Annotated in this window: 189 protein-coding genes, 1 tRNA gene and 5 pseudogenes (1 of these 195 cut by a window edge); 73 read left to right on the top strand and 122 right to left on the bottom strand. The window is 44.6% G+C overall.

The features are described 5' to 3' along the window. Positions 1–463 precede the first annotated feature (463 nt). The 4 genes from BWI96_RS12055 to BWI96_RS12040 form a co-directional block, all read right to left on the bottom strand. Positions 464–1,342 (bottom strand): hypothetical protein, encoded by an 879-nt coding sequence (locus tag BWI96_RS12055; RefSeq protein ID WP_106636878.1) that lies wholly within the window; start codon positions 1,340–1,342, stop codon positions 464–466. Positions 1,343–1,370: 28 nt separating this feature from the next. Continuing rightward, positions 1,371–3,695, bottom strand: coding sequence for an SLBB domain-containing protein (locus BWI96_RS12050; protein WP_106636877.1), 2,325 nt, complete (start codon positions 3,693–3,695; stop codon positions 1,371–1,373). 408 nt (positions 3,696–4,103) lie between these two features. Then, positions 4,104–4,859: a glycosyltransferase family 2 protein gene (locus tag BWI96_RS12045; protein ID WP_106636876.1), complete on the bottom strand. Its 756-nt coding sequence runs from the start codon at positions 4,857–4,859 to the stop codon at positions 4,104–4,106. 42 nt (positions 4,860–4,901) lie between these two features. Beyond that, positions 4,902–6,344, bottom strand: a complete 1,443-nt coding sequence (locus BWI96_RS12040) for a glycosyltransferase (RefSeq protein ID WP_106636875.1) — start codon at positions 6,342–6,344, stop codon at positions 4,902–4,904. A 488-nt stretch (positions 6,345–6,832) separates the two neighbouring features. Between BWI96_RS12040 and BWI96_RS12035 the strand changes: the two genes are divergently transcribed. Continuing rightward, on the top strand, positions 6,833–7,423 hold the full coding sequence (locus tag BWI96_RS12035) for an acyltransferase (RefSeq protein ID WP_106636874.1): 591 nt from the start codon (positions 6,833–6,835) through the stop codon (positions 7,421–7,423). Positions 7,424–8,024: 601 nt separating this feature from the next. On the opposite strand, the gene typA is transcribed toward BWI96_RS12035, so the two are convergent. Then, positions 8,025–9,842 carry a translational GTPase TypA gene (gene typA / locus BWI96_RS12030; RefSeq protein WP_106636873.1) on the bottom strand — a complete coding sequence of 606 codons (1,818 nt, stop codon included), beginning with the start codon at positions 9,840–9,842 and terminating at the stop codon, positions 8,025–8,027. Positions 9,843–10,136: 294 nt separating this feature from the next. Between typA and BWI96_RS12025 the strand changes: the two genes are divergently transcribed. Then, positions 10,137–10,775: an alpha/beta hydrolase gene (locus BWI96_RS12025; RefSeq protein ID WP_157830336.1), complete on the top strand. Its 639-nt coding sequence runs from the start codon at positions 10,137–10,139 to the stop codon at positions 10,773–10,775. Positions 10,776–11,221: 446 nt separating this feature from the next. On the opposite strand, the gene BWI96_RS12020 is transcribed toward BWI96_RS12025, so the two are convergent. The 4 genes from BWI96_RS12020 to BWI96_RS12005 all read right to left on the bottom strand — a co-directional run bounded on the left by BWI96_RS12020 (position 11,222) and on the right by BWI96_RS12005 (position 13,481). Then, complete coding sequence (locus BWI96_RS12020; protein WP_157830335.1) at positions 11,222–12,301, bottom strand: hypothetical protein; 1,080 nt, start codon at positions 12,299–12,301, stop codon at positions 11,222–11,224. Beyond that, the gene (locus tag BWI96_RS12015; RefSeq protein WP_106636870.1) at positions 12,285–12,560 is read right to left on the bottom strand and encodes a hypothetical protein; all 276 of its coding nucleotides are present in this window, start codon (positions 12,558–12,560) and stop codon (positions 12,285–12,287) included. The genes BWI96_RS12020 and BWI96_RS12015 overlap by 17 nt, the downstream gene beginning before the upstream one ends. Then, positions 12,536–12,874, bottom strand: coding sequence for a hypothetical protein (locus BWI96_RS12010; RefSeq protein ID WP_106636869.1), 339 nt, complete (start codon positions 12,872–12,874; stop codon positions 12,536–12,538). The genes BWI96_RS12015 and BWI96_RS12010 overlap by 25 nt, the downstream gene beginning before the upstream one ends. Positions 12,875–12,938: 64 nt before the next feature. Further along, positions 12,939–13,481: an RNA polymerase sigma factor gene (locus BWI96_RS12005; RefSeq protein ID WP_106636868.1), complete on the bottom strand. Its 543-nt coding sequence runs from the start codon at positions 13,479–13,481 to the stop codon at positions 12,939–12,941. 355 nt (positions 13,482–13,836) lie between these two features. On the opposite strand from BWI96_RS12005, the gene BWI96_RS12000 reads away from it, so the two are divergent. The 4 genes from BWI96_RS12000 to BWI96_RS11985 all read left to right on the top strand — a co-directional run bounded on the left by BWI96_RS12000 (position 13,837) and on the right by BWI96_RS11985 (position 17,862). Beyond that, positions 13,837–14,340: a cupin domain-containing protein gene (locus BWI96_RS12000; protein WP_106636867.1), complete on the top strand. Its 504-nt coding sequence runs from the start codon at positions 13,837–13,839 to the stop codon at positions 14,338–14,340. An 8-nt stretch (positions 14,341–14,348) separates the two neighbouring features. Further along, positions 14,349–15,566 (top strand): voltage-gated chloride channel family protein, encoded by a 1,218-nt coding sequence (locus BWI96_RS11995; protein WP_106636866.1) that lies wholly within the window; start codon positions 14,349–14,351, stop codon positions 15,564–15,566. Positions 15,567–15,671: 105 nt separating this feature from the next. Further along, the gene (locus BWI96_RS11990; RefSeq protein ID WP_106636865.1) at positions 15,672–16,913 is read left to right on the top strand and encodes a M14 family zinc carboxypeptidase; all 1,242 of its coding nucleotides are present in this window, start codon (positions 15,672–15,674) and stop codon (positions 16,911–16,913) included. Between the two features lie 70 nt (positions 16,914–16,983). Further along, positions 16,984–17,862: a fructosamine kinase family protein gene (locus BWI96_RS11985; RefSeq protein WP_106636864.1), complete on the top strand. Its 879-nt coding sequence runs from the start codon at positions 16,984–16,986 to the stop codon at positions 17,860–17,862. Between the two features lie 293 nt (positions 17,863–18,155). Here the strand turns inward: BWI96_RS11985 and BWI96_RS11980 are convergent, their stop codons facing one another. After that, entirely contained in the window at positions 18,156–19,298 is a 1,143-nt protein-coding gene (locus tag BWI96_RS11980) for a TlpA disulfide reductase family protein (RefSeq protein WP_232793693.1), read from the bottom strand. A gap of 231 nt (positions 19,299–19,529) precedes the next feature. Between BWI96_RS11980 and BWI96_RS11970 the strand changes: the two genes are divergently transcribed. Beyond that, positions 19,530–21,746, top strand: coding sequence for a GH92 family glycosyl hydrolase (locus BWI96_RS11970; protein ID WP_232793692.1), 2,217 nt, complete (start codon positions 19,530–19,532; stop codon positions 21,744–21,746). A gap of 91 nt (positions 21,747–21,837) precedes the next feature. Here BWI96_RS11970 and BWI96_RS11965 read toward each other — a convergent pair whose 3' ends face one another. Together BWI96_RS11965 and BWI96_RS11960 are read right to left on the bottom strand one after the other, a co-directional pair. Beyond that, a complete protein-coding gene (locus BWI96_RS11965) occupies positions 21,838–23,067 on the bottom strand; it encodes an HD domain-containing protein (RefSeq protein ID WP_106636862.1) in 1,230 nt (409 codons plus the stop codon). Between the two features lie 85 nt (positions 23,068–23,152). Next, entirely contained in the window at positions 23,153–23,521 is a 369-nt protein-coding gene (locus tag BWI96_RS11960) for a periplasmic heavy metal sensor (RefSeq protein WP_106636861.1), read from the bottom strand. Between the two features lie 123 nt (positions 23,522–23,644). Here BWI96_RS11960 and BWI96_RS11955 point away from each other — a divergent pair. Next, positions 23,645–23,717 (top strand) — tRNA-Ile (locus BWI96_RS11955). A 223-nt stretch (positions 23,718–23,940) separates the two neighbouring features. On the opposite strand, the gene BWI96_RS11950 is transcribed toward BWI96_RS11955, so the two are convergent. The 3 genes from BWI96_RS11950 to BWI96_RS11935 all read right to left on the bottom strand — a co-directional run bounded on the left by BWI96_RS11950 (position 23,941) and on the right by BWI96_RS11935 (position 26,043). Next, positions 23,941–24,318 carry a protein-export chaperone SecB gene (locus BWI96_RS11950; protein ID WP_106636860.1) on the bottom strand — a complete coding sequence of 126 codons (378 nt, stop codon included), beginning with the start codon at positions 24,316–24,318 and terminating at the stop codon, positions 23,941–23,943. A gap of 223 nt (positions 24,319–24,541) precedes the next feature. Continuing rightward, positions 24,542–25,135: a hypothetical protein gene (locus BWI96_RS11940; RefSeq protein ID WP_106636858.1), complete on the bottom strand. Its 594-nt coding sequence runs from the start codon at positions 25,133–25,135 to the stop codon at positions 24,542–24,544. Positions 25,136–25,551: 416 nt separating this feature from the next. Beyond that, positions 25,552–26,043 (bottom strand): DNA/RNA non-specific endonuclease, encoded by a 492-nt coding sequence (locus BWI96_RS11935; protein WP_369804149.1) that lies wholly within the window; start codon positions 26,041–26,043, stop codon positions 25,552–25,554. Positions 26,044–26,554: 511 nt separating this feature from the next. Here BWI96_RS11935 and BWI96_RS11930 point away from each other — a divergent pair. Continuing rightward, a complete protein-coding gene (locus tag BWI96_RS11930; protein ID WP_106636856.1) occupies positions 26,555–27,058 on the top strand; it encodes a hypothetical protein in 504 nt (167 codons plus the stop codon). A 36-nt stretch (positions 27,059–27,094) separates the two neighbouring features. Here BWI96_RS11930 and BWI96_RS11925 read toward each other — a convergent pair whose 3' ends face one another. From BWI96_RS11925 to BWI96_RS11910, 4 genes are all read right to left on the bottom strand, one after another. Then, entirely contained in the window at positions 27,095–27,370 is a 276-nt protein-coding gene (locus BWI96_RS11925) for a hypothetical protein (RefSeq protein ID WP_106636855.1), read from the bottom strand. 68 nt (positions 27,371–27,438) lie between these two features. After that, positions 27,439–28,098, bottom strand: a complete 660-nt coding sequence (locus tag BWI96_RS11920) for a hypothetical protein (protein ID WP_157830333.1) — start codon at positions 28,096–28,098, stop codon at positions 27,439–27,441. A gap of 112 nt (positions 28,099–28,210) precedes the next feature. Next, positions 28,211–28,483: a hypothetical protein gene (locus BWI96_RS11915; RefSeq protein WP_106636853.1), complete on the bottom strand. Its 273-nt coding sequence runs from the start codon at positions 28,481–28,483 to the stop codon at positions 28,211–28,213. A 14-nt stretch (positions 28,484–28,497) separates the two neighbouring features. Further along, positions 28,498–29,679 (bottom strand): site-specific integrase, encoded by a 1,182-nt coding sequence (locus BWI96_RS11910; protein WP_106636852.1) that lies wholly within the window; start codon positions 29,677–29,679, stop codon positions 28,498–28,500. Positions 29,680–30,166: 487 nt separating this feature from the next. On the opposite strand from BWI96_RS11910, the gene BWI96_RS11905 reads away from it, so the two are divergent. Beyond that, on the top strand, positions 30,167–30,775 hold the full coding sequence (locus BWI96_RS11905; protein ID WP_106636851.1) for a hypothetical protein: 609 nt from the start codon (positions 30,167–30,169) through the stop codon (positions 30,773–30,775). A 165-nt stretch (positions 30,776–30,940) separates the two neighbouring features. Here the strand turns inward: BWI96_RS11905 and BWI96_RS11900 are convergent, their stop codons facing one another. From BWI96_RS11900 to BWI96_RS11885, 4 genes are all read right to left on the bottom strand, one after another. After that, the gene (locus tag BWI96_RS11900; protein ID WP_106636850.1) at positions 30,941–31,417 is read right to left on the bottom strand and encodes a hypothetical protein; all 477 of its coding nucleotides are present in this window, start codon (positions 31,415–31,417) and stop codon (positions 30,941–30,943) included. 28 nt (positions 31,418–31,445) lie between these two features. Next, positions 31,446–31,724, bottom strand: a complete 279-nt coding sequence (locus BWI96_RS11895) for a hypothetical protein (protein WP_106636849.1) — start codon at positions 31,722–31,724, stop codon at positions 31,446–31,448. 150 nt (positions 31,725–31,874) lie between these two features. After that, on the bottom strand, positions 31,875–32,594 hold the full coding sequence (locus BWI96_RS11890) for a hypothetical protein (RefSeq protein ID WP_106636848.1): 720 nt from the start codon (positions 32,592–32,594) through the stop codon (positions 31,875–31,877). 236 nt (positions 32,595–32,830) lie between these two features. Further along, a complete protein-coding gene (locus BWI96_RS11885; protein WP_106636847.1) occupies positions 32,831–33,430 on the bottom strand; it encodes a hypothetical protein in 600 nt (199 codons plus the stop codon). A gap of 207 nt (positions 33,431–33,637) precedes the next feature. On the opposite strand from BWI96_RS11885, the pseudogene BWI96_RS23290 reads away from it, so the two are divergent. The 3 genes and pseudogenes from BWI96_RS23290 to BWI96_RS11870 form a co-directional block, all read left to right on the top strand. Next, positions 33,638–33,868, top strand: a pseudogene (locus BWI96_RS23290) (KilA-N domain-containing protein); the annotation flags it as partial. Between the two features lie 620 nt (positions 33,869–34,488). Next, the gene (locus BWI96_RS11875) at positions 34,489–35,217 is read left to right on the top strand and encodes a HipA family kinase (RefSeq protein WP_369804148.1); all 729 of its coding nucleotides are present in this window, start codon (positions 34,489–34,491) and stop codon (positions 35,215–35,217) included. Then, positions 35,214–36,092: a DUF3037 domain-containing protein gene (locus BWI96_RS11870; RefSeq protein ID WP_106636844.1), complete on the top strand. Its 879-nt coding sequence runs from the start codon at positions 35,214–35,216 to the stop codon at positions 36,090–36,092. The genes BWI96_RS11875 and BWI96_RS11870 overlap by 4 nt, the downstream gene beginning before the upstream one ends. 109 nt (positions 36,093–36,201) lie before the next feature. Here the strand turns inward: BWI96_RS11870 and BWI96_RS11865 are convergent, their stop codons facing one another. Beyond that, complete coding sequence (locus BWI96_RS11865; RefSeq protein WP_106636843.1) at positions 36,202–36,960, bottom strand: hypothetical protein; 759 nt, start codon at positions 36,958–36,960, stop codon at positions 36,202–36,204. 92 nt (positions 36,961–37,052) lie between these two features. Here BWI96_RS11865 and BWI96_RS11860 point away from each other — a divergent pair, with 92 nt between their 5' ends. Next, positions 37,053–38,198, top strand: coding sequence for a DUF4236 domain-containing protein (locus tag BWI96_RS11860; RefSeq protein ID WP_106636842.1), 1,146 nt, complete (start codon positions 37,053–37,055; stop codon positions 38,196–38,198). Between the two features lie 40 nt (positions 38,199–38,238). Here BWI96_RS11860 and BWI96_RS11855 read toward each other — a convergent pair whose 3' ends face one another. The 14 genes from BWI96_RS11855 to BWI96_RS11790 form a co-directional block, all read right to left on the bottom strand. Further along, positions 38,239–41,901, bottom strand: a complete 3,663-nt coding sequence (locus BWI96_RS11855) for a tape measure protein (protein WP_106636841.1) — start codon at positions 41,899–41,901, stop codon at positions 38,239–38,241. Positions 41,902–42,002: 101 nt separating this feature from the next. Then, positions 42,003–42,212, bottom strand: coding sequence for a hypothetical protein (locus BWI96_RS11850; protein WP_106636840.1), 210 nt, complete (start codon positions 42,210–42,212; stop codon positions 42,003–42,005). 10 nt (positions 42,213–42,222) lie between these two features. Continuing rightward, positions 42,223–42,516: a hypothetical protein gene (locus BWI96_RS11845; RefSeq protein WP_106636839.1), complete on the bottom strand. Its 294-nt coding sequence runs from the start codon at positions 42,514–42,516 to the stop codon at positions 42,223–42,225. Continuing rightward, positions 42,513–43,043 (bottom strand): hypothetical protein, encoded by a 531-nt coding sequence (locus tag BWI96_RS11840; protein WP_106636838.1) that lies wholly within the window; start codon positions 43,041–43,043, stop codon positions 42,513–42,515. Before BWI96_RS11840 ends, BWI96_RS11845 begins: the two co-directional genes overlap by 4 nt. Positions 43,044–43,071: 28 nt before the next feature. Beyond that, positions 43,072–43,380, bottom strand: coding sequence for a hypothetical protein (locus BWI96_RS11835; protein WP_232793691.1), 309 nt, complete (start codon positions 43,378–43,380; stop codon positions 43,072–43,074). A 46-nt stretch (positions 43,381–43,426) separates the two neighbouring features. Continuing rightward, a complete protein-coding gene (locus BWI96_RS11830) occupies positions 43,427–44,401 on the bottom strand; it encodes a DUF6371 domain-containing protein (RefSeq protein WP_106636837.1) in 975 nt (324 codons plus the stop codon). 139 nt (positions 44,402–44,540) lie between these two features. Continuing rightward, the gene (locus tag BWI96_RS11825) at positions 44,541–45,707 is read right to left on the bottom strand and encodes an AAA family ATPase (protein ID WP_157830331.1); all 1,167 of its coding nucleotides are present in this window, start codon (positions 45,705–45,707) and stop codon (positions 44,541–44,543) included. A 107-nt stretch (positions 45,708–45,814) separates the two neighbouring features. Continuing rightward, positions 45,815–46,288, bottom strand: coding sequence for a hypothetical protein (locus tag BWI96_RS11820; RefSeq protein ID WP_106636835.1), 474 nt, complete (start codon positions 46,286–46,288; stop codon positions 45,815–45,817). Continuing rightward, positions 46,285–46,575 carry a helix-turn-helix domain-containing protein gene (locus BWI96_RS11815; RefSeq protein WP_106636834.1) on the bottom strand — a complete coding sequence of 97 codons (291 nt, stop codon included), beginning with the start codon at positions 46,573–46,575 and terminating at the stop codon, positions 46,285–46,287. Before BWI96_RS11815 ends, BWI96_RS11820 begins: the two co-directional genes overlap by 4 nt. A gap of 85 nt (positions 46,576–46,660) precedes the next feature. Further along, the gene (locus BWI96_RS11810; protein WP_106636833.1) at positions 46,661–48,481 is read right to left on the bottom strand and encodes a hypothetical protein; all 1,821 of its coding nucleotides are present in this window, start codon (positions 48,479–48,481) and stop codon (positions 46,661–46,663) included. A gap of 61 nt (positions 48,482–48,542) precedes the next feature. Beyond that, positions 48,543–49,283 (bottom strand): Fic family protein, encoded by a 741-nt coding sequence (locus tag BWI96_RS11805; protein WP_106636832.1) that lies wholly within the window; start codon positions 49,281–49,283, stop codon positions 48,543–48,545. Positions 49,284–49,326: 43 nt separating this feature from the next. Next, positions 49,327–50,691 (bottom strand): site-specific integrase, encoded by a 1,365-nt coding sequence (locus BWI96_RS11800; RefSeq protein ID WP_106636831.1) that lies wholly within the window; start codon positions 50,689–50,691, stop codon positions 49,327–49,329. A gap of 544 nt (positions 50,692–51,235) precedes the next feature. Next, complete coding sequence (locus tag BWI96_RS11795) at positions 51,236–52,360, bottom strand: type I restriction endonuclease (protein WP_106636830.1); 1,125 nt, start codon at positions 52,358–52,360, stop codon at positions 51,236–51,238. Positions 52,361–52,683: 323 nt separating this feature from the next. Next, on the bottom strand, positions 52,684–53,883 hold the full coding sequence (locus tag BWI96_RS11790) for a PQQ-binding-like beta-propeller repeat protein (protein WP_106636829.1): 1,200 nt from the start codon (positions 53,881–53,883) through the stop codon (positions 52,684–52,686). A 356-nt stretch (positions 53,884–54,239) separates the two neighbouring features. On the opposite strand from BWI96_RS11790, the gene BWI96_RS11785 reads away from it, so the two are divergent. After that, entirely contained in the window at positions 54,240–54,668 is a 429-nt protein-coding gene (locus BWI96_RS11785; RefSeq protein WP_106636828.1) for a contact-dependent growth inhibition system immunity protein, read from the top strand. An 11-nt stretch (positions 54,669–54,679) separates the two neighbouring features. On the opposite strand, the gene BWI96_RS11780 is transcribed toward BWI96_RS11785, so the two are convergent. Further along, positions 54,680–55,000 carry a hypothetical protein gene (locus BWI96_RS11780; RefSeq protein ID WP_106636827.1) on the bottom strand — a complete coding sequence of 107 codons (321 nt, stop codon included), beginning with the start codon at positions 54,998–55,000 and terminating at the stop codon, positions 54,680–54,682. Positions 55,001–55,827: 827 nt separating this feature from the next. Here BWI96_RS11780 and BWI96_RS11775 point away from each other — a divergent pair. The 3 genes from BWI96_RS11775 to BWI96_RS11765 all read left to right on the top strand — a co-directional run bounded on the left by BWI96_RS11775 (position 55,828) and on the right by BWI96_RS11765 (position 59,684). Beyond that, complete coding sequence (locus tag BWI96_RS11775) at positions 55,828–57,444, top strand: hypothetical protein (RefSeq protein WP_106636826.1); 1,617 nt, start codon at positions 55,828–55,830, stop codon at positions 57,442–57,444. 369 nt (positions 57,445–57,813) lie between these two features. Next, positions 57,814–58,542, top strand: coding sequence for an N-acetyltransferase (locus tag BWI96_RS11770; RefSeq protein ID WP_232793690.1), 729 nt, complete (start codon positions 57,814–57,816; stop codon positions 58,540–58,542). Positions 58,543–59,150: 608 nt separating this feature from the next. Continuing rightward, a complete protein-coding gene (locus BWI96_RS11765; protein WP_157830330.1) occupies positions 59,151–59,684 on the top strand; it encodes a hypothetical protein in 534 nt (177 codons plus the stop codon). A 33-nt stretch (positions 59,685–59,717) separates the two neighbouring features. Here the strand turns inward: BWI96_RS11765 and BWI96_RS11760 are convergent, their stop codons facing one another. Next, positions 59,718–60,158, bottom strand: coding sequence for a hypothetical protein (locus BWI96_RS11760; RefSeq protein WP_106636823.1), 441 nt, complete (start codon positions 60,156–60,158; stop codon positions 59,718–59,720). A gap of 82 nt (positions 60,159–60,240) precedes the next feature. Continuing rightward, positions 60,241–60,798: a hypothetical protein gene (locus tag BWI96_RS11755; RefSeq protein WP_106636822.1), complete on the bottom strand. Its 558-nt coding sequence runs from the start codon at positions 60,796–60,798 to the stop codon at positions 60,241–60,243. A 206-nt stretch (positions 60,799–61,004) separates the two neighbouring features. Here BWI96_RS11755 and BWI96_RS11750 point away from each other — a divergent pair, with 206 nt between their 5' ends. From BWI96_RS11750 to BWI96_RS11740, 3 genes are all read left to right on the top strand, one after another. Further along, entirely contained in the window at positions 61,005–61,259 is a 255-nt protein-coding gene (locus BWI96_RS11750; RefSeq protein ID WP_106636821.1) for a hypothetical protein, read from the top strand. A 376-nt stretch (positions 61,260–61,635) separates the two neighbouring features. Then, entirely contained in the window at positions 61,636–61,968 is a 333-nt protein-coding gene (locus BWI96_RS11745) for a hypothetical protein (protein WP_157830328.1), read from the top strand. 155 nt (positions 61,969–62,123) lie between these two features. Continuing rightward, positions 62,124–62,630, top strand: coding sequence for a hypothetical protein (locus BWI96_RS11740; RefSeq protein ID WP_106636819.1), 507 nt, complete (start codon positions 62,124–62,126; stop codon positions 62,628–62,630). 762 nt (positions 62,631–63,392) lie between these two features. On the opposite strand, the gene BWI96_RS11735 is transcribed toward BWI96_RS11740, so the two are convergent. Then, on the bottom strand, positions 63,393–63,584 hold the full coding sequence (locus BWI96_RS11735; RefSeq protein ID WP_106636818.1) for a hypothetical protein: 192 nt from the start codon (positions 63,582–63,584) through the stop codon (positions 63,393–63,395). Between the two features lie 15 nt (positions 63,585–63,599). Next, a complete protein-coding gene (locus BWI96_RS11730; protein WP_106636817.1) occupies positions 63,600–64,439 on the bottom strand; it encodes an MBL fold metallo-hydrolase in 840 nt (279 codons plus the stop codon). A gap of 242 nt (positions 64,440–64,681) precedes the next feature. Here BWI96_RS11730 and BWI96_RS11725 point away from each other — a divergent pair, with 242 nt between their 5' ends. Then, positions 64,682–65,131 carry a hypothetical protein gene (locus tag BWI96_RS11725; RefSeq protein WP_106636816.1) on the top strand — a complete coding sequence of 150 codons (450 nt, stop codon included), beginning with the start codon at positions 64,682–64,684 and terminating at the stop codon, positions 65,129–65,131. 63 nt (positions 65,132–65,194) lie between these two features. Here BWI96_RS11725 and ggt read toward each other — a convergent pair whose 3' ends face one another. The 3 genes from ggt to BWI96_RS11710 all read right to left on the bottom strand — a co-directional run bounded on the left by ggt (position 65,195) and on the right by BWI96_RS11710 (position 69,540). Further along, a complete protein-coding gene (gene ggt, locus BWI96_RS11720; RefSeq protein ID WP_106636815.1) occupies positions 65,195–66,961 on the bottom strand; it encodes a gamma-glutamyltransferase in 1,767 nt (588 codons plus the stop codon). Between the two features lie 181 nt (positions 66,962–67,142). Then, positions 67,143–68,531, bottom strand: a complete 1,389-nt coding sequence (locus tag BWI96_RS11715) for a chloride channel protein (protein ID WP_157830327.1) — start codon at positions 68,529–68,531, stop codon at positions 67,143–67,145. Between the two features lie 109 nt (positions 68,532–68,640). Beyond that, entirely contained in the window at positions 68,641–69,540 is a 900-nt protein-coding gene (locus BWI96_RS11710; RefSeq protein WP_106636813.1) for an NAD(P)/FAD-dependent oxidoreductase, read from the bottom strand. Positions 69,541–69,693: 153 nt separating this feature from the next. On the opposite strand from BWI96_RS11710, the gene BWI96_RS11705 reads away from it, so the two are divergent. The 7 genes and pseudogenes from BWI96_RS11705 (at position 69,694) to BWI96_RS11670 (ending at position 76,191) form a co-directional block, all read left to right on the top strand. Then, complete coding sequence (locus BWI96_RS11705; RefSeq protein WP_106636812.1) at positions 69,694–71,529, top strand: ABC transporter ATP-binding protein; 1,836 nt, start codon at positions 69,694–69,696, stop codon at positions 71,527–71,529. Positions 71,530–71,799: 270 nt separating this feature from the next. Further along, entirely contained in the window at positions 71,800–72,390 is a 591-nt protein-coding gene (locus BWI96_RS11700; RefSeq protein WP_106636811.1) for an HD family hydrolase, read from the top strand. 380 nt (positions 72,391–72,770) lie between these two features. Further along, positions 72,771–73,468 (top strand): annotated as a pseudogene (locus BWI96_RS22370) (DUF2589 domain-containing protein). Between the two features lie 122 nt (positions 73,469–73,590). Continuing rightward, positions 73,591–74,415, top strand: a complete 825-nt coding sequence (locus BWI96_RS11685) for a hypothetical protein (protein WP_106636809.1) — start codon at positions 73,591–73,593, stop codon at positions 74,413–74,415. A gap of 5 nt (positions 74,416–74,420) precedes the next feature. Further along, positions 74,421–75,002, top strand: coding sequence for a hypothetical protein (locus BWI96_RS11680; protein ID WP_106636808.1), 582 nt, complete (start codon positions 74,421–74,423; stop codon positions 75,000–75,002). A gap of 40 nt (positions 75,003–75,042) precedes the next feature. Next, on the top strand, positions 75,043–75,819 hold the full coding sequence (locus BWI96_RS11675; RefSeq protein ID WP_106636807.1) for a C1 family peptidase: 777 nt from the start codon (positions 75,043–75,045) through the stop codon (positions 75,817–75,819). Positions 75,820–75,906: 87 nt separating this feature from the next. Continuing rightward, positions 75,907–76,191: a protease inhibitor I42 family protein gene (locus BWI96_RS11670; RefSeq protein WP_106636806.1), complete on the top strand. Its 285-nt coding sequence runs from the start codon at positions 75,907–75,909 to the stop codon at positions 76,189–76,191. An 80-nt stretch (positions 76,192–76,271) separates the two neighbouring features. Here the strand turns inward: BWI96_RS11670 and sprA are convergent, their stop codons facing one another. The 7 genes from sprA to BWI96_RS11635 all read right to left on the bottom strand — a co-directional run bounded on the left by sprA (position 76,272) and on the right by BWI96_RS11635 (position 88,789). Further along, a complete protein-coding gene (sprA, locus tag BWI96_RS11665) occupies positions 76,272–83,522 on the bottom strand; it encodes a cell surface protein SprA (RefSeq protein WP_106636805.1) in 7,251 nt (2,416 codons plus the stop codon). Between the two features lie 186 nt (positions 83,523–83,708). Further along, a complete protein-coding gene (gene ruvA, locus BWI96_RS11660) occupies positions 83,709–84,302 on the bottom strand; it encodes a Holliday junction branch migration protein RuvA (RefSeq protein WP_106636804.1) in 594 nt (197 codons plus the stop codon). Positions 84,303–84,358: 56 nt separating this feature from the next. Further along, positions 84,359–85,795, bottom strand: a complete 1,437-nt coding sequence (locus BWI96_RS11655; protein WP_106636803.1) for a lytic transglycosylase domain-containing protein — start codon at positions 85,793–85,795, stop codon at positions 84,359–84,361. Between the two features lie 139 nt (positions 85,796–85,934). After that, on the bottom strand, positions 85,935–87,377 hold the full coding sequence (gatA, locus tag BWI96_RS11650; RefSeq protein WP_106636802.1) for an Asp-tRNA(Asn)/Glu-tRNA(Gln) amidotransferase subunit GatA: 1,443 nt from the start codon (positions 87,375–87,377) through the stop codon (positions 85,935–85,937). 86 nt (positions 87,378–87,463) lie between these two features. Next, positions 87,464–87,664 carry a twin-arginine translocase TatA/TatE family subunit gene (gene tatA / locus BWI96_RS11645; RefSeq protein ID WP_106636801.1) on the bottom strand — a complete coding sequence of 67 codons (201 nt, stop codon included), beginning with the start codon at positions 87,662–87,664 and terminating at the stop codon, positions 87,464–87,466. Between the two features lie 102 nt (positions 87,665–87,766). Then, a complete protein-coding gene (locus BWI96_RS11640) occupies positions 87,767–88,198 on the bottom strand; it encodes a YkvA family protein (RefSeq protein WP_106636800.1) in 432 nt (143 codons plus the stop codon). Positions 88,199–88,369: 171 nt separating this feature from the next. Beyond that, on the bottom strand, positions 88,370–88,789 hold the full coding sequence (locus tag BWI96_RS11635; protein ID WP_106636799.1) for a MerR family transcriptional regulator: 420 nt from the start codon (positions 88,787–88,789) through the stop codon (positions 88,370–88,372). A 370-nt stretch (positions 88,790–89,159) separates the two neighbouring features. On the opposite strand from BWI96_RS11635, the pseudogene alaS reads away from it, so the two are divergent. Next, positions 89,160–91,789, top strand: a pseudogene (gene alaS / locus BWI96_RS11630) (alanine--tRNA ligase). 169 nt (positions 91,790–91,958) lie between these two features. Beyond that, the gene (locus tag BWI96_RS11625) at positions 91,959–94,523 is read left to right on the top strand and encodes a TonB-dependent receptor (protein WP_106636798.1); all 2,565 of its coding nucleotides are present in this window, start codon (positions 91,959–91,961) and stop codon (positions 94,521–94,523) included. A 160-nt stretch (positions 94,524–94,683) separates the two neighbouring features. Here BWI96_RS11625 and BWI96_RS11620 read toward each other — a convergent pair whose 3' ends face one another. Further along, the gene (locus BWI96_RS11620; RefSeq protein ID WP_106636797.1) at positions 94,684–95,406 is read right to left on the bottom strand and encodes an RluA family pseudouridine synthase; all 723 of its coding nucleotides are present in this window, start codon (positions 95,404–95,406) and stop codon (positions 94,684–94,686) included. Between the two features lie 75 nt (positions 95,407–95,481). Continuing rightward, the gene (locus BWI96_RS11615) at positions 95,482–95,997 is read right to left on the bottom strand and encodes a hypothetical protein (RefSeq protein WP_157830326.1); all 516 of its coding nucleotides are present in this window, start codon (positions 95,995–95,997) and stop codon (positions 95,482–95,484) included. A 134-nt stretch (positions 95,998–96,131) separates the two neighbouring features. Here BWI96_RS11615 and BWI96_RS11610 point away from each other — a divergent pair. From BWI96_RS11610 to BWI96_RS11590, 5 genes and pseudogenes are all read left to right on the top strand, one after another. Further along, a pseudogene (locus tag BWI96_RS11610) lies at positions 96,132–97,105 on the top strand (AAA family ATPase). 668 nt (positions 97,106–97,773) lie between these two features. Further along, positions 97,774–103,242: an alpha-2-macroglobulin gene (locus BWI96_RS11605; protein WP_106636795.1), complete on the top strand. Its 5,469-nt coding sequence runs from the start codon at positions 97,774–97,776 to the stop codon at positions 103,240–103,242. Between the two features lie 415 nt (positions 103,243–103,657). Beyond that, positions 103,658–104,341, top strand: coding sequence for a response regulator transcription factor (locus BWI96_RS11600; RefSeq protein WP_106636794.1), 684 nt, complete (start codon positions 103,658–103,660; stop codon positions 104,339–104,341). Positions 104,342–104,745: 404 nt separating this feature from the next. Further along, positions 104,746–106,122: a HAMP domain-containing sensor histidine kinase gene (locus BWI96_RS11595; RefSeq protein ID WP_106636793.1), complete on the top strand. Its 1,377-nt coding sequence runs from the start codon at positions 104,746–104,748 to the stop codon at positions 106,120–106,122. Positions 106,123–106,347: 225 nt separating this feature from the next. After that, positions 106,348–107,913: a SulP family inorganic anion transporter gene (locus BWI96_RS11590; protein ID WP_106636792.1), complete on the top strand. Its 1,566-nt coding sequence runs from the start codon at positions 106,348–106,350 to the stop codon at positions 107,911–107,913. A 121-nt stretch (positions 107,914–108,034) separates the two neighbouring features. Here BWI96_RS11590 and BWI96_RS11585 read toward each other — a convergent pair whose 3' ends face one another. The 3 genes from BWI96_RS11585 to BWI96_RS11575 form a co-directional block, all read right to left on the bottom strand. After that, a complete protein-coding gene (locus tag BWI96_RS11585) occupies positions 108,035–109,705 on the bottom strand; it encodes a T9SS type A sorting domain-containing protein (protein WP_106636791.1) in 1,671 nt (556 codons plus the stop codon). A gap of 97 nt (positions 109,706–109,802) precedes the next feature. Further along, on the bottom strand, positions 109,803–111,239 hold the full coding sequence (locus BWI96_RS11580) for a hypothetical protein (RefSeq protein WP_106636790.1): 1,437 nt from the start codon (positions 111,237–111,239) through the stop codon (positions 109,803–109,805). A gap of 126 nt (positions 111,240–111,365) precedes the next feature. Next, on the bottom strand, positions 111,366–112,691 hold the full coding sequence (locus tag BWI96_RS11575; RefSeq protein WP_106636891.1) for an aminotransferase class V-fold PLP-dependent enzyme: 1,326 nt from the start codon (positions 112,689–112,691) through the stop codon (positions 111,366–111,368). Between the two features lie 212 nt (positions 112,692–112,903). Here BWI96_RS11575 and BWI96_RS11570 point away from each other — a divergent pair, with 212 nt between their 5' ends. The 3 genes from BWI96_RS11570 (at position 112,904) to BWI96_RS11560 (ending at position 115,253) form a co-directional block, all read left to right on the top strand. After that, the gene (locus BWI96_RS11570; RefSeq protein ID WP_369804144.1) at positions 112,904–113,518 is read left to right on the top strand and encodes a rhomboid family intramembrane serine protease; all 615 of its coding nucleotides are present in this window, start codon (positions 112,904–112,906) and stop codon (positions 113,516–113,518) included. A 42-nt stretch (positions 113,519–113,560) separates the two neighbouring features. Then, positions 113,561–114,406 carry a LytTR family DNA-binding domain-containing protein gene (locus BWI96_RS11565; protein WP_106636789.1) on the top strand — a complete coding sequence of 282 codons (846 nt, stop codon included), beginning with the start codon at positions 113,561–113,563 and terminating at the stop codon, positions 114,404–114,406. Positions 114,407–114,548: 142 nt separating this feature from the next. Further along, positions 114,549–115,253: a DUF2306 domain-containing protein gene (locus BWI96_RS11560; protein ID WP_106636788.1), complete on the top strand. Its 705-nt coding sequence runs from the start codon at positions 114,549–114,551 to the stop codon at positions 115,251–115,253. Positions 115,254–115,660: 407 nt separating this feature from the next. Here BWI96_RS11560 and BWI96_RS11555 read toward each other — a convergent pair whose 3' ends face one another. Then, the gene (locus BWI96_RS11555; protein WP_106636787.1) at positions 115,661–116,431 is read right to left on the bottom strand and encodes a M48 family metallopeptidase; all 771 of its coding nucleotides are present in this window, start codon (positions 116,429–116,431) and stop codon (positions 115,661–115,663) included. Positions 116,432–116,670: 239 nt separating this feature from the next. After that, complete coding sequence (locus tag BWI96_RS11550) at positions 116,671–117,912, bottom strand: MFS transporter (protein ID WP_106636786.1); 1,242 nt, start codon at positions 117,910–117,912, stop codon at positions 116,671–116,673. A 318-nt stretch (positions 117,913–118,230) separates the two neighbouring features. Between BWI96_RS11550 and BWI96_RS11545 the strand changes: the two genes are divergently transcribed. Further along, positions 118,231–118,704, top strand: coding sequence for a molybdopterin-dependent oxidoreductase (locus tag BWI96_RS11545; RefSeq protein WP_106636785.1), 474 nt, complete (start codon positions 118,231–118,233; stop codon positions 118,702–118,704). Between the two features lie 74 nt (positions 118,705–118,778). Next, positions 118,779–119,816, top strand: a complete 1,038-nt coding sequence (locus tag BWI96_RS11540) for a cytochrome-c peroxidase (protein WP_106636784.1) — start codon at positions 118,779–118,781, stop codon at positions 119,814–119,816. A gap of 60 nt (positions 119,817–119,876) precedes the next feature. On the opposite strand, the gene BWI96_RS11535 is transcribed toward BWI96_RS11540, so the two are convergent. The 4 genes from BWI96_RS11535 to BWI96_RS11520 form a co-directional block, all read right to left on the bottom strand. After that, positions 119,877–120,491, bottom strand: coding sequence for an OmpH family outer membrane protein (locus BWI96_RS11535; RefSeq protein ID WP_106636783.1), 615 nt, complete (start codon positions 120,489–120,491; stop codon positions 119,877–119,879). Positions 120,492–120,594: 103 nt separating this feature from the next. Further along, positions 120,595–120,969, bottom strand: coding sequence for a hypothetical protein (locus BWI96_RS11530; protein ID WP_106636782.1), 375 nt, complete (start codon positions 120,967–120,969; stop codon positions 120,595–120,597). A gap of 161 nt (positions 120,970–121,130) precedes the next feature. After that, complete coding sequence (locus BWI96_RS11525; protein ID WP_106636781.1) at positions 121,131–123,563, bottom strand: penicillin acylase family protein; 2,433 nt, start codon at positions 123,561–123,563, stop codon at positions 121,131–121,133. 414 nt (positions 123,564–123,977) lie between these two features. Continuing rightward, positions 123,978–125,015 (bottom strand): glycosyltransferase family 1 protein, encoded by a 1,038-nt coding sequence (locus BWI96_RS11520; protein ID WP_198555239.1) that lies wholly within the window; start codon positions 125,013–125,015, stop codon positions 123,978–123,980. 682 nt (positions 125,016–125,697) lie between these two features. Here BWI96_RS11520 and BWI96_RS11515 point away from each other — a divergent pair. Next, complete coding sequence (locus BWI96_RS11515) at positions 125,698–127,533, top strand: ABC transporter ATP-binding protein (RefSeq protein ID WP_106636779.1); 1,836 nt, start codon at positions 125,698–125,700, stop codon at positions 127,531–127,533. A gap of 72 nt (positions 127,534–127,605) precedes the next feature. Here BWI96_RS11515 and BWI96_RS11510 read toward each other — a convergent pair whose 3' ends face one another. Next, positions 127,606–128,685: a hypothetical protein gene (locus BWI96_RS11510; RefSeq protein WP_106636778.1), complete on the bottom strand. Its 1,080-nt coding sequence runs from the start codon at positions 128,683–128,685 to the stop codon at positions 127,606–127,608. 433 nt (positions 128,686–129,118) lie between these two features. Further along, positions 129,119–131,488, bottom strand: a complete 2,370-nt coding sequence (locus BWI96_RS11505) for a prolyl oligopeptidase family serine peptidase (protein ID WP_369804143.1) — start codon at positions 131,486–131,488, stop codon at positions 129,119–129,121. 223 nt (positions 131,489–131,711) lie between these two features. On the opposite strand from BWI96_RS11505, the gene BWI96_RS11500 reads away from it, so the two are divergent. The 3 genes from BWI96_RS11500 (at position 131,712) to BWI96_RS11490 (ending at position 133,810) form a co-directional block, all read left to right on the top strand. Continuing rightward, complete coding sequence (locus tag BWI96_RS11500; RefSeq protein ID WP_106636777.1) at positions 131,712–133,091, top strand: DEAD/DEAH box helicase; 1,380 nt, start codon at positions 131,712–131,714, stop codon at positions 133,089–133,091. Between the two features lie 91 nt (positions 133,092–133,182). Next, complete coding sequence (locus tag BWI96_RS11495) at positions 133,183–133,482, top strand: nucleotidyltransferase family protein (protein WP_198555238.1); 300 nt, start codon at positions 133,183–133,185, stop codon at positions 133,480–133,482. Beyond that, positions 133,460–133,810: a DUF86 domain-containing protein gene (locus tag BWI96_RS11490; RefSeq protein ID WP_106636776.1), complete on the top strand. Its 351-nt coding sequence runs from the start codon at positions 133,460–133,462 to the stop codon at positions 133,808–133,810. The genes BWI96_RS11495 and BWI96_RS11490 overlap by 23 nt, the downstream gene beginning before the upstream one ends. A 441-nt stretch (positions 133,811–134,251) precedes the next feature. Here BWI96_RS11490 and BWI96_RS23285 read toward each other — a convergent pair whose 3' ends face one another. Continuing rightward, positions 134,252–134,971: a hypothetical protein gene (locus tag BWI96_RS23285; RefSeq protein WP_369804142.1), complete on the bottom strand. Its 720-nt coding sequence runs from the start codon at positions 134,969–134,971 to the stop codon at positions 134,252–134,254. 130 nt (positions 134,972–135,101) lie between these two features. Between BWI96_RS23285 and BWI96_RS11480 the strand changes: the two genes are divergently transcribed. The 3 genes from BWI96_RS11480 to BWI96_RS11470 are packed head-to-tail and all read left to right on the top strand — an operon-like array spanning position 135,102 to position 137,010. Then, positions 135,102–135,503, top strand: a complete 402-nt coding sequence (locus tag BWI96_RS11480; RefSeq protein WP_106636775.1) for a nuclear transport factor 2 family protein — start codon at positions 135,102–135,104, stop codon at positions 135,501–135,503. After that, positions 135,503–136,114, top strand: a complete 612-nt coding sequence (locus BWI96_RS11475; protein ID WP_232793689.1) for a GNAT family N-acetyltransferase — start codon at positions 135,503–135,505, stop codon at positions 136,112–136,114. Before BWI96_RS11480 ends, BWI96_RS11475 begins: the two co-directional genes overlap by 1 nt. After that, positions 136,111–137,010: a carbon-nitrogen hydrolase family protein gene (locus BWI96_RS11470; protein ID WP_106636773.1), complete on the top strand. Its 900-nt coding sequence runs from the start codon at positions 136,111–136,113 to the stop codon at positions 137,008–137,010. Before BWI96_RS11475 ends, BWI96_RS11470 begins: the two co-directional genes overlap by 4 nt. Here BWI96_RS11470 and BWI96_RS11465 read toward each other — a convergent pair. Together BWI96_RS11465 and BWI96_RS11460 are read right to left on the bottom strand one after the other, a co-directional pair. Continuing rightward, positions 137,005–137,334 carry a hypothetical protein gene (locus BWI96_RS11465; RefSeq protein ID WP_106636772.1) on the bottom strand — a complete coding sequence of 110 codons (330 nt, stop codon included), beginning with the start codon at positions 137,332–137,334 and terminating at the stop codon, positions 137,005–137,007. The two genes, BWI96_RS11470 and BWI96_RS11465, sit on opposite strands and share 6 nt — an antisense overlap. Next, on the bottom strand, positions 137,334–137,840 hold the full coding sequence (locus BWI96_RS11460; protein ID WP_106636771.1) for a hypothetical protein: 507 nt from the start codon (positions 137,838–137,840) through the stop codon (positions 137,334–137,336). Before BWI96_RS11460 ends, BWI96_RS11465 begins: the two co-directional genes overlap by 1 nt. A 135-nt stretch (positions 137,841–137,975) precedes the next feature. On the opposite strand from BWI96_RS11460, the gene nadB reads away from it, so the two are divergent. The 8 genes from nadB to BWI96_RS11420 all read left to right on the top strand — a co-directional run bounded on the left by nadB (position 137,976) and on the right by BWI96_RS11420 (position 148,544). Next, positions 137,976–139,553: an L-aspartate oxidase gene (gene nadB, locus BWI96_RS11455; protein ID WP_106636770.1), complete on the top strand. Its 1,578-nt coding sequence runs from the start codon at positions 137,976–137,978 to the stop codon at positions 139,551–139,553. 125 nt (positions 139,554–139,678) lie between these two features. After that, positions 139,679–140,395 carry a thioredoxin gene (gene trxA / locus BWI96_RS11450; protein WP_106636769.1) on the top strand — a complete coding sequence of 239 codons (717 nt, stop codon included), beginning with the start codon at positions 139,679–139,681 and terminating at the stop codon, positions 140,393–140,395. A gap of 109 nt (positions 140,396–140,504) precedes the next feature. Then, positions 140,505–142,448 carry a KUP/HAK/KT family potassium transporter gene (locus BWI96_RS11445; protein ID WP_106636768.1) on the top strand — a complete coding sequence of 648 codons (1,944 nt, stop codon included), beginning with the start codon at positions 140,505–140,507 and terminating at the stop codon, positions 142,446–142,448. Positions 142,449–142,535: 87 nt separating this feature from the next. Continuing rightward, positions 142,536–143,597, top strand: a complete 1,062-nt coding sequence (locus BWI96_RS11440) for an NAD-dependent epimerase/dehydratase family protein (protein ID WP_106636767.1) — start codon at positions 142,536–142,538, stop codon at positions 143,595–143,597. Positions 143,598–143,714: 117 nt separating this feature from the next. Further along, positions 143,715–144,260 carry a hypothetical protein gene (locus BWI96_RS11435; RefSeq protein WP_106636766.1) on the top strand — a complete coding sequence of 182 codons (546 nt, stop codon included), beginning with the start codon at positions 143,715–143,717 and terminating at the stop codon, positions 144,258–144,260. Positions 144,261–144,326: 66 nt separating this feature from the next. Next, entirely contained in the window at positions 144,327–144,920 is a 594-nt protein-coding gene (locus BWI96_RS11430; RefSeq protein ID WP_106636765.1) for a Crp/Fnr family transcriptional regulator, read from the top strand. A 387-nt stretch (positions 144,921–145,307) separates the two neighbouring features. After that, a complete protein-coding gene (locus tag BWI96_RS11425) occupies positions 145,308–147,665 on the top strand; it encodes a TonB-dependent receptor (RefSeq protein WP_106636764.1) in 2,358 nt (785 codons plus the stop codon). Positions 147,666–147,668: 3 nt separating this feature from the next. Then, on the top strand, positions 147,669–148,544 hold the full coding sequence (locus BWI96_RS11420) for a DUF4249 domain-containing protein (protein ID WP_106636763.1): 876 nt from the start codon (positions 147,669–147,671) through the stop codon (positions 148,542–148,544). A 175-nt stretch (positions 148,545–148,719) separates the two neighbouring features. Here BWI96_RS11420 and carA read toward each other — a convergent pair whose 3' ends face one another. Further along, the gene (gene carA / locus BWI96_RS11415; RefSeq protein WP_106636762.1) at positions 148,720–149,829 is read right to left on the bottom strand and encodes a glutamine-hydrolyzing carbamoyl-phosphate synthase small subunit; all 1,110 of its coding nucleotides are present in this window, start codon (positions 149,827–149,829) and stop codon (positions 148,720–148,722) included. Positions 149,830–150,290: 461 nt separating this feature from the next. Between carA and BWI96_RS11410 the strand changes: the two genes are divergently transcribed. Together BWI96_RS11410 and BWI96_RS11405 are read left to right on the top strand one after the other, a co-directional pair. Further along, entirely contained in the window at positions 150,291–151,706 is a 1,416-nt protein-coding gene (locus BWI96_RS11410) for an amidohydrolase (RefSeq protein ID WP_232793688.1), read from the top strand. A gap of 43 nt (positions 151,707–151,749) precedes the next feature. Then, positions 151,750–153,186, top strand: a complete 1,437-nt coding sequence (locus BWI96_RS11405) for an amidohydrolase (RefSeq protein WP_106636760.1) — start codon at positions 151,750–151,752, stop codon at positions 153,184–153,186. A gap of 51 nt (positions 153,187–153,237) precedes the next feature. Here BWI96_RS11405 and rplQ read toward each other — a convergent pair whose 3' ends face one another. The 31 genes from rplQ to dnaN all read right to left on the bottom strand — a co-directional run bounded on the left by rplQ (position 153,238) and on the right by dnaN (position 171,686). Further along, the gene (gene rplQ / locus BWI96_RS11400; protein ID WP_106636759.1) at positions 153,238–153,804 is read right to left on the bottom strand and encodes a 50S ribosomal protein L17; all 567 of its coding nucleotides are present in this window, start codon (positions 153,802–153,804) and stop codon (positions 153,238–153,240) included. A gap of 162 nt (positions 153,805–153,966) precedes the next feature. Continuing rightward, on the bottom strand, positions 153,967–154,956 hold the full coding sequence (locus BWI96_RS11395) for a DNA-directed RNA polymerase subunit alpha (protein ID WP_106636758.1): 990 nt from the start codon (positions 154,954–154,956) through the stop codon (positions 153,967–153,969). 142 nt (positions 154,957–155,098) lie between these two features. Then, positions 155,099–155,707: a 30S ribosomal protein S4 gene (gene rpsD / locus BWI96_RS11390; RefSeq protein ID WP_106636757.1), complete on the bottom strand. Its 609-nt coding sequence runs from the start codon at positions 155,705–155,707 to the stop codon at positions 155,099–155,101. Between the two features lie 171 nt (positions 155,708–155,878). Further along, entirely contained in the window at positions 155,879–156,274 is a 396-nt protein-coding gene (rpsK, locus tag BWI96_RS11385) for a 30S ribosomal protein S11 (protein WP_094816379.1), read from the bottom strand. A gap of 65 nt (positions 156,275–156,339) precedes the next feature. Further along, positions 156,340–156,717 carry a 30S ribosomal protein S13 gene (gene rpsM, locus BWI96_RS11380; protein WP_094816377.1) on the bottom strand — a complete coding sequence of 126 codons (378 nt, stop codon included), beginning with the start codon at positions 156,715–156,717 and terminating at the stop codon, positions 156,340–156,342. Between the two features lie 40 nt (positions 156,718–156,757). Next, positions 156,758–156,874 carry a type B 50S ribosomal protein L36 gene (gene ykgO / locus BWI96_RS11375; protein ID WP_094816375.1) on the bottom strand — a complete coding sequence of 39 codons (117 nt, stop codon included), beginning with the start codon at positions 156,872–156,874 and terminating at the stop codon, positions 156,758–156,760. Positions 156,875–156,936: 62 nt separating this feature from the next. Then, a complete protein-coding gene (gene infA / locus BWI96_RS11370) occupies positions 156,937–157,155 on the bottom strand; it encodes a translation initiation factor IF-1 (RefSeq protein WP_093200805.1) in 219 nt (72 codons plus the stop codon). 57 nt (positions 157,156–157,212) lie between these two features. After that, positions 157,213–158,004 carry a type I methionyl aminopeptidase gene (map, locus tag BWI96_RS11365; protein ID WP_106636756.1) on the bottom strand — a complete coding sequence of 264 codons (792 nt, stop codon included), beginning with the start codon at positions 158,002–158,004 and terminating at the stop codon, positions 157,213–157,215. Positions 158,005–158,015: 11 nt separating this feature from the next. After that, positions 158,016–159,338, bottom strand: coding sequence for a preprotein translocase subunit SecY (gene secY, locus BWI96_RS11360; protein WP_106636755.1), 1,323 nt, complete (start codon positions 159,336–159,338; stop codon positions 158,016–158,018). A gap of 40 nt (positions 159,339–159,378) precedes the next feature. After that, positions 159,379–159,825, bottom strand: coding sequence for a 50S ribosomal protein L15 (gene rplO, locus BWI96_RS11355; protein WP_106636754.1), 447 nt, complete (start codon positions 159,823–159,825; stop codon positions 159,379–159,381). 46 nt (positions 159,826–159,871) lie between these two features. Next, positions 159,872–160,051 (bottom strand): 50S ribosomal protein L30, encoded by a 180-nt coding sequence (gene rpmD, locus BWI96_RS11350; protein ID WP_094816367.1) that lies wholly within the window; start codon positions 160,049–160,051, stop codon positions 159,872–159,874. A 74-nt stretch (positions 160,052–160,125) separates the two neighbouring features. Next, positions 160,126–160,638, bottom strand: coding sequence for a 30S ribosomal protein S5 (rpsE, locus tag BWI96_RS11345; RefSeq protein WP_106636753.1), 513 nt, complete (start codon positions 160,636–160,638; stop codon positions 160,126–160,128). 12 nt (positions 160,639–160,650) lie between these two features. Next, positions 160,651–160,998 (bottom strand): 50S ribosomal protein L18, encoded by a 348-nt coding sequence (rplR, locus tag BWI96_RS11340; RefSeq protein ID WP_106636752.1) that lies wholly within the window; start codon positions 160,996–160,998, stop codon positions 160,651–160,653. 95 nt (positions 160,999–161,093) lie between these two features. Next, entirely contained in the window at positions 161,094–161,648 is a 555-nt protein-coding gene (gene rplF / locus BWI96_RS11335) for a 50S ribosomal protein L6 (protein WP_106636751.1), read from the bottom strand. Between the two features lie 73 nt (positions 161,649–161,721). Next, entirely contained in the window at positions 161,722–162,117 is a 396-nt protein-coding gene (gene rpsH, locus BWI96_RS11330) for a 30S ribosomal protein S8 (protein WP_106636750.1), read from the bottom strand. 75 nt (positions 162,118–162,192) lie between these two features. Then, positions 162,193–162,462, bottom strand: a complete 270-nt coding sequence (rpsN, locus tag BWI96_RS11325; RefSeq protein ID WP_093200782.1) for a 30S ribosomal protein S14 — start codon at positions 162,460–162,462, stop codon at positions 162,193–162,195. A 60-nt stretch (positions 162,463–162,522) separates the two neighbouring features. Continuing rightward, on the bottom strand, positions 162,523–163,077 hold the full coding sequence (rplE, locus tag BWI96_RS11320) for a 50S ribosomal protein L5 (protein ID WP_106636749.1): 555 nt from the start codon (positions 163,075–163,077) through the stop codon (positions 162,523–162,525). 79 nt (positions 163,078–163,156) lie between these two features. Next, the gene (gene rplX / locus BWI96_RS11315) at positions 163,157–163,489 is read right to left on the bottom strand and encodes a 50S ribosomal protein L24 (protein ID WP_106636748.1); all 333 of its coding nucleotides are present in this window, start codon (positions 163,487–163,489) and stop codon (positions 163,157–163,159) included. Positions 163,490–163,519: 30 nt separating this feature from the next. After that, positions 163,520–163,888 (bottom strand): 50S ribosomal protein L14, encoded by a 369-nt coding sequence (rplN, locus tag BWI96_RS11310; protein WP_094816351.1) that lies wholly within the window; start codon positions 163,886–163,888, stop codon positions 163,520–163,522. An 83-nt stretch (positions 163,889–163,971) separates the two neighbouring features. Further along, positions 163,972–164,232 (bottom strand): 30S ribosomal protein S17, encoded by a 261-nt coding sequence (rpsQ, locus tag BWI96_RS11305; RefSeq protein ID WP_106636747.1) that lies wholly within the window; start codon positions 164,230–164,232, stop codon positions 163,972–163,974. A gap of 34 nt (positions 164,233–164,266) precedes the next feature. Then, positions 164,267–164,449, bottom strand: a complete 183-nt coding sequence (rpmC, locus tag BWI96_RS11300) for a 50S ribosomal protein L29 (RefSeq protein WP_106636746.1) — start codon at positions 164,447–164,449, stop codon at positions 164,267–164,269. A 73-nt stretch (positions 164,450–164,522) separates the two neighbouring features. Continuing rightward, positions 164,523–164,951 (bottom strand): 50S ribosomal protein L16, encoded by a 429-nt coding sequence (gene rplP, locus BWI96_RS11295; protein WP_106636745.1) that lies wholly within the window; start codon positions 164,949–164,951, stop codon positions 164,523–164,525. A 55-nt stretch (positions 164,952–165,006) separates the two neighbouring features. Further along, positions 165,007–165,894, bottom strand: coding sequence for a 30S ribosomal protein S3 (rpsC, locus tag BWI96_RS11290; protein WP_106636744.1), 888 nt, complete (start codon positions 165,892–165,894; stop codon positions 165,007–165,009). A gap of 6 nt (positions 165,895–165,900) precedes the next feature. Then, positions 165,901–166,284, bottom strand: a complete 384-nt coding sequence (gene rplV, locus BWI96_RS11285) for a 50S ribosomal protein L22 (RefSeq protein WP_106636743.1) — start codon at positions 166,282–166,284, stop codon at positions 165,901–165,903. Positions 166,285–166,370: 86 nt separating this feature from the next. Further along, positions 166,371–166,649, bottom strand: a complete 279-nt coding sequence (gene rpsS, locus BWI96_RS11280; protein WP_093200757.1) for a 30S ribosomal protein S19 — start codon at positions 166,647–166,649, stop codon at positions 166,371–166,373. Further along, a complete protein-coding gene (rplB, locus tag BWI96_RS11275) occupies positions 166,649–167,473 on the bottom strand; it encodes a 50S ribosomal protein L2 (RefSeq protein ID WP_106636742.1) in 825 nt (274 codons plus the stop codon). The genes rpsS and rplB overlap by 1 nt, the downstream gene beginning before the upstream one ends. Before the next feature lie 84 nt (positions 167,474–167,557). After that, positions 167,558–167,845: a 50S ribosomal protein L23 gene (gene rplW / locus BWI96_RS11270; protein WP_106636741.1), complete on the bottom strand. Its 288-nt coding sequence runs from the start codon at positions 167,843–167,845 to the stop codon at positions 167,558–167,560. 43 nt (positions 167,846–167,888) lie between these two features. Continuing rightward, positions 167,889–168,515 carry a 50S ribosomal protein L4 gene (gene rplD, locus BWI96_RS11265; protein ID WP_106636740.1) on the bottom strand — a complete coding sequence of 209 codons (627 nt, stop codon included), beginning with the start codon at positions 168,513–168,515 and terminating at the stop codon, positions 167,889–167,891. A 54-nt stretch (positions 168,516–168,569) separates the two neighbouring features. Next, positions 168,570–169,187, bottom strand: a complete 618-nt coding sequence (gene rplC, locus BWI96_RS11260) for a 50S ribosomal protein L3 (RefSeq protein WP_106636739.1) — start codon at positions 169,185–169,187, stop codon at positions 168,570–168,572. An 810-nt stretch (positions 169,188–169,997) separates the two neighbouring features. Continuing rightward, complete coding sequence (locus BWI96_RS11255) at positions 169,998–170,429, bottom strand: DUF255 domain-containing protein (RefSeq protein WP_106636738.1); 432 nt, start codon at positions 170,427–170,429, stop codon at positions 169,998–170,000. 132 nt (positions 170,430–170,561) lie between these two features. After that, on the bottom strand, positions 170,562–171,686 hold the full coding sequence (dnaN, locus tag BWI96_RS11250) for a DNA polymerase III subunit beta (RefSeq protein WP_106636737.1): 1,125 nt from the start codon (positions 171,684–171,686) through the stop codon (positions 170,562–170,564). 359 nt (positions 171,687–172,045) lie between these two features. Here dnaN and treF point away from each other — a divergent pair, with 359 nt between their 5' ends. From treF to trmB, 3 genes are all read left to right on the top strand, one after another. Continuing rightward, a complete protein-coding gene (gene treF, locus BWI96_RS11245; protein ID WP_255400691.1) occupies positions 172,046–173,605 on the top strand; it encodes an alpha,alpha-trehalase TreF in 1,560 nt (519 codons plus the stop codon). Positions 173,606–174,009: 404 nt separating this feature from the next. After that, positions 174,010–176,934 carry an SNF2-related protein gene (locus tag BWI96_RS11240; RefSeq protein ID WP_106636735.1) on the top strand — a complete coding sequence of 975 codons (2,925 nt, stop codon included), beginning with the start codon at positions 174,010–174,012 and terminating at the stop codon, positions 176,932–176,934. 90 nt (positions 176,935–177,024) lie between these two features. Further along, positions 177,025–177,762: a tRNA (guanosine(46)-N7)-methyltransferase TrmB gene (trmB, locus tag BWI96_RS11235; protein ID WP_232793687.1), complete on the top strand. Its 738-nt coding sequence runs from the start codon at positions 177,025–177,027 to the stop codon at positions 177,760–177,762. A gap of 166 nt (positions 177,763–177,928) precedes the next feature. Here trmB and BWI96_RS11230 read toward each other — a convergent pair whose 3' ends face one another. Then, positions 177,929–179,752 carry an ABC transporter ATP-binding protein gene (locus tag BWI96_RS11230; protein WP_106636733.1) on the bottom strand — a complete coding sequence of 608 codons (1,824 nt, stop codon included), beginning with the start codon at positions 179,750–179,752 and terminating at the stop codon, positions 177,929–177,931. A 237-nt stretch (positions 179,753–179,989) separates the two neighbouring features. Between BWI96_RS11230 and BWI96_RS11225 the strand changes: the two genes are divergently transcribed. Then, positions 179,990–180,427, top strand: a complete 438-nt coding sequence (locus BWI96_RS11225) for a cytochrome c (protein ID WP_106636732.1) — start codon at positions 179,990–179,992, stop codon at positions 180,425–180,427. Here BWI96_RS11225 and lptC read toward each other — a convergent pair whose 3' ends face one another. Genes lptC through BWI96_RS11210 form a run of 3 tightly spaced genes read right to left on the bottom strand, consistent with a single transcriptional unit; the run spans position 180,428 to position 183,029 of the window. Then, the gene (gene lptC / locus BWI96_RS11220) at positions 180,428–180,979 is read right to left on the bottom strand and encodes an LPS export ABC transporter periplasmic protein LptC (protein WP_106636731.1); all 552 of its coding nucleotides are present in this window, start codon (positions 180,977–180,979) and stop codon (positions 180,428–180,430) included. 12 nt (positions 180,980–180,991) lie between these two features. Then, a complete protein-coding gene (locus BWI96_RS11215; protein WP_106636730.1) occupies positions 180,992–182,299 on the bottom strand; it encodes a hypothetical protein in 1,308 nt (435 codons plus the stop codon). Next, positions 182,292–183,029 (bottom strand): type III pantothenate kinase, encoded by a 738-nt coding sequence (locus BWI96_RS11210; protein WP_232793686.1) that lies wholly within the window; start codon positions 183,027–183,029, stop codon positions 182,292–182,294. The genes BWI96_RS11215 and BWI96_RS11210 overlap by 8 nt, the downstream gene beginning before the upstream one ends. Positions 183,030–183,112: 83 nt before the next feature. On the opposite strand from BWI96_RS11210, the pseudogene BWI96_RS11205 reads away from it, so the two are divergent. Then, positions 183,113–183,774: pseudogene (locus BWI96_RS11205) on the top strand (thiamine diphosphokinase). Between the two features lies 1 nt (position 183,775). On the opposite strand, the gene BWI96_RS11200 reads toward BWI96_RS11205, so the two are convergent. Further along, positions 183,776–186,217 (bottom strand): TonB-dependent receptor plug domain-containing protein, encoded by a 2,442-nt coding sequence (locus BWI96_RS11200; protein ID WP_106636729.1) that lies wholly within the window; start codon positions 186,215–186,217, stop codon positions 183,776–183,778. A 471-nt stretch (positions 186,218–186,688) separates the two neighbouring features. Between BWI96_RS11200 and BWI96_RS11195 the strand changes: the two genes are divergently transcribed. Further along, entirely contained in the window at positions 186,689–188,974 is a 2,286-nt protein-coding gene (locus tag BWI96_RS11195; RefSeq protein WP_106636728.1) for a penicillin-binding protein 1A, read from the top strand. A gap of 208 nt (positions 188,975–189,182) precedes the next feature. Here the strand turns inward: BWI96_RS11195 and BWI96_RS11190 are convergent, their stop codons facing one another. Beyond that, positions 189,183–190,664: a VCBS repeat-containing protein gene (locus BWI96_RS11190; RefSeq protein WP_106636727.1), complete on the bottom strand. Its 1,482-nt coding sequence runs from the start codon at positions 190,662–190,664 to the stop codon at positions 189,183–189,185. A gap of 29 nt (positions 190,665–190,693) precedes the next feature. Further along, positions 190,694–192,451 carry a CRTAC1 family protein gene (locus BWI96_RS11185; protein WP_198555237.1) on the bottom strand — a complete coding sequence of 586 codons (1,758 nt, stop codon included), beginning with the start codon at positions 192,449–192,451 and terminating at the stop codon, positions 190,694–190,696. Positions 192,452–192,708: 257 nt separating this feature from the next. Between BWI96_RS11185 and BWI96_RS11180 the strand changes: the two genes are divergently transcribed. From BWI96_RS11180 to BWI96_RS11170, 3 genes are all read left to right on the top strand, one after another. Beyond that, positions 192,709–193,848, top strand: coding sequence for a glycerate kinase (locus tag BWI96_RS11180; RefSeq protein ID WP_106636725.1), 1,140 nt, complete (start codon positions 192,709–192,711; stop codon positions 193,846–193,848). A 6-nt stretch (positions 193,849–193,854) separates the two neighbouring features. Continuing rightward, on the top strand, positions 193,855–195,660 hold the full coding sequence (uvrC, locus tag BWI96_RS11175) for an excinuclease ABC subunit UvrC (RefSeq protein WP_106636724.1): 1,806 nt from the start codon (positions 193,855–193,857) through the stop codon (positions 195,658–195,660). Positions 195,661–196,143: 483 nt separating this feature from the next. Next, positions 196,144–196,497, top strand: coding sequence for a hypothetical protein (locus BWI96_RS11170; RefSeq protein WP_106636723.1), 354 nt, complete (start codon positions 196,144–196,146; stop codon positions 196,495–196,497). Between the two features lie 110 nt (positions 196,498–196,607). On the opposite strand, the gene BWI96_RS11165 is transcribed toward BWI96_RS11170, so the two are convergent. Further along, positions 196,608–199,277, bottom strand: a complete 2,670-nt coding sequence (locus tag BWI96_RS11165; RefSeq protein ID WP_106636886.1) for a TonB-dependent receptor domain-containing protein — start codon at positions 199,275–199,277, stop codon at positions 196,608–196,610. Between the two features lie 440 nt (positions 199,278–199,717). Here BWI96_RS11165 and BWI96_RS11160 point away from each other — a divergent pair, with 440 nt between their 5' ends. Continuing rightward, complete coding sequence (locus BWI96_RS11160; RefSeq protein ID WP_106636722.1) at positions 199,718–200,734, top strand: type IX secretion system membrane protein PorP/SprF; 1,017 nt, start codon at positions 199,718–199,720, stop codon at positions 200,732–200,734. 53 nt (positions 200,735–200,787) lie between these two features. On the opposite strand, the gene gldN is transcribed toward BWI96_RS11160, so the two are convergent. From gldN to sucD, 8 genes are all read right to left on the bottom strand, one after another. Beyond that, positions 200,788–201,870: a gliding motility protein GldN gene (gldN, locus tag BWI96_RS11155; RefSeq protein ID WP_106636721.1), complete on the bottom strand. Its 1,083-nt coding sequence runs from the start codon at positions 201,868–201,870 to the stop codon at positions 200,788–200,790. 21 nt (positions 201,871–201,891) lie between these two features. After that, positions 201,892–203,466: a gliding motility protein GldM gene (gldM, locus tag BWI96_RS11150; protein ID WP_106636720.1), complete on the bottom strand. Its 1,575-nt coding sequence runs from the start codon at positions 203,464–203,466 to the stop codon at positions 201,892–201,894. A gap of 60 nt (positions 203,467–203,526) precedes the next feature. Continuing rightward, positions 203,527–204,348 (bottom strand): gliding motility protein GldL, encoded by an 822-nt coding sequence (gldL, locus tag BWI96_RS11145; protein WP_106636719.1) that lies wholly within the window; start codon positions 204,346–204,348, stop codon positions 203,527–203,529. Positions 204,349–204,499: 151 nt separating this feature from the next. Next, entirely contained in the window at positions 204,500–205,588 is a 1,089-nt protein-coding gene (locus tag BWI96_RS11140) for an SUMF1/EgtB/PvdO family nonheme iron enzyme (RefSeq protein WP_106636885.1), read from the bottom strand. 296 nt (positions 205,589–205,884) lie between these two features. Next, complete coding sequence (locus BWI96_RS11135) at positions 205,885–206,835, bottom strand: type IX secretion system membrane protein PorP/SprF (protein WP_106636718.1); 951 nt, start codon at positions 206,833–206,835, stop codon at positions 205,885–205,887. 167 nt (positions 206,836–207,002) lie between these two features. After that, a complete protein-coding gene (locus BWI96_RS11130; RefSeq protein ID WP_106636717.1) occupies positions 207,003–207,788 on the bottom strand; it encodes a uroporphyrinogen-III synthase in 786 nt (261 codons plus the stop codon). A gap of 119 nt (positions 207,789–207,907) precedes the next feature. Then, positions 207,908–209,092 (bottom strand): DUF4271 domain-containing protein, encoded by a 1,185-nt coding sequence (locus BWI96_RS11125; RefSeq protein WP_157830323.1) that lies wholly within the window; start codon positions 209,090–209,092, stop codon positions 207,908–207,910. Between the two features lie 110 nt (positions 209,093–209,202). Further along, complete coding sequence (gene sucD, locus BWI96_RS11120) at positions 209,203–210,093, bottom strand: succinate--CoA ligase subunit alpha (RefSeq protein ID WP_106636715.1); 891 nt, start codon at positions 210,091–210,093, stop codon at positions 209,203–209,205. 521 nt (positions 210,094–210,614) lie between these two features. Here sucD and BWI96_RS11110 point away from each other — a divergent pair. Continuing rightward, on the top strand, positions 210,615–211,277 hold the full coding sequence (locus BWI96_RS11110) for an oxidoreductase (RefSeq protein WP_232793685.1): 663 nt from the start codon (positions 210,615–210,617) through the stop codon (positions 211,275–211,277). Here the strand turns inward: BWI96_RS11110 and BWI96_RS23280 are convergent. Next, complete coding sequence (locus BWI96_RS23280; RefSeq protein WP_369804139.1) at positions 211,274–211,576, bottom strand: hypothetical protein; 303 nt, start codon at positions 211,574–211,576, stop codon at positions 211,274–211,276. The two genes, BWI96_RS11110 and BWI96_RS23280, sit on opposite strands and share 4 nt — an antisense overlap. Before the next feature lie 143 nt (positions 211,577–211,719). Further along, positions 211,720–212,496 carry a putative sugar nucleotidyl transferase gene (locus BWI96_RS23275; RefSeq protein WP_369804138.1) on the bottom strand — a complete coding sequence of 259 codons (777 nt, stop codon included), beginning with the start codon at positions 212,494–212,496 and terminating at the stop codon, positions 211,720–211,722. Between the two features lie 227 nt (positions 212,497–212,723). Between BWI96_RS23275 and BWI96_RS21595 the strand changes: the two genes are divergently transcribed. Then, positions 212,724–212,885, top strand: coding sequence for a hypothetical protein (locus BWI96_RS21595; RefSeq protein ID WP_157830322.1), 162 nt, complete (start codon positions 212,724–212,726; stop codon positions 212,883–212,885). 76 nt (positions 212,886–212,961) lie between these two features. Here the strand turns inward: BWI96_RS21595 and BWI96_RS11100 are convergent, their stop codons facing one another. Continuing rightward, complete coding sequence (locus tag BWI96_RS11100; RefSeq protein ID WP_106636712.1) at positions 212,962–214,191, bottom strand: NADP-dependent isocitrate dehydrogenase; 1,230 nt, start codon at positions 214,189–214,191, stop codon at positions 212,962–212,964. A 223-nt stretch (positions 214,192–214,414) separates the two neighbouring features. Here BWI96_RS11100 and ffh point away from each other — a divergent pair, with 223 nt between their 5' ends. Further along, entirely contained in the window at positions 214,415–215,746 is a 1,332-nt protein-coding gene (gene ffh / locus BWI96_RS11090) for a signal recognition particle protein (RefSeq protein WP_106636710.1), read from the top strand. 136 nt (positions 215,747–215,882) lie between these two features. On the opposite strand, the gene BWI96_RS11085 is transcribed toward ffh, so the two are convergent. Beyond that, entirely contained in the window at positions 215,883–216,338 is a 456-nt protein-coding gene (locus BWI96_RS11085; RefSeq protein WP_232793684.1) for a sterol desaturase family protein, read from the bottom strand. Positions 216,339–216,502: 164 nt separating this feature from the next. On the opposite strand from BWI96_RS11085, the gene BWI96_RS11080 reads away from it, so the two are divergent. Together BWI96_RS11080 and BWI96_RS11075 are read left to right on the top strand one after the other, a co-directional pair. Continuing rightward, positions 216,503–217,207 carry a helix-turn-helix domain-containing protein gene (locus BWI96_RS11080; protein ID WP_232793694.1) on the top strand — a complete coding sequence of 235 codons (705 nt, stop codon included), beginning with the start codon at positions 216,503–216,505 and terminating at the stop codon, positions 217,205–217,207. A 124-nt stretch (positions 217,208–217,331) separates the two neighbouring features. Further along, entirely contained in the window at positions 217,332–217,823 is a 492-nt protein-coding gene (locus BWI96_RS11075) for a dihydrofolate reductase (RefSeq protein ID WP_106636709.1), read from the top strand. Positions 217,824–218,207: 384 nt separating this feature from the next. Here the strand turns inward: BWI96_RS11075 and secDF are convergent, their stop codons facing one another. Beyond that, on the bottom strand, positions 218,208–218,451 hold the 3' portion of the coding sequence (secDF, locus tag BWI96_RS11070; protein ID WP_106636708.1) for a protein translocase subunit SecDF. Its footprint extends 2,834 nt past the window's final position; 244 of the gene's 3,078 nt are visible here — the last part of the coding sequence; its start codon lies beyond the right edge, outside the window — the gene reads right to left on this strand; it ends in the stop codon at positions 218,208–218,210.

The raw sequence follows: 218,451 nt of genomic DNA, 5'->3' as shown, positions 1-218,451 counted from the left end.
TACGTATAATGCCTTTGGTTGTACCTCTCTAATCTTTGCAAATACCTGAACTGATAAATCAGGCCTATTGAACATTAAAAATAAAACCGGGACGTCCAGTTGCATAAAATATGATATTAGGATTCGGTATTTAAATATGTATAGTATTCAATAGGGCTAGAGAACTCATTAAACAGCACTATTTAATGACTAATAAATTTAGTTATTTAAAAGGTACATTTCAGCTGTATATTTTATTCACATTAAAAAAACAATAAAAAAATTTACACTTTATCTATAATAAATAGATGTTTAACTTGGGTGTAAACTCTTGTAAGAACTACTACTACTATTCCTATTATTAAAAATACTATTACTCCTATAGCCACTGTCTTAATTAATCCCGTTCGGGTGAATTCTAAAGGCAAAATAGGGTAATCTACAATTTGTAATAGTATAGGCTGCCTTTGCATAGCCATCTTAGTCATCTGTAAATTTTTGTTAGTTCTGCTAATAAGGCTTTATTAGTCTCAGCATCAACAACCCTTCTTTGCGATTCCACTCTTACTACTTGTTGCGACGGATTTGCATTCGGTGTATTATCTATGGCTACCGCTACCCCTCGTATGGAAGCATTTAAAGTATTTTTAACAGAGTCGACCTGTCTCTGCAAAATTTCTACGTTTCTTAGATCATTATTACTTTTCGTTTCTTTATAAAACAATGAAACCTGATTCATTAATTCGTCTATAAACGTTTTACAAAAAACCTGGTCATTACCTATAAATCTTGCGTAAATGATATCGCTTTTTCTATCTGGTTTATCAACAAATAAATTACTTTTTACAATGATTTTATAAATACCATTTATAACACTATCTTCTTGAATTGTTCTTTTAGATTCCTCAGCATTAAATTTAATTGCTGATATATTATTCTTTGACCATTTATCTTTTATTCCATTAATTTCAATATATCTATCGATAATTAATTTGTCACTATTTTTATACTTTGAATACAATACTTTGTCCAGTATTGATCGAGATCTAAAAAAAGTAATAATGTTATTTTCATCAAATAGAGAACCAGATGTTCCTCCAACGTCTAGTCCTAATTGAGAAGCAATCCCTGAATACCCGCCAGAAGGACCATTTCCGCCAGATACAATAAAAGAATACTCTGCCGTATAGTTACCTTTATGAGTATTGTAATAATAGACTCCTCCAGTTAATCCTATAATAGCAAACAAGGCCAAAACCTTCCATTTACTTAAGATATACCGAATCCAATGAATTATATTAATTATCAATTCATTGGTACCAATCGTTTTATTTGCCTTTATATTCTGAAGATTTTCAGACATTCTCTCAATTAGTTAAATAGAAGTAATATTAACGTCTAACAATGGCAAATATAATCGCAGCTAACGAGGCCATACTGGTACCTAATCCGATCCAGCTTTGAGCACTCATAGTTTCTTTCTTTTCTCGCTTGCGGGGAACGTACACCTGAGTACCAGGCTCAATCTCAGGATAGATTTTCCAGAACAAGAAACGACGAGTTGCTTTTACTTCACCATTGGCATGAATAACATAAGACTTACGTTTTATAGCATTCTGAGTAAAACCCCCACTATTTATAATATAGGATTTAAAACTTCTTTTGTCGAATACAACATTCTTGGGCCTTAATACTTCACCACTAACCTTTACCAGTTGACTGATCATGGGAATAACAATGATATCCCCGCTCTGCATCAACAAGTCCCACTTGCTTCTAGGGTTTTGCATGATTGTCGGAAGATCTATTCCTATGTTCTCTGCTCCTCTTTGTAGCGTTGCTGCTTTTGTATAGGCGTATGCACTGAACCCACCAGCTCTTTTCACAATATCAGATACTCTTTCGTCCTTACGGCTCAAGGTGAAGTATCCGGGATTCATTACTTCGCCCTGAATCTGCACCGATCGCTGAACTTCATACCCAGATACCGAGAAAACAGAGACAATATCGTAGGGTTCTAACTTATATTTTGAAGATTCCAGCGTTAGATTCCTATCGATAGATAAGGTTATAATTTCAGCCAGTTTCGCATCTTTCGCCTGACGGTCACTGTCTTTAATCCGGCGGGCAATTTCTACTCGTTGCGTATTTGCTCCTTCAGATAAGCCTCCTGCCATCAAAATAAGGTCTTCTACCGTCATTCCTTCGGAGAAGGGAAAGTTTCCGCCTTTACGTACGCTTCCATTAACCGTTACGTTATAAGTCTCTCTTAAATCAAAAATGGAAGGAATGGTGATAATATCCTCTCGTTTAAGCTGCAAGGTATCATATTCACCCTGAGCTGCGTTTTTAACCTGAAACTGAATAATCTGAGTTTCATTCTTTTCATTAAGACGCGTCACATACCCCCTTTCTGCAAAGGCATCCTGCTTTAATCCGTCTGCCTGTCTGATTAATTCGGAAAGCTTAAGTCCTGAAGTTAACTCGAATTGCCCCGGACGATACACAGCACCGTTAATGGTCACCCGGTTTTCAAAGCGATCTAGAATTTGATCGATGATATACTTATCTCCTTTTTGAGGAATGTATGTTTTAATATCCTGATTAACGATGTCTTTTACTTTTTTCTCTGTATCGGTAAGTTGAACGGCTTTAATGCGAGTGGTATAAGCGGAATCGGTAAGGCCCCCGCCGAAATTAATTACGTCCTGTAAAGTCTCTCCTTTTTTCACTTCATAAATGCCCGGACGTTTGATTTCACCTTCGATTGCTACTCGCACCTGATACACAGGAATGCGGATAATATCGTCGTCCTGTAAGTAGATATTGTTCTCAATATCCGCTCGTTGAAGGATATCATAAATATCCAGCACTTTGTGTACACGACCATTTCGAATGACTTCTATTTCCCGGAATGATCCGTTTTGGGTAGGTCCACCCGAAGCGTATAAAGCATTTAGAACAGTTTGAACCGAAGTCATAGGATAGGTTCCTGGCTTCTCTACTTCACCAATGATGGTTACTTGAATGGTTCTGATGTTGGTTAAACTGACATCGACGAAAGTACCGTTGCCAATGGCGTAGTTATTGGCTCTCAGCCGATCTTTAATCAGGTTTGTAGCCTGTTGAAGTCGCTTGCCACCTACGTAGACTTTTCCCATTCCGGGCAGCATCACAAAGCCTTCTGGGGTCACGGATACACGCCAGTCTACCAAGGATTTACCGTATACATTAATCTGTAACTGGTCTCCAGGACCTACGATATAATTGCTGGGGGTAGGTCTATTGGTATTAATATCAAACAGATTAGGACTGGCAAATATTTGGGACCCGTATAAAGGCAATGTCTCTTTTTCAATGGACTTAGGCTTCTCAAATTTGAATTCTTTTCTCCCTTTGACAGTATTAACAATGTCTTTGTTGTCGACATCCAGCTCTCCTTCTTTTTCTTTTAAAGCACTAATTCTGGTTTTCAGTTTAGCTACTTCCTCCTGAGGTAAGCCACGGGATAATACTACTTTTTCGAGCTGATCATCCGCGATACCTTCAGACCTGATTTGCTCTATAATAGCTCTTATCTGATCATCCGATAAAGCATCTACTTTAATCGACGATAAGTTTTCCTGATTAACTACCTGTGCATACGAATGCTGTCCATTAATGAGTATTACGATTAGGGCTAATACTAGTACATGAACAAGTAATTTAAACTTCATTGCTGGAATGATTCAGTTAAGTATGTACTTAATTTATTGATAATCAGATATAAACCTCCATACAGATTAGATCCAGAGGCAGTAGTAAGATTTTTCGGGATGAGTACTCACTCATTCTCAAAAACCTGCTGAAATGAAGAGTCATGGAAGATGAATACGGACTCCATTCGTTCTCTTCATTAAGATTAGGTTCTAAAAAATCAGAAATTTAGTAAATTATTGTGTTTCTAAAAGCATGCTACTTAAAAAGTAACCCTATCTTAAAAATACAATTCTATCACTCTGATTTTATGAAGGTTATCCTTTTAGGGAGCCAGTAACTATTCGAGTAAGAATCTGCATAAGTCGATGTTAGGTTGGTATATTATGTAATAAACGCCTACAAAGTTAACATATTACATGAAAGCGTCATAAAAACTGTTTAAGTCTATGCAAAAACTTTCGATAATGAAAAGACAAAGGAACTTTTAAACCATGGATTGTCCAAGCCTTCATATTCAATCGGTGTTGATCAATAATGTTTTTAACACTTCGATTAGATTCCCCCCCAATTCGCATATGTACCAAACATTCATCGACCCAGTAGGTAGGTAACTGATAAACTCGCATAGCTCTGAACGTCAACTCATAGTCAGCTCCTAAGCGGAAGTTCATGTCGATGTAACCAATCTTATCATATAAAGATCGACGGGCGAAAAAAGTAGGGTGCGGAGGCATTTCGCCGTACTCGAAAAAAGTCTGGTCATACGCTCTCGACTTCCAATTTCGAATTACTTTAGTCAGAGAGGTATCCATGTATTTCAGGTTGCCATAGACCGCCTCTGCCGTCGGATTCGCCTCAAATGTCTGCATCACTTTGGACAACACTCCACTGTGAGCATATACATCATCTGAGTTTAAAATACCGATCACATCGCCCGTAGCTCGCTTTAATCCCTTATTCATAGCATCCCAAATGCCCTTATCGGGTTCACTTACCAATTGAGCGATCCGGTCTCTGTAGGGGTTCAGACGAGCCAGGGTATCGTCTTTGGATGCTCCATCAATAATGATATACTCAACAGAAGGATAATCCTGCGACAAAACCGAGCGAACGGTATCTTCAATCGTGGCTGCACCGTTGTAAACAACCGTTATAATAGAAATCTTAGGCAGATCCGACATAGGTATACATGATTCACCAGCTAAAACGATAGGTGAGCGGGCTTAAATAAATTTAAGTTTGCGGGCCGCAAAGGCACACATTTGAAGAAGGATGAAACCGTGTTTGAACCGGGAAATATTGGTATCCCCGTACGTCCGCTCCCGATACCGAATGGGAACTTCCACGATCTTGAGATTTAATTTGAAAGCTCCAAAAATCAGATCAAAATCTCCGAAAGGATCAAAATCTCCGAAGAACTTGCGGTTTTCTATTAAGCGGTAATAATCCGTCCTGAAAATCACTTTCGTTCCGCACAACGTATCTTTGAACGGTCTGTCCAGTAACCAAGAAAACAGTAGGCTGAAGAATTTGTTGCCTAGCAGGTTAAGAAAACGCATGGCTTTCTTTTCCATCGGATAAACCAACCGCGAGCCATTTACAAAATCCCCTTTTCCGGAAGCAATAGCATTATAAAATTTGGGCAGATCTTCGGGCGGGACGGTTAAATCCGCATCAAGAATCATTAGGATATCGCCCGTTGCCACAGCAAAACCATTTCGAACGGCATTGCCTTTTCCTTTACCATCCTGCTGAAGAATCTTAATATCAAACTGGTCTTTGTATTGCTCGGCTATGCGTTGAATCGTTGCCCAGGTATCGTCCGTTGAGTTACCCTCTACGAAAATAATCTCCTGATGCTTACCAAATTTAGGCATTCGCAACAACGCATTTTCAATATTTCCGCTTTCGTTACGAGCAGGGATAACGATGCTCGTTGAAAAGCGGTTTTCCCACTGCTCCACTTCCTTGAGTGGCTTGGCAAAACTGTATTGATTAATGGATAAATGCCTGATAATCGGCAGTTTGGCTACGTATTTATTGAGAAACGTAGAAATCAGCGGAATATAAAAAGGACATAACATTCGCAAACTGTTCCGGTACACATCAAATCCGGCCAGATTTAGCAAATTGTCCACATCCATGCGGGAAAGCCAGTTCTGACGGGGAGTTTTTCGTTTCAACCCTAACCACTCAGAAAATTTCAGGAAAGGCTCCCAGAGGAAATTATAGTAGTTAACAATGATTTTTGTGCGATCATGGCACAGCGGTCGCAGCTGTTCAAAAAGAGCCTGAACGTCATCAATGTAACCAATCAGATTAGACAGAATAATAAGATCGTAGGTCTCATTCAAGTGGATTTCCTGGGCTGTCATTAATTCAAAACGTACGTCTGGGAACTGCTCACGAGCCACCCGAATCATGCCTTCGCTGAAGTCAATTCCCGTTTTGCGTTCGCCTCTGATCTGCCCCAGGAGCTCTCCAGTGCCACATCCGACCTCTAAAACCGACAAATCTTCGTGGGAGAAGTAATTGCAGTAATGGGTAATCTCATCCCAATAGTATTTCTTCTTACGACGGTAAGAGACCTGACTAGAGGCGATCCGTTCAAAATAATCCAGATGGACGAATTTTTCCTGATTCAAAAGCTGACCTGATTCTTGCATAGGGGTAATACTCGAATTGGCAAAAATACAACGCAACGGCTCCCCGCAATCATTGCTCCCCGGATTAATTACATTCCAACGCGAGAAATACCTCTATCTTACTTCGTAAAACATCTGATCACTTTCATCGGTTATAAACCAGACCTCTAAGCCTTTGCCTTCACATTTCCAGGATCAGCAGGGTGTATTTAGATGCAATGGTATTTCTGACGTACTAACTTTTGTACTATTGTTAAAGCTTCTTTTGATTGTGATGATACTACTATGATTGCCTGGATCAAACGCTACGGTTGGAGGATAAAGCCTTATTCCAAGGTCTCAAACGCAAGCATTTAGCATTGCATACGCGGTTGAAACGACTCCCTTGTCGCAGGATTTGTTTTTCTATATGAGTTCTGATAGGTGGCACCTTAATCGGTCTATTGATCAGTCACTATTTCTTCGACCTTCAACACAAGTAAGCCACCATATATTTAATTATCATTTGAATGAAATCAAGTTCTTCTCCTCAACAGCTTGAACTCTTTGACCTGCTCCGGGGCGTAGCTATTTTGGCTGTTTTCGGATATCACTGGCACATTCATACCGTAAACGATTACTTTCCCATCACTACTGATTTCATTTTTAATGAACCCATTACAATCCATAAACTTTATACTACTTTTTCACCCCTTGCTTTTGGGCATGTGGGCGTTCAGCTTTTTTTAGTGATTAGTGGCTTCCTTATACATTATTCCTATCTGAGAAAAGAAAAAGCATTTAATGGCAGAGATTTTTTTTCACGACGATTCTGGCGTATTTATCCTCCTTATCTTCTGATTCTATTATTTTTTGTTTTTAGAAGCTCCGATCAAATCCTGTATTACTTCAAGGACACTATTGGTAAACAAGCCTTTTTTACTCACTTGCTAATGGTTCATAATTTATCGGGAGATAGTCGAATTATTTTTGGTATTAATTCTTCCTTCTGGAGTCTTGCACTGGAAGTTCAGTTATATCTACTTTACCCTTTGTTTTTATACCTGCGAAAAAATGGTCGATTTCTACCCTGTGCTGGGTATTATTCGTTTGGCATTTAATTAGCATCTCTTTTTTAATTTACATTCAAAGCCAAAAATTAAGCGAAATTACTTTTGTAATTAATTCCTGGATTATTTGGGCCTGGGGTGCTTTAATTGCTGAAAATTATTATAATCATAAACGGACGTTTAACATATCAGATACAGGTATTTGTCTGTTTGTTGTCTTCTTTGTCGTTAGTAAGGTTTTCTTATTTCTATTCTCCTATTTATCTTTCTTAATGGCGGCTTTTATGTTCGCATTAATCATCGATCGGTTATTGTTTTCTTCTTATCAACTCAATAGGAAGAAGTACCAATGGATTGAAAAACCCATTGTTTATGTAGGGCTTTGCAGTTATAGCATTTATCTAATTCATCAGCCATTATGGGGGATTTAATTGATCTCGTCAATCAATTAACCATCCATTCGTATTTAAAAACACCCCTTACCCTGATTATACCTTTTCTAATCACCTTTGCAATTTCTTACGTGTTATATCTCTTCATTGAACTTAAATCAATTCAGATTGGACATTACGTAAGCTCAAGAATGAAGAATAAATAAAAAGGGGCTAATCCAAAATTGGATTGCCCCTTTTTATTTATTGAATAGCTTCTACTATAAATCAGCAAAAGCTCCTTTGCTTTCTGCACGTTTACGCTCGTTTTCGTCGAGGTAAATTTTACGCATACGCATCGATTTTGGAGTAATCTCCAGGTATTCATCTTTCTGGATGTATTCCATTGAATCTTCCAGTGAGAAGTTAACCTTAGGAATGATCCGAACGCTGTCGTCAGAACCTGACGCACGCATGTTCGTTAATTTCTTGGCTTCCTGTAAGTTTACTACGATGTCGTTGTTACGGTTGTGCTCACCTACTACCATACCTTCGTAGATTTCCTCGCCCGCATCGATGAAGAAGCGACCGCGATCCTGAAGTTTATCGATGGTGTAAGCCGTAGCCGTTCCCGTTCCTTTTGAAATGATTGAACCGTTAATACGACCAGCAATGGGGCCTTTGAAAGGTTCGTACGACTTAAAGCGGTGCGTCATTACAGCTTCACCGAAAGTAGCTGTTAACACATCCGAACGCAGACCAATCAGACCACGTGAAGGAATGTTGAATTCCAGGTGTTGCACGTCACCTTTAGGTTCCATAATCATCAACTCACCCTTACGTTGAGTTGCTAATTCGATTACTTTACCAGCCGTTTCTTCAGGAACGTCTACTACCATTAACTCGATAGGCTCGTGACGAACGCCATCGATGTCTTTGTATAATACCTGGGGCTGACCTACCTGCAATTCATAACCTTCCCGACGCATCGTTTCAATCAGAACTGACAAGTGAAGGATTCCACGACCAAATACTAAGAAACGGTCTTCGCTATCGGTTGGTTGTACGCGTAAGGCCAGGTTTTTCTCGATCTCTTTGTACAGACGATCGCGTAAGTGACGAGACGTTACGAATTTACCTTCTTTACCGAAGAAAGGTGAGTTATTAATCGTGAAAAGCATACTCATCGTAGGCTCATCTACCGCGATACGATCCAGCGGCTGAGGATTGTCGTAATCAGTAACGGTATCACCAATTTCGAAATCTTCCAGACCTGTAATGGCACAGATATCACCGGCACCTACTTCTGCTACTTTCGCACGGCCTAAACCTTCGAATACCTGAAGTTCTTTGATACGAACGCGTTTCACGCTTCCGTCTGCTTTACAAAGACCCATCGAAGCACCTTCTTTCAGCGTTCCCTGGAAAACACGACCGATGGCAATACGACCCGTGAATTGCGAGAAATCTAAAGAAGTAACCTGCATCTGAGGAATACCTTCGGGTTGAGGAGCAGGAGGAACGCTTTCGATGATCGCGTCTAACAGAGGACTGATGTCTTCCGTTTTATTGCGATAATCAGTGCTCATCCAGCCACCTTTACCTGAACCAAACAGGGTTGGGAAGTCTAATTGATCTTCCGTAGCACCCAGGTTGAACATCAGGTCAAATACGTTTTCCTGAACTTCTTCAGGACGGCAGTTTTCTTTATCTACCTTGTTCACAACCACAATTACCTTTAAGCCTAAAGAGATGGCTTTCGATAATACGAAACGGGTCTGAGGCATGGGACCTTCGAAAGCATCGACGAGCAAACATACGCCGTCGGCCATTTTCAGTACGCGTTCTACCTCACCCCCGAAGTCGGCGTGACCTGGAGTATCGATGATGTTGATTTTAACGTCTTTGTAACGAACTGATACGTTCTTTGAAAGAATCGTAATTCCGCGTTCGCGTTCCAGATCGTTGTTGTCGAGAATCAGGTCGTTGAATTCCTGGTTTTCCCGGAAAAGTTTGCTGTAGTGGATGATTTTATCCACCAATGTGGTTTTGCCGTGGTCAACGTGGGCAATAATGGCAATGTTACGGATGCTTTGCATCGGAGAAGAAAGTTTTCTGATGTCGTTGTTTCAATTATCCGCAGCGTGTACCATCGGTGCCATGCACCACCTGCCATTCCATTCTATGAATCACAGATCTTTAAGTTTACGGATAACCGTCAATGAAAATGCCCGCAAAATTAGAAATTTTCCGGCTTTAAATCACTATCTTCCTGAATAATAATTTATTAGAGAAAGTTCCCTGCCCTAAAATATTACTCCTTAAGTTCTATACAAACCTTTTTGAATCAAATTTTGTATGACTATTATATCCTTCATCTTATTTCCATCTCCATGAATTTTACCCCTTTAAAATATCGGTTTGTAGCCGCTAATGAACAAGCCGCTCAGCGTTATACCCTTGTCCTGCTGCATGGTACGGGTGGCGATGAGAATGATCTCATTCATCTGGCGGAAGAGTTAACCGAAGGTCAAACCAACCTGCTGGGATTTCGCGGTAACGTTCTCGAAAACGGGTATACAACCCGCTTTTTCCGCCGCATGGGAACGGGCATTTTTGATCACGCCGACCTTCATTTCCGAACGGAAGAGCTGGTAAGCAGTTTGCAGGACATTGCTGGCAAACTGGGTTTTGATCAAAGTAAGTTAATCGCTCTGGGTTATTCCAATGGTGCTAACATTGGCGGGGCTATTCTTCAGAAGTACCCTACCTTACTAAGCGGAGCCGCTTTCTGGCGGCCTATGTTACCCTTGCCCGAAGAAAAACCACTGGAATCTAATAAAGCTCCGGTATTATTAACTTCCGGCAGTTCGGACCCTTATTACCAGCCCAAAGCCATGAAAGATTACGAACATCTGCTGGAAACGGCAGGTTTTCAGGTACAGCATGAGCTCATTCCAAGCAGTCATAACTTAACGCAGAAGGACTTGCAGTTAACGAAAGAATGGCTTAAAAAGCATTTTGACATTTAACAAAACAAGCGACGAAGTTTAGTCGCCTTTTTTGTTCCACCCGCAGTCCCCGCAGTCGCTTGGCTCTAGCCGAGTGACTACCTAGCTGTAGGCCTCTGGCCGGTAGGATGCGAACCCATAACGGGCCAGAGAACACCTTTCCCCAACAGAAATAGGCTTGTAAACATCGGTCAGAGGCCTACCAGTTTATAGCATCACTCGGCTCTAGCCGAGCGACTGCGGAGGGTAGATGTATTTTTCTATAATGTAGAGACGCGACTTTATGGCGTATGGGTAAAAGGCGGTTTTCGGTGCCTTTGTGGGATTATAAATCCCTTACATATCGCTTTCGAATTGCAAATCCTAAAGAGCAATAATAAGCTTCTTCGTTCTCTAATAACCGTTAGGAATTAGCAAAAGAACCCTTCTGAAATGAGAAGAGCGACCCAGTTGGGTCACTCTTCTCGTTAATTCACAAACTTTACACCGCCGTAATTAGAGACAATCCGTACGTTACTCCCTCCTTTGCCCACTTTGCCTCTGTAGACTTTGGTGCTTTTAGGTACGTATCGCTGGCGGGTATCGTCGGTTCCGTCGTCCTTGACTTCAAAATTGATTGGTAAGGCGTTGGGATACCCAAAATTGGCGTAGGTTACCGTTACGTCGAAGTCCATATCCTGATTGTCACGGACGGGTAGACGAACGGTGGTATAATTACAACGAACGTCCAGATTCTTCACCGAATTCGTCAAAACGGGTAGCTGAAGATTATCAGAATAGTTAATATTCAACCGTCCCTGCTCTTTCAATTTACCAATTTTTCCCTTTGAATACTGAATCGTTGCATCCAGATCGGAGACTTCTTCCAGCATCAGCGAACCATAGTTAATAACCAATCGCAAACGATCTGCTTTGTCCAGTTCCAGTTTCGAATATTGAATTCTCAAATTGCCTTCATTCAACTGACGAATCACAGCTTTTCCATAATCCACCCGAATCTCATTATCGGTATTCATTAACCGATCTGCCACAAAATCACCGTACTGGGTATTAGCCCGTAAAGGAGCTGAAAAATCCGCCAGAGTAGCATTGGCAAAACGGCTTTGTAGATCCAGTGGCATGTACTTGGGCATATACACTACATAGCTGATTTTCACGCCCCGCGTCTTGCCATCGCTTTCGTTCGAACGTCCCCAGTTTCGCCAGTTCCAGTTATCACTTTTAGGTTCGTTATACCGGGTTTCCAGACGAATCTGGTTACTCGTGCGGGCTTCGTCAATGCCAATGGCTTCGATAAACCGTTGAGCTTCTTCGTCATCTTTACCATAACCAATGATGACAATCTCAGCCCGGACTTCGTTTTTATCCCAGATATTAATCTTTGTTTCGCCGTGCTGATTCGAAACAAACAGGCGATCCCGCTGCGATACGCTGAAAGATTTAACGATACTGCGTTTACGTTCCGAAAGAGTTCCGGTCTGGTCAAAAGCCAGCAGGGGCAGTACCCAAAACAAGGCCAGGCCCACTCCGCTAAATAGTCTTCTCATGGCTAGGTTTGGATATTTTTTGAATGATTTGTAATTGACGATTCAGGATATCAAGCTGCATTTGTAAATTTTGGATCATAGCTTCTACGATTTCTTCCTGATTAGGGGTCTGGGATAATTCCGAACGCAAATTCTGATAATCAACTTCTAACCGTTGAATTTCACCCGCAAATTCTTTGTACAACTGAGGATTCGACCCTTCAATGGACTTAATTTCAGCCCGTTTGGTTTCGATCAGAGAAGCATAACGAAAGGCCATTTTACCTTCTTCTGGACTAACTTCTGCAATAATTGGGTCAGTATGGCTAGGTTTGATCGCATAGTGACCCGCGAAAATCCCAACCCCAGCAAGAAGATGATGCCCGCTGCGATGCCCCAGTTCTTGCCGGTAAATGCCTTACTCCAAATTGATTTTTGTTTTCCCAGTGGAATGATTTTCGTTTCCTCCTCCGCTGGAATTATGACTTCGGGTAGTCGCCGCTCAATCTCGGCCCACAGGCCCAGCGGCGGCTCGAAAGAATCAAAGTCCTCCCGATTATCCCGAATAAAACGTTCAATACGATCTTTTTTCATGGGTATTAATGGCTCTTGATTACTAACAATTTATCTTGAAATAATAACTGGACAAGCATCCAGCTTATTCCGTTAATAACTCTACTAATTTGCGTTTGGCCCGCATATACTGTGTCCGCGAGGTTGATTCCGAGATATTCAATATGTTGGCAATCTCTTCGTGGTCATACCCTTCCAGCAGGTATAAACTCAGAACCGTTCTGAAACCATCGGGTAATTGCTGAATGCCCAAACGTACGCGTTCTATCTCCCAATCGGTTTCCTCCTGCGGAATACTTACTTCTTCGCCCACCGAGTCGGCTTCTTCCACATCAACCCATTCCAGCTTACGTTGGCGTAGCTGATTGATGGCTCGGTTAACGACGATCTGTTTCAGCCAGGCCCCGAAGGTGCTGGTTTGCCGGAAGTCATGAATTTTCTGGAACGCGTCCAGAAAGGCTTCCTGCAAGACATCTTCGGCCTCGCCCATGTGATTCAGGATTCGCATGCACACGTTGAACATCGACTTCGAGTACAGCCGATACAGCTCGTACTGAGCCTTACGGTCACCCCGTTTACAGGCTTCAACAAGTGAATAATGCCGATCTATGTACAAAGTCTGCTCCAAATGATTTCAAAAAGACAGGTAGGTTCCGGGTTTATAGAAATTGATTCAATTACCCCTCTATCCTATCATTTCTCTCTTCTTCAGCCCTTTACACAAAATGATTTGCTCTGCTTTATTGAATCAATTTCGAGGGAAAGACAAGCTCTTCTTCTGAAATGTTGCATGTAACTTTTATAATTTTTCCATTTTCACAGATGGACTATCGTACTTTTAACCAGCACAGTTAATTCGAGTCAAATCGTACCTATACCTAACAAACTGGTAACCAGTGTATTTACATATATTCTTTTGCTGCTTAAAGAATATATACTTCTTTAAAATTTTTAGCTTAAAAATTGGCCTTGACTATTTTGATATGAAACCAGCCACCTATTGGATTGAGAAATACCAGATGCAAGCACACCCCGAAGGGGGTTATTTTGCAGAAACGTACCGTTCGACGGAAACCATTGCCCAAAGTGCCTTGCCCGGTCGTTTTACGGGCGACCGTCATTTAAGTACAGCCATTTATTTTTTACTAGAAAGTCATCATTTCTCCGCTCTGCACCGCATTCAGTCCGATGAAGTCTGGCACTTTTACGCGGGTGATCCACTGGAAGTTTTCGTATTTGATACCGATGGTCATCTGGAAATCATTCGTCTCGGTTCGGATCCTGACAAAGGCGAAGTGTTTCAGGCCGTTGTTCCGGCGGGGTATTGGTTTGCTTCACGTCCGGCGGCAGGAACGACGTATGCACTGGTAGGCTGTACAGTCGCTCCCGGGTTCGACTTTGCCGATTTTGAGTTATCCACTCATCAAACCGTTATTTCGACGAATCCTGCGTATCAAACACTCATTCAAGAACTTACGCATTCATAATCGGGACTATGCCCATTGTAACCAAACTGAATCACCCCTTCATTTATCTTCTCCGCTGGCTAGGGTTAAGTGCTCTCGTTGGAACACTAGTGGGTTCAGCTTCTGCCTTTTTTCTGGTTTCGCTCGATGCCATAACGCAGTATCGGGAAAGTCATTTATGGATCATTGCTTTACTACCACTGGGTGGTTTTCTCGTCGGGGCCATTTATCATTACTGGGGAGAAAGCGTCGTGAAGGGTAATAACCAGCTCATTGAAGAATGGCAGAATCCCACGAAAATCATTCCCTTTAAAATGGCTCCACTGGTGTTAATAACCACCTTGTTGACCCATGTATTTGGCGGATCGGCAGGGCGGGAAGGTACGGCTGTACAGATGGGAGGGGCCATTGCCGATCAGTTCACCAAACTTTTTAAGTTATCGAACATTGATCGAAAAACGCTGTTAGTGACGGGTATTAGTGCAGGTTTCGCCTCCGTTTTTGGCACTCCGCTGGCCGGCACCGTCTTTGCTCTGGAAGTTTTCATCATTGGACAATTAGGTTACGAAGCTCTCATTCCCAGTTTATTAGCTGCCTTATTTGCCGATCAAACCTGCCATTGGTGGGGCGTTGGGCATACGCATTATGCCATTAATCTGGTTCCGGCTTTTAGTGTCAGCTTATTTATAAAGATTGCCTTAGCCAGCATGGCCTTTGGGCTGATTAGCAGGCTTTTCGCGGAGTTAACCCATTTCTGGGCCAGACAAGTAAAAACCTACATTAGCTTCCCTCCTTTTCGTCCCATGCTTGGCGGCATTTTTATCGCTTTAGCCATCTGGCTTTCGGGTACAACGAAATACATCGGACTTGGCATCCCTACCATCGTGTCTTCCTTTCATGATCCTCTGCCCTGGTACGACTGGATTATGAAAACGCTTTCCACGACGTTTACGCTGGGCGTTGGCTTTAAGGGTGGCGAAGTAACGCCCCTATTTTTTATTGGAGCAACGTTTGGGAATGCTGCCGCTCAGCTTCTTCAGTTACCTGTGGGGTTAATGGCCGGAATTGGTTTTGTAGCTGTTTTCGCTGGAGCATCTAATACCCCGCTAGCCAGCACGATCATGGGTATTGAGCTTTTCGGAACAGAGAGTGCCCCTTACCTGGCTCTCGCCTGTTTCATTACTTATCTTTTTTCGGGTAACGCCGGGATTTATCGCTCGCAGAAAATCGGGAGTGGGAAGTTTTAGTTATTAGCTTTAAGTAAACTTTCGGGAAGTTAGTACATCCTGAAAAAACCGTAAACTATTTACTTTTGCGTGATTACCTGAACCGCATAACGCTGATGAATTGCTATGAAATACCTTTTCTTATTGCTCTTATTAGGTTTTGCGGCCCGTACGAATGCTCAGAATATGCTTCAGCAACTTTTTGATTCTCACGAAACTTTTAAAGAAAAAGCCTTAACCGAACGCCGGTTTACCCATAAAGACATCATCCCTTTGCTGAATGCGGCGAAAGCTAGCTTTGAAGTAAAACAGGTAGGTACTTCCACCGAAGGCCGTAGTCTGCATATGGTTAAGATCGGCACGGGACCAACGAATGTGTTACTTTGGTCACAAATGCACGGAGATGAGGCTACAGCCACCATGGCCATTTTTGATCTTTTCCGTTTTTTCTCTGCCTCTAACGATGCTTTCGACGATTTACGTAAAGAAATTCTGGAGAAAACGACCTTATACTTCGTGCCCATGCTGAATCCTGACGGAGCGGAAGCCTGGACCAGGAGAACCGCTTTAGGGATAGACATGAATCGTGATGCCTTGCGTTTACAAACCCCAGAAGGCCAGTTACTCAAGTCGCTTCAGCAAAGCATTCAGCCGACGTTTGCCTTTAATCTGCACGATCAGGAACCCCGGTATTCGGCGGGTAAGACGAAAAATCTGGCTACGATTTCTTTTCTGGCTACGGCCTATAACGAAGCTCGGGAAGTCAATGACGTACGGAAACGTTCCATGCAGTTAATCGTTTCGCTGAACCGAAATTTACAGCAGTTCATTCCTAATCAGGTTGGACGTTTTTCGGACGAATTTGAACCTCGTGCTTTCGGAGATAATATTCAGAAATGGGGTAGTTCACTCGTTTTAATCGAGTCGGGTGGTTATACGAATGATCCTGAAAAACAGAAAATTCGCCGACTGAACTATGTAGCATTATTAAGTGGTTTGCACACCATCGCTTCTGAAAGTTATGCCAAAGAAGCCATTGAAGACTACGAAACCATTCCTGAAAACGGACGTTCGCTGTTTGACCTGATCATTCGAAACGTGACGGTTATTAAAAACAATAAACCCATTCTAATGGATATTGCTATTAATCGTCGGGAACTAGCGGTTTTTAATCGGCCTGAAAAATGGTACGTTCGCGGAACGGTGGAAGAACTCGGCGACTGCTCCGTTTTCTTCGGTACCCAAGAAATCGACGCGACGGGTTTACGCCTGGAAACGGACGTAAAAATGGGCAGTAAAGCCGATTTTATTCTAAAATCAGCCAAAGGAGTCGTTACCTATAAAATTGAAAATGGATGGGTTAAATAGGGGCTGAATTTGGTCGTTCGCCACTGGCACCTCTATTTTGCAGTATTCCGTATAAAGCCAACCGCTGTTTATGTTTCAAAGTGCAGATCAATATCAATTTCTGGAAAGTGTATTACTCGAAACGCTGGGCTTTCAGCCCGAAGTTCGGGAGTTCCAGTTCATCTATGGCGGTAATTTCAACCTCGCGGCCAAAGTACTAACGGCTGAAGGTTCTTTTTTTATTAAATGGAATCAGGGCGATCATGAAGGCATGTTCGAAAGCGAAGCCCGGAGTCTGAATCGCCTGCGGCAAACGGATGTCCTGACCATTCCCGCCGTGCACGGATACGGTCAGCGAAGTGATGGTTCTTACCTGATGATGGATTTTCTGGAATCGAGTCCGCAACTTTCGAACTACTGGATGGACTTTGGCCAGAAGCTGGCTCAGCTTCATCGGGTAACTACTGAAAAGCACGGGCTGGAATTCAATAATTACATCGGAGCTCTGCCTCAGCAAAATGAGTGGATGGATTCGGGAATTGACTTTTTCGTAGAAAACCGACTGAAAGTACAAGCCGGGCGGGCCTTATATGAAGGTAAGCTTTCGAATAAGTTATACGATCAGTTTCTGAAGTTTTGTGAGAAGTTACCCAATCTTATTCCCAACGAAAAGCCAGCTTTATTACACGGCGATCTCTGGAGTGGTAACGTCATGACGGGTGCCGATGGAGCTGTAGCCCTGGTTGATCCAGCTACCTACTTTGGATTGAGGGAAGCTGAAATTGCCTTTACCACCATGTTTGGCGGTTTTGATACCAGTTTCTACACGAGTTATTACGAAGCCTTTCCGGTTGAACCCGGCTTTAACGACCGTATTCCTTTGTATAATTTATATCCTCTACTTGTTCATGTAAACCTCTTTGCCGGAGGTTACTTAACAGCCGTTGAACGGATTTTGCGAAAGTATTAAGAGCCATTTTTTCCACTGGCAGCAACAACCCAATGGACAAGCTATTGCTGCCAGCCTTTTAGCTGGCAGCGGTACTCTCTATTACGGCTGGTCAAATGATTCGCTTAACCTTATTCATATCATAAACCAACCCTGTTTCCCAAGTAAAACTTAAAACCTACCACTGGCAGCAAAACCCCGTCCTTTCCAGTAATAGAAAAGCTGGCATAGACAGATCATAAATTCCTTTATTCAAAAAACAAGGCTGACCAATTGATTTGGTCAGCCTTGTTTTTTAGAGTTATATCTGATATTTAGTTACTCGCTGATAATACCTCAGCCAGTTTATCGCCCAGAGCCTTACCGCGAATATTCTTAGCGATAATTTTACCCTGAGGATCTAAGAGATAGTTCTGAGGGATGGCCTGAATACCGTATAATTTTGCCGCTTCATTGTTCCAGAACTGAAGATCCGACACGTGCGTCCAGGTTAGGTTATCTTTATGGATGGCCTTCAGCCAGGCTTCTTTCGCTCCAGGCTGATCCAGTGAAACACCGAGAACGGTGAAGTTTTTATCTTTATACTTCTGGAAATTTTCTACTACATTCGGATTCTCGCGACGGCAGGGACCGCACCAGCTTGCCCAGAAGTCCAGTAATACATACTTCCCTTTAAAATCAGCCAGAGAAATCAGACGGCCTGTCGTATCTGCCTGCGTAAAAGCCGGAGCTACGGCACCAATCGCCGTCGCCTTCATAGTTTCCAGCTTTTTGGCGTAAGCCTTACCTGCTTCCGTATTTTTTACTTCGGGAGCAAGCGTTCTGAATAAAGGCTCTACGTCTGCATATTCAGGCACGGAACCGCCCACATCCTGCAAAGCGTCCAGACTAACTATACTTTTCGGATTCGCTTTAATAAATTGAGCGTTAACTGCTTTCTGCTCTTCCTGAATGGCTTCGTAACGCTTATCAATCGCTTCTTCAAACTCCTTTGACTGGCGTTGTTCTGGCGTCGCTTTCTGATAATCAGCCATCAATGCAGCCATTTTCTCACTCGAAGCCTTCAAAGATGCTTTCAGTTTTTCGTTTTCGGTATTAACCGCCGGGCCTTTCACGCTCGCATGCACCGCCGAATCAGGACTTTGCACATTAATCGTTCCAGGTTCCAGGTATAAGTACACAATATGATCCCGACCCACTTGACGCAGGCCTTTGTTTTTCGCATCCACGAAGACCATAGCTTTCTGAGGATTTGCCACCGAACCCTTAAATTCAAAGACTCCATTTTTAATCACGGCTGTATCCAACTGCGATTTGGAATCCTTCACATAACGTAAATAAGCCTTGGCAGGAGCATTCAGTTGTCCCATTTTGCCTTTTAGCGTATAAGCACCACTTTGAGCCCAGCTCAAAGCGGGCAGGCACATCAGGGCCATTATGACCGTTTTTTTCATCATAAGTTAAGTTTATCGATGATTTTCAAAATCACTTTGAATTGGTGAGGTAAATATAGGCATTTCGCTAGGGTATGATTCATTTCTGGGATAAAACCCTTTGCTTGCCATGCTTTTATAAAATTGAATTTGGTGTATTTGGCAAATATCAAAACTTTATAAATCATTATCACAGGGATTTTTGCCTCGTTCATCGTCACTCTTTTATAACCTGATGCTTTTCTATTTTTTTCTATGAAATTTTTATATATCTGGTTAAGCTTCAGTTGTTTTTCGGCCTGGGCTCAGCAAAAATCGCCTGTACAATACGTCAATCCGCTGATTGGCTCGGCTCCCAGCACTACCCTTTCCGCCCAGCGACACAGCGAGGCCGGAAGCGAATTGAAAGGGCAGATCTCTCCCGCCATCGGTCATCCTCACGGTATGACTAGCTGGACGCCTCAAACCCGTCGCACCGAAACAAAATGTATCGCTCCCTATTACTATACCGATACTAAAATCAATGGTTTTCGTGGCTCGCACTGGCTTAATGGCTCTTGTGTGCAGGATTACGGTACGGTAACCCTGATGCCTTTCTCGGGCCAAGCTACCACACGGCCTGAATCCAGTTATTCTCATAATCATGAAATCGTTACTCCTTCGTTTTACTCCATCAACTTACCTGATTATCAAATCCAGACGGAGATAACGGCAACGCCACGGGCTGGAATTCTTCGATTCAAGTTTCAGAATGAAGATACCCACTTCGTTTTGATCGAACCGAATAGTGACGAAGGGGAAGGATTTATTGAAATTCACCCCGAACGTCGGGAAATTGTAGGATACAACCCCGTTCATCGCATTTATCAGGGCTGGGGTGAATCGGCGGGCTTCAGGGGTTACTTCGTCATTCAGTTTGATACCGATTTTGAAGCTTTTGGCACTTGGCAGAATACGGTCATTCAAATGAACCAAACAAAAGTAAAAGCCCACCTCAGAGAAGAAGCGGTCGGTGCTCTGATTCAGTTTGCGTCTCACGCTCCAACGCAGGTAACCGCCCGCGTTGGAACTTCTTTCACCGACCTGGAAGGAGCGTATCGAAATCTGAAGGCTGAAATTCCCGACTGGAATTTCAAAAAAGTACAGGAATCTTCCGAAGAAGCCTGGAATCGGGAATTAGGGAAAGTACAGTTGAAAGGAACAGAGGAAAATAAAAGTCTTTTTTACACCGCCCTATATCACACGAAAATTACGCCCCGCCTCTACTCGGACGTGGACGGACGTTACCCCGGCTTTGCGGACGACTCGACCATTCATACAGCCAAAGGATTCGATTACTACTGCGATTTTAGCATGTGGGATACCTTCCGGGCGGGCTTACCCTTGCACGTATTACTTGAGCCCAAACGCTCGGCAGACTTGATGCAGTCGTTCACGCATATGGCGGAACAAGGCGGCTGGATGCCCATTTTCCCCTGTTGGAACCATTACACTGCCGCCATGACCGGCGATCACGTTACCTCCGCCATTGCTGATGCTTACGTAAAAGGGATTCGAGATTTTGACGTTCAAAAGGCTTATAGCTATCTGAGAAAGAATGCTTTTGAAGTCAATCGGGATGTGAAGAGTTATGAGTCAGGGAAGGGCCGCCGGGGCATGGAAAGTTATCTGAAATACAACTATATTCCGCTGGAAGATTCCGTTTGGCAGGCCTTCCACAAGCGTGAGCAAACCTCCCGCACACTAGAGTACGCTTATGATGATTTTTGCCTGGCACAACTGGCTAAAGCTTTGCATAAAACCGAAGATTATCAGGCATTAATGAAACGAGCTCTAAACTACCAGAACGTAATTGATCCGAAAACGGGCTGGGCTCGCGGTCGTTATGCCGATGGTCGCTGGAGTGAAAAATTTGATCCTTTCGCTATTCGGGTGAGTTTCATTACTGAAGGTTCACCCGCTCAGTATACCTGGTTTGTACCGCAGGATATGAACGGATTACTCAAACAAATCGGCGGTCGTGAACGATTCGTCGCCAAACTTGATAGCATGTTTGAAAAGGGTTATTACTGGCACGGGAACGAACCGGGTAACCACACCGCCTACCTCTACGCGTGGGCAGGAGAGCCGTACAAAACTCAAAAATGGGTACGCCAACTGGTAAGTGAAGAATACGGACGCGGCCCCGGCGGATTATCAGGAAACGAAGATGGGGGACAAATGTCGGCTTGGCTGGCTTTTAGCATGCTAGGCTTTTACCCCGCCAGTCCCGGTCGCCCGGAATACGTAATCGGTAGTCCGAGCTTTACGGAAGCTTCGATTGATGTAGGCAAAGGCAAAAATTTTACGGTAAAAGCGATAGGTAACTCAACGAAGAACATATACATCCAGTCGGCGAAACTGAACGGTAAGCCTTCCAGAAGACCTTCCTTACACACAATCAGGTGTTGGCTGGCGGTATACTGGAATTAGTAATGGGTGCTACACCTAATAAAAACTGGGGAAGCTCGGCTGAGAACCGACCCAGCTCTATTACCTCTAATTAATACTAACTTCAAATCCGTCAAGAGATGCCACGAATGGCATAAGCGACGTAGAATTTTCTGACGATCTGACTTAAGGCTTTAATCGTTGGTAAGTCCGAAGCTTCCGAAACATCCACCACACCCCGATCTTTGGTTAAAATGCGGATGGGTTGACGGCTGGACAAATAGGCTGAATTAGTCGTTTCTCCCTGCACTACTAAATAGGGTAACTCCTCTTCAGTAACTCCGGGCAGAGCTAACACCCGTTTTCGAAAATCTTCCATCACTTCCTCCGAAGGAGCCGAATCAAAAAAGCGAATTTTGTAAAGTTTACGATCCAGTAACATCGTTGATAAATGGGACAACAAACGATCGGCGTGAACCGTCCATTGCTTAATACAGGCCCAGATGTCGTAATCGTCCAGTCGGGTAAAGGCCTTGATGTATTGCGGATGCGTTTGAAAGTCCTGCAAGCTGGGTTCGTTATATAAAAACGTCTCTAAAGCAGGCGTCGCATAAACCGTTTGACCTTCATGGACCAACTCACGAGCCCGACGAATGAGCTGAATCAACATCGTTTCTGCACAAATGGACGTTTTGTGCAGGTAAACCTGCCAGTACATCAGTCGACGAGCCGTCAGGAAATTTTCAATGGAATAGACCCCTTTTTGCTCTACAACCAACTGGTTATCCACTACATCAAGCAGCTTTACAATGCGTTCTGAGCCAATACTTCCTTCTGTTACTCCGGTAAAAAAGCAATCACGATTGAGGTAGTCCAGTCGGTCAATATCCAACTGACTGGAAATGAGGTCATAAAAAAAGCGACGTTCGTACTGACCCGAAAACATTCGAATCGCCAGGTCAAGAGCCCCGTTGAATTCCTGATTTAGTTCATTCATCAACAATAGTGAAATTCGCTCGTGCGAGACATGATGCAATAACGTATGTTCCAGCACGTGCGAAAACGGCCCATGACCAATGTCATGCAAAAGGATCGCGATTTGAACCGCTTCGCATTCCTGATCCGAAATCAGATGACCTTTACTTTTAAGTGTGCTAATCGCTTCACCCATCAGGTGCATGGCTCCCAGAGCGTGGTGAAAGCGGGTATGAAGAGCTCCGGGGTAGACTAATTCAGCCATTCCCAATTGTTTGATTCGCCGAAGGCGTTGAAAGTAAGGATGTTCAATCAGGTCGAAGATCAAATGACCAGGAATGGTAATGAAGCCATAGACCGGATCGTTAAGTACTTTTTTCTTATTCATAATGAGGGGCTGCCGCCTCGATAAAACGAAAGTAGGAACGCATAAAAATACGTTCCTACTCATTATTACCAAGATTATCTTTGGATTAATTGCCACCACCGGGACGTCTATCCCGCATACGATTTCTTTGCTCTTCGCGAATCTTCTCGTACTTCGTCCACTGCTCGGTAGTTAAAACGGGTTTCAGTTTAGCTTCGTAGTTTTCCTGTAACTCCCGCATTTTCTGACGATCGGGACGAGCACCGTTCGCCCGCATTTCCTGCATTTGCTTCATCCGGTCGTCGCTCAAAGCTTTTACTTTCTCTGCCTGTTCGGTAGACAAATTCAGTTCTTTGATTAGCTGTTCCGTTTGGCGTTGAGCCCGATCTTCCGGCGAGCGTCCCTGATCATTTTGAGCAAAAGTCAACGTAGTGGACAACAAGCCCGCAACGAAGAAAGCAATAAGTTTTTTCATGACTGTTTTTGTTAACGTTCAGGGCCTTGGAAACAAAAAAGAAGCAAAAGGTTTAATCAGCCATTGCAAAAGGCTTTAAAAAAGTGTAAACTTGCGGTTCATTTGGCGATCTAGTGTCAAATCGGGCCCTTAGCTCAGGGGTTAGAGCAGTTGACTCATAATCAATTGGTCGTAGGTTCGAAACCTACAGGGCCCACTCTCATAATCAGGCACTTAGCATTCGTTTGCTAGGTGCTTTTTTGTTAATCTAACCAGCAAACTCACCAGCATTTTAAAGGATGAAGTACTTTGAGGCTATTTCTGAAGAGGCCTGGAAGCTTTGAATTTTTGCTAAAATGTACCGAAGAAGTACCGACAAAACTGACAAAAGCCGCTTTAGACAGCGGCTTAGCAATAAAGGTCTGACAGATGAGATGTTATTATTCCTTAATATCTCCCTTTTGAGTAAAGTTCATAGTGTCCAAAATAACTGGTTCAATCCCAGCATTCAATGTAATTGTTCCCACAAAGGCTCTCAAAAAAGGATAAGCAATTGCAGGAGCATTGACTTTAGGGAAATAAGACTCTTTGAATTCTTGGGTTATATCCTCGTCACAGGTAAAGATTGATTGATAAACAATATCAATCGTTACTGTAGGAGCCTGAATAGATAAATCGAATAGAACACTAAAAAGTCTCTGGTTTTCAGCATGATAGACAGGCTCATGATTTACATTAAAGCTACGTGTATCTCTTGCCTCCGGTGCCCTTTCCAAAGTCATTGTAATTAACTCATTATGATCAAGCTTTATATTCATAGTTCACCAAATGCTTAGTATAGGACGGCAATTAAATAAAAAAGCGGCAACAGGTTGTGTTACCGCTTCAAAACTATTTAAATCAGACTTAAAAACTTGACAACTTACACTTCGAAAATCGTTTTCCTCAATGTCACCTATCTCACATCCCCACCTTGTCAAATTATCGATGACCTCCTGAGGCGTTACATCTCTAAAGTAAGTGTCAATGGCTTCTTTCACATCAGAAAGTTTCATTGGCTACCTCCCCTGACTCTACTACACACATAGAATCAGCGTTTATATTGTTGTTTGGTTCAAAAACGGCACAAATTGTAACATTAGGCTGACGGAACGCTGTGCCTAGAATACGTTCTGCTGCAAACTTAAATGGAAAATCTGCTTTAACAACATCTAATCTAAAAATACCTTCATCACGAACGTCGTTGATGATAGCTCCTTCAGTCGCTTTTTTGCTACCTCTGAGCTCTTTACTCATTTGAGCTAGCTTCTTAACATACTGCTCTTGCAAATAATTCATTACTTGTCTTCCTTCAAGTGTGGTCAAATCCAGCAAGTACTCTTCCTCTACCGTGATTATAGCTTTTATAACTGAATATCTGCTGTATCTATTTCTTTTACCAAGCTTATCCCAAGCAGTAACTACCGCCCATTGAATAGCTCTCTGCACAGGGTCAGATATACCTTCTACAAAAAAATATGTACCATCACCTAGCCACTCGTCAGGGCCCTCACTTATGTTAAAATGATTAGTTAGTATATTACCTACGTTTGCTTCATTCGTGCCGTGGTATCCTTCAAATTCAACAATAGCCATATTTCTAACCCATGTATCACAGTCATTATTATGCTGCTGATCTACAATTAGTGCTATATCAAGTTAATTAAAAGCTTAATATTACTACGTATAGGATTATTTAACAACTAAGTTTCGACGTCTTCCTTATAAAAAAGAAGCCCGAATATTGTCGAGCTTGATCGATAGCTGTTCGACCTGATGTCAAAGACCTTCACTTTTAGGTGAACCGCCTCATAATCAGAGGCATCAATTTTGATGAGCCCCTAATTCTCAATCTTGTCCTGAACGGCCTTAGGAAGCTCTTAAAAGAAGTCTAGGCCCGTCGTTCGTTTTAACTCATGTACGGTTACCGTCCATCGTCTCCAGCCCATGCCGGCTACATACTGCGAGTTAGGCATATTGACCGCAATCACCTCTACCTTTTCCGTGGCTACCTAGGAAAGGTCATTATCACCTTCCGGCATAATGAGCATCACCTTCCAACAGCGATTGGGTACACTCACCTTCCCACTGGCAATACTGCTAGCCGAGCCGTTTGATCCTTTACTCCCTTCGCCGTATCCACCCGCGTAGATATAAGCCTCGGAGCCGAGCTTTACCTTCGTTCGGCAATACTCTTCTAGATCACTCCAGATGCCTCGGTTGAGACTTGGAGCCTGCGGAATCATATTAGTCATGACAAACGTAGCCGAGTTGTCGCTTTCGGTGGCCGTACGATCATCCGAAGGGCACAAGTGCCCGCGGTCGAAGCCACTGTTGTTGTAATCGGTGGGTTTGATCATCGTAAAGTTACGCGGCAAGTCCTCATCGGGCCGGAAGTCTTCCTGGCGATCAACTGAACCCAAATCACTGCTTTGCAAAGGCCAGCCTACCCAGCGAGCACTGCCTTTCAGGGGTTGATAGGAAAGTACGTATTGAGGCTTGATCAGCAGATACTACGAGCCGTCAGCTGAGGCGTTCCCCATCGCTAGTGAAGGATAACTGCGTAGAGAGGTTAGACGAGGGATTAGAAGGGTTAACTACTACTTTGCGTCCATAGGAGACTATAAGCAACGGGATGGCTAAAACAATAGGCAGGATACTAGATATATATGTGGGTAATAATGGCACAGACATATGAATCAATCGTTTATGCTACTAATATAATATAACAGGCATCAATTACACCTAGTGAAATCTTTGTTTAATACAAATAAGACATCATAATGACTTTGGCCCATGCACTCGGGTATACCGACGAAACATCAAAAAATATCAAAATCCCTTGACATTTGATAAAAAATATTTATTTTATAAATTATCTAAAAAAACCATCATATGATAGACATATGATGGTTTTTTTAAAGGCATCTAGGGATTTTAACGAATTTGAAAACAAAAAAAATAAAATGATATTTATGTGCCCATCAACTAAGAGAGGGCATTAAATATAATATAATGGCACTAAAAAAAATAGAGCTAATAGAAGAAAAGTACAATACAGGCCCAGTCAGGAAGTTTGTTGTTTTAGACGGTCTAGTTCACTCGGAAATAGATTTAGGCATTCTGAATACATTCAAATTAAAACGTCCAGTTGGAAGATTTGATCTAACATACGAAGTTGATATGACGTTTGTGCACGGATTACATCTAATCAATTTCTTTGCAAAAGGCGGTTCCCTTCGTAAAGAATTATTTGTTAAGAGTTATTGGATAGGCGCGAATGAAGTAAGCAAAAGCTTCATAGAAAAAAGTGTTAGACTTCAAAGGCAATACGATTATGGGTTTGGCAATATTACCCAAGGGCCAAACCCGCTTATTCCTAACAGTGTCCCATTCATATACACTTATACGTCTTCACATGTAAAGGATGATGAGTCGGCTGGTTTGATACAAGCAATTGATAACTTTGCTATTGACCTAGTACTTAACATATTCAATTCCGAAGAAGTGACTGAGTAACTACAAATACCCCATCGATATGATGGGGTATTTGTTTTAAGCAGCTGCTTGCCGTTTGCCCAAGGCTATGTAATCCTGAGCATCGACATCATGAATTTCCTCAGCTAACTTGTTCAATAGCTCAACTAGGGCTATAAATGAGCTGGCTGCATCGTAGCGTTCCTCCTCTCCTAGTTGGTGAAAAGGTATTGAGATAGCGTAATGAGCAAACATTTGACTTAAGTGACTCTGCAATTCACGAATCACTGTTCGGGTAATAAAGCCTTCAGCGATTTGATAGACCTTATGCTGTTTTTGAGATACGTTTTCCATAGATGTAAGTAGTTGTAGAGTTGAAAAGATCAGCCTCCCAGAAAAATTCCAAAAGGCCGAGTAATGGATTAGTATACATCAATGCAGATGAGGTCTTTGAGACGCTGTTTCTGCTCCGCAAACACTCGATCCTGCACCTTCTGAGCCATCTCATCATAGAGAGATGACATAAAATATACATAGGATGTGCCTTGCAGATCTGGTTGGGTTTCCATCTCTAACCATACATGATTTCCCCCTTCGATATTATAAGGTACTTCGCAGAAGATAGGCAGATGAAGCTTGAAATCATGAAAGCAGGCAATATCGGCTCGTTTCTTCTCATCCAGGATTTCACTCACCTCTTTGTATCCTTCATGCTCAGAACCAAAATAATGGGTATGGCTTTCAAAGTAGGTATCGGCTTCCTTTGACAGCATCCATTCCCGCTTGAAGACGCTTAAATCAGAATAAATTGGATGAGGCGTTAAATGACCTACCACCCAAACTGCCTCTTCGCCTTCACCAGCCGTCAGGTGAATCATTCGCTGCTGGTGGTGGAACTCTACCCGGGGTACTCCCTTTTGAAAGATCTCTGAGTCTTTGTACTTCTCATAGAACTCGGCTGGAAGACTGATGTGACCAGATAACTCTACGGCCTGAGTGATGCGAAGCTCAGAAGTAGAGAAAGAGCCTGAGACGGGCGATACAGGCATGGATGAGCCGTTTACTTTTGATTGATTTTTCATGTGAATAGTGAGGAATTAGAAGCATTTAGGACATAGCTCGCCCAGATCACTAGCGGGTAGTGATGAAGAGAAAAGCCTGAGAATGCAAGGATTTAAATTTAAACGGAATTCACTATACGTTATTTGGATTATGCGGGTCTTCAATCTGCCGAGCTATGGTGTCAATCAGGTCCATGACGGCTAGGTGATACTCGGCAGCATGCTGTCTTTCGTCATCTTCCAGATTTGCGTAGAGGGTAGAAGCGGCATACCAGGTATGAGCCCGGTTGAGGTGTTTTCGCAAAGATGGAAAATCATAATCTTCCCGCATGTTTTTAGCACTTTCAAAAATGATCTGGGCAGCCATAGAGTGTTCGGCTGAAATAGAGGCGTTTTGCTTTGCCATGGTGGTTTGGAATTTTAAAAGTCGAAATTGCTCATTTCTTTAATAACCCGCTCTTTGGTAATGTTGCGATAGGTTTTTAGCTCTTTAGTTGATTTATGGCCCAACATGGCGGCTGTGGTCTCATCCGAACGTAGGAACTCATTCTGCATCCGCATAGCAAAGGTCTTTCGACCTGTATGAAACCAGATTCTTCTATTGACACCAATTTGGGCCATAGCGACTTTGAGCATGCAGTTAACTTCTTTGTTGGATCGTAATGGGAGTTTAGAGACTCCGCCATATTTGACAATGATAGCTTGAGCTACTTTTGACAGTGGAACGAAATACTTCGTATCTGTTTTCTCACGTGCCCCTTGTAAGTACAATCTACCCCCTACCTCAACTACGTTGGATTCATTCAAAAGCTTCATATCTACGTAGGCTAACCCGGTATTGCACGCAAACAGGTAACAATCAACGGTCTCTTGGAGGCGTTTAGGAAACACCGTTGTCGTCAGTAGCGTAAGCTCTGCTTCAGAGAGGTGTTCCAAATTAGGTGTTTTGTCTACCTTGACTTTGTAGTTGTCCAGCGGGTTAATGTCAATATGTCCATTTTCCCAACACCAAATCACGAAGGTCTTTATGAACTGCTGGCACTTCTGGGCGTAGACTTTTTTAGCGTTACGTTTGAGTAGCATGTAATTAATAAAACGCTCCATAATGACCCTGTTTATCTCCTCGACCAGAAGCTTAGTCTTCTTTTCTTCCTCTAGGAAGTATTTTACTAAAGCTAGCTTCTCCTTGCGGGTCTTATGGGTACTAATTGCGTGATCCCCTTTCTGACTCATCTGTTCTGACCATTCTAGGTATTTATCCAGTAGTGTAAATACGTCCGTTTGACGAGCGGAAGCAGGACGCAGAGCCTTCTTTAACTGCTCCGGGGTGACCCGTTCCTGACGGGATTCGGCATACAGAATTACGGACCTTACCTGACTTTCCAAAGAATCAAGCTTGGCATTATCCATCATCGAAATGGTATCCGATAGTCGGATCCGGCGTCTTTGGATATCCCAGTTATCTAATGATACCCGAATGCCCGTTGAGCCAATATTAATACGATTGCCATTTAAAGTCGCTTTGGCATAAATAATGGGCAGACCTTGTTCAGAAATGCCTTCAGTACGCAGATGGTAGGCGAAATGAAATTTGTTGATCATGATGGTATGTGGTTTTTGTTTAGACAATAGAATTCTTGCAATCAGATATTTGTCCGGCTGTGTAAAAGATACTTAATTGTGATTTTTGGAAGGAAGTTTAGTTAATCATGACTCCTGTGTTTTAGAAGAAGAGGTACAATAAAAACAGCGGTGTTCCCCTTGCCGCTGTCTAAGTCCAATAACGGGCTTGCATCAACCATAACAGGAGATGCACGGCAGGTAGAACACCGCTGCGTATAGACACAGAAATGACTATCAGGCACAAATGTAAGCCCTACAACTATATGTTGGGCATTGCTACCCGCTATTGAAACTTAGACACTGCTAAAATACAAGAGAAGAACAAAATGTCAATAAAAAAGAGCAAATATTTTTTACTTAAATATCTATATATCAATTAGTTATGTTCGCTATTGCGAACATTTTACTCTATAACTTGAGAATCCTTCAGTGGCGTGATCTACATCTCTAAGAAAGCATTGCCATAATGCCGACTTTACTTGCACTAACAAAGAAAGCCTACTCATCGTCATGGGTAGCTTTCTTTGTTATATTGGCTGCTTACAACCTCACCGTTATGAAACGATTCTTACTTCTTGCCGGACTAATGTCTGCCTGTACTTCTGGGCCTAAAGAAAACACGCACCATCCTGATTTTGATACACTCGAGGGAAGTTTTAAAGGCGAATACATTCCTCATAACTATTCCTTTAAAATTGCCAAGGATGGGACAGTGCTATTTTGGAGGCATCGAAATATTGATACTAATTACTTCCAGGGGCAAGTTGACTTAAGTGTCATTCATAAATTAACCACCGCTATTGACTCCCTTTGTTATTATGAAGCGGATAGTGCCTCAACAGGAATAGTTGCCGACGCTTTTACCTACCATCTTTGGATACACCGAGCAAACCGAACTATACGCAAGGCCCGCGGTTATTCTAACGTTGCTTCTCCAAGCATTGTGGCTTTAGCTCATAGCTTAACACCACTCTTTGACACGCTGATGTTGAAACCCACTTCCAAAAAATTTCATTTTGGAAGCTACGTACCCATACCGCCTCCCCCGCCAGCTCCATTGCCAAACTCACGCTGAAAAGCTCTTCAGCGATCTGACTTAGCTATCTAATATATATTGGGCCTCGACAAGGACGGGTTCAAATCAGAAGTGGAGAAATGCCGGGTTTTCGGGTAGGTGCTTGCGTGCGAGTACATGGATCACATTACTCCGGTGGTCGTTTGTAAACGCTATAGGAGTAAGTTAGATAAGAAAAAAGTCAACACTCCAACATTCAACTAAGAAATCGTAGCCAATCTTTTCTGGAAGCTCAAGGGAATCAATCAGCTTCACCCTTACATACTGATTATCCATGATATTCTCGACGGTCCAATCGAATAGTTCAATAAACCTAAAATCATTGCTGTTTGAACTCAACTTTATCTCGTGCCACTGAGTATGTAGATCGACACTCTCTCCATACATAGCATGGTAACCCAGAGGGCCTAAGCGGGGAGTAACCTTTATGGGGGGATAGTATCCATTTGCATGGCGTTGGATTTCCTGCCCTCCTGTTACTTGTTTGAAGACAGTGTCTTCTAGAAGAATTGTATTTATGGATTCGAAATAATCTCTATAGTCTATTTCTCGCTCAGCCCAGTCGAGTCTTAGAAAGTAGCTGTTCCAGATATTTCTGCAACATTCTCGATAATCTAGTATTTGGTCTGTAATATCTTTCATGCAGTTGTATAAGCAGTTTTAGATTGAACTAGCGAGGATTATACCATTTCTTCTGATCAATTACGCTAACCAAATGCTCAAAATCAAATGTTTTTAACTGGTGATCGAGTTTAACTTCCCCAAACCAAGACGTGCCGATTTCGTATTCGGTTGCCTGATAATCCAGGGGCTGATAATCCGTCATATCGATTTCATATTTAATAGCGAGGCTTTTCATTAGCTCTACACAGTCATCACCATCAATGCCTAAACCCTCAAAAAAAATAGGATTTGCGGGTAACGGGGTGCCTATAGCTGATTCAATCATACGTATTAGTTCTTGACGATTAGAGTCTTTCATGGTGATGCACTATTGTAAAATCAATCCTTTATGTAAATCGGCTATTCAATATACTCACGAAAGGCTTTCAGGAATATGAACCTGGAGCTTGCTACCTTGATTTACTGGTAATGACATTCAATCGCCTTGGGTCTTCAGCTTAAGCTTCTTGACAACCTGGCTTTTATAGTCAAGAAGTACTTGGTCTATTTGATCCCATTGATTAGCATGCAAGTATTGGTTAATCCGTTCCAACTCTTGTATCGCCACATCGCTGCAAGAGAGGTTACGGGCTAAAACAAGTTTTCTGCTTACAATAGCGGAAGCCTCTTGATTCATATGCTGAGCAAGCTCGCAGAAAAGAATTAGGTTTTCATCACGCCCTGACACTTCACCGACTTTGAAATGGGTTCGATTAGTCAAAACATCAGTTGAAGAAGAATAGCGGCTAAAGTAAGGTAGAATATGCTCAATGAGTGTTTGGGTATAGAACTCCGCAAATACTTTGTACTCCTGGGTGATCCGATGATAGTTTTTAAGACTCGGAATAATATGTTCAATCTTTTTAGAGCCGGTTAGCTCATAATTCTTAACGAAGCAATCGGTATCATAGACAGTGGCTAAACCTATTTCTGTTTTAAAACTTTCACTCGTACCCATCCAACTGCCTCGGGTGTCGATATGAATAACCTGTAACAGGTCCTTGGATGGCCTGATCAATCTTCGGCCCACCTTTTTAAATCCATAGGGCAAAAGGTTTTCGGCGATAATAGCGGTAAAGTCTTTGAAAGCAGGCTTAAGGGACTCTTTAGGCAGGGGGCGGTAGACTTTAAGCTCCTCCCATTTAAGCTGACTCATTGTCAATACATGTTGAATTGGAACTAGTTCAGGTGACGAGCCAAAAGTAGTCATTAATAAACGCAGTGACCGCTCCTGAGACTTGCAACCCAAAATATCTTTTTGAAGACATTAAAATGCCGCCCTTACCGATAGTCAGCCGACTCAGATTTGAGTTGACATAGGTTCAATGCCTATAATCAGGCCTCAACTTGCACTTGTATTAGGTCATGCTGAATTATTTTTAACTATCACCACTAGATCAAAAACACAGGATAAGTATTAACAAAATTGGCGTAGGAAGCAGCCAATCGTTCTGGATTGCTTGATAACCGCATTTGAAATGCTATTACTTCATGTGAGCTTAGTAAATGTCCTTTGACGGGAATGGCTAATGATACGAACGTCTCCAGGAGTATGGTATCAAATCCCAATACGCCAACTTCGTCATATTTATGAAGATAGAGGGCCCAATGCTGCGAAGCTCCGTACATAACGGGGTTGAAACAGGACTCACCATAGATCGACAGCCCCTCCTCATTTAGATCTATCGCCTGACTCCACTCTACCTCTGGATCATTGCAAACGTTTAATTGTAAACAGGGATAAGGCACAGGAGCAACTTCTTGATCATATTGCCATATTTCACCTATCTTTTTCTCAAGCGTATGCAAACGGATATATTCTCCATTTAAAGCTCTTTCGAGCCCAAAGATGAGATTGGCATAGGTACCAGTGGCAAAGAAATCATAATCGAGGAATATATAATAATCATAGGTTTTTGTGAACACTTGGCCAGGAAGCTCCTGGCCAGAAAACCTTGACGAAGTTTCTGAAGTATCATTGATTTCTATCATGCCTGAAGATATAGAGTGAATTCATATCCCTGCAAACTAAATACAGCATGATTCTTCATTAAACTAAGACAGAGTTACCTTTTACAAAAGATGGGATAATCCCACGTTATAGATAATCCGAATCACCTATAAAGAGTCTGCTGGCTGTGAGCGAAGCGAACGGACAGGTAGCTATATAGTCCGCTATGCAGGTTAGAGTATCAAAACAGTAAGGTAACTTTTCGCACTGAGTCAGGCGAATTAATGGTGAATGCTACTGAAATGGCTAAGCCGTTTGGGAAACGTCCTAATGACTGGCTGTCATTGGCTTCTACTAGAGCCTATATTGCCGAATTGTCAAATACCAGAAATAATGGTAATTGGATTATAACCGAGAGAGGTCAGCATACAGGCGGAACATGGATGCATGAAGACGTCGCTTTGGAATTCGCCCGCTAGTCTAATCTGCCTAGCGATCTATTTAGCTATATAGTCCACTGTAATGATGAAGATGCAGACACCCGTTGTGATTTTTCCTCACAACGTTGATAATCAGTCGGTTGCCAAAAATATAATCTGGGTTAGCTATCTAATGCACTGTACTATGAAAATCCTCCACCCAACACCCCGGGGGTAGGTCAGACGCTTTTCCTTACCGGGGAGGGTTGAACAGGTACCCTTTCACGCGAGAATGAATGCAGGCACTCCACCGCCGTTTATACTAATTTCCTCTATAATTGCCCATAGAAGTACGATCTTAGGAAAGCCCCCGTCTCTGTCTATCCTGCCTGATCGCTATTGCTGTGCCGTATGGCAAGAAGATGCATGTTACTGAGGCGAGTCAATAGGTGCTAATATAGTACACTCAGAGAAAATACTGCTGATTATCAGTACTATGAATTTAAATCATTGATTGATAATATAGATTGAGTGTTTTTTACTTCAATAATCAAGGATATATTGCTTTACTAATTGGCTAAAGCTCTAATTTTTTGCCTACCCATGCCTGATATACAAGTATTTGATGCCATAAGTTTTGTAAAAAGGATAGAGAAGGGGGGGCGTAGCAAACCACCTATATTTTTAGTAGCGACCCTAAGTGGCTTAAGCCGTATGTAGTTAAAGTTTACCCAAAACATGAAGTAGAAAATCACTGTGTGATTGCGAAAGAAGTACTAGCGTCAACTTTAGCAACTGAGTTTGAGTTATTTTCGCCTCCCATTGCTTTAGTTAAAGTGAGTAGTGAGTTACGCGAACAACTCCCCACTGATTTGCAAGAAGCATTTGGCAAATGTGATTCATTCAGACCCTTCTTTGCTACAGAATACCTAGAAGGTTCTTTGCTTTTAGAAGCTGAGCTCAAGCGGGAAACGCTAAATGGGCTGCACTACCTAGACACACTGTATGCCTTTGATGTACTAATTCAGAATTTTGATAGAAGAAAGGAGAAGCCTAATGTGCTGTTACACGAGGGAGAGCTTTCCTTGATAGATCATGAGTATAGTTTGTTAATAGATAATAACAAAATTAATGAACTTAAGTCTGGTACTTTGACCTATCCTATTGAGGGGCATTTGATGTATCCCTATCTCAAGGCTTCCAAAAAGCCTGATAAGCTGGAGATGTTTGGTACGTTTTTAGAGTATTCTAAGATTCTGAATGTTGATTGCATAGATAAAAACGTTAAAATACTCAATGATCATAAAATCCCGATACTTGACGTTGTAACTTTAAAAGCATACTTATCTGAATTTAAAGCGAATAGTTCTAATTTTGTAACCTTTTTGCGTCAATCGTTATTATCATGAAACCATCTCCTTTCACATATAGCCTGCTTCAATATAACCACTCGGCAGTGTCGGGAGAGATTCTAAATGTTGGAATACTATTCATCTTCCCCGAACACCGCAAAATAATATTTCGCCGGTTGTCTAAGCTGACAAGGCTGAGGAATGCCTACAAAAGCAGTTTTCAAGAACAACTTGTTAAAGGGTATTTAAAGACGTTCGAGTCCAAAGCTCGTGAAGTTTCAAACAAATGGAATCTCTTCAGTGAGCATATCTTCAAAGACAGCCCAGATACTTTTATAAGTAAGCAGTTTTTGAATGTAGATGCCTCGTCACTACAGTTTTCTCGAACTAAAGTTGGAATTACCTATAATTCAGACATTTCTTCTATAGCGAACGATTACTTCAATCTTTATTTTGGAGATTGGGAAGAAGAGGAATCAATTACTGTTCGCGATGAAGACTACATTGTTAGAAAGTACAAAAATAGTTTTATTAACGTTAGCTATAAAAACTACATCAAGGAAGAGCCCAAGACCATTGCGACTGATCTGACATCGATCAAGATTGATATATCTTGGCAAAATGGAGTAGAACACCTCGTGAAGCCCTTAAGTTTTGATTTAGCAAGTAACCACTCTATTAATGACAAAGCTGTCTTATACAATGCGAAGCTTAACCACTTAAGTGAAGTTGCTCACAAAAATCGCCAGCATTTTGATATTCTGGTAACTAAGCCTTCGAACATTAATTTGCTGGACGAATACGAAAAGTCTGTAGATCTTCTTAAGAAGAATGATGGTATAGTAACAGTAGTTGAAGAGGACGAATTAGAGACTTATACTCAAAAGACTATCAGGGAAGTATCGGATCATATTCCTATTCGTAAAAGCTAATATAAGTAGAACCCGGCTAGTGTCCGGGTTCTTTTTTTGATAACCTTTCGCCTCCACCTACATATACTCTTGAGCGAACGGTTTGTTACTATCTATTCAACCCCTTTTTCTAAGATTTAGATACCCCCCCTTGCTCAGAATTGAAGGATTGGTCATTAGAACCTTTAGACTCTCTTACAAACTGTAAAAACTCCGCCCCCAAATCAATTAATTTGATTGAAGGTGTATGAGTGTCGGAAGCAAATCCTTGGCCATGTATGAAGTCCTTGAAATCGTTATTGATACGCACTAGCCCTTGAGTTTCTAAGTCCCGGACACAACGTCTTAAAAAATACCTATCTATCTCAGGCCTACTCCCGATGTACAACTTATAAAGGTTCTCATAGTCCTTAATATTATGAATGATGTATCCTTCATTATTTTCAATGAAGTTCAGGATAGATAGATGCGTAACGGTTAGCTCATCAACTATACGTAGAAAAGTATATTTTTTATCAAAATGTATATCAGCCTTAAAGAAGTAATTATCAAATGAGTTTCTCAACATTAGCAGCTTTTCCTCTTGATGATTTTTGGTAGCAATTCTACAACATTCAGCAAAATATGTAGTGAACTCGTCCTTTTGGATCAACTCTAATAATACCTCTTGACCTATTTGGGATTCGACATACACGATCCTTTCCGCTACTGTATGCATCCATTTTTCCATACTTTTAGAATGTGGTGTAGTAACAAAGAGAGAGATCAACTCTCCAATTATCGAACCTACTGGAATGCCTTCAATAGGTGGTGCCATTGATAGCATTGCCTTACTCAAAGCAATAGATTTATCTTTCCAATTCTCCTTTGGTATCTCTGTTACACTCATATTATTCTTTGTAAGAAGCTTTGTAAATTTAATTCAACTTTCGTTCATTCAATAAATTAACCTACTATATCAAACCTTTTCAATCTCGAATTATGGCATGGCGATTCCGCAAAAGCGTCAAAATCATTCCTGGCGTTCGTTTAAATTTCAGTTCTAAAGGAGTTAGTACCTCGATTGGCATTCGAGGAGCTGGAGTCAACTTCTCTGGTCGAGGTGTTTACGGCTATGCAAGTATACCGGGTACAGGTATCTCTTATCGAGAAAGGCTTGATAAGCCTGGTGCGTCCCCCTCTTCTTATGTACCGGAAGAGTCCCCTGTACCATCATTTACGTCCGATCTTCCTGATAATATCATCAGTGTAGATGTCCAGCAAATTACAAGCCAAGATATGCAAGGAATCAAAGACTTAATCTTGTCTACGCATGAGCAGAGGAATTCGATTGCTAAAAGCATTAGGGAGGTCCGACTGGCATCGTTTGGATCAAAGTTCAAGTTGGCCTGTAGCTATGCGTTCCTTTTAGGATTTTTTAATAAGAAGCTTTCCGAGAGCTTTAAGGGAGATATTGCTTCGCAAAAAGAAATTCTTGAAGCACTGAAAGAGCAGGAAAAGAATTCCTTTGTGAAGCTTGAGGTAGAATTTGATCCTACAATTCAAGCTAAATTTGACCGAATGCAGAATGCTTTTAAAGTAATGGCTGGTAGTCATAAAATTTGGGATAGAACATCTTCGTATTATCATGATCGTAAAAAGACACGTTCAGCTGCCTCAAGGATAGTAACTAGGAAACAGACCTATATAGGCCTTAAAACTATTCCGGATATAATGACCGATTACGAGCCGTTCTTTTTCAAGAACATCAATGGAGCTGATCTTTATTTCTACCCTAGTTTTATGATTGCCTATAGAAGTAGAAAAGAGCTTGCCGTAGTAGGATATGATGAATTAAAATTTCTATTCTCCCCTACTAGGTTCGTCGAAACCGAATCAGTCCCGAAAGACAGCAAAGTAATAGAATATACATGGGCGAAGGTTAATAAAAATGGTAGTAGAGATAAGCGTTTTAAAGGCAACTATCAGATTCCAATTGCTCGATATGGAAATATTGAGCTTAGGAGTAATACGGGCCTCAACGAACAGTACGAGTTTAGCAATTACGAAGCTGCTGAAGAATTTGCCTATGCATTCTTAGATTATCAAAAGACCATAATTAATCTTAAAGCATTACAAGCGGTTTAAAGCAGTTGAGGAGCCAGGCAATCTACCTGGCTCCTCTTAACTAAAAGCCTGTTTTGCGGCTTAGGTATTCCGCTTTCTGTTTTTGCTTGATCTCGTATTCCCGATAGCCTTTCGCATCCATAATCACTCCTTTTTCGGGCCGGGAGTCTAATGCTCTGGCAAAAGCTCGTTCAACCATAGCTTCCGATAGTGAACTTTGTTTCATGGCACTCACAAGTCGGTTGAAATCGTTTTGGTGGCGAAGTGTCTCGATTTCGTCGATCTTTCGTTGCCAGTGTCCGGGACCGATAGCCCTCATAAGCTCCGCATCTTCCATTCGTTTAAGAAGCTGGCTGGTTTCAAAGGCCGTTTTCACCTTCGAACCCTTCTCCAGATTCACAATGGACGGCTCAGAAACGATTCGCATGTCGCCTTTAGGCCCCTGAATAAGCTCGGGACCGTATTCGGCTACCATTGCCGGGCCTTCGGGGGAATAGTTGGTTCCTTTGAAGAATTGAGGAAGGGGTTTGGCTAATACGATTGCTGCTTGAACGGCCCCAGATGCTAATGCTACGTAGAATAAAGGGTTCGTAGGTAAATACCGTGATGCGTTAATAGCTGTGTTTACGGCAATCTGAAATAATGCATTATCTTTATCTGCTTTGGCTTGCTTAAGCTTGATAGCTGCCTCTTTTTTCTCAAACTCTTTATTGATTTTGGCTTGAGCATTTTTATTGTCTCCAGCCAATCCCAACTCGTGTTCTTTTTGTTTAGAGAGAGCATCTAATTCTTTTTGCCTGTAGGCGGACATTACTTCGAAAACACCAGATGCAATTGTGGTCGCCAATTGCAAAGACTCTTCTACTGTCTGTTGTTTTATGTGTGCTTCATCTAGTATCTGCTTTTTTCTTCTTTCGTATGCATTCCTTTCGAGTTGAGCCATCTTGTGATCACCAGCCAATTCATATTGATAAATCTTGTCTAAATGATCTTGTAGTATGGCTCTTTCTGAATTCTTGATCAGTATATACATATTTAGCTCTGACTTAAGGAAGCCAGATTCTTGCTGATACTGCATATAAATGTCAGACTGTTTGCCAGCCCTCTCGGACACTCGCTCAGCCAGGCCCCCGCCGGGTTTAATGGCATTGGCGGCTTGTTCCCGGAACTTGGTAGAATCCCCGAAAACCTCCTTTTGAATCTTTTTGAGAGCGTTCGTAAAGCCCTTATCCTCAATGAACTTGCGGAACTTCTCGCCATCCTTCAAAGCTTGCCCAAAGACTGTATCTGTGTCGTATTCTAAAGGCTTAAGCCAGGGCATTTTATTACGGAAGGTATCAGTAATCTTCCCAAGTAATGTTTTAGCTTTCTGATCGCCTTTGCCCATTTCTTTTTCAAGCTTAGGCATACTCTCTTGCAATCTTTTACGAATAGCTTCCAATACATCCCAATTATCACCATTGAGTACAAATTTTTGAAGCTCGTCTTGATAATCCTTAATAAACCCTTGAATGGTGGTGAATTGCTTGCGAAGCTCTTTTTGAGCCGCTGAAGCTCCAGATTTATTTTCCTTTCTTCCGTACAGAAGCTCGTTTAGTTCATTCTTCAATGAGGCTAAATTCAATCTAGCTACTTCACCTTTGGAAAGGGTATTATATAATTGAAGAACCTCATCCCGGGCAGCTTTTAACGCCTTAGTTTGCTCCTTTGTTAACTCTGCCTTGCCATTTTTCCCGATCAGAGCGTTAGGGATCGCATCAATCTGATCTCGGATAGAAGAAGTCATTGTATCAGGTGTCGTTTTATCAAGGGGCTTACCAAGGGCTGGTATTTTCTTGGCTGTCTCAGCTTGAACACGACCCATTTTGATCAAACCATTCGTGTAGCTTTCAAGCGTACCTTTCGCTTCATTTAAATCCTTCCGGGCTTTGTTGATATTTTCACTCCAAATCCGGTATGACTTACCTCCATCCGCCCACGTATCCTTGTAGCCACTTTTAAGCTTATCCACCGTTTTTTGCAAATCGGCGACCTTCTTTTTCTGATCCTCTACGGCTTTGGTTTGCATTTTGATCGCCTGGGCCTGCTGAGCGGGCGTAGCCTGGGCAAATGAATCATGATTCTTTTCAATGGATTCTTTTGCCTGTAAGCTCCGGTAATAATTTCCTGAAACATTGAACTGATTTCCTGTCAAAGCATCCGTAATTGACATTCCCATCAAGTTGGTAATACCCATTAAGCCGCCGTTTTTGTAAGATAACCGAAGGGCGTCCAGGTATTTAGCTAAGTTGCCATTGAGTACCGAAAAGAAGTTAGAGATAACGCCCGTTTTATTAAACTCAGCTAAGAACAACTGAAAGTTTGTGCGAACCACCTGCCAAGATCCAGAGATGGTTTTCAAATTCTCCTGAGCCTTACTGCCCGTAATTTTCTCCAGCTGAGCAGCAACCTTTGGAAGAACCTCCTCCGCTAGTAGTTCGCCGTTTTCCATCATCTTTAGGAGTTCCCGCTGGGAAACCCCCATGGCATCAGCAAACAACTTGACAGCACCCGGCAAGGCATCCCCTAGCTGACCTTTTAGCTCTTCTGCGGACACAGTACCCTTTGACATCATATCAGAAAGGGCTTTCGTCGCTCTGGATAATTCTTCGGCACTAGCTCCGTTGGCTGTAAAAGCGTTAGAGAATGCAGTGAACACCCGCCTGGCTTTTTCACCCTCCAACGATGTACCTCGCACGGCTCCTGTGAACTTACGGAGGGCATCTACTGTATCGTCCAGCGGGGCTCCTGTCCTCAAAGCAATTCTCCGGGTTAGCTCTAGATTTGTATTAAATTCAGAGGTCGATGAAGAAGCATTGCGAAGAGCAAGGTTTTGCCGCTCCATCGTCGCAATAATCCTGGCAGAGGCCGTTACCGCTTCCATTGCTGACCCTACGCCAATGAGTGTAGCAGAAAGAGACATGAGTGAACCTACAACTGGAGAGACAGAGCTGTTTACCTTTCTTAAGCTACCAGAATACCCTTCAAATAAGCTTCTACTACTGCCCGTTTCCGCATTAAGCACTTTAAGAACTTTTGTATTACTCTGAATTTGTGTCTGAAGAGTTGAAGCCTCTTTGTTATACCTATTAACCGCTCCGGTAGAAGATTTAAGAGCACTATCTACACTTCTAAGCTTGCCTGTTAATTCATTAGTCTCTTTGTTAAGTTGACTATAGGAAGCCCGTGTTGAATCAATAGATTGTTTAGCCTGCTTCTGGGCAGTCTCTACTACTTTGATAGCTGTCTGATATTGGCGTAGTTCATTATTAAGTTTTGTAATCGTTTGACGCTCTGTTTCGCCTGATTTACTCAGTTCCCGAATCTCATTCTGAAGGCGTTTAACAGCTTCCTTGGCGTTATCAACAAAATCGCCATTCGCCCGTAGCGTGTCGTTAAGCTCTTTAATCTTCTCCTTTGCCTTATTGTGCTGATCCGCCGTCTCTTCAACTTTTTTATTAAGCTCAACAAGTTGCTTCATCGCTCCGGCCCCTAGCTGAATCTTATCAGCCGCCGCCGCAATGTCTTTGAGTTGCTGTTTAAGGGAAAGATATTCCTTAGCCGTACGCTTTACGTCAGCCTGGATAGATTTAGATAGCCCTGCATGCGAATTTTGCAGGGCTAGAAGTGCTTGCTCAAATTCGGACTGACTGTATAAGTCATCCGGTCTAATTATTGCCGACATGCTAAGAGGGTTTAGCTATCGGAATTTGTCGCGTCGTCGTTACTAAGATAATCCAGGATTTGGCACTTGTAAAGTCTATGGAGTCCTTAAGTACCTAAACTTTAAATAATGCCTTCTTGAGGTGTTGTAGCCTGTACAAGCAAAGAATATGAATTTACCATTACTTTGATTCTTTTGGGATTGGTCGGCACACCGATATACTCGACTAATACCTTTTCAATATTAGCTTCCATACTTTTCACATCGCGATCATTTGCATAATTGACCCTAATTCTTTCCATCATTTGTTCCATTTGCTCATTTGTCATCATAGGAGTGTTTTTATTGTTTCAGTCGGTTATCAGTAAAGAGGAGAAGCGAAGGACGTCCTTTCCTTTTCGCCTTATCTACTAGCCTATCAAACTCTTCGCTAGTTAACTGTTCGTGTGATTCTACGATCCGGTCAGTGGCTTTGCCTGTAGTCGTCCTAATGGACACGTTTGCATAGTTACCTGACCCGTCCTCATCTGCCTGTACAATTACAGGTGGCTTATGTTGTTCGTGGATCTGCTTTACTCGGGAGAGATTACCCGATAGGAAGGCTGCTAAAGCCTCTTCTTTTAGTTTCCGATTCATGAGATAAAGGGGTGTTGTGTAAACCTGTTAAACTCGTTCTTATCTAAGTACAGGCGAACTGGAATAAAGTGGCCATCGGGCACGATTCCTTCACCAGATAAAGGTGAGCTATTTAAAAGATTCAATTGCTTGAGATTAGCTATAGTACCACTAGTATACCTTTCCAAGTAGTCTTTCCCTGTTACTGCGATATAATCAAGTATTACATGATCAAAAGCATTTGTTGAGTTCTCTATAAGCATCATCCCTCTAGGTAAAGGGCCACGCAATAATTGCGGATCAAGACCTTGAAAATAATCGAGATATTCCTGCAGAGAGAGTAGATCTTCGTTTCTCCTGGTAGGATGATTAGTGAAATACACTCCATGTTCCAGCAGCTCGTCAGGTACATCATAGAATGATAGGATTCCGCATACTGCTTTGAAAGGTAGTAGTTCACGTCGTTTGAGTTCTTTTAGCCTTTCTAATCGAGAAGTATTCCCTGATAGAGCTAGGCTAAGCGTAAGTAACTTTTCACTGCGATTCATATACGTTTTGGGGTTATTGGTTTAAGTACTACTCTTCGTTGTCCATCTTCTCCATAGCTTTTTCAAGAAGGGAGTCTACTTCCTCGTCAGATAGGCTAGATATATCGATTTTCGTTTCCCGCTGCTTGGGTAGGATGTACTCTAAGAACTTTAGATAAGCTGCTACCTGGTCCTTAGGCTCCAGTAGCTCAATGGAATCAACGATACTGTCAAAGTTATCGTCAATGAGTGCTTTGATGCGGGCCTTGATGTCAGCGGTAGTCTTGTTGGGAGTTCCGCTTTTCCGCCTCCTCTTTCGTGTCCTTTCTCGAACTTCATAAGTAGTGAGCAAATCCACTATACTAGTGGGGGTTTAGTGATAATTTAAGTTGTTTTGCAGGAATCTAGGGCGAACATTTTTGTACGGGTTGATCCCAGAAGAGTGGGTATCCGTCGGGTTCAGTTAGTGCCCAGTTAAGAACTTCACCTGTCTCCAGCGTCAGCGGTTCTCGGTAGGTTAGGAACTCATCAGCTAAATCCCAGTTATGATCACGTCCTTTGCTTTCAAGCAAGGAGCTAGTAAGTGCCTGAATGCCCATAGTCCTCATCTGAGCAGCTTTCTCTTCCCATTTGGCATAAGCCCCTACGTCAGGGAAAAGAATGACTCTACGCCCTTTTAATAGCTCCAGCGTTTCTTTAGAAGTAAGTCCGGGACCATTGCTTCCACCCGTAGCCAGCCAGATGTAGTTGTGCAGGTAAGCCGAGGCTAGAATGGCAGTCTTCTCTGATTCAACGATGGCTATTGTTTTGCTTTGATTAGCCGGCGTTAGTAGATGGGAGCCGAAGAGAACTTGCTTCAATTTGAAGTCTGTCAGATCCATTACTGAGTGCACCCAGTTAGGATGCTCGGTTTTCGAGCGTTTCCCAGTCACTGGATCATACCGCATGATCTTGCCTGCCCTAACTTCACCCTTGGGAGTAATCTGCCAAAAGATAGTCTTCCCTCCTTTAGCTGAGCCTACAAAGTACATAAGCAAAAGCTTTGCGGTCAGCACAACACCAAACAGGCTTTCTAAAAACGTAGCAAAATGGTTGCCTTCGTAGCTCTTCAGGGTCGCCTTGAATAAGTCATCCGGAATCAGCGACGGGGGTGCTTCCGGCAGTTTAGGCCTCTGCTGGATAGCGGTCATTTGGTAATCGTAGCCTTCTTCGCGATTGATAGGAGGCAGAAACGTATCTCCGCAGGCGTGGCAGTAACCATAGCAGTCATGGCCAATATAGGGAGCGAATTTGCCGTCTTTATTGGATTTGTTACAGGGGCAAGTTGCGACGCGTTTTCGGTTATTATCTAGTTTGAGGGGTGGAAGTTCGTTTTTCATAGCTTAAAATATGTAACTAATTAATAGTCAGAAGTTTGTCACTTAGTCAGTCAGTTGATCAGCAGTGACCGACTAAGTGTTCTCTAAGTCAGTCAGTCAATTCCCTATATAGGCGTTTGATTGACTGACTCACTTATATTTATACAGGTTTCAGGCTATAGATTTTAGAGTTTTGAGGCCCATTCCCAGTAGTCAAGTAGTACGCTTCGCCTTCATCACCATAAACTTCACGTTCCTCTTGCATGAACTCTTCAAGCCGCTTTCTGAGAGTATTCTTAGCATTCTTAGATTTCGCTACGAGTTGGGAGAAGTTTTTAGGCTCTTTCAGTTCTACGCTGAGGAACTCGGCCAACTCATCTAATGGATCTGCTTTATCGGGGCTGATGATCAATGATGGATCTGCTTCTCTCAAGCTGGCAGTTTCCGCGTCAAACTGCAGATACATCGGGGTAGGACGTTTAGCTGACCTAAGTTTAATGAACTGGATTTTGATGAGATCCGTCTCTTTGCCTTCAGCGGTGCGATCGTAACCAATACTAAGCACTGTGCTGGCCTTATTAGTAGCTTCCGTACCTACGTGACCACGAGCCTTTGCCTCAACGCCAGATGGGTTTTCATGTACTACAGTAAATACAGTCGCATTGTGCTCATCAGTAAGCTTGCCTAAAAAGTCGAGTAAGTTCAGTGCGTCAGAGTCATCATTAAAGGACCTAGCACAGTCAGTTAAAACATCCAGGAAGATACACAGATGGTAAGACGTCTGCTTTCGTATATAAGAGAGGTATTCTCGGACTGCATTAAGTCGCTCTTTACGATCTAGGTCCTTCAACGAAGTATAATAAAAACCATCAGGATCGTTGTATGGATCATACCCAGCCTGTTTCCTAATTCGCTGAAGCACTGGTGGAAGCTCCTCTTTAACGCTTCGCTCAGTGTCAATAAACAGCACTGCAAAACGTTCCTGATAAGGAGTTTTAAAACCGAGGAAGTTATTAGTACACCCTGGTCGCATGATCATCCGTGAAGCTAATAATTCGGCTAATCTGGACTTATGAGAGCCAAAGCGTCCCTGGATCATATTGACTGTTCCCCTGCGAAAAATACCAGTGCCATTCAGCTCCAACAGTGGTGCACTCTGTGTAACGGGTTTACTAGAGAGTTCTTTTAGCTTTTGAGAAGTCGCCGATAGTTTTAATACCAAAGGCGTTAACCCCTCTCTAGTATATTGCTCAATATTTGCTTCTATTTCATGGGGGGAAATAGGGTCTGGTATACCAGAATTGCTTATATTTACTGTATCATTCATGTGATTACACATTTATGTTTTAGGGTTGACCTGCCGGGGTTAACCCTTTTTTTATGCCTGCCACTGAATAGTGCTGAGTGTCTGGATAAGGGCAATAAGACGCCATTTCACGCGAGTACTCCTTTCTGTTGCTGGTACCAGTCGTAGAATTGCTGGAAGGAAGAGATGATGAGGTAAATGCCGCCGGCTGCTTCGACCTGACGTTGATACTCTTTTTGAGCTTGACTCTGACGATCCTTGCCAATTTTAATCTCGACCTTTATCGAACGGCCATTAATGGTTAGACTATAATCAGCACTGCCCTTCATTCCGGAGGTAGGTATACGCTTAATGCTTCCAATGACTTTTCGATGTCCTAAGCAGTCCTGTACAGTTTTGCGAGAATCAATGACTCTTCCTTCGGTAGAAATACGTTCACACTGGAATTGCTCAACGATTGAGAAGGTCTTTAGGCATTTACCCAGCCCATTAGCAGTGCAATCGGAGAATTTGGTACGGGGAATGGCATGAGAAGGAATAGTAGGACGTTGCTGACGCTTGAGTTCATTCCATTTATTCTCGAGCAAGAGAGTGGCTTTCATTTGCGACCTCCTTTCACTCGACCGCCCTCTAAATAGCCTACTAGCTCGTCTTTGCGGAAGTACAGACGCCCGTGGCGTTTAAGGTGAGGAATCTTGCCGATGTTGCTGTAGAGTGTTTTCTCTGCGATCCCCAGAAAATTAGAAGCTTGTGCAACTGTTAAAAATGAGGCTTCATCGTCTCGAGTTACTACCTCAGCATTAGGCAGATGCTTGATATCCAAAAGCAATTCTTCAATTCGAGCCAGTCTCGAATAAATAGCAGAAAAGGGATTGGCTAGTTCTGTCATGACCTTTGTGTTTAATGATGACACAAAGGTTTCATGACAGGAAACACTAACTAGTTTAACTAGTTTAAACTGAAATAAGCTGCTATTAAGGGTTGGTCTCTCTATAATTAGCTATATATCTATTTTTTTCATCCTGGGCGACTTTCTTGATTTTACCCTGGCCCATTTCAGATAGCTTTTCAATTACCCAGTCAAAACGCTTAGCCTTTGCCTTATAGCCCCTTTCTCCTTCTTTTCCCAGACCATACCTCTCCCTTGAGAGTGAGTATTTAACTATCTTATTTATTAGACCTTGTCCTCCTTGTTTATCACATAACTCTCCAATATAGTTAGCTTCCTCTAGGGTAATATTTATACCTAAATAGCCATACAACATCGCTATTCCTTCCATTTCACTGTATCCGCCTAACTCAACGTCTAATTTCGGCAGAGTTTGTGACGAGGATAGACTTGCTATAGGTTCTAAAGGCTTTTCCCCTTCTCTTTCAGCCTTAATATGTTTCAAGTAGTTAAGATAATGATGACAAACTGCATAGACGGCAACATTTACAGGACGCTTCTCGCCAATGGCCGGATAGCTATGTATTAGCTTTGTATATGTGTAATAACCTAAGCGAAGTCTTTGATATTCCGCAAACTCGCTTTTGTCTTCTGGGCTGTTCCCGTTTTCAATAACTGATCTCGATGGATCGTAATTAATAGAGAAAGAGATGAATGACTCAATGAACTTGATTTCTTGATTAATAACCTCTATTGGCACTGCAATCCCTGCGAACTTATCTAATAGTTGATATTTTAGATGCACAAAGTATTGCCTGGTAACTAACTCATGGAAGAATACCGCATTACTCCTGTAGTTCAATGGAACGCTTATTAATTGTGATCCCCATTCATAATACTCTCGATATTCTTCCTCAATTTGATTGTGTTCCCTAGTGCGAGCCAAAGCAAATTCCATGTTCCTAATTGAAGAAGATAACCCTTTAAGACCAAAGGCAGCCACTGTATAAGAGTTAATAATATCAACAAAAGCGTCTTGAGGCAGAGGGTTAGATTCTTTCCTATCCAATATGGCTGAGCAATCATTTATAAATGTTCTGACTTCCATAGCATAATGTCCAGCCTGATAACCTTTCAATGCACCACTTATATGGGAAACCCGATAAGGAGCTATATTTAAGAAGTTACAATCTAAATGCTCAACTGCTCGCCAATTGCCTCTCTTGGAATCGTCATAACCAATATAGAGAAGCCATTCTTTTAGTTCAAAATGCTGTAAAATAAGATCATTTGGGTTGTTGTCTCTTATTTTTTCATTTACGGACCTATATAAATCATATGCATGGCCTAGTCGATCTTCGATAACTTGGCGTACTTCATTAATGTATTGCATAGGTTCTTGATGCCGTCGAGCCTGCATTATAAATGCTTCTTTGGATGGTATGGATGTCACAGGGTCGGAGCCTATCTGAAAATCTAAGCACCAACTGATGAAGCTGGCACGATGAACATCATTGGTAGGAAGAATTGTAAATAAGTCGATCCTACTATTATCTATTTCAGAGGCTTTTACCCTAGCCATGGCAGGGTAAAAGCTTAACTCCACATGATTTAAACAATAAACCGTGTGAGGAAATTGGAAAGCTTTCCAAACTTTAAGCTTGTTTTCGTAATCTATTTGATCCCAAATAGCCAATACTTCTACTGCTTCTTCATAGGTTATAGGATTTTCCTCATTGATAAGTCTTTCATAGACAATTGAAGGATTTAGTATCTCATAAATCTCTTCCATCTTCCGTTCTGATGCCTCTAGGTAATCGTATATCTCATCACTTAAAGTATTGTCAATGTCTATTTGAGAAGCAACAAATTCCTTAGACACTTCTTTATTATCCTTAAATTGCATCGTTTTTATGGGTTACAAGCACTCGGACAACTTACCACGGTCTCCGGGTGCTTTTGTTTTATTAGCCTTTCAGTGTTTTAATCAACCGCTCTAGCGTTTCTTGTACGGTTTCCCCAACTAGTGTGATAAATGGGCCTTTATCGCCCGTCGTCTGAGCATGTTCCAGCGTATCATAATAGCGGAGACGACTAGCTACATCACCTTTCAAAATAGCAATCGGGTATCCATGTTGCATAAGTACCAGGTTCATTAGCAGCCGGGCCGTGCGTCCATTGCCATCAATAAATGGATGGACCGTTACCAGCCTTTCATGGAGTTCGGCGGCAATGGCTACGGGATGACCCGTAGCTTCTGCATACCAACTCCAAAGTTTTTGCATTTCTTCTGCTAGGACATAGGCCGCAGGAGGCACATGCTTGCTTCCTCTGATTAATACAGGTACATCCCGATACTTCCCTGCATTTCTCGGATCGATTCCCCGAAGAATCAACGCATGAATATCTAAACACACCCGCTCATCGATTGGTATCTCACGACGGGCAATGTCTTTAATGAACTCTAATGCATCGCGGTGGTTGATTGCCTCCAAATGGTCTTTTAAAGGTTTACCACCAATGGTCATACCTTCGTTAATAACCAGATCCGTTTCCCGCAGAGTCAGCGTATTGCCTTCGATTCGGTTGGATTCGTAGGTATATTCTAGCTCAATGGCCTGGCGGATACGTTCGTTATCCAGGTGTCGATAGCTATCAAACTCCGCCTTTAGTTGGTTTAACGTAGTATATAGGGGTTCATGATTCATTGTATGGCATCTGTCTCGGTTACGTTCCCTAATTACGTAAGGGTTACATTAACGCTTCTAAATACTTCTTGGTTTTCTCGTCATCAAAGCTACCTAAATATGCTTCCGTCGTGGCGATGTTCGCATGCCCTAGTGACTGTGAGATAAAGGCAATGGGAGCCTCTGAGCGAAGCAGGATCGTGGCAAATGAATGCCGGGCTGCATAGGTCTTTACATCACCCTCCACCCCTACTGCCTCGGCAATCTTGGTCATGTACTTATTGGTGACTTTAATGACCTGGCGTATGATAGCTCTTTGGCGTATAGCATCCATCGTTTCTTCAAGAAAAGGGAATACGTAGGCATCAGGCCGGTTGTCTGTATTCTTCCAACGCTTAATGATGGCCCAGCTTTCCTCAAACAACATTGCCTGAATCTTCAACTGATCTGCCTTTCTGGTTCTGGCTGTCTTCTTGCGAATGAATACAATCTTATTTTTCTTCTTATCGATGTCCTTCCAGCGGAGGTGAAGAATATCGGCGAAGTTCATGCCATTGCTGTAGTAAGAGAACGCCCATAAGTCACGGCTCCGTTGTTCCATCCCAGGGGCACACTCATAAGCCATGATCTTATCGATGTCTGCTTTATCCAGGGCCTTCTTCGTGTTCTTACCCGCTGGAATCACATACCTCTTCTTGCCGAATGGATACACATCTTTGGAGATGATACCGTCGTCAATAGCATCATTGAACATCGAGCGTACGTGACGCAGGTAGATGCCAATAGTCGTAGAAGAGGCTGGGCTAGGCTTGCCAGAAGGACTTTGAGAGCTTTTGCCGTACCGTTTCATCCAGCCTTCGTAGTCGGCTAATAGTTCAGGCGTAACTTCTTTGTAAGTCAGCGTAATGACAGGAGAAGCGGCCTTCTTTGGCAAAGCAGCCAGCCCTAAGTCTTGACGATCCGCTTTAGATAGAGAGCTAACGTAGCGAGCCAACGATCTTCCTGCGGCGTCATAGGCAGTAGCATTGCCTACCCGTCCCTGCTTACGCATAGAATCGGCTTTTCTGGATATGGCTAGTAAGAGGTCCGTTTTATCGAAGTCCTCGACTACGGAATCTGTTCGATAAAAGGCTTCTTTAAAAACGTCGAAGGAGAACACGGGAAGCTTGTCTACTACCTCTTTTGCCTTCTTGATGAAAGGCTCTAGCGAGTCATAGATATGGCGTATCCGCTCAGCAGATTTACCATAGCCGCCTTCGTAGCAGCGAACCAGCTTATCAAAGTCTTCCTTGGTTAGAAACACCCCGCCTTTGATTGGAAAAGAATATTTCCGGTTCTCACGCTGGAAGATGACTCGAAGCTTCACCGAAATCTTCCCATTCGATGACGGATCAAAGGCAAGCTTGATTTCGGCTTTTGTGGTATTCATACATGGTTGGTTAGATCGTGCTGGTTAGATTATTCTCAAAATCCCATAACTCACCAGCAAACTCACCAACAAATCTAAGAATTAATCAGCTATCAATGAGAATGAACGGGGAAACAATTTATTTACAATACTGATATTCAGTGCTTTTATAGCAACACAGGGAAATAGTAGGATTCACTGGGAAAGCGATAACTATTGACTCATAATCAATTGGTCGTAGGTTCGAAACCTACAGGGCCCACCCTCATAATCAGGCACTTAGCATTCATTTGCTAGGTGCTTTTTTGCTTGATGAGCCAACAAACAAGCCAACATATTCAGTGATGAGGTACCCTGAGGCTCTTTCTTGAAGAGGTTTGGAGCCTTTGAATTTTAGTCAAAATGTACCGAAGGGGTACCGACTAAACTGACAAAAGTCGTTTTTCCGAAGTTGGAGAAAAACCTATATATGCAAAAAGCACCCAGCGGTTGTTGCCAGATGCTTTAGATTTTTGCGTTTAAGTCCTAAAAGGGTACTGACTAAACCGACAAAAGTCTATATACGCTACTCTTCCTTCACTTTGCTACTGGCATACACTCCTACTACAGCCTCTAGTTCCGCTGCATAGTTGTAAATGTCATCCAACGACTTAATCTCCACCTTCGTTTCCTTCTTAGCTGCATCAAATGTTCCCAGATACTTTTTCGTCTGAGCATTCAAATACAATCGACAGATGGGTCGACGGTTGTTATCGTCCAGGAAGATGGCAAAGTAGGAAAGTGCATCACGATGCGTAATCCGAGCTGCAGGCACCTTCGTTCGAAGGATGGACCGAACAATATAGAAGCCTTCCAGTTCCTCCTCTGTGGTAACAATCTCCGCTTTCTCTTTATCGGCCTGAGTTGGTACTGAGGGCAAAGCTACAGTCTCATTAGACGCATTTGTAGACTCTACCACAGACGATGAGGACAAAGAGTCATCATTGGTAATCGCGAGCTTCAATCGGTCGTTTAGCGTATCGTTAATGAAGTTAGCAATGGTTCGCTTTAACAGAGGCTTATAGTACTCCAGTACCTTTGCGGTAACAGCTGTGGGATACACCTGCTTGACAAAATGTTTGGTAAACTCATCACCTGGGTCATTGAATTCCTTTTGAAGCAACGTTCGTAGCTCATTGGAGTTCTTGGATTCAAACGCTGACTGATAGACGCTATTGACGTCAAAGCTTGACTTATGAAACTCCTTTAGCTTTTCAATCTGTCCGTCTTTGATGGCTTCCAGATTGAATTCAAAGAACGGCTTCTCATCCATCTTGTTAGCATCCACTAGATCCGTGTAGAAGCGAAAGATTAGCCCGTTCGTGAGGATAGAGAACTTAGCCTTGGAGACGTGGAAGTAACGAAGTAGCTGCCCATCATGAATGTCCAACGACTGTTTCCAGTGTTTGCATTCAACTAGGATAACCGGATGTCCTTCTTTAAAGATAGCGTAGTCAATCTTCTCTCCTTTCTTGATACCAATGTCACAGATGAACTCGGGAACGACTTCCAGCGGATTAAATACATCGTAGCCGAGGACTTGAAGAAAAGGCATAATGAAGGCATTCTTGGTAGCCTCCTCGGTGTGGATGTTATCTTTTAACTGAGATACGCGTTCGCTGAGTTGGCGAACCTGGTCTTTGAAGTCCATAGCGGCGGTGTAGGGTTAAGGTACTGTTTTACGGTTAATTCATTTTAGCAATAAACTAAGTTTTGATTGAACTATAACTGCTGTTCGCTCAATTGCTCTATGTCTATTCTATTGTAAAACAGCCTTTAAGGTTATCACTCGCCTGAAAAAAGATTTTGTTTGAGCCTCACTTTCAGCACTTGCGTCACTCTTGGGTCTCGCCAGTTTTGTCGGCACTCCTCGTAAGACGTTGCACCCCAAAGGATATTTGCCTCATTATCAGGCGATAGCTATTTTTTAAGAGTGTCAATGTGTAACTGTGTAATGCTAGCTAGGAAACAGAGCTAACGATCACTGGGAAATAGGCTTTGATTGGAATCGAGTACAATAGGGTTGGCATTCCTATCTACTTCTCCTTTGAGGGGGACCGTCCACAACGCCTTTCCCGTTGATTCTTCTATGGCATATAGGTGCCGATCTGTACTGATCTGGAAGAGGGTGCCATTGGCATAGACGGGTTGGTAGGGATAGCCCCTTCCATTGGTATTGTAAAAGGCTTGATACGATCCATCATCACCGTTGATTTGGTACAAGCTACCATCCAGGCTACTCCAATAAAGAAAATCGTTATGAATAGCTACGGGAGAATTGGATCTTGCAAACTCCATTTTCCATCTTTGCTTGCCATCTTTTATGGAAAGCCCTCGCGAGTACATGGCGTAGTTTTGATGGCTTGAAATCACAATAGTATTTGAGGTAGCTCCGACCACATATGAACTCACAAGGCTAGAAGAGGAATTATTTGAACTGACCTGTTTATCCCATTTTGCCTTACCTGTTTTGGCATCAATCTGGATTAACCTTTCATTATAACTTATAGCGGTTTCAGTAGTTCGGCTCTGGTCAACTTCAGTAACAAAAGTATACAGGCTACTATTCTTAAAACAAAAGGTTAAGCCAAACTGAGGGCTTACATAGGTCTGCCATTGAACCTGCCCGGAAGCCGGTTCTATACAAAATATGCTAGTATAGGTGGTGCCATAAATGAGTCCATCATAGGCACGAAGTATATACGCTTTTGAATTAGGTGTATCTTTAAGGACAACCGAAGGTTTCATCTCCCATTTCTTTTGGCCTGTTCTGGCATCCAGACCTACAATGAAGTCCTCGCCTGCCGAACACAATACCCCTTCAGCAGAGGCAAATTTATATACCCCAAGGCCTGGCCTAGCAAATGATGTTTTCCAAACGATCTCTCCTGTTTTCATATCATGAGCCTGGATCTCACGACCATTATTATTAGTGTACAGGAGCCCATTTGAAGCTGCTGGACCTTCAATCATGGTTCCCTCTACTTGTTTTTCCCAAAGAATATCTCCAGTCTGAGCATTAAACGAGTATAACCTTCCCTCTAGATCAGAGATAAATACAGATGTATTGGTGCCGATAAGTTCTGGTGTAGGAACAGGTAGATTTCCCTTTTTACAGGCACTAGTAATGAAGTAAAAGGTAAGTAGGATGATTACACTAGAAAAAGGTTTCATAGAGGTTAACGGTGGACAACGGACTCAAGCAAAGATAGCATGAAGTCACTGATATTATCAGCTACTACGTATATGGTCCCTCCTATCTCATAGAAATATAAAGCGGGTTTAAAGGTAGAAGTACTGTATCACGAAATGCCTTTGCATAAATTTAAGTTTGATCTCGTTCGCTCGGATGAGGTATGCTATAAATTGATACGAAAATGCTAGGGGAACGTATAGCTCAATCTTCTGAATAGTTCATTAGCAAGCTATATTGCAGCCTATACCACCTATGGCATTATACTTTCTAAAAGGTTGTTCTATAACTGCGGTTATGTTATGTGAGCTAACAAAGATGCAAGCACTTTCTAAATATGATCAGTTTCTTAGAAAAGTCGATAAATGAGTTGGAGTCGAGTGAACCTTTTCATTCAACTGAATTTGAATCCTCTTTAATAGCAACCTGCTATAAATTGAGGGACAAGAAACTACAAAATTACTCGACTGAAGATTTAAGGATTATGATTGGCCAGAACATTGGTCTAACTTGGCTGATTCCCTTAGCTCTAGACAAGTTGAAAGTCGATATTCTTGCAGAAGGCGACTTTTACGAGGGGGATCTATTGGTAAGTGTATTGAAAACTAGTCCATCCTATTGGCGTAATCATTCGCTCGAACTGGCCACCTTTACCACCCTACTTGAGAAAAGCCTTACTTCTCTTGCTACTAGTGATGCCCCAAAAGCAGTACTAGAAAACGTCTATCAGAGCTTGCCTAAACTGAGAGCTATTTCTTTTGTATAAGTGATTTTATGTTAAAAACCTTCGTTATCGACTGCCATTTTATTATTGACAAATCCGGACCAAGTATCAAAAGACTCGAATAAGGGGAAACGGCTATCTCCAGATCCTAACCAAGTCAAATGCACTACTACCCACTCGCTAGTATCTACCACAACTAATAGATCATCATTAGCAAAGCTTCTCCCAATAAGTTCAAGGTGTCTTCCAAACAGTGGGTGTCGCTGAGTAATTTCCTTATTTAATTGAAGTAAAAAAGAATCCCTTTGGCTTGTTGGGATCTCCCCCCAAGGCTCTAACCAAGTTCGTTCTTCTGGCCTCTTTTTCTGTTGCATAATCAATTGTTACGTTAATCGCCATAGCAGTAGTTTAATGCAGGTTCTAAAGTGGCAATAAAAAAACTATTTCAGAAAGGTACCTGCCACTGATCAGAAAAAATAAACACCCCGAGGAGGAGTGTTTATCTGCTTGTACGGAAAAGATTCAGCTAACTGGCTGCTCGGAACGTCTTAATTAGTTCCAGCGTCCGAAAGGTTAGATCTGATCCCCCTGGCAATGGAATCTTACGTTTCAGCCGAAAACTAGAACGCTCAAGCTTCCTATCATTCATCCAGCTTATCCTGACTGCCAGATAAACTAGAGCGTAGAAGGGTTATCTAAGAAAGAGGAGAAAGTGAAGCGGTTTCTTTATAGGGGACGGTACATCGGTCTTTTGTAATGATTACGGAGCTACCGTGAAGACTTGATTTAACCTGCGGGTTAACCTTGCCGATAAAACCGGCAGGATACCCCACAGGTACACCGAAATAAGCTTGATTATCGTTCCATGTATCATGTGGAAAAAAATGGGGTATACGAACCATTCCTTTGGAGAGGTGGAGTACCTGTAGAGAAGCAATATTCTAAAATAGAGCAATCAAAGGTTTTGAATTTCAAGAGAGTAAGATTATAAATAAAACGACCCGCTAGGATATACATTTTCTAGAGGGGCATTTGTAAGAAGGTTATTATAAACTCTCTTCTCTATTAAATTCATTTTTGCATGTTTGGCACCGATTACTGATGCAACATTAAACATGAATATGAGTCTTTGTACAAAACTAACCTTATGCAAAAGACTTTTGTATTCCTAATAAAGAGGAGCTTGCTAAGCACTTTGCTCATGTGTTTATCTTACAGCTCTCTATTTGCCCAAGAACGCAACCTGTACGCCGAAGCAATGAATGCCTATCAGCAGAAAAAATACGTTCAAGCAAGCCAACTTTTTGGGCAGTTGTTTACTAAGCAAGGCTATCGATTACCAAGTGGCCAACTCTATGATGGTGCCTGTATCTATGCCTTACAAGGCGATCATGAACAGGCGTTTCAGTTATTGAACTATCTCGTAACCAATCGATTCTATAGTAATGTAGACCATCTGTTGAGTGACACCGATTTGACGACTTTGCGTGACAATGAACCCTGGACGGCCATCATTCAGCAGGCTCGTGAAAACAAACGGACCTTGCCTGCACGGACTTATGGCCGCATCAAATCCTCGCTTTTAAAGGCCAAAGCAATCCTGGCGGCCGATAATGGTCAGTTGTGGGGTGAACCCATCTGGTCGAATCAGATCCTAGTGTTAGATACGGATAACACCATTTATAGCCTGGAACCGTTACCGGAAAGCACGACAAGCGATTCTGTCTTGTACACCAAGAAAGTAACGCCCACCCAGCTAAGTCAAAGTAACTCAGCACAGCCCTATTTGGGGAAACAGTACGCCATTGTGCTGACTAGCTACTTAAGTGATAGTAGTGCTACGATTATTCATGAGTTGTTTCACCTGCTCCAGTTTAAGCATCGAATGTTTTTAGGTAATCCGGTCAACTACCTGGATCGCTATGAAGCTCGTCAGTTGTTACGTTTAGAATTTCAGGCTTTGCGAAATGCACTGAATGCCGTTCGTAAACAAGAGACGCCTACGCTAGTGGTTCAGTATATAGAGGATGCTCTGCGATACCGAAAAGTGCGTCAACAGGCTTATCAAAACGATCTAGAAGGGGAATTACAACTGGAAACGCTAGAGGGAATGGCCAACTACACGGGCTACAAATTGTCTACTTATTCGGATAAGTACGAACGAGCAATGCGGGAACTGACGATGCGGGAAGAAGCATCCACGTATACCCGTCCTTTTCCTTATGCGACCGGTCTGGCCTATGGCTTATTGTTCGATTACCTTCACCTAAACTGGAAAGAGCCTCTTGACCACATCTACAATTTTCGGGCACTCTATGAGCGGCTTACCAAGCGAACCATTTCGGTTGATAAACAGGCCTTCCAACGGGCTAACCGTCGGAATAACTATTTGAGTATTCACCGTCAGGAACTAGCTCGTTACCAACAGAACGAAGCTAATCTAGCGTACTATACCAATCGATTCGTTCATCAGCCTACTTTGCAGGCTACTTTAGTCGATACTGTCTTTACACGCAGTTTTGACATGAACGGTACACTCGTGCTAGGTAATCGTGGCCTGGTGTATTCAAATCTGATAGGCACGAACACAACGGGCCGAAACTTCGGGAACTTTCATACCTTGCCAGCGAAGGAAAAGCTGGGTGTGTCAGGCATCTTAGGAACTCCTGATGGTCGAACGTTTATTTTTTCGAAACCGATTCAGATTACTGATCACCAAATTATTGGAGAGGACTATGAAATTGATTTAGCTGAAGGATGGGCAGTAGAAAAAGTCAACCCCAAAGGGGACTTACGACTATATAAGAAGAGCCTTTAGCGTTGTCAACTACACTAAAAATAGTTGACAATTTTAGGATCAAATTAAATAGGCAAACTCGTTTTAAAATGTCGACTATTTTCTTACTTACAGGATTTACGAACCCGCCATTTTTAGGTAGCTTGTCTTTCATTCGATGAGCTTGCTAAATACCTACGTAATACCCACGTATTTCCTATGAAATAAAAGGTTTTACGTGGGCAGGGAGTATAGGAGAAAGCTATTTAGAAAAAAGCATAGATATCATTTACTTGATATCCATGCTTTAATTTGAAGAGTCAACAGTATGTATGCTTAAGGCGTCAGGCCTGGTATTAAAAGTTCGTTGTAATTGAAGAATTGAATGAATCACGACAAATGGCAGTAGAAATGAACGTGTCATTCAGACCAACAGAAAGACAAATAAAACAAATCCGCTTATGGTTAGAAGAGGAGGAGCGGAATACTCAAGAAGGCTTCTACTGTAACTGGAATTCTATAAAAAGCTCATATGATGAAAAAAGCATTGCCATTATTCTCGAAGGAAGAAAAGCCATCGGTTTTATAACCTGGCATGGGGGAGGTGAGGACTCTAGTGCAGGTATTGACATTTCTGAAATACATCCGGATTACCGTAGAAAAGGATACCTGAAGCATATGTTTAATGAGCTCTGTCAACATTTGGTTGCTCAGGGAACCGTAGCGTTGTGGTTGCGATGCGTGCCGGCCGCCTCGGAAAAGGCTTGGAAGAGATTAGGCTTCACCAGGTCTCCGGAGGTTATGCAGCATACGAACACAAGGAGTCATGAGGGACCCAAGATGTATAAGATCATAGTACCTCATCTAAAACCTGCTAAAAAGATAAGTACAAAGGAAGTGGTTAAGCTATGGGATCAGGAACCGCATGAAGCAAGGAAGTGTGATCCAGCCTGGCAATGGAATCTCAAGTTTCAGCTGAAAACTAGAACCCTCAAGCTTCCTATCATTTATCCGGCTCATCCTGACTGGCAGATAAACTGGAGTGTAGATGGTTTATCTCAGAAGGAAGAGAAGGTAAAGGGTTTTCTTGATCGAAATCGGTACATCGGATCCTTCGTAATGATTACGGAGCTACTGTGAAGTAACCTGCGGGTTAACCTGCCGATAAAACCGGTAGGATAACCCGCAGGTACACCGGTAGGATAACCCGGAGGATACCCAACCAAATAAAAAGAATATAAACAGTAAAAACATTAAAACACTAAAAGGGCGTTTTCACGCCTTTGCGTCGAGCTGTCTTTTTAAATCAATACCTATTGCTCTCAGAGACGAAAAGTAAAGAAAAGCCATCCCCCAGTTCCGCGGCCCCCCTTCCAGTTTTTGAAATCTTGAGTGTAACCAGTCGAGGAAAGTACTCGTGAAAAGGCCTGAGTTTTGCCATAGCTTTGAATGGGTAAGCCTGGCATTCTTCTGGCCCTCTCAGAAACCGCCGAATTTGTGCCTTCTTTTAGCTTAGGATTGATTTGTACTCCACTACTAGTATAAGTAATTTAAACGCCTCTACGGAGTTTTCTGAGAACCTGTAAAAAATCAATCAAAGGTTTTAAATTTCAACAGAGTAAGATTATAAACAAAACGACCCGCTAGGATCTACTATTTTCTAGAGGGTCGTTTGTAAAAGGTTACGGACAGTATAAGTGCTATCTTTATTTGTATATCTAACTTTTCCAATGCAGTACTCGTAGCCTATGAAAACAAGAATATGTTGGGCAATTTTACTAATTGTTGTATTGGGGTGTCAGTCCAAAAACTTTGAAGAGATTGAACTATCCTATAGTAGCACTTTTGAAACTGACTTTTCAATGAAGATTTCAGAGTCCTATCAAGTCTGGCTAAGAGATCATTTTAATAGATACGAATTTACAGCAGACAGTGCCACCGCCCCTAAAGAAGGTATCTACTACCTTTCCACGCTATCTGGTAATCAACAAGATACGCTCAATCTATTTCTGAAAAATATTGATTTCAAGAGATTGGATAGTAGGTATTATGAAGATTACAAAGATGGAAGAGAGTATAGATTTTACATCAGAACGAAGGCTTTTGCGAAGACCATATACGTTCATAGGGATGAATCACCTAAAGAGCTAGACTCTTTGGTTGAGTGGCTAAAAGAAACTAGAAGAAGGGTAAAATTGGTAGAAAGCTCGGAAGAAGTATATTTTAGAAGTAGGTTGTGGTTACCTACGCCGCCCCCACCACCTGAGATAATACATGAATAATTTTTGTTGCATAAGTGTCTGTATGTTAAACTGTTATTGTCCCCATTTGTGATAGACCACCATTTGAGTTCTAGTTTCATTGAAAATGACGTAACCCTCTGCTAGGTAAGTACTATCTGTATCTGAGTCTACATTTAGCATTTCTGAGGTAAATCTTAAAACAGTACCGCCATCGTTGAACCACTTAGGAAAGTGGCTTGATAACTGAGAAATGGGTATGTTCTCAGAAATATGAACGCTATCGATGAAGGTCCAGTTGTGGTTGATCGCATAAGATACTGCATTGGTAAAAGTTTGGTTAGAAGATGTTGTCCATAGTATGGTTCGAGACCCTCCCCAAGGACCTTGATCGCTGAAATTCTGAGTAATTTTTTCCTTTTTATATTCTAGCCAAAAGCCACCCGGCATAAAGCGATCACAGGAGAAGATCAAAATAGTACTTAAAAATAATAGGAGGGTTTTCTTCAAAGCCATTAGTGTTGTATAATCAAAAGTTATATTAATCGAATGGTCTAGGGTGTAAAATAGGCAACCTAACTCTAAATGATCTTTTCGCCTACTGCCTAGGGAATGAGATAAAATATTGACCTACATAATCGTCATAGGCCATGGTACCGCCATTGATAAAGCAGAGATAGAAAAAGGTAGCAGCCTTTGTACCATAATGCCACCTGCCCATCGTGTATATCTTTTCCTTATTATTCAGAAATGCTCTCGATCTTTCACCAAAGGCATTTAATGAATACTCTAAGCCGTGAGTTTGGTAGGTTTGAACAATGTCTTGATCTAATTTGAAAGGCTTGTTCCAGACCATATGCCAACGAAGAGCTATATCTTTTGCCTCATTACATGTAATAGATATCTTTTGATTAAAACAATCATATAGATAATCATAATAGATAGAATAGCTTTTATAGTACTTGTTCTGGTAAAGCTTCTTTAAGCTATATACATCCGTTATTACTTTTAAATCCTTTGCTACACTTATAATGACCAATTTATCTTCAAGCGGTGGTGGAAGTTCAGACTCTTTATCAAAATCAGATGGGAAGCTCTCTATAAAACTTCGATCAAAATAGTCAGGTGATGAAGAGTTGGACTTACAATCCACCATTAACAGTAAAGGGTAAAGGATAAAGTATTTAAACATAACAGGTGGAGATCGTCACAAAAGCCAAGATAGAATGTTTTCAAATATCTCCCAAAAAGACATTATAATGCCGCCAGAACCGGTAGTCAGCCGACTCAGTTTTGAGTTGACCTCATCATTGACGGCTTATAAGTTTGCGTTACCTTTGACTACCCTTCATTCTATTAATCATGGCATCCATCCGCATTGAAAAGGTAGGGGATATTAACGTAACCTATCCTTATCTGGAACTCTTTCAAGAACAGCAGATCAATCCATTTATGGAAATCGGCATTACTGACCACCAGGAGCTTTCGCTTACCATTTATCCCGTAGCTGAAAAAGTAGTATTGACCTTAGAGCAATGGGAACAAATATTAACGACTGCTAAAGAGTTCCTGCCTAATACATTGAGAGACGAAGAGGACATTCAAGATATAGTCTAGTCCTTAGAGCAGCCGTTGCTTTAAAGGGTGATCCTGAATCACTTTTTAAACGGAAAGTCCAACTTTGGACTCTCTAATTACCCTATAAGGTAATCCAGAGTTACCTTTTGCAAAAGGTGGAATAATCCCACCTTATAGATCATCCGAATCACCTATAACGAGTCCGCTGGCAGTGAGCAAAGCGAGCAGACAGATAGCTTATATAGTTCGCCGTAGAGGCCCTTTGTGATGACTAACGACCAATAACTTGCACGGAGGAAAAATCATATCGGTGATTATCAAGCAGTTTCGGTTTATCGGATTAGGGTTAGCTATCTAGTAGGCTGTGACGATTGAGGGGATTACCTATATTTACACACTTAGGCTAGCACATCTCATGCTCATCAACATCCTTCAAAGTATCTGGGCCTTAAGCATGCTCACCTTCATCGTAGGATACTTCGCTAAAATGTATTTTAAGCACAACCTGGATCAGAGTCTAAGCCCGGATCGTGTTAAGCCCTTTGCTTCTACCTATTTTACACTTACAAGCTGGGAGAAGATCCAACTGTTTTTGAGAAATGAGTATTCTCAGGCTAAGTTCACCTCTCAACAGAAACGCATGTACAAGGCCGTAGACGTCTGCACATGGATCATCTGGCTAAGTGGGTTAACCTTTTGGCTGATAGTACTCCTCAATACGATCCTTGAACGTTTGAAGATCATCTGAGACCACAAATTAGTTTAATACAAAAACCTCCTAGCAAATACTCCGGGGGTAGGTCAAACGCTTTTAACTACCGGGGAGGGTCAAGCAAGTACCCTTTCACACGGGTGTGCCTATAGTGAATGCCCTAGTATTTATTTGAATCCAAGCTCTAACGTATGAACTGGCAGGCCAACATCAATACTATTCGAGAAATCTATCCGGGGCATTTTCAAATCATTATTGATTTTGCTACCAATGCCATTATCAAACATTTGATTCGAGAAGACTATTCAATGGTTTGGGTACACCATCATCAAACCTTCCCCTATGCTGATTGGCATTCTTTTGAACTACCAGTAGCCAAAGATTCAATGAATCTAACCGTTAAAGCCCGACAAGTAAACTTTGACTTTATTTTGCCAACGCCTGAATTCTTAGAGCTTTTACCTACTCTAGATAAGGGTATCAATCTGGTTCAACTCAATCGGCTGCCACCTGCGTATCTTGATCCTCAACGAATCCAGGGAAAAACACGCTATGATCTTTTAAAAAGAGAATGCGACTACCTCTTTGAGCTTTATATTCCTTCCGCAACTGACTACGGAACACTCGTGAGTCATGAGCGATCTTGGTTAGAATCTCTCCTTACTAATTCTAACATCAACTGGAAGGACTTACCTTAATTGACTGCATTAAGGGTTCACAGAATCTTTTGAAATGTCTTATGATTTCTTGCCTAATAGCTCAACCGCTTCTATATACAATTACCAAGCTAATCATGATACAAAAAAGCCTGCTTATTTCCATAAGCAGGCTTTTTCTGTAAATCACTCTTCCAAGCCGCCACTCATCTGAATGATTTAGTGATGCTAAAGTACAGCAAAGAAGGCATGTTTGTCCTAGGTTCTCGATTAATGGTTGATTTCAGACTACGAAATGCAGTTTTTACATGCTTTTCGTTCTACTATACCTAGTATACTTAATCTCTACTTGCGATCGAAGAAGGGAAAAACGATACGAAGAAAGGGCTTATATTTTTCCAACCAACCCATATCTCTCCGCCAACCCCACAAAGCCCTATCAGCAGAACTGTCAAAAGTGCCTTTACGTGTCTCTATTTACAAATAGGCTACCCACAAAAAAAGAAAGCCCGACACCATGCCAGGCTTTCTTAACTCCTATCAGGTTTTGCAAACAGAGAGATAGGAGGGGTTGATTCAAAGATAGTAACTCCTGGCATTTTATGCAAGCTTTCATGCCGAACTTTTTATGACGTATAATGTACCGTTCTGGGGGCAAAAATTACTGTCTAACGTATAAACCATACAGTTGATAGAATAACAAATTTCAGCATTGTTCTCCGCTCTACCTTTGAATCATAAATAGGTTTAGAGGTTAAGATTTTGAAACGCTCCTGTGCATCACGGGAGCGTTTTTTATTCTTTCTAATCCTCGTCGTTCCGTTCTACAAAATCATCATTGCCGTTTTTTGCTTCCTCTGGCTCTTCAGATGTTGGATTCAAAGGCAATACATTTTCCTGCGGAATGTCTTCGGGCTTGCTTTTCTTTTCTTCTTCTCCTTCCGCTGTATTTCGTTGGATAAAGTTGTCTTCGTCGGGTTGTTGCGAATGGTTCATGGCTAACTATTTGGTTTAAAGGAATTCGGTTAAGGGTCCTGCTTCTTTCAAACGATACCCTTTTTCAGTCTGTTGAATGGTCAGAGCTTCGTGAAGCGGATCGTGATCGGAGAAAAGAATCCAGTTTTCAGCAAGGGCTTGTTCATAAAATTTCTCTTTTTCCATCATCGAATCCAGAGGCCGGATGTCGTAACTCATTACGTAATTGATGGGCACGTGGGCCGAGGTGGGTAATAAATCGGCCGTAAATACTACGGTCTGCTCCCCTACTTTGATTTTGGGTAATAGCATTTTTTCGGTATGCCCATTCATCGTCAGTAGCTCTATTTCCGTGCCAAAGGATTCCTGATCCACAAATTTCAACTGGCCGGATTCCTGCATGGGAAGTATATTCTCCTTTAAAAAAGTTGATTTCTCCCGGGGATTGGGTTTCATGGCCCAGGCCCAGTGATCACTGTGAGTCCAGTAATGAGCCTTTGGGAAGGTTAACTCATACCCATCCCGCCGGCTGTTCCATTGCACCGCTCCTCCGCAGTGGTCAAAATGCAGGTGACTCAGCAATACGTCCGTTACTTCATTCGGACTAAAGCCAGCTTTTTGAATGGACTGGATTAAATCGCCTTCGCCGTGACGGTAATAGAAATTTTGCCAGCGAGCTTCCTGCTTATCGCCCATCCCACAATCCACCAGAATCAGCCGATCGCTGGTTTCGATTAATAAACATCGCATGGCCAATGGCACATGATTATTAGCATCCGTCTCGGTAAGTTTTTGCCAGAGCACTTTTGGCACTACACCAAACATGGACCCACCGTCAAGCTTAAAATGACCAGCGTCAATAGTATAAAGTTTCAAGGAATGATTAAAGTCTGGTTTGAAAAGGTAAGGTATAAAAAACAAGCTAATTCAGCCCGTCTTTTGTGGTATAAAAGCGTATTAATGAAGATTTAACCTACCTTAATTTACTGACAATCAAACACTTGATGACTTTTTAACAAAATTCCCCCAACGGTTCGTACAGTCTTTTTGATGAAGTACCGTTAATGAATAATATTGCCTGAAACAAACTTTAATTTTCAATCTTAACAACCAAGTTTATGAACAAGTTACTGGCCGTAGCTCTACTATTTTTAGGAGTTACATTTACCACGCAGGCTCAATCTGCAGAAGATAAAGTAAAAAAAGCCAAGGTCGATGCCAAGGAAACCAAGGCAAAAGCCGACGTGAAAGCTAAGGAAGTAAAAACCAAGGTCGATAAGGAAGTAAAAGAAGCAAAAACTGACGTAAAGAAAGAAGCGAAAGAAGTCAAAGCGGATGTAAAGCAGGGAGCGAAGGAGGTGAAGGCTGAGACTAAAAAAGTAACTCAAAAGGTAACCAAAGACGAAGCCGACGCTACGGTTCAGAAAAAAGTAGCCGGAACGGACAAAATGGTAGGCAAAGATGCCAAAGGTCGTAACATTTACGTAGGAGCCAAAGGGGGTCAGTATTACATCAACTCCAGCGGTAACAAAACGTATCTGGACAAGGATAGCAAAGTCAAAATGTAGTCAATATACTAAGAAAAGCAGAGAGCCTGATCGAATCGATCAGGCTCTCTGCTTTTGTATTACTTACCAACCCACGCTGGTATCATCCGCCCGGGGATCGGAACCTCCTTCGAGCGAGCCATTAGGTAATACCAGAATGCAATCCATACGACCCAGTGTTCCGGTCTGAGGCTCGATGACATATCCTTTACTTTTCAGGGTATTGAGCACTTTATCTGAAAAACCACCGCGTTCGTAAGTTGTGCGGTCAGGTAACCACTGGTGGTGGAATTTCAGAGCATTGACCGCTTCCTGCATGCCCATGCCGTGGTCAATGACGTTACTAATCGTTTGAAAAACGCTGGTAATAATCGTTGAGCCGCCGGGTGTTCCAACTACCATGAATAACTTCCCGTCTTTTTCCACAATCGTAGGCGTCATGCTGGAAAGCATTCGCTTACCGGGTTGAACCGAGTTAGCCTCCGCTCCAACTAATCCGTAAATGTTAGGCACGCCGGGTTTTACGGCAAAATCTTCCATTTCATCATTCATCAAAAATCCGGCTCCGTTTACCACAACCCGGCTGCCGTACCCATTATTAATCGTCGTGGTGATCGACACTGCATTGCCTTCCTCATCGACCACCGAAAAATGGGTGGTTTCATTACTTTCATAACCCGCTATAGCTCCACCCGAAATGGCTTTCGAGTCGCTGGCTTGGGCCCAGTTGAAATCGCTCCAGCGTTTTTTCAGATATGCAGGTTCCAGTAACTCTTTAGCCGGAACTTTGAAGAAATCAGGATCGCCCAGCCACTTAGCCCGGTCCGCATACACCCGACGTTCGGCTTCGATAACAACCTGCGTCGTCGAATCCGAGTGCCAGCCCCAGCGTTTGAGAGGGAATGGTTCCACCATCTTCATTAACTGAACCAGGGCAATTCCCCCCGAAGAAGTCGGCGACATGGAAATGATTTTATACCCACGATAGGTATCCGCGATGGGCGTTCGCCAGGCCGAATGATAGTCATCCAGATCTTTCTGCACAATGGGGGCTTTTGCTACGGACATTTCTTTGATTAACAAAGCAGCGGTCTCGCCTTCATAAAAGCCCGCCCGCCCTTTTTCCTGAATGCGGCGGAGCGTTTTCCCTAAATCAACCTGAACAAAATTTTCGCCTGTTTTCCACAGCGTATCGGGTTCCATTTTCAGGAAATAAGGCTCACCGGGATTGTATTTTTTAATATCTGAACGCACCCGATTCAGTCCTTTGGCTTCATTTTCAGTGAGCGACACCCCTTTTTCGGCCAGATCAATGGCGGGTTGAAGGACTTCTCTCCAACTCATTTTCCCAAATTTCTGATGGGCCATTACCATGCCATCTACCGAGCCCGGTACACCACTTGCCGAAGGTCCCAGCCAGGCCATGTTAGGTACGACGTTACCCAGCGAATCCAGATACATATCACGGAAAGCCGCTGACGGAGCTTTTTCACGAAAATCCAGAGCAAAACTTTGTCCGGTTTTATCCCGAAATACCATGTAACCTCCGCCACCCAGGTTTCCCGCCGAAGGGTGAACCACGGCTAAAGCAAAGAACGTAGCAACGGCTGCATCAACCGCATTACCTCCTTTTTTCATGACCTCTGCCCCTACTTTTGAAGCTGCCGGGTGAGCCGAAGCCACCATCACGTGTTTTTCAAAAACACCTTTTTTATCGGAAATAAAAGGCTTGGCGTTCGGGTCGTCCGTAATGAATTCGTAGGCTCCTTTACTGAGTTTTTGCGAATTTTTCCGACAGGAAACGCTGGTGATTAATAAAACAGGAATAGCTAAAAGGGACAGATATTTCATGGGGAGTACGAAGTTTTGAAAAGGGAAAATACGAAATGTATTTGAGTTGGAGTGCCTTCGGCCTATGGTTTTGAGTGGGAGGTTCTTTACTAAGCTCTTCCTAAAGAAAAAGTCTGACCAATTTTTCATGAAATGGGTCAGACTTTTTCCAAGAACTATCAATCAATACCTAAGGATTAAATTAAGCCGGTTGAGTCAGGAATTCTTCTTTTCGAATTTCGTAAAAGGAATGACGGAGAATAAGACTGGCCGCTACATTGGCAATGATGCCCGCCAGTAAAAAGTAGAAAATGGCAGAATGTCGATCGGTCATTTCCAGCACGAGAATGGCGGAGGTAAATGGCGTGCGGGTTACTCCGGTAAGAAAACCAATCATACCTACCAAGATCAATAGGTTATGGTGTTGCGTGGGAATCGTAATGGCATATTCCAGCAAAAAGGAACTTAGCATAGCCCCGGAAGATAATGAAGTAGCAAAAATTCCGGCGGCTCCTCCCGCTGAAAATGACAGGGCATTGCCAATAAAACGAACCGGGAAAGCATACCAGGCAATATGCTGCGTGCCCTCAAACAGAGCCTGATTGATTAACTCCTTACCCGACCCCATGGCCTGAATGCCTGAGAAATAAATAATTCCGGCAAACAAAAGGCCCAGTCCAGTAACGAACAGGAGCTGTCGGGTGAGTCCCTGAAAGCGTTTTCGAAGGGCTGAAATCAACAGTAATAACTTGGTAAAAGCAGAACCCGCCAGGCCAGTTATGAAGGCAATACCAACCACCAGCCAGATATACTCAAGGGGTAAGCGGGTAATTTTAGGAAATCCCAAAAACAGATAAGGCCCGAGTAAAAACTGACTAGTCATACCCGCAATAATCACCGAGCTAAGTACCGCTGTTCGGAAAACGGCCAGGTGAGCCTTGGTAAGCTCTTCCACCACGTATACAATACCACCCAAAGGCGTATTGAAGGCGGCGGCCAAACCGGCAGCTCCCCCGGTAACGATCATCACCCGCTGTGAAACTTTATTCCAGGTAATAGGAATCAGTCGGTAAATCGACTCAAAAATAGATCCGGCAATCTGAAGCGTTGGGCCTTCTCGCCCCGTCGCTCCTCCGCCCAAAAGCAAAACCAGATTGCTAGCTACCTTTACCAAGGCAATGCGGATGCTTAATAACTTATCGACTTTCCAGTGGGCTTTCGTTTCGGCCAAATCTACGGCAGCCATCAATTGGGGAATACCGCTACCCGAAGCCGACGGAGCCATGTAATACGTTAATAACCAGGCTCCGCAAAAACAGAGTGGCGTAGTAATGAAAATCAGGTACGGATGACTTTGGTACCAGTGCATCCCGGCATGTTCAACCCAGGCAAATATTTTTTCATAGCCCACAGCCATTAAGCCTACCAAAGCCGAAGCAATCCATAAAGGAGCTGCCCGCAGAGGTGCGGTCGATAGGTTATGGTCGATGAACCAGCGATTGATTTGTTGAAAGCCCGAACTACGGCTGATTTTTTTGAGATACCTGCGTAAACGTATCTCCCAAAAGTTTAAGTGATATTTACCCCTCATTGCCATATATACATGATCGTTCGAAGGTAGGAAGGTTTAATCGGCCCAGGCAAATTGCGTTTGCATTTCCTCGATTTAATAAAAAAGAAGAGCATTTGCTCTTCCTTTCCTAAATATCTTCTTCGTGAATCAACTCATGATTAATTAATGCCCCGGCTTTATTACCCGTAGCAGTCGCCGAAGCAACCGACCGGAAGCCCGTAGTGGCATCGCCCGCCGCGTATACCCCCGGCACTGAGGTCTGCTGTAAATCATTAACCTTTATGTGCCCGTGATCATTAAGTTCACAGCCCAGTTGTTCGTGCAGATCGGTAGCAAACTGGAAGGGTACGCGTACGAAAATAGCAGTTAATTCCAGCTCTCGCCCGTCTTTGAAAAGGACTTTCTGAAGCTTTCCATTTTCGTGAATCAGAGCTTCAACTTCTCCTTCGATGACGGGAAATTTCTTATAGTGCAACTTCTCCAGATTCTCTTCGGGAATTTCGCAATCTCCGTCGGTTAATATCCGAATGTCTTTGGACCAATTATTAATCAACCGGGCAAACTCATAACTCGCATCGCTGTTCGTGAGAATACCGATTTTTTCATTTCGCACTTCGTAGCCGTGGCAATAGGGGCAATGAATAACCGTGTTTCCCCAGCATTCCGCAAAGCCCGGAATGGGTCGCATCTGATCCACAACCCCTGTAGCCAGTACTACTTTTTTCCCCGAAAAACATTTGCCTGATTCCGTCCGAATCTCAAAACTATCGTCCACTTTTTCGGCCTTAATAGCTTTGTCTGTAACAAAAGTAATCGTGGGATACTTTAGCACCTGCTCCTTTGCCAGAGCTGCAATAGCCGCAGGCGTTTGTCCATCCTGGGTAATAAAATTATGCGAATGGGGCGTCTGCCGATTACAGGGTTCGCCTCCGTCAATTACTAATACATTCCGAAGAGAACGTCCTAAAGCCATCGCTGCCGAAAGGCCTGCGTAACTGCCGCCCACAATAATTGCGTCAAATTTCATAAAGATTGATCGTATGATGTCAGGGATAAAAAGGGCGTTCCATATTCCATTTCAGTGGCGAATATGAACCCTGGTATATTTTTGCAACTATGTTGCATTTAAAGAAGTTCCGGGCGGGATTTTTTTGGGTATTACTTGCGTTGACTTTATACAATGGCAAGAAAACGTAATACTGAATCTTCTGATACTTCCCTAACCTTCCGCGAACGCTTCGAAGCCCTGCGGAATTTACCGGCTTTTTTTAAACAAATCTGGCAAACCAGTCCTTCGCTTACGTTGCTTAACCTCTTCCTGCGTTTGCTTCGTTCGGCAGTGCCAACGATGAGTTTGTACGTAGGTAAGCTGATTATTGACGAGGTAGTGCGTCTGGCAACCATTCATTCCTCAGACCTTACGCATTTATGGGTCTTGATAGCGATTGAATTTGGACTGGCGATTGGAAGCGATTTATTAAGCCGGGGTATCTCCCTGAGTGAAAGCCTGCTAGGAGACTGGTATGCTCATCAAACTTCCGTTCGGCTGATGAAACACGCCGCTACGCTGGATTTAGCTCAATTCGAAAACCCGACTTTTTATGATAAACTCGAACGAGCCCGGCAGCAAACGGCGGGCCGCACGCAGTTATTGACGCAAACCTTCTCGCAACTTCAGGATTTTCTAACCATAACCTCGCTGGCTGTCGGGTTAATTAGTTTTGCTCCGTGGTTATTAGTGCTATTACTGGTGGCAGTTATTCCATCTTTTCTGGGCGAATTACACTTCAACGCTAAAAGTTATTCGCTCCTCTACGGCTGGACACCCCAACGACGAGAGCTGGATTATTACCGTTACCTCGGAGCCAGCGACGATACCGCTAAAGAAGTCAAGTTATTTGGTTTGTCGGATTTTCTGATCAATCGCTATCAAACGCTTTCGGAGCAATACTTCCAGGAAAACCGAAAGCTTGCTGTTGAACGGGCGGGTTGGGGTAGCTTATTACTCGCCATCGGTACGGTAGGTTATTACTCCGCCTATGGTTACATGATTTTTCAGACCGTTCAGGGCCGGGTAACCCTCGGGGACCTGACCTTTCTGGCGGGTTCGTTCCGGCAGGTTCGGAGTTTACTGGAAGGTATTCTGGGACGATTCAACAGCATTTCACAGGGAGCTTTATACCTGAAAGACTTATTCGAATTTTTCGAAATTCAGCCTCAAATCATTTCACCCGTTCAGCCACGTTCCTTTCCGAGTCCCATTCAGCAGGGCTTTGTTTTTGATAACGTGGGTTTCAAATATCCCAACTCCGAAAAATGGGCCGTTCGTAACCTGAGCTTTACCCTGAAAGCTGGGGAGAAACTGGCTTTAGTCGGGGAAAACGGTGCGGGAAAAACGACTTTAGTCAAACTGCTGGGCCGACTTTATGATCCCGATGAAGGTCAGATTTTACTGGATGGGTATAGCTTGAAGGATTACGATCTGGAAGAGTTACGACAACACATTGGCGTCATTTTTCAGGATTACCTACGCTTCCAGTTTTCGGCGGGAGATAACATTGCCGTGGGCGATATTATGGAACGGGAGAACCGATTGGCCCTCGAAAAAGCAGCCGAACATAGCCTCGCGGATCAGGTCATTGCTGGCTTACCTCATCAGTACGATCAACCGCTCGGACGACGGTTTTCGGGTGGCGTTGAGTTATCAGGCGGCCAATGGCAAAAAGTTGCCCTGGCCCGGGCGTATCTGCGGGAAGCCGATCTATTAATCCTGGACGAACCCACTTCTGCCCTCGATGCCCGAGCCGAATACGAAGTATTCCAGCGATTTGCGGAGTTAACGAAAGGAAAAACGGCGGTTCTGATTTCGCACCGTTTCAGCACCGTTCGCATGGCTGATCGTATCCTGGTGCTGGAAGGTGGCAAGGTTCTGGAAATCGGCACGCACGAGGAGCTCTTACTTCAAAATGGCCGGTATGCTGAATTGTTTGAATTACAGGCAGAAGGGTATCGTTAGTGATTTTCTCATGCCCGCTTCCCGGAAGTTTTAAATTTTCGGGAAGTTAATCGTGCTGTTTCAGGCTTATCATGCATTCGGTTGCCAGTGTTTAGCAAACCATTACGTACCAGACATCACTCACTGATACTATCGTTAGCCCTAGACTGCCCTTTTCCTCCACTGCAAGTAACACTTCGAACGGTACAGGAAACTATTTCTTGTCAATTGGCAATTGTCAGCCCGCCCTTACTATTCAATTTTGCTACGATCAATTAAATGGCTTAAAGCATGGAAATCGAGAATCTTCTCAAGCAAATTGAATTCATCAAAGAAGTTGACAAACTGAAATACATCCTTCGGAAGACCAAGTTATTCAATAGCGACCGGAACGAAAATGACGCCGAACACAGTTGGCATCTCGCTTTGATGGCCATGGTTTTGGTAGAACATGCCAATTTCCCGGTTGATCTGTTGAAGGTAATTAAGATGTTGCTTATTCATGACATCGTAGAAATCGACGCGGGTGATACCTTTATTTATGATGCTCAGAAAAGCCATGATAATACGGAAGAAGAGCGTGCAGCCGCTCAACGTATCTTCGGTTTATTACCGGAAGATCAGGCTCATGAACTCATAGCTCTCTGGGAAGAGTTTGAAGCTCAGCAAACCAACGATGCCAAGTTTGCCCGAGCCATGGACCGACTCGAACCGCTTCTGCAAAATACATCGAATAATGGAGGTACTTGGAACGAGTTCGGTGTGAATTACGACAAGGTCTATGCCAAGAAACAAGTAATTCAACGCGGATCTGACACCCTCTGGCAGTACGCTGAACAGTTGATTAACGATAGCGTTGAAGGAGGAATTTTAAAGAAGTAACTCTTTCTGACGAATGCCCGTGCAACCGTCCTAAAAGCGTACAAGACCCTGTCCGCGAAATGCCGGATGCAAACCGCTGCCAGCTTTTCTTGCTGGCAGCTAGAACCTGACCTACCGCTGAATCCCAACCTCTGTTGTATTGAATTTTTCAAAAAACAGAAGTAGCATTAACCAATTAATGCTCTCATAATAAGTAAATTAAACCCACTAGTCAATTTCCCTTCGCTCCTCAAGAACTTTACTTAGTAATTGTAAGTAGCCCTATAATTGTCCCTCAATTATGGGATTTTTCCTCATTGAAATTCCTGCCAGTTTTGTTCAGTTATCTCGCTTTTATAAGCAGATCACTGAACCGTTCACCCATTCAAACCTATACAAAAATGGCAGAGGAAGAATCAAAACCAAACAAGCCCAAACCTGCGAAAGAGGACACGCCTTCTGTCCAGCTTTCCGAGGAAGAAACTTTACAGAAAGGGCTCGAACTGGCGAACCAAACCCTGGACAGCATTACCGCCCGGGAAGAGGTTCCGCTGGCAGCTCCTTCGACCAATCTCACCTCCGAGCTCAATAACATCGACTTCAGGAAAATGATTGGTGGCCCACTTCAGGCGGTTGTGGACGCTCAGGTAGCTTCTGCTCTGGCAACTGTCAATTTTATCAATTCAGTTGGATTCACTGAAACGGATCAGGGCAAAAAAGAGCTGGTCATGGTAGATTTCACGCACACTCGAAAGGATGTTAACAGTGACGGCACCCCAAATGACAAGGAAATACACCTTAAGGTACCTCTGTTAGCTATGCTCCTATTCCGAGTTTACGGATTGAGCACGCCATTATTGACTTCAATGTAAAACTTAACTCCGTAGAAACTTCCAGTATTTCTGACTCAATTAAGGTTGGAGTAGAAGCAAAAGGCGGTTGGGGGCCTGTCAGCTTCAAAGTTTCGGCGTCATATCAGCGAAAATCGACCACGGGAGTGGAGGTTAAAAAAGAATACGCCCTCAACATCAACGTGAAAGCCGTGCAGGATGAAATGCCTGCCGGACTGGAGAAAATCCTTGGCATGCTGGCCGCCTAGAAAACAGCTTTGATACCTATCCAGACCACTTCCTGAAAGCCTATCGGCCTCAGTGTTGAGGCTTTCGGGAAGTATGCTGACCAATGCTCTTTTTCCTGAACACACGGCTAACATGTGACCCCATGTCGAACATCACCCTTTCTGAATACGTTGGGTTTATCTTTTCGGAGATTACCCGTGCCCGCGACCAAGCCGACCGCGTAGCTAAAGAACTTGCTCTGCAATATGCTAAGGATGATATCTTAAAGTTCTTTTCCGTACCTCGGTTTAAGATTCCCGAAATGGATCTGACCATTCCCGTATTAATCTCAGGGGCGAAATTTGTGGCTATTTTGGAGTTTGTTCTGAAGAAAGAAGAATTTCGAAATCTGTTGCTGACTAAGATTTCCAATTGCATTCGAATCATCCTGATACAAAAAAGAGGATTCATACGGGACATCAAACTTATCAATGACCCGGAAATGAAAAAGCCTATTTTCATTCGTCCGATCATTATTAAGCCAATCAGAGGTCGGGGAGAGTTTTCGGATCAGCCGCTTCGGGCCGACAGCATTGATCCGATCATCGATGAATTTTATGAGCTACTTCTCAATAACACCGATCCCGAAGATCCCGAAAGCATTGTTCAGGTAAAATGGGCAGAAATCTTTTATAAAAAACTGGAAGAAAACAGCTTAATGGATGAATACAAACGGCAAAATCCAAGCAATGAGCTGTTTCGGAAAACGCTGAAAGAAATTCAGGATGCTGTTGTTGCGGGTACACAAGTATCTCAAACTAAAATGGCTAACCTTCTGGTGAACCCCGAAACGCAACTAGTGAAAGACGGGAGCAGCGATTCCACGGTATTTACGATCAAGGCAAAAATCATGGAAGAAGGCATTTTCGTAAAAACCATCATCGATGAAGCAACCAACCGCGAAAAGAACATCGTTGAATTTGAATAGAAGACATGCAAAAGTTCTATACCAACGAAAATGCCCAACTGACTCAAACACTGGAGCAATTGGGGCGGGTAATGACCTTATATAATCAGCGTGATTTTGAGACGGATACAGCGTTGCTTGCTCTGCTCAATCTTCTTGAAACCTCATACGAAAGGGAGAAAAAAGATGACCTTAAAGTCTGGATTCAGCATCTGAAAATGGAGTTCGTGACCGTTCAGCGAGGTGTAAATCCCTTCACGTTTGAAAAGCTCATCACTGGCAAACGTGACATGCAGAGCACAGCCTATTTTCGTATACTTCAGGCTCTATATGCAAAGATTCAACACCAATTCAATCAGAACGTCGAGCGGCTTCAGGAAGCTCAGGTGCTAGTGACGCAAATTATCATTGCCGGACTGCAAAACGGAATGATTTCCACAGAACTAATCCAATCCATTCAAAACGAACAGGACATCGAACGTCTTTGGAAACAGCTTTCTACCGATAGTAATCTTCTATTAGGCCAGCGAAGAGTTTTGTTAATGGTCAGTCGATACGACGGCTGGATTCTGATGGCCGATGCCATTAATGCTCTGAAAAATTCATAGTACGCGTTCTTATAAACCCTTCAGCTAACGCTCACAAATCATGGAACAGGAATTCAAATTTGGCTGGTTGCCAGACCTTCCCGACGCCCGGGACTACATTTATGCCGCTCCGCTAAAAGTTATGCAGGCATTACCGGCCAGCGTGGATTTAAGTCCGGGATGCCCTCCCGTTTATAATCAGGGTGGTCTGGGCAGTTGCACGGCTAATGCTCTGGGTGCGGCCTTCGAATTTGCGAAGACCAAGCAGCAAAAACCCACGTTTCGCCCTTCTCGGCTCTTTTTATATTACAATGAGCGAGTGATGATAAATACGGTTCTATCAGATAGTGGGGCTTTTCTGCGGGATGGCGTTAAATCGCTCAACAAAGACGGCGTATGCCCCGAAGCCGACTGGACCTATGATGACTCTTCGGCACCGGGCTCCAAATTCACGAAAAAGCCCCCACAAACCTGCTACAAGAAAGCGTTGAAGAATCAGGTCCTTTCGTATTGGAGAGTGCCGAACAACCTCAATTCCATTAAAGGTTGTTTAAGTGAAGGCTTCCCTTTTTCTTTTGGTTTCACTGTATACGACAGTTTTATGTCGCAAGCGGTTCGTGAGACGGGAATAATGCCCCTTCCGAACCTAGCTACCGAACACGTACGAGGTGGCCATGCTGTATTGGCAATTGGATATGACGATGCGAAACAAGCCGTATTAGTACGAAATTCGTGGGGTGAAAACTGGGGACTAGCCGGAAATTTCTGGATGCCTTATGCCTACATCACCAGTAGCCAGTTTTGCCAGGATTTCTGGACTATTCGTACCGTGGAATAATCTGTAATTTATATTGACCCATTTCAGGGCCACAATCGTTGACAGCATTACAGTCGCTGTCAACGATTTCTTTTCTGTACCGAAACTATGAAACGCATTGAACTCAAAACGGAAGAAACCTATAGTCAGGCGTTTCCCGGAAAAAGTACCTCTGGTTATGAGTGGGAAGCCAAACTCACGGGAGACACCTGTATCCTGATCAGTAAAAGTTTTCAGTCCGTATCTAACGGTCGTATGGGAGAAAATGCCAGCGAGGTCTTCACCATAAAAGCTTTAAAATCCGGGCGTGCCCGTATCTTTTTCCAACTAAAAAGGCCCTGGGAAACCCAGTCAATAGATGCGTATGAACTGGAAGTGTTGATACAGGATTAATGATTTCCTTTTTGTTTGAATCATACCAGGATAGAAAAGCTGACCGAATCATGCTGGCAGCACAAGGTCAGCTTTTTCTATTAATTCAAACTCAGTCGTAGCTGAACTCCACCCTGCGTTAAAGCTCGCCGGAAGGAATTGGATACCAACGGATCATTTACTGTACGATCCAGATACACCCGCACATTTAGCTGACGGCTGGCATTGTAAGTAACGCTGGGGTTAAACTGGAAGAATACGTTACCCGCCGTTGGCGTTGTTTCGCCTTCCAGTTTTCGAATGACTACCCGCTGATCCCGGAAGGTTAATCGGCAATCGAAAGTCAGGTCATTTTTCAGTTTGATCTGACGTCCTCCGAGGTTGAACCGCACATTTTGCTTCGTGAAACCAACCCGACCCGTCAGGTCTTTGTTACTTACTTCATTCACCGAGACGTTCGAAAGGTTCAGACCAACGTTCCGATCCTGGTTATATTCCAACCCACCCGAAATACCATCTTTTGTTCGGAACTGTACGCCGAGGAACGGAGCGAAACGTTCTACGAAAGAAATCACACTCATCACGTACACCGGAACGAACTGACCTTCGGCATTAACCCGGTCAGCAAACGGATACATAGGAGCGTTCAAGGCTACGAAAGCGGCATCGTATTCCAGCGATGAAACGAAACTACCCACGTTGTAGGTACTTGAATACGAGTGCGTAATCTGTACCTGTGAGAAGCGTCTTTTCACCCAGGGCACATTCGTCAGACCGTTGTAATTCACCCGCCAGTTAGGCAGAGGAATTTTATAGAAAGGTGAAAATTTTACCTTTTCCGGACTCTTACCCGAGTAAGCCGCAAAGAAGGCTGGAATCAATACATCTTGTGAATTCAGGTTATAGGAATCGCCCGCAGGGTTTGCCTGCTTCAGACGGTCCAGTAATAAATTTCGGTAATCCTTAAAGCGTTCAAAGTTCGCTGAAAAGCTTTCGCGGCTGGTTCGTTCAAAGGCCGTCAGGAACGAGAGGTAACTCATCGAATAACTACCCGAACGCACGGGCGACTGACTTTGAAAAGCTCCATTTACCGTGGCTGGACGGAAAAACTCCTGATAGTTATCCGAGCGGTTATACCGTAAATCCATGAACACCTTGAAATCCTTCCAAGGTTCCAGGTCTGTGGTGGCTTCAAAACGCTTGGTTACCGTCTGTACAAAAGGCTGATTCTGGACTGTACTCTTCGAAATCCAGCCTTCCGCTGCTCCCCGGTATCGAATACTCGCATCCTGACTTCCCAGAATGAAGGGCATACCCGGCACGCCGCTACGATCCCCCAGCAAGTGAGGCGTTGACATAAAGCCGGGCAGAATTGTCGATTCATCAATAGCATACGTGTATCGAATCCCGCGAACCGTCAGTAATAACCGCGACACACTTTTCAGGAAACGGTTATTATCCTGTTCTACTTCGTCAAAATCACCGGGGCTTCGGGCAATGTCCCGACGCGGAGCCCTGGGTGAGTTCACCCAGCGTAAGGCTTTTACGCGGTTATACAGAGCCACAAAATCGATGCGTCCCGTCAATACGCGTTCCTTCCGGTTCTGGATGGTGTTACCGAAAGGAGTTCCCGTCGAATCAACAATGCCGTAACTGTTCGCCTGAAATTTATAGGCTACGTTATACTGCAACTGAGCCGTCATCCAGTCGGTTAGGGGCGTTTTATTTAAAGGAACCTGCCAGGTATTATCAATACGCTGTTCAAAGTTTTTCATCCGTCCCAGGTTCCGCAAACTATTCATAACCGAATCCCGCTTTTCCTGGGTATTAATGTCACCGTAAGGTTCATCAATAATGGCCTGAGCCGTCGCATTATACCGAGCGTTCCAGTTTTTCGATAAATTCCAGGTCAATCCATACAGACGATTGAATAACCAGTATTTTTCAAACAAAGGCGTAACTCCATCAGTGGTTAACCTGGGGTTACCTGCCGTTGAACCCGCCACCGCACTGCGATACTGCGTCCGAATTAAACTCCGATCCATATCCGCCCGCAGGGTAATGCTGGTTGGAACGGGTGTAAAATTGAAATCTTTAATCAATTGAAAGATATGCCGATCATTCTTCCATTTCTTGAAAGGCTCCCAGGGTCTGGGCACCGTTGTGAAGGCGTAGGTAATGCCGCCCCGCCGCGATAACTGGCGGTATTCGGCCATGGTGATATTGGAGCGAATCGCGTCTGAATAGGCGTAGGTAAACGAGAAGTTTTCAATGTCGTAGAAATGAGCCCGGTTGCTGGGGTTCATTCGAATTTTACGCACGTTCGAAAAGTTAATTGCCTTGCGGGAATAGTTCTCTTCTACCATTTTCCGGTACGCTTCCCGCTGGCTGGCACTCATGGTGCTTAAGGATAATTCCAGCGGCATGTCTGGGTCCAGTGGGTTGAAATGCGGCCGGATATTCTGGCGATCTACGCTAAAATAAAACGGAATCTGTAGGCCCCATTTTTGCGGGAAGAATTTGTCCAGATTGACGTTTGAAGCCATGCCCAGGGCCAGCGAGTTACTTTGAGATCGCTCGGAAATTCGGGTTTCAACGCCTCCAAATCCGTAGGTTTTCACGGCCCCGGTCAGGGTAACTGTCGCAAAATCGGCGAGCTTGATATCGGCCCGGCCAATGGCAGCATAACCCGATTTCTGGTCAAAATCCGTGGCGTGAAATTCGTTCACCCAAACGCAGAATGACTTCGCCTGCCCATCCGCAGAGGTAGGATTTCGAACCCCTAGCATTAACACTTGCACCGCCGAAATATCCGGCGTTCCGACCACGGTAATGTTATACTTTCCATCCTCCGAAACCAGCGTGAATGGTGTAGCATTGGCCGCTCCCAGTCGATTTCGTTCGGATTTCACCCGCCTTAATTCATCAATCGGGAAGTCAAACTTATTATCCAGGGGCCAAACCAGCGTGGGATCAGGAGCTCCTACGTTAATCGAACCGGGATCGGTTGCTTTCAAATCCCGCACTTCAATTTCGTAATAGTTATCCTTGAAATCCGTTCCCAGCCGAATGAATGTTGAGGTTTTTGAACTCTCATTCATGGCGTTTTCCATGTGCACCGACATAGTCAGACGGCGGTACTGATTCAGGTTATAGTTCACCAGTTTGTAAGCCGCCCGCGAATCGCCATCCCGCAAATCAGTAACGCAAAGGCTTAACCCCTGTTCATTGAGTTCGGCATTATTGAGCGTCATGATGTCGCGATCCCGTTCGTACCCCGGAGGAACTACGTAAGGAATACGACCCGCATCCTTCGTTCCCGGTCCATTTTCTTCAATACTTACCGTAGACACCCGAAAATCAGCATCGTAAGGCTCGGGTATTTCATCCAGACCTTTGGCATTCAAATCGTAATCATATTTCCGATACTGAAAACCCGTTAACTGGAATTGAGCAAACCGCAACACAACGGGTTGCTCGAAATCAGTCATTACCATTCGCATGAAACGCACGGATTTGAACCCATTAATGCCCCCCACCGAACGCGTAGGCTTACGAACCTCTACCCGGAATAAATACCATTTCGTTGTAGTCCCATCCTGCTGATTTACGACTACCTCGTCCACAATGTTATTACTTCCTACCTTCAGCTCGCCGGGCTTCAGGGGAATTTCGTATTCGTAATAACTCTCGGTTTCGTTCACCGTATTATCTACGTTCAGGTCTTCTGAATCGGGAAGGCTGGAAGAAGACGGCGTAATTTGTGAGCCTGATGCAGTATTCGCGGGTGAGTTATTTTCCATCCCCATGATTCGCTTATACCGCTGTACCAGCGACCAGTTATTCTGATCGGCTTCCGTACTGAGGTAATAGCGGAAGTCATCGTTGGATGGATCCGAGAGAATCTGATTGAGAGCCGGACCCGTTACCCGCGTCCGTACCTGATTGAGGTAATTCCCGAAGAACGTTTGCTCGGCATTATTGTTCAAACCATCCAGACCTATATCCTGAGCGGCAATATTCTCATTATCGAATGCATTGATAACAAATTGCTGCTTCGTAACCCGGCCCCAGGCCGTTGAGTCTACGTTAGCGGGCTGGCCGTTCACGGGCTGACTACGCACTTCTCCCACGGGCAAACCATTTTCAAAGTTGAAACGTCCATCAGGAACGACATCTTCCGAAATGTCTCCGAGGTGAAGCAGTAACTTACCTCCCGTAGTATTATTCTGATTAACCACCCCGTCTTTTACAACGGCTTTCGCTCCTGTCTGGAAGGGGTCCATCACCCAAAACTCCAGCAATTCTATGTTTGAGTTATCAAAGTCATTATCTGAAGTAATGGCTCGGGTAATGGCTCCAAAATTTTGTTTGGGGTTACGTAATAAGCCTTCCGAAGTCAGGTCCGGGTTGTAATTGTACATCCCGCGTTCGGAGGGGAAATAGGCGATGTCGAGCGTATTGAGCGGGAGGTTATAGTTAAGGGTAGCTTTTCCTTTGAAAATATCCTGCGGCATAAATTGGCGTTCGTATACGTTACTAACGTCCAGATTGCCCGGTACGGAATTGTTTCCTAGTCCACCCGTTCCGTAAACGGTCTGATCAATATTATATACCGAAATCATGGCTCGGCGATAGGCATATTCCAGTGGGTTCGCAGCATTACCTTTCGGGAATCCATCGGGTGTAGCCCCCAACCGCCATTTGATGGGCTGACGGGTAAAGTCATAAATGGTTCGGCTGCCTTCGAAGTCGTCGAGGTAACTCCGATTCCGGGAACGCGGCGTTACGCCGGGTAATAACTGAGCGTACTCGCCCGAAAAAGCAATCGTTGACATTTCCTTCGTTTGCAGGAATGGCAAAGCGTCCAGAGCTTTCGTCAGGATCGGAACGTCTTTCTTCAGGTTGGCATCCAGCCCAAACAGGAAATTATTAACGGGTTCGTTTCCTAACGCCACGCGGGTAATGTTACCAGGGGTACTTTCGCGTAAACGCATTACCGTTGCTCCAATGTTGAAGTTCCGGTCAACTCGGTAATCAAAACGCCCCGCCAGCATCGTTCGCACCTGATTATTGAACAGATCCGGCGTTTCCCAACTGATGGTTACGTCTTTACCCGAATTCATCAGCGATTCGTTCAGTATCCGAACGCTTCCGGCTTCCACCACGAAGTCCGTTCCGGGATTTAAAGCAACGCCTCCAGCTGACACCTGAACCGTTTTTTCATCCACTCCAAAACCCAGTTGAATCTGAGCTCCGTTGGCTCCCTGATAACTTCCTGAAATGTAGAATTTATTCTTATCCGTCTCCTGCGTTGCGTCAATCTGCGTACCTCGGTATAATGTGGTTTGTACGTATTTTTCTACCAAAGCAGGATTATCTGCACTCAGCCGATTTCGTAGCGTTGACCCGAAAGGCTCCAGCACCGGGAAGATAACCCGACCATTTTTGGAGTCGATGGTTACGTCTTCTACGTAATCAAAATTTCCGTCGGGCTGTCGGTCGCTCATCTGGTTAAGTTTATCCAGATTCATGACCTGCACCAGCGGAATTCCGGCAATATTACTTTCCTGAAGAGCGGGGTTATCTACCCCCGTAATATCGTCTTTATAAATAACTCGTAGTTGGAAACCCTGCTTCTGAACACTGACCGTTGTTCCGGTATACGTCGTCGAACTGCTGGTATTATTGGACTGCGTTTGCGTGCTGAGGGAATAAATATTCTTCATCATCAGATCCCACATCGGAATGCTGGTATTATTCCGAATGGTTGACGACTTCAATAATTTCAGAACAATGACTTCATCCTGCTGACGGTTCTGGTAATCTTCTGTTAACTCACCGACTTTGTAACTCCGCCCCTGATAGGTGTACTCGTAGGCAACGGCAATCACTTCATCGTTTCGAACTGGGGTTAATAACGAAATGTACCCCAGCTGTGGATGAAATTTAAATTCGCGTTCGCCGAGTTTCCGGGCTCCTCGTAAGATATCAAAGTCAATACCTCGCGTATAACTGCTGCCCGTTAACTCAGAAGCTACATTATCAATCTGACGAACGACGGGATTTTGGGAAACATTCTGGAACAATCCATTGATGGCATTACTAGCTGGTGAACTGGCCGAACCCGAAATAGGCTGTACCAGCGGAGAAGTGCGGTTATACGGATTTCCTTCACCCATATCCGTCAACCCTACCAGATTTCGCAAGGTCTCCGTACTCTGGGAGCGGTTGGTTACGTACACTTCTACCCGCGTTACATTTACCCCGGAGGTAATCATGGGTAACTGCTGCAAGGAACGTTCGTAATTATCCCGGAAAAAATGGCTAAGGAAAAAGTGACGGTTCTCGTCGTATAAGTCTTCACGAATGCTAAACGGCCTGTTCTGGGCCCCATTTTTCAGGGTCATGCTCTGACGTTTAGAACGTTGTTGAGCCGCTACGATATTCACATCCAGTTTGCCAAACCGCAGAGCTACATTGGCTCCAAAAAGGTTCTCAACACTAGGAATTAACTGGCTATTGGTTCGAAAACTAGTGTTCCCCGCTTCCACCCGCTGAATAATGTCTTCTTCCTGATTTCGGAAACCAAGCTTGAGCTTATTCTCAAAATTGAAAGCGGCTTTGGTATCAAAATTGGTATTCAGGTTGAGCTTATCACCAATTTTTCCAGCGAAGTTGATGGCAATCTGTTCATTAAAAATGAAGTTGCCCGTCCGACGCTGCCGTACGGGAATAGCCGGGTTATCAATGTTCTGGTGGAGATACCCAAAGTCGAGCATTACCGAACCGTTGGGTAGAAAGTCGATAATATTCGAACCAAAGATCCGGTCGAGCGAAGGGTCCGTCAGTTTTATTTTTGGAAAAAGTCCCCGACCCGAAACTTCACTTTTACCATCTGAACGAGCCGCGTATTCACGAATTAAGTCCCGGTAGGAAGCGTCGTTCTGAATTCGCAGGTATTCATCCAGCGAAATGGCTTCGCCGGTTCGGTAAGGCAGATGTGCATCCCCTACTTTAAAGTGATCATCTACAATAATCCGCTGTCCGTTGGGATCGTATCTGAATTGGGTTTGTAAGGTTTTAGGATCATGGGGCACTAAGGGCGACTGCGGCAAACGATAGCTGAATCGGCTGCCTAATCGGTCTGGTACTTTTAGATAGGGTCGTCGGCCAGTTTTGGTACGGTACAGTGTATCCTGCTGAACAGAATCAGGGCGAACAACCTGGCCCTTGGCGACCATAAACGTTGTTCCAATCAAGAAGAAAGCCCTTATAAATCCGGGTACCGTAATCCATCGCCTCCGCCGGGAATAAACTCCTGACTTTCGAACGGGTTGGAAAATTCGCATTGTTAGGTATAATGTCCTATATATAAACTGGGGTAGGTACGTGTTAACTATTGAGGGACTGAGGAACCAATGGCAGGTTACCGCAACCTAAACGCAGAAACTGGAGTAAAATTGCAAAAAAAAGTGGGATGGGCTCCCACTTGTTCGCAATTAAGAAATGGTATTTTTTAAAATCTATTTAAAACGTTATCTCAGTGATAATTTGATTAATTCTTCTACTGTACTATCCGGTTGTTTTTTCAGGATGGTATCCACGGATTTTTCGGCAACTGGACGAGGGATTCCCATGACAATCAAAGCTGAAATAGCATCCGTCCGGGCGGCTGAATTAGGGCCGAGGAAGAGGTTGGTTGTCATGCTGCCCGAAGCCAGGTGATCTTTCTTGAGTTTGTCTTTTAGCTCCAGAATCACCCGTTGTGCCGTTTTGGCTCCAATGCCCTTAATTCCCTGAATAACGCGTAAATCTTCGGTAATGATGGCTTGCCGGATTTCCACCGAAGAAAGTGACGAAAGCATAACCAGAGCCGTGTTCGGGCCAATACCGGAAACGCTTACTAAATCCAGGAATAACTGTTTTTCGGTCATCTCCCGAAATCCAAATAGGACATGAGCGTCTTCCCGAATATTCAGAAAAGTAAACAATCGACATTTTTCGTTTACCTCGGGTAAGGTCGAAAACGTTTGCAGAGAAATGCGAACTTCATAACCCACTCCCTGTACATCAATAATAATGTAAGCTGGTTCTTTTAAAGCTAGTTTTCCGTCTAGGTAAGCAATCATGGCAGGCGTGTATAGGGAACGAAAGGTGAGCCTTTCTGACTCACCTTTCGCTGGTTTTAAATCACAATTAACTTCTGGCCGGGTTTTACATCATTCCCCTTAATGCCGTTTAGTTTTTTCAGTTTATCAATGGAGATGCCACCGTACCGTTGCGAAATTTTCCAGAGTGAATCGCCGGGCTGAACGGTATGGTATTTCCGAACTTTACTCAACCGATCTTCACGTGAAGCCTTCGTCGTATTTTTCGCTAAAGTAGCCGTCGGTTGTGTACTTACATCCACCTGCTTGTAAATCACCAACGATTGTCCAGCATGAATTTTATTGTGACGACCCAGGTGATTCCAGTTTTTAAGCTGAGCATCGGCTACCTGATATTTGCGGGCAATTGAAAACAGGGTTTCGCCCCGACGAACTTTGTGGGACAATCGTTTCGACTGCGTTGTTACTTTCGCTTCTGCATCCTGATCTTCATCGCTTTCGTTGCTGGTTGTGTTGGAAGCCAGCATGGTACGCTCCGCAAACGGAGACTGTGTAGCAGACAGCATTACTTCCTGACGGTGAGCGTAAAAATGCTTTAGCTCCTCTTTAGGCAGGCGGATGGGATACCGACGGGTATCTTCTGGTAAAACATCCGTCAGAATCTGTGGATTCAGCTGTCTGAATTTATCGTAGGAAAATTGACCCGCAGTCGCCAGCATTTTCAGATTCATGTAAGAATTGACGTGAATCGTATCAAACGCAGCAATTGAGCGAACCGTATCGGGCTTGATGCCATGATCTGCGGCATAATGCATCATGTAAACAATCGCCGCGTATTGAGGTACATAACCCCGCGTTTCCTTGTGCAGGTAGGGATACACATCCCAATAGCTACTCTTGCCCGAACGGCGAACCGCCCGCGAAACATTGCCCGGACCGCTGTTATAGGATGCCAGCATCATTTCCCAGTCATTATTAAAAATCCGACCGAGTTGCAGGAAATACTTACAGGCCGCTTCGGTAGCCTTGTAAGGGTCAAAGCGTTCGTCTACGTATTTATCAATCCGTAACTTGAAATCAATGCGTCCAGTGCTGGGCATGAACTGCCATAACCCGCCAGCTCCGGCGTGTGAGATAATCTTGGGGTCTAGCCGTGATTCAATCAGGGAGAGATACTTCAACTCATCGGGTAATCCGTACTGAGCGAGGTATTTTTCAAAAATGGGAAAAAACAAGGCTTTTCGTTCCAGCATTTCCTTCACAAAAGAAGGCTTACGAAACGTAAAAAATTCGACGTACTGATGCGTTACATCGTTGTGATTCAGGGGAATCTCCTTTTGAAGTTTTTTCATCCGCTCGTGAACCAGGTTGTAATCAACCTGTGGCACGGAATCTTTCGTAACCGTAGCGGAAGCAATACTCTTTTGCGTCGAATCGGTCTGTGCTCCTACGGAACAAATCGAAAATGAGGCAATCGCTGCTGCAACAGTCAGGATTCGAATTGGTCTCATCATTGAGAGTTTGTTGTTAGGTGATACTGGAGTTTCCTCGCGAAACTCTCAGGACATACTTTATCGATCAGTGGGGCAGAAGGGTGCTCATTATTGCTCTTCTTGCAAAAAGCAATAACTTTCTATTCATTCGGTTGATTAATTACATCGTTAATTGCGGCTCAGTAATCCCCTCCAGAGACTTGGCAAAAGCAAGTAACTGTTCTTCGCCAAAGGCAGGGGCTATCACCTGAATGCCAACGGGTAAACCCTGACTATCTTTTCCCAGCGGAAGTGAAATAGCGGGAGTGCCCGTGAGGTTGGCCTGCACCGTAAAGATGTCAGCCAGAAACTCTTTTAAGGGGTCCGAAGACTTTTCTCCTAAAGGAAAGGCAACTGAAGGCGTGGTGGGATACAGAATAAAATCTACTTCCTGGAAATGCCTTTCGATTTCTTCCTTGATTAAACGCCGAACTCGCTGTGCTTTCGTGTAATAAGCGTCATAATAATTTGCACTTAAAACAAATGTCCCCAGCAGAATTCGTTTGCGGGCCTCGCTGCCTAAACCTTCGGTACGACTGAGTCGGTATAGCGAATCCAGATCAACGGCCTGCGGACTTCGGTAACCGTATCTAACGCCGTCGTAACGGGAAAGATTGGAGCTTACTTCAGCCGTAGTCAGAATATAATACGTTGGCAGGTAATAATGAGCCAACGGAAAATCAATCGGAACTAAGGTATGCCCTTCGGCCTGTAAGCGTTCAATGGTCTGACGAAGAACGGCTTTCACTGATTCGTCTACTCCTTCTGAATCGATACTTTCACGAAAATAGCCAATTTTTCTCAGACCACCCGAAGTTAATTTCTCCGAGTACGCAGGAACCGGGGTTTGCGAGACGGTGCTGTCCTGCTCATCCGCTCCCGCCATGACCTCCAGAATCAGGGCAGCATCTTCTACACAACGGGTAATCGGGCCGATGGTATCGAAAGAAGAAGCGTACGCTAACAGGCCCCAGCGGGATACACGTGAATACGTTGGTTTTAAACCGACTACTCCGCAAAAGGCAGCAGGCTGCCGAACCGAACCACCCGTATCGGTACCAATGGAAGCAAAGCATAAATCGGCCTGAACGGCAACGGCAGACCCACCCGAAGAACCGCCCGGTACCCGACTTTCATCGAAGGCATTTCGCACCGGACCGAAAGCAGAGTTTTCGTTCGAAGAGCCCATCCCAAATTCGTCGCAGTTCTGCCGACCAATAATCACTGCATCGGCATCCAACAGACGTTGCACGGCGGTAGCCGTAAACTGCGAGACGAATCCGTTCAGAATTTTACTCCCCCCTTGTACTCCGTGATCGGCATAGCAAAGTAGGTCTTTGATGCCGATGACCATTCCTGCCAGCTTTCCAGCCGTTCCGGCGGCTAGCTTGGCGTCTACACGACTGGCCTGAGTACGGGCATCGTCTGCGTAAACGTCCAGAAAGGCATTCAGATGAGTGTGATTTTCAATACGGTTCAGGTAATAATCGACCATGGCAAGGCAGGAAGTGGTGCCTTGGCGTAAATCCTGCTGAAGCGAACGGAAGGAGGAGTAGTACTTCAAAATATACTGGATAATCTGAGGATTCTGTAAAAAACGACAAAAGGGCCTAGCCGTGTGACTATGCCCTGAAGTAGTAGCAAAAACGACTATTTATTGGCTTCGTCGCCTGCTTTTTCAATTTCGCTGCGGACATCTTTACTAGCGTCCTTGAACTCGCGAATGCCCTTTCCTAAGCCTCTTGCGAGTTCAGGGATTTTCTTGGCTCCAAAGAGGAGAACAAGGGCAAAAATAATCAGGGCGATTTCGGGACCACCGAGGCCAAACGCCAAAATTGTTGCCATTTCCATAATCAATGTCTTTAATAATATGAATGTAAAGTTAAGAATTTCAGGTGAAAAATTCGGTATTTACTCCGAGCTTTTTCTTTTACACCATCGAAGGCTCGAGCCCTATTTTACCTCTTCAACCGTCACTGCTCCCCGTTTCTCCCACTCACTGAAGGCGTCCAGATCGGTGGAAATCGTGCGAAACAACCATACTAACAAGGCTACATCATCCGTAAATCCTACGATGGGTAATAAATCAGGAATCACATCAATGGGGCTGACAAAATAGATCAGCACAGTAACGGTTAATACCAGACTTTTCCAGGGTAATGTGCGGTACTCGCCTTTGGCATAAGCCCGAATCAGCCGTCCTAGTAAACTAATTTTTTCCTGTACATCGCTGATGATTCCAGCTTTGTTGGAAGCCTGGAAAACACGGGTCATTAACTGTAAAAGAAAAGCAGGATTACGAGCCGACTTGCTGGCTTTTTTCTGAGCACTTTTAAAAAAAACGGAATGTAAAATGCGTTCCAGGAGGTTCTTGGTATCAGCCATTAGAGTATGTAAAAATCAAAATTATAGTCGATAAATAACGCAAAAGAATACAACAAGAATGTCTTCTCTCTCCATAATTTCTCTAAAAACCCGTACCCCTGTTGAAAAGTTTTAGTAGCGGCAACAAAAAAGCCCACGAAGATCGCGGGCCTTTCCTTATGTTCTATTTCTTTATTTCACCTGACGAGCCAGCTTCAAGGTTTGCTCTTCATCTTTTTCCTCTTTATCGGCCACTTCAAACTTGCGATTACGTCCGGTCTTTTCATCAAGTGTAGCTTTCAGATCCAGCAGAAACTTGCGTAACTCCAACAGGGAATCTACCAGTTCGGTATTATTCTCCTGTTTGAATTCTTTGTTCTCAAGGTATTTGCGGGCTCCTTTTAAGGTATAGCCGCGTTCTTCAACCAGTTGATAGATAATCTCCAGTTGACGAATATCTTCTTTGGTATACATACGGTCGCCCCCCCGATTCCGCTTCACTTTATTTTTGAGCGTGGGGAAATTGTCCGTCCAATATCTCACTTTAGAGATATCAAACGAAAACATATCTGCTACTTCTCGTATGGTATAGTACCGCTTCTCGTCCGTCATAACCGCCGCATAGTAATAAGTTCCGGTGAAGGTGTTGCTAGCCCCAAAAGTCCATAGCCCTGCCCCTATTCTTTCTAACGTAAACTACGTCAGAAGAAATATGGTTGCAAGGTTAGGGAATTAAAAATAGGTCGATTGACCGTATTAGAGCCTTAAAAATGCCTTATTTTCTTTTAACAAATCCTATTTTCAAAAATATAATTTTAACATTTTTCTATAAACAATTGGTTTCAACAAAAAAAATTCTTCTCCGCAAAATCATTGCTCTTTCACACACCTTTCGCCCGCAAGGAAATTTAAATTACCTTTGCAGGCTAATTTCCAGCGGTTTCCTTTTAGTAACTGAAACCTGCTGACTCACGAATATCCCATGACTTCCAGAGAGATACGCCAGGCTTTCCTTGATTTTTTTGTATCAAAAGGCCATTTAATTGTTCCTTCGGCCCCGCTGGTGGCTAAAAACGACCCTACCCTGATGTTCAATAACTCAGGAATGGCTCAGTTTAAAGATTATTTCCTGGGTAACGGTACGCCTCCCTCCCGCCGGATCGCGGATACACAAAAGTGTCTTCGGGTATCTGGTAAGCATAATGACCTCGAAGATGTAGGGTTTGATACTTACCACCACACGATGTTCGAAATGCTGGGGAACTGGTCGTTTGGTGATTATTTCAAAAAAGAAGCATTACACTGGTCCTGGGAGTTACTAACGGAAGTGTATAAACTTCCCAAAGATCGTCTGTATGTATCGGTTTTTGGGGGTGACGAAAAAGACGGCGTGCCTTTCGATCAGGAAGCGTTTGACCTCTGGAAGGAAATTCTGGGTAGTGAAGACCGCATCATCTTAGGCAATAAAAAAGACAATTTCTGGGAAATGGGCGAAGTAGGTCCCTGCGGCCCCTGCTCGGAAATTCACGTGGACTTACGCGATCAGGACGAAGTGGATGCCATTCCCGGCAAGTCCCTCGTAAACGCCGATCACCCACAGGTAGTTGAAATCTGGAATAACGTCTTCATGCAATTCGAGCGAAAAGCCGATGGCTCGCTCGTACCTCTGCCCGCTCGTCACGTAGATACGGGAATGGGTTTTGAGCGTCTTTGCATGGCGATTCAGCAAAAAAATCAAATTACGATACCGACGTTTTCACCGGAACGATTGATTTCATTGCAAAAGCAGCTGGTAAGACTTACGGAGAAGATAAATGGGCAGACATCGCCATGCGGGTCATCTCGGATCACATCCGGGCCATTGCCTTCGCTATTGCCGATGGACAGTTACCTTCCAATGTTCGGGCTGGTTACGTCATTCGCCGGATTTTACGCCGGGCCGTTCGCTACGGATATACTTACCTGGGTTTCCGCGAACCTTTCCTGTACAGCCTGATTCCTTTATTAGCAGATCAATTCGATGGTGTTTTCCCCGAACTAATTGCTCAGAAAGATTTCGTAGCAAAAGTTATTCAGGAAGAAGAAGCGGCGTTCCTGCGTACGCTGGAAAAAGGGTTGACCTTATTAGATAAGATTCTGGCTCAGGAATCGGAAAGTAAGGTTATCGAAGGAGCTACCGTTTTCGAACTGAACGACACCTTCGGTTTCCCCGTGGATTTAACGGCTCTGATTGCTCGTGAACAAGGTTTTTCCATCGACGAAGCAGGCTACCAGAAAGCTCTTGCCGAACAGAAAAACCGCTCCCGGAAGGATGCAGCTACGGAGAAATCGGATTGGGTAGAATTACAGGAAGGCGGCAAAACCGTATTTCTGGGCTATGACCAGACCCAAGCCGACTCAACGCTCACGAAGTATCGCAAAGTAGAAGCCAAAGGCAAAACCCAATACCACATAGTGCTGGATCAAACCCCTTTTTACGCCGAATCTGGCGGACAGGTGGGTGATACGGGCGTACTGGCCTGGCCCAACGCCGAGCTAATTGTGGTGGATACCAAGAAAGAAAACGACCTTAGCATTCATGTCATTGAAGACGAGGAGTTTGAAGAAAAACTACAGGCTCACGGGACAAAGGTAAAGGCAAAAGTGGACGCTTCCCGCCGGAAACTGATTGCTTCCAACCACACGGCTACCCACTTAATGCACAGTGCTTTGCAGGAAGTATTAGGCTCGCACGTGGCTCAGAAAGGTTCGCTGGTGAGTCCTGATTTACTGCGTTTTGATTTCTCTCACTTCGCGAAAATGACGGATGAGGAAATTGCTCGGGTGGAACAACGGGTGAATGAAAAAATTCGTGAGAACATTGCTCTTCAGGAAGATCGTAACGTGCCCATCGACGAAGCTCGTCAGCGGGGAGCTACAGCGTTGTTTGGCGAGAAATACGGTGATTTCGTTCGCGTCATTACCTTCGACCCCAACTATTCGGTAGAGCTTTGCGGCGGTACACACGTACCCGCTACGGGAGAAATCGGCTTATTCAAGATTACTTCCGAAAGCTCTTCTTCGACGGGTGTTCGCCGGATTGAAGCCATTACTTCGGAGAAAGCCTTTGAATTGCTGGAAGAACAGTCCTCGTTACTAAGTCAGTTGAAAGAATTACTGAAAACGCAGGATGTACTGAAATCCGTTCAGGTCTTACTCGAAGAAAAAGCAGCCTTGCAAAAACGCGTAGATTCACTGGAAATCGAGAAATTAGGCTCTGTTCGGGAAGCCCTGGTATCGAAAATCAGTGAGAAAAATGGCATTCACTTCATCGCTGAACAAGTGGAAGTGCCCAACGCCGACGCTCTGAAACAACTGGCTTATCAGTTAAAAGATAAAGTAGATAACCTCTTCGCTTTGCTAGTAGCTGAAGTAGGGGGCAAACCTTCACTGGCTCTGATGATTTCTGAAAATCTGGTGAAAGAACGCGGCCTCAACGCCGGGCAGCTCGTTCGTGAATTAGCGAAGGAAGTCAAAGGCGGCGGTGGCGGTCAGCCTTTCTTTGCCACGGCTGGTGGTTCTGACGTATCAGGTTTACCGAAAGTAATTGAGAAAGCGGCTACGTTAATCTAGGAAGCTTTTTAAGACATCTATTAAAATAAAGAACCCTGACTTTTATGGAAGTCAGGGTTCTTTATTTTAATACGTCTTTAGTAAAAACAGGTATGGTTTTATTGATTATATTAAGCAACCTTTAACCATTTGTATCCATTACCCTTTTCTACATCACCCCAAACATTTTATGACAAAAAAAATATTTTTCTTCCTCTTGATTTCCATGTCGGCTTTCGCTCAGCGAATTACCGTTACCGGAAAAGTAACCTCATCCACTGGCGAAGTATTAGCCGGAGCAACCGTTATCGAAAAAAGTACTCATACGGGTACTGCTACCGATGCTAACGGTCAATATCGCCTTTCCGTAAGTGCGGCTAACGCCGTACTGGTAGCCTCATTTGTGGGGTATGATAAAGTAGAATTACCGCTGAACGGATTAACCACCCTGGACTTTTCTTTACAGGAAGGTAACCTTTTGAATCAGGTTGAAGTGGTGGGTTCCCGCAGTTTGAACCGATCTCCAACCGACACGCCCGCCCCGGTGGATATCATTGATTTGCAGAAGGTTATCTCACGCACGGGTCAACTGGACGTGAACCAGTTACTACAGTATGCAGCACCTTCCTTTAACTCGAACCGTCAGACGGGTGCTGACGGAGCCGATCACGTGGATCCGGCTTCCTTACGCGGCCTGGGTCCTGATCAGACCCTGGTATTAATCAACGGGAAACGTCGCCATCAGTCTTCGTTAGTGAACCTTTTTGGCACACGGGGCCGGGGTAATACCGGAACCGATTTGAACGCCATTCCGGCTTCTGCCATCGAACGCATTGAAATTCTTCGTGATGGAGCCGCTGCTCAATATGGTTCAGATGCCATCGCCGGCGTAATTAACATCGTGTTGAAAACGACGACTGACGTGCTGGAAGTAAATGCCAATGCCGGAGCGTATCAGGCTAAGTATCGCTTTGATGACAAGAAATTTGACGGTCTGAACTACAACCTGAACGCAAATTACGGGTTCAAAATCAAAAAAGATGGTTTTGTTAACCTCACCGCCGATTATAACTTCCGCGATCATACCAACCGGGCTAATACCACCCCGGGCGATCTAGTCCGCCGCCAGTACGGTGACCCCAAAGCTCAAAACTCGGCTTTATACCTGAACGCTCGTCTGCCTTTGTCGGAACGTACGCAATTGTATGCTTTTGGCGGACTGAATTACCGCAAAGGCGACGCCTATGCCTGGACTCGTTTTGCCGATAACGACCGCAATGTTCCAGCCATTTATCCCGATGGTTTTGATCCCATTATTTCCAGTAAAATCAACGATCGTTCGATTACCGTGGGCGTTCGTCATTTACTCGGAAAAGCAGAACTTGACGTCTATAACACCTTCGGCTCGAATCGTTTTCATTACTTCGTTAACAATACGCTGAATACCTCGCTGGGAGCTTCCTCACCCAGATCTTTCGACGCGGGTGGATTTCAGTTGAATCAGAACGTAACGGGTCTGAAATTCTCTCGTTTCTATAAGGAAGCCCTGCAAGGATTCAACTTTGCTGCCGGAGCCGAGTACCGCATGGAGAATTATCAGATTTTTGCGGGAGAAGAAGCTTCCTATCGTAGTTACAAAACGGGCGTAGCTCCCGGTGCTCAGGGTTTTCCGGGTTTCCAGCCAGGCGATGTGATCAATAAAGGTCGGGCGAACCTGGGGGTTTATGTGGATATGGAAGCCGACATTACTAAAGCATTCCTGTTTGGCGTAGCAGCTCGTTATGAACATTACAGCGACTTTGGCGGAACCATTAATGGAAAACTTTCGGCCCGCTACAAAGTAACGGATTTCCTGACCTTGCGGGCCACAGCCAGCACGGGTTTCCGGGCACCGTCATTACCCCAGATTTACTTCAATTCTACCATTACTAACTTCGTAAATGGTATACCCGTTCAAGTATTAATTGCTCGTAATAACAGTCCGGTAACGCAGACGTTGGGTATTCCTAAACTGAAGCAGGAAACTTCTCAGAACTTAAGTGCAGGCATTACCCTGAATCCAACCAATAATTTGTCATTAACAGTGGACGGTTACCTGGTTAAAATCAAAAATCGGATTGTGTTAACCGGTCAGTTTAGCGATGACGACGATGCGATTGGCGAAGATTTAAAAGCTCTGAATGTTGGACAAGCTCAGTTTTTTACCAACGCCATTTCAACGACAACCAAAGGGCTAGACGTAATCCTGACCCATCGCACGGGCCTTGGCAATGGAAGTTTAACGTCTTCGTTAGCGGCCAACTTTAATCAGTTAACGATCAATGGAGAACCTAACACAACGCCCAAACTGAAAGGCAAAGAAGACATTTATTTCAACTTACGCGAACGTTATTTCACTATAGCTTCCGCTCCTCCTTCGAAGATTAATCTGTCTTTTGATTATACCCTTCGTAAGTTCAACGTTATGCTGCGTTTCGTTCGTTTTGGTGAAATCAAACTAGCGAACTGGAATTATGCCGAAAACGTACCTGACGCCGAGAAATTTGATATTTACAAGCCGAAAGTAACCACAGACGTAACCCTGGGTTATCGCTTTACGCCTAAAGTGGGCTTAGCCCTGGGTGCCACCAATATCTTTAATGTCTATCCTACCATGCACGTTCCCAGCCTGACCGAATCCGGCGGAGCCTGGGACCCTGTTCAAATGGGTAATAACGGTACTTTCTGGTTTACACGCTTGAATCTGAAGTTTTAGTTGATAGTTGTTTGTTGATAGAAAAAAAAGGGTTACGGAGCGATTCCGTAACCCTTTTGTGTGGTGGTTGGTTATTCGTTGTTAGATTATCCAAGGACAACTAAAAACAAACAACTGTCAACCAAAAAATAACCAACAACTATCAACCAATAACCATTAACTAACCATTTTTCTCCAGCTGCTTCACCAGAACCTCGAAATCTTTTGGGTACGGAGCTTCAATTTTTACTTCTTCCCCATTCAGTAAATTAAAGGTCAGTGAGTACGCATGCAGAGCGACGCGTTTCATCAGAGGTTGCTCGTCAGTATCTTTTTTAAGATTGAATTTCTTCTTCAACTGAGACAGAAAAACGGGCTTCCCGCCGTAGGTTTCATCCGAAACGATGGGAGCTTTCATACACATCAGGTGTACGCGAATCTGGTGCATGCGGCCCGTAATAGGTAAGCATTCCACAATGGTATATTGGCGGTAGGCTTTCAGCGTAAAAAACAGCGTTTCGGCCTCTTTCCCTTTCGCCCGGTCAATCTTCACAACGCCATCGCGGGGCAGGGCCAGAATGGGCAAATACACCGATTCTCCCTGAAAATTGTGTACACCATTCACCACGGCATGATACCGTTTCACCGTCTCACGGTGCTCAAACTGCATGGATAAATGTCGGTATGCTTCGGGGTTTTTAGCAATCGCCAGAGCACCTGACGTTTCTTTATCCAGACGATGGCAAAGCTGGGCGTCATCACTATACGCTTTAGCCATCCTTAAAATACTCAGGGAGTTATCCGCCTGACGCTCATCGAGCGAGGCAATGTAAGGGGGTTTATTAATAACGATGTAATCTTCGTTTTCGAAAATGATTAAATCCTTAAAATTCAGTGGCTTCATGCCGCAAAGGTACGGCTTTCAATCGTTATCTGATTTACAGAACTAATCTTTCCTTTTTAATTTAAGCGATAAAATTCACCCGCCGGGGCTGGGTGTTTTATCATCCAGCAACGTAGAATCGGCGACAATTCCTGTTTCAGGAGCTCCAGCTTCAATCCAGCGGCGAACAAAATCAATCTGACCAACCGATAGAGGTGAACCACCTAACGGCATGGGACTACCGTAGAATTTTCCCCCGTGGTGCGAAGCATTGAAATTCAATTTGTGATAAAACAGGCTTTCCAGGGATTTGTAAGTTTTAACCCGTAACAAACCATCCGAAATAGCCAGTGCATTAACCGGAGCTACATTAAAGAGATTTTTGTAAGCCTGTCCAGCCGCTAATACTAATTGATGAGTAGCATACCCTGGGTCCTGCGGAGAGGCATGGCATCCCGCCGTTGCACAGGTCGGCGTCAGAATTCGGCGTTGAATTTGCGAAAATGTACCGGATGGGGGAACCGTCGGGCTTGGTTCGGGGCTGGGTTTCTTTTTACAGGCACTTATCCCAATTCCCAGCATTAATAGGTAAACTAGTAAATTTCGTATCATCAGCATCGCTCGTAGTAGTCAACGTACTTCGGTAAACGTTACAAATCGCTTTAGTATTGAAATGATGGTTTAAATTCATCGGGAAATTCGGCGTGGATTCTGTATTTTGCCACCTTTTCAACGCAACACAGTACATGGACGCCTTTGAATCTCGTATTGACTTAAGTGAACTTTACCAGACCGTGGCCGACATTCGGACGGAAGTAGGTAAGATAATTATTGGGCAGAATCCATGATTGACCTGCTTTTGACGGCTCTTTTCGCAGACGGTCACGTACTTATCGAAGGCGTACCCGGTGTGGCGAAAACGCTGACGGCAAAGATACTGGCGAAAACGATTTCGGTAGATTTCAATCGAATTCAGTTTACGCCCGACTTAATGCCATCAGACGTGCTCGGAACTTCCGTTTTCAATCCTAAAACCTCTGATTTTGAATTCAAACCCGGACCTATTTTCTCGAACATCATTCTGATTGATGAGATCAACCGGGCTCCGGCCAAAACGCAGTCGGCCCTATTTGAAGTCATGGAAGAGCGGCAGGTAACTAACGCGGGCCATACTTATCACATGACGGCTCCGTTTCTGGTGTTAGCTACGCAAAACCCCATTGAGCAGGAAGGAACGTATCGTTTACCTGAAGCTCAACTGGATCGTTTTCTATTCAAAATTGTCGTTCAATATCCTTCGCTGGATCAGGAAACGGAGATTCTAAAGGGCCACCACCAACGCCGCCAGATTGCGGATGCAATGGATACCATTCAGGCCATTCTTTCGAAAGAACAATTAGCGGCCTTACGCGAAAAAGTTCGGCAGGTATTAATCGAAGATAAAGTTCTGACTTACATCGCTCAGATCGTTCACGAAACGCGTAATTCCAAGTTTCTTTACCTGGGGGCTTCTCCACGGGCATCGGTAGCTTTATTAAATGCATCCAAAGCCTTAGCCGCCCTGCGAGGCCGCGATTTCGTTACCCCCGAAGACGTACAGGAGTTAGCCACTCCGGTCTTACGTCACCGACTGATTCTTACGCCCGAAAAAGAAATGGAGGGCACTACGCCAGATGCGATTATCGACCAGATCATCAAAAAAATCGAAGTGCCGCGTTGAGTTTTCAGTGGGCGGCTTTCTGTTTTCAATGACCATCCGTTGCCAGCTTTTTCGCTGGCAACATTGAGTATAAGACCATTGCATCAACAATAACAACTGAGTTGACTGGGTCTATCCAGAACGGGTTTGGATAGACCCAGTCTGGATAGACCCAGTCATTCAAGAATACTTTCCTACTAGTAACTTATGTTCCAGCGAAAAAGCTGGCAACGGCAGGGTAAGTATACACCTCCCTTCAGTTAACCATAGATAACTCCGAAGGGGCATTCCAACACCTAAAGTTATCCGTATTGACTCCTTTCGGGTTCTTGTTAATAATACTACCCAAGAATACTTCCCACTAGTAATTCATGTTGCCAGCGAAAAAGCTGGCAATGACAGGGTAAGTATACGTACGTCTCCCCCAGTGGAGTTAAAACTATGGGTAATTCCAGGTGCTAACCCAGGGGATTTTTTTAGATCCCCGATCTATATCATAATTCCTTCTTTTGCTGGTAACAGTCATTGTAAGACCATCGCATTGACAACCCCAGCGGGGGTCAATATTAGGTAGCTACGGATAACAACCCGGGGAAATAAATCCTATCTTACAGCCGTTTAGCATTCAGTTTTTCTTTGAAACTGAAAACAGACAACTCCTTACTTCAATCTAAATTCCTTTATACTCTATGCGTGGGCTTCGGGTGCTTGGGCTGCTGGCTCTGTCTGTCTTTTTTTCGACCTGTTCGAAACTCAATGAGGTCGTTATTCGGGCTACAAACTTTGAAGATGAAATTCAGTTAGCTCAAAATCTGGTTTTTACTTTTAATAAAGACCTCGTTCCTGATGCAGAGCTGGGAACCTGGCAAAGCACGAAGTTCATCGAGTTCGAACCTGCCATTCAGGGCCGATTTAAATGGGTAGGTAAAAACGAGCTGGTCTTTTCGCCCGCCGCTTCCTTCCAGCCCGCCACCGAGTATCAGGCCCGGCTTTCCGATAAGTTACTCACGCAGGTAAAAGAGCAGTCTCTGGGTGTTTCTTCCGAAAAGCTCCATTTTCATACGCCTTATCTACAACTTCAAACCACCGAAGCCTATTGGACCAAGGCGAAAACGAGCGGACAGGCCGTAGCCAAACTCCGGCTGAATTTCAATTATCCGATTTCCGGCGGTCAGGTAGGCTCCAAACTGAACGTTACCCGAAAAGATGAAAAGGTGGGCTTTAGCGTAGCTCAACAGGGCACTACGGCTTCCTTACCTCTTAGCTTATCCGGCGTTCAGGATGCTCAGACACTGAACTTGAAACTCGATGCAGGCATTCAGGCCGTTTCTACTTCGTACCAGTCGAAAGAACCCATTGCATTCAAAACAACCTTACCCGACCCCAAAACGCTGGAAATTGTTGGTGTAGAATCAGGTTTCGAAAATAATCGTGGCTTTATTAAAGTAACCACCACCCAGGAACTGAATCCTGAATCCATTGCTTCGGCGTATACACTGAACGCCAGCACCCACACAAAAGCGGTTACTGAATACGACAGTTTAGGAAACCCTTTACCCGCTAAAGAAACCAAAACCAGCGTTGCTACGCAGACGGAGTTATTGGAAAACGGATTTATCATCCGAGGCGATTTCAACGAAACGGATACCTATACCTTAACGCTCAATGAGCAATTGCGGGGTGTTCTTGGCCCGGCTCTTAGCGAGACGTACACCAAAGATTTATACTTTGGACGAATGCCCGCCGCTCTGGAATTTGTGCATAAAAAAGCGGTATATCTGAGCTCCAAAGGGCACCGGAATGTGGCCGTTCAGGTAACCAACATCCCCAAAGTACAGGTTCGGATTTCGAAGATTTACGAGAACAATATTCTGGCTTACCTCCGTAATAACCGATACCGTGATTATCGCTACGAGAATGATGCCTACGTTGAAGGGGGCTATGTGTATTCCGAAGATGGTGGAGCCTACTCGGATCTGGTGGTTAATAAAACCATTGAAACCGAAGATTTACCCAAAAATGGCGGCGTTTCCTTACTGAACCTCAGCTTACCTGACCCGACGAACCAGTTCCGGGGAATTTATCTGGTTTCGCTGCATTCGGCTGACGAATATTACCATTCCGCCACCAAGCTGGTCAGCATTTCTGATATTGGCTTAGTGACTAAAAACGCAGGCGATGAATGCCTCGTTTTTGCTCACTCCATCCGTTCCACCGAACCCCTGAGTAATGTTGAAATCAAGCTGATCTCTTCGAACAACCAGACCATTCAAACCGCCAAAACCGACTCGAAAGGTGTTGCTTTATTTAAAGACTTAAAAGAAACTTCTTTCACTACGGCACTGGTAACGGCTCAGACCGAAGATGATTTCAATTACCTTTTTCTGGAAGATACGCAGGTGCCCACCAGTCGTTTTGAAGTGGACGGCAAACGAGACAATAGCTCGGGTTTTGAAGCTTTCCTCTACGGCGACCGCAACATTTACCGCCCCGGTGAGACGGTGCATTTTAATACCATTGTACGTAAACACACCTGGGAAACACCGGGTGAAATTCCGTTAAAAATTCGTTTTCTGATGCCAAACGGTCGGGAATACCGAACGCTTCGCCTGACTACCAATGCCCAGGGAGCCGTAGCCACCGATATTCCCCTTGAAACAGCCGTTGTTACCGGGACGTATCAGTTGGAAGTATTGAATGCCAATGATGTCATTCTGACTTCGCAGCCCATTTCGGTAGAAGAATTCATGCCGGATCGGATCAAAGTTGAAGTAAGATCACCGAAAGAACGCTATAATTCCGGTGAAACGGTACCCATTTCGGCCACGGCTACCAACCTCTTCGGTCCTCCGGCATCGGATCGAAATTATGAGATGGATGTACAGGTGAAGCGGCAACTTTTTCAGCCTAAAGGTTACGAAAGTTTTGTCTTCGACATACAGGACAATACCAAGTTTGAAAACATGGTTCGGCAGGGCAAAACCAATGCCGCCGGACTGGCCACGGAAGGTTTCGTATTACCCGCTAGCTGGCAGGACATGGGTTTGCTGGAAGCTAAAGCCTTTGTAACCGTCTTCGACGAAACGGGTCGTCCGGTGAATCGTTTGCAGAAGTTTACGATACAGACACAGCCCATTTTGTACGGCATCGGCATGCCCGATACTTATGTGGGTACCAATGCTCCGGTTACGATTCCACTCGTAGCGTTAAATGCGGATGGAAAGCTCCAAAATACTCAAGGCCAGCTTGACATTGTTAAGCACGATTACCAGACGATTATTGAGAAAAACACGGATGGTTCGATGAAATATTCGTCCAAAAAACAATCAAAAATCGTCTTTAGTCGAGCCGTTGCCTTCACCAAAGGCCGGGCTTCGGTGAGTTATGCTCCCCCCGTTTCCGGGGAATACGAAGTTCGTCTTCATCGGGCAGGTTCGCGAAACTGGACGAGTCAGTCGTTTTATGCCTACGGTTACGGTCAAACCAGTTCCACTGCTTTTGAAGTAAATAATGAAGGTCAGGTAGAAATGACGTTCGATAAACCTTCCTATCAGGTTGGCGATCAGGCGAAAGTATTATTCAAGACGCCTTTTTCGGGAAAACTGTTAGTTACCATTGAACGCAATCGTGTGCTTGAGCATCACGTGTTGACCACTGATCATAAATCTGCCGAGTTAAGTTTCTCGGTAGGTAAAGAGCACTTGCCTAACGTTTACGTAGCAGCGACGCTTTTCCGAGAAATGAATGACGAAGATTTACCGCTGACGGTAGCTCACGGGTATGCTCCCCTTATGGTTTCGGATGCCGATAACCAATTAGACGTAGCCATTACTTCCGTCGAAAAATCCCGGTCGAAAACGCGTCAGACGATTCGTGTAAAAACCGCCCGGAATGCTCAGGTAACCCTTGCCGTGGTGGACGAAGGCATTCTTCAACTGAAAAACTACAAATCTCCTGATGCCTATGGCTTCTTTTATCAGAAGCGGGCCCTGGAAGTGAATGGCTATGATCTCTACGCCTATCTGCATCCCGAGTTAGGCATTCGCTCGCGAAGCTCTGTCGGTGGAGACGGGTTTGATATGGAAAAACGGGTGAATCCACTGGCCAACGGTCGGGTGAAACTCGTGGCTGTCTGGAGCGGAATCCTGCAAACAAATGCCAGCGGTGAGGCCAGCTTTAACGTAGACATCCCCCAGTTTTCGGGTGATTTACGAGTCATGGCTGTGGCCTATAAAGACCAAGCGTTTGGGTCAGCCACACAGCACATCAAAGTTGCCGACCCGCTGGTGATTAGCACGGCCCTACCTCGTTTTGCCAGTCCTTCCGATGAACTGATTGTCCCGGTTAACATTACAAATACCACGAAGAAGACAGCCTCCATAACCGCAACTTTACAAGCGACGGGAGCCTTACAAAACCAGACGCCAGCTCCGCAAACCCTCAGCATTAATCCTGACGCCGAAGGTCGGGTTAACTTCAACATCAAAGCCGCTCAGGCCATTGGCACGGGTAAGGTAAAAGTGTCAGTCAAGGGACTGGGAGAAACGTTTACGGAAGAGGTTGACCTTACCGTTCGGCCTAGTGTTGGCTTAGTGAAAACTTCTGTTTCAGGAACCGTAAATGCCGGGCAAACGGCTACCTTACCGCTTTCGCTTCAGGAATTTGTTCCCGGAACCGTTAAGGCTTCCTTACGAGTAAGTCGCTCGCCACTGGTTTCGCTCTCGGATCGGCTCGATCATTTACTGAGTTATCCTTACGGATGTCTGGAGCAATCGGTTTCGGCGGCGTTTCCACAGTTATACTTCGCCGATCTGGTCAAGACGATTCAAACGGATCGGAAACCGTACCTAAAGTCTGGTACCTCAGACCTGAACCCAGCGGCTAATGTAGCGGCAGCTTTACGTAAAATTGAAACGTTGCAGTTGTATAACGGCGGTTTAGCCATGTGGCAGGCGGGTCAACGCGACGAATGGTGGGCAACGGCTTATGCAGTGCATTTTATGATTGAAGCTCAAAAAGCTGGCTATGAAGTAAATGCCAACACGCTGAGTAAAGCCTTGGATTACCTCAACCAGCAGGTAAGCAAGCAGGCCAATGAGAAGGCTGTTATTCTTAATGAAGACGGCAGAATCACGAATCGAATGCAAGCTCGTCGTGAAACCATTTATAGCCTCTATGTTTTGACGCTGGCGGGCCGTTCCAATCGCTCAGTGATGAATTATTACAAGGCCAATACGTCTTTATTGACCACTGACTCGCGGTATTTGCTGGCAGCGGCCTTCGGTTCGCTTGGTGATGAAACCAGTAAATCGGCCTTATTGCCCAAACAGTATCCAGTCGATCAAAGTCCGCGGCAAACGGGAGGTAACTTTTCAAGCCCCATTCGGAATCAGGCTCTGGTACTGAATACCTTACTGGAAACGGATGCGACTAACCCCCAAATTCCGGGACTGGCTCGGCAGCTTTCGGCAGCGGTACGGCAAAATCACTGGCTTTCTACACAGGAAGAAAGCTTTGCCCTGCTCGCCTTGGGTAAACTGGCTAAACAGTCGGCTGCCTCTACCGCCACCGCTCAAATCAAGGCAGCCGGACGTTCTCTGGTCACCTTTACGGGTAAGGATTTATTCATCAATAAAGGATTACAAACGCCACTCACCCTCGCCACTTCGGGCAAAGGTTCGCTCTATTACTTCGCTCAGGCAGAAGGTCTATCACAGGGGAATACTGTTCCGCTGGGTGATCAGATTCTGGAAGTTCGGAAACAGTATCTTGACCGAAGTGGACAGCCCATTACCCGTAATCTTCGGCAAAATGAGCTAATCGTTGTTCGGGTAACGGTGCGAACGCAGAATGGATTACCCGTTGAAAATGTGGTGATCACGGATATGTTACCAGCGGGGCTGGAAATCGAAAATCCCCGCATTACACCTGAACGCGACCTAAGTTGGATTAAAGGCCAATCCTACCCCGAGCACTTTGATTTACGTGACGACCGGATTCATTATTTTGTATCGGTTTCCGGAAAACCCCAAACGTATTATTATTTAGCCCGAGCCGTATCCAAAGGCAAATTCACCGCTGGCCCGGTATCAGCCGATGCGATGTATAACGGAGAGTATCGAAGTTATTCAGGCGGTGGAATTGTAACGGTTGAATAAGTCTAAGGCGGTTTTTAGGTACCGTTTGGGATTACAAATCCCTGACAGATTGCTTTCGGATTTGTAATCCGAAAGCAATCTGTCTTTGAAGGTTATTAACTAGAGATGCCGCTGCCAGCGTGGCCCGGCCAGCCTTTTTGCTGGCAGCACTAACCTAGGCTATGAAGTATATAATGCTATCAACATAGCCTGAACAACCTTTTCGCTGACATCTAAGGTAACCCCATACTTGCCTGACCCAAATATTCTCAATACCACCCCACTGGAAGCCTATCTAACTATTTCATCACTCGACGAAGCCAAGCGACTGCGAAAGAGGTATCTGGTTTTTACGCGATGGATCTCGGTCCTACATTCTTGATCGTGCGTGTTTTTCGAAAAAAGGCTTTTATTTCGTATTGAAAAATGTAGAATTATGAAAATTCTAGTGGTTGAAGACGAGCAGGATGTAGCCTCTTTCATCAAAAGCGGACTGGAAGATTATGGCCTCGAAGCAGATATTGCGGATGACGCTTTCCGGGCTCAGCAGTTGCTGAAAGAACAGGAATACGGAACGGTAATTCTGGACGTGAACCTGCCGATTATGAATGGTTTTGAGCTTTGTAAGATCATTCGGGAAAAATACGAAGACGTGTCTATCCTGATGCTAACGGCTTTCGGAACGACCGATAATGTCCTGACGGGCTTTGATGCCGGGGCGGATGATTACCTCGTAAAACCCTTCGAATTTCGGGAGCTAATGGCTCGGTTACGGGCGTTGAACCGACGGCGATTAACCGTTCCGACGGAAGCTGTGATCCTGAAAATTGCTGATTTGGAGTACAATCAGAAAAGTAAAACGCTGAAACGCGATAATCAGAAAATCAGTCTTACCGCTCGTGAGCTGGCCTTATTGGAATTTTTCCTGAAAAACCAAAATCGGGCTTTATCCCGCAGCGAAATCGCTGAGAAAGTTTGGGATGTGAACTTCGATACGGGTACGAACGTGGTAGATGTATATGTGAATTACCTCCGCAAAAAGATTGATAAAGACTTTTCGCCCAAGCTGATTCATACCATCAGCGGCATCGGTTATATCATGCAAGAGGTTCAGGATTAGAACAATCACTAACTATTTTCCTACTGTCATTCAGAGGGAAGCACAGAAACTAATTTAGAGTTGGTGAACTGTTTCTGACTGAAGACCAATTAGCGTTTTTCCAGGTTCATCTCTTGTGTAAAGAGTATCTCACACTTCTTCCAAGATAACAGATTAAAGAAATGACTATTTCTACTTCTGTCATTCAGAGCGAAGCGAAGAACCCTATCTATGTTTGAGTAATACTTTCTAATCTGAGGGGTAACCATAATCTCCAGGTTCGTCTCTTGTCTAAAGAAGGTCTCTCACTACGTTCGAGATGATAGACTGAGAATCATATTTTATGGATGAATCACGTCTCTACTAAGGCTAGTCATTGATCAATCTTTCAAACCTTCTCAAACGAATCAATCCCTTCAAGTACAATGAAAATCAGATCCAAGCTTTCTGTCACCTTCTTGCTCATCGTGGCAGCCAACCTGGTTCTATTTTCCTCGGTGGTTTACTTCGTTTCTGAATATTTCCGACAAAAGGATTTTTACCTGCGACTAACCGATAAGGCCAAGACTACGGCCCGGTTGCTCATCGAAGAGCAAAAGATTGACGCGAAACTGCTCCAGCTTTTCGAACGGAATAACCTAACTTCCTTGCCGCAGGAGCAGATCATTGTTTATAACCTTCAGGGCAAAATCATTTATGAGAGCGAAAATCGACCCGATCGTATTGTCGATGAACTGGATTTACTGAATCGGGTTCGCCAGAAAAATGAAGTTTTTGTTCGCTATGGCAAAAAAGAAATCGTCGGGTTAATTTACGAACATGAAGACACCAACCTGATTATTATCGCGTCCGCCTACGATGAATATGGTCTGACCGAAATGAAACACCTTCGAACCATTTTAGGCTTTGGCCTAGTATTCAGCCTGACGCTGGTAGGCATTTCGGGCTGGTTTTTCGCGGGTCGGGCGTTGCAGCCCATTTCGGATGTTGTTCAACAAGTAGGTCAGATTAAGGCTCTTAACCTTAATCAACGCGTAGTGGCGGGTAATGATCACGACGAAATTGCCCAGTTGGCTCACACCTTTAATTCCATGCTTGACCGCGTGCAGAAAGCCTTTGCAGTGCAGCGGGATTTTGTGGCCAACGCTTCCCACGAATTACGCACACCTCTAACCATCATTACCGGACAAATTGAAGTAACCCTCATTAAACCCCGTACGGCGGAAGAACACGAGGCCAAGTGGAAAACGGTACTGGAGGCTATTAAGCGTTTGAATAACCTTTCCAATAACCTGCTCGAACTCGCCCAGGTCAGCCAGGATGATTCTACCGTTACTTTTCAGGAAGTTTCGCTCGATGAGGTCATCTATGATGCAGCCAAGTTATTAACGACCAAACATCCGCATTACCAGATGATTTTCTCTTTTGAGGGCACAACAGCCGAGTTCCAGCCCGAGCTGATTGTCAAAGGGAACCAGTCTTTATTAACGACGGCCTTTCTCAATTTGATGGAAAATGGCTGTAAGTTTTCCGAAAATAAGCAGGTTAAGGTCACGCTTGGCGTGCATTCGGCGGGGGCTACCATTAGCTTCGCCGATCAGGGCGTAGGCATTAGCGAGGAAGACCTCAAGCATATTTACGAGCCTTTCTTCCGGGCCGATAACGTCAAGCGAATTCATGGCTATGGCATTGGCCTGCCCCTCACCCATCGCATCATCGAACTACATCACGGCAGCATTCAGGTTGTCTCTCACCCAGGCGTCGGAACGACCATGACGCTGCACTTACCCAGGGTTTTCTAATCGATTTCTAATCATTTTCTCACCATTCTCTAATAACCTTCTAATGGACTCCTAATGTCCTGTAAAGTAGCCTTGTCTATCTTTGTTCTAAGCTAAAATATGTTCATTATCAGCTTTCTTTGAATAGCGACCTACTTTAGTTTATCCTACCCACGTGAGATTCACTGAATTGATTTCAGCGAATGTTGATCGTAGACGGTGTCTTCATTTAAGCCCTTTCTACACATGAAAAACCAGCCTTCTGCTGAATCAAGCCTTATAGGTGACATTCGGGGCGGAGTCGTTTCCTTTCTGGTAGCCGTACCCCTCTGTTTAGGTATTGCACTGGCTTCGGGCGTCCCGCTGTTTGCGGGTATCATCGCAGGAATTGTGGGCGGCCTGGTAGTGGGAAGTTTTAGTAAATCAGCCCTCAGTATTTCCGGGCCAGAAGCAGGTCTGATCATCGTCGTGTTATCGGCCATGGACAGCCTCGGAACGTTCTCTACTTTTCTGTTAGCCACCTGTCTGGCGGGAATTATTCAGATTTTGCTGGGTTACGCCCGGGCTGGAATCATTAGTAATTTCTTTCCATCGTCGGTCATTAAAGGAATGCTCGCCGCCATTGGCATCATCCTCATTTTCAAGCAAATTCCTTTGCTTGTAGGTTACGATGGCGATCATGCCGAAGCCTTCACCCTTTTTCAGCCCGATGGAATCAATATACTCAAACAGTGCCAGTGGGCATTTGCTCATATTAATGCCACGGCAATCCTGATTGCTTTGATTTCGATGGGTATATTTTTTATCTGGGAATTCATTCTTCCCCGAAAACAGACCTCACTTTCAAAGATTCCACCGGCTTTGATTGTAGTAGCCACAGCCGTTCTGATTAATACCTTTTTTCAGCTATTTTACCCAGCCTGGGCTCTGAAAGACAATCATTTAGTACAGTTACCCGTTCCGGCTGATTTCTCTGGTTTTCTGAAGTTATTCACCTTACCCGATTTCAGCCAGATCAATAACCCGAGGGTATATACAGCCGCTATTTCCATTGCTCTGGTGGCTAGTCTGGAGGCTTTATTATCAATTGAAGCGACGGATGAGCTCGATCCGCTCAGTCGTAAAACACCTTCGAACCAGGAATTGAAAGCTCAGGGCATTGGGAATCTGATGAGTGGACTCATGGGCGGGATGCCTCTAACCTCGGTTATTGTCCGCAGTTCGATTAGTCTGAATGCCGGAGCCCGAACCAAAAGGGCGGCACTCATTCACGGATTTATGTTACTGGTTTGTGTGATAACCTTGCCGAACCTGCTCAATGAAATTCCCTGGGCAGCCCTGGCGTCAATTTTGTTTATAACGGGTTACCGACTCGCCCGAATTGAGCTATTCAGAAGCCAGTATGAGGCAGGGTTAGTCAGGTTTTTACCTTTTATTACTACCGTAGGAGCTATTCTATTAACGGATTTAATAGCAGGCATTGCCATTGGTATGTTGATGAGTTTATTTTTCATCATCCGTGAAACGTACCTCAAAGCCCATCAAACCTATACCTATGAAATGAATGGCAAAGAAAGTATTCGCATTCGGCTGGGGGATTACGTTTCGTTTTTAAATAAAGCCAGTATCAGTGCCTTACTGGATCGGATTCCGAATGGGACACGAGTAGAAATTGATTATACCCAAACGAGTTATATCGATAGTGACGTACAAGACATTCTCCAGCGATTTGAGACCAGTGCTCAAGCCCGTAATATTTACCTCATTCGGCTGGACACCAATTTAGAAATTCCACACTTCATCAACAGATAGTTGTCTAAAACAGACCAGAGGTATTTTAAAGGTAAGGAGTTAGTTTGATAAGAACCCTTTTCATCCGAGGGTTTTGGTAGTAGAAAGGTAAAGGCCGTATAAGCCTTTACCTTTTTTGTTCTTACTCGTCATTCTTGATCAACCGTCCCTGCTGGGATTGATGCCCAGCCTGAACTTTCCAGATAAACAGTCCCGAAGACAAACTGGACAAGTCTAACTCAAATCGGTGATCTTTTGACACATCAGAGCTCCCCTGCGATACCAGCGGTTGACCCATGAGGTTGTATAACTGGATCTGAGCCGAAGAAGCCTGCGGCAGCGTAACCGACACTACTGCCCGATTCCGGGCAGGATTTGGGGCAACCAGCACTGCTATCTGAGGTGAGGTGGGCTCGACAGCCGTTGGGGCTTCGATACGAACCATCACTGACTGTGAGGGAACTGAGCACCCATCCCGCGATACAATTACTACATAACTGCCGCTACTTCTGGAACCTTTTAACACCAGACGAGCTCCATTAGCTCCGGTCACATTTGCATTATCCTTCCGCCATAGATAGTTATAATTTAGTCCTGAAGGGGCATTCAGAATCACACTATCAGGCTCCATGACCTGAAGTGACGTAGCTGGCGTGATATTCGATACCAGGTCTGCTCCCTTTTCAGTAATAACCTTAACCGTCGAACGAGTATAACAACCTAGCGTATCGGTGACGGTTACGTAGTAGCTACCCGGAGCAGAGGCGTTATACTGTCTCGAGGTTCCACCAGTCACGGGAGCTGAGCCCAATTCCCATTTGTATCTATACGAAGGCTGCCCGCCCGTAACAACTACAGTCAATAAAGCTCCGCCGCCTTTGCAATACGAGGTATCGCCTGTAATGACGGGTTTGGGAGAATCTTTCAACGTAATCACCTGAATATTAGAGGTGCTCATGCAGCCCTTAGAATCCTCCACACTCAGGTAATAAGAACCGGCTTTGCTAATGCTTACATTTTTACCCGTTCCAACTACTGTATTGCCTTCCCGCCAGCTATATTTTACCGCTCCCAGCGTATCCGTAACCGAGCCTAACAGCGTCAATGTATTACCCGAACACACATAAGTCAGGTTATTGGCTGCCCGGATGGAAGTTCTGATTTTACAACTATTGACCTGTACATAGGCAGTATCGCGGGACACGCAGTTTTTACTGTCCACCAGCGTTAGAATTACATTCGTGTTATTTGTAAACGGAGCAAACGTGGGGTTAGCCTCGCTGTAAGACTGCGTCCCGGGGAAAGTGTCCCAGTAATACGTATAGCCGGGCGTTCCGCCGGAAGCAGTAGTAACGTTCAGCTTTTTCAAATCATATACCTCTGATCCCGTCAGCGTGGCACCGGGACCCGCGTTGGCCTTAGGCGAAGGGAAAACCTCTGTTTTAACCAAAGGAGACTTAGCCTTACAGCCATTCGAATTAGAAATTTCAAGCGTGTATTCTGCTGCGTCCTTGACATAAATGGGAGCACTGCTTTTGCTGATTTCCGCTCCGTTCCGCGTCCAGCTATAGGTTTCTGCTTTAAAGTTGGGCCCCGAATAGATTTGGAGTTTAGTGCTATCTTTATCGGCAGAGCAAAGCCAATTTCTTTGGTTGGAAGTATAGGCAGGCGTAATGTAAAGCATTGGCTTGATAATCGTCACAACCGTACTTTGCGGCTTAGAAACGCAACCATTGGTATCCTTAGCCGTCACGCTATACGTACCGGAGGTCTTTACAGCCAGTGAGGCCAGGTTTGCACCCGAAGAATCCACCTCGTTTCTTTTCCACTGATACGTGTAGACAGACCCCGAACCCCCTGAAGCTTTAGTTGCTAAGGTAATTGTCGTTCCCTCGCAGATTTCGTCTTTATTACCCGTAATAGTCGTTAGTAGGCAATGCGGTTAAGGTAATGTTCAATGCATTCGAAGTAGTGGTGCAGCTGCCCTGAGTTACGACTACGAAATACTTCCCAGCCTGACTCGCCGTAAATTCGGCGGAGTTTGTCCCAACGTTGACACTATCTTTTTTCCACTGATACGAGTAAGCCGTCGAAGCCGTACTGGTAGGTTTCGCCGTCAGTTTCAAGCTCGTTCCCGTACAAATGGCCGTCGATGAGGGAGCAGTAATGAGGGCCGTTAACGAGCAGTCTATACCTAATTTGTATAACTCAGGCACATAATAATTAGTCTGGGTAGACGTATTTTTTCCTTTGAGTTTATAGGCAGTATAGTAAATTCCTCCGTCCGTAGCAGCTACAATTGTTCCGCCAAAACCGATATTCTTAGTCCATTTCAGACTTCCTGTAGTGCTATACTTTTTCAGATCAAAGCTTTCCGCACTATTCTTTACCAAAGCCACAATTTCGTTAGTAGTGGTCAGAATAATCTGTTCTGCCTGCTGACTAATAGTAATAGACGTTTGACCTAAAGCACTAATTTTAACGATACTAGTCCCCGTACGAACCCACAGACTTCCGTCACTTTGCAACAGCCCATTGGCGACTCCGTCTACATTAAGTTTCCAGACTTGATTACCCGTACTGGTTACTTTGGTAATCGTTTTGGAATCATTAATATAAATGAAGGAATCATTACTAATCAGAAAACTACCTGAATATCCCGACTTGGTCCAGCTTATTTTTCCCGCCGAGTCATATTTACGCAGACCGTCTTTTGCCAGTAATACAAACCCTCCATCTGAGGTAGTCGATAAGGCTGAAATCGTTGGAGAGCCAGCAATAGTTTCAGTTAAAATAGCCGTAATAACCCCAGACTTTAGCTGATAAACGGTCTGTTTATTCGTAACCAAATTGGTATAATAAAAATAGAAAATATCAGACGATGCCTGATAAATGACGGGTAAAGCATTGACTACCCGGGCATCTTGTGGAGTGGCTACTTTCCACTGTAACACGTGGGTATCATTATATCTTTTGATGGAGTCCTGACTACTCAGGATCATCCCATTTTCCTGCACGGCCGTTAGTGCATTGTAGGAAGAGATACATGGAGTGCCTAGTCCAGGGGTTCGGGAACAGCTTTGTAAGGTAGTCGTTAACTTGGCATTAGCCGAATTAAAAGAGGCCAGTTCTTCCAAACCAAACGAAGAAGACGGACCCGTATTAGAAGCCCGAGCTAAAGCAAATACCTTGTTTTTTCCTGAAGCAAGCGACAAATCATAACTAGGTGCATAGTTCGGCATCGTTGGATCCAGGCTATACGTAAATTCCTCCTTTGGAGCCGTCGTCTGGGCCCAGATTTGAATGCTACTTATCAAAATAAAAACGCCGAGTAAATACTTTTTCATAAAAAAACTGATTGGGTTGGGCCTTCGCCACGACTACTTTTCTAACCATTACGTAGATACAAAAAAAGGAAATTCCCCGCAGAAGTTTTTTCTTCCACGGGGAATTTACGGATAAATATCAGCTATTTACTTTCCGGCCTTTGCTAATTTCCCGGAGCTTTCTTTGGCTAAAATCGTTAAAGCGTTCACCAGCCGATCCAGATCCGACGGTAGAATGTACACATGAGGCGTTACCCGAACGCCTTTCACATTTTCCTTATCTATCGGCGTGGTATGAATCTTAAACCGGGTTAGTAACTGACTTTCCAGTTCGCCCGGCTTCAAGCCCTCTACCCCTACCACAGCCAGAGCTCCTGAATAGCCTTTTTTCAGGGAAGTATATAGCTCAATCCCCGGAATATCCTTCACTTTTTCGGCCCAGTAATTCTTGAGATAAAACAGTCGCTCGTACTTCCGGGCCGAGCCGATGGCGTTATTAAACTGAATGGCCTGAGCAATGGCCTGTTCGATGAAGAACGGTCGTGTGCCGAGATTTTCAAATTTGCGGATGTTATCCGATTGCGGCTGTTCATTGGGTACGAGCGGGAATACCTTCGAAATTTTCTCTTTCTTCACCCATAACATCCCCGTCCCAATCGGGGCACTGAGCCATTTATGTAGGCTCGTACCGAAATAATCGCAACCCAGCTCGGGGACTTTATAATCCAGATGCACAAAACTGTGGGCTCCATCTACCAGCACTTCGATTCCCCGTTTGTGAGCCTCGTCCGCAATTTTCCGAACAGGTAATACCTGCCCCGACCAGTTAATGACGTGCGTCAGATGCACTACTTTCGTCTGGGGTGTCATTTGCTCCACAAAGAGTTTTACCATCCGGTTTTCGTCTTCGCAAGGCATGGGTAACTTCACGTAATTGAGCTTCAGCCCGTCGCGTAACTCGCGTTGCCGCCAGGCACTCATCATGTTGGGATAATCGAAATTGGAAACGACCACTTCGTCACCTCTTTGCAGGGGTAAACCCAGAATCACCGTGTCGAGAGCTTCCGTTGCATTTCGGTTAATGGCAATTTCTTCGGGCGAGGTTCCGGCTAGTCTAGCCAGTTGTTCCCGCAGCGGTTCCCGGCCCTGATCCAGCACCCGCCACATGTAGTAGCTCGGAGCTTCGTTGGAATACCTGAAGTAACGCTCTACGGCTTCCTGCACCAATGTCGGAGCCGGGCTTACGCCGCCGTTATTCAGATTCAGAGTGGTGGGAGAAACCGTATAGGCTTGTTGAATCATCGCCCAAAAATCTTCGTCTGCTGCCAGTGCTTCGGCACTTTTAGCGGATTGATACCGTTTAATTTCGGTAAAGTAAGATTCGGTAAGGGGTTTGAGTGAGGGAAACAGGACCCCGCTGGAAACAGCAATACGGGCCGACTGTCGGAAGAAAGAACGACGAGAGGATATCATAACCCATGACGTAGTTAGGATGAACAGGATTGCGGCCCGTAGGTAAATTAGTAGTTTTTTTCCAAAACCGCTACCGCCCAACGAAAAGAGCTATTTTTACGCGTCAAATTCCCGTTATCTTTCGACTGAAAGTATGTCTCGCTTCGAGTTTAAGTGCATTTTAAAACCCATTTGAGCCCCATAACCCGCAGCAAATCTTAAGTTTATACTGTATGGATATTATGCTAACCACCCTTTTTGTACTACTGGCCGTTGGGGCAAGTATATATGCCTGGAATAATGATTCCATCATGCGTCAATGGATTCTGAATCCCTATCAGGTACATCGTAAAAATGAATACTGGCGTTTTCTGACCTCGGGTTTCATTCACGCCGACATTGGCCACCTGGCCTTCAACATGATTTCGCTGTATTCTTTCGGGAATCTGGTGGAATATATCTTCTCGCAGGTTTCACCCTTGGGCAGTTGGTTATTTGTGGCGTTGTATATCGGCGGTATTATCATTTCGGACATTCCTACATTCCTGAAACATAAGAACGATCCGGGCTATAATTCCCTCGGAGCTTCGGGTGGGGTTTCTTCCGTGATTTTTGCAGGCATTATGTTTGCCCCTACTACCCCCCTGCGTCTCTTTTTTATTCCGATTGACATTCCCGGCTGGATTTTTGGTGGTCTGTATCTGGCCTATACCTATTGGGAAGCTCAGCGTGGATTAGGTCGCGTTAACCACTCGGCTCACTTATGGGGAGCGTTGTTTGGCATTGTCTTCGCCATTGCTATTTATCCGCCCGTTATTCAGTTATTTATTAATCAGATTACTGGATAAGTTTAAAGCATTTTGAGTTACTTATTCTGTCAATAGATATTCATGTTTCGGCTGTTCTCTCAACCACATCCGATCGTCGAACGCTCCCGCTCCACGTTTTTGCTCTGTGCGGGAGCGGGTCTGTTTGTGGGCTTATTTCTGATGATTTTTCAGCCTTTCGGAAGTTATAATATTCATTCGCCCGACAAATGGATTATGCCCTGGGTGTATGGAGTCATTACGGGTGGCGTTTTGCTGATTCATTACTTCGTTTACCCTCGCCTGTTTCCCAGATTTTTTTCCGAAGAAAACTGGACAGTCGGGCGAAACATCCTGCTGATCTTAGCCCATTTCCTGGCTATTGGTAGTCTGAATTATCTCTATTATGCCCTTCGTTTTGAGGATTCTTTTCAATTTTCTCATCTGATTACCATGATAGGCTTTACGCTCCTGATCGGTATTTTTCCAACGACGGCGTTTACTTTAACCGAATACGTTAGAAAACTCAAACGGTACAGTAACCCACCGCAACCCGAACCGCTCAGCACACAGGAAGTCATCGCCGACACTTTTCATACGCTTCAGCTTACTGCCGAGAACGAAAAAGATACCCTGACACTTCCCGTTACGGATCTGCTTTATATGGAGTCGGCAGATAATTATTCAGAGGTAGTTTTCCGGGAAGGATACACGCTCCGCCGGGAGTTAATACGCAGCAGCTTAAGCCGACTGGAGACACAGATTTCATACGACTTTATTACCCGTTGCCATCGTTCCTTTATTGTTAACCTCCATCAGGTGGAACACGTTACGGGTAATGCCCAAGGCTACAAGCTGCATTTGAAACACGGAGATAAACCTATTTCGGTGGCTCGCAAGTATTCTACGCTGGTCGAACATTTCAAATAAGCTTTGTCAAACATCCCCGTTGCTTTCCGATTATCCCAATCCTTTGTCAAACGTCCCAGCACACTGACAGACAGCCCTTTAAATTGCACTTCTTTTCATTGTCGATTACGTTTGTTCCATCCTTTCTCAAACAACGAATGCAATGAAAACGCTTCATACCCTCTTTCTGGTTATTCACATCATCAGTGGTTTTACGGCTTTGTTTACTGGCGTAATTCCTATGATCACCCGTAAAGGTGGTAACTCCCATAACTTCTGGGGACGAATTTATTACTGGGCCATGTTCGGAGTTTTTACAACCACCATTGGCCTTTTTACACTGGATCCCTTCTCTCTGAAAATGCAGTTTTTCCTGCCCGTGGGGGTTGGTAGTTTTTACCAGACCTTTACCGGAAAACGAATTTTATTACGTAAAAAGATAAGCAGCCAACCTGCCCGGCTGGACTGGGCCGCGATGTACGCCGTTAGCTTTTTTGGATTAGTTACCCTCGCTTGGGCCATTCAGCGATTTAGTTCGGGCGATACTTTTCTGGGAATTCTGTTCGTCGGACTTACTGCTCTGTGCTTGGGAAGTGGTTTAGCCGATTACCGAAGTTTTTCGGGTCGCGTGCCGCATGAGAAAATGCACTGGTTTTTCACACACCTGGCCCGTATGCTAGCTTCTTATGCAGCGACGCTGACAGCCTTTTTGGTAACGGTAGTTCCCAAGATCTTACCTGCCCAAACGCCTTCTTACGTTTCATTAATAACCTGGATTTTACCCGGCGTAACCGTGGGGATTGTCATCACTTGGTTAGTGAGATACTACAAGAAGAAAATGGGCGTTTCAACAACTGTAGCGGCTTAGCTTATTGTTACCACAGTTTATCGTTTGCTGCTGGACCTATTCCTATCAATACCTTCTGTTATCCTACAACTAGAGACATGCTGCCAGCGAAAAGCTGGCAGCGATAATGACCACCGTTTAATCTTCTATCACTGCCAACGTAGCCCGGACAGTTTTACCACTGGCAGCCACTCAAACTAGCATTAAACGACTAGAACAGTATAACTTGTCATTAACCCACCCTTTATTCTTCTGCCGCTGCCAGCCTTTTCGCTGGCAGCATATGTTTAGTTCTAAGGTTGGCCAATAGTGCTGCCAGCAGAATCACCACCGTTTCTATCTTTTACCGATGGTAGTGTGGAAAACTAATAAACGACGAAGCCCTGATCATTGCTGATCAGGGCTTCGTATTCAATCTTTAATTACGATTATTCTTTCCCTTTATTGAAAACACCATGCGGATCGGCCTTTTGAGAGGCTAGCTGTTCAATGAAGTTGAAATCTAATACCTGTACGTCGATCTGACGGCATTTATGCAGGTATTCCCAGGATTTATCGAAATCATTTCGCAGATATTCCGCGAGGGCTAATTTCATGAAGGTAGTCCCATTGGTCGTATCAATAGTAGCCGAACGATTTAGTAACGTAAACGCCTGATTTAAATCTTCGCTGTTCTTCGTTTGCTGAAACTGGCCAATGTATAACGTCGCCAGATCGTCAAGTAATATTGAATTACTAGAATCGTAGAGCACGCCTTTGGACAACATCCGAATGGCCTGCGAACCGTCGCCTTTCTGATGGCAAACAACGCCTAAGCCCCAGTATGCATCACTGTTTTTTTCATCCAGCAAATGAGCCAGATTAAAGCGGTAACAAGCCGTATCCAGCTCACCTTCTGAGATATACTCCCATCCTCTTTCAGCAAAAAACCGACTGGCTTCGCTTCTGGTTTCAAAGTTTTGATCACAGGCTTTCAGGAAAGCTGCGTCTTCTTTTTTCTGCTGAACAGATTTACTTTTTTCTCCCCATAAGGGTATACAGTGTAACGTAGCAAGATCGCTGTCTTTAGCGGCTGCAGAAGTCGTTGTACTGCTATTGTTTCTGGCTAGGGAATGGTTTTGACTGACGAATTGTGGGGATTGGCCGAATACTTGCGGAAATACCCCTACGATTGTCCATACAATTAAAATGGCTCTCATCGAATTCACTCTCTCCAAATTGGTTCTGAATTTAAACGCTTCGGATCAAGAATAAGTGTCTATTGGATCAGTTTTAACGTAATTTCCCTGAGATTAACCGAAGTAATCAGGATTTTCGTCGCTGTAAAAGGCTGAAAACTAGTCGCTTTCTTAATGTAAAGCGAAAGTACATCAAAGCATGAACTCTACAAAAAAATTGCTCTTCCCAGAACTAAACCTTTTTGCTAAACAGTTTAAGGTCAATGCTTTGGATGAAGCGTTAATCGAAAAAAGAAAATAGAAACCACCGCTGCAAAGCCAATAATACCGGCAGTCAGGAAAAGAGGGTACTGATAGGATCCATATTGTTCGGACAGCCAGCCCATTACCCAGGGCCCCGTAAGTGAACCAAAATTTTCAAACAAACTTATGGTTCCATTGATTTTCCCAGCCGCTTTCAGACCAAAACTGCGTACGATCAACACATTGTACATCGTAAAAACACCACCCCAGCTTAAGGCTGCTACGGCCACGGAAGGAATAATTAAATCCCTGGAAAAACTCGCTAACCCCAACGCTCCCAGCATCAAGCCAACGAGACAGGTAGTGAAGAGCGGATATACCGAAACATAATCGGAAAGGAACGAAACGATAAACTTACCAATCAGGGCTAAGGCAAAGTAAAAAGACAAAGTCCAGGCGGCTTCGGGTGAGCCATAACCCATGTTCCTCAAGTGAAGAAAAAGATTGGACACGATGCCGACGATGCCTAGAAAGGTCAAAAAGCCACATAGGGAAATGAGCCAAAACAGCGGCATTCTCAGAGCTTCGGCGTAGGTCTTTCCCTGTTTTACCAAAGTCTTCTCGGGAAATTTTCTTCCATACGGTTCTAATCCAGCTTTTTCGGGCGTGCTCTGCACCAGAAAGGCCGTGTATATCAAGAGGACAAAAGGCACAAAAGCCAGCCAGTGAAAAGCCTGCCGCCAACCCTGCGTTTGGATCAACTGGGTAAGTATGGGGGGAAAAATGGCACTGCCCAGACTGGTGCCAGCCAGGGTAATCCCCAGAGCTAAACCCCTTTTTTCCTGAAACCAGGCTGATACCAGAATCACCACCGCTACCGAACCCGCACAAACGTAAGCCAGCCCTAGTAATACGTGGATAAAGTACAGAAACGCCAGCGACTGAGCGTACCCATACCCCGCTAGAGCCAGTGTCATAAACGTTAATCCGGCGACTAGTAACCTCTTCACGCCAATTCGATCAATCAGTATACCTGAAAACAGGATAAAAGTAGCCGAGATGGCGTAGGTGACCGTTTCTCTGGACTTGAGCAAACTGCGACTCAGGCCAAATTCTTTTTGAAGGACTTCGTCAAAAACAGAAAGTGACGAAGTGGTCAAGCCGTTGATGGTTACTAAAATCAGCAACCCAGAACCCGCAATGAGCCAAGGATAATAACGGGAAGTATACGTTTGGGTTAGGGTAGATGTTTGCTCCATACCAGCGGGCGGGAATACATGCAAAAGAACGCTCGTGAAAAGTTAAACAGCAGGAAATTCAGATGGTTCCAGCCGGAGGTTACTACCGAAGAAAACTTTAAACAAAGCATTAAAACCTGATCGTTATATTTACAAAAATATAACGATCAGGTTTATTCTTTCCGCTATAGTTGGTGTCTTCACCAGCCATAAATAAGATGACAACCTTCCCGCCGTGGTTGGTGTCCCCACCAACAACTTATTGCCTTAATTAATGGCTGGTGAAGACACCAGCCATGGCGGAAATATCTCTCTGGTTCAATCTAATTCTGGCTACCGATGGTTAATTATGTAGTTTTATTCTGGCTGATTTTCTCCTCTGCTTCGGCTCAGACGGTTTTGAAAGTTAGTGGTGAAGTTGCCCAACCACTTCATCTTCAGGCTACTGATTTGAAAGTCCTGCCGCACGTCGAAATAAAAGCAGCCGACCGTGATGGAAAAGAGCATCGTTATTCTGGCATTCCGGTGATTGAGTTACTCAAGAAAGTGGGGGTTACCGTCGGCGGACAGTTACGCGGTGAAAACCTGGTTAAGTACGCTCTTATTCGGGCAGCCGATGGGTATGAGGTACTATTCGCATTACCCGAGCTAGACCCTGAGTTTTCAAACCGAACGATTATTCTGGCGGAATCAATGGATGGAGCGGCCCTACCTGCTGGTATGGGTCCGTACCGCATTGTAGTTCCAGAAGAAAAGAAACCCGCCCGCTGGATTCGGGAAGTTCGAGAAATTGAAATTCGCTTCGCTAAGTAGCTATTGTTCCCTTGCCATTTCAGGAAGCTTCGTATCTTTAGTACATCTTCCCGAAATCATTATCCATACTCATCATGACTCGTTCGCTGCCCCTTTTGCTAAGTTTATTACTTATGGGGATAGCTTTCGCCTTCACAACTAACCCGCCGTATGAACTCCAGATTCCTCCTTCGTTTGGCCATCGGTATACTATCCCGGAAGATAACCCCTTAACCGTTGAGGGCGTAGCGTTGGGACGTTTTCTATTCTACGATTCGTTACTTTCTAAAAATAATACGATTTCGTGCAGCAGTTGCCACCAGCAGGCTCTGGCTTTTACGGATGGATTTAACCTCAGCATCGGCGTAAGCGGGCGGCCTACGTTCCGAAATTCCATGTCGCTGGCGAACTTGCTCTGGGTACGGAATTTTTTCTGGGACGGGCATTCAAAAACCCTCGAAGCTCAGGCGTTGATTCCGATGAATCATCCCGACGAAATGGGTTTGGCCCCCGAGAAATCTGCTCAGAAACTTCAGCAAACGAAATTTTATCCGAAACGTTTTCAAAAAGCATTCGGCACCAATCAGATTACGCCGAAACTCATGGCTCAGGCTCTGGCTCAGTTTGAGCGAACCTTAATCTCGGCAAATTCACCATACGATCAATATCTACGCGGAAAATATACCCTGACACCAGCCGAAAAACGTGGTCTGGATTTGTTTATGCGGGGCAGTAACCCAGATCGAGGCATCCGCGGAGCCAACTGTGCTCATTGTCACGGCGGAGCCCAGTTTTTCCAGAATCGTTTTCATAACAACGGCCTCGACGCCTCCCCACTTGATCCTGGCCGGCAGGAAGTAACTGGTTTTGAAGAAGACTTTGCCCGTTTTCGCGTGCCTACGCTTCGGAACATTGCTCTAACCGCCCCTTACATGCACGACGGTCGGTTTAAAACGCTGGAAGAAGTCGTTAATCATTACAGCGATCACATCGCCCAAAGTCGTACGCTAAGTGCTGATTTACGCGGGATGATTTCTTTAACATCCAGCGAAAAGAAAGACCTCATTGCTTTTCTTCACACCCTTACGGATCGGGAATTTATTCGAAACCCGGCTTTTAGTAACCCTTTTTAGAACCCTAAAAAAAAGCCCCGCTGTATCAACAGCGAGGCCTTCTCAGAAGAAATCAATTCCTTATTTTTTCTCTTCTTTCTTCTCTTCCGTTTTAGGCTGAGAAGCTTTGTATTCTTTGTTCAGACCGTCGATGATCTTCTGGGTGACGTCTAATTTAGAATCAGCGAACAGAATACCGCCTCCTTTCTGGAAGCCTAAAACGTACTCATATTTGTTTTCGCTGTTGTATTTCTTGATGTATTCGAAAATGTTATCGTACAGCTTTTCCGTTTGCGTTGAACGCTCTACTGCCAGATCATTAGCTGCTTTCTGACGGTAGTTTTCGAAATCAGACGCTCTTTTCTGTAATTCCAGTTGTTTCGCCTGAGCTTCGGCCGCTAGCATACCACCAGCCCGTTGTTGGAAAATCTGGATTTCACGCTGAATGGCTCCACCTTTCTGGTTTAGTTCAATATCAAGCTGCGTACCTTTTTGCTCGAAAGCTTTCTGGGTATCCTTGAAGAAATCGTAGTTGCTAAGTAAAGAATCCGCATTTACGTATACAATAGGTTTGCCCGCCACTGTCCCCATAGAAGAGCTCGTCGAAGAAGTGCTTTCTCCTTTGAAATGCAGGTAATACAGAACAGCCACCGCCACGACCAACACGGCATTAAGGGCTAATGAAAGGTTTTTCACTGAGATAAAAAGGGTTTGTTATACGATTAGGTCGGCAAAAATAGCCATTTGCCTTGAAGAGACAAGGCCGGTTTCATACAGTATTTCAGGATTTTACGAACTTTCACCAATAATCTTTCGCTTTTTCGCTGTCAGTTTTCACTTTGGGTAAAATCGCCTGACGGCAATAATAGCCACTCATGGAAGCAAATCCCGCCAGCAAAGCTCCGCTCCAGGTCGTTAGGGTTAAGAGACCAATCGTCCCAATGTTCTGAAAGGTTTCGCTCATGCGGGCCGTTAATATCCCCCCGGATCGAAGGTGTTCGTAATAGGCCATGCAAAACCAGAGCAAAGCCGTAGACAGAAATCCGTTCCAGAAGGCTCCACCACCACTTTCACCCTTCCAGGCCGAAATGGCAAATGGAATAATCATTACCGACCACCAGGGCAGAAAATACTGCACCATGGCAGATAACAAAATCATTAATATAAACTGCATAAGGCTTTCCGCAGGAATTAGGCTTGTACTCGTTTCAGGTAAAGGTTCGCGAAAGGTAAAGACGCGAATTCATCGCGTCTAGTCAGAAATGGGGGTAATTCAAAGATAGAAAAACCGCCTCTTACTCAGACGCGATGAATTCGCGTCTCTACGTTTTAGCATTATTCTTTGGTGATTTTCAGGGTACTCAGCACCTTCCCATTATTCTCCTCCAGCGATTTCAGGTATACCAATTCCTTTAATTCACCTCTCGACCAGGCATTCACCATGTTGTCATAATACGGGCTACCGGGGTTACCCGACTGACCACCGGGATAAATCCCGTAAGCCGTTGGACCCTCTTTGCCGAGGGCTACCACCATTCGCCACGAGGGTCCCCACTTCCCGCGATAGGCATTGGGTACATCGGCCCCACCCCCTGCCTTTACGCCTGTTCGGCCGAAAGCTTTTAAAGGGGGGATCAAATGGGCAATGGTCGATCCTTTGACATTACCCCAGGCCCAGTTTTTGGAAGAATACGTGCCGTATTGCCGATGAAGCGAATCGATGGTAGCTCGGAAGCTAAGCCGGACAATATCGCTTTTGGTTTCTTTCACTTCGGGGGTGGCCTTCAGGTCAAACCACTTCGATTCCGGTTTCTTCAGAATCAAATGCCATAACTGGTCATCCTGCGGTAATTGAATCGGTTTTTTAGAATCAGATTTGAATTCATCCCAGACAAAAAAGGGAAGGTTATCAATCCATTTTTCAAAAATCGTAGCTTCAACCGATGCCAGCGTATACTCGTAATCCCACTGCTTTAAGGCCGTATAAGCCGAGTATTGATTGGCATTTAGGTCTCCGAAGTCAATATCTTCCAACAGCGTGGGTAACAGGTCACGGGCCAGCACGTTGTAAGTATCATTCTGTAAAGCTCGCATGCTATCAGGTGTAGCCCGTTCCATAGCTTCGAGTCGTTCATTAATACGAATGGCCCGGTTAGCTGGGGCAAACCGCCAGTGCAGGTAATAGGGATACGACTGATCCGTCGGTGACTGATTAGCCGAACTCACAAAACCCCGACTGGGGTTTTTCACGTGCGGATTCTGCTCGTGCGGAATCCAGCCTTGCCAGTCGTATTCGGGCTTGGTACCATCCAATAGATATTTACCCTGTTCATCCCATTTCAGCGGAAATTTGCCATTTACCCAAATAGCAATGTCATCCTGATTACTCGCAAAAACGAAATTCTGAGCTGGTCCGACGTAATGACTCAGCGACCGCACGTAATCATCGTAATTCCGCGAACGATTCAGCATGTAAAAAGTCTTGATGGGGTTACCCGGTTCGTGAGCAATCCATTTCAGAGCCAGACTTGGTTTTTTGTCTTCGGGATAACGGGGCAAGGCCACGGGTCCGTGGTGCGTATAGGCAACGGTATCAATAACGCTAGGCTTTCCTTTGATCTTGATCTCCTCTGCCCGAAACGTCGTTTTATTCCATAACTCATTATACCAATACTCCTGGCGGGACGCATCCTTGAATCGGATGGCATATAAATCCGAAACATCAGCTGCAACGTTTGTCACACTCCAGGCGACGTCGTGGTTGAACCCAATAATAACGCATGGAGCTCCGGGTAAGGATACACCGTACGCATTGCTTTCGGGTGTAGCCAGTTGAACCTGATACCAGATGGAAGGCAGGGTAAGCCCCAGGTGGGGGTCCCCCGCCAGAATGGGTAAACCCGTAGCAGACTTCTTCCCGGAAATGGCCCAGTTATTCGAGCCAATGCCTTCTACCCGTTGCGGCCAGTCAGTGGGTTCAGCCACGGCTGCGGTTAGTTCATCATATCCTTTGGGCTGGCGAGGAATTGCTTTCCTACGGAAATTCCATCTGGTCCCTTTCGGAATAATCGGGCTTTCGCGATCGGCGTAATCCGGGTATAAATCCTTGAGAACTTCTATCCCGAATTTTTGCAGCAGGTTAGTCATGGCCGCATCGCCATCTTTTGGACTGGCCAGCGTATGCGTCATTTCCACCATTAATAACATGGACTTCTCGGGAGTCCAGGCTTCGGGCTCGAAACCCAGCATTTTATACTCTACAGGGTAATCTGCCGGACGTAAGTTTTTGAGATAGGCATTGATGCCATCGCTGTACGCTTCCATCACCGAACGAATTTTTTCGTCCTGCTGGACAAATCGCCACGAGTCTTCAGCAGCCTTCATTGAGCCCGTCCGACGTTTGTATAAATCCAGCGGCAGGGCCTGTTCGCCTACAATCTCACTCAATCGCCCGGAAGCGGAACGAATGGTCAGATCCATCTGGAAAAGACGATCCCGGGCCGTTACGTAGCCCTGAGCATAGTAGAGGTCATGGTCATTGGTGGCAAAAATATGGGGTACCCGATTGTCATCATACCGAACAAACACATCTCCCTGTACACCCGGCAAGTGCACTTCCGAATCCAGTAGCTGAATTCGGCGTTCGTTACTCCAAAAGCCCGAAAAAGGGCTTAAAAAAGCTCCCAAAGCAGGTATAGGACGAAAGGAAGTACCCAGGGCCCACAGTAATCCGGCGGTGAGGGCAACACTAAGAACCGCTTTTTTCATGTGATTATACTTCTTTAAATAAAACAGACCTTTTTTCTGCTTTTCCCGTCAGAAAAACAGCACCTACTGAGCCTTTCATCAGGCTTAAGGTAAGGTATGAAATTTAAAAATAGATAATTATTTAAGCACTTCAGCCCCTGGCGAAGTCAACAGAGAAGGATTTTTTAAATAGTTATTTCGGAAAAACCGATTTAGAAAGTGCATTTTTCAGCAGAAACGAGACGTATTCATTTGTTGAATTACGATCAAAAAATCTACCACACGCCTCTAATCCACTAGTTACCAGATCAGTAATCTATTTCAACCAAAACACTTCAGGTCTATTTACTAGACAGAATGAATCCATCGGCTAGTCATCATTTTTACCGTAATCCTTTTACGAAGATTAATGAAATGTACTTACCACCTACCCGATTAAAACAGCGATTCATACACTTCCAGATACTTCTCCGCACTTTTTTCCAGGCTGAAAAAATTCGCCCGTTGCCGAATCTGTTGTTCCAGAGCCTGGGTCGTATACTGATTCATTCCTGCCTGAAATACTTGCTGCATGGCTTCTGCTTCAAAACTACTGAAATAAAAGGCAACGTCCCCTCCCACTTCCGGTAATGAAGTTCGGTCCGACAGAAAAACGGGTTTTCCAAATGACATGGCTTCCACTACGGGTAAACCGAAACCTTCCGCCAGCGAAGGATGCAAAAAAGCCAGACAATTTTTCAGATACCAGCTCTTTTCCTCTTCCAACACCGGGCCCGGCAGATGTAAACGATCCCGAACGCCTAATTGCTCGGCCAGGGCTTTCATTTGGGCTACGTAATCGGGTTCGTCAAAATGCCCCGCAATGATCATCTCTAACTCTGGATTATGCTGGAGCAGAGGAATTAAAACGTGGTAATTTTTCTTGGCATTCAGATACCCCAGTCCAAAAAGAAACGGTCGGCTGGGTCGATAGGACTTGTGATTCAAACCGGGCGTTGCTACCTGATGCAAGCCATTATGAATGACGTACACAGGCTTGTTGCCGACTTCACAATGTTGCAGTAAATCATTTCTGGTAAATTCCGAGATACAAACGATGGCGTCACTTCGATCAATGAGGGTTTGCGTATGGGCCAGGCTTCTCAGTTGTTCTTCGCGGGGTTTGCCTTCGTGTAAGACGTTGAGATCATGAACCGTTAACAGCACGTTGGTACTACTGCTGCGATCTTTTCGGGGAATAATTCGTCCTGACTGAAAGGGAGCATGCCATACCCGGCAACCCACCAGAAAAGGTTTCCAGAGCTTATGCCATTTTTTCTCAATGATATGATGATTCTCCGGGGCCTTTTGTAGATACTTTCGGGGAGGCAAATACATTCGCAAAGGCGGCTGCTGCCGTTTTTCCAATAACTTATTTACCTCCAGACTCATATTCAGACAGTAGTGATACAAGCCTGAGTTCGGAAATTTCATTAAACCACAATCAAGAATTATCGAGGACATAAATGTCTTTGATTTATAAAGGGATGGCCCTCCAATGAATCGGCACCGGCTCGTTTCCCTGCTTCTGAACGTCTGTTCTGAACCAGGAAACTACTCAGCACCTTCCGTGGGCTTCTACAGATAGGTTACTCTAGGGATTTATGCAAAGCGTATTCTTTGCTATGACACCAATCTGCCAGAAAGTTAGATTGACTCGTACAAATCCTTCTTTGGGTTCACTAACGCTCACCTGTCTGTTCTTTGCTTCCAGAAATCATTTCCGGTTTCCATCGCTTTTTTAACGCACGAAACTAATACTTTGAAAACTATTTAAATGTTTCATAAACTTTTCGAGGGTTTTGGTGTCCCTTATACGCCTCAGGAATAAAAAACTTTGATCTAATCTATTTATCAGTAAATCAAGCTCTTATCGCTAAAAAATCTTTGTTATCTTTAAATAAATGACCGATTTCCTCCGTACGTATGGATCGAAAAATGACAGAAGCCATACATCGCTTCACGCGAAGGCCGTATTTTTGTCTTTCAACCTCTCCTAAAATACATTAATACTCAGTAAGATTCGTTTTAATCTCCGAAGAACTGTATGCATTCGTTGCGTTTGATCCCTGAGATAGCGGTTCTTCACCTCCCAATTTCACGTAACACCAAGTAAATGGAAATTTACAGTCGACTTTTGGGGTATATAAAGCCGTTTCGGAAGTTTGTAATACCCTTTTTTCTCTTCACACTCGCCGGGGTTTTCTTCAGCATCTTTCAATTTGCTCTGATCATTCCCCTGCTGAATTTCCTTTTTGACTCCTCGCACATTGCGGACGAGGCTCAGAAATACGCGGCTCAGCCCGAGTTTTCTTTTAATCCAACGTATTTTAAAGATTATTTCTATTATGTGGTTTACCGCTTCAAGGTAGGTAACCCCATGTATGCTCTGTATTTCTTGGCCGGAACCATCGTAGCCTCGGTTTTGCTGGCAAACCTTTTCCGGTACCTGGCTCAGCAATGCCTGCTCAACGCCCGAACCATGCTGGTAAAACGCCTGCGAGAAGCCTTATTTGAAAAGATTAACCATCTGCATCTGGGTTACTTCACGAAGGAACATAAAGGTGATTTACTTTCCCGATTAAACGGTGATGTTTATGCCATCGAAAGCGTGGCTTCCAGCTCGCTGGAGGTAGTTTTCAAAGAGCCTTATACCCTGATTGGTTACTTCATTGCTCTCTTCGCCATTTCCGCCAAGCTTACCTTGTTTACACTGGTCATTATCCCGGTTTCAGCAATAGGTATTGCCGCCGTGAACAAACGATTGAAGCGGGAAGCTCAGAACGTACAGGCCTCAATGGGTCGTTTATTAACGATGATGGACGAAACCCTGATGGGCATGCGAATCATTCGTTCGTTTAACGCTACTCCATTCATTATCAAACGTTTCAGTCAGGAAAACGACTTTTACCGTCAGGCTAGCATTCAGGGTTTCAGAAGACGCGAGCTGGCTCCGGCTTTCTCCGAAGCTTCGGGTGTGTTTGTAGTGGCCTGTATTCTGGTATACGGTGGTAGTCTGGTATTAAGTCAGGAAGGTGGTTTGCAGGCGAGTTCATTCATTGCCTTCATTGCCATTTTCTCGCAGGTGTTACGTCCGGCGAAAGCAATTGTATTGGCCCTGACCAATATTCAGCAAGGCCGGGCCGCTGGCGAACGGATTGTGGAAATTTTGGATAAACCCATCGAGGTAGAGGATCGTCCTGGAGCAATTGATATGCCTACGTTCCGTGAGTCGATAGAGTTTAAAAATGTTTCCTTCCAGTACGGCGAAAAACCGGTACTTCAGAACTTGTCATTTTCGGTTGAGAAAGGAAAGAAAATTGCTTTTGTAGGACCTTCCGGCGTGGGTAAGTCTACCATTGCCGATTTAATTCCGCGTTTTTACGACGTAACCGACGGTCAGGTTCTGATTGACGGCGTTGACGTTCGGGATTACAAATCAGAATCCTTACGCAGTCACATGAGTTTCGTTTCACAGGAGATTATCCTTTTTAACGATTCCATTTTTAATAACATCGCTCTTGGTCGGCCCGATGCTACGCTGGAAGAAGTCATGCACGCGGCAAAAGTGGCCAACGCTCACGAATTTATTATGCATACCGAGAATGGGTACGAAACCAATATCGGAGATCGGGGCATTCGTTTGTCGGGTGGCCAACGTCAGCGTTTAAGTATTGCCCGGGCGGTTTTCAAGAATTCTTCCATTTTGATTCTGGATGAAGCTACCTCGGCTCTGGATACCGAATCCGAAAAGTCAGTTCAGGAAGCGTTGGATAATCTGATGCAGGATAAAACGACCATCGTTATTGCTCACCGATTAAGCACTATCAAGGAAGCCGATGAAATCATTATTCTGCAAAACGGTCAGATTATTGAACGCGGTAGTCACGACGAATTAGTGGAGGTGGAAGAAGGCCTTTACCGCCGCTTGACAATGTTACAGCACGTGTAAATTCCCGACTATTCATAAACGGAAAGAGCCTAGCCGATCAAATCGGCTAGGCTCTTTCCGTTTTCTACGTCTCTAAACTAAGACGGCATCCTGATCGGTTTTGACGAAATCGTAAAAGCGGATGGACATTCGCTCCATATCATTGAATATACTTTCCTGGTAAGCGTCCTGAATAACGGGATCTTTGAAGTTCTGGTAATACAGATGGAGAATGATTTCCGCCAGTTCTTCCATGCTATCGTAGTAATGGCTAAAACAGGATAAATCCTTGTTAGACGCGTATTTTCGATTCAGTAAAAACGGTTTTTTATATCCCAGCCCTAAATTAAAAGTGCCGGAAATCCGGGTATTGCCATAAAAACCATTGGCTTCGCTATTAATCAGCGGCAACATCAAATCGGATTGCTGAATGTACGAGTGGAACTCATTGTATTCCAGCTGATAATCAAAGGTTTTAATTTGTGAATGCCACAAACCCGAATCCGCTAAAGCCGTTACCAGATCTTCCCGTTCTTTGAATTTACCGAGAAAAATGAATTTAATGTTTTCGGGAAATTTATGTTTTGAGATGTAATTCACCAGCGAGAGATAATCCCTCCGTTCCACAGCAACCGTTCCGGGAATCGTAATCCAGTACTCGTTCGCTGGTTTCATCGGAGCTAACACCTCTACTTTTGGAAAATAGATGGGATAAAACGAAGAAACATGATACTTGGGCAAGGGATCAATCTCGGTTAGCAGGTAATCACTTAAGACCAGGTATTTCTTGATTTTACGATACAATACCTTCGAGAACGTTGAGCTATTTTTAAGTTTCCTGGCATTATGGACCAACCCGATTGTATTCTTTCGGGGTAATACCAAACTTAGATTTCGTACCACTTTTATTTCGGTGGTATTGATAATGATGGTATCTATTTGATGATCAGCAATGTATTTTCTGATCTTGATAAAGGACTGTATTTGCCGGAAAAAATTCAGATGATCGGGTAAATCCAGGATTCCGCTCAGTTGCAGACTCTCAGGTAGCAAACGCACCAATGATTCATTACAAGCGACGTGTACTTCACTATGGTTGTGCGTCAGGAAGTGAACCGTTGAGTAAATGCATTCGGCATGCGATCCCCCCAGTTCTATGATTAATACATTCATGGATCCGCTAATTTTCAACTAATCCTACCAACGTTTTCGGGTATTCTCAGGATTGAATCCTCTTTACATCAGACCAGAAATTACGCTCTGGGTGAGTTTCCAAGGTCTCCCGCAGGGGTTGAGGTGGAAAATAGCGAGCCATAGCGGCATTTCAGTGAATTAATTTTCCGCAAAGGAAGTGCTACAAGTAAAGTTTTGGTCATGGTATAGAGGGTGAATGAATGAGGCAACAATTTAATTGACTGTCAATAAATTAACAAACAAACATATGACAATTTTCTAACGCATGAACCATCTGGATACGTTTGAAAATTAGCTAACTTTTACTAGCCCCTTAGAACGAAAGCAGGATTCATTCTTGCCTGACACTCAAGCCATAAAAAACGGGAGCTTCGTCACCGAAACTCCCGTTCACTGCTGAACATCTCTCGTTCTATTTTTTAAGTTTTTCCTGAAATAGCTTCAGAATCCGCTTGTATTCGTCCATCCAGCTTGTGGGTTCTACAAAACCGTGATCTTCCATTGGATAAGCCGCCAGTTCCCAATTTTCCTTACGAAGCTCGATTAACCGTTGCGAAAGGCGTACGACATCCTGAAAATGTACGTTTACATCAACCATGCCGTGGCAAATCAACAGGTTATCTTTCAGTCCCGTCGCATGATAAATCGGAGAACTCCGACGATACGCCAGTGAGTCATTCTGAGGTTCGTTCAGGATGTTTGCCGTATACCCGTGGTTATATGCTGCCCAGTCCGTTACGGGCCGTAGAGCTGCTCCGGCGTGAAAAGTACCGGGCTTGGTAAAGAGAGCCATGAGCGTCATGAAGCCGCCGTAACTGCCACCGTAGATGCCCATACGTTTCGGGTTAATACCCACTTTCTGCGTTAGGTACTTTGCCCCATCTACGTGATCGTCAAGGTCTTTCCCACCCATGAAGCGATAAATACCCGTCCGCCAGTCGCGGCCATAACCCGCTGATCCACGATAATCCATATCCAGAACAGTATACCCTTGTTCCAGCAGAAGGTTATGGAACATGTATTCCCGGAAGTAACTACTCCACCATTTGTGGGCGTTTTGCAGGTAACCCGCTCCGTGTACGAAAACCACGGCTGCTCCATTTTTCTTTTTAGGAACGTATAATCGAGCATATATATCCTGCCCGTCGCTGGCTTTGATGGTAATGATCTGGGGGGCTTTCCAGTCGTAAGATTTGAATTCTTCAGTAAGCGAATGGGTAATCTTCTCCGCTTTTGCGGCGGCCTGATTGTCCTGAAGGTATAATTCCCAAGGTTGCGTCGTGCTGGAATAACGGATTAATAACTTCGATTCATCGGGCGATAAAGTCACGTCATTTGCTCCTACCATCGAGGTTAGTTTCGTCCGTTCGCCACCCGTGGTTGCCATTTTATACCAGTGCTGTTCGCCGGGATGCACCTCATTCGACTGAAAATAAATGGTCTTTTTATCTTTGGAAAGATACGTTTGCTGCACTTCGAATTTTCCGCTGGTTAACTGCTTTTTCTCGTTCGTGCGAAGGTTTATACTGTACAGGTGCGAGTAACCCGTCGCTTCAGACTGATACAGCAAGGTTTCTTTATCCAGCCAGGTTAAGGAATAGGAACCAGGACCACCAACCCAGGCTTCGTCCCGCAGACGATCCAGCACTTTCAGTTGAGCTTTGGCCGGGTCAATCTGAGCGATCCAGCGATCTTTGTTATCCTGCGAACGAACAATGACCACGCCATAATCGCCCTCTTCCGACCAGCTTGTTCCGTAAAACTGCACCGTTCGGACTTTGGGCTTCGTGCTTTTAGCAGTGGTATCCGCTTTTTTCTTGGCGTATTCCGCCAGATAAGCTGGTTGTTCGTTGATACCCGTTAATTCTTTCGTGCTTACTTCCCGAATGGTATCCTTTTCAATGTCATAAATGAAAAGCTGATGAGCCGCCATGGGTGCCCCTACTTTTGAACGACCCGAAATGTCTTCCGTAAAACCTGATTCAGTGACGTAATTAGGGACGATGGTATTCTTCACGCCAGTCGCCGATTTCATCAACTGAAATGTGACAAATTTACCATTCGGGGCGTAGGTTGGAGCCATCAGGTTTCGCTCTTCCAGGTAAAATTCCTTCGGCCGTTTAGCTTGATTGGCTTTCGTGATTTTCTCGGCTGCTTTCTTTTTATCAGCTCGTTCTTTCAGGACTTCAAACATGGCTAGCTGATCGCTTTTCAGCCATTTTTCTTCTTCACTGACTTTAGCCTCCGCCTTTTTACTACCGGGTAAGAAGTTCGTTACCTGCGTTACTTCGCCCGAAGCCAGGTTCATCGTAAACAGGTTCATGCCGCGACGGAAGATTACCTGCCGCTCGTCACTACTAAAGCTGGGATTACTTTCCGATTCAACGGTATTTGTTAACTGACGAATCTGTTTCGTAGCCAGATCGAGGTAGAACAGATCACCGTTTTTTTCGTAAACTTTAACCGTTTTCGTCCGGTTATACAGCCCCGACTGGCTCGGCATTCGTAGCCGATCCTGCGGGCTCACTTTAGTGATTTTTTTCGTGTTTAACTCGTACGCGTATAAAGAATCGCCGATTGCTTTTTCGGGATTCCAGGAAAAATAGACTTTAGAACCATCTTCAGCCCAAAATGGATCGCTGGGAGCAACACCCATCCACTTGGGATCACGCATGATTTTTTCGACCGTCAAAGGACCCAGTTTCTGGGCAAAGGAAGAGGCCACGGGCAAGCTCAGCAGAAGACCCACTGCCAAAGCCCGCCGAAAAGACAGAATAGACATAATTTTGTTGATGGGAGTACCGTACAAATCGCTTAAAAATAGCAGATTACCCTTAGCTTCATCGCTATTCCTCGACTAAATCTTGTTTTTCTTTGTCAATACTAGGTTTTTATAAAACGTACCTCATCCATTTTACTGGTAGCTAGGGGCTTGTTTTTCAGGATTACTACTGGATACCAAGGCTTTTTGCGACCTTTGTATTTCGTTTGGAAAGAAAAAGAAGATGACTTTCGAAGATTTTAACCTGAACCGGCAGTTACTGAACGCCATTGAAGACGCAGGCTATCAGCAACCTACGGAGATCCAGCAGCAGGGTATCCCCATTGTTTTGGCGGGTCACGACCTGCTGGGTATTGCTCAGACCGGCACGGGAAAAACGGCAGCCTTTGTGTTGCCCATTCTCTATAAAATTAAGTACGCCCAGGGCACGGCTCCGCGGGCGTTGATCCTCGCTCCTACCCGGGAGTTAGTCATGCAGATTGGCGATGCCATTGAGCAGCTCAGTAAATATACCGATTTACGAACCCTCTGTATCTATGGAGGATTAGGGCCGAAAACGCAAATTGAAGCTCTGAAAGCCGGCGTTGATATTCTGGTAAGCACACCCGGTCGGTTTATGGACTTATACCTTCGCGGTGACATCATTACGAAGGAATTAAAAGTAATGGTGCTCGACGAAGCCGATAAGATGATGGACATGGGTTTCATGCCCCAGATTCGCCGGATTCTGGAAATCATTCCGCGTAAACGGCAGAATTTGTTATTCTCGGCTACGTTCCCGGAAAAAGTAGAGAAATTCTCTTTTGAGTTTCTCGAATTTCCAACCCGCATCGAAGTAACGCCACAGGCCACCACGGCCTCTACGGTAGAGCAGGTTATTTATTCGGTTCCTAACCTGCATACGAAGATTAACCTCCTGGGTTACCTCCTGAAAGATCCGACTTTGCAGAAGGTTATGATTTTTGTGCGTTCAAAGGAGGTAGCGGATAATATTCATAAGTTTATTTCCCGTAAGATTTTCTCGGAAGACGACGTTCGGGTCATTCACGCCAACAAAGGCCAAAATACCCGCATTAACGCAATGCAGGCTTTTCGGGATAATCAAATCAAGGTATTAGTAGCTACAGACGTAGCCTCCCGAGGCATTGATGTGCAGGAAGTAACACACGTGATTAACTTCGACGTGCCCCTGATTTATGAAGATTATGTGCACCGCATTGGTCGGACGGGACGGGCTTTTCATACGGGTACTGCCATTACGTTTGTGACGGAAGCAGAGGAATATCATATAGAAAAGATTGAGAAAATCATTGGTCAGGAAATACCGATAGAGTTTCTTCCTGAAGAAGTTGAGGTAACGAATACGCCTTTCAGCGAACGTCAGGATATGCTTCGGGAAATGGACGATCAGCGGAAGAAAGACGACCCGACCTTTAAAGGAGCTTTCCACGAAAAGAAGGTTCAATACTGGCAAAAAGCGAAGCCCACCGGAAGAGGTGGAAACGCCAAATCTGGTTCACCCAAACCTTCGGGCGGACGACCCTCGGGAAAGTCTACGGGTGGCAAGAAATCCAGTTCTGGTCCCAAGCGAGGACGGCGGTAGAATGTTGGTTGTAATGGTTATTAGTTGTTCGTTTTTAGTCTATATCTCGAAGAATTGTTAGTATCGTACTGCCTAAAATAACCCTCAAAATATGGATAGAATCGTTGCTCAGCTTCAGCATTACTTTGCCGACAAACCTATTAACCGGGCTTTCGTATTTGGTTCGTATGCTCGTCAGGAAGAGCAGGCGGATAGTGATATTGATATTCTGGTAGAACTAGATTATGCTCATGGAGCCGACTTTTTTTTCTTCGTTGATTTAAAGGAAGAGTTAAGTAAGCTTTTAAATCGGTCCGTTGATGTAGTGAGTGCCAATGGCCTTTCCAAATTTATTCAACCTCGTATTGACCAGGAAAAACAACTAATTTATGAAAAAGCACCTGGGCAATGAGGCTAGACTAAGGCATATTCTTGAAGCAATTGATTATATACAGGAGTTCTCTACTGGAAAAACTAAAAAGGATCTATATGAGGAGCCCATTTATAGATTCGCTATTGAACGGCAACTGGAAATTATTGGAGAAGCGGCCAATGCTTTAAGTGAAGATTTAACTACCAAGTACCCAGCCGACTGGCGAAAGATTGTTGCCTTTCGTAATTTCATTGTTCATGAATATTTTGGTGTAGACCTTGAACTGGTTTGGGATATTATAGCTAATAAGATACAGCCTCTCCAACAAACGGTTTTATTTATTCTGGATAGTGAATTTACCGGGTAATCATTGGAGCCAATTCCTAAAGTAACCTACGCTCTTTCGGATTTGTAATTCGAAAGCCCTCTGTAAGGGATTTATAATCCCTCTGTCATGGTTGGTGTCCTCACCAACCATTATGCTTTATATTAATGCCTGGTGAAGACACCAGCCATGGCAGGAGATTGGCGTATAGTCGCATCCAACGTTTACCCCGGATTAGCATCCCCCTACGCTCTCTCGGATTTGTAATCCGAAAGCCCTCTGTAAGGGATTTATAATCCCTAAAGTAACCACTAACCGCCTTTTACCCAGACGCGATTAAGTCGCGTCTCTACCTGAAATGATTGATTGCTATGATTTTTCGGATTAGCAATCATCTGCCCTGGTTGGTGTCCTCACCAACCTCTATGCTTTTAGTAATGGCTGTTGAAATGCCCGTTAGAGTCCCCGGATTAACATCCGGGGCTATTCATATTCAACCCCTCCGGGGTTATGATTCCCATTTTCAAACCTCTTCCCTACCTTTATAGGTTTTCGCTTCCCAAACTCCAAACTCCAAACTCCAAACTCCAAACTCCAAACTCCAAACTCCAAACTCCAAACTCCAAACTCCAAACCGCAGCGGCAGCCGCTCAAAACCCATTTGCCATGGTTGGTGTCTCCACCAACCATGCCGAAGTTAGCAACTTCAAAACATCGCAATCTCCATTTTTTGTCCCGGCCAGACCCCGAAAACCTCTTCTGCTTTTTATACCGGTATGAGAAAATCTCCCGCAGTTTTGATTTGACGAGAATGGCATACGCCAAATCTCCAAGAACCCAGAAGGGAATGCGAATATGAACAATGTCAGTCATTTCGACGCCGCCTTCAATTTCCCGAAAATGGTGCTGATGATGCCATAAACTATAAGGCCCAAAACGCTGCTCATCCACGAAATAGTTCTGGTCTTCTACGTGCGTAATTTCCGTCATCCAGTACAGCGGAATTCCCAACAACGGCGTTACGGTATATTCAATGATTTGTCCGGCGTACATTCGTTCGCCGTGATGGCGACTTCTGATATCAAACCCCATGCTGGAGGGTGTAATATCTTTCAGATTTGCGGGTTTACTAAAAAAATCCCAAGCTTGCTCCAGCGTAACGGGCAGTTTCTGGATCGTTTTGAGTGAGTATGTTTTCGACATAAAGAAGGCTATAGCTTACGAACAAATTACCAAATCAAAAGTTATTCCAGACCAACCTTCTGATTTGAACTTTTCGCCGGAAAGGTAGCTTTGCCTAATTTAGGCTGTTCATTTAAAAGTTTTATTCATCATGACCGCACTGGAAATCGTTCAACAGTATTACACCTACTTCAATCAGCAAAATTGGCAGGGCATGCTAAGCCTCGTTTCCCCAGACATTCGGCACGAAGCCAATCAGGGCGACGTTCGAATTGGAATTGAAAAGTTTACCGAGTTTCTTCAGCACATGGATACCAGTTATGAAGAAACCCTGACGGATCTGGTTTTCCTGAGTGAACCTACAAACACGCGGGTTGCTGCAGAATTCGTAGTAAATGGCGTTTATAAACAGGGTGAAGAAGGATTACCCGAAGCTCACGGCCAGAAATACGTATTACCCGCCGGGGCTTTTCTGGAAGTAAAAGAAGGCAAAATCACTCGGGTAACTACCTATTATAACCTGCCCCTCTGGATTAAACTTGTTTCTGAATAGTGCAATACATTACCAAAACAGGCCAGGCCATCGAGCAGGTTTTCGATGACCTGGCCCAGCTTCGTATTCGGGTTTTTCGGGATTTCCCCTACCTCTACGAAGGCTCCATAGCTTACGAAAAAGAGTATCTGAAAACCTATACCCAGGCCGAACGATCGTTTTTATTTGCGGTGTACGATCAGGACCGAATGATTGGAGCAACGACCTGTATTCCGCTTGAAAACGAAATGCCTGAAGTACGAGAGCCTTTTGAGCAAGCAGGCATGGACGTCAGCCGGATTTTTTATTTCGGTGAAAGTATTCTGTTACCTGAATACCGGGGCCACGGCTTAGGGCATCGTTTTTTCGAAGAACGCGAAGCTCATGCTCAAAGCTACGGAACCTTTGAAATGACCTGTTTCTGTTCGGTAGTAAGGCCTGAAGATCACCCGGCTCGTCCGGCGGATTATCGCCCACATGATGTTTTCTGGAAGAAGCGGGGGTATCATCAGGAACCCGCCTTGCAAAGCAAAATGGAATGGCCTGACTTGGGAGAAACTGAATCGACGGCCAAATCCATGATTTACTGGATTAAACCCATTCCACCCACCTCTAAATTAGTCTCGCATTGAACGTTACCATTGCCGCTGCCCAATACCCGATTACTGAACATAAAAGCTTGTCTGACTGGCGGGTTCATACCGAAGGCTGGGTAAGCCGGGCAGTTCAGCAACAGGCCGAGATACTGGTCTTTCCTGAATACGGTTCGATGGAGCTGGTCAGCCTGTTTTCTGAGGAAATCCGGCAGGATATTCGTCGGCAGGTGCGGGAAATGGATGCTCTGAAAGCAGATTTTTGTCAGACATTCGCGGACTTAGCTCACCAGTATAAAGTCGTAATCGTCGCACCCAGTTTTCCAGAACTGGTAGGGCAAGAGTTATACAATCGGGCTTATGTTTTTTCGCCGAAAGGACTCATTGGTTATCAGGATAAGTTTTTCATGACTCGTTTTGAGAATGAAGAATGGGGCATTGCCAGTGCTCCTAAATACCTGAGCCTGTTTGAAGCAGACTGGGGAAGTTTTGGCATTCAGATCTGTTATGATTCCGAGTTCTCCATCAGCTCTCAATTATTATGTTCTTTGGGAGCTTCTGTAATCATAGCTCCAAGCTGTACCGAAACCATTCGTGGAGCCACGCGGGTGCACGTCGGTTGCCGGGCCAGAGCTTTAGAAAATCAGTGCTATACCGTCGTCTCGCAGACCGTAGGTAATGCACTCTGGTCGCCCGCGGTCGATGTTAACTATGGCTTTGCGGCCTTTTACACTACCCCCGACAAAGGCATGCCCGAAGAAGGAATCATTGCCACGCATACGCCTCAGGCCGAAGAATGGCTGGTACAAACCCTGGATGTTTCAAAAATTCAGGAAGTTAGAACCGACGGACACGTTTTCAATTTTAAGGACCATAAGCAGTTGCACATGGGCTTTATGGAAGATCAGGTCAAGATTCGGCGATATACGTTATAACAGCGTAACTCCTGTCGCCTTTTCGATAGCACTCCAGATGACTTTTACGGCGGCGTTCCAGGCTTTTTCAATGGTTACTTCAAGAATTTCCCGGAGTGTTTTCAGGAAGTTAAGCACCATGTCTTCCAGACCATCCAGAAAAAATTCGCGGGTTTCTGGCGTAATATCACCCGTCAGAATACCCGCCGACACTAACGCCGACTGCTGGGCAATGGCCTTTAGCTGACGCTCCTGAAAACCCCGAATGGTGGTCAGGTCTTTGCCTACAATTTCGGAGATGGCCGTTTTCAAATCGGCTATGAGTTGAGTAAGGTCGAGGGCCATTAGCGTTCCAGAGCGTTTTCGTAGGTTAATGCCTGATCCATATAAATTTTTATCTGGCCTTTAAAAGCCTGTACTTCCGTAAGGGTTACCCCCTGTTTCTGATCGGTCTCCCGCATTTTTACCAGCGTGGTATAAATTCGCTCCAGAGCCGTTGCACTCGGAATTTCTCCTTCTTCCAGCACCGGAATTCCTTTTTTCTTCAACGCTTCATTCGCTTTCTGACGAACCTTATTCCGGGGAGTAAAGCGGGCGTTTGCCTGCGTAACCAGAGCATCGAAACTACCAATCAATTGGTTGTAATAAGGCTCCCGATTCGCATAGGTACTCTGTTTTGTACCGAGGGCTACCATCGCGAAAAATTCCATGGTTGCCTTATTCTGAGCAGTAATACCCGTTACTAGCTCCTGGTTATAACTCGGTGCTAACTGTACGGTACAGCTCGAAAAGATGCCCAGAAGTAAAAGGAACAAGCCGCAGACTCGGGCCAATTTTAGCAGGGATTTCATGAAAAGATAACGTCAGGGTCTGTAGCCAAAGTAAGCTCGTTTTTAGCGAAATACCTTCACATTTCCCCCGGCAAATTCCAGCCATTCCCAAATATCTCCTAACTTTCGAGCCACTAAATCGTTTTTGATTTAATTATGACGCACCAATACGACTTCCTTGTGATTGGTTCGGGTATTGCCGGACTAAGTTATGCTACCAAATTGGCCCGTTACTTCGAAAGCCGCCAGGAACCTGTTTCCATTGCAGTAATCACCAAAGTGCAGGCCGATGAGACCAATACCAAATACGCTCAGGGCGGTATTGCCGCCGTTTGGTCGAAGGAAGATTCTTTTGATAAACACATTGACGACACGATGGATGCCGGAGACGGCATTAGCAATCGCAAGATTGTAGAAATCGTCGTTACTGAAGCTCCCGCCCGCATTCAGGAGTTAATCGACTACGGCACCCGCTTTGATCGCCACGGCGAAGAATACGATCTGGCCCGGGAAGGCGGTCACTCCGACCACCGGATTCTGCATTTCAAAGATATCACCGGAGCCGAAATTGAGCGGGCCTTGCTGGAAGAGGTACAGCGGCACGACAGCATTACCATTTTCACGCACTATTACGCCGTTGAGTTAATCACCCAGCACCATTTGGGCGAAACGGTTTATCGCTACCGACAGGACATTAAATGTTTCGGAGCATACGTTTTAAATACTCAAACGGGCGAAGTGGATAAATTTCTGGCGAAAACCACCATGCTGGCCACGGGCGGCATCGGTAATATTTACCAGAGCACCACCAATCCTACCATCGCTACGGGAGACGGCATTGCGATGGCCTATCGGGCTAAGGGCATTTGTGATAACATGGAGTTTATTCAGTTCCATCCGACCAGTTTATACCAACCCGGCAAAAAACCTTCGTTCCTGATTTCGGAAGCCGTTCGGGGCTTTGGCGGCGTGCTGAAAAATGCGGACGGTTCGACCTTCATGGAAAACTACGATCCACGATTATCGCTGGCTCCCCGCGACATTACGGCTCGGGCTATTGACTCCGAAATGAAGCGAAACGGTACCGATCATGTCTATCTGGACGTTCGGGATACGGATTATGAGAAGTTTCTGGAACACTTTCCAAACATTACCCAACATTGTCTTGATCTGGGCATTGACATTCGAACGGACATGATTCCCGTCGTTCCAGCTCAGCATTACCTCTGTGGTGGCGTTCGGGTGAATGAACACGGGCAGACGAATATTCTTTTTCTGTACGCCGCAGGCGAGTGCTCCTGCACGGGCTTACACGGAGCGAATCGACTTGCTTCCAACTCTTTACTGGAAGCCGTCGTTTTCGGTCACCGGGCCTTTTTAAGTACCATTGAGCATTTACACAAAGCGGTAATTCCCGCCAACGTTCCCGACTGGGATGATTCAGGTACGACTCATCCCGAAGAACAGGTACTGGTCACCGAAATGACGCGGGAATTAAACAGCATCATGGCTAATTACGTGGGTATTGTGCGAACCAACCGCCGTCTACGCCGGGCTTACGAACGCGTCGAGTTACTCTATAGGGAGCACGAGCAACTATACCGTGAATCGAAAGTTTCCGTTCCTATTTGTGAATTACGTAACATGATTAACGTTTCGTATCTTGTGATAAAAATGGCCATGTCCCGCCGCGAAAATGTAGGGCTGCATTATAATTTGGATAATATCAAGTGAGTTTCGAGTTTGGGGTTTTGAGTTATGCTGACGTTGATACTCTTAACCAAAGCACTTCTGTAACTTCCAACCCTAAACTCAAAACCCCAAACTTTCCTCGTACTAGTATCTAAAAACGTATCTCCATGCTTTCTTTAACTAAATTCAGAATCTTGATGGGGCTGGGCTGGCTTTGCAGCCTTTCGGCCTTTGCTCAGACCAACCTGGATGTGAATGCTTTCGAAGGAAAACTCAGCAGCAAACCCCAGGTACTTGACGTTCGGACGGCTTCTGAGTATGAGCGGGGTTATTTACCCAACGCTCAAAATATCGACTGGAAAAAACAGGACGCCTTCGCTGAGCAAGTTGCCAAACTTGATAAAAATAAACCCGTACTGGTGTATTGTTACTCCGGCGGACGTAGCGGTCAGGCCGCCGAATACCTCGCCAAGGCGGGTTTCAAGGAAGTATATAACCTCGACGGTGGCTACCTGAAATGGACGAACGCCAACAAATCCGTTATTGCTCCAACCGAACGTCCGGCGATGATGCCTGCTCCCAAGGGCAAAGACGTATTAGCTCAGACCCTCAAGGATAACAAAGTAGTGCTGGTTGATTTTTATGCCGTTTGGTGCGGACCCTGCAAGCAACAGGCTCCTATTCTGGAAAAACTAAAACATGACTGGGCCGGGAAGGTAACGATTCTAAAAATCGACGCCGATCGTGATCCTGATGTCGCGAAGCAGTACAAAGTGGATGCTATTCCTACACTGTTATTATTCAAAGACGGAAAGCCTGTTGACCGGATGATTGGTTTACGGGATGAAGCCAGTTTACGAAGAGATGTAGAAAAAATCCTATAACCCCCAGGCCGATTCGTTACGTAACCCTTCGAGTCGGCTTTTCTATGATTGAGCGAAACGGCTCATCGCATTAATACTTTAACTTTGCGGTTCTTTAGTCAATTTCCACATGGATCATAAACACCTGGATAAGGTGAGTGCCGCCGGGCTTTTGATTGCCCTCGGCATCATTTACGGAGATATTGGTACCTCTCCCTTGTATGTAATGCAAGCGATTATGGGCGATAAGCCCATTTCAGAACGTCTGGTTTTAGGAGCCGTCTCCTGCGTGCTCTGGACGCTTACCTTACTGACCACCGTCAAATACGTAGTGCTTATTTTACGGGCCGATAACCGAGGTGAAGGCGGTGTTTTTGCCTTGTACACGCTGGTTCGGAAGCACGCCCGCTGGTTAACCATTCCCGCAATTATTGGCGGAGCGGCTCTGTTAGCCGATGGTATCATTACCCCACCCATGTCGGTAGCTTCGGCTGTGGAAGGATTGGAAATGCGGTATCCTCATCTGGATCATTACATTATCTACATCATTCTGGCCATTATCACGGTTCTGTTCTTGATTCAGGCCCTGGGCACGCAATTGGTAGGCCGCTCGTTCGGACCAATGATGTTCATCTGGTTCAGCATGCTGGCCTTTTTCGGTATTATCTGGATTGCACAAGACTGGACGATTCTCCGGGCCGTCAATCCCTATTATGCCTACGACATGCTGGCTCATGAGCCTTCTGGTTTCTGGTTATTAGGTTCGGTTTTCCTTTGTTCTACTGGGGCGGAAGCTTTGTACTCAGATATGGGTCACTGTGGCCGTGGAAACATTCGGGTCTCCTGGGTGTTCGTAAAGGCCTGCCTCATGTTGCAATACTTCGGCCAGGGAGCCTGGTTAATGGCTCATAACGGCGAATTTCTTCGCGGGCGGAAACCCATTTACGAAATGATGCCCGACTGGTTTTTATTACCGGGTATTACCATCGCCACAATGGCGGCAATTATTGCCAGTCAGGCCTTGATTACGGGTTCATTTACGCTGATTTCTGAAGCCATCCGGTTGAACTTCTGGCCTAAAGTAAAGCTGCGTTACCCTTCCAATGAAAAAGGTCAGTTATACGTCCCTAGTGTCAACTGGTTACTTTGGGCGGGTTGTATGGCCGTCGTTTTATACTTCCGTGAGTCCACTAATATGGAAGCGGCCTATGGTCTGGCCATTACCCTGACCATGTTAATGACTACCATGCTGATGGCGTACTACCTCTATACGCATCGGTTCATGTTCTACGGAGTTATTCTCTTTTTGGTCGTTTACCTAACTATCGAGTCTTCGTTCCTGGTTGCGAACCTGCTGAAGTTTACGCACGGCGGCTGGGTATCTCTGCTGATCGGTTCGACCATTGCGATAGTCATGATTATCTGGCTGCGAGCCTTTAACATCAAAGCCCGTCTGACCGAATACGTCAAACTTTCTGATTATATCGACCCATTGAAAGAACTGAGTCGGGATATGTCGATTCCTAAGTATGCTACCCACCTGATTTTCATGTCTAATGCGTCACGGGTGAGTGAAATTGAATCGAAAGTGATTTACTCTATCTTTCAGAAACGACCCAAACGGGCGGATATTTACTGGTTTGTGCACGTTGATACCGTAGATGATCCGTATACGATGGAATATAAGGTAAACGTAATTGCTCCCGACGATGTCATTAAAGTGACTTTCCGACTGGGCTTCCGGGTCGAACAACGGATTAACCTCTATTTCCGCCGCGTGATTCAGGATATGGTAAAAAATAAGGAAGTGGATATTACCAGCCGTTACGAGTCGTTAAGTAAACAGAACGTCATTGGTGATTTCCGTTTCGTTGTGTTGGAGAAATTCCTGTCGTTCGAAAACGATCTTCCCTTCTGGGAACGCATGACCATGCAGGCTTACTTCTACATCAAAACGTTTACGACTTCCGAAGACCGCTGGTTTGGTCTGGATAGTTCGGCGGTTAAGATTGAAAAAGTACCGCTTATTATCCGTCCCGCCCAAACATTTAATTTAAAAAGAGTTACGGATTAGAAACCATCCCTATACTAAATATGTGAAGAATGGTCACCTTCTGATGACCTATTCTTCCCATAAAATTTAGCTGATTTATTACTACTTATGAAAATCTTAATTACCGGAGGAGCCGGTTTTGTGGGTTCCTCTCTGGCCCTCAACCTTAAGAAGAATTATCCTTCTTACGAAATTTATGCCCTTGACAACCTGAAAAGAAGAGGCTCCGAACTGAACATTAACCGTCTGAAATCAGCGGGTATTGAGTTTGTTCACGGCGACATTCGCTCCAAAGAAGATTTCGACGTTATTCCTGCCGTGGATGCAGTTATTGAAGCTTCAGCCGAGCCTTCGGTTTTAGCGGGTCTGAATGGTTCTCCCGATTACCTGATCAATACCAACCTTGTTGGAACGATTAACTGTCTGAACTTCGCCTTAAAGCACAAAGCCACTTTTGTTTTTCTGTCCACCAGCCGGATTTACCCGATTAAACCGCTGGAAAAACTGACTTATCAGGAAGAAGAAACCCGCTTTGCCTTAACCGAAGAACAGCCTTTGCCCGGAGCCAATGCCAAAGGGATCAGTGAGTATTTTCCCCTTGAGGGAGCCCGTTCCTTGTACGGAGCAACCAAACTGGCTTCGGAATTGATGATTCACGAATACAATGAGTTTTACGGCTTGAAAACCGTTATTAACCGTTGCGGCGTGCTGACGGGTCCCTGGCAAATGGGTAAGGCCGATCAGGGCGTTATGGTGCTTTGGGTTGCTAAACACTTTTACGAACAACAACTGGCGTATATTGGCTTTAATGGGACGGGTAAGCAAACCCGCGATATGCTCCACGTAGCCGATTTATACCGTTTGGTAGACTGGCAGTTACACCATATTGATCAGGTTAATGGCGAGATTTTGAACGTAGGAGGCGGCGTTGAAGTCAGTACTTCGCTCGTGGAATTAACTAAAATTTGTCAGGAAGTTACGGGTAAAACCATTCCGATTAAACCCATTACTGAAGGTCGTACGGCAGATATTCCATTATACATTACTGATAATACCAAAGTAACAGAAATGACGGGCTGGAAACCCGAAATTTCCATCCGCCAAATCGTGGAAGAAGTCCACGAATGGCTAGAAGAAAACGCAGAACAACTGAGTTACGTATTAAAATAAAACAATAGGCCGTTTCTAAAAACGGTTAGTAATACGCCGGAGAATTGAGAAACTTTGAATGGAAAAAGCTTTTTTTCTGTTCATCTATTCTCAATTCTCCTTCTTTATTTTCTAAGCATGAAAAAACTATTATTCGGACTTTTATTGATTACGGTGGGCTGTCAGAATAGCCCCAAACAGGCCAGCTCCAAACCCCAGACTTACTTTGATCTGAAAGGCTACGTTGAGTCTCAGATTGCCATGCTAAAAAAGACAAATCCGGTGGTTCGTAAAGAGGTTAGCGTGAATGAAGAATCAGAAACATTGGTAACCCCTAAAATCGACTGGACGAAAGAACTAGAACTTTTTCTTCAGGCGGATATTAACAAACCCGCTTATACTCAGAGCTATTTCATAGATACTTTATCGGCTAATACCGTTTCTTACCGACTTCGTCAGGGTGAGCATTTACCGATTCAGTTTCTGGAAGTTATCCGGGATGAACAGAACCGCCCTAGTAAGATAAAAGCAACCATGCTGGAGAAAAATTATCTGTTTGAATCCGAAAAAATACTCACGCTGGAGAGCACGGATGGACGCCTGAGCTCTTATCAAATAGAGGGTTTTCAACAACTATTTATTGGAGATCCCAAGCCCTTCCGAATCACTACTCTTGTACAATAATATCAAATTCATGTGCTAGATTATCAGCATATATTTGTAACATTGACGACTCGTATCGTATAACATATGGTATCCAAGTCCGAAAAAGCCAGCCCATTAGCAGAAGCCTTAACCCAGTTATATCCTCTTTCGGATCTAACGAAAGAAGCGTTATTGCAGGTTCTTAGGCCCTGTATCTACTCTAAAGGTTCGTTGATTTTAACACCCGGACAACGGAGTGAATATTTTTATTTCATTGAGAAGGGCTTAATGCGAGGGTATTATCTGGAAGAAGGTAAAGAGGTAACGGCCTGGATCGTAGCGGAAGGAGGGGTTGGAATGGCCACGGAAAGTTTTTACCGTCAGACACCCTCCGATCTATATCTGGAAGTACTGGAAGAAAGCATTGTATACCGCCTGCATTACCAGGATTTTCTAGAGCTTCGTTTGAATTATCCTGATTACGTTCATTTCATTCTTCGCTTTACGGAAGAATATCTCATTTATAATAATATTCGTTTACAACTGCTTTGTACGCGTTCGCCAGTTGAAAGATATAAGCTCTTCGATTCCAAATACGCGAACCTTCGGGGAAGACTCTCTCAAAGTGTTCTGGCCAGTTATCTGAACATGAGTTATTTTCAGATCAGCCGTATCCGTACCCAATTAAGCAAGGTCTAAAAATAGCTGTACATACATTTGTTGCGAAAACGCAACTCCTTTTTTGCGTTTTCGCAAATTTCCTTCCGTTCTAATCCTATTATTTTGTAGCATTAAAAGAAGCAAATGTGCTGCTTACTTTAAAGACTTCTACGTTCAACCCTCCACCTTTCCTGATTTCGCTTTTAGGGCGGCTGTATTCACCAACCCACTTTATTGTTAACCTCATTCAGTGGCTACGATCTTTTGACCGTAGCCACTCTTGTTTTAGTTTGACTCCAATTCGCGTTTTAGCCCTAGAGAACTCATTTCCTTGGCTGAAAGTCAATATTTTATAACAAGTTTGCGGTACAAGCGTTTTTCGTTTACATTTCTAAACCTATTACTGTTGCCCTGCCTCGTATTTACATGAGAGTATATGTTACCCTGGGTTTATTACTTCTTACGTTTTTTACCAGGGCTCAGTCTGGACGCGTCACTATTAGCGGTTATGTTCGCGAAAGCGGCTCGGGCGAATCCTTGCCTGGTGTTACCGTATCCGTTCCGGCTGTTCAGAAAGGAACCACCACTAATACGTACGGCTTCTACTCCTTAACCTTACCCCTGAGTGATACCCTGGAAGTCGTTGTCTCCAGCATTGGGTTTCAAAGTCAGTCCCGAAAACTGGCCCTGACGAGGAATCTCGAAATGAACTGGCAACTTCTGGTCAGTAATGCCGAATTGAAGGAAGTGGTGGTCTCCGGAAATTATCAGACTCGCGAATCGCAGAAAGTGCAGATGTCAACCATTTCCGTACCTATCGAGCAAATGAAAGATGTTCCGGCTCTACTGGGAGAAAAAGACATGCTGAAAGTCTTACAATTGTTACCGGGCGTCCAAAAAGGCTCCGAAGGGAATTCGGGACTTTATATTCGCGGCGGCGGGCCCGATCAGAATCTCTTAATTCTCGACGAAGCTCCGGTTTATAATGCCTTTCACTTGTTTGGTTTCTTCTCCATTTTCAACGGCGATGCCTTAAAATCCGTTGAACTGATCAAAGGCGGATTTCCGGCCCGTTACGGAGGGAGATTATCTTCCGTTATTGAAATGCAAATGAAGGAAGGCCATAAGGAAGAATTCCACGGCGAAGGGGGCATTGGTCTGATTTCCAGTAGACTTGTTTTGCAGGGACCCATTCAAAAAAATAAATCTTCCTTCATCATCTCTGGTCGTCGAACCTACGTTGACATTTTATTAAAACCCTTATTACCGGCGGAAAACCAGGGAAGCTATTACTTCTATGATCTGAATGCGAAACTGAACTACGACTTTGGACGAAAGGACAAAGTATACCTGAGTGGTTACTTAGGACAGGACCGATTTTCATTCCGGTCTCAAATCAGGAATAACCAGCAGGGCGGCGGGCTTGACTGGGGTAATAAAACGGCCAGCCTTCGCTGGAATCATTTATTCAGCAATCGCTTATTCGCTAATACTACTCTGCTTTTCAGTCATTATGCCTTTCAGGTGAATGCTCAGAGTTCGCAAACTTTTAATAACCTTACGAGTCAGTTTAATTTACAAAATTCATCGACCATTCGGGACTTTACTTTTAAAACAGATTTCGATTGGTCGCCCATTCCTCAGCATAGTATTAAGACGGGTTTATCGGTAACGTCTCACCGGTTTCTGCCCAATACCATCACACTGGAGAATTCCATTATTTCTCAGAATGTATCTCAAATTCAGCCGCTGGATAGCTATGAAGGAGGCATCTACCTGGAAGATACCTATCACCCTTTCTCAGCTCTTCGGATTAATGCGGGTCTTCGCATGAGTTACTTCGCTACCGAGGGACGAACCTACAACCGCCCGGAGCCTCGGCTGGCTTTGTCTTACACTTTTCCACGTCACTGGGCACTGAAAGCTTCCTACGCAACGATGAATCAGTACATCCATCTGCTTTCTAACTCCAGCGTAGGCTTGCCAACGGACTTATGGGTGCCGACCACCCGAAACGTGGCTCCTCAACAATCGCAACAGATTGCCTTGGGCGTTGCTAAAGATTACTCCCAGTTTTCGGTTACGATAGAAGGTTTTTATAAGAAGATGGATAACATTCTCTCCTATAAAGAAGGCTCCAGCTTTCTGGCTAGTACGGGCCTGGAGTCACTCACGGAAGCTTCTGATTCACGTTCCTGGGAAGAACAGATTACGGCTGGGCAAGGCTGGAGTTACGGCAGCGAATTTTTTGTCCAGAAAAAAACGGGTCGCCTGACTGGCTGGGTGGGGTATACGCTCTCCTGGATTCAGAATCAGTTTGCGGAACTCAATGGCGGCAAAAAATTCTGGGCTCGTTATGACCGTCGTCATGACATCTCAGTGGTGGGAATTTATCACCTGAAACCAACCATTACCCTCTCGTCTACGTGGGTATACGGTACGGGACAGGCGATTTCATTACCTCAGAGCACGTTTGAAATCAGTGGACCCACGCAGCCAGGATTTGTGCCTTCGTTTCCTACCCGCATTTCTGATTACGGCCAGCGAAACAGTTTTCGTGCGGCTCCTTATCATCGCCTGGACGTAGGCATTCAGTTTCACAAAAAGAAAAAACGTTTCAGCCGTACTTGGGAAGTGAGCCTCTACAATGCGTATAGTCGTAAAAATCCGTTTTTCTATTACATCGATGATTCCCAAAGCACGCCAACCCGTAACAACCGGGTGCTGACGCAGGTTTCGTTATTTCCTATTATTCCCAGCGTGTCGTATAGTTTCAAGTTTTGAGCCATGAAGACATTACTACCTCTACTACTGCTGTTATGCTTCGCGGGCTTATGGGCCTGCCAAGAGCCTGTTGATTCCATTCCGATTCCTTATACCCCCAAAATGGTAGTGGAGTCTTACCTTAACCCCACCGAGGCAACTATCCGGGTTTCGCTGCGTACGAACGAACCCATGGTGGGATCTTCTGACGCCAGTATCATTACCGATGCAACGGTTACCATTAGCGACGGCCAGCAAACGGTTACTTTACCTTTTCACGGAGATGACTACTGGATTGGAACGCTCACTAACGCCAAAATACGTCTGCGAGCCGGTACTACTTATACCCTTAAAGCTTCCGCTCCGGGTTACGAATCTATTGAAGCCACTTGCACCATTCCTACCCGGGCGTCTAACTTACGCTGGCGAATCGATGGCATTGAGTACATTCAGGATAACCGGGGCTATCGGGTTTATAATAACTATTTGTTAGTGTGGGGTGGAAACATTCCAACCGAGCGGCAATATTTTGCATTGGGACGGCAGTGGGCCTACGCCGATACCCTTCAAACCACCAGCGGACAGGATTCAGTCTTTAACGGAATTCAGACCGTCTGGGATCATTTTGAAACGGATGATGTCATTCGTAACAACCAGCTTTATGCTCGAACTTTTATGGGACGAATTTCCGGGCGGGATTCTACCATACGAAATCCGAGAAGTACGGATTTATTACTGATGCAATTTGACGTAAATGCCTATAACTTCCTGAAAGCTTCGCAGCTTCAAAAGCAAAATGGAAATAATCCCTTTGCGGAGCCTTCGCTGGTACCTTCCAACATCAGGAATGGATTAGGGGTGTTTGGAGCCGTATACCAACGAAGGCAAACGGTACCTTAATGGCCCTCGTCCTAGCATAAATTGACAGTTATTAGCTACTAGGTATAGCCTTGGAGATATGCTCTGAGGCTCTTTTGTGCCAACTTAATTTTAGGACTATATCTAGTAAACGAAAAAGCCGATTCTGTATTGAATCGGCTTTTCTATCGCAAGTGATTGTGAATCACGAATGATCTTAAGCTTCTACCTGAGCTAACATGTTCACAAACTGATCGAACAGGTAACGAGAATCGTGAGGACCAGGAGCGGCTTCGGGGTGATACTGTACCGAGAACGCAGGCTTATCCGTCCGGCGAATGCCTTCGATTGTCTTATCGTTCAGGTTTACGTGCGTGATCTCGACGTTAGGGTGATTTTTTACTTCCTCAGCATTAACCGCAAAACCGTGGTTCTGAGAAGTAATTTCACACAGACCCGTAATCAGGTTTTGAACAGGGTGGTTCAGACCACGGTGGCCGTGGTGCATTTTATACGTCGAAATACCGCTCGCTTCTGCCAGTAACTGGTGACCCAGGCAAATCCCAAACAGAGGCTTTCCGGTTTCTACCATCTCTTTCACGGTATCAACCGCATAGTCCATCGCCGCTGGATCGCCAGGGCCGTTGGAGATAAAGAAACCGTCTGGATTCCAGGCTAACACTTCTTCGATTGGTGTTTTAGCAGGGAATACTTTACTGTAACAATCACGGGTAGCGAAGTTATTAAGAATGCTTTTCTTCGTACCATAATCCATTACTGCCACGCGATATTTCGCGTCCTCATTCCCTACGAAATAAGGTTCTTTCGTACTTACCACTGAAGAAAGCTCCAGACCTTCCATCGAAGGCAGCTTTTTCAGCTCAACCATTAATTCTTCAGGATCAAGAATTTCCGAAGAAATAATGCAGTTCATCGCTCCACGTTCGCGGATGATACGTACTAACTGACGCGTATCCACGTCGCTAATTCCCACGATGCCAGCTTTTTCAAAATACTCCTGCAAAGACGAATCGGCGACGTTCCGGGAATGAATGGGCGAAAAGGAATTACAGATCATACCTGAAATTTTCACGCTATTCGACTCCTCTTCCGTATCCAGCAATACGCCGTAATTTCCGATATGTGCATTGGTATTGACAACCACCTGACCGAAATAGGATGGATCGGTATAGATCTCCTGATAGCCGGTCATGCCCGTGTTAAAGCAAATTTCGCCACCGTGTGTGCCAATTTTGCCTAATGCGGTACCCCGAAAAGTCGTGCCGTCTTCTAATAAAAGGAGGGCTTCCTTGGTTTGATTGCTCATGCCTGGTTCGTAAAGAAGCCCTTGCGAGCCGAAAAGACTAACAAGGGCATTATGTGCGATTAGTTATTTACTCCACAAATTGGACAAAGATACTTCTTCTAGCTGAAAAGCTTCAAAGCTAAGCTCCTTAAAAAATAAACTTTTGAGAAAAATAGTTCAGTTTAATTGGAATTAGACCCTAATTACAACTATTCAAATATGGAATTGAATAAAACCACTAAAGGTCATATAGCCAGAATAATATTTCATATATATACAATTGCAAAGAATGAACAATATGTATTTTTATGTTTAGCAGTTGATTAGTAGTATCAAATAGCAGATACTAGCGATTTATTCGATTTTCTGCTATACGCATTCCTGATAATGTGAGGGACAGAGAAGCTAAACTTTCTATACCCTATTGACTAAATTTCATTTTTATTTCTTTTATGAATAAGCAAATCCTCCTTAGTTTCGGTATGCTTGCCCTTACCATAGGCTTTTCTCAGGCTCAAGCCGACAAGCAGAAAGTTATTTCCAGTCTGCAGGACAAAACGGACTACTACGGGGCTATATCCCAAAAAATCTGGGATTACGCCGAAGTAGGTTACCAGGAAACGAAAAGCTCCGCTCTTTTGCAGGCGGAGTTAAAAAAGGCTGGGTTTAGCATTGAATCAGGCGTGGCGGGTATTCCGACGGCCTTCATTGCCACCTACGGAAGCGGAAAGCCTGTCATTAGCATTCTGGCTGAATACGACGCCTTACCCGGACTGGCTCAGGAAGCTACCCCCGAACGTAAGGTCATTGAGGGTCAGCGGGCGGGTCATGCCTGTGGTCACCATTTGTTCGGAACGGGTTCATCCGCAGCTGCCATTGCGGTAAAAGACTGGCTTAAACAATCCGGCAAAACTGGAACCATAAAACTCATCGGAACACCCGCAGAAGAAGGAGGTTCGGGTAAGGTATATCTGGTTCGGGATGGAATTTTCAATGATACCGACGTGGCATTGCACTGGCATCCGGGCGATGCGAATGCCGCTAATCCTTCTTCTTCACTAGCTAATATTTCGGGCAAATTCAGATTTAAAGGTATTGCCGCTCACGCCGCTGCGGCTCCCGAACGCGGTCGTTCCGCTCTAGATGGTGTAGAAGCCATGAATGACATGGTGAACATGATGCGGGAACACATTCCACAGGACACCCGAATTCATTACATCATTACCAAGGGCGGTGAAGCTCCCAACGTAGTGCCCGATTTTGCTGAAGTCTATTACTATGCCCGTCATAAGGACCGGAGTATCTTACAAAACGTTTGGAAACGCATTACTAAAGCTGCCGAAGGAGCCGCTCTGGGTACAGAAACACAAATGGAGCTGGAAGTAATTGGTGGGGTGTATAACCTGCTTTCCGTAGACGCTTTATCCAGCGTTATGCACAAAAATCTGGAAGCTGTTGGGGGCTTTACCTACACCCCTGCCGAACAGCAATTTGCCGATAAGATTTCAGAAACGTTCGGAGCTTCTTTTGGCTCCCTACCTAAACGCGGCACGGCTCAGCAAATCGCTCCTTACTCGGCAGCCAGTTTATTAGGGTCTGCCTCTACTGATGTCGGGGATGTCAGCTGGGTGGTACCAACCGTAGGGTTAACGACCGCTACCTGGGTTCCGGGAACGGCGGCTCATAGCTGGCAGGCGGTAGCCGCTGGTGGTACCAGCATTGGCGTGAAAGGAATGATGGTCGCAGCAAAAACCCTCGCATTAACTGCAATTGATCTCTATAATGATCCTTCTTTAGTGAAAAAAGCGAAAGAAGAATGGGAGGAATTACGGGGTAAAAACTTTAAATACGAAGCGTTACTGGGTGATCGCAAGCCCGCTTTGGATTACCGGAAGTAACATGATCAGTACCTATTTCATCCCTTAACTAATCAATTTTTGCATGAAAAAATACTTCTATCTCGCAGTTTTACTGCTAGGCAGTTGGGCTGCACAGGCTCAGAAAGACAATAGCCAGCAGTATCTTCTAAATCAGATTGACAAAAAGTATCAGGATTATTGCCAGGTGGCCCGACAAATCTGGGGTTTCGCTGAACTGGGTTATCAGGAATCGAAAAGCTCCGCTTTGCTTAAAGAAACATTACAGAAATCTGGATTTCAGATTCAATCCAATGCCGCAAATATTCCAACGGCTTTCGTAGCTTCATACGGTAGCGGCAAACCCATTATTGGCATTTTAGCTGAGTACGATGCCTTACCAGGTTTGTCCCAGGATTCCGTACCGGTTCAAAAACCATTAAAAGAAGGGGCATCGGGACACGGTTGCGGCCATAATTTATTCGGAACGGCTTCGGTAGCTGCGGCCATAGCCTTGAAAGATTGGATGATTCAAACCAAACAGGCTGGCACGATTCGCTTATACGGAACACCTGCCGAAGAAGGGGGTGGAGGAAAAGTGTTCATGGCCCGCAGTGGTCTTTTTGATGACGTAGACGCAGTTTTACACTGGCATCCAGGCACTAGTAATAATGCTTCGGCTACTACCTGTCTGGCGGTAAAATCAGGACTATTTCGTTTTTACGGAAAAACGGCTCACGCTGCCGCCGCTCCCGACCGGGGCCGTTCGGCTCTTGATGGCGTAGAAGCGATGAATTACATGGTGAACCTGATGCGGGAACACGTTCCCGAAAAATCACGGATTCATTATGTCATTACCAAAGGTGGTTTAGCCGCTAACGTTGTTCCCGATTATGCGGAAGTAGAGTACGTGGTTCGTCATCCTGATGTAGAGGAAACGGAAAAAATCTGGGATCGTGTGGTGGAAGCAGCCAAAGGGGCAGCCCAGGGAACCGGCACTCGAATGGAGGTAGAAGTACAATCAGGACTTTTCAATTTATTACCCAACGAAACCCTGTCCAAAGTAATGGATGCCAGTTTGCAGAAAGTCGGTGGTGTGATCTATACCCCTGCTGAAATGGAATTTGCCACCAAGCTGCGGGAATCTTTCGAGGGAAAAGTTGCCCCCCTTTCCGAAGCAGCCACGGTTCAACCCTTTAAAATGGGTTACTTTCCTGCCTCTACCGACGTAGGAGACGTTAGCTGGCTAGTACCAACAGCAGGGTTGTCAACGGCCACCTGGGTACCGGGAACGGCTGCTCATACCTGGCAGGCCACTGCTGCCGACGGAATGAGTATTGGCTTTAAAGGAATGAGTAATGCTGCTAAAATTATTGCCCTCTCAGGAGCTCAACTGTTTAGTAACCCTGCTATTATTAAACAGGCGAAAGAAGAACTAGCCAAACGCCGTGGGGCAGAATTTCAGTACAAACCTCTGATTGGTGATCGGCAACCACCTTTTGATTATCGCAAAGTTTTATAAAAAAAAGGTAGAGATCGCTCTCTACCTTTTTTCATTACTCAGAAATGAAGACTATTCTTCGTTTTTCTTTTCTTCTTCTGAAGCAGGAGCTTCAGGAGCTTGCTCTTCCGTAGCAGGAGCTTCTTCAGCAGCAGCTGCAACTGGGATTGTTTCTACTACTTCAGCAGAAGGCGTATCTTCAGTTGTTTTTTTAGCACCTGTACCACGACGGCTACGACGAGTCGTTTTCTTTTCTTCCACTTCTTTCGCACTGTAGATTTCGTTGAAATCAACCAGCTCGATCAAAGCTACTTCAGCGTTATCACCTAAACGGTTACCCAACTTGATGATACGCGTGTATCCACCGGGACGATCCGCTACTTTCTCAGCTACGGTACTGAACAATTCTTTAACGGCTTCTTTGCTTTGAAGATAGCTAAATACCGTACGACGGTTGTGTGTAGTATCTTCTTTAGCACGGTTGATCAGAGGCTCAGCATATTTACGAAGTTCTTTCGCTTTAGCTAAAGTAGTCTCGATACGTTTGTGAAGAATTAAAGAAATAGTCAGGTTAGCTAATAAAGAGCTACGATGTGAAGCCTGACGGCCTAAGTGGTTAAATTTTTTCCCGTGTCTCATGGGAGTCGTAAGTTGCGGTCAGGACACCAGTTTGCAGCGATCTACTGCCCCACCTATTACGAATTGATTGAAAAAACTATCGAGTGCTGCCCGTTCGATGTTTATAAAAATTGGTTAGAAATGGTTAGCCAACGCTAACATCCCTAACCAATTGCAAATCTACTATTCTTCTTCCAGACGGTACTTAGCCACGTCCATTCCGAAGTGAAGATTTTTATCTGCTACTAGTTGCTCCAACTCCGTAAGAGATTTCTTACCGAAGTTGCGGAACTTCATCATATCAGAGATTTCCAGTTTCACCAGATCACCTAAGGAACGAACGTCAGCTGATTTTAAACAGTTGTACGCACGAACCGAAAGATCCAGATCTTGCAGAGGAGTTTTGAGTAATTTCCGCATGTGCAGGAATTCCTCATCCACTACATTTTCTTCTTCTGGTTTAACCGTTTCGAAAGTCATCGTTTGATCGCTGAACAACATGAAGTGTTGAATCAGGATGTAAGCGGCACCTTTCAATGCGTCTTCGGGGTGGATCGAGCCATCAGTCATTACTTCAATGATCAGTTTCTCGTAATCCGTCCGTTGTTCAACGCGGAAGTTTTCGATGCTATATTTTACGTTTTTAATGGGCGTATAAATAGCATCAATAGCAATATGACCGAAAGATAATTCCGTTGTACGAGGCTCGTCCGCAGGAACGTATCCACGACCTTTTTCCAGGATCAATTCAATGTCTAATTCCTTAGACTCGTCGATATGGAGAAGTTCTAATTCGGGATTAAGAATGGTGAAGTAAGGAGTGAACTTCTGGATGTCTCCGGCAGTCAGAACCTTTTGGTTTTTCACCTTCACGTTAATCTTATTATCCAGTACTTCAGAGGCCGCTTTGAAACGAACCTGCTTCAGATTCAGAATAATATCAGTTACATCTTCCATTACACCTTCAATGGAAGAGAACTCATGCAGCACCCCTGAGAACTTTACGCTTGTGATGGCGTAACCTTCCAGAGAGGAGAGCAGGATCCGACGGAGGGCATTGCCAATCGTGACACCGTAGCCCTTTTCCAAAGGCTTAAACTCAAATACACCGTGAAAGTCGTTGGCTTTTTCCATTACGACTTTGTCGGGCATTTGGAACGCGAGTATTGACATACGGATTGGGTTTTTAGCGTAATACTTGGATGGTTAACCTTGACGACGCAAAGGATTGAAAGATGGACCAATCCATCTTCCAATCCTCCATGGTCGATAACAAGGCTCTGGAGAACTCCAGAGGAAATATATTCGACCCTAATTACTTCGAGTACAATTCGACGATTGCCTGCTCGTTGAAGCTCTCAGGAATCTGGTCGCGTTCTGGGTAAGTTACAAACTTACCTTGTAATTCAGAATTTTCCCACTCTAACCAGTTGTAACGTTTTGTGTTACGGCCAGCTAAGCTATTCTGAACTGCTTCAAGAGATTTTGATTTCTCACGTACTGAGATCAATTGACCAGGACGCAAAGAATAAGAAGGTACGTTTACAATTTCACCGTCAACAACGATGTGTTTGTGAACTACTAACTGACGGGCCGCACGACGCGTAGGAGCAATACCTAAACGGTAAACCGTGTTATCCAGACGAGCTTCGCATAATTTCAGCAGGTTTTCACCTGTGATACCTTCACGTACGGCTGCTTTATGGAAAAGATTTTCGAATTGTCTTTCCAAGATACCGTAAGTATATTTCACCTTTTGCTTTTCTTGCAATTGGAGAGAGTATTCGGACTTTTTACCCCGCTTGCCCTTGCCATGTTGGCCGGGACCATAGTTCTTGCGAGAAACAGCTTTACCTCCACCGAGAACGGCTGCATCGCCGAAACGACGAGAGATTTTTGCCTTGGGACCTGTGTAACGTGCCATGAAAATGTGTTGGATCGGATACTTCTGAAGTTATACTCCTGGAATCTATCCTGTTTCCTGTATCTTTTGAGTTGTCAAAAAGACAAGGTGATTGTTTGATTAATTGTTCGGCCCGATACTGATAATCACCAACCAGTGGAACCTAAATAGAGTAAGCGTACTCGTCGTTAACTAAACGCGACGACGCTTAGGAGGACGACAGCCGTTGTGTGGCAGGGGAGTAATGTCTTTAATCAACGTTACCTCAATACCTGAACCTTGGATCGTACGGATTGCTGATTCACGTCCTGAACCGGGTCCTTTTACGAAAACCTCAGCTTTACGCATACCAGCTTCATGAGCAACCTGAGCACAGTTGGCAGCAGCAACTTGAGCCGCATAAGGAGTGTTCTTTTTAGAACCCTTGAAGCCCATTTTACCAGCCGAAGCCCATGAAATTACCTGACCTTGGTTGTTGGTAATTGAAATGATAATGTTGTTAAACGTAGCTCTGATGTGAACCTGTCCAACAGGTTCTACCACTACGACCCGCTTTTTGGCTTTGTCTTTCCGTTTTGCCTGAGCCATTTCTGATGGTGTTGTTTGAGTTTTAAGTTTAAAGCCTGATTACTCAAACTTTAAACTTAAACTAATTATTTCGTTGCTTTCTTCTTGTTAGCAACCGTCTTACGCTTACCTTTCCGAGTACGAGAGTTGTTCTTCGTTTTCTGACCACGGAGTGGTAATCCTTTACGGTGACGAAGACCACGGTAACATCCGATATCCATCAAACGTTTGATGTTTAATTGGATTTCTGAACGCAAAGGACCTTCCGTCTTGTATTCAGAACTAATGACGTTACGAATCGCGGTTGATTCTTCATCATTCCATTCGCCAGCTTTTTTATCAACGCTAACGCCAGCTTTAGCTAAAATAGTGCGAGACAAGCTACGGCCGATGCCGAAGATGTACGTGAGAGCGATTTCTCCTCGCTTTTTGTCGGGAATGTCTACCCCTGCAATACGAGCCATATTTGGTCGGATAAGTTTGTACGCTCAAAATCGAGCGGAATTAACCTTGACGTTGTTTGAACTTAGGGTTTTTCTTGTTGATCACGAAGAGCTTTCCTTTGCGACGAATTACTTTGCAATCAGCACTACGCTTTTTGATCGAAGCTTTAACTTTCATTTTATTCAAGTTTTTCAGTCTTCAGATTTCAGTTAACTCCTGAAAAATGGAAACCAATTTGATTACTTGTAACGGTAGGTAATACGAGCCTTGGACAAATCATAAGGAGACATTTCCAATCTCACCTTATCTCCAGGAAGGATTTTGATGTAGTGCATCCGCATCTTTCCAGAAATGTGAGCGATTACTTCGTGCTTGTTTTCGAGCTGAACCCGAAACATTGCATTGGATAATGCTTCTAAAATGATTCCGTCAGTAGTTATAGAGCTTTGCTTTGCCATGTTTTTGGCTTAGGATAGGGATAATAATGTTAAGAAGTACTCGCCCTATCCTAATGTTTATGCGATGGCCATACTTCTTTCAGCCAGGACTTGCTCAATGTATTCGAAGGTAGTTAAGATCTCAGCTTTTCCTTTACGAATCGCTACCGTATGCTCAAAATGAGCTGCAGGCAGGCGATCGCTTGTACGGATAGTCCATCCATCTTTTTCTTGTACTACACTACGTTTACCCAGGGTAATCATAGGCTCAATTGCTAAGGTCATACCTTCTTTCAATTGAGGTCCCTGACCACGTCTTCCATAATTGGGGACTTCCGGGCCTTCATGAAGAAATTTGCCTACACCATGTCCGACTAACTCCCGGACCACTCCGTAACCAAACTGCTCCACATAACTTTGTACTGCAAAACCAATATCACCAATCCGGTTGCCAGCAACGGCTTTGTCTATTCCCTGAAAAAGAGACTCATACGTTCTTTTCAAAAGGGCCTTGACTTCAGGTTTTACTTCTCCTACGGGATAGGTAAAAGCACTGTCCGAATGGTAATCATTCAAAAAGACACCACAATCAACTGAGATGATATCACCTTCCTTTAATCGGTATCCGCTAGGAAAACCGTGCACGACTACTTCATTTACTGAAATGCAAAGTGCTGCAGGAAAGCCGTTATATCCTTTGAAAGAAGGAGAACCCTTATGGTCGCGAATAAATTCCTCCGCTACTTTATCGAGTTCTTTTGTGGTAACTCCTGGATTAATCAGTTTAGCTACTTCCGCGTGAGCCTTACCCAAAACCTGAGCACTGATTTTGATTAATTCAATCTCCTCGTCAGTTTTGAGATAAATCATCTTCTAAAGAATTAAATAGTCGATACGCTTTCGGTAGTTCTACCTTGAACGCGACCTGATTTCATTAATCCCTCATAGCGACGCATGAGCAGATAACTTTCAATTTGTTGTAAGGTATCTAATACTACCCCTACCAGAATCAGCAGAGAAGTACCACCAAAGAATTGAGCGAAACCTTGAGAGATACCAAACAAGCGAGCAATAGAAGGCATTACGGCTACTAAAGCTAGCATGATAGCTCCTGGAAGAGTAATACGATCCAGAATCTGACCAATGTATTCTGATGTTTCGAAACCAGGCTTTACACCAGGAATGAAGCCACCACTTCTCTTCATATCATCAGCAATTTGTTGAGGATTGACTGAGATCGCCGTATAGAAATACGTGAAAATAATGATCAGGAAACCGAATAGAACGTTATACTGCCAGTGATCATAGCTGTTGAATGCCTGAGCAATCGACTGAGCGGTGTCACTTTTTTCAGCAAAATATCCTGCTACTAAACCGGGAACGAACATTAAAGCCTGGGCGAAAATGATAGGCATTACACCTGCTGCATTCAGCTTTAATGGAATGTATTGACGCTGTCCACCTACTACTTTATTTCCAACAACCTGCTTCGCATATTGAACTGGAATTCGACGGGTAGCCTGCGTGATTAAAACTGCACCCATTACTACGAAGTAAAGAGCCACAAGTTCAACAACGAAAATCAAAGCACCACCGGTTCCTCTTGAGCCAGCTTCCTGTAATAAGGCTACAGGGAAACGAGCTACGATACCAATCATAATCAACAGAGAGATACCATTTCCAATACCTTTATCAGTGATACGCTCGCCCATCCACATACAGAAGATAGTACCAGAAATCAGGATAATAGTAGAGTAAATAGTAAACCAACTACGCTCGATCATCAGAGCTTCAGCTGGAATTTGTGACTGAGTATAAGCAATAGCCTGGGCTGTCGTCACGAAAATGGTTAAAACCCGAGTAATCTGGTTAAGCTTACGCCGTCCTGATTCTCCGTCTTTCTGCATTTTCTGGAAATAGGGTAATGCAATGGTCAACAGCTGAATTGCAATAGACGCCGAGATATAAGGCATAATCCCAAGAGCGAAAATTGATGCGTTTTGAAAAGCACCTCCTGAGAAGGTATTAATCAAATCAAGCAATCCGTTTCCCTGGCCTTTGGGAAGTCGAGCTGGATCGATACCAGGCAGGACAATGTATGACCCTATACGATAAACAGTAATGAACAACAGAGTGTTGAGGATCCGAGTACGGAGCTCCTCAATGGACCAAATGTTCTTGAGTGTAGTTATAAACTTGTTCATTCCCGCGAGGATTCAAATTCACCTGTCGTTCAACCGGATATTAAACCGTAACTGCTTTACCACCAACTTTTTCGATAGCTTCAGCAGCAGTTTTTGAAAAAGCGTGAGCTTTAATTTCTAAAGCTGATTTCACTTCTCCACGGCTCAAAACTTTAACGAGGTCGTTTTTACCAACCAGACCGTTATTGTAGAGCAGTTCGATGTCAACAACGGTAGCGTTTGTTTTTTCAACCAGCGATTGAATAGCATCAAGGTTGATACCTTTGTATTCAACACGATTCAGGTTGTTAAAACCAAACTTAGGTACGCGACGTTGTAAAGGCATTTGACCACCTTCGAAACCTCTTTTACGGCTATAGCCAGAACGAGACTGAGCTCCTTTGTGACCGCGAGCAGCAGTAGCTCCTTTACCAGAGCCTTGTCCACGACCCACACGCTTACCTACTTTCGTAGAGCCGGGGGCTGGTTTCAAATTGCTAAGATTCATTTTAGTATTGATTCAAAGAGTAAAACGAAGTTTACCCACTGAGTTCTTAGATTTCTTCTACTTGAATGAGGTGGTTCACTTTACGAATCATACCAGCAATGGCATCATTCAGCTCTACTTCCACACTCCGATTGATTTTGCCCAAACCCAGGGCTTTGATAGTACGCTTTTGGTTTTCAGGACGTTCAATCGTGCTGCGAACCTGAGTAAGTTTAACCTTTGCCATTTCTTTAAAGTTCTCTGTCTTTAATTCTTTATTCCTAAAAGTTTCAGGAATAAAGAATTAAGGAACTCTATGACTTATCCATTGAATACTGTTGCGAGCTTCACTCCACGCTGACGAGCTACCTCATGAGGAGCACGCATCTTAAGTAAAGCATCTACCGTAGCTTTAACTACGTTGTGAGGATTTGAAGATCCCTTAGATTTCGCTAATACGTCGCGGACACCAGCACTTTCCAGTACGGCACGCATGGCACCACCAGCGATAACACCCGTACCAGGAGCAGCAGGCTTCAGAAGAACGAATCCACCTGAAAACTTACCTTCCATGTCATGAGGTACCGTATGCTTCAGCAGAGGAACCTGAACGATGTTTTTCTTAGCATCTTCGATTCCTTTTGCAATTGCGTCTGTTACTTCATTAGCTTTACCTAAACCGTAACCCACAACGCCTTTGCCATCACCAACCACTACGATAGCAGAGAAGCTAAAGCGACGACCGCCTTTTACTACTTTGGCTACACGGTTGATAGCAACAACGCGTTCCTTCAAATCTGACTCGTTATACTTAGTAGGTCTGTTCGTTTGCATGATTCTTTGAAATTAGAATTGAAGTCCTCCTTCACGGGCTCCATCAGCTACTGCTTTAACTTTTCCGTGATACAGGTAACCGTTCCGGTCAAAGATTACAGCTTCAATACCTGCAGCTTTTGCTTTTTCAGCTACTTTCACGCCTACTTGCTTAGCCGCTTCAACATTATTTCCAGCTACACCTAATTCAAAAGAAGAGAAAGCGGCAATGGTTTTACCAGCTTCATCGTCAATGATTTGAGCATAAACACCTTTGTTAGAACGAAATACCGTTAAACGTGGACGCTCAGGTGTACCGGCTATTTTACTACGGATGCTACGCTTGATGCGTAACCGCCGAGAGTCTTTTGTAGTTGCCATTGTTTACTATGATTTTGTGGATTACCGACCCACTTACGTTGAAATAAAAAGCTTTAAAAACTTCTATGAAGCGTTTAAAGCTTTTTATTAATAATTTATTTCTTACCAGCCGCTTTACCAGCTTTACGACGCACGAATTCACCAGTGAAGCGAATACCTTTGCCTTTGTAAGGCTCAACTTTACGCAGAGACTTAATTTTGGCAGCGACCTGGCCGATTAGTTGCTTATCAATACCTTCCAAAACCACTTTAGGGTTTTGACCTTTTTCCATTGCTGTAGAAACCTTCAATTCAGAAGGAATAGCAACGAAAATGCTGTGTGAGTAACCTAAAGCTAATTCAAGGATGTTACCTTGGTTAGAAGCTTTATAACCTACCCCAACGATTTCCATTTCCGTACGGTAGCCAGTGCTCACACCGATTACCATATTGTTGATCAGGGCACGGTACAGACCGTGAAGTGCCTTGTGGCGTTTTTGCTCGGTAGGGCGAACCACTTGTAACTCGCTTCCTTCGATTTCTACCGTGATGTCTGGGTCGATAGCTTGTGACAGTTCACCTTTAGGTCCTTTAACCGTAACCAGGCTTTTGTCAACATTTACCGTTACGCCAGCGGGCAGAGTAATGATTTTTTTACCAATGCGTGACATGGTATCTTTCTTTTAAAATGAATTAGCGGAGGTTTTCAGTGGTAAGATTACCCTCCGCTAATTCAAATGTTAATTAATAAACGTAGCAAAGTACTTCGCCACCCACATTCAGGGTACGAGCTTCTTTGTCCGTCATAACACCTTTCGACGTTGAAAGAATAGCGATGCCTAAACCATTCAACACCCGAGGAAGCTCTTTCGAACCAGAGTACTTGCGAAGACCTGGCTTACTGATCCGGGTTAACTTCACAATGGCCGACTGTTTCGTCAGGGGATTGTATTTTAAGGCAACTTTGATGGTTCCTTGTACGGAAGCCTCATCGTCGAATTTGTAACTTTGAATATAGCCTTTCTCAAAAAGAACTTTTGTAATCTCTTTCTTGAGATTGGAAGCCGGGATCTCGACGATTCTGTGGCGAGCCTTGATGGCATTCCTCAGACGGGTCAAGTAATCTGCAATCGGATCCATGAAAGAATATGATTTTGCTACGGGCCGCTCAAACGGCTCGCAAAATTAGAGAATCAAAATGGATACACCAAAAAATTACCAGCTGGATTTTGTTACGCCCGGAATTTTTCCATCAGAAGCCATTTGACGGAACGTAACACGGCTGATACCAAACTTCCGCATGTAACCTCTTGGACGACCGGTCAGTTTGCAACGATTGTGCAAACGTACGGGGGAAGCGTTACGGGGAAGTTTATCGAGACCTTCGTAATCGCCGGCCTCCTTAAGAGCTTTGCGTTTCGCTGCATACTTAGCTACCAGACGCTCGCGTTTCCGCTCTCTTGCTTTGACTGATTCTTTTGCCATTTTGTTTGCTTATAATTGGTCCCCGTCCTTTTCAGAATTGAAGTAACGGGGGATCAATAATTACTTTTTTTGTCCAGCAAAGGGCATTCCTAAAGCCTTCAGCAGTTCTAAGCTTTCAGCATCAGAGTTAGCTGTAGTAACGAACGTGATATCCATACCTGAGATTTTCTGAACCTTATCGATTGAGATTTCAGGGAAGATGATTTGTTCTTTTACACCTAAAGTGTAGTTACCACGACCATCAAAACCTTTGTCGCTAATTCCTTTGAAGTCACGAACGCGGGGCAGAGCGATTGCGGTCAGACGATCCAGGAATTCGTACATTTTTTCGCCACGAAGCGTAACTTTTGCTCCGATAGGCATGTTCTCGCGAAGTTTGAAGTTCGAAATTGCTTTCTTAGAGATCGTTGCTACGGCTTTCTGACCCGAGATAATCGTAAGCTCTTCTACACCTACGTCTACCAGTTTCTTGTCAGCTACGGCAGCACCGATACCTTTATTGATCACAATTTTTTCCAGTTTCGGTACTTGCATCACCGATTGGTACTGGAATTTCTCCTTCAACGCAGGAACTACTTCGTCAAAGTACTTTTCTTTTAATCTGGGAGTTGCCATTGATGCGAATGGTTTGTGGATTTCCGACCCACGATTTGAAATGGAAACTAAAAACCGGTTGAATCCGATTCTTAGCTAATTAAATAAGGTTACCGCTTTTCTTGCTGTAACGTTGGGTTTTACCCTTTTCGTTCAGTTTGCGGCCCGTGCGGGAAGCTTCTCCGGTCTTCGGGTCTACCACTTTCAGGTTACTGATGTGGATAGGACTTTCGATTTCCTTGATTTCTCCCTGAGGGTTAGTCGCTGAAGGTTTCACGTGTTTCTTAACCAAGTTAACACCTTCAATGATAGCCCGTTGCTTTTCGCGGTCTACAGATTTGATAACGCCTTGTTTTCCTTTGGCATCACCGGCGATTACTAGAACCGTATCACCACTGCGGACGTGAAGCTTCACTTGCTTTTGCTTTTCCATTGTTTGATTTCGTACGATTATCCTGAGTGATTAGAGCACTTCAGGAGCCAGCGAAACAATTTTCATGAATTGCTTTTCACGCAATTCGCGAGCAACCGGTCCGAAGATCCGGGTACCCCGAGGTTCGTCCTGGTTATTAAGAAGTACAACGGCGTTATCTTCGAAACGGATATAAGATCCATCTTTCCGGCGTATTTCTTTTTTCGTACGAACCACAACGGCTTTAGACACCGTTCCCTTTTTCATGTTTGAAGAAGAGAGGGCCTGCTTTACGGTTACCACGACTTTATCGCCGATGGATGCATAACGCTTGCCCGTACCGCCCAACACACGGATTACCAGTACCTCTTTGGCACCACTATTGTCCGCTACGCTACATCTAGATTCTTGCTGAAGCATGTCTTTGCTGAGATTTCAGTTTTTCAGTTTCCAGTTTGGCTACCAGAAGTATGCCCTATCCTGCAAACTGAAAAACTGCCTGATTACTTGGCTTTTTCGATGATTTCAACCAAACGCCACCGTTTGTTTTTAGACAAGGGACGGGTTTCCATCACTTTGATAGTATCGCCGACGCCACAATCATTGTTTTCGTCGTGTACCATCAATTTGGTCGTTTTCTTTTGGAATTTACCGTAGATTGGGTGCTTCACTTTCCGCTCGACGGTAATTACCACCGACTTATCCATGCTGCTGGATACCACCCGACCAAATCTGACTTTTCTGAGCTTACGTTCTACTTCCATTGTGGAATTTGCTTTATGCCTATTGAAGGCAGTTCTAGCGAGCGTTTAGTTCGGTCGTCATCCGGGCGATAAGCTTACGGGAAGTCCGAATACGCATCGGGTTTTCGATTGGAGAAATAGCATGAGCAAATTGTAAGCGGCTCAGTGCTTCTTTTTCCTGGGCAATTTGTTGACGGAGATCCTCCGTGCTTAACGCCCGAATGTCTTGAATTTTCATTGTCTTAATGTAATTACGTTATCAGTTATCTACTGGGCTGTTTTCCATATGTCGGATAACAGTTAACGAATCACTAGTTAGCTGCTTCCTGATAATCCCGACGTACTACGAATTTCGTACGAAGAGGTAATTTTTGAGCGGCTAACCGGAGAGCTTCCTGAGCCAATTCTAAGGGAACACCCGTTGATTCAAAAAGAATAGTTCCGGGTTTTACGTTTGCTACCCAATACTCGGGAGCACCTTTCCCTTTACCCATCCGAACCTCTGCTGGTTTCTTAGTGATAGGCTTATCAGGGAAAATACGAATCCATACTTGGCCTTCCCGTTTCATCGCACGGGTAACGGCGATACGAGCCGCTTCAATCTGGCGAGCCGTAATACGGCCGGGCTCCAGCGATTTGATTGCAAACGAGCCGAAGGAAATTTCGTGGCCCCGCGTTGCAAGACCCTTGATCCGACCTTTCTGCTGTTTGCGGAATTTGGTTCTTCTAGGTTGTAACATGATCGTTGAGTTCTTTAGAGTCTGAAGCCATAATAACTTATGACTTACAACCTAATTAGCGACGTCCTCCCTGGCCACCGCCACGGTTTCCACCACCCTGGCCACCGCGATTGTTTCCACCGCCACGGTTGTTGTTATTGCCGCCACGGTTGTTGTTACCGCGTCCACGGTCGCCACCACCTTCACCACGACCGCGACGATTTCCACCATCACGATCATCACCACCGCGTCCGCCACGACGATCACCACGATCAGAACCTCCACGAGCTTCAGCGTTACCAGCGTTTAAGCCAGCGTTAACTACTGAAAGATCACGTTTGCCGTATACCTCTCCTTTGAAGACCCAGATCTTGATACCGATCTTTCCGTATACAGTTTGAGCTTCTGAAATAGCGTAGTCAATGTCAGCACGTAAAGTATGCAGAGGGACACGTCCTTCTTTGTACTCTTCCGTACGAGCCATTTCGGCTCCACCTAAACGGCCTGACAAGCGAACTTTGATACCTTGTGCTCCTACACGCATGGCTGAAGCGATTGCTTGCTTCATCGCACGACGGAAAGAGATACGAGCTTCTAACTGTTGAGCGATCGTTTCGCCTACCAGTTTCGCATCGACTTCAGGACGCTTGATCTCGAAGATATTGATCTGAACATCTTTGCCAGTCAATTTCTTGAGCTCTTCTTTAATTTTATCAACTTCATTACCACCTTTACCGATGACAACACCTGGACGAGCCGTGTTGATCGTTAAAGTTACCCGCTTCAGCGTACGCTCGATGATTACTTTCGAGATCGCACCTTTTGGAATACGAGCGGCAATGTATTTACGAATCGTTTCGTCTTCTACCAGCTTTTCAGCGAAGTTCTTTCCACCGTACCAGTTGGATTCCCAACCACGTACAATACCTAGACGAAGACCTACAGGGTTTACCTTTTGTCCCATGGTGTGTTACGCTTCCGTGTTTTCGGTTTTAGTTTCTTCTGCCTTGGCCTTACTAGCTACTACAAGCGTTACGTGATTAGAACGCTTACGTACCCGATATGCACGACCTTGTGGAGCCGGACGAAGACGTTTCAGGAATGCTCCACCATCTACGAAAATAGTTTTTACGTAGAGATCAGCATCTTCCAGCTTTACTTCTTCGCCGAATTTCTCCTGCCAGTTTGCAATTGCCGACAGCAGCAACTTTTCCAGACGCGGAGAGCCCGACTTAGGCTGATATTTTAAAATCGCCAACGCTTTGTTTACTTTCTGGCCACGAATTAAATCGGCAACCAGACGCATTTTCTGAGGCGACGTCGGGACGTTATTAAGTTTTGCGATTGCTTCCATTACTTAGTTGTCAGTTTTTGGTTCTTAGTTTTCAGTAACCAGTGATTAAGCATCCGTCAACTGAAGACTGCCAACTGTAAACTGGTTTATCGTTTTCCTTTGTCCTTTTTAGCGACGTGGCCACGGAAATTACGAGTCGGAGCGAATTCGCCCAGTTTATGACCCACCATGTTTTCCGTCACGTACACAGGGATAAACTTATTACCGTTATGCACGGCGAAAGTGTGACCCACGAAGTCAGGAGAAATCATCGAACGACGCGACCAGGTTTTGATAACCGATTTCTTTCCTGCTTCATTCATTACCTCCACTTTGTTGGAGAGGCGAAAATCAATATAGGGGCCTTTTTTAAGTGAACGTGCCATTATTTCTTCCGCTTGCTAATGATTAACTTGTTGGATGCCTTCTTCTTGTCGCGAGTTTTCTTACCTTTCGCTAAGAGACCCGTACGTGAACGAGGGTGACCTCCTGAGGCCCGGCCTTCACCACCACCCATGGGGTGATCAACTGGGTTCATTGCTACACCACGTACACGAGGACGACGACCTAACCAACGCTTACGACCGGCTTTACCCAGGCTTTCGTTCATGTGATCGGCGTTAGATACTGAACCTACGGTTGCAACACCATTGCCTAACACCATGCGAGTTTCGCCTGAAGGCAGTCGCAGAATTACATATTTTCCATCACGACCTACAATCTGAGCGTATGTTCCGGCACTACGAGCCAATTGGCCACCTTTGCCAGGCTTTAACTCAATATTGTGAACAATCGTACCGATTGGTAATGCAGAAAGTACGGATGCATTTCCTACTTCAGGAGCAACACCTTCGCCAGACAAGATCGTCTGACCTACGGTCAAACCTTGAGGAGCGATGATATAGCGTTTTTCTCCGTCGGTATATTGAACTAAAGCGATACGAGCTGAACGGTTAGGATCATACTCGATTGTCTTTACTTCTGCGGCTACACCTTGTTTATCGCGTTTGAAATCGATAATACGGTATTTACGCTTGTGGCCACCACCGATATAACGCATGGCTCGGCGACCCTGATCATTACGACCACCTGATTTTTTCAGAGGCTCTAAGAGACTCTTCTCAGGTTTGCTAGCCGTAATCTCATTGAACGTCGGGGCCGAACGAAAACGGGTTCCCGGCGTAACAGGCTTCAACTTCTTGATTGCCATTGGGATTATTTGCTACGGTCAGGCTATGTCCTCCTATGCCAGCCTAACCTGTTCAAAACGCATCCTGGAGGATGGGGATGTTTATTAAATACCTTGATAGAAATCGATTACTTCACCTTCGGCAACAGTAATGATCGCTCTCTTGATGGTGGAAGTTTGACCAGTCGTGATACGAGTACGCGTGCTACGAGATTTTTTCTTCCCGATTTGACGGATCGTGTTCACAGACTCAACTTTCACACCATACATCTTTTCGATGGCCTTCTTAATTTCGACCTTATTGGCCTTAAGAGCCACTTCGAAGCCATACTTACCCTGCTCGTTCTGAGCCGTAGACTTTTCAGTCAGCAAGGGGCGAATGATGATGCTCATAATTTTTTGTCGTCAATCGTTAGGTACCTTTCGGACCAACGGATTAGTTCAATAATGCTTCGATTTTTTCTACTGCACCTTCAGCAATGATCACACGATCAGCATTCAGTAATGCGTAGGTTGTCAACTGATCTGCGGGAAGCACATTAGCTTTAGGCAGGTTACGAGCCGACAGGAATACATTGTTGTCAGCCGTTGGCAAAACCAGCAAAGTTTTCGCTTCAGCGATCTGAAGTGCATTCAGAACTGAAATGTATTGCTTGGTTTTAGGTCCTTCAAAAGTGAAGTTTTCTACGACTGTCACTACGCCTTCTTTCGCTTTAGAAGCCAAAGCAGACTTACGAGCCAGACTCTTCACTTTTTTGTTCAATTTAAAGGAGTAATCGCGGGGCTTAGGACCAAATACACGAGCACCACCTTTAAAAATGTTAGCTTTGAAAGAACCGTGACGAGCTCCGCCGGTACCCTTCTGACGCATCAGTTTGCGGGTTGAGCGAGCTACCTCCCAACGTTCTTTAGACTTGTGCGTACCCTGACGCTGATTAGCCAAGTACTGCTTAACGTCGAGCCACATTACGTGCTCATTAGGTTCGATTCCGAACACTCCGTCTGAAAGCGTTACTTTCTTTCCCGTGTCTTGGCCTTGAATATTAAATACGGACAGTTCCATTTTCTTGTCAAGTGCTACTATGAGAGTAGATTAAGGTGAGGATTCACGTTAATCCTATTTCTCAAGAATTACGAACGAATTTTTTGCACCCGGAACTGAACCGCTGATAACGATCAGGTTTTGCTCAGGATACACTTTAAGTACTTGCAGGTTTTGGATTTTAACGCGGTTGTTACCCATACGACCTGCCATGCGAAGACCCTTGAATACTCGTGAAGGGAATGAGCAAGCTCCGATAGAACCTGGGTGACGTTGACGGTTGTGCTGACCGTGAGTCTGGCCACCAACTCCACCAAAACCATGACGTTTTACTACACCCTGGAAGCCACGACCTTTAGCCGTTCCGATAGCGTCAACGAATTCGCCTTCAGCGAATAAAGTGGCGTCAATCGTTGCTCCTAAATCCAGAGATTGTTCGAACGTTTTGAACTCTACCAATTTCCGCTTGGGTGTAGTTCCAGCCTTTTTGAAGTGGCCAGCCAAGGGCTTAGAGGTATTTTTTTCTTTTTTGTCGCCGAAACCTAATTGAACAGCTTGGTAGCCATCCGTTTCGACGGTCTTTACTTGCGTCACGACGCAGGGACCGGCTTCAATCAGCGTACAAGCAACGGCAGAACCGTCAGCATTGTAGAGGCTGGTCATGCCAATTTTCTTCCCAATAATACCAGACATCTTCTTGATTTTTAATTGGTTATCAGCTCTCCCACCCGGGGGCCTCAGAAAACGGACTGCAAAAGTAGCACTTTTTCCGCTGTTTCCCGTATCAAGACAGAAAATCCCTTATATTTTTTTGAAAACCAGTAATGTACCGAGAAAAGAAAGCAGAGAGGAGACTTGCGTATGGAGTGCGTCAGAAGATTTCTACAGTACTATAGAGATACGCACCTCATTCCCTTTGCCAGGGAAAGCATCCTGTCAGCTTACTACTCAACTCTAAATAATTGGGCATTCAATGATTAGAGCCAGTAACAGTCCTGACGTTCAAAATCGGGAAATTGCCGAATTTTAACGTTGAATCGAACAACAATCGCTTGATAATCAGTAACTCAGGCAGTTCTGCCAACCACTCTGAGCAAATAGCTTTTTGTTCGATTCCTAAACAGAGTTGCAAAATAACAGCGTTTCTATTTGATAAACAAGTATTTACCTAAAGTTTTTACAAATATTTTTGAAACGTCTCTATTCCCTTCTTTTTCTTAAAATTCTTCCATCTGAAAAATTATCTACTAGCGTCTTAAAGTAGTAATTTTCTCAGTTTCAATGTATTGACTTTATGTTCGCCTTACGACTCTTTTCTGTTTATTGATGACCTTATCAATAGGTCTATTCTTTAGTGAAAAGGTGGTCGATTATACGCTGTATACGTTGCTAATCCGCACTATTCTGGCCATTGTTCGTATGAGTTAGTAAGGTATAGTTATAAAAAATCGGTAAGCCTGCTTTCGCACCCTTACCGATTCACTAGCGTCTATAAACCTATTCTTATTGAGCAATGGCCTCTTTAGCCATTGCGATCAATTGTTCAGGCGTTTTTGCTCCAGCTTCGGTCAATACTACTTCTCCTTCAAAATCAATGAAGAACAACGTGGGATAACCTCTTACGGGATAACGATCCAATAGCCTTGGCCCCTCTCCCGATTCCATATCCATCTTCACGTTAATGAAATTGCTATTATAAAACTCTCCCAATTGTTTATTGGGGAATGATTTGGTTTGCATCCACTTGCAAGGTCCACACCAGGTTGTATACGCATCCAGGAAAATCATCTTGTTTTCGGCCTTTGCTTTCGCTAAAGCCTGTTTCCAGGTGCCGTGAAAGAATTGGATACCCTCTTTCTTGGGCTCATCCGAAGCATTAGTTTGGAAGGTCAGTCCGGTCAGCAGCAGGATTACTACAAGTCGAAGTGTTTTCATATCGTTAAATAAGAAGAGATTTATCAGAATCAATAACGTGAAGTTCGCTGGGAAAAGTCTTTTGTCCAACTAATTAATCAATAAAAAGAGCCTTTCTTGCGAAAGGCTCTTTCAAGTCGTGACTAAAATTCTTTATGCGTAAGTATTAAGCATTACCGGCATCACTAGCATCAGAATATCCTCGTTTTCGTCCTGCTCGTTCGGAACCAGAATTCCGGCCCGATTGGGTGCAGATAAACGAAGTTGTAACTGATTTGTGCTTAAGTTGCTTAGCATCTCAATCAGGAACTTAGCGTTAAAGCCAATTTCCAGATCATCTGCGTCGTATTCGCAAGTTAAACGCTCCGATGCTTCGTTGGAGTAATCTAAATCTTCGGCAGAAATTACCAGCTCATCTTTAGAAATCCGCAAACGAATCTGATGCGTCGTTTTGTTGGCGTAAATCGAAATCCGGCGTAAAGAACCTAATAACTCCAGACGGTTAATGGTCAGAATGTTAGGATTATTGACGGGGATTGCATTTTCATAGTCCGGGAAACGCTCATCGATCAATCGGCAAATCATTTTGATATTACCGAACGTGAAAAACGCATTGGACTGACTGAAGTCTGCCTTCACTAAAGTATTATCCGAAGGTAGGGTCGACTTTAACAGGTTTAAAGCCTTCCGGGGGATAATCATCGTACTGGTATTCGACGATTTCAGATCCTGACGACGGTAACGCACCAGACGGTGACCATCCGTAGCCACGAAAGTGGCATTAGCCTCACCCAGTTGCAGGAACATTCCTGTCATGTTCGGACGCAGATCGTCTGTACTTGCTGCAAAGCTTGTGTTCGCAATTGCCTTGCCTAGTACTTCAGCCGCTACTTCGATGGATAAGGTTTTATTAACTGCTGGAACTTTCGGGAAATCAATCGGATTCTCACCGGAAAGTTTGTAACGCCCATTTTCAGAAATGATTTCTGTACCGAAGGTCTCGGCATCAATTTTGAAGGTAATGGGTTGTTCCGGTAAACCACGGAGGGTATCGAGCAATAATTTGGCAGGAACTGCAATAGAGCCTTTATCGGACGATTCCACCTCTATTTCAGTAATCATAACGGTTTGTAAATCCGAGGCCGTTACGGTCAGTATAGTCCCTTCGAGCTGAAACAGGAAGTTTTCCAGAATCGGAACGATCGGATTGGATGCTACGACCCCGTTGATAGCCGCCAATTGTTTCAACAATGCCGAAGAGGAGACAATAAATTTCATTGACTATCAGAAGTTTAAACGAGTTTAAACAAAAAATTTCCGGATACCCGAAAATAGAATTTAGAGAGCGAAAGTACAACAATTTGTTAAACCTTATGAGATTTATTTACCAGTGCTAAAAACTTTACGTAGATTTTAATAACAGGCTTTCCTGAAATTGACTCAACTCCAAGGGATGTCTACCTTTGCTTTGCTAAAGAAGTCTGGTCATTTTTCCCCATTCTTCTCCTCAATGTAGATGAAGCTCTACTATCATTAATCTGAAAGTCAGAAAGTTTCCTGGAATCAATTAAGCATTATTATTTAGCCTTATGCCCTTTATACCTCATCGTTGTTTAGTACTTATTTTGGCTATTCCCTTGTTACTACTAGAATGTACACCGGCAGAACTTCAGACTCCCCCGAGCCCTGATGAAGAACTTGGACAACTCTTTGTTGATGTCCAAATGAAGGAGTTATTCCCTGACTCCAAGACCTTTGCGGATGCCGAGCCTCTGATTCCTGCCAAGCAGATTCTGAAGGCTTACGAAGAGGAAAAAACGAAAGACGGTTTTGATTTGCGAGCCTTCGTGAATCAGTACTTCCGTTTTCCTGATGCTCCCAACAGTCACTTTGTTTCGGATACCTCTCTTTCACCCGAAGCTCATATTAACGCCCTATGGCCTATTCTAACTCGCAAGCCTACGGGTGATGTGAAAGGGTCGCTCTTGTCCCTTCCCCGCAGTTATGTAGTGCCCGGCGGACGTTTCGGCGAGATTTATTACTGGGACAGTTACTTTACTATGCTGGGACTTCAGGTTTCGGAGAAAGATTCGCTCATAGAAGGGATGGTTTCCAACTTTGCCCATCTGATTCGTTACCAGGGTCATATTCCCAACGGAAACCGAAGTTATTACCTGAGTCGTTCGCAGCCTCCCTACTTCTCATTAATGGTGAAGTTGCTGGCCGAAACTCGGAATAATGATCAAATCGTGGTTCAGTATTTACCCGAAATGCTGAAAGAATATTACTTCTGGATGGGTGCAGCCAATGAGGATGATCTGAAAAAGACAAATGACCTCAAACCAGGTGAAGCCTATCGGCGGGTGGTTCGTCTTTCAGGGGGGTATAATCTGAATCGTTACTATGATGATAGTCCGACGCCACGCCCGGAGGCTTACAAGGAAGACGTCTCTGTAGCTCAGCATACAGGTCGTAAAGCCGAAGATGTTTACCGTGACATTCGGGCGGGTGCCGAATCCGGTTGGGATTTTTCTTCCCGCTGGTTACGTGACGGCAAGTCGCTGACCAGTATTCATACAACGGACATTATTCCGGTAGATTTGAATTGCTTGTTGTATGAGCTTGAAATGACGCTTTCGGAGGCTTATGCTCTGATGGAAGATCAGCAGCACAGTCAGAGTTTCAAGAATCTGGCTGAAAAGCGTAAAAAAGCCATTTTACAATATTTCTGGAATCAGGAGGATGGGTTTTTCCACGATTATGACTTCGTTGAAGAAAAGCAAACCCCTATCCTTTCGTTAGCAGCGGTCTATCCCCTTTTCTTTAAAATTGCCACTGACGAACAAGCCCAGAAAGTAACTCAGCGGCTGAAAGACGAATTTCTGCAACCCGGCGGGTTAACGACTACGTTAATGACTACGGGTCAGCAGTGGGACGCTCCCAACGGTTGGGCTCCTTTACATTGGATGGCCATTGTGGGTTTGCGTAATTACGGCCAAAAAGAATTCGCCGAAAAGGTCAAGGATGTTTGGGTAGAAGAAAATATCCGGGTCTATAAAGCGACGGGCCGTATGGTGGAAAAGTATAATGTATACGATATTTCGCTCTTGGGCGGCGGCGGCGAATACCCGCTTCAGGACGGCTTTGGCTGGACAAACGGCGTATTACTTAAGTTACTCTCAGAAGATAAAAAGTAATAATTTAACGTATTAAAAATAAGAATTTACCGAAGCGATCTGGCGAAAGTCCAGGTCGCTTTTTTCGTATACAAATGTTTCCAACGGCATTAATACGTTTGAATTAGCTATGCTTTCACGGCAGGCAAAAACCATAAATTTAAGCAATTTTTAGTAATCCTGAAAAGCATTATACCTAATCATTTTTCTACAAAACTTAACGATTGAAAAATTAGGTTTTTCCCCGGCAATCATAAAATTGCCATTCGTTTGCCTTTGAAATAAGCACGGTATCAGGGGGTTTAACCGCATTTTTTCTCTCCTGAAAACCGAATATCAATCATTTTTAAACCTCAAAACAGGATGAATTTTTACTAGTTCTCCCGTTCACTGATTGATCTGGCGGTCCTTCCCGCTTTAAACCTATGAAAGTCGCTACCTCCCAACCCTTCTGCCTCATTTATTCGCTCTATCAACACGAGTACCTGGGCTATCTGTGGGAACCCTTTATTGTGCAATTAAATGACCGGAATGAACTGACCTTACTTCATCAGTCCATCTCCTCTAAAAATATTGATGAATTTGCGGAACGACTCGACGAAGCTGATTTTGAACTCGTTCGACTGATCGACGCCATTCAGCAGGAAGTGGTTATCAAGAGGTTCAGTTCGAAGAAGACTACGCCAACGGATTTTTTTCTTAAGGTATTTGATAAGCATAAAGGCGATAAAAATCTTCAGGACTCCATCTGCCATTACATCGAACATCACCGGGCCAGGATATGTCCGCTATTACCCGGCAAGCGGGTTTTTGTGATGGGTAACGATGGCAACCCGATTCGTGAAGAAGTCGAGATTTTAGCCGAACCCGCCAGTGTTCGTTTTCATGTGATGCGAAACGCGGATAACACCCATTATTACCCTACGATTCGCCATCAGGGTGTAAAGGTAGAGTTTCAGCACCGAGATGCTATTTTGCTAGGGGAAGACCCGGCGTGGTTATTACTGGATTCTAAACTCTATCATTTCAAGCCAGCCGTTGATGGAAAGAAGCTTAAACCCTTTTTCCATAAGAAGTTTATTGTTATTCCGAAAAGCATCGAAGAAGACTATTACCGCAAGTTTGTGTCTTCGTTAATCACGCTTTTTGACGTATATGCCAAAGGGTTTGAAATCCGTTCGGAAGTCTTCCGCCCTACCCCTTTACTGAACCTCAGCGAAGCTGTTTCAAGTGTAGATTCGGTAGCTGCGGCGAATGGGGCCGCTGTGGCTACTGATAACGACGTTACCCTGACTTTGTCTTTTCAGTACGGCGATTACAGTTTCCGGCTGGATAACTTCTCGCATACTTCCAACGTAAGTATGGAAACGCAGGGGAATGAATACATTTTTCATAAAATCAAACGGGATATCCTCAAGGAAAAGGAAACCGTTCGTATGCTTCGCGAACGTAACCTTCACCTTAAAAACGGTCAGGTTGTTCTCCCTAAATCCGAAGCGTTTACCTGGATTCAGGATCATTATGAACCTTTGAAAGAGCAGGGATTCGTGATTAGTCAGAACCCGGCGGATCATAAGCGTTATTTTCTGGGTTACTCTTCGTTGCAGCTGTCCATCAATGAAAATCGCGACTGGTTTGACATTTTCGCGGTGGTTCGTTTTGGGGAATTTGAGATTCCGTTTTTGCAGTTAAAACAGCTTATTCTGGATAAAAAACGCGAATTCAGCTTACCAAACGGCGAAATCGCAGTAATCCCTGATTCCTGGTTTACCCAGTATTCCGAGCTTTTTGCTTTTGCTAACGATCATGAAGATCAGACCCACCTCATTCTTCAGAAACACCACATCTCGCTGGTGCAGGAGTTACAGGAAGAAAGTCTGGCTGACACCATCATTAACCGTAAACTGGAAAAACTACGGGATTTCGAAGAAATTGAAGAATACCCCACACCTGCTGGCCTCAATGGAACTTTGCGTCCTTACCAGAAAGCCGGGTATGACTGGCTTCGATTCCTGAATCAGTACCAGTTTGGTGGCTGCCTGGCGGATGATATGGGTTTAGGCAAAACCCTGCAAACGCTTTCCTTATTGCAATCCCAGCACGAGAATGGAGCCCGTGAAGCAACCTTAATTGTGATGCCTACGTCGCTGCTTTATAACTGGCAACTCGAAGTTCAGAAGTTTACGCCCCAGTTACGAGTGCTGGTTTATACGGGCACGTACCGGGAAAAAAATACAGAGTTATTCAATCAATACGACATTATATTAACCTCTTATGGCATTGTTCGGATTGATGTCGATTTACTAAAGCATTATCATTTCCATTACATCATCCTGGACGAATCTCAGGCGATTAAAAATCCTGGATCTAATATTTCTAAAGCCCTTAGCCAGCTTCAGAGCCGTCATCGGCTTATTTTAAGCGGAACACCCCTGGAAAACAGTACGATGGATTTATGGAGTCAAATGAACTTCGTTAATCCGGGCTTATTGGGCAGTCAGTCTTTTTTCAGAAACGAGTTTCAAATTCCAATTGAGAAAAAAGGCGACGATAAAAAGCGTCAGCGGTTGTACAGCATTATCAAACCTTTCATGCTGCGAAGACACAAATCGCAGGTAGCGACGGAGTTACCCGAGAAAGTCGAATCAATTCAGTATTGCGAAATGACGGAAGAGCAGGAAAAAGCTTACGAAGAAGCGAAATCCTATTATCGAAACATGATTTTGCAACACATTGAAGAAGAGGGGATTGCGAAGTCACAAATGGTAGTATTACAGGGGTTAACCCGATTGCGGCAGTTAGCCAATCACCCGCGAATGATTGATGGTGAATACGAATTTAGCTCCGGAAAGCTCGAAGAAGTATTGGCCAAAATTGAGACTGTAGTGGGCGAAAAGCATAAGATTCTCATTTTTAGCCAATTCGTTAAACACCTGGATATCATTCGAACCGAGCTGGAAGAACGCGGATTTTCGTACGCTTATCTGGACGGGAACACGCAGGATCGCCAGGGACAAGTGGAATTATTTCAGAATAACGAAGAAATTCCCATTTTCCTGATTTCGCTAAAAGCGGGGGGCTTGGGACTTAACTTAACTGCTGCCGACTACGTTTTCATTCTCGATCCCTGGTGGAATCCCGCCATCGAAGCTCAGGCCGTAGATCGGGCTCACCGCATCGGGCAGGATAAGACCGTTTTCACGTATAAATTCATTTCGCAGAATACCGTTGAAGAGAAAATTCTGGCCTTGCAGCATTCCAAACAACGACTGGCCAGCGAACTCATTACCACCGAGGATACCTTCGTAAAATCCTTGTCCCGGGAAGACGTGCTAACCTTATTAGCATAGAAATCAGGGATTTTACTTCTCACAACCTGACCACTGTACGTGAATACTGTGAAGACCATGTATCTTTGCAGCATTAAACTTACAGTGGTCGTGGCACGTCAGAAACTTCAATTTTTTGCTCATAACATCCAGGCAGATAATGTGCTGGAAGCTCCCAAACCCATCTTCCAGGAAATCAAAGGACAGTGGAATGAACGCTATTTCAAAAACAACAATCCCATCGTCGTTGAGATTGGTTGTGGAAAAGGCGAATACAGTAATGGCCTGGGAAAACTCTTTCCAGAAAAGAATTTTGTAGGGGTAGACATGCGAGGCGATCGCCTTGCCCGGGGCAGTAAAGTCGCAATTAATGCGGGCCTTACGAATGTCGCCTTTCTCCGCACTCGGGTTCAGGATATTTATCAGTTTTTCGCGGAAGACGAAGTAGATGAAATCTGGGTTACCTTTCCCGACCCGCGTCCGCGTAACCGTGACATCAAGCGTCGGTTAACACATCCCCGTTTTCTGAACATGTATGCTTCCATGTTAAAGAAAGACGGCTTATTTCACCTGAAAACGGACAGCGATAGTCTCTTTGAATATACTTTAGAAACGCTGGAGCCGTTTGGCTGTGAAAACCTGACTCACACGTGGGATTTGTACGAATCGGATCTGAACATGCGTCACTTTGGAATTAAAACCAAGTACGAAGCCTTATTTTACGATCAGGGATTCAGCATCAAGTATCTGAGCTGTAATCTTACTCCTAAAGTCATCGTAAGTCCCCTGCAAATGGCAATGGATGCGGCTGACGAAGAAGTAACCTCCGATCTGGAAAATAACGTTTAGAGACTATCTAAAAGGATTTCCTTTCCTTCAAGATGACAGGTAGGGTGGCGTTTATTTTACCCACAGCGAAGGAGCTTACTTACCTTTCGTACGTATGAGATCAATACCAAAAGAGAGGGCGTGGAATCGAATATTCCACGCCCTCTCTTTTGGTAGCTCTGGTTTGTTAAACGCCCTGCATCATACTCAGTTTTCGATACATCCCTTCCTGCTGACCCAGTAACTCGGCATGCGTACCTTTTTCAATGATTCGGCCCTGCTGAAGTACTAAAATCTGGTCGGCATGCTGAATGGTACTTAAGCGGTGGGCAATGACCAGGGTGGTCCGATTTTTCATCAGACGGGTCAAGGCTTCCTGCACCAGCTTTTCCGATTCCGTATCCAGAGCCGAAGTGGCTTCATCCAGAATCAGAATCGGTGGATTTTTCAAAATGGCCCGGGCAATGGAAATCCGCTGCCGCTGTCCACCCGAAAGCTTTCCACCCCGATCTCCAATGAAAGTCTGATACCCATGCGAAGTCTGGGTAATAAACTCATGAGCGTTCGCAATACGGGCCGCTTCCTCTACTTCCTCCTGCGTGGCCTTACTTCCAAAAGCGATGTTGTTAAAAATCGTATCATTAAAGAGAATAGATTCCTGGGTAACAATCCCCATCAAATCACGCAGAGAATGCTGGGTAACGGTTCGGATGTTAACCCCGTCAATCAGAATTTCTCCTTTGGTTACATCAAAAAATCGCGGGATCAGATCGGCAATGGTTGACTTTCCGCTACCCGATGAACCCACCAGAGCAACGGTTTGTCCTTTAGGAATAGTCAGGGAAATGTTTTTCAGTACTTCAATGCCGGGCTGATACTCAAAGGAAATATTTCGCAGTTCAATCCCCTGTTTGAAATCTTTGATCACTCCTGCATTCGGAGCATCCTCCACAGCCATCGGCGTATCCATCAAAGCAAAAATCCGGTCAGCGGAGGCCTTTCCCCGCTGCATACCCGAAATAGAATTGGAAATCTCCTTTGCCGGACGAGTTACCTGTGAAAACAGCACGATGTAAGCAATAAAATCTTTGGCATCCATCCCGCCGCTGCCTGATAACACCAGACTACCACCGTATAACAAAACTCCTGCTACGACAAAGACGCCCAAAAACTCGGACATGGGAGAAGCCAGTTCCTGGCGATAAATCATATTCCGCCAGACCCGGTAATAGCGAGTATTCTCTTTATTAAACTTTTCCGCGATGAATGGTTCTGCATTAAACCCTTTCACCACCCGAATGCCCCCGAACGATTCTTCAATGACGCTCAGGATGTTTGCCATTGTTAATTGCACATCGGCAGCGTGTTCTTTCAGGCGTTTACTCAATAAGCCAATAATGGCTCCTGACAAAGGAATAACAATCAGTGAGAAAAACGTTAGTTCTACCGAGAGGTAAAAAAGCGTAATGAAGTAACCAATCAAGAGTATGATTTCTTTGAAAATGGCCCCAAAGGCCCGACCAATGGAGCCTTCTACTTCCAGGATATCCGTTGTGAGGCGGGCCATTAAATCCCCTTTTCGTTCGTTATTAAAAAAGCCCAGGTGCAGCCGAATAATCCGATCAAATACAGAAGAACGCAAATTTCGAATGGTGGCTCCTCTCATCTTCTCAATAATGCGACTGGAGAGGTAACGAAAGATGTTTGATAAAAAAACGGAACTGATAATAACGATGCAGACAAATTGCAGAGCTGCCATTTTGCTGTGATTGACGGTTGAATCGTACAATTGATACTTGAACAATTCGATGAAGTATTCTGGGTTGAAATGGAATTCGGGCTTGGCGACTACCTCAGCAGGCTTGACATCGAAAAGCACGCCTAACAAAGGACCAATCAGGGCAAAATTAAGGATACCAAAAATGCTTCCCAACAACGAAAAAACCAGATAGGGAGCTATAAAACGTCCTAAAGGTTGGGCATACTGCAGAAGTCTTAGATATGTTTTCATGGGTAAACACCAAAGGTTAGCAATGCGATGGGCGGATTTTCAGACCAATTTCAGGGAAGTTATGCACAAAAGTACATAGATACCTTACAGTTACTTCTACATCCAACCGCTCGCTCTTGCTTTTGTTCTAATAAATAATCCGAGTACGGTCGTTTTTTGATACGCTGAGGCCCAATCAATCCTCCCGTCAGCGGTGCTTTTTAGTTAACTTGCCGCCTTTCTGAAGTAACTTCTACCATGAGTAACTACACGAGCATTCATAAATTTCTGATTGGCCTGAGCTTATTAAGCTCGTTTTCGCTGTTTTCCTGCCAGTCCGAAGAAGAAGTAAAACGCCAGCAATACGTGGCGGAGGGCTTCGAGTTATATAAAAACAGTTGCATGAACTGCCATCAGGCTCAGGGCGAGGGAATGGCCAAACTATATCCGCCCCTGGCGAATGCTGATTTTCTTACGGAGAAGAATAAAGCTTTGGTAATCTGTGGGATTCGTCACGGATTCCAGCAACCGTTAACCGTCAATGGCCAGGTTTATCACCAGACGATGCCGGGTAACGCTGCTCTGAAAGCCCTGGATATTGCAGTATTAACTACGTTTTTATACAACGAATGGGGTAAAGAGAAGAAAATCACGGATGTACAGGAAGTGGAAAAAGCTCTGGCGAAGTGTCCCTGATTATTCGGGCAAATCATTCACCTGCATCTGGCTGTTACGCACTTTTCCTAAACCATACTGTTTGAAATCTTGTGTAGCCACCAGACCTGTGCCGTGGGTAACGCCCGTTGGCGTGCGGCTTGTGACGGGCCGATCTGTATAAATTCGTTTCTGATCGGGGCTCCAGAAAAGTTCGTCGGTTTCGAGCGTTTCCTGCTTGATTCGGTTTTCAATTCGCACGTTACCAATCATGCGATAAATATTCTGCATACGAATGTAACGACCTGAATCGGCTCGCAGCCAGGTATGCTCCGTTCCGGCTTTATCGTAAAAGTATAACTTGACCTCCTTCGTAAAAACGCGATCACCGTTGAGCATGTCCAGTTGAACGGGCGTTAACATACGAATGACCTTGTGTCCTGAATCACTGTAAATCATCTGGATGTCATAGGTTTCCTGCTGCGGCCCCAGATAAGTCGCAGGTTTGCTTTGTTTTTCTTCTTCGCAAGACCCTAAAAAGAGCATACTCACAAGCATTAAGCCCGTGAGTATGAAATATTTAAATAGCTTCATGGGTTATGACGATTAGTCAACCACCTGGCGATAGAACCAGCGGTCACTAATGGTAAATCCAAGATTAAAGCGGAAGAATTGTTCCTTGATCACCCCGATGGCATCCCGACCACGCTGACCTACGGTTACACCAAGGTTAGCATCCGAAAGACCCACTTTGGTTAAGGGCAAACCTAAACCCGCTGAAATACTGGCTTCTGTAATTCGCTGGCCAGCAATCGTATAGGGTAACTGACCATAACTTAAACCAAAACGATAAGGGATTCGGTTCCAGAAAGACGAAGAGTTCCAGGAAGGCGTATATTCTAAACCCGCTTTGATGTGATAACTATCTTTCAGATTCTGGTTACTCCGGTCAAAATCCCGGAATTGTGACCATTGTTCCATTCCGAAATCAACAGAAACGGCGAGTTTATACGGGTTTTCGAAGGTTACTCCTACTTTATAACCGCCGGGTACGGTAATGCGACCTTGACTGTTAAAACTCAGTGTATCCGTACCATTCACGACGGGTACATCGCCAATCAGCGTTCCAAGTGTACGAACGCGGGTAGTACGCAGGCGGGCAGGTAAGTCATAAGTACCGCCTACGTTCAGGTAACGTTTGTCGTTTAACTTGAATCGATAAGCCAAGCCGCCTTTCAGTAAAAAGTCACGGTGCTGGTCATTATCAGTCAACAGAAGCGTGTAATCGTTAGTACCATCTTTCACGGTACGAGTGGATGCTTCGCGGGTCAGGTTTCCAAACAGGAAAGAAGCCGAAACGCCAGCGTACAAGTTTTTATACACTCGAACGCCATTCACCAGCGACACTCGGTTGGTTCCGCCAGAGCCTTTGTATTCGGTGACGTAAGGATAAATGTCTCCGGGAATCTGGCCCGTAGTTTGACTCTGATAATCCAGATAACTATGGGGTGCGTAGTTAGCACTGATTGTCCAACGGCTATTCAGCGGAAAAGCCATTGCCAGGTAATTCAGCGTCCCACCCACTACCTGCTGGCTCAGATTGCCCTCACGCAGTTGTTTGGTTTGAATCAATGTGCCTACTTCCAGGGTGGTAATACGGTTTCGGGCTATTAAAGCTGGATTTAACCCATTAATAAACAAACCATTGGCATAACTAACTCCCGTTCCGCCCATCATTTGCTGAGCGGCTACTGCTCCACTGTAGGTTTCCCCAATACCGTAGGTTGAGTAAGGCGTGTTACCTAACCCTTGTCCCACCGCGTTCAGCGAACAGAGTCCAGAAATAACCACCATCGCATAGACCCGGCGGGAAACTGACGACTGAAGACGGGTAAAGATTGACTTTTTACACATTATAGTTTAAAATTCGGTATAGGCCCCAAAGGACCAGTTCGGGGGCTGCAAATATCGGTTCTTTCAGCCGAGATTCAAACAAAGGGGCATCACCACCGCATAAAATGACTTGAAAATCAGGATAAATCATACGGTATTGCTCGATAATACCCTGTAGTTCTGCGATTAATCCATTCATTACGCCGCTTTGCATGGCGTGGGTGGTGCTCTTGCCAACCAGAGACGGGAATTCTTGAGAAGGTTCAATCAGGGGTAATCGTTGTGTAAACGAATGCATCGCCTTGAATCGCATACGAAGACCCGGAGAAATCAGCCCACCATGAAAATTATCCTGCTTATCCACATAATCATAGGTAATGCAGGTACCCATGTCAATGATCAAACTATTCTGATCCGGAAATAGACCCCGGGCTCCCGCCGCCGCCGCTACACGATCTGCCCCTAACGTCTGAGGCGTATCGTACAACTTAGTTAAGGGTACGGGGGTTTGAGAGGTTAACCACACAATCGTAGCGGGCAAAAAGGCAAACCACGAACGGACGATTTCTTCCGAATGTCCAGTAGATGATATAATGAGCCGTTCAGGTTGCTTGGCCCTGACATAATTTATTAATTCGGCAACGGTGAAGCTTGCATGCGTCTCCTGCAGGATTCCGGCGGCATTGAATAGGCCCGTTTTAGCGTAGGTATTACCCAGATCTACCGCTATGGCGTACTTTTCTAATTTCAACTTTAAGCTTTGTTAGTCATCTTTGCCCTTCGCAATGAGCCTGCGAACTTCAAAATAGAAACCCGAAACTCAAAATAAAAGCCGTGTCTTCTCATCATATTATTCGAGATAAACAGGAACCTGCACTGATTATTGCCAATGGCGAAGCCTGTAGCTGGGATTTGCTGGCCCAATTGTTGGAATGGTCGCCCTTCATTGTAGTGCTTGACGGAGCCATTAATCGGGTACTGGAGCTGGGTATTAAAATTGACGTTTTACTCGGCGATTTTGATAGTAGCCTGAATCACGAAGAAATACGGCAGGCTCAGCATCCCATTGAGTTCGTGCACACGCCCGATCAGGAAAAACAGATCTTGAAAAAGCCTGCGACTTTCTCATCGAACGCGGGCATCAGGCAGTTAATGTCGTATGGGCTACGGGCCGGAGAGCGGATCATACCATTACGAACATAACTAATATCGTTCGTTTTCGGGACAAAATTAAAATCGTTGTGCTGGATGACCACTCCCGCATTTTCCTGCTCGACCAAACGTACGAAAAATGGTATCCAGCGAAGACGCCTCTGTCGCTCATTCCGGTTGGGACGGTATCAGGCATTAGAACGTCTGGCTTGACCTATAATCTTTCGGATGAATCCCTGCAAATCGGGTACCGAACCGGCAGTAGTAACGAGGCCGCCCAGGACGGCCTCGTCAAAATTTCCTATACTTCCGGTGACTTGCTATTAATGGAATGCTGGGACTAACTCACTTCACCAGGTAAGTCATGCGGGTAGTGCCCACTCTTCCATCCCCGGAAGTCCCTTCCAGACGAGCCTGAATGTGAGTCTCGTGATCAGAATTCCAGAAGGTAACGGTGGCCTTGCCGTTTTCGTCGGTTTTGATCCGGGGGTTCCAGTACAACGTAGGGCGGTAATCGGGGCGGTAGTTTTCGGGATTGTCTTGGCTATAATCGGGGCTATAAAACTCACGAATTTTGGCATACCCATTGATCGTTCGGATCAACTGCCCTGGTACCACTTCTTTGGAGGGATCGTAGCTACTGCTTCCACGTTTGGTCAGAATAGATACGACTCCCCCCCCTCCTCTTGAACCATAAATGGCCGCAGCAGCTCCTTTCAGCACATCCACATAATCTACATCCCGGGGGTTAATACTATTCACAATTTCTTTGTCTACCGGCATTCCATCCAGTACGAATAGTGGTTCCACTGCTCCATTAAAATTAGCCGCCCCCCGAATTTGAACCGTATAATTGAACCCACTCCCCGTTACTACCATTCCCGGTACTCTGCCCTGAAGTACCTGAAAAATGGAAATGGCTCCTGCGGTATTCATGTCATCAAATTTGACGGTATTATCAGGAGTACCGTAAATTTTTCGGCTATCGCTTTCCTTTACTTTTTTAGCTTTTACTGTAATTTCCTTCAAAAGTTTGGCCTTATTCAGACGCAATTGGCGAGCAATGTCCAGCGACTGGTTGGCTCGATTTAAGTATTCCATAAACTCATCCGCCTTCATTTCTACGGACTGAAAAGGAGTTTTCGTGATTCGAACCGTGGGTTGCGGGAAAGGATTAAGGGTTACACTAACATTACGGTCATTTTTCCCGGCCACAGCCTGAATCATAACGCGGGTAGAATCGCCAAAACTCAGTTGATGAAATCCATAAGAACCATCCGCTTCGGCACTTTCTACCCGTATCAAAGTTTCCTGATTCGGTCTTCTCATTAATAAGGTTACGGCAATTGATTTTTTCTCAATAATCTGCCCCCGGGGCCGGGTTACTTTACCTTCCAGCGAAAAGCCCCGTTCGATCAGATGAGGGGTTGGCAGAGCTTCGCCTGCGTTCACCTGCTTCCAGACAAATCGTCGCCAGCCCTGAGTCATCAGTAATAAATCTAGATGGTAAATCGCATTGGGATTGTTAGGATTGAAATAATACCCTGGCTGCTCAATGCGGCCTTTCAGATCAGAACTCATGAGTAAGTACGACACCAGCGTTTCATCCGAAGAATCCGGTACCACCTGACCTGCGTCAGTCACTGCCAATGAGAATTCTCCCAGCACAGGCCGCCCCGTTCGATCTTTTGCTTCCAGTTCAAGCGTAACTTTTTCGCGGGGCTTGTACTGGGTTTTCGTAGGTTTAATACTCAAATCAAGGCTATTACCAGGATTATTCAGGTAAACCAGACGCTCGGCCAGCGGCTCCCCCTTTTCATCGAATAAGGTAAGATGCACAATACCCCCTTCCGAAAATTTATTCCGGGGAATATTAGCGACGAACATACTTTTCTCGGTGTTCCCTTTCGCCGTAGCCATCACTTCTCCCCGCATCTGAGCAAGCACATACAAGGGTTTGGGTGAACTTTTTGGTAACTGGTTGAAAACAAAAATTCGGATAAATTCTTTGTTGGAAAGGTTATCCACAATCAGCACGTGCCCCTCGGGTTGAGCAGCTGGCAGAGGTATTCGTTGCTGCGTATCTTTTAAAACGGCAGTATACGTTTTACCCGGTTTAGGCTGAAGGCTAATCCGGCCCATGCCCAAATGTTCGGATTGAAAAACGGTAATCGTATCCCGATCATTCTCCAAAATAACGCCTTCTACGTCCACGCCCTGTCCTAGAGCGTCGACGGCGTTAAAAGCCACGCGTGACTCTATATCATCAACCAACGTTCCACCTTCGGGAAAAAACGTAAGCGAAACCGTGCGATTTATTTGTACCGCAGGTCGGTCCGTAACGGAAGGCTGATACACGCGAAACTCTTTAGTAAAGAAGAAATCTTCGTCAAAATTTCGCATCCAGTTGGTATAGGCCCGCAGTTGATAGACCCCTTCTCTCAGGGTATCCGCCAGATAAAAATCACCTTCTGCCGTTCCACCCTGGGGCAGTAACCGTTTTTGAAGAAGGATTTTGCCTTCTGTCGCATTAATCAAATCTACGTAAAGAACTTTACTAACGGTATCGGACTGGTGGCTGGAAGCATCAAAGAGGTAACCCTTAAACCAGATCGATTCGCCGAGGGCATAGTATGAACGGTCGCAATGGAGATAGACTTTTTCTTGAGGAAATTGCTGATGATAACGGTCAAACTGACTAATAATCCGGGTTAAGGGATCGTCGGCCACGAAGGCATAAACCAGGCATAAACTACCCAGCAGCAGAGGGAAGATTCGTAATTGCATAAAGTAGACCAAAGGTTAGGTTGAGGCGATATTACTAAAAAGAGCTGAATTTTAGTAATGGAAAAGAGTAAGGCTTGTACGAAACAAGTATTAAATGAAATTTTTCAAAAAAACTTCTCTTTTTTCGACATTTTTTTTGAGGTAAGTGAGTATAAATTCAAAAAACTCCACTCTTGTAAATAGAAGTAATTGTATTAGGTTTTGTTCAAAAATCCCTTTTTCTGTGAAGAAGGGATTTTTTATTTTCTTCCCAACCTAAACATTTCGGGCCGTTATTAAATTTCTACTGTGAAGCCAGAAAAGCCAATGGCCGTTAGGACTGGGAATAATCCAGTGAAGTAGTGCCTTATTCGCTAATATTCTTTCTGGAATACAATCTTACGTAAGCCCTATCGTTGAAGCCATAAGGTCTGCTTTGGTCTTCCGCTGGTTCCTTTGCACCTTTGCATTTATACACCTTTATTAGTAGCTATGTTTCAATTTCTCCCGGGTCCTTACAAGCAAATGATCCGTCAGATCTGGCGGTTTACTTTGTTTGGCTTAAGTTCCTTTCTGCTTTATATTCTGGCTGTTTATTTCAATCTGTTCAACCTCTTTGGAGGAATGCCCAGTCTTAAACAGCTGGATAACCCTCGTAATGAACTAGCTTCCGAGGTTATCTCTTCCGACGGGGTAGTTCTGGGTAGTTACTTTCTGGAAAACCGTAGTCCGGTTGAATTGCAGGATATTTCACCCAACGTTATTAATGCCCTTATTGCTACCGAAGACGTTCGTTTTGTCAAACATTCAGGTATTGACCCCCGAAGCATTGGCCGTTCCGTAGCCGGGATGGGGAAAGCAGGGGGCGGTAGTACGCTGACACAGCAGTTAGTAAAAAACCTTTTTGAAGCCCGCAGTGAACGTTACAAAGGGTTTCTAGGTGATGTTCCGCTGATTAAGTTACTCATCATCAAGACTAAAGAATGGATTACGGCTATTCGGCTGGAACGCCGGTACACGAAGCAGGAAATTATGCAGATGTACTTGAACACGGTCGAATTCAGTGATAATGCGTATGGAATTCGAACGGCTTCACTGCATTATTTCAGTAAAGAGCCCTCGCAACTTTCGGTTGAAGAAGCAGCAGTTTTAGTGGGGATGTGTCAGAACCCGGATCGTTTTAATCCTCGCATGCACCCCGAAGCTTCCAAAACCCGCCGGAATATCGTAATGCAGCAAATGGTGCATTACGGATTTTTGAGTGCTTCCCAGTTCGAAGCTTATCAAAATGATGCGATTGCCTTAAAGCTTAAGTCCCTGAATCATAATAGCAATCAGGCTCCTTACTTTGTGGCTGTCATGCGGGATCGCCTGTTGAAAGAAATTGAAGAGCTCAACCGCCAGCGTTCCAGCGACGATCCTCTGGATTTATACACCAGCGGTCTGAAAATTCACGTAACGATTGACTCGCGGATGCAACGCCACGCCGAAGAGGCCTGCATGGAACATATTAAAGAACAGCAACGCCTCTTCAATGCACACTGGAAGGGTCGTAATCCCTGGATTGACGAAAATGGTCGGGAGTTAAGGGGCTTCATTGAAAACCGGATTGCCCCCCGCACCGAGCGGTACCGAACGCTGAAACAGAGTTTCGGAGATGACAAAGAGAAGATTATGAAGGGCATGAACACGCCCGTTAAAATGCGAATCTTTACGTATCGGGGCGAGCGTGACACCACCATGACCCCGATGGATTCCATTCGGTATTACAAACGCTTCCTGCACATTGCCATGATGTCGGAAGACCCTAATACGGGTCAGGTAAAGGCCTGGGTAGGTGGTATTAACTTCAAGTATTTCAAGTACGATCACGTACGTCAGGCCCGACGTCAACCTGGTTCTTCATTTAAGCCTTTCGTCTATGCTACGGCGATTGATAAAGGCTATACTCCCTGCGATATAGTGAGAGACGAACCAACCTGTATTGGGAACTGGTGTCCCAATAACTACGAGGGGGGAGCTTCGGGGAATAGCATGACGTTGCGACAGGCCATTGCAAAGTCCGTCAATACGATTTCAGTACAGTTAATGAAGAAATTCGGGCCGGAAACTATCATCGAATACGCTCACCGGTTGGGGGTTCAATCCGAAATCCCGAAGGATGTAACCATCTGTCTGGGTACGCCTGACGTGAATTTATTCGAAATGGTAAACTCGTATTGTACGTTCGTTAACGGCGGCGTGGCCTGGAATGAACCTCAAACGCTCGTTAGTATTGAAGATCGATACGGTAATGTTTTACGGAAGTTTGAAACTACTACGCACGATGCCTTAAGTCCGGAAACGGCCTGGCGGATGGTTTATATGTTACAGGGAGCCACGCAGGAACCCGGCGGCACTTCCGTTCGTCTGAACCGCGAACCTTGCGGACAGAATAACCAGATTGGTGGCAAAACCGGAACTACTTCTAATTACTCAGATGGCTGGTTCATGGGGGTTACGCAGGGACTGGTAACGGGTGTTTGGGTAGGTGGCGACGAGCGTTCCATTCACTTCCGCACGGGTGCCCTAGGTCAGGGTGGACGTATGGCTTTGCCTGCCTGGGCAAAGTACATGAATCGTGTCTATGCTGATCAGTCCATTGGGTTGAAGAAAATACCTTTCAAAAAACCCGCCAACGATAAGATTTGTGACAATCCCTTTGGGGATCGCTCTTATGGAGATTCGACCATCGTAATTCCAAACGAAAAGCGGCCCGCTGACGGCGAATTACTCTAATTAATCAAAAAAAGGCAGCTATTCGCTGCCTTTTTTTGTAACTATTCAATGCTGTTCATCGAATGGTAGTTATTGTCAGGTTCTGTTCAAAAATCACACAATTTTATCCAGTCCCTCGACCATTTCAAAATAATATTAAATTTTTTATATACTTATTTCAATAAAGCCCTCAGATTTTGCGATTTACCTCCCTTATTCGCTAGAGTTGCTAATCAAGAGCATAAATGAGTAACCTCCCATTATTTCGGCCCACGAATAGTAGATATTGGCTTAGGTAAGGTACCAGAGCAAAATCCCGAATCTGTCCCGTCAGCAAGCCCCCCGAAGGTTTATATTCACTAAATTTCAACCTTGATTCATTAATCAACAGTGTCCCCCGGTTTCCATCCAGTCGCCCACGATCTATGGGCATCCCCCAAAGGTTCCCCCCTAATAAAATATCCGGTTTTCCGTCTTTCGTAAAATCATGAATCGCAATACCGAAAATCGGGCTGTTCTGAGCGTTACCGGGCAGGGCCTGCAACCGGAAATTCCCATTGCCTTCATTAATCAGTAAACTCGTTCTGAATTCAACCGCTTTCTTTTCCAGGGTTCCCCGGCGTTGTGAAGCCGTAATCAGCTGATGAAAGGATTTCTCGGCGAACTTTTTATTACTCAACAAAGGCGTATTCCAGTTGGGTAACTGTTGTTTCCACTCCTGCCGCGTCGCCACCGGGTATTGCTCTCCATCCGCATCGGCCCTGGTTAATAAGGCATCCAAACTACCATTTCGATCAAAATCGTTGACTTGCAGATACATGGGTTGCTCCAGAGAAGCTTTGTATTCGGAATTCAGGCCCCAGTTACCCACCACAAAATCCATGTCTCCATCCCCATCCAGGTCGGCCTTTTTAAGAGCCGTCCACCAGCCTTCTGAATTAGGGATGGTCTGGTTATCTGAATACGTAAATTTTCCACCTCGGTTATAGAAAATAGAAATCGGCATCCATTCCCCCACCACTACTAAATCGGGGTATCCATTTCCATCCAAATCCTGCCAAATGGCATCTGTAATCAAACCAATTTTGCTTAAAACTTCGGGCGTTGCTGCTTTGAAAAAGCCTTTCTCATTTTTCAGCAGATAACTTTTGGGGGTAACTCCATACGTACCGGGTACGCTTCTGGCCCCTACGAAGACATCCATATCGCCATCTTTATCCACATCCGCCACTGCCAGACAGGAAGCATTTAGGGAAATATCCGGCATTCGTTCTTTTTCAAACGTAAACGTCCCCTTTCCATCATTCAGGTACAGCCGAACAAAAGAGCTATCCGCCGACTGATTCCCTCCCGACGCCACGATTAAATCCAAATCATGATCCTGATCTACGTCCACGAAAACGGCAGCTACTTCTTCCGAATACTTATTCTCCAGAAAAGCCTTCTGCGTGCTGGGAATCCATTTCCCGGTTTTCGTTTGCAGTAATAACTGCCCCGCCTGATTCTTCACTCCGGTAATGAAAAGATCCTCCAGCCCGTCGCCGTTCACGTCGCCAACAGCCATCTTAGGTCCTTCTTTTGACAACGTTCGGGGTAAATACGGTTGCAGAGCTAAGTCGTTGAAGGTATCTTCCTCATGCCTCACTTCCTGCTTCAGTAACTCCGCCGAAACATCGCTGAATAGCTTCACTATCTGAGGATTCGAAACCACGGTTTTCTTCGGAACGGCCTGAGCGGCTATTACCTCCAGCGTTTGTTTGGCGGAACATTCCGTAAAGTTTGCGTGGTAAATCCTGGCCAGTTAATTACGATGGAATCAGCCTGGGTTTCTTTCTCCAAACCCACCAGTAACACGGGTTCCTGACTGGATTGATACCCCTGATTAGGTTGCATTACCATTTTCTGCTGAGTATTACCCGCATAAATCCGAACTTCTGTGCCGTAACCAAAGGGGTTACCTGCCGGACCCTTGAATTTGATTTTCAGGGATTGAATTTCTTTCTCCTGTTCATATTCATTGCGGAACATACGGGCCGGCTTTCCCATCTGATTCACGATCAGATCCCAGTCGCCATCATTATCCAGATCAGCGTAGGCGGCTCCGTTGGAATAACCTGGTTCGGCTAAGCCCAGCCGTAAGGCCTGATTGTCGAACGTGAACGCTTTCTGGTTTAAGAAGGCAAAATTCGACTGAGGCGTCGTCGGCATGGCATCCAGTAACTGCCGCATAGTCAGTCGTGAGGTGGATTTGTCGGTTATTAGTTTTTCCAGAAAATCCAAATCCCGAACGTCCCGGTTGTTCCCATTCGGAATAAATATATCCTTCCAGCCGTCAGCATCCATATCAAACACTAAAGCCCCATGACTAATATCCGTTGCGGCGACACCCGCCATCCAGGCCCGATCTGAATAATTCCCATCACCCCGATTTTGCTGAAGTGTATTATGCGGAACCGTTGGGAAAAGGCTTCGATTATCGCCAAACTTGACCTGCGTCCGGCTCCGAATAGCGTCATCCGATAAAGCAGAAGTAGCCAGTACATCGGTTTGAGCGTCATTATCCAAATCACCCGCAACAATACTCAAACTTCGTTGGGGCGTGTGCAGAAAAGGCCGGGTTTCCTGAAAAAGTCCTTTTTGTTGATTCAGGTAAATCACATCTGTTTCCGGGAAATCCCGAGAAAGGGCAATATCTGGCCATTGGTCACCATTAAAATCGGCAATGGCTACGCCCGTTGTGGTCAGGCTTTCGGCTAATCCTGCTTTCAGGGATACGTCTATGAAAAGCCCTTTATCGTTTCGATACAGGCGATTGGAGCCGTTTGGCCAACTTTGCAGCGAGTCGGGCTGAAGAGCTTTGATTTGGTTATTCACTACGAAACAATCCAGATCGCCATCCAGATCATAATCGAAGAAAACGGACTGAACAGCCTGACGATTATTAGTTAAGCCCAGGGCCTGAGCTTGTTGCGTAAATTGAGGAATTCCATTTTCGGTCAACTTCCCGGAATGAATGAATAACTCATTCTCAGCTTTTGGTCCGAAGTGACAGACGTATAAATCCAGCCAGCCGTCCCCATTCACATCGGCCATAGACACTCCAGCAGACCACTGTTTATTACCTAACAGGCCTGCCGCTTCAGTAACATTCTCGAAACGCCAGCCCCCCCGGTTGAGGTATAACTTGTTTTTACCTGAAGAAGCCGTAAAGAAAAGATCGGGTAAGCCGTCATTATTCAAATCACCAGCCGCAACGCCACCGGCTCCCAGAAGGCGTTCGGCTAATCTCAGAAAATTTTCTCGTTGAACAGAATCGGTGGGAAAGTCCAGATATAGGCTGTCCAGATTGGGAAGCTGGTTTTGAAAATCAAGGCCCGTTTTGTTCACGGAAACACCCACGAAGAGGGGATCGTCGGGAGCCTCGTAAGGCCGCTTGCGTTCCGAACGCTGACAGGCAACGACGAACAGCATTAGCATACCGAAAATCCAATATTTCATGCGGGAGGGGAAAATGTTACTTTCGCAATTTACCACTCCGGGCTTAAAAAACGTAATTAAAGGGCTGCTTTCCCCGCCTAAAAAGCCAGATAAACAATGAATAAGCCTTTGCATCCGTTCTGGGGGCTTTGTTGGGTCTTAACCTGTATACACAAGGTGTGAGACGCTATGAATCGCTTATCTGCTGTACCTTCGCATTTCGAACTCCGCGTTCCGAACTCCGCGTTCCGAGCAAATTCCTCTAAATCCATTAATGCATGAAGATTATTTTGGCTCCTGATAAATTTCGTGGTTCGCTGACGGCTTCACAAGCTTGCGAGGCGATGGCCGCTGGGGTTCGGGAAGCATGCCCCGAGGCGATCATTCAATCCCTTCCTTTATCAGACGGTGGTGAAGGCTTTCTGGAAACGCTTGTTCAGGCTACGCAAGGTACTTTTCACGATGTTCAGGCACATGACCCCCTGATGCGAAATCTATCTGCCTCTTACGGTATTTCAGGCGATAGGCAAACCGCCTTTATTGAAATGGCTACGGTTTCGGGCCTGGCTTTACTGAACTCGAACGAATACCAGGCCACTCAAACCAGTACCTACGGAACGGGGGAACTCCTGAAAGCAGCTATCCAGGCCGGAGTCAGCAAAGTAATCTTAGGCATTGGGGGCTCGGCCACGACCGATGGCGGTATGGGTATGGCTCAGGCCTTAGGCTGGCAGTTTTTTAACGAAAAAGATCAGTTACTTGAACCTACGGGAGCTTCATTAATCCTGATCCATCGCATCGAACCCCCTTCCTTTCTTCCGGAAGTGGAGTTACTCATTGCCTCGGACGTTACGGCTCCGCTGTTCGGGGCAACCGGAGCAGCTCAGGTGTACGGTCCGCAGAAAGGAGCTTCACCCGAAGAAGTCGCATTACTCGACAAAGGATTGCAGAATCTGGCCCAAAAAGTAGCTGAAAAAGGACTTGGCATAAGTTCTTTAGCAGAGGTTCCGGGAGCGGGAGCTGCCGGTGGTTTAGGCTTTGGATTAATGGCTTTTGCCGGAGCAAAGATTCGTCCCGGAGCAGCGTTAGTGATGGAACTTACCGGCTTTCAGGAAGTGTTATCTGATGCTGACCTGATTCTAACCGGGGAAGGTAAACTCGACGAGCAAAGTTTACAGGGCAAGCTGATTGGACGAATTTGTGAAACAGCCCAGCAACGGAATATTCCTGTACTGGCTCTGTGCGGAACGCTAGCAGCCCAGCCTTCACAACTAAAAGCCCTGGGGCTAAGTTATGCGGCCTCTATCCTCCGTTCACCCGTGCCTTTGGAGGAAGCTTTGCAAACCGCCGCCGAGCGACTCCGGGAAGCCAGCTTCTGGGCCGTTCATTTGTATTGTGTTGGAAAAAAATTGATTTGATCATTCATGGCATTTGATTATAAAACCGAACTCACCAAGATTCCTCATCAACCGGGCGTGTATCGGTACTTTGATGAGGAAGGAACCGTCATTTATGTCGGTAAAGCAAAAGATCTGAGAAATCGGGTGAGTAGTTACTTCCAGAATTCCCGCGATCATGACCGTAAAACCAAACGGCTGGTTTCGTACATCCGTAAGATCGAATTCACGATTGTTCCTACGGAATTTGATGCTTTATTACTTGAAAACTCACTAATTAAGCAATATCAGCCCCGCTTTAATATTCTTCTGCGGGATGATAAAATGTATCCGTTCATTTGCATCACCAATGAACGTTTTCCCCGCATCATTACCCTTCGCCGGGTTGATCGAAAATTAGGTACGTTTTTCGGCCCTTACGCTAACGTGAAGGCCATGCACAGTCTGCTGGATATGTTTGGACAACTCTACACCATTCGTACCTGTAGTTATGCCTTAACGCCCAGTAATATCGAAAACCGAAAATTTAAGGTTTGTCTGGAATACCATATCGGGCGTTGCAAAGGCCCTTGTGAAGGACTGGAAACGGAGGAAAATTACAACCGCAACATTGAGCAAATTAAACATATCCTGAAAGGCAACCTTCAGATTCCCAAGCAATTTTTTCAGGAACAGATGGCTTCTGCTGCCGGTCGGCTTGATTTTGAGGAAGCTCAGGAGTGGAAAGAAAAGCTGGATCGAATTGAGAGTTTCCAGAGCCGTAGTACGGTTGTTAATCCAAACATCGGGAATGTCGATGTCTGTACGATTGTATCGGATGAAACGACGGCTTTTCTTAACTTCATGCGGGTAACCAATGGTTTTATTACCCTGACCCAAACGGTTGAAGTTAAGAAAAAACTCGACGAAACCGACGCTGATATTCTTACCATGTGGGCCTGGGAGTTACGCACGCAGTATCAATCCGAATCGAAAGAGATTATTTCCAACTTACCACTTACGATTGAGCTGAAAGGTATTACCAATACCGTCCCCCAAATCGGCGATAAGCGGAAGTTACTGGATGTTTCGCTGAAAAATGTATTATTCTTCCGAAAAGAAAAGAATGATCGTAAGGTAGCCGAAGACACGGCGGGTAACCCCAAAATGCGGGTATTGATGACGCTGAAAAATGATCTTCAGCTCAAGACAATTCCCCGCCACATCGAGTGTTTCGATAACTCGAACATTCAAGGCACAAACCCCGTTTCGGCAATGGTTTGTTTTATGGATGGCATGCCTTCCAAGAAAGATTACCGACATTTTATTCCCAAAACCGTTGAGGGCCCGAACGACTTTGCCACGATGAAGGAAGTAGTAGGACGGCGTTACCATCGTTTGCTGGAAGAAGAAGCCCCACTCCCCGATCTAATTATTGTCGATGGAGGCAAAGGACAGCTTTCGGCGGCCTGTGAAGCGTTAAAGGAGTTGAAACTATATGGTAAAGTTCCTATTGTGGGCATCGCTAAACGGCTGGAAGAAATTTATTTCCCGGAAGACTCTATTCCTTTATACATCGACAAACGCTCCGAAAGTCTGAAGCTAATTCAGCGACTGCGAGATGAAGCTCACCGTTTTGGTATTACGCACCACCGCGACCGTCGCAGCAAAACTTTCCTGGTAAGCGAGCTGGAAGATATTGAAGGTATTGGAAAAATCACGGCTACCAAGCTGCTTAAACACTTCAAAACCATCAAGGCTTTAAAAGAGGCTTCGTTTGAAGATATTGAGAAAGTAATGGGTAAGGATAAAGCCCAAAAAATCAAACATCATTTCGACACGATGAAAGCCTGATTTTTTGACTAAACTTAAGATGTCGCCTAACGATAAAGTAGAGAGTTAGTAAACGCGGTTTAGCCCGAAATTTGGTTTTGAAAGACTTCATCGCCTCTGGCTTTCCCCGCCATGGCTGGTGTCTCACCAGTCATTTGTACACAAACCGTGGTTGGTGAGACACCAACCACAGCGTAGGGAGTAATACAGAGGCAACCTAAAAGCCGTATCATGCCACAGAAGGCCTCTTTCTTTGTTCGAAATGACGGAAGGAGAAGTACGTTTACACCCTAAGAGCGAACCAGAGTTGACATTAGCGTTCGACTTATAAATCTTAGAGAGCCCCAGAAAAGCCAGTTATGGAGTTACGCTCTACAACTGGCTTTTTTAGTTTAGAAAAAAGGCATAATTCCAGACTTATTAATCTCATTTCTGGAACTGACTTTTGTCATTAGTAAGCTCATGGAGCTACTGTAGTTTTGTGTTATCAAACTGGTAATCAAAATGGTACGCACAGAACTCAATCATACAGCACAGGGTATTAATCTTAACCCTACCTCCCCCAGTCTCTGGAATCGTTTCATCGCTTTTTGCGATAGTCAGGAAGTCGAAAATCACTGGCTTTGGGCCGGAGCAACCGTAGCCATTCAGGGTTGTATCCTAACCCCTCTTTTGCTTTGGACCATTAATCATTTCGGCCTTGGAGATGGTTATTTACTCGTCGCTGTTGTTTCTATCTTCAGCGTAGTAGTGCCTAATCTTTCGGCTTTATCAACGAAAACTATACTGCCTATTTTTGCCACGAGTTTTCTTATTCACGTGGGCATCATTCTTAGTACTTTACTTACCCACGCTTAGTCTATTACACTTCACAACTCAGGCCACTTCTATCTGGAAGTGGCTTTTTTGTAGTAAACCAAAAGAGCCTTCACAAGGAAGGCTCTTTTGACTTAAAATGGTCTTTAAACTTAGTTACGTTGGCCACCACCTGGACGGTTTCCAGGAGTACCGCTGTTGTTTTGCGGGGTTCCTTGTGGCTGGCCACCGGGCATTCCACCCCCTTCATTTCCATCACCGCCTTTGATATCGTCGTTGTTCACGCCACGGCCCTTGCGACGGGGTTGTTGGTTGAAGCTCATTTTACCAATACGATAGCTAAACGTTACCCGAACACCTGTGTTGTAACGAATATTAAGGGTTTGTTGGGTAAATACGGGTGAAGTATAGCTGCTGCGAACCTTGAAACCACCGAAATTCAGGAAGTTCTCGAAACCAAAACCTAAGCTGGCTTTTTTGTCGTTGAATTCTTTCCGAATCCCCAGGTTATAGAAGGCCATTCCACCGCGGCTACCCTGCAAATCGATATCCCGACCGCGAATAAAGCCGAAGCCCTGCATGGCCCAGTTGTTCTTCATCGTGAGTGAGACGTTGAAACGGCCCCCAATCACCATGCCCGAATTAGAAGTACTTAAGGTGGTATTACTGCCGTTACTCAGCATTTTATACTGCATGTCCAGGCTACCACCAATAGAGAATTTAGAGGTAAAGTTAATGTTTCCGAAGATGTTCAGGCCCACCGATTCTTCCCGACCAATGTTACTTGAAGTCGTTACAATCGCGTCACTTGATACATTCGTTAAAGCTGTGTTCAGGATATTACCGTAATCAGTTCCTGCAAAGATGGTCCGAATATCAGAGGCATTCGAACGAACAGAAGTAATGGAATTACCCGTGTATCGATAGAAACCGCTAAAGTTCAAATACGTTTTATTGATGGACGTACTCCAGGTCATTTCGTAGTTATCCGTCAATTCTGGTCGCAGATAAGGGTTACCCAGGCTGATGTTCAGCGGGTTCGCCAGATTTAGGTTAGGGTTCAGCGACTGAATACCCGGACGTTGCAGACGACGGTTATAGCCCCATTTCAACGTACTGTTTCCAAGCGTTTTAGACAGGTTGATGCTAGGAACCAGATTGGAGTAATTTGGAATATTCAGAGCGTCAAAACCTGTACTGAAATTACCCGTAATGGAGGTATATTCATACCGGGCACCCGCTTTAAAATACCACTTATTGTTCGTTGAATATTGGTAGGTCGCATAACCCGCCGCTACGTTCTGATCATAATTCAACTGGTTGTTGGTCCGGCTGGTATCCGTACGGTAGGCTCCGTTTTCACCCTGAGCGATAAAATATTCGTAGTTACTCTGTACCTGACGCAGAATTGTTTTCGCTCCTACTTCAAACAACTGGTTTTTACCCGTAGGCATCTGGTAATCGATCTGAATTGTCGATTCCTGGTTGTAACTATCGTTGTCGTTTCTCTGACGCGTCCCTATCAGTCCTTCGGCATTAAGTGAATCCGCGATGTAATTGTTAGTTCGGTTGTTACGGCTAAACTGTCCCGAAATACTCAGCTCTTGTTGAGGCTTGAAGATTTTGGTATAGTCTATGTTCGCATCCAGGGTTCCCGATTCATCCTTTGAATCAATTTCCCGGCGGTTGGTCGTTGCTAATACGCCACCTCGATACACATTCGTCAGCAGATCCTGCGTGTTCCAGCCATTGCGAGTACCGAAACGGATATTACCAGTCAACGATGAATTTTTAGAAATATCATAATCCAGGCCTAAAGAGTAATTACCAAACAGGTTACGATCCAAGGTATTGGCCGTCTGACTCGTCAGCGTTTCTACGCCATTACGCGTAGCCGTCTGGTTATTTTCATTTTTGCCTTTTATGTTATAATTCGAACGGCCAAAGCCGTTCAGGGTAATTCCAAGCTTGCCTTTGCGATAACTGCCATTCAACCCTAAGTTAGCTCCCCGGTTACCCACACCTGAATCAATGTTGAGCGTTAAACCCTGTAAAGTATTTTTCTTAGTAATGATGTTAATGATCCCGCCCGAACCTTCTGCATCATATTTTGCCGAAGGAGAAGTAATCACTTCAACAGTCTTAATCAGGTCAGAAGGAATTTGCTTTAGGGCATCTCCAATGTTCTGAGCCATGATGGTCGAAGGCTTACCGTTGATAAGTACACGTACGTTTGAATTACCCCGTAACTGTACGTTACCATCCAAGTCAACGGATAGCATCGGTACTTTCCGAAGAATTTCCGTAGCATCGCTCCCCCGGGAGGTAATATCTTTCTCGGCATTATACACCAGACGATCCACTTTCTCTTCGACCAGTTCCCGCTGACCTGTTACGGTTACTTCCTGTAAAGTTCTTGTGGTAGGAGTTAACTTAACTACTCCCATATCAAGGTCCTTACCTCCTGCAACCGTTACATTATCAATCGTTTTTGAATTAAACCCGATGAAAGTAAAAACCAGTTTATAAGTACCGTCTGCCACGCGATTCAGGGTAAATTTCCCTTTATCATCCGCTACAGATCCATCTATAGGCTTATTAGTAGCCTTGCTATATAAGGCTACACTGGCGAATTCTACTGCACTGGTAACGGTCGAATCTACAATGAAACCCGTAATCTTGGCATTACCTTTAGGAGTCTGATCCTGAGCCGTTCCCGGAATAGCCTGAGGCTGTTGCCCCGGTTGGGGAGCTCCAGGAATCTGAGCAAACGCCGATCCAATGGAAAGAATGGAAAAGAGAAAAAATAGATACTTAATCATGGCTCGTTTAAAAAATAGGTTCATAGCTGTGCGTATCCAAATGGATAAGGTGTGGTTACTCTAACGGAAAATACCAGGAGGTTTACTCAGTTTATTAATCCAGTTGTGCCAGGATTATTCGTCCAAAAATGTTGATAACAATCTGATTACTGATGTAAACTCGACGAAAGGTTGTAGTTCATAGATCAACCTACAGGAGGCATTTTGGAGATTAAATCCTGATTATCAAGGATGAAATAAAAATAATATTGTACAAAAGGGAAGAGTCCCGCGACCAATTCATAGAAATCATCGTCATTTTTAAAAGCTCAATTTCAGACTAATGCCTAAGTATTTTTACATTTAATACATCTATGCCACCTCAATTAATCAGGCTAATTTTTCAGGTAACTAAAGAATGTAAATGATTTTCGTACATTACTTCTTTCAAAGGACCTTATATGAAGCATTCTTACTGGTTTTTGCTCTTATTTCTGGGGAATGGAATTGCTCAGGCCCAACAACGGGCTCAGTATAGTCAGTATATGCTTAATGCTTACGTGCTGAACCCAGCCGTAAGTGGACTTGAAGATTTTATTGATGCCAAAGTAGGGTATCGTAATCAGTGGAGCGGTTTGGAGGGAGCTCCCAAAACGTTTTATGCTACGGCTCACGGAGCTCTTGATAAGGCCGACCGAACCAGTTCCTTAGCCGTTCGCGGGCCTAATGGCAGGCCACTTCCCCGACCCCGGGTTTTTCGATCTCAACCTGCGGCTCCGGGGCATCATGGCATTGGAGGGATGGTTCTTTACGATGAAATGGGCCCTACTTACCGTACTTCGTTAACTATTAGTTATGCCCGTCATATTCCATTGAATAATCGAATCAAATTATCTGCTGGCCTGGGCACTGGCGTTACCCAGCATACCATTGATTTTGATCGCCTGCATCTGCTAGACCCTTCCGATCCCGTTTTACAATATGGGAAACAAAGTGTACTAATGCCTGATCTATCGGCTGGGGTATTGCTCTATGATCCTCATTTTTACGTGGGCCTGTCAGCAAGCCAGCTACTGTTCAAAAATATCCATTATCGTACTTCAGGTCAATCAGCCTATGAGTGGTTAGGCACCCTCTATAATCATTACTTTCTAACGGCGGGTTATCGCTTTGATGTTACTGAAGATTGGGCATTCCTACCCTCCCTATTAGTTAAGTCGGTTAGACCCGTTCCTCTTTCGTACGATGTTAATGCCAAGTTTTCCTATCAGGATCGGATTTGGGCCGGGCTTTCCTATCGCCACAAAGATGCCATTGTAGGTCTTGTTGGCGTTAATATTAACTATCAGATCAATCTGGGTTATTCGTATGACTTTACGATGTCAAATCTTCGAAATGTATCTCGGGGCACGCATGAAATAGTAATCGGGATTATGCTGAATAATCGTCAGCGAATCATTTGTCCACGATTGTTCTAAAACGAGAAAACCCGCTTCATCGGCGGGTTTTCTCGTTTTACTTGATCTGCTGATTAATATTCCCACAGGTTGTGTTCCCACTCCATAAGTTTATATTCCAGTTGCTGAGCTTTCACCAGACCTTCTTTCTCACCACCATAAATCTGTGACAAGTAAGCGTTTTTAGAATTTGACTGCTTCAGAATTCGAGAAGAGAATAATCTCAAGTCGAATGCATCAGCCATGTTCAGGTGTCTAGCATTATTCTGGTTATTATACCAGATGAATTTGGTTGGATTGCTACGGAAGTACTGATCTACGTCGCGATAACGGAACGTAGCAACTTCACGATCCAGACCCGTAGAAGTTTTAGCCGCTGGAATAATTAACGTAATGGACTTCATGTCATAGTACTGACGTGAACGACGTTTGTCAAATACGTAATCTTCTTTCAATTCCAGCACGGTGATATCCGTTGGAAAGTATTCATAAGCCGAGTTATCATTCGCGAAAGAAGGCTGATCAAAACCGTTAGAGTCGGTTTTTGCAGGTGTACTACCACCCCAGCCATCATCTACACCCCCAGCGGGAGCCGCAGGCTTTTTAGCAGCAGCGGGTTGCTTTTTATTCGCAGCATCGCCCCAGCCATCATCACCACCAGCCGGAGCAGGATCGCCAAAACCAGCTGCTTTTTCCTCGTCTGAAAGTCCGGCACCGATCCCTTCCATTCTCAGGTTAGCCTGGAATTGTTCAGGAGTCAGCTCCGTAACTAATGAATCATTTTTATAGGCTTTCAATACACCCGCTTTCATTCCATCAATCAGGTAACGGGTTACCTCGTTGTTGGTTGAGAAAAAAGGCTGGTTTTGAATCTCCTGTAAGTCCATCCGACGCCAAAGCGTTGTTTTGAACATAATGTCCTCATCATCAATCGGACGGAGAGATTCTGAGGTACGGTTACGTTCCGCCATTGAAGCCCGCTGGTTATTCATCGAAGCTCCCTGTCCCCCTCTTAACACCTGATTTTGCGTATTTGGAGCAGGCTGTAAATTGGCCGGAGGGGCTTGCTCTGGCATAGGGGTAGGCTCTTGAGCATAGGTCGCCCCTGCCACCACCAGTGACAGCATCAGACCCCCAATTCCTTTCAATTTTGTCATGGCAACGTGAATTTTACGCCGTTAGTTTAATGGAACAGTAATAGGTTCGTTAATCGCTGTAGTCGAAACTTTACCCTGGAAATTCTGACGTTGATAGCCTTTTACTTCAATCACGTAACGATCTCCAGGTTGAGCCGTTGCAGCCAGAGAAGCAATATTACCCTGACCCACAGGACCAGCTACTCGCTTCGAACCACGGGCTAAGGAAATTTGAACATCACTTACCCGGAATTTAGCATCTTCAGGATTAGAAGCAGCAAAATCTTCATCCGCAATGGCTCTTACTTCCAGTACACGTAACTGGCTGGCTCCAATGCCTTTACGAACATCTAGCTTCGCTCCATTACCAAACGGAACTAACTGAGGAGCTGGTACACGACGAACATTAAATTTTTCAGTACCTAAGGTATTACCCATGTTTACTACGTTCAGACTTACCTGACGACTGTTCGGAACAATGGTAACTTTTCCTTGTCCGCCCGCAATGGTTTCCGCTCCTTGTGCATTAAAGGATGGATTCCACATGGCTCCCATTTGAGGGCTTACAAATTGCAAACGGTTTGCACAACCCAGATACAAAGGAGGTAATGAAGCCGATTGAATGCTGTAAGAAGGTTTCGCTACAAAATATTCACCCGTAACCGTGAAGGTTTTCATCGCACCCGTTGGATCAGGATAGTTAACCGTAGCTGTGTACGATTTCTTGGCTAACCCATCAGGACCATAAGCACCGCCCTGAGCCGTAAACTGAATCTGACCGCGACCATCTTTCATGGGTACCGCCGCTCCGTTAAAGCTCATGCGAGGAGTAATGGCTGAAGAGGTAGCAGCTACGTACATTTCAGCTTCGTACTTCATACCTGCCACAACCGTACTGGACTTAGCAGAGATAACTGGGAAAATCTTATCAAACTTGATTTCTTTCAAACCCACTTTCGCAGCTAACTGGTCCAGAACCGTATTCTCGTAACGTAATACTTCAGACTGTTTCTGGCTTAATACCGCCAAAGCCGCAGGAACTGGGGTTTGAGCGAAATTCAACTCAGCAAAATCCTTATTCCGTTGCTCAGAGCTTTTGCTGGTAATAGGATCATCTTTGGCATCCAGAGCTAAAGGTCCAAACTGTGTTCCTTTATCAGCATAAGCCTGAAGATCTGTTACGTACTTGTTAAGTTTATTTTTCAACTCGTACGCCTTACCATCTTCGTTTGTTCCTACCATTAGGATAGCAACTTTGTCTTCTTCTTTAGGGTTAACTAAATTTCCCTGGTTGTCATATCCGCCGCCCGCTTCAATCAGTTGCATTTTCAAGGCGTCCAGATCATTATAAATGGCAGAAGAAATTTTGCGAACCGCGTCTGCTTTTGCCATCACATCGGCATAAAGGCTTCCGCTTTCTGCTGCTTTATCCTTAATGCCCTTAACTGATTGTTGATTCGTAGCACTAGCGGTACTATTGGCGGACTCCAGACTTCGGTTTAACAAAACGAATTTGTCAATTAAAGCCGAACTTACCTGCAAAGCCAGCATTGCCGTTAGTACCAGGTACATCATCCCGATCATTCGCTGCCGGGGTGTTTCTTTGGCACCTGCCATATTCCTTATTTAGTTTTTCAGTGTCAGAAAAAATGAGCATCAGTGTAGGAGAATCACTGACTATTGTACGCCTTTCATGGCCGACAACATACCGCCATAAATATTATTCAGCGACTGTAAATTGTTGGTCAGACGGCCCATTTCATTCTTGAATTGCTGGGCATCTTTAGAAGCTTCCTGCATATTATCCATAGCTGAAGCCAGGTTGCCGTAGAAAGCATTCATTGCTTTCAGGTGTTTCTGAGTATCCTGTAATTCAAGCTCATAGACTGCATTCAAAGCACCCATTGTCTGCGTGATTTGCTGGAATTTCACGCGGTATTCTTTAGCATCCATGGTTGCTGAAGCCATATCAGACATAGCCGTTACAGCTGTTCCGTAAGACTTGTTCATTTCCTGTAATGAACCCGCAGCAATCTTCACGTTTTTCGCGTATTCGTTAGTAGCTACCGTAGCATCGGTTAACTGACCAATTTTACCAACGGTATCCGTCAGGCTACGTAAGCCTGTACCTAAGTTATTAAATACATCAGGCGTCACTTTCGCGTTAGCCAGCATGTCATCCATTTTAGACATTAATCCCAAGTTGGGAGAAACGGCTACGGGAGCAGCAGCACTACGCGTAGGTAATTCGCCTTTATAGTTGTCATCTAATTCAGGATATACTTTTTCCCACTGATACGAGTTGTCGGGGGCAACAAATTGCTGAAAAGCGAACAGGAAGAAGATAACAGCTTCAGTACCCATTCCGATGGTCAGCATCGTATCGGCACCTTCACGGTGTTGAATTTTAAAAAGGGCCCCCAGAATTACAACAGCGGCCCCAACGCTATAAATTACTGGAAGAATTTTGTCGAAGAAGACGCTACGTTTCGCCGCCATGAGTAAATAAAAAGGTTTAAACGTGAAAAGGACTGGATTAAATCTTTAATAAAAACAGCTCTTTTTAAGAGATGGTAAAGGGATAGCGGTTTTAAACGCATAGAAAAGCATCTATCTCAAGAACCCATGAAATAGATGCTTTTATGAAATTCTAACGGAATTCTCTTCCTGAAGACATACCCAGGTGTTGCATCACACAACGGAAGCCAATGTAAGAGCGACGAGCATCTTTATACTCCCAGCTTCGGGTACCCGTTTCAAGGAAGTAAGCTACGTCTTTCCAAGAACCGCCACGAATTACTTTGCGAGGCTCGTCATCGTTGATATTATCAGAGTTCAAATCCCAGGTAACTACGGCAGCGTTATCAGCCCAGGCATCCAGACACCATTCAGCTACGTTACCAGCCATGTTATACAATCCATATTCATTAGGGTTGTACATGTTAGCAGGAGCGGTATAAGCATAACCATCCGCGTCGTAGTTACCACGCTGTGGTTTGAAGTTGGCCAACATACAACCTTTGCCATTGGCTACGTAAGGATTACCCCAAGGATACTTGGCACCAGCCTTACCACCGCGGGCAGCCCATTCCCACTGAGATTCCGTGGGTAGCTCAAACCGAGGCATGGCAGCCTGGTTTTCATTAGCCCGGTAATCGTTCAGTACTGAGGTACGCCAGCGGCAAAAGTCACGAGCGGCATCCCAGCTTACGCCAACCACCGGATAACGGTCAAATGCAGGACTAGAGTAATAATACTCCGTCATGGGGTCACCATTGTGGTAGGTAAAGTCTTTTTTCCATACGGTGGTATCTGGATATACCTTACTCATGATATATTCTTCTCCAAGCACCGAAACAGAATCCGTCAACATCGCATTTACATACTGACGGTATTCGTTATTGGTAATCTCCGTATCATCCATGAAAAACTGGCTGATTGTTACCCTCTTGTTAAAGTTCACCTGAGCGGTAGCAACATCTTCATCCGCTTGCCCCATCAGATAAGAACCCGATGGAATCAATACCATTCCATAAGGGGTCGGTTGTTTCCAGCCTTTTCGGGCATCGGCAACAATTTCTCCATTGTAGACACCAACATCTCCTTTGCGACTGCCTTTTCCACCTTTTCCCCCATTGCTAGCATTGTTGCCTTTTTTACCGCAACTCTGCATGATCAACATTGGGAAGAGAATCAAAAGACTCCAAATGAGGCGTTTACTCATATACCGCTCATTCATAATCATATAGTTGTTTTTCTTATTCAATCGCTATTTGTGAATTATTACCAAATGGTTACGTTTACCAGAGACTACGATGCCGCAAAAAAACGATAAATACGCTGATATCGTATTTAACTTAGCTGGCAAAAATAAAAAATTTATTTCTGGTGCTTTCTTCCGTTCGCTAAACTTACGTTAATCAACAGGGTTGGCGTTTTCAGAAAATTTGATTTTTATTCAAAATGCCCTACCCTGTAAATAGCCTGTCCTTACTCTTGAAGAAGTATAAACTTCATGTTGGATTAATGTTGGTCTTAAAAACGGAAACGTGGAGTCCGTACGGGAATTCTTTTGTTAGGCTTTGGTGCTGGTAAAGCATAACTCAATAATATGGAATAAGATCCGGGCGATTTTGCACTTACCCCCCCCAGAATAATATCGTAGGAGGCTCCCAGACGGAATCGATTCCAGTTTACTCCGGCAAAAACGGGAATACCGTCTCCCTGCCGCCAGCCTGCTCCTACCCACACGAAATTACGCCACATGGCTAACAACGAAGCTTCAATCGAAAACGTATTTATATCTGACTTTAAAATTGCAGCCGGATTTAATTCTACATCTTCGTTCACATAATACTTGTAACCTCCATTAATAAAAAAGGTTTTTTGAGCCTGATTAACGGCTCCTTCCTGACCAAAGGAATAACGAGCTCCGTTCAGGTGAATCATAGAAGCTCCGATGTAATACGTTGGTGTTGAATAATGTACCCCTGCCGCAACATCTGGATTGGCTTCGTTAACTTTTCCGCTACCAATTAAAGGATCATTGGGATCGCGGGCTCTGAGTTTATCAAAATCAATGGATCGAATTAATAAACCACCCTGAGCTCCAAAAGCCAGCGTTCGTTCTCCTCCCAAGGGAATGCGGTATGCATAGGCCAACTGTACTTCCTGGTTTCGCTGCGGACCAGCCTGATCATTGAATACATTCAGGCCAACGGCTGACTTGATTCCTGGAAGTGGTAACTGAAATGAGAAAAGCTGGGTTGTAGGGGCTCCTCCATCATCGGAGAAACTGCTCTGATAACCCATATATTGCTGACGATGAATCAATTGAAAGCGAGTTACTCCTTCATAACCTACCGCCGCAGGGTTAAAAAACGATTGGTTATACATGTACTGACTGAACTGAGGATCCTGTTGAGCCCTCAACGCACCAGAAGAAACCAAGAAGAGTACTATAATGAAGTATAGCGTTTTTTGCATGGCGAAACATTCACAATCATAAAACTATGAAACTATTTTGGTAAATCGACATTTCTGTTGGATTTCCCCGGCATAGTACCAAACGCCAGAACAGACAGATTGTTACAGCAACATAAAAAAAACCTCCGACGAATTGAGTCAGAGGTTTTCTTTCTATTAAAGTATTATTATTTCAAGCCATTTGCCTTTTTAATGTATAAATCTAAAGCTCCGGTCATGGAGGGAGCATTAGGCATGGGAGCTTCAATATCAAGGATTAATCCAGCTTCCGTTACCGCTTTGGCCGTGGTAGGCCCCAGGGCAGCAATACGGGTTTTGTTTTGTTTGAAATCAGGGAAATTATCAAACAACGACTTGATACCAGAAGGGCTGAAGAAACAGATGATATCGTAGAATACGTTTTCCAGGTCCGATAAATCCGCTGATCCCGTTTCGTACATTACGGCTTCGCTCAAATGAATGTCATTAGAGACCATAAAACCGGGAATGTCGTTACGACGCTTATCCGAACAGGGAAAAAGGAATTTTTCAGTTTTGTGTTTCTTAATCAAATCCAGCAAATCAGCAGCTGTTTTCTGACCCACGAAAATCTTACGCTTCCGAATGACAATGTATTTCTGTAGGTAATTAGCCGTTTGCTCCGTTACGCAGAAATATTTCATCTCGGGAGGCATTTCCATTTTTGCCTCTTTGCAGATCCGGAAAAAATGGTCTACTGCATTACGGCTCGTAAAAATGATAGCCGTATGTGCCAGAATATCTAGTTTCTGCTTGCGGAAGTCTTTGTACGATACGCCATTTACCTCAATGAAGGGTCGGAAATCAATCTTGATATCGTATTCCCGTGCCAGATCAAAATAGGGAGATTTATCGTCAGCAGGACGAGCTTGGGTCACTAGAATGCTGGAAACTTTCGTGAGCCGTTCGTCCGCCTTGTTCGTCGTTTCACTCATTCAGATTCAAAAAAATATGTACAAGATGTGATGGTAAAACCTGATAACGTATAGATAACCTGGAAACTACCTAAATGTTTCGGTGTCAATCAAACTACGCCTTTTGAGCTGCTTTGCTTTCACAAGGCAAACTTCAGGCCGATGATGAATGGAACTAGTTCAACGATGCAAAGGTAAGAAAATAAGTACAGATTTTTAGCGTCAGACAATTTATTAATGGAAAAGTACAATAACACTAACCGTCCTATGTAAAAGCCTGTGATGGGTATTAGCAGTAGATTGTCCCAGTGAAAGGTTAAGGATGGAAAAGTGTTTAACATGAAGAGCATTAATACACTAATTCCGGTATAAAAGATGGCAGAGGACTGCATTGATTTAAAGAAATGTATATTAACTATTTTATCAAATTTATAGATATGACCTAATACATTAACCATCACATATTTCAATAGAAATACGATGAAAATCAGAATACCAATGAAAATAAAGTAGAAAAATAACTGCCCCATCGTCTCTTCCTGCTGAAAAAGAGCCTGAGTTTTAAATAAATCAATCCCTCGGTATCTAATTAACTGATACAGAAAGGATAATACAAAACTGATGAGTAATAAAAATAGTAGGTTAGCGATTTCCAGAAGCCCTCGGGTTACGAGTGGAGCTCCTTCTCTGGGGTGAATGGTTAGTAAATCCTTAATGCTTAAATACCGTATAAAATCCCTCGGGAATCTACGGTAAATAGAGGCATAGGCTAATAACAACAACAAGGCTCCTAACACATAAAAATCTTCAAATGGGGAGTCGTCTCTGGGTCTAGCCTGGAGGAAGGATTCGGATACATAAATAGGCTTCTGCCCTACCCCTATTTTATGGCCAATCTGTAAGGTCTTCTGATCTATACCTGGCTGTGGGCCATAAAGGGTAAGCAAGACCCGCCGATCTGGAGAGACTTTATAGAGGCTATCCAGCTTAAAAATAGTCCAGGTTTTCTCGGGTAATTTTTTTTGCAGTGAGCCATTGATAAACAGGTAGTTTTCCTGATCGGATCGATACAAAAGGTAATAATGCCGATTTTGAGCGATGTCCAGAATAACGCTGTAAGAGCCGTATTGCTGGTGCATTTCCCGAATGTAAGGGACATAGGTTTTCGCTTGTTCATCATACACTCGCCAGTCGTTGCGAAAGTCATGAACAAGGAAGTAACCGTCCTCTGGCCCCGTTGTCTGAGCGAAGGCAGAAGTCCCGGCAAGGGCGAACAGGATAAAAATCCAAAAACAGTGAAGCCTGTGGGTTAGAAAACTACCCACAGGCTTTCGTGCTGTCGAAAAAGTGAAATTAGAATCCACCAAATCTCGCTCTCAGTAAGTCTGCATTCAATGATCAGATCAAAGAACCAGAACTATTACAGAATAATCTCTTACGCGTTTGCCTTGCGGTCAGCTAAAGCTTTCAGCATGGTTTCACCAATAACGGCAGGCGATTCTGCAACGTATAAGCCGCATTCACGCATGATTCTCATTTTAGCTTCAGCAGTATCGTCCGCACCACCTACGATGGCACCTGCGTGACCCATCCGGCGTCCTTTAGGAGCCGTCTGACCAGCGATGAAACCTACTACTGGTTTTTTGTTACCGGTTGCTTTGATCCAGTGAGCAGCTTCGGCTTCCATGCCGCCACCAATCTCACCGATCATTACGATTGCTTCCGTTTCAGGATCGTTCATCAGTAACTCAACGGCTTCTTTCGTTGTCGTTCCGATGATTGGGTCACCACCGATACCGATAGCCGTCGTCTGGCCTAAACCAGCTTTCGTTAACTGATCTACGGCTTCGTATGTCAGCGTACCTGATTTTGATACCAGACCAATGGTTCCTTTTTTGAAGATGAAGCCAGGCATAATACCTACTTTACATTCTTCAGCCGTGATAATACCGGGGCAGTTAGGGCCAATGAGGCGAATATCTTTACCCTGTACATATTCTTTCACAGCAACCATGTCTTTCACGGGGATACCCTCTGTGATGGTTACAATAACTTTGATACCTCCGTCGGCGGCTTCCATGATGGCGTCAGCAGCAAAAGCGGGGGGAACAAAAATGATGGATACGTCAGCACCCGTTTCTTTCACGGCATCTGCTACCGTGTTAAATACGGGTCTGTCCAGGTGTTTCTGGCCGCCTTTACCGGGCGTTACACCGCCAACAACCTGGGTACCATATTCAATCATTTGCTGGGCATGGAAGGTACCTTCCGAACCCGTAAAGCCTTGTACAATGATTTTTGAATCTTTGTTAACTAATACACTCATAGAGATGGGATTTGCAGTGGCCAGTTCGGAAAGAATGTGGCTGTTCTGGCAAAGAACAGAAAAATCCGGCGTAAAAGTAGAAAGCTAAGACCAGTTCGGCAATTTCCCTGCTAATATTTTTGGGTGAATAGGTATAGGTACTCCCTTTTATTTTCTGGAAATGTGGGTTTTGAACTTTTCAGAGGCTTAAAATTTTATTAGAGCCTGCCTAAAATGACATTTTAAATAAACTAAGGATAGCGTAAGCTCATCCACTCCTATCTTCGAAATAATCGTTGACCCAGGAGCCTGGCATTCACTCTCCCTCAGGAAAGAAGATAGCAAATCCTGAGCATTATCTTTCATGCATTCGAGGGAACCGTTTGAAAGAGTTACTTTATACATCGATATTCTCCATTGGCGAAGGTTTCAGAATCTATGATTCGCTATTAAGGTCCGAAGGCTATAAATTCAGATAGTTTTCGACTTATGCTTCTTCGTACGGATTTTTAAACCTTTTATCTGTCTTATCACGTATAGCTATGCATTCTTCTAAAACTGCTCTGTTGATCGGAGCTTCGGGCCTGGTGGGAAATTATCTGGTTTTTAAACTCCTGCAATCGGATCGGTACGAAAAGGTAATCACGTTGGTCCGCAGGCCCATGCATTTGAAACACCCCAAGCTCGACGAACGGGTAGTAGATTTTGATCAACTTAGCTTTGAGGACGTTGCTGGAGCTGATGACATGTTTTGCTGTCTGGGCACAACAATCAAGCAGGCAGGTTCGAAAGAGGCTTTTCGGAAAGTAGATTTAATCTATCCGGTAAAAGTTGGGAAACTAGCTTTAGAAACTGGAGCCAAGCAATACTTACTCGTTTCCTCCATCGGAGCCAACGCTCAGTCTTCCATTTTTTATAGTAAAACCAAAGGCGAAGTCGAAGCTCAGATTGCCGCTTTGGGTTATCCAAACTATACTATTTTCAGACCGTCCATGTTATTGGGAAAACGGAAGCAGTTCCGTTTGGGTGAAGAACTCGGAAAAGTAGTAAATCTGGTCTTATCTCCCATCACTTTACTCGTTCCACCCTTGCGAAAATACAAGGGTATTCAAGCCAGTAAGGTAGCCTCGGCGATGTTAGATATAGCCAGCCAGGAAGTCCCTGGCCAGCATATCATTGAGTCGAATGATTTACAACGGTATTAACGATCGCTTTCGTCGTCGTCGGTATAATGAATGGATACCGTTTGCTCCAGAGCAAAAATGGTTCGCCAAATGTCCTCTTCAATTTCGGTAAAGAGCTTACCGCGACGGTCCATCGTATTGCGGGCTACATCTACCGCTTTGGTAAACCGATAGGGTTCAAAACCCGTATCAGCTCCGCCCCAGCTAAACGAAGGAATATGCTTAGGAGGGAAACCCGCTCCGAAAACGTTGACATTAACGCCCACGACGGTTCCGGTATTAAACATGGTGGAAATTCCCGCTTTGGAGTAATCGCCCATGAACAATCCCACAAACTGGCGACCCGTGTCTTCGAGTTGCTTGGTGGTATAATCGTAGAGTTTTACGTTACCGTAGTCGTTCTTCAGATTGGAGTTATTGGTATTCGCTCCGAGGTTACACCATTCGGCCAGATAGGAGTTCCCTAAAAACCGTCGTGGCCTTTATTCGAGTACCCCATGAGAATACTCATGCTGATCTCTCCCCCTACCTTGCAATGCGGGCCGATGGTGGTGCTTTTTCGCATTTTTCCACCTAGATTAATAACGGCTCCTTCTAAAGCAGCAAAGGGTCCCTGGATGATTACACCGTCCTGCACCTGAACGTCTTTGCCCAGATAAATCGGGCCGTTTTCAGCATTCAGAATCGCCGAACGTAACTCTACGCCTTCTTCAATAAATATCTTTGATTCATTGTAATAGGCCGTAAATCGATCCGTAATGGGCTGGCTGGTTCGACCTTCCGTAATGCGTTCAAAATCCGCCGCTATTTGTTCGCCATTATAAGCCACCAGATCGGGCAGGCGTTGAACTACGGTTACTTTATCCCAGTAATATTGCTTATGAAAAGCAGGATTATCATGTATTAAACTTTCCAGGGGCAGGTGTTTTCCCCGTACCGCCAGCAAAATGGGACCTTGTAATAAGGCTTCGCCGGGTTCTAGCTCTTCTAGGGAACGAATGAGCCGCTCACTGGGGCAGAGGCCACCGTGGATATAAATAGTATCAGAACCTTTCTTGTAAGGGTACTTTTCCTGTAAATAGGACTGCGTATAATGCGTGGGTTGTACTCCCAGCCAGTCTGTCCATTTTTCGGTAATGGTTCGAATGCCTATCCTTAATTCAGCCATGGGCCGGGTAAAAACCAGTGGCAGTAAATGGGGACGAACTTCCGGGCCATCAAACAGTACATAATTAATCATAAGACCGTGTTAGGATTTGCTGCCAAAGTAAAGCAAAAATTAGGCGTGGGGATAGACTTGCCTTAATATTATGCAAATACAATCATTAATTCATCAACTATTTTTACAGACTTTTTCAGCCAGACTGTTCCTTTCTTAAATTTCATAAAACAATAAAAGGCCTTTTGAGTCTTTTATGATTGATTTCATTACGTTTACATTTGAGTATAATCTAACACCTAAAACTTATGAATATACCAGAAGACGATTTCGAATTTTTTGATGAACCCATGGACGAAAGCGGAGATATCATGGACCCTGCCGAAGAGATGGACGAATTCACAGCGGAGCAGGATTATGAATATGAAGACACGGATGACTTCGAAGAAGAAGAATTAGACGATATGTAATCTTACGCTTTCTCGCATAAAAAAGGCACTTACCCCTGTGGATAAGTGCCTTTTTATTAGCTCAGACGATCCCTAATTACTTCGCCAGTTTTACCTGCAAGCCTTTGTCCAGCTCATCCAGGAATTCTTCGGTGTAGAGATAGTGCTCACCGTGGTTTACTTTGTTACCGTGGATGGTAATGGCTAAATCTTTAGTCATTTTACCTGCTTCAACGGTTTCAACGCAAACTTCTTCCAGTGCCGTTGCGAAACGAATCAGTTCTTCGTTACCATCCAGTTTACCGCGGAACGCCAGACCACGCGTCCAAGCGTAGATCGAAGCGATGGGGTTCGTAGACGTACGGTTACCTTTTTGGTGCTCGCGGTAGTGACGAGTTACCGTACCATGAGCAGCCTCTGCTTCCATTACAGAACCATCGGGAGTTAAAAGTACAGAAGTCATCAGACCTAAAGAACCGAAACCTTGAGCTACGGTATCAGACTGAACGTCACCATCGTAGTTTTTACAAGCCCAAACATAGCTACCGTTCCATTTCAGAGCTGCGGCAACCATGTCATCGATCAGACGGTGTTCGTAAGTAATGCCTGCTTCTTTGAATTTCTCAGCGAATTCAGCATCGAATACAGCCTGGAATACGTCTTTGAAACGACCATCGTATTTTTTCAGGATGGTGTTTTTCGTAGACAGGTATACAGGCCAGCCTTTTTGCAGACCTACCTGGAAGCAAGAACGAGCAAAACCAGCAATTGACTCGTCCAAGTTATACATACCCATGGCAACACCAGCACCGGGGAAGTTAAATACTTCATATTCCTGTACCGTTCCGTCTTCGCCTTCGAATTTCATCGTCAGCTTCCCTTTTCCGGGAACTACGAAATCCGTTGCACGGTATTGATCACCGAAAGCGTGACGGCCTACGATGATAGGAGAAGTCCAGGTCGTTACCAGACGAGGGACATTCTGCATAACGATAGGCTCACGGAATACAGTACCATCCAGGATGTTACGGATCGTTCCGTTAGGGGATTTCCACATTTGCTTCAGGTTGAATTCTTTCACCCGAGCTTCATCTGGAGTAATCGTGGCACATTTAATACCAACGCCGTATTTTTTGATAGCGTTTGCTGCATCTACCGTCACCTGATCATTCGTCTCGTCACGGTATTCGATTCCTAAATCGTAATATTTAATATCGACATCAACATAGGGAAGAATAAGCTTTTCCTTGATAAACTTCCAGATGATTCGGGTCATTTCGTCCCCATCGAGTTCAACGACTGGGTTCGCTACTTTAATTTTCTGCATGATTAGACGTCGGAAAGAGTCAGGTAATGAATTGAACCCCAAAGGTAAGCAGGACAGGGAAATGAAGCTAAAAAAAAACAGTTTATACCATTTTATCTATTCAATTACTCAATTGGGAATGGTAACTTTGCAGGAAAATACAAAAAATACGATCTGTAGAGGGATTCTAAAGCTTATGCAAGGCTCTCATTAGGCCACACTTTACAGCATTTCCTTATTCACCATGTTTGATAATTTACAGGACAAGCTCAATAAAGCCATCCGTACGCTGAAAGGTAGCGGCAAGATTACGGATGTAAACGTGGCCTCGACCGTTAAAGAAATTCGCCGGGCCCTGACAGACGCCGACGTTAACTTTAAAGTAGCTAAAGATATTACGGACCAGATCCGGGAAGAAGCCATCGGTCAGAAAATCATGATCGCGGTAGAACCCGGCCAGATGCTGGTAAAGATTGTTCACGATAAGCTGACGGCTCTGATGGGCGGTCAGGCTGAAAGTGTCAATCTGAAAGGTTCTCCTGCCATTGTTCTGATTGCGGGTCTGCAAGGTTCGGGTAAAACTACCTTTACTGGAAAGCTAGCTAATAGCATCAAGAAACAAGGCCGCCAGGTAATCGTTGCTGCTTGCGATATTTATCGTCCGGCGGCTATTGCCCAGCTTCAAACCCTGGGAGAGCAAATCGGTGTAGAAGTTTACGCAGAGCCTGATAATAAAAACGCCGTTGAAATTGCCCACAATGCCGTTGAATACGCGAAGAAGAACTCCAAAAACGTAGTCATCATCGATACCGCCGGTCGTCTGGCGATTGATGAGGCCATGATGCAGGAGGTTGAGAACGTGAAGAAAGCCATTGAACCCACCGAAACGCTTTTCGTAGTGGATTCGATGACGGGTCAGGATGCCGTTAATACGGCCAAGACCTTCAACGATCGTCTGAATTTTGACGGCGTAGTCTTAACTAAGTTAGACGGGGATTCTCGCGGGGGTGCGGCCCTTTCGATTCGTCAGGTGGTTAATAAGCCCATCAAATATATGTCGACGGGCGAGAAAATGGAAGATTTGGACATCTTCTACCCTGATCGTATGGCAAGCCGTATCCTTGGCATGGGGGACGTGCTTTCGCTGGTAGAGCGGGCTCAACAAGCCTTTGACGAAGACGAAGCCAACCGCATTAACAAGCAGATTCGTCAGAACCAGTTCAACTTCGAAGATTTCTACTCGCAGTTGCAGCAGATCAAGAAGATGGGTAATATCAAGGATTTGATGGGCATGATTCCGGGTCTGGGTGGAGCGATTAAAGATGTGGATATCAGCAATGATTCTTTCAAACCCATCGAAGCCATTATTAGCTCAATGACGTTGAAAGAACGTAAAAACCCGGATTTAATTGACGGTTCACGTCGCCGCCGGATTGCCGCAGGTTCAGGAACGAGCATTCAGCAGGTGAACAACCTCATGAAGCAATTCGAAGAGATGCGGAAAATGATGAAAACCATGAACAAAGTTCAGGACGGCAAAATGAAACTGCCTAACATGAATATGCTCAAGAAGTAAGTCTTGAGTTTGGCGTTTAGGGTTTTGAGTTTTTCCGATTACTTCAATAACAAAGAAGACCTTCCAATCACAACTGGAAGGTCTTTTCTTTTGAAAGTTATTCACTCAAAACCCTAAACTCAAAACATCCCAACCCTTACATTTTCATCTTTTCAAACTTCTTAGGGGCATATAGGAAGCCGAAGGCTTGGGCTCCCCGCTTGGTATGAACTTTATGATGAATATAATGAGCCCGCATCATACGTTTCATATAGCGGGATCTGGCTACAAATTTGATCTTGATGCGACGATGTACGATTACGTCATGAAAGATAAAGTAGAAGATGCCGTAGCCCGTTACTCCAACCCCCATCCATAAAAGAAAACCCAAACCGGGGACTTGTAACCCGGCAATGATCAAAGAAATCGCTACGGTAGCAAACACCACGGCGAAATAATCGTTTTTTTCAAAAAAGCCGGGATGATGATTATGGTGGTCTTCATGCCAGGACCACAGCCAGCCATGCATAATGTATTTATGCGTAGACCAGGCTACAGCTTCCATGAGAAAAAACGTTCCGATAGCAATTAAAATATTCCAGAACAGCTCCATAATGTGATCGAATGATACCTGAAATGAAACGACAAATCAGGTCGAAATGTTTGGAATTTTTCGGGAAGAAAATCCTTTTTCAGAAGTAAAAAATATTTCAAAGAGAAGGCTTTTTTCTTTGAATCGATTAAGTAAATTTGAGAAACCCTCTAACTACGATGGTCATGAAGGATGGCTGGTCGGGAATGGCGGAGAAAACCGCAACCCGCAGTGTACGTGGCACGATGGATCTTCGAGCCCTGAAAGAATTGGTGAAGAAAGGTGAAAGCGAACGGCTGGAATTCAAGCTCAAAGCAAACCATCCCGAAAAAATTATCCGCGAGATTGTCGCTTTCGCGAATACACAGGGGGGGCTCCTATTAGTCGGAGTAGGCGACGACAAATCCGTTCCCGGTTTGAAATTCGCCGACGACGATGAGTTTATCCTCTGTCGGGCCATTGAAAAGTATTGCTTCCCTGAGATTGAATATACCCTCGAACGAGTTTACGTCGAAAATGACCGCGAAGTGCTGGTCTTTCGTATTCCCCGCAGTCAGCAACGTCCGCATTATGTAAGTTTGGATGCTGCCAAACAGGAAAAGAAAACCTACGTCCGGGTCAATGACCGTTCGATTCAGGCTAGTAAGGAAGTTCGGCAAATTCTAAAATGGGAAGACCGTGTGCAGGACATCAAGTTCAAATACGGTCGGAAAGAAGAAGTATTAATGAAATATCTGGGCGAACATGCTGATATTACCGTTGATCTTTTCTCGCAAATTGCCCGAATTCCACTTTGGATGGCCTCCAAAACGCTCATTACCTTAACGCTTGCCAACGTTCTGAAAATCAGCCCCGACGAAACTGCTGACCATTTCAGCATGGCGGCCTGATTTCAAAATCATACCCCAATGTACTGAACTGCCGGCTCTTTGCTGGCAGTTTTAGTTTGGATACTTAACCAAGAGCTTACTATTTTTGAAGTAGAAGCCTATCTTTTACCTCGATATACTTGGCATGAAAATTACACTCGTAGCTGCGATGGATTCCAATCGCCTAATTGGCAATCATGGGATACTTCCCTGGCCTTCTTTACCAAACGATCACGCCCACGTTGAGCAACTGATCCGCGGAAAGAAAACCATCATGGGACGAAAGAGCTATGATACCCCTGATCGTCTCTGGTCGGAAGTAGGCAATATTGTGGTTACCAGTCAACCAAATTACGAGGTAGATCCGGGTTTCGAAGTAGTAAGCAGTATTGAAGAAGCATTAGAACGATACCGTGATGAAGCAGAGGTCATCGTTTTGGGGGGAGCTCAAATTTATACCGAAACCTTACCCAAGGCCGATCAACTGGAGTTAACCTTCATTCACGGAGCATTCAAAGGCGATGCTTATTTCCCGGCATTCGATCCGGCTGATTTTGAGTTAATTAAGCGAGAGGATCATCCCGCTGACGAAAAGCATTCCGTAGCTTATTCTTTTGTTACCTTCGTTCGTAAGTAGTCAAGCTTCGTTTGGGGTAGCTTTTTTACTTTAGAAATCTGTTTCGCAGCATTAATTACTCCTGTTTTCGTATAACTGTTCTCTTGCCGCAATCAGCAGTTATGCAAGATTATCTATCCATTTCCTATTGATTTCAGGCCGCAACCTGAAGTAGTGCTGGACGCAGTTAGCATTCGTTTCTCCTCTGGTTCTCCTTTGCCAGAGCCGCTATTTCTTTCATTTCCGGTACGTATTACCCGTAGAGTTTTAATACATGTATTACGATTCGTTCAGAAAGCAAACAGGCCTACCGAACTTCGGCAGGCCTGTTTTGTATAGTTGGGTTTGGCGTTTTGAGTTTAGGGTTCTGAGTTAAATAAACTCAAAACCCTAAACTCAAAACTCTTAAAGTTTCGGCTTAATGATGCGATCCTTTTTCTCTTTCTTCGCTTTTTCCTCAGGAACCTGCTGCTCTTCACCTTCGATCAGGAAATCTTCGGGAGAAGGAACTGCAAATTTATCCACAGGTTTTACCACTTTCACTTCATTAGCGGCCAGAGCGTTTTTCTCCTGATCTTTTTTCAGAAAGTCAACCACGATTGGCGTTGCTACGAAGAGCGAAGAATACGTACCTACGATAACCCCAATC

Source organism: Siphonobacter sp. SORGH_AS_0500, assembly GCF_002838835.1.
Lineage (GTDB): Bacteria > Bacteroidota > Bacteroidia > Cytophagales > Spirosomataceae > Siphonobacter.
Note: the sequence above shows the minus strand (reverse complement) of the source record. Positions and strands in the feature narration are given on the sequence as shown.

Coding starts and splice junctions, on each gene's coding strand:
- BWI96_RS12055 (WP_106636878.1), bottom strand. CDS start 1,342: ATGTCTGAAAATCTTCAGAATATAAAGGCAAATAAAACGATTGGTACC.
- BWI96_RS12050 (WP_106636877.1), bottom strand. CDS start 3,695: ATGAAGTTTAAATTACTTGTTCATGTACTAGTATTAGCCCTAATCGTA.
- BWI96_RS12045 (WP_106636876.1), bottom strand. CDS start 4,859: ATGTCGGATCTGCCTAAGATTTCTATTATAACGGTTGTTTACAACGGT.
- BWI96_RS12040 (WP_106636875.1), bottom strand. CDS start 6,344: ATGCAAGAATCAGGTCAGCTTTTGAATCAGGAAAAATTCGTCCATCTG.
- BWI96_RS12035 (WP_106636874.1), top strand. CDS start 6,833: ATGAAATCAAGTTCTTCTCCTCAACAGCTTGAACTCTTTGACCTGCTC.
- typA (WP_106636873.1), bottom strand. CDS start 9,842: ATGCAAAGCATCCGTAACATTGCCATTATTGCCCACGTTGACCACGGC.
- BWI96_RS12025 (WP_157830336.1), top strand. CDS start 10,137: ATGAATTTTACCCCTTTAAAATATCGGTTTGTAGCCGCTAATGAACAA.
- BWI96_RS12020 (WP_157830335.1), bottom strand. CDS start 12,301: ATGAGAAGACTATTTAGCGGAGTGGGCCTGGCCTTGTTTTGGGTACTG.
- BWI96_RS12015 (WP_106636870.1), bottom strand. CDS start 12,560: ATGGCCTTTCGTTATGCTTCTCTGATCGAAACCAAACGGGCTGAAATT.
- BWI96_RS12010 (WP_106636869.1), bottom strand. CDS start 12,874: ATGAAAAAAGATCGTATTGAACGTTTTATTCGGGATAATCGGGAGGAC.
- BWI96_RS12000 (WP_106636867.1), top strand. CDS start 13,837: ATGAAACCAGCCACCTATTGGATTGAGAAATACCAGATGCAAGCACAC.
- BWI96_RS11995 (WP_106636866.1), top strand. CDS start 14,349: ATGCCCATTGTAACCAAACTGAATCACCCCTTCATTTATCTTCTCCGC.
- BWI96_RS11990 (WP_106636865.1), top strand. CDS start 15,672: ATGAAATACCTTTTCTTATTGCTCTTATTAGGTTTTGCGGCCCGTACG.
- BWI96_RS11985 (WP_106636864.1), top strand. CDS start 16,984: ATGTTTCAAAGTGCAGATCAATATCAATTTCTGGAAAGTGTATTACTC.
- BWI96_RS11980 (WP_232793693.1), bottom strand. CDS start 19,298: ATGATGAAAAAAACGGTCATAATGGCCCTGATGTGCCTGCCCGCTTTG.
- BWI96_RS11970 (WP_232793692.1), top strand. CDS start 19,530: ATGAAATTTTTATATATCTGGTTAAGCTTCAGTTGTTTTTCGGCCTGG.
- BWI96_RS11965 (WP_106636862.1), bottom strand. CDS start 23,067: ATGAATAAGAAAAAAGTACTTAACGATCCGGTCTATGGCTTCATTACC.
- BWI96_RS11960 (WP_106636861.1), bottom strand. CDS start 23,521: ATGAAAAAACTTATTGCTTTCTTCGTTGCGGGCTTGTTGTCCACTACG.
- BWI96_RS11950 (WP_106636860.1), bottom strand. CDS start 24,318: ATGAATATAAAGCTTGATCATAATGAGTTAATTACAATGACTTTGGAA.
- BWI96_RS11940 (WP_106636858.1), bottom strand. CDS start 25,135: ATGGCTATTGTTGAATTTGAAGGATACCACGGCACGAATGAAGCAAAC.
- BWI96_RS11930 (WP_106636856.1), top strand. CDS start 26,555: ATGGCACTAAAAAAAATAGAGCTAATAGAAGAAAAGTACAATACAGGC.
- BWI96_RS11925 (WP_106636855.1), bottom strand. CDS start 27,370: ATGGAAAACGTATCTCAAAAACAGCATAAGGTCTATCAAATCGCTGAA.
- BWI96_RS11920 (WP_157830333.1), bottom strand. CDS start 28,098: ATGAAAAATCAATCAAAAGTAAACGGCTCATCCATGCCTGTATCGCCC.
- BWI96_RS11915 (WP_106636853.1), bottom strand. CDS start 28,483: ATGGCAAAGCAAAACGCCTCTATTTCAGCCGAACACTCTATGGCTGCC.
- BWI96_RS11910 (WP_106636852.1), bottom strand. CDS start 29,679: ATGATCAACAAATTTCATTTCGCCTACCATCTGCGTACTGAAGGCATT.
- BWI96_RS11905 (WP_106636851.1), top strand. CDS start 30,167: ATGCCGACTTTACTTGCACTAACAAAGAAAGCCTACTCATCGTCATGG.
- BWI96_RS11900 (WP_106636850.1), bottom strand. CDS start 31,417: ATGAAAGATATTACAGACCAAATACTAGATTATCGAGAATGTTGCAGA.
- BWI96_RS11895 (WP_106636849.1), bottom strand. CDS start 31,724: ATGATTGAATCAGCTATAGGCACCCCGTTACCCGCAAATCCTATTTTT.
- BWI96_RS11890 (WP_106636848.1), bottom strand. CDS start 32,594: ATGAGTCAGCTTAAATGGGAGGAGCTTAAAGTCTACCGCCCCCTGCCT.
- BWI96_RS11885 (WP_106636847.1), bottom strand. CDS start 33,430: ATGATAGAAATCAATGATACTTCAGAAACTTCGTCAAGGTTTTCTGGC.
- BWI96_RS11870 (WP_106636844.1), top strand. CDS start 35,214: ATGAAACCATCTCCTTTCACATATAGCCTGCTTCAATATAACCACTCG.
- BWI96_RS11865 (WP_106636843.1), bottom strand. CDS start 36,960: ATGAGTGTAACAGAGATACCAAAGGAGAATTGGAAAGATAAATCTATT.
- BWI96_RS11860 (WP_106636842.1), top strand. CDS start 37,053: ATGGCATGGCGATTCCGCAAAAGCGTCAAAATCATTCCTGGCGTTCGT.
- BWI96_RS11855 (WP_106636841.1), bottom strand. CDS start 41,901: ATGTCGGCAATAATTAGACCGGATGACTTATACAGTCAGTCCGAATTT.
- BWI96_RS11850 (WP_106636840.1), bottom strand. CDS start 42,212: ATGATGACAAATGAGCAAATGGAACAAATGATGGAAAGAATTAGGGTC.
- BWI96_RS11845 (WP_106636839.1), bottom strand. CDS start 42,516: ATGAATCGGAAACTAAAAGAAGAGGCTTTAGCAGCCTTCCTATCGGGT.
- BWI96_RS11840 (WP_106636838.1), bottom strand. CDS start 43,043: ATGAATCGCAGTGAAAAGTTACTTACGCTTAGCCTAGCTCTATCAGGG.
- BWI96_RS11830 (WP_106636837.1), bottom strand. CDS start 44,401: ATGAAAAACGAACTTCCACCCCTCAAACTAGATAATAACCGAAAACGC.
- BWI96_RS11825 (WP_157830331.1), bottom strand. CDS start 45,707: ATGAATGATACAGTAAATATAAGCAATTCTGGTATACCAGACCCTATT.
- BWI96_RS11820 (WP_106636835.1), bottom strand. CDS start 46,288: ATGAAAGCCACTCTCTTGCTCGAGAATAAATGGAATGAACTCAAGCGT.
- BWI96_RS11815 (WP_106636834.1), bottom strand. CDS start 46,575: ATGACAGAACTAGCCAATCCCTTTTCTGCTATTTATTCGAGACTGGCT.
- BWI96_RS11810 (WP_106636833.1), bottom strand. CDS start 48,481: ATGCAATTTAAGGATAATAAAGAAGTGTCTAAGGAATTTGTTGCTTCT.
- BWI96_RS11805 (WP_106636832.1), bottom strand. CDS start 49,283: ATGAATCATGAACCCCTATATACTACGTTAAACCAACTAAAGGCGGAG.
- BWI96_RS11800 (WP_106636831.1), bottom strand. CDS start 50,691: ATGAATACCACAAAAGCCGAAATCAAGCTTGCCTTTGATCCGTCATCG.
- BWI96_RS11795 (WP_106636830.1), bottom strand. CDS start 52,360: ATGGACTTCAAAGACCAGGTTCGCCAACTCAGCGAACGCGTATCTCAG.
- BWI96_RS11790 (WP_106636829.1), bottom strand. CDS start 53,883: ATGAAACCTTTTTCTAGTGTAATCATCCTACTTACCTTTTACTTCATT.
- BWI96_RS11785 (WP_106636828.1), top strand. CDS start 54,240: ATGATCAGTTTCTTAGAAAAGTCGATAAATGAGTTGGAGTCGAGTGAA.
- BWI96_RS11780 (WP_106636827.1), bottom strand. CDS start 55,000: ATGCAACAGAAAAAGAGGCCAGAAGAACGAACTTGGTTAGAGCCTTGG.
- BWI96_RS11775 (WP_106636826.1), top strand. CDS start 55,828: ATGTGTTTATCTTACAGCTCTCTATTTGCCCAAGAACGCAACCTGTAC.
- BWI96_RS11770 (WP_232793690.1), top strand. CDS start 57,814: ATGAACGTGTCATTCAGACCAACAGAAAGACAAATAAAACAAATCCGC.
- BWI96_RS11765 (WP_157830330.1), top strand. CDS start 59,151: ATGAAAACAAGAATATGTTGGGCAATTTTACTAATTGTTGTATTGGGG.
- BWI96_RS11760 (WP_106636823.1), bottom strand. CDS start 60,158: ATGGCTTTGAAGAAAACCCTCCTATTATTTTTAAGTACTATTTTGATC.
- BWI96_RS11755 (WP_106636822.1), bottom strand. CDS start 60,798: ATGGTGGATTGTAAGTCCAACTCTTCATCACCTGACTATTTTGATCGA.
- BWI96_RS11750 (WP_106636821.1), top strand. CDS start 61,005: ATGGCATCCATCCGCATTGAAAAGGTAGGGGATATTAACGTAACCTAT.
- BWI96_RS11745 (WP_157830328.1), top strand. CDS start 61,636: ATGCTCATCAACATCCTTCAAAGTATCTGGGCCTTAAGCATGCTCACC.
- BWI96_RS11740 (WP_106636819.1), top strand. CDS start 62,124: ATGAACTGGCAGGCCAACATCAATACTATTCGAGAAATCTATCCGGGG.
- BWI96_RS11735 (WP_106636818.1), bottom strand. CDS start 63,584: ATGAACCATTCGCAACAACCCGACGAAGACAACTTTATCCAACGAAAT.
- BWI96_RS11725 (WP_106636816.1), top strand. CDS start 64,682: ATGAACAAGTTACTGGCCGTAGCTCTACTATTTTTAGGAGTTACATTT.
- ggt (WP_106636815.1), bottom strand. CDS start 66,961: ATGAAATATCTGTCCCTTTTAGCTATTCCTGTTTTATTAATCACCAGC.
- BWI96_RS11715 (WP_157830327.1), bottom strand. CDS start 68,531: ATGAGGGGTAAATATCACTTAAACTTTTGGGAGATACGTTTACGCAGG.
- BWI96_RS11710 (WP_106636813.1), bottom strand. CDS start 69,540: ATGAAATTTGACGCAATTATTGTGGGCGGCAGTTACGCAGGCCTTTCG.
- BWI96_RS11705 (WP_106636812.1), top strand. CDS start 69,694: ATGGCAAGAAAACGTAATACTGAATCTTCTGATACTTCCCTAACCTTC.
- BWI96_RS11700 (WP_106636811.1), top strand. CDS start 71,800: ATGGAAATCGAGAATCTTCTCAAGCAAATTGAATTCATCAAAGAAGTT.
- BWI96_RS11685 (WP_106636809.1), top strand. CDS start 73,591: ATGTCGAACATCACCCTTTCTGAATACGTTGGGTTTATCTTTTCGGAG.
- BWI96_RS11680 (WP_106636808.1), top strand. CDS start 74,421: ATGCAAAAGTTCTATACCAACGAAAATGCCCAACTGACTCAAACACTG.
- BWI96_RS11675 (WP_106636807.1), top strand. CDS start 75,043: ATGGAACAGGAATTCAAATTTGGCTGGTTGCCAGACCTTCCCGACGCC.
- BWI96_RS11670 (WP_106636806.1), top strand. CDS start 75,907: ATGAAACGCATTGAACTCAAAACGGAAGAAACCTATAGTCAGGCGTTT.
- sprA (WP_106636805.1), bottom strand. CDS start 83,522: ATGCGAATTTTCCAACCCGTTCGAAAGTCAGGAGTTTATTCCCGGCGG.
- ruvA (WP_106636804.1), bottom strand. CDS start 84,302: ATGATTGCTTACCTAGACGGAAAACTAGCTTTAAAAGAACCAGCTTAC.
- BWI96_RS11655 (WP_106636803.1), bottom strand. CDS start 85,795: ATGATGAGACCAATTCGAATCCTGACTGTTGCAGCAGCGATTGCCTCA.
- tatA (WP_106636801.1), bottom strand. CDS start 87,664: ATGGAAATGGCAACAATTTTGGCGTTTGGCCTCGGTGGTCCCGAAATC.
- BWI96_RS11640 (WP_106636800.1), bottom strand. CDS start 88,198: ATGGCTGATACCAAGAACCTCCTGGAACGCATTTTACATTCCGTTTTT.
- BWI96_RS11635 (WP_106636799.1), bottom strand. CDS start 88,789: ATGACGGACGAGAAGCGGTACTATACCATACGAGAAGTAGCAGATATG.
- BWI96_RS11625 (WP_106636798.1), top strand. CDS start 91,959: ATGACAAAAAAAATATTTTTCTTCCTCTTGATTTCCATGTCGGCTTTC.
- BWI96_RS11620 (WP_106636797.1), bottom strand. CDS start 95,406: ATGAAGCCACTGAATTTTAAGGATTTAATCATTTTCGAAAACGAAGAT.
- BWI96_RS11615 (WP_157830326.1), bottom strand. CDS start 95,997: ATGATACGAAATTTACTAGTTTACCTATTAATGCTGGGAATTGGGATA.
- BWI96_RS11605 (WP_106636795.1), top strand. CDS start 97,774: ATGCGTGGGCTTCGGGTGCTTGGGCTGCTGGCTCTGTCTGTCTTTTTT.
- BWI96_RS11600 (WP_106636794.1), top strand. CDS start 103,658: ATGAAAATTCTAGTGGTTGAAGACGAGCAGGATGTAGCCTCTTTCATC.
- BWI96_RS11595 (WP_106636793.1), top strand. CDS start 104,746: ATGAAAATCAGATCCAAGCTTTCTGTCACCTTCTTGCTCATCGTGGCA.
- BWI96_RS11590 (WP_106636792.1), top strand. CDS start 106,348: ATGAAAAACCAGCCTTCTGCTGAATCAAGCCTTATAGGTGACATTCGG.
- BWI96_RS11580 (WP_106636790.1), bottom strand. CDS start 111,239: ATGAAAAAGTATTTACTCGGCGTTTTTATTTTGATAAGTAGCATTCAA.
- BWI96_RS11575 (WP_106636891.1), bottom strand. CDS start 112,691: ATGATATCCTCTCGTCGTTCTTTCTTCCGACAGTCGGCCCGTATTGCT.
- BWI96_RS11570 (WP_369804144.1), top strand. CDS start 112,904: ATGGATATTATGCTAACCACCCTTTTTGTACTACTGGCCGTTGGGGCA.
- BWI96_RS11565 (WP_106636789.1), top strand. CDS start 113,561: ATGTTTCGGCTGTTCTCTCAACCACATCCGATCGTCGAACGCTCCCGC.
- BWI96_RS11560 (WP_106636788.1), top strand. CDS start 114,549: ATGAAAACGCTTCATACCCTCTTTCTGGTTATTCACATCATCAGTGGT.
- BWI96_RS11555 (WP_106636787.1), bottom strand. CDS start 116,431: ATGAGAGCCATTTTAATTGTATGGACAATCGTAGGGGTATTTCCGCAA.
- BWI96_RS11550 (WP_106636786.1), bottom strand. CDS start 117,912: ATGGAGCAAACATCTACCCTAACCCAAACGTATACTTCCCGTTATTAT.
- BWI96_RS11545 (WP_106636785.1), top strand. CDS start 118,231: ATGGTTAATTATGTAGTTTTATTCTGGCTGATTTTCTCCTCTGCTTCG.
- BWI96_RS11540 (WP_106636784.1), top strand. CDS start 118,779: ATGACTCGTTCGCTGCCCCTTTTGCTAAGTTTATTACTTATGGGGATA.
- BWI96_RS11530 (WP_106636782.1), bottom strand. CDS start 120,969: ATGCAGTTTATATTAATGATTTTGTTATCTGCCATGGTGCAGTATTTT.
- BWI96_RS11525 (WP_106636781.1), bottom strand. CDS start 123,563: ATGAAAAAAGCGGTTCTTAGTGTTGCCCTCACCGCCGGATTACTGTGG.
- BWI96_RS11520 (WP_198555239.1), bottom strand. CDS start 125,015: ATGAAATTTCCGAACTCAGGCTTGTATCACTACTGTCTGAATATGAGT.
- BWI96_RS11515 (WP_106636779.1), top strand. CDS start 125,698: ATGGAAATTTACAGTCGACTTTTGGGGTATATAAAGCCGTTTCGGAAG.
- BWI96_RS11510 (WP_106636778.1), bottom strand. CDS start 128,685: ATGAATGTATTAATCATAGAACTGGGGGGATCGCATGCCGAATGCATT.
- BWI96_RS11505 (WP_369804143.1), bottom strand. CDS start 131,488: ATGTCTATTCTGTCTTTTCGGCGGGCTTTGGCAGTGGGTCTTCTGCTG.
- BWI96_RS11500 (WP_106636777.1), top strand. CDS start 131,712: ATGACTTTCGAAGATTTTAACCTGAACCGGCAGTTACTGAACGCCATT.
- BWI96_RS11495 (WP_198555238.1), top strand. CDS start 133,183: ATGGATAGAATCGTTGCTCAGCTTCAGCATTACTTTGCCGACAAACCT.
- BWI96_RS11490 (WP_106636776.1), top strand. CDS start 133,460: ATGAAAAAGCACCTGGGCAATGAGGCTAGACTAAGGCATATTCTTGAA.
- BWI96_RS23285 (WP_369804142.1), bottom strand. CDS start 134,971: ATGTCGAAAACATACTCACTCAAAACGATCCAGAAACTGCCCGTTACG.
- BWI96_RS11480 (WP_106636775.1), top strand. CDS start 135,102: ATGACCGCACTGGAAATCGTTCAACAGTATTACACCTACTTCAATCAG.
- BWI96_RS11465 (WP_106636772.1), bottom strand. CDS start 137,334: ATGGCCCTCGACCTTACTCAACTCATAGCCGATTTGAAAACGGCCATC.
- BWI96_RS11460 (WP_106636771.1), bottom strand. CDS start 137,840: ATGAAATCCCTGCTAAAATTGGCCCGAGTCTGCGGCTTGTTCCTTTTA.
- nadB (WP_106636770.1), top strand. CDS start 137,976: ATGACGCACCAATACGACTTCCTTGTGATTGGTTCGGGTATTGCCGGA.
- trxA (WP_106636769.1), top strand. CDS start 139,679: ATGCTTTCTTTAACTAAATTCAGAATCTTGATGGGGCTGGGCTGGCTT.
- BWI96_RS11445 (WP_106636768.1), top strand. CDS start 140,505: ATGGATCATAAACACCTGGATAAGGTGAGTGCCGCCGGGCTTTTGATT.
- BWI96_RS11440 (WP_106636767.1), top strand. CDS start 142,536: ATGAAAATCTTAATTACCGGAGGAGCCGGTTTTGTGGGTTCCTCTCTG.
- BWI96_RS11435 (WP_106636766.1), top strand. CDS start 143,715: ATGAAAAAACTATTATTCGGACTTTTATTGATTACGGTGGGCTGTCAG.
- BWI96_RS11430 (WP_106636765.1), top strand. CDS start 144,327: ATGGTATCCAAGTCCGAAAAAGCCAGCCCATTAGCAGAAGCCTTAACC.
- BWI96_RS11425 (WP_106636764.1), top strand. CDS start 145,308: ATGAGAGTATATGTTACCCTGGGTTTATTACTTCTTACGTTTTTTACC.
- BWI96_RS11420 (WP_106636763.1), top strand. CDS start 147,669: ATGAAGACATTACTACCTCTACTACTGCTGTTATGCTTCGCGGGCTTA.
- carA (WP_106636762.1), bottom strand. CDS start 149,829: ATGAGCAATCAAACCAAGGAAGCCCTCCTTTTATTAGAAGACGGCACG.
- BWI96_RS11410 (WP_232793688.1), top strand. CDS start 150,291: ATGCTTGCCCTTACCATAGGCTTTTCTCAGGCTCAAGCCGACAAGCAG.
- BWI96_RS11405 (WP_106636760.1), top strand. CDS start 151,750: ATGAAAAAATACTTCTATCTCGCAGTTTTACTGCTAGGCAGTTGGGCT.
- rplQ (WP_106636759.1), bottom strand. CDS start 153,804: ATGAGACACGGGAAAAAATTTAACCACTTAGGCCGTCAGGCTTCACAT.
- BWI96_RS11395 (WP_106636758.1), bottom strand. CDS start 154,956: ATGTCAATACTCGCGTTCCAAATGCCCGACAAAGTCGTAATGGAAAAA.
- rpsD (WP_106636757.1), bottom strand. CDS start 155,707: ATGGCACGTTACACAGGTCCCAAGGCAAAAATCTCTCGTCGTTTCGGC.
- rpsK (WP_094816379.1), bottom strand. CDS start 156,274: ATGGCTCAGGCAAAACGGAAAGACAAAGCCAAAAAGCGGGTCGTAGTG.
- rpsM (WP_094816377.1), bottom strand. CDS start 156,717: ATGGCTCGTATTGCAGGGGTAGACATTCCCGACAAAAAGCGAGGAGAA.
- ykgO (WP_094816375.1), bottom strand. CDS start 156,874: ATGAAAGTTAAAGCTTCGATCAAAAAGCGTAGTGCTGATTGCAAAGTA.
- infA (WP_093200805.1), bottom strand. CDS start 157,155: ATGGCAAAGCAAAGCTCTATAACTACTGACGGAATCATTTTAGAAGCA.
- map (WP_106636756.1), bottom strand. CDS start 158,004: ATGATTTATCTCAAAACTGACGAGGAGATTGAATTAATCAAAATCAGT.
- secY (WP_106636755.1), bottom strand. CDS start 159,338: ATGAACAAGTTTATAACTACACTCAAGAACATTTGGTCCATTGAGGAG.
- rplO (WP_106636754.1), bottom strand. CDS start 159,825: ATGAATCTTAGCAATTTGAAACCAGCCCCCGGCTCTACGAAAGTAGGT.
- rpmD (WP_094816367.1), bottom strand. CDS start 160,051: ATGGCAAAGGTTAAACTTACTCAGGTTCGCAGCACGATTGAACGTCCT.
- rpsE (WP_106636753.1), bottom strand. CDS start 160,638: ATGCAAACGAACAGACCTACTAAGTATAACGAGTCAGATTTGAAGGAA.
- rplR (WP_106636752.1), bottom strand. CDS start 160,998: ATGGCAACTACAAAAGACTCTCGGCGGTTACGCATCAAGCGTAGCATC.
- rplF (WP_106636751.1), bottom strand. CDS start 161,648: ATGTCACGCATTGGTAAAAAAATCATTACTCTGCCCGCTGGCGTAACG.
- rpsH (WP_106636750.1), bottom strand. CDS start 162,117: ATGGATCCGATTGCAGATTACTTGACCCGTCTGAGGAATGCCATCAAG.
- rpsN (WP_093200782.1), bottom strand. CDS start 162,462: ATGGCAAAAGAATCAGTCAAAGCAAGAGAGCGGAAACGCGAGCGTCTG.
- rplE (WP_106636749.1), bottom strand. CDS start 163,077: ATGGCAACTCCCAGATTAAAAGAAAAGTACTTTGACGAAGTAGTTCCT.
- rplX (WP_106636748.1), bottom strand. CDS start 163,489: ATGGAAAAGCAAAAGCAAGTGAAGCTTCACGTCCGCAGTGGTGATACG.
- rplN (WP_094816351.1), bottom strand. CDS start 163,888: ATGCTTCAGCAAGAATCTAGATGTAGCGTAGCGGACAATAGTGGTGCC.
- rpsQ (WP_106636747.1), bottom strand. CDS start 164,232: ATGGAAGTAGAACGTAAGCTCAGAAAAGTCAGATTTGGTCGGGTGGTA.
- rpmC (WP_106636746.1), bottom strand. CDS start 164,449: ATGAAAATTCAAGACATTCGGGCGTTAAGCACGGAGGATCTCCGTCAA.
- rplP (WP_106636745.1), bottom strand. CDS start 164,951: ATGTTACAACCTAGAAGAACCAAATTCCGCAAACAGCAGAAAGGTCGG.
- rpsC (WP_106636744.1), bottom strand. CDS start 165,894: ATGGGACAAAAGGTAAACCCTGTAGGTCTTCGTCTAGGTATTGTACGT.
- rplV (WP_106636743.1), bottom strand. CDS start 166,284: ATGGAAGCAATCGCAAAACTTAATAACGTCCCGACGTCGCCTCAGAAA.
- rpsS (WP_093200757.1), bottom strand. CDS start 166,649: ATGGCACGTTCACTTAAAAAAGGCCCCTATATTGATTTTCGCCTCTCC.
- rplB (WP_106636742.1), bottom strand. CDS start 167,473: ATGGCAATCAAGAAGTTGAAGCCTGTTACGCCGGGAACCCGTTTTCGT.
- rplW (WP_106636741.1), bottom strand. CDS start 167,845: ATGAGCATCATCATTCGCCCCTTGCTGACTGAAAAGTCTACGGCTCAG.
- rplD (WP_106636740.1), bottom strand. CDS start 168,515: ATGGAACTGTCCGTATTTAATATTCAAGGCCAAGACACGGGAAAGAAA.
- rplC (WP_106636739.1), bottom strand. CDS start 169,187: ATGTCTGGTATTATTGGGAAGAAAATTGGCATGACCAGCCTCTACAAT.
- BWI96_RS11255 (WP_106636738.1), bottom strand. CDS start 170,429: ATGAAAACACTTCGACTTGTAGTAATCCTGCTGCTGACCGGACTGACC.
- dnaN (WP_106636737.1), bottom strand. CDS start 171,686: ATGAAATTTATTGTCTCCTCTTCGGCATTGTTGAAACAATTGGCGGCT.
- BWI96_RS11240 (WP_106636735.1), top strand. CDS start 174,010: ATGAAAGTCGCTACCTCCCAACCCTTCTGCCTCATTTATTCGCTCTAT.
- BWI96_RS11230 (WP_106636733.1), bottom strand. CDS start 179,752: ATGAAAACATATCTAAGACTTCTGCAGTATGCCCAACCTTTAGGACGT.
- BWI96_RS11225 (WP_106636732.1), top strand. CDS start 179,990: ATGAGTAACTACACGAGCATTCATAAATTTCTGATTGGCCTGAGCTTA.
- lptC (WP_106636731.1), bottom strand. CDS start 180,979: ATGAAGCTATTTAAATATTTCATACTCACGGGCTTAATGCTTGTGAGT.
- BWI96_RS11215 (WP_106636730.1), bottom strand. CDS start 182,299: ATGTGTAAAAAGTCAATCTTTACCCGTCTTCAGTCGTCAGTTTCCCGC.
- BWI96_RS11200 (WP_106636729.1), bottom strand. CDS start 186,217: ATGCAATTACGAATCTTCCCTCTGCTGCTGGGTAGTTTATGCCTGGTT.
- BWI96_RS11195 (WP_106636728.1), top strand. CDS start 186,689: ATGTTTCAATTTCTCCCGGGTCCTTACAAGCAAATGATCCGTCAGATC.
- BWI96_RS11185 (WP_198555237.1), bottom strand. CDS start 192,451: ATGAAATATTGGATTTTCGGTATGCTAATGCTGTTCGTCGTTGCCTGT.
- BWI96_RS11180 (WP_106636725.1), top strand. CDS start 192,709: ATGAAGATTATTTTGGCTCCTGATAAATTTCGTGGTTCGCTGACGGCT.
- uvrC (WP_106636724.1), top strand. CDS start 193,855: ATGGCATTTGATTATAAAACCGAACTCACCAAGATTCCTCATCAACCG.
- BWI96_RS11170 (WP_106636723.1), top strand. CDS start 196,144: ATGGTACGCACAGAACTCAATCATACAGCACAGGGTATTAATCTTAAC.
- BWI96_RS11165 (WP_106636886.1), bottom strand. CDS start 199,277: ATGATTAAGTATCTATTTTTTCTCTTTTCCATTCTTTCCATTGGATCG.
- BWI96_RS11160 (WP_106636722.1), top strand. CDS start 199,718: ATGAAGCATTCTTACTGGTTTTTGCTCTTATTTCTGGGGAATGGAATT.
- gldN (WP_106636721.1), bottom strand. CDS start 201,870: ATGACAAAATTGAAAGGAATTGGGGGTCTGATGCTGTCACTGGTGGTG.
- gldM (WP_106636720.1), bottom strand. CDS start 203,466: ATGGCAGGTGCCAAAGAAACACCCCGGCAGCGAATGATCGGGATGATG.
- gldL (WP_106636719.1), bottom strand. CDS start 204,348: ATGGCGGCGAAACGTAGCGTCTTCTTCGACAAAATTCTTCCAGTAATT.
- BWI96_RS11140 (WP_106636885.1), bottom strand. CDS start 205,588: ATGAATGAGCGGTATATGAGTAAACGCCTCATTTGGAGTCTTTTGATT.
- BWI96_RS11135 (WP_106636718.1), bottom strand. CDS start 206,835: ATGCAAAAAACGCTATACTTCATTATAGTACTCTTCTTGGTTTCTTCT.
- BWI96_RS11130 (WP_106636717.1), bottom strand. CDS start 207,788: ATGAGTGAAACGACGAACAAGGCGGACGAACGGCTCACGAAAGTTTCC.
- sucD (WP_106636715.1), bottom strand. CDS start 210,093: ATGAGTGTATTAGTTAACAAAGATTCAAAAATCATTGTACAAGGCTTT.
- BWI96_RS11110 (WP_232793685.1), top strand. CDS start 210,615: ATGCATTCTTCTAAAACTGCTCTGTTGATCGGAGCTTCGGGCCTGGTG.
- BWI96_RS23280 (WP_369804139.1), bottom strand. CDS start 211,576: ATGGGCGATTACTCCAAAGCGGGAATTTCCACCATGTTTAATACCGGA.
- BWI96_RS23275 (WP_369804138.1), bottom strand. CDS start 212,496: ATGATTAATTATGTACTGTTTGATGGCCCGGAAGTTCGTCCCCATTTA.
- BWI96_RS21595 (WP_157830322.1), top strand. CDS start 212,724: ATGAATATACCAGAAGACGATTTCGAATTTTTTGATGAACCCATGGAC.
- BWI96_RS11100 (WP_106636712.1), bottom strand. CDS start 214,191: ATGCAGAAAATTAAAGTAGCGAACCCAGTCGTTGAACTCGATGGGGAC.
- ffh (WP_106636710.1), top strand. CDS start 214,415: ATGTTTGATAATTTACAGGACAAGCTCAATAAAGCCATCCGTACGCTG.
- BWI96_RS11085 (WP_232793684.1), bottom strand. CDS start 216,338: ATGGAGCTGTTCTGGAATATTTTAATTGCTATCGGAACGTTTTTTCTC.
- BWI96_RS11080 (WP_232793694.1), top strand. CDS start 216,503: ATGAAGGATGGCTGGTCGGGAATGGCGGAGAAAACCGCAACCCGCAGT.
- BWI96_RS11075 (WP_106636709.1), top strand. CDS start 217,332: ATGAAAATTACACTCGTAGCTGCGATGGATTCCAATCGCCTAATTGGC.